This is a genomic window from Bradyrhizobium quebecense (assembly GCF_013373795.3).
GTDB lineage: Bacteria > Pseudomonadota > Alphaproteobacteria > Rhizobiales > Xanthobacteraceae > Bradyrhizobium > Bradyrhizobium quebecense.
Genome location: NZ_CP088022.1, coordinates 4,578,910 through 4,806,726, shown reverse-complemented (window position 1 = coordinate 4,806,726; position 227,817 = coordinate 4,578,910). Strand labels below are relative to the sequence as shown.

The following is a 227,817-nucleotide window of genomic DNA, read 5'->3' as shown; positions in this document are numbered from 1 at the left end:
GCCGCGCCTGATTTCGTTGAGGGCCGCGATATAGGGCTTGATGTTCCCGGCCTGATCCCAGTCGCGAACCCTGATTTCGTATTTCTCGGAGTTGAGATATTCCTCGCGGCCGGGGACTGGCGTGTGCTCGAGCAGCTCGAAGCCGCTGGTGATGCCGTAGTTGCTTGAAAGCGTCGCGGCCAGCGCGAGACGCGACTTGAACATCCAGGATTCGCCGCTTTGCAGGTGGAAGGGCAGGATGTCAGGTGTGTTGACGAAGAAATTCGGCCGAAAGAAGTCGCGATCAGGATAGGATATCAACTCGCCGAGATACTGTTCGAGCTCGGAACGCTGCGTGCGCCAGGTGAAGTAAGTGTACGACTGCGTGAAGCCGAGCTTGGCGAGGCCCTTCATCAGTTTCGGCCGCGCGAAGGCCTCCGAAAGGAACAGCACGTCCGGATCGCGGTCCTGCACCTCTCGGATCAGCCATTCCCAGAACGCCAGCGGCTTGGTGTGCGGATTGTCGATCCGGAAGATTTTCACACCCTGTTCGACCCAGAACAGCACCACATCGCGCAGCGCGCGCCACAGCGCTGCGGCATCCTCGGATCCGAAATCCGGGCTGACGACATCGTTCCAGCGCTGCGGCGGATGTTCGGCCGTGCGCATCGATCCGTCCGGACGCCGCTTGAACCATTCCGGATGCGCGGTGAGCCAGGGATGATCGGGCGAGCATTGCACGGCGAAATCGAGCGCAGCCTCGAGGCCATGGGCTTGGCATGCCGCCACGAAGGCGCGGAAGTCGTCGAGCGTGCCGAGCTCCGGATGGACCGCGTCGTGGCCGCCCTCGGCCGCACCGACCGCGTAGGGGCTGCCGGGATCGCCTGCCTGCGCGTTGGCGGCATTGTTGCGGACCTTGCGATGCGTCCGTCCGATCGGGTGGATCGGCGCCAGCAGCACGACGTCGAAGCCCATCGCGGCGATATCGGGCAGCCGCGCGATACAGTCGTTGAAGGTCGCGTGCAGGCCCGGTGTCTTGCCCTGGCTGCGCGGAAACATCTGGTACCACGCGCCGCTGCGCGCCCGCGGCCGGTCGGCGGTCAGAGGATAGAGCTGCGATCGCATCAGGTCGCGGCGAAACTGGCTGTCGGCCATCGCCTCCCGCAATTCCGGTGCGAGCAGCGCGCCCGGCTCGCCGGTCTGCAGAAAGATTTCGCACTGCCTGATGATGATTGCGGCCGCGGCCGGGCCACCGGCCTGCGCCCGGGTCAGCATGCCCGCACCTTCGACGGCATCCAGCGTGTGGTCGCCACCGTCGCGCTGCTTCTGCTCGAAGCGATGCCGCCAGCTGGCGAATTCGTCGGTCCAGGCCTCGATTGCGAAACTGTAGCGGCCGGGCCGGTCGGGCACGAAGGCGCCGCCCCAGCGGTCGTCGCTGTGCGGCGTCATCGGTGCGTGTTGCCATTCGCCGTCGCCCTCATGTCGCCACACCAATGCCGCTGCGATCACATCGTGTCCGTCACGGTAGATGTCGGCCCACACCTCGACAGGTTCGCCCGCGATGCGCTTGACCGCAAAGCGGCCGCCATCAACCGACGGATAGACATCGGTAATATGAAAAGTGCCGTGGGCACTCTCGACAGGCCGGGCGGTTTTGTTCACGGTGATGCCGCCATTGAATAGGCAAATGAAGTCCCGGCGCCGGGAAGGAGGCACGCCAGACCCATATAGAAAGCCGCTCGCCGGGCAATGGTTCCCGGTGGGAACGCCGGATAGGGTAGAGCGTTGAACATCAACTATCCCTTTCCCGTATCTGTACAATTTAGCAACGATCCCAATACCGTTGCGAGCAAGCAGCGTGCCGAATGGACCTTTACGCCAAAGCCCAGACCCTGGGAATCCAGACCGAGTATATCGATGGTAGCGGTCACCGCCGTGTGACAACCCCTGAGGCGCTGACGGCGATCCTCGCGGCGCTGCCGCCCCAGGCGCCGCGTCGGATGATCGCCGATCCCGTGGTCGTCAGAGGCGGCCATGGCGGACAGACGCAGCTCGCCGAGGCGGCCCGGCTTCCGGTGCAATGGAAGCTCACCAACGGCACGACAGTGCTCGCGCAAGGCGAGGCGCATGAGCGGAGTGTGACGTGGCCGTCGGGCCTGCCCGAGGGCGTGCACCGGTTGCAGCTGAAGGACGCCTCGGGCAGCGAGGAGCTGCCGTTTCTGGTGGCGCCGGACGGCGCATTCGGCGGCGCGTTCGACCGCTGCTGGGTGATCGCGGTCCAGCTCTATGGCGTGCGGTCCGCGCGCAACTGGGGCATCGGCGACTTCACCGATCTGCAGGGCCTGCTCGAATTCGCCCATCGGCTCGGCGCCGACGGCATCGGGCTCAATCCGCTGCATGCGCTGTTCGACGATCGACCTGGCGATTGCAGCCCATACTCGCCGAACAGCCGGCTGTTCCTCAACGCGCTCTATATCGACGTCGCGAAGATTCCCGAATTCCGCGCCGATGCCGAGACGCAAGCCGCGCTGGCGCAACTCCGCAACCGTGACATGGTCGACTATGTCGGTGCCGCGGCGCTGAAATGGCCCGCGCTTCGCGCGGCCTTCGCGGCCTTCAAGGCCAATCCCGGCCTCGGCCGCTGGCAGGATTTCGAGGCCTATCGCAAGGAGCAGGGCGTGCTGCTGTCGCGCTTCGCCTGTTTCGAGGTCATGCGGCACAAATTCAGCACGCCGTGGTGGGAATGGCCGGACGAGTGGCGGCAGCCCGACGATACGGCGTGCGCGAAATTGCGCCGGGCGCGCGACACCGCCACTGAGGTCGAATTCGTCGAATTCGTGCAATGGACGGCGGACCGGCAGCTCGGCGCCTGCCAGGCGCTCGCGCACAAGCTCGGCATGCGGGTCGGACTCTATCTCGACGTCGCCGTTGGCGTGCAGTCGGATGGCTTCGACGCCTGGAATGAGCAGGTCGCGATCTCGCGTCATCTCGGCGTCGGCGCGCCGCCTGACCCGCTCAACACCGCGGGTCAGGACTGGGGGCTTGCCGGCTTCAATGCCGCGGGCCTCGAGCAGCGCTCGTTCGAGCCGTTCAGGCAGATGCTGCGCGCCTCGATGCACCACGCCGGCGCGATCAGGCTCGACCACGCCTTCGGGCTGAAGCGGCTCTATCTTGTGCCGCGCGGCTTCGGCCCGGCTAATGGCGCCTACGTGCTGATGCCGTTCGAGGCGCTGCTGGCGGCGACCGCGCAGGAGAGCGTCGCGAGCCGCTGCGTCGTGATCGGCGAGGACCTCGGCACCGTGCCCCCGGGGTTCCGCGAGCAGATGAACGGCTGGGGCATCTGGTCCTATCTCGTGATGATGTTCGAGACCGACGACCAGGGCGCCTTCCGCAACGTCGACTACTATCTGCCGAATGCGCTGGTGACGTTCAACACCCACGACCTCTCGACCTATGCCGGCTGGCGCTCGTTCAGCGACCTCAAGACCAAGCGCGCGCTCGGGATCGATCCCGGCGAGACCGACCAGGGGCGTTGGGATGCGCTCGGCCATCTCGACGACGTGCTGCGCCGTCACGACATCCACCACAATGATTTCTATTCGGTGGTGAACTTCATGGCACGGACGCGGTCGCGGATGATGGCGGTTTCGATGGAGGATTTGCTCGGCATCGTCGAACAGCCGAACATCCCCGGCACCGTCTATGAGCATCCGAACTGGAAACGGCGGCTGCCGGTCTCGATCGAGCATCTCGCGTCGGCGATCGATATCGACGCGCTCAAGCGTGCAACCCGCGAGCGGTCGCACGCCTGACAACGCGGAGCACGGCGCGTGGCCTCTCGTATCGAAGACTATGGACTGATTGGTGATTGCGAGACCGCAGCGTTGGTCGGCCGTGACGGCTCGATCGACTGGCTGTGCTGGCCGGCATTCGATTCCGACGCCTGCTTTGCGGCGCTGCTCGGCACGTCGCGGAATGGCCGCTGGCTGCTGGCGCCGGCCGGGGAGGTCCGACAGACCTCCCGCCGCTATTGGGACGATACGCTGATCCTCGAGACGCGGTTCGAGACCGAGGATGGAGTGGTCGCGCTGATCGACTTCATGCCGCCGCGCGGCAATGCCTCCGACGTGGTCCGCCTGGTTCGCGGCATCAGCGGCCGCGTCAAGATGCACATGGAGCTGGTGATCCGCTTCGGCTTCGGGGTCGATGTCCCCTGGGTGAAGAAGAACCCGGACGGCGACGGACTGTTGGCGATCAGCGGGCAGGACATGACCGTGCTGCGCACGCCGGTTAAGACATCGGGCAAGGACCTGACCACGATCGCCGATTTCGAGATCGGCGAGGGCGACACCGTGCCGTTCGTCCTGACATATGGTGCGTCGTATCAGCCGGTGCCGGGGTCGATCGCCCCCGAGGCAGCGCTGAAGGATACCGAGGCATACTGGAAGGAATGGTGCAGCCGTTCGACCTATGACGGCAGCTATCAGCGCAGCCTCGTGATGCGCTCGCTGATCACGCTGAAGGCGCTGACCTTCAGGCCCACCGGCGGCATCGTTGCCGCACCGACCACGTCATTGCCGGAAAAACTCGGCGGCGCGCGCAACTGGGACTACCGGTTCTGCTGGCTGCGCGACGCCACCTTCACGCTGCTGGCGCTGATGAATTCGGGCTATACCGAGGAGGCGGCGGCTTGGCACAACTGGCTGCTGCGGGCCGCGGCCGGTGCTCCTGCCGACATGCAGATCATGTACGGCATCCTGGGGCAGCGGCGCCTCTTGGAATGGGAAGCCGGATGGCTGCCCGGTTATGAAGGCGCGCAGCCGGTCCGCGTCGGCAATGCCGCACATGCGCAGCTGCAGCTCGACGTCTACGGCGAGTTGATCGACGCCTTCCACCAGTCCCGCATGGCCAAGCTGAAACTCGATGATAAGAGCTGGTCGCTCGAATGCACCGTCGTCAGTCATCTCGCCGATGTCTGGGACCAGCCGGATCACGGCATCTGGGAGCGTCGCGGCACTCCCAGACATTACGTGTTCTCCAAGGTGATGTGCTGGGTCGCCTTCGACCGCGCCATCAAGAGCGCGGAGCGGTTCGGCTTCAAGGGGCCGCTGGTCAAATGGCGGGTGCTGCGCGAGGCGATTCATCGCGACGTCTGCCGGCGCGGCTTCGATCCTGGTCTCAACAGCTTCGTCGAGAGCTATGACTCAAAGCTGCTCGACGCCAGCCTGCTGCTGCTGCCGTCGGTCGGTTTCCTGCCGCCGTCCGATCCGCGCATCCGCGGCACGATCGCGGCGGTCGAGCGGCACATGATGCGCGACGGGTTCGTGCTGCGGCACGATCCGCGCGAGGTGTCCGACGAAATCCAGCCGATCGAGGGCGCATTCCTGGCCTGCAGCCTGTGGCTTGCCGACGCCCATGTGCTGGCGGGAGATCTCGACAAGGCGCAAACCATGTTCGAACGCGTGGTGGCGGTCGCCAACGATCTCGGGCTGCTGGCAGAAGAGTACGACTCCGGCGCCGGCCGGCAGACCGGCAACTTTCCGCAGGCGCTGACCCACATCGCGCTGATCAACACGGCGCACAATCTCAGCGCCGCCAGAGCCGACGCCCAGAAACCCGCGGTGCAGCGGTCGACTTGATCGTGGTTTTTGCTTTGCGCACGATCTTCTTAGAAAGCCGCCCTAACGGCCCATCGTCAGCACCGTGTCCATCGCGCGCGCGAAACCGTCGTGCTCGTTGGTTTCGGTGACATGCGTGGCGCGCGCCTTCACGTCGTCGCTGGCATTGCCCATCGCGAACGAGACGCCGCTTCTCGCAAACATCGGCAGATCGTTCTGCATGTCGCCGATCGTGGCGACATTCTCCAGCGCCACGCCGAGGCGCCTCGCGATACCCTCGACGAAGGTGCCCTTGTCGTGGCCGGGCGGGGTGACGTCGAGATAGTAGGTCTGCGAGCGGACCGCGGTCGCATCATGGCCGACCATCTGTTGCATCTCCGCCTCGCAGCGCTGCAGCAGAGGCGCATCCGAGCTCGCGCCGACGATCTTGCAGGCCTGGTCGAGATAGGGCGTGAAATCGCTGACGATAGTCGGATCATGCTTGATCGCGCGCTTTTCGTGCGCGTTGTACTCGCCGTCAGGATTTCGCGTCAGCCAGCGGTCGTTGGTGAACAGCCAGATGTCGACACCGCGCTCGCAGAGCAGGTCGACGCTGCGCCTGGCGACGGCAGGGGGAATCACATGCTGCTCGATCGGCTGCAATTGCGGATCGACGATCGACGAGCCGTTGAAGGCACCGATCGGCAGCGTGACCGCGAGCGGCGCGACCAGGAAACCCATTCCGATCGTCGGCCGGCTCGAGACGATGGTGAAGCCGATGCCGGCCTCATGCAGCCTGCGCACCGCGGTCAGGGCGCCGTCAGTCAGGGTCTTGTCCTTGGTGAGCAGCGTGCCGTCGACATCGGATACGACAAGGGCGATGCGGGTCATGAGCGGTCCAGTTTCAGTTGACTGACAATGTCTTCGACGATGGTGTCGACCGAACGGTCGATCGCAACCGTGATCGGGCGTTCGTCAGGCGTCGGCGGCTCCAGCGTCTTGAACTGGCTGGCGAGCAGGCCCGGCGGCATGAAATGGTCCTTGCGCGCGGCCAGCCGCGTGGCGATCAGCTCCTCTGTGCCGTCGAGGAAGACGATGCGGATGTCGTCGCGGCCGTGCACCAGGATGTCGCGATAAGAGCGCTTCAGCGCGGAGCAGGCGATAACGGCGCGCTCGCGGACGCCGCAGGTGCGGTCGATCTCATTGGCGATCGCGCGCAGCCAGGGCCAGCGATCCTCGTCGGTGAGCGGCTGGCCCGAATGCATTTTCGCGACGTTGCTCGGCGGATGAAAGCTGTCGCCGTCCTCGAAGCGCCAGCCGATCCTGATCGCGAGGCGGTCGGCAATGGTGCTCTTGCCCGAGCCGGAAACGCCCATCACGACCAGTGCGCAGGGGTTTTGCCCGTCACCCAAGAAAGTCACCCAAGAGCATCATCCACGAAAATCCTCCGGCAGCGAGGCCTGATCGATCAACCAGACGGTTTCGCCCAGCGATCGCGCGCGGTTTGCCGGCAGGTTCTCGCCTGCGAACAGGCGCGTCAAGATCGCGCGCTTGTTTTCGCCCGCCACCTCGAACAGCATCTCGCGGCAGGAGGCGAGGGCAGGCAGGGTCAAGGAGACGCGTGGCACGAACGGTTCGACATTGGCCTTGGGCACCCCGACCACCCAGCGCTGGGTTTCCTCGACCGTGGGATAGTCCGGAAACAGCGATGCGGTGTGGCCATCGGGCCCGATGCCCATCAGCACCAGGTCGAACAGCGGCCGCTTCGGATCGAGCTGTTCGGCGCCGTAGAAGGCCATCAGCTCGTTCTCGTACAGCGCCGCGCTGACGTCGGGATCCCTGAGATCGGCGGTGTCGGTTGCGATCGGATGGACGTTCGCGGCCGGAGCGCAGCGGTCGAGGAAGGCCTGGCGCGCCATGCTCATATTGTGCAGCTTGTCCTTGCGCGGCACCAGGCGCTCGTCGCCGATGAACCAGTCGATGCGATCCCACGGAATCCGCCGGCGATAGTCCGGTGTCGCCAGCAGCTGGTAGAGCGCCTTGGGGCTGGAGCCGCCGGTGAGGCAGATCGCGATCCGGCCGCTGTTCTGGTCGATCCTGGCGATCACCCGTTCGGCGGCGGTCTGCGCCAGTGCGGCCGGATCGGCCACCGTGATGATCTTGCGCTCGCCGCCCGTGGTCATGGTCAGCTGAGCTTCCGCCAGCTGCGGCCGTCGCGCGTCAGCAGCGCGTTGGCCGCCTCCGGGCCTTCGCTGCCGGCCTTGTAGGGTTGCAGGCCGCGCCCGCCGGCAGTCTTCCAGGCGTCGAGGAAGGGCTGCACCGCCTGCCATCCGGCCTCGACGCTATCGGCGCGCTGGAACAGCAAATTGTCGCCGATCATGCAGTCGTAGATCAGTGTCTCGTAACCGGTCGACGGCTCCGCCTTGAAGTAGTCCTTGTAGCGGAACTTCATCTCGACGCCGTCGATGTTGATGGCCGGGCCCGGCACCTTGGTGTTGAACTGCAGCTCGATGCCTTCGGTCGGCTCGGTCGAAATGACGAGGTAGTTCTGCGACAGGCGGTCGACCGCGGTATCGCGGAACATCGCGAACGGCGCCTGCTTGAACTTGATCGCGATCTCGGTGCGCTTGGTGGTCAGTGCCTTGCCGGTGCGCAGGTAGAACGGCACGCCGGCCCAGCGCCAATTGTCGATGGTCAGCTTCAGTGCCGCATAGGTCTCGGTCGAGCTGTCGGGCTTGACGTCCGGTGTCTTGAGATAGTCCTCGATCTCGGCGTCGCCGATCCGGCCGCCGCGATATTGGCCGCGCACCGAATTGGACAGCGCCTCCTGCGTGCTCTGGATCTGGATCGCGCTCAGCACCTCGGCCTTTTCCGAGCGCACCGCATGGGCGTCGAAGCGCGCCGGCGGCTCCATCGTCACCAGCGAGAGCAGCTGGAACAGATGGTTCGGCACCATGTCGCGCAGCGCGCCGGTGGCGTCATAGAAGCTGCCGCGATGGCCGACGCCGAGCTTCTCGTCGACGGTGATCTGGACGTGGTCGATGTGGTTGCGGTTCCAGATCGGCTCGAACATGCCGTTGGCAAAGCGCAGCACCAGGATGTTCTGGACGGTTTCCTTGCCGAGGTAATGGTCGATCCGGTAGATTTGGTGCTCGTCCATCAGCTTCAGCAGCGCTGAATTCAGCGCCCTGGCCGATGCCAGATCGGTGCCGAACGGCTTTTCGATGATCAGCCGACGCCAGGCGCCGTTCTCCTCCAGCATGCCGGTGCGTCCGAGCTGCTCGCTGATCGGCAGGAAGGCGTTCGGCGGGGTCGCGAGATAGAACAGCCGGTTGCCACCGGTGCCGCGGGCGGTCTCGAGCTTGTCGAGCCGTTCGTTCATGGCGTCGAACGAAGCGGGATCGCGCGGATCGGCCTCGATCGAGGTGACGCATTCGAACAGCCGCTTCGCGATCGCCTCGTCGACGGGGCGGGTGGCGAACTTGCGCAGCCCCTGCATCAGGCTGTCGGTCAGCTGCTCGCTCGACATGCCCTTGCGGACAATGCCGACCACGCAGAATTTCTCCGGCAGCAGATTGCCGGCGGCGAGATTGTAGAGCGCCGGAACGACCAGCCGGTGTGTCAGATCACCGGTGGCGCCGAAGATGATGAAGGAGCAAGGATCGGGTTTCTTCTGCACGTGACCTTCCGCGGTTCGCTTTAAGCCTTCTTCGGCGGCTCCTTGTGGCCGCCAAACCCTGCGCGCATCGCCGAGAGGATCTTCTCGGCGAAGGTGTGGTCCTTGCGCGAGCGGAAGCGGGTGTAGAGCGCCGCCGTCAGCACCTCGGCCGGCACCGCCTCGTCGACCGCGGCATTCACGGTCCAGCGGCCTTCGCCGGAATCCTCGACAAAGCCGGAGTAATTGTCGAGCGTGTGGTTCTGCGCCAGCGCCGAGGCCGTGAGGTCCAGCAGCCAGGACGGGATCACGCTGCCGCGCCGCCAGACTTCGGCAATGTCGGCGATGTCGAGATCAAAGCGATGGTCCGCCGGCAGCGCCTCGATATTGGCGTTCTTCAGGATGTCGAAGCCTTCGGCGTAGGCCTGCATCAGGCCGTATTCGATGCCGTTGTGGATCATCTTGACGAAATGCCCGGCGCCGATCGGACCGGCGTGGATGTAGCCCTGTTCGATCCTGACATCGCGCCCCTCGCGGCCGGAGGTGCGCGGGATGTCGCCGATGCCGGGCGCCAGCGTCCTGAAGATCGGATCGAGCCGGTCGACGACTGCCTTGTCGCCGCCGATCATCATGCAGTAGCCACGCTCGATGCCCCAGATGCCGCCGCTGGTGCCGACGTCGACATAGTGCAGCCCGCGCTCCCGAAGCGCCTTGCCGCGGCGGACGTCGTCCTGCCAGAAGGTGTTGCCGCCGTCGATGATGACGTCGCCGGGCTGCATCAGCTTCGACAGCGCTTCGATGGTGGCTTCGGTGATCTTGCCGGCCGGCAGCATCACCCAGGCGGTGCGCGGCGCTTCCAGCTTGAGCACGAAATCCTCCAGCGACGAGGAACCGGTGGCGTTGTCGGCGACCAGCGCCGCGACCGCCTTGGGGTCCTTGTCGTAGACCACGGTGGTGTGGCCGTTGCTCATCAGGCGGCGGACGATGTTGCCGCCCATCCGCCCGAGGCCGATCATGCCGAGTTGCATCCTGGCCTCCGTCAGTTCAGTGCGGCCGAGATCGCGGCATCGAGTGCCGCAAGCCCGGAGGTGAGATCGCCCTTGAGATGCACGCGCAACGCCCGCCGGCCGCGCTCGGTGAGGACGTCGAAATCGCCGCGCGCCTGCGCCGCCTTGATCACGCCGAAGCTCGCCTTCTGGCCGGGCACCGGAAGGTCCTTGCTGTCGTCGGTCGTGACCTGCAGGAACACGCCGCTGTCGGGCCCGCCCTTGTAGGCCTGTCCGGTCGAATGCAGGAAGCGCGGGCCGAATTCGGCGCAGGTCGCAAGGTGTTTCGCGTCGCGCACCTTCAGCCGCATCGCCTGCATGGCATCGATGGTGTCGCCGTCGCGCTCGATATAGGCGAGCAGGGCGACATAGTCGCCGCGGGCGGAGCGGGAGAGATGCGCCTTAATCCAGGAATTGAGGTCGCCATTGGCGCCGGCCTTGCGCAACTCCTCGGCGTTCTGCACGTCGGTGTAGAGCTCGACTCCATCCGCCGAGACCACCGGCTGCTCGGCCGGCAGCGATCCGGTTTTCTCGAACGCTGCGGTCAGCTCGCGGGTCTTGATCTTGGCGGCCTCGACGTCGGGCTGGTTGAACGGGTTGATGCCGAGGATCGCGCCTGCCACCGCGGTCGCGATCTCGAAGCGGAAGAACTCCTGGCCGATATGGTCGATCGATTTCATCACGATCCGGACCACGGGATGGCCGGCGGCCTCGAGCGCGGCGAGCTTGGCCTCATGCGCGGCGTCGTGCTCGCCCTCGGTGCGCAGGTCGACGAAGAAGCGGTCGTTGCCGTAGACCGCGGCGTCGCCGATGGTTTCGCCCTCGATCGGGATCAGGCCCTTGCCGTCCTTGCCGGTCGATTCCGCGATCAGCTGCTCGGCCCAGGCGCCGAAATCGGCGATCTCGGGGGAGGCGAAGATCGTCACCTTGTCGCGGCCTTCGAGCCCGGCGATGCCCATCGCCAGCCCGAGCTGGACGCCCGGGTTTTCCTGCGGCGGCACGTCGGCGCCGCAGGAGCGCACCATGGCGAGCGTATGACCGAGCAGGCTGCGGACGTCGATGCCTGCGGCCGCCGCCGGCACCAGGCCGAACGGCGACAGCACGGAATAGCGGCCGCCGATCGCGGGATCGCCGTAGAAGATACGGGCAAAGCCCTGCTTGATCGCGACCTTCTGCAGCGACGAGCCGGGGTCGGTCACCGCGATGAAGCGATGGCCGGCCTTGTCCTTGCCGATTGCCTTGGCCACCCGGTCGAAGAAATAGTCCTTCATCACGTTCGGCTCGGTCGTGCCGCCCGATTTGGAGGAGACGATGAACAGCGTCTTGGCGATGTCGACATACTCCTCCATCGCGCGCACCTGCGCCGGATCGGTGGAGTCGAGCACGTGCAGCCGCGGGAAGCCGGACTTGTGCGGGAAGGTCTGCGCCAAGACCTCCGGCCCGAGGCTCGATCCGCCCATGCCGAGCACAACGGCGTCGGTGAAGTTCTGGCCCTTCACGCGCTTGGCGAAATCCTCGTAGTCGGCGACGTCGGCGGTCGCGGCGCTGGTCAGCCAGCCCAGCCATTTGTCCTCGTCATCGCCGGTCCAGACCGACTTGTCCTTGTGCCAGAGCCTTCGGATCTTGGCCGACGCACGCCATTCCTCGGTGCTTTTCTCGACCGCCTTCTCGATGCCGGCGCCGAGCGCCAGCTTCTGATGGTCGATGCCGCCGCCGAGCGAGGTCGCGCGCTTGTGGGCGACCGCGCCGTACAGCTTGTCGGCCGCGTCGGCGAACAGCTTGACGCCGTCCTTGACCAGCTCCTCGGTGATCGCATCGAGCGAGATGCCGGACTTCTCGAGCTCCTCCAGCACGTGGCGGGCGTCCTCGACATTCTCCTCGAGGCTGTCGCGGACCTTGCCATGGTCGCGGAACGCATCGAGGGTTGCCGGCGGCACGGTGTTGACGGTATCGGGGCCGATCAGCTCCTCGACATAGAGCACGTCGCTATAGTCCTTGTTCTTGGTGCCGGTCGAAGCCCACAGCAGCCGCTGTGGCTTGGCGCCCTTGGCCGTGAGCTTGTCCCAGCGCGGGCCGGAGAACAGGCGCTTGTAGTCCTGGTAGGCGAGCTTTGCATTCGCGATCGCGACCTTGCCCTTCAAGGCCGCGAGCCGCTCCTTCTCGGACGGGTCGTTGGCGCGCGCGATCTTCTCGTCGAGCTGCTTGTCGACGGCGCTGTCGATGCGGCTGACGAAGAAGCTGGCGACGCTTGCCACATGGGAGGGGTCGCCGCCCTTGGCGACGTACTTCTCCAGGCCCTTGAGATAGGCCTCCGCGACCTGGCGATAGACCTTCTGCGAGAACAGCAGCGTGATGTTGATGCTGATGCCTTCGCCGATCAGATACTCGACCGCCGGCAGGCCCTCCGGCGTCGCCGGCACCTTGACCATCAGGTTCTTGCGGTGGACGTCCTTCCAGAGCCGTTCGGCCTCCGCGATCGTGCCCTTGGTGTCCATCGCGAGATAGGGCGACACTTCGAGGCTGACGAAGCCGTCGCCGCCATGGCTCTGGTCGTAGACCGGGCGCAGCACGTCGGCGGCGTGCTGGATGTCCTCGACCGCGAGGTGTTCGAACAGGTCGGCGACCGAGCGGTCGCCCTTCTTGAGGGCCTTGCCGATCGCCCCGTCATACTCGTCCGAGCTGCCGATCGCCTTCTCGAAGATCGAGGGGTTGGACGTCACACCTTTGACGCCGTCGGTCTCGATCAGCCGCTTCAGGTCGCCCTTGGCGACGAAGCCGCGGGCAAGGAAGTCCAGCCAGACGGCCTGGCGGTGATTTTCGAGTGCTTTGACGGGGTTCATGGGTGCCTGTTCTCGTTCGATCGAGGGTCGATTTTTGGGTTCCCGGGCAGCTTTCGGGGGTGGAGGCGGATTGTCAACATGGCTGGGGGCCCGGGCGGAATATCAGCATTCCCAAGGGATAACGCCATTCACAACAGTTCGATCCCCTCGGACGCCGGTGCGAGCAGACCCTGATCTCGGCACATTTTTATGACGCGTTGCGGGCGCGCGGCTGCGCGTCAGGGCCGCAGGTAGAGGTAGCCTTGGGATTGCAGCTCGGCGAGGCGGACCACGCCGCCGCGTTCGGCGGCAACGAAGCCCGGGAGCAGGTCGGCGAGGGTGATGTTCTGCGATTTCATGGTGTTGCCGCAGGCGGCGAGCGCGATGCCATCCTTGGTGAACTGGCCGACCTGCTTCGACAGGCCGGGATTGACCGCCGCCGAATGAAACGCCTTCAGCGCCTGGCCGTGCACCACGAGCGCGATCGTCACATTGCCGGGGCCGCCGACGCCGTCGAGGTGGTTCTGGATGTTGCCGATCACGAAATTGACCTTGTCGAGGTCGTCGAGGTGATAGACCACCTTCAGCCTTCCCGGTGGTGGGGTCTCAGTAGCCGCGTTCGCCCGTGACGCTGTAAAGGCAGCGCCGATCGCCGAGAGGGCGCCCCACAGGATGCTGCGTCGGTGCATGGCGTCCCTCCCGCAACGATTGTTGATCGGCGCAAAGCCTATCACTTGTGGCGGAGCGCAGCGAGTTCCTTGCGGTCGGTCACAAGTTCGGCGCATTGGCTCAAGTCAGCGCGATCGACGCGAAAGATCTTGTCGTCGGCGCCGGCGAGCAGCGCCTCGCCCGCATCGTCGTCGGGCTTGTTGCGATTCCACACCACGATGCGGCCAAGGCGCGCGATCGCGGATTTGTCGTCTTTCGACAACGCCACAGTGATACCGCCGCCCTCACAATCCACGCTGCATTCGAAGCGCATCTCGTGTCCGGATTCGGTCGCGACCGCGTGGTTGCAGTAGCCGCTGGAGTCGAAATTGCCGGGGCGGTGGCGGTAGGCGACGCCAAGCCGGAACGAGTAGTTGGTGGTCTTGTCCTCCGGCGCATCCTCGGCGGCGACGAGCAGCTTCATCGCGCTGACCTTCTGCTTCGGATGCTGCGCCAGATGATTTGCATCGTATCGCCGCACGAAGCAGGCATAGGCTTTCGCGCCGGGCGGGCCTGCGAACATCCTGTTGTCGAAGGCGGCCGCCTTGGCCTTGTCGACGCCTTCCTGCGCCTCGACGGTTAACGCCGCGCCGGCGCAGGCTGCGGCGGCAAGTGCGACAACAAGGAACGTCTGCTTCATGACCGCCTCGGGAATAGCCGGCGCCTCCAAGGTGTCATCTCTAATGCGCGGCAATGGTGCCGCGTGGAACTGCGCGGGCTCGTTGCCTTAGTCGCGGCGACAAGGAGGCACGTTCAACCTCGTCTGACAGTTTGTTCATGCGAGTCTGTGACGTGCACATCTTGACGCCAAGGCAGGACAGCCACACCTTTTCAGGGAGCCCAACGTTCATCGCCGGACGGGGAAGTTGCCCCGCTCGGATGTCCGCCTCGGAAGCCTGGGCCCCGGTAAACCACGGATGTGGCTGAGGGGCTACAACCGTTAAAATCAGGCTACCAACGGGGGATATTGATGAACCATTAAGCTTCCTGCCTGTTGATAAGGCAGAGGCTGCACGCGCCGTGCATTGCCGAAATGAGTCGGTCGAGTGTCCAATGGACCCAGCGTGCCGACGCTGATTCGATCCTAGGACGCTCTGGTTGCGACTCGTGTCAGTCGTGCGGCGATACATATCGTGGAGAGAGGGATCATGTACAACGATTCTTTGTTCAACGCCTTCGCAAGGTCGTTTGAAGCGCGAAGCCAGACCGACATGTCGATGGCCGAGTATTTGGAGTCGTGTCGAAGTGACCCGATGCGATATGCCAATGCGGCCGAGCGGTTATTAGCGGCGATCGGTGAGCCCCAGATGATCGACACGGCCAAGGACCCACGCCTTGGCCGTATCTTTTTGAACCGTACGATCAGGTCGTATCCGGCCTTCGCCGGCTTCTTCGGCATGGAGGACACGATCGAGCGCCTGGTCGGCTTCTTCCGCCACGCCGCACAGGGCCTCGAAGAGCGCAAGCAGATCCTCTATCTGCTCGGACCGGTTGGTGGCGGCAAGTCGTCGCTCGCCGAGCGCATCAAGGCGCTGATGGAAATTCATCCGATCTACGTGCTGAAGGCGGGTGACGAGCTGTCGCCGGTGTTCGAGAGCCCGCTCGGGCTATTCGACCCCGAGCAGCTCGGGCCGATGATCGAGGAGAAGTACGGCATCCCGCGCCGCCGGCTGAGCGGGCTGATGTCGCCCTGGGCCTACAAGCGGCTCGAGGCCTTCGGCGGCGACATCTCGCAATTCCGCGTCGCGCGCATCCAGCCCTCCCGGCTGCGCCAGATCGCGGTCGCCAAGACCGAGCCCGGTGACGAGAACAACCAGGACATCTCCTCGCTGGTCGGCAAGGTCGACATCCGCAAGCTCGAGACCTACGCCCAGAACGACCCCGACGCCTACAGCTATTCCGGCGGCCTCAACCGCGCCAACCAGGGCGTGCTCGAGTTCGTCGAGATGTTCAAGGCGCCGATCAAGATGCTGCACCCGCTGCTGACCGCGACGCAGGAGGGCAACTACATCGGCACCGAGAACATCGGTGCGATCCCGTTCACCGGCATCATCCTCGCGCACTCGAACGAAGCCGAGTGGCAGAGCTTCAAGACCAACAAGAACAACGAGGCCTTCATCGACCGCATCTGCGTCATCAAGGTCCCGTACTGCCTGCGGGTCACCGAGGAGCAGAAGATCTACGAGAAGCTGATCCAGACCTCCGAGCTTGCCGCCGCGCCGTGCGCACCGGCCACGCTGGAAACGCTGGCCCGCTTCTCGGTGATGTCGCGGCTGCGCAAGCACGAGAACTCCACGCTGTTCGGCAAGATGCGGGTCTATGACGGCGAGAGCCTGAAGGAATCCGATCCGAAGGCGCGCAGCGTGCAGGAATACAAGGACGCGGCCGGCGTCGACGAGGGCATGGACGGCGTCTCCACCCGCTTTGCCTTCAAGGTGCTGGCATCGACGTTCAATCACGACACCACCGAGGTCGGCGCCGACGCGGTGCATCTGATGTATGTGCTGGAGATGGCGATCCGGCGCGAGCAGCTGCCTGACGAGGTCGAGAAGCGCTATCTCGAATTCATCAAGGCCGACCTCGCGCCGCGCTATGCCGAGTTCATCGGCAACGAGATCCAGAAGGCCTATCTGGAATCCTACGCCGACTACGGCCAGAACCTGTTCGACCGCTATGTCGACTACGCCGATGCCTGGATCGAGGACCAGGACTTCAAGGATCCCGACACCGGCCAGCTGATGAACCGCGAGCTCTTGAACCAGGAGCTGACCAAGATCGAGAAGCCGGCCGGCATCGCCAACCCGAAGGACTTCCGCAACGAGGTCGTCAAGTTCTCGCTGCGTTCGCGGGCGCACAATGGCGGCAAGAATCCGAGCTGGACCTCCTACGAAAAGGTTCGCGACGTGATCGAGAAACGGATATTCTCCCAGGTCGAGGATCTGCTTCCGGTCATCTCGTTCGGCTCCAAGAAGGACGGCGAGACCGAGAAGAAGCATGGCGAATTCGTCGAGCGGATGGTGGAGCGCGGCTATACCGAGCGCCAGGTCCGCCGGCTCGTCGAGTGGTACATGCGAGTGAAGCAGGCCGGCTAGTGCACGATCCGGAAAGCCGGCAGCGGCTTTCCGTCTCGTTCCGTCCCGTCCAATAAGAATGCGATGCGACTGTCATGATCGCATCCGGCGTGAGGCAGATGCAACGTGGTCATGCATATCGTCGATCGGCGGCTGAATCCGGGTAGCAAGAGCCTGGAGAATCGTCAGCGCTTCCTGCGGCGCGCCAAGGCGCTGGTGCAGGGGGCCGTCAAGAAGTCGTCGCAGGACCGGGACATCAAGGATGTCCTGGAGGGTGGCGAGGTGACCATCCCGCTGGACGGCATGGATGAGCCGCGGTTCCGGCGCGAGGGCGGCACGCGTGACATGGTGCTGCCGGGCAACAAGAAATTCGTCGAGGGCGACTGGCTGCAGCGTCCGAACCAGAGCGGCGCCAAGGGCTCCGGCGCGGGCGAGGGCGACAGCGAGGACGCCTTCCGCTTCGTGCTGAGCCGCGAGGAGTTCGTCGACCTCTTCCTTGACGACCTCGAACTGCCTGATCTTGCCAAGCGCAAGCTCGCTCAAACCGAGAGCGAGGGCATCCAGCGCGCCGGTTATGCGACCTCGGGCTCGCCCGCCAACATCTCGATCAGCCGCACGGTGGGCCGGGCACTGGCGCGTCGCGTGGCGCTGCGCCGGCCGCGCAAGGACGAGATCGAGGCGCTCGAGGCGGAGCTCGCGGCGTGCGAAGACGAGACTCGCCGCCGAGAACTGCTCACGCTACTCGAAGCGCTGAAGGCCAAGGCCAAGCGGATCCCCTTCATCGATCCGATCGACATCCGCTACCGCCGCTTCGAGACGGTGCCGAAGCCGGTGGCGCAGGCCGTGATGTTCTGCCTGATGGACGTCTCGGGCTCGATGTCCGAGCACATGAAGGATCTGGCAAAGCGGTTCTACATGCTGCTCTACGTCTTCCTGAAGCGGCGCTACAAGCATGTCGAGATCGTGTTCATCCGGCACACCGACCGCGCCGAGGAGGTGGACGAGGATACGTTCTTCCATGGACCGGCGTCCGGCGGCACGCTGGTGTCGAGCGCGCTGGTTGCGATGAACGACATCGTCCGCACCCGCTTCCGTCCCGCCGACTGGAACATCTACGCCGCGCAGGCCTCGGACGGCGACAACATGACTTCCGACAGCGCGGTGACCGGGCATCTGTTGACCGACAAGATCCTGCCGGTCTGCCAGTTCTTCGCCTATCTCGAGGTCGGCGAGGCCGCCAACTACACCTTCGACATGCCGGACTCCTCGCTCTGGACGCTGTATGAGCGTCTGCGCAACGACGGCGCGCCGTTGTCGATGCGCAAGGTGAGCGAGCGGGGCGAGATCTTCCCGGTGTTCCAGGACCTGTTCAAGCGCCGCACCAGCCAGGAAAGGGTATAGTTTGATGGGGTCTTCCGGCGAACGGCTGTTCGAGGGCGCCGACTGGGATTTCCAGACGCTGCAGCGGATTCACGACGCCTGCGAGGAGGTCGCGCGCAAGGAGCTCGGGCTCGACGTCTATCCCAACCAGATCGAGGTGATCACCGCCGAGCAGATGCTGGACGCCTATTCGTCGGTCGGCATGCCGCTGTTCTACAAGCACTGGTCGTTCGGCAAACAGTTCGCCTTCCAGGAAGCGTCCTATCGCAAGGGCCTGATGGGCCTCGCTTATGAGATCGTGATCAACTCCTCGCCGTGCATCTCCTATCTGATGGAGGAGAACACGGCGACGATGCAGACGCTGGTGATCGCGCACGCGGCGTTCGGGCACAATCACTTCTTCAAGAACAACTATCTCTTCAAGCAGTGGACCGATGCCGACGGCATCCTCGATTATCTCGAATTCGCCAAGGGCTACATCGCGGCCTGCGAGGATCGCCATGGCCGCGAGACGGTGGAGCGGACGCTCGATGCCGCGCATGCGCTGATGTCGCATGGCGTCGACCGCTATCCCGGAAAGAAGACGCTCGACTTGCGTGCCGAGGAGAAGCGCGCCGGCGAGCGCCGGCAGCACGAGGAGAGCGTTTTCAACGATCTGTGGCGGACGGTGCCGAACACCAAGGCCAAGAGCAAGGCCGCGCTCACTGCCGAGCGCCGCCGCGCGCTGCTCGGCCTGCCCCAAGAGAACATCCTCTACTTCCTCGAGAAGACCGCGCCGCGCCTGCAAGGCTGGCAGCGCGAGCTCATTCGCATCGTGCGTCACATCGCGCAGTACTTCTACCCGCAGGGCCAGACCAAGGTGATGAACGAGGGCACCGCGACCTACGTCCATTACCGCATCATGAACCGGCTGCATCAGCAGGGCCGGATCACCGACGGCAATTTCCTCGAATTCCTGCAGTCGCACACCAATGTGGTGTTTCAGCCCGAGTTCGACGATCGCCGCTATTCCGGCTTCAATCCATACGCGCTCGGCTTTGCCATGATGCAGGACATCGAGCGGGTCGTGAAGAATCCGGAGGACGAGGACCGCGCCTGGTTCCCCGATATCGCCGGCAAGGGTGACGTCGAGGGCGTGCTGCGCGAGATCTGGAGCAACTACCGCGACGAGAGCTTCATCAACCAGTTCCTCAGCCCGGCGCTGATCCGGCGCTTCCGCATGTTCCATCTGCACGACGACCCGGCCGAAAGCCAGGGCATCAAGGTCGATGCGATCCACGACGAGCGCGGCTACCGGCGGGTGCGCCGTGAGCTGGCGCGGCAATACGATGTCGGCTTCGTCGACGCCAATATCGAGGTCGTGGATGTCGATCTCGACGGCGATCGCCGGCTGATGCTGCGTCATACCACCGTGAAGGGCGCGCAACTCAACGAGACCGACACGCGGCGCGTGCTGCAGCATCTCGCCGATCTGTGGACCTACGACGTGGCACTCACCGAACTCGACGGCACCGACAAGGTGCTGAAGGAATACGTCGTCAGCCCGCGCGCGGCTGCGGTCGCTGCCTGAGGAGTGCGCTAACGCAGCGATCAGCGCGCGGTGACCGCCGCGCGGAACGCGAGTCTTGCTTGGTGAACCTTGGTGTCCACTGAAGACTCGCATCATGAACATCCCGGCAACATTCCGGATATTGAAACGCATCATGTTCCACGCGCGAACGTGATTGCCGGCATGCGGAAATCTCATTGAAGTCTTCTTGGTGATTGCCTGCGCGGGCGCGATTGATAATGTGCGCCGCGTCAAGAAAACCAAGAAAAGGATACGCTCTTGTCAACTCGCTCCCGCCTGGCGGCCTTTCTCGCCTTCACCGCGCTCACAGCCTCGTCGATCTCGCCGTCCGTTGCAGCCGATTCCGCGATCAAAATAGGAAACACCGCACCCTATAGCGGCCCGGCGTCCGCCTACGGCACGATCGCGCGCGCCGAAGCCGCGTATTTCCAGATGCTCAACGATCAGGGCGGCATCGGCGGTCGCAAGATCGATTTCGAGAGTCTCGACGACGCCTATTCGCCGTCGAAGACCGTCGAGCAGACCCGCAAGCTGGTCGAGCAGGACGAGGTGCTCGCGATCTTCAGCGCGGTCGGCACTGCGCCCAACATCTCGGTGCAGAAATATCTGAACATCAAGCACGTGCCTCAGCTGTTCGTGTCCTCAGGCGCGACGCGCTGGAACGATCCGAAGCAGTTCCCGTGGACGGTCGGTTTCAATCCGACCTACGAGCTCGAAGGCCGGCTCTATGCGAAGTATATTCTGAAGACCAAGCCGGACGCGAAGATCGCCGTCATCACGCCGAACGAAGACGCTGGCAAGGACTATCTCAGGGGCTTCAAGGACGGGCTCGGCGAGCATGTCGGCCAGATCGTTGCGGAGACCACCTACCTCACGACCGACCCGACCATCGATTCCCAGATGGTGACGATGCGCGAGTCCGGCGCCGACGTGTTCTTCGCCGAAGCGACGCCGAGATTCGCGGCGCAAGCGCTGCGCAAGGCGGCGAGCATGGGCTGGAAGCCGCTCACCATTCTGCCGACCGTCTCCAACTCGGTCTCCGCAGTGCTCGAGCCGGCCGGGCTCGAGAACGTCATCGGCGTCGTGACCGGGCTCTATCTGAAGGACCCGACCGATCCGCGCTGGGCCGACGATCCGGCGCAGCAGGAGTTCTCGGCCTGGATGAAGAAGTATCAGCCGAATGCGAGTCCGGGCGACCTCTTCAACGTGCAGGGCTACACCGTCGCGCAGGTCATGACGGCGGTGCTGAAGAACTGCAACGGCGATTACAGCCGTGACAACATCATCAAGCAGGCGACCAATCTGAAGGCGCTCGAACTGCCGATGCTGCTGCCGGGCATCAAGGTGCAGACCGAGCCCGACAATGTGACGCCGATCCGCCAGATCCAGATGGCGCGGTTCGACGGCAAGTCCTGGGCGCTGTTCGGCGAGGTCTTGAGCGACAAGTAGCCGTCACCAACTCCGCTGTCGTCCCTGCTCCCGTGCGCAATTGCGCACTAGGCAGGGACGACACCGAGTTTGTTGCACGTCCTTCACGCCATTGTGTCGGCGAGAATGCGTGCTCAGCGCAGGCTGGCGTTGATCTTGTCCAGCACGGCCGAGCCGGGGCAGAGCGCCTGTTCGTCCAGCGTGTTGAGCGGCGTCTCGACGGTGTCGAGATGGGTGTGCAGGTCCTCGGCATCCGGATCGACGTAAAGGAGCCCGGTGACGATCTGGCCCTTGGCCGCGTGCTTCTGCAGGAAGGTCTGTGCTCCGAGCCGATCGTGCGGATCGTAGTCGGCGTCGAGCTTGCGCAGCGCGAGCCGCGAGCCGTCATGCTGCTCGACCACCTGCACGGTGCCGGGCGCGTAATCGACGCTGATAGGATCGCGGCCGACCAGCACGTCGAGACGGTTCACCGCGTCGTTGTGCTCACGGACATAGTCGAAGCTCTTGGTCGAGCCGGCGTGGTTGTTGAAGGCGATGCAGGGGCTGATCACGTCGATGAAGGACGCGCCCTTGTGGCGGATCGCAGCCGCGATCAGCGGCACCAGCTGGGTCTTGTCGCCGGAGAAGCTGCGCGCCACGAAGGTGGCTCCTAACTGCAGCGCGATCGCGACCAGGTCGATCGCATTGTCGGTGTTGGTGACGCCCTTCTTCGACTTCGAGCCGCGGTCGGCGGTCGCGGAGAACTGGCCCTTGGTCAGGCCGTACACGCCGTTGTTCTCGACGATATAGGTCATGTTGACTGCGCGCCGGATCGAATGTGCGAACTGGCCGAAGCCGATCGAGGCCGAATCGCCGTCGCCGGAGACGCCGAGATAGATCAGGTCGCGGTTGGCGAGATTGGCGCCGGTCAGCACCGACGGCATGCGGCCGTGCACCGAGTTGAAGCCGTGCGAGTTGCCGAGGAAATAGTCCGGTGTCTTCGACGAGCAGCCGATGCCGGAGATCTTCGCCACCCGGTGCGGCTCGATCGAGAGCTCGTAGCAGGCTTCGATGATCGAGGCGGTGATCGAATCGTGGCCGCAGCCGGCGCACAGGGTCGAGATCTTCCCCTCGTAGTCGCGATGGGTATAGCCCAGCTCGTTCTTCTTCAGGCCGGGATGATGAAACTTCGGCTTTGCAATGTAGGTCATGTCACGGCCTTGCGCAGAGGGGTCACCTTGAGATGATCCTGGTGGTCGCCGATCGCGTTGGCGATGAAGCGCGCGGTGATCGGCGTGCCGTCATAGTGCAGGATCGGCACCAGTCGCACGGGATCGATGCCGTTTTCGTTGACGATCAGCTGACGGAGTTGCGCGTCGCGGTTCTGCTCGACCACGTAGACGAAGTCGTGATCGGCGATGAAGCTCGCGACGCTGGAGTGGAACGGGAAGGCGCGGATGCGCATGCGGTCGAGCTGATGGCCGCGCGCTTCCAGGATTCCGATCGCTTCGTCCATCGCGGGCGAGGTCGAGCCGAAATAGAGCACGCCGTACTTGGTCGGCTTCGCTGCGTTGGCCTGCAGCGGCCGCGGCACCATGTCCTGCGCGGTCTCGAACTTGCGCACCAGGCGTTGCATGTTGTCGGCGTAAACAGCGCCTTCCTCGGAATAGCGCGCATAGCGGTCGCGCGAGGTGCCGCGGGTGAAGTAGGAGCCCTTGGTCGGATGCGTGCCGGGATAGGTGCGATACGGGATGCCGTCGCCGTCGACGTCGAGATAGCGGCCGAAGTCGCGGCCTTCGTCGAGCATCTCCGCCGTCATCACCTTGCCGCGGTCGTATTGCTTGGCGTCATCCCACTTGAGCGGGCGGCACAGCCGGTGATTCATGCCGATGTCGAGATCGAGCATCAGGAAGATCGTGGTTTGCAGCCGCTCGGCGAGATCGAAGGCGGCGGCGGCGAATTCGAACGCCTCCGCCGGATCTTCCGGGAACAGCAGCACATGCTTGGTGTCGCCGTGCGACGCATAGGCGCAGGCGATCACGTCGCATTGCTGGGTGCGGGTCGGCATGCCGGTCGAGGGGCCGGCGCGCTGGATGTTCATGATCACGGCCGGGATCTCGGCGAAATAGGACAGGCCGATGAACTCGGTCATCAGCGAGATGCCCGGACCCGAGGTCGCGGTGAAGGCCCGCGCCCCGTTCCAGGACGCGCCGATCACGATGCCGATCGAGGCCAGTTCGTCCTCGCCCTGCACGATGGCGTATTTCGCCTTGCCGGTCTCCGGATCGTGACGATACTTCTTGCAATGGCTGGTGAAGGCTTCCGCCACCGACGACGACGGCGTGATCGGATACCAGGCGCACACGGTGGCGCCGCCATAGACGGCGCCGAGCGCGGCGGCGCTGTTGCCTTCCACGAAGATGCGGTCGCCGACCTTGTCGGACTTCTTCACCCGGAGCCCGATCGGGCATTTCAGGTTTTGCAGCGCCCAGTCGCGGCCGAGGTGCAGCGCATGGACGTTGGAGGAGAGCAGCTTCTCCTTGCCCTTGTACTGCTCGCCGATCAGCTGCTCGACCAGCTTGGGGTCGAGATCGAGCAGCGCGCAGAGCGCGCCGAGATAGATGATGTTCTTGAACAGCTGGCGCTGCCTGGGATCGGTGTAGGTCGAATTGGTGATCGCGGTCAGCGGCACGCCGATGACCGCGATGTCCTCGCGGAATTTCGACGTCGGCATCGGCTTGGTGGAATCGTAGAACAGATAGCCGCCGGGCTCGATCGAGGCGACGTCCTTGTCCCAGGTCTGCGGGTTCATCGCCACCATCATGTCGACGCCGCCGCGGGCGCCGAGATGGCCGTCCTCGGTGACGCGCACTTCATACCAGGTCGGCAGGCCCTGGATGTTGGAGGGGAAGATGTTGCGTGGCGACACCGGCACGCCGTGGCGCAGGATCGAGCGCGCGAACAGTTCGTTGGCGGAAGCCGAGCCCGAACCGTTGACGTTGGCGAAGCGGACGACGAAGTCGTTTACGCTGCTGATCGGGCTTTGGACTGACATGTTGATCCCGCTTGAACCATATCGATGAGGTACTTCTGCATGTCCCAAGCGCCGGTCGGGCAGCGCTCGGCACACAGCCCGCAATGCAGGCAGACGTCTTCGTCTTTCACCATGACGCGGCCGGTCTTCAGGTCGCCGGAGACGTAGAGCGCCTGGTCGTGATGCGGCGAGGGGGCTTTCAGGCGCTGCCGTACGTCATCCTCTTCACCGTTCTCGGTGAAGGTGATGCAGTCCATCGGACAGATGTCGACGCAGGCGTCGCATTCGATGCAGAGCGGCGCGGAGAACACCGTCTGCACGTCGCAATTCAGGCAGCGCTGCGCTTCGCCGAGCGCGAGCTTGAGGTCGTAGCCGAGCTCGACTTCGGCGCGGATGTCCTTCAGCGCGATCACCTTGTCGCGATGCGGCACCTTGAAGCGCTTGTCGGCGGAGATGTCGTTGTCGTAGCTCCACTCGTGGATGCCCATCTTCTGTGAGGAGATCTGCACCTCGGGTAGCGGGCGCTCGTTGATGTCCTCGCCGGACAGCATTCGGTGGATCGACAGCGCGGCGTCATGGCCGTGCGCCACGGCCCAGATGATGTTCTTCGGCCCGAACGCCGCATCGCCGCCGAAGAACACCTTCGGATTGGTCGAGACGAACGTCTTGGGATCGACCTTCGGCATGTGCCACTTGTCGAATTCGATGCCGCAATCGGCTTCGATCCAGGGGAACGCATTCTCCTGGCCGACCGCAACGAGCACATCGTCGCAGGACACGGTCTCGTCCGGCTCGCCCGAGGGCACCAGATTGCGCCGGCCCTTGTCGTCGTATTCCGCCTTCACCTTTTGGAAGGTGACGCCAATCAGCTTGCCGGCCACATGCTTGAATGCCACCGGCACCATGTAGTTGAGGATCGGAATGTCCTCGTGAAGCGCGTCCTCCTTCTCCCACGGCGAGGCCTTCATTTCCTCGAAGCCGGAGCGGACGATCACCTTGACGCTCTCGCCGCCGAGGCGGCGCGCGGTGCGGCAGCAATCCATCGCGGTGTTGCCGCCGCCGAGCACGATGACGCGGCGGCCGATCTTTTCGACGTGGCCGAACGACACGTTGGCCAGCCACTCGATGCCGATATGGATGTTGGCGGCGGCCTCCTTGCGGCCGGGAATGTCGAGCTCGCGGCCGCGCGGCGCGCCGCTTCCGACAAAGATCGCGTCGTAATTCTCGGAGAGCAGCTGCTTCAGGCTGTCGACGCGCTGGCCGCCCTTGAACTCGACGCCGAGGTTGAGGACGTAGTCGGTCTCCTCGTCGATCACGTTGTCGGGCAGGCGGAATTTTGGAATCTGGCTGCGCATCATGCCGCCGGCCTTGGGATCGCCGTCGAACACGGTGCAGTGATAGCCGAGCGGGACGAGATCGCGCGCCACGGTCAGCGAGGCGGGGCCGCCGCCGACCAGCGCGATGCGCTTGCCGTTCTTCGGCCCCGGCTTCGGCAGACGGTGCTTGATGTCGTCCTTGAAGTCGGCGGCGACGCGCTTCAGGCGGCAGATCGCGACCGGAGTGTCCTCGACCCGCCCGCGGCGGCACGCCGGCTCGCATGGACGGTCACAGGTGCGCCCGAGAATCCCGGGGAACACGTTGGACTTCCAATTGATCATGTAGGCGTCGCTGTAACGCCCCTCAGCAATCAACCGGATGTACTCGGGAACGGGGGTGTGTGCGGGGCAAGCCCATTGGCAATCGACTACTTTATGAAAGTAATCCGGCGCCGAGATATCAGTCGGTTTCATTCCTACCTTTGACCCGCGCGAAAATGCCTGACCGCGCGGCCTTATTGTTGACGACGAACGCTCACATGGCGTTGTTCTGGTTTTTGAATTGGATCATAGGGTTATCTTATTAGAGCCGTTCCAGAGAAGGCAAAGGCTAAATTGTCCGATCATCAGCTTTCGCGCGGCTGATGCGCGTCTAGCGTTAATCTCGTTTGCGTTATGTGGCGGTGCAACATGATCTGCATCGCGATACCACGCTTGTCCGAGCATGATCTCCGCGCAAGCGCTGCGCGTTGGTCGCGAGGCAAAACCGCTTCGCACTTTTCCGGACCACGCTTCAGTTGCGCGGAAGATCGCTCTTCGCGACATCCCACAACAGCCGGTAGACGCCGCTGGTGACCACCAGCGGCTTCAAGGCTGCATTGCCGGTGATGCCTGCTGCGGCTGCGGGGACCGCGCCGACATCTGTGGCGTCGATCAGCACGAACCAGTCGCCGGCACCGGGATCGGCTTTCCCGGCGTCCGGCGTCAGCGGTTTCGACAGGTCAGGGTCGTTCTCCAGCAGGTGCATCGAGATGATGCCGTCGCGCGCGGCCGGATCGAGTTGCTCCCGCAATGCAGCGCGGAGTCTGTCCGCCCCCTCGGCCGGCGGGCGCAGGCGGATGATGCCGAGGGCTGCGCCTCGGCCGACGCCGCGGCTGACCGTGATGCGCGCGACCCCGCGGATCATGTTCCGGAAGCGCGCGATGTTGGCTTTCGACCAGTCGGTCTGGTTGGCGAGCGCCTTGCGGTAGGCGGGGCTCTCAAGCACCTCGAAGGTCGCGGTCGAGTAGAGGCTGAGATATTTCGGCCTGCCGTCATGGGCGACGTAGCGGCGGGCCTCCAGGAATCCGTCGATCGCGACCCGTTCTTCGAGATGCTCGCGATCGTACCAGCGGTTGAATTCAGCTTCGTGTAAGCTGTCGATATCCATCGAGGTCAGCAGCATGCCTTGTCCGGCGATTGGCATCGAGTGCTCCTTTTTTGCCTGTTTTATCTGCGCAATATCGCCTGATAGCGCGCGTCCGGGAAGCCGATTCCGGGTTGCCCGCGACCGTGCAGACCAAGGATTGCCACAATTGCCGCAATCCTGTTCAGCGCGCATTCACGGAAGTAGCCTTTCCATCCGTAACGCCAACTCTCGAGAAGAAAAGGGACGACCACTATGACGCGCATTCTGTGGGCATTGATCGTCGGTCTGGTGTCGCTCTCGTCGCTTCCCGTCCAGGCGCAGGATCAGGAAAAGCGCCTCGCGCTCGTGGTCGGCAACGGCGCCTATCAGGCCGGCGCGTTGCAGACTGCCGCAAACGATGCCGGCCTGATCGCGCAGACATTGCAGGCCGCAGGCTTCGACGTAGTCGGAGCGCGCGATCTCGATAGCGAGACGCTGCGCAAATCGTTCCGCGATTTCATCCAGAAGGTACAGGACGCGGGGCCTAATGCCGTGGCCTTCGTCTATCTCGCCGGCTACGGCGTGCAGCTCACCGGCGAGAACTACTTCGTGCCGGTCGACGCCAAAATCGCCCGCGACACCGACGTGCCGGTCGAGGCGATCCGCATCTCCGACTACAGCCATCAGCTGTCGGCATTGCCGATCAAGGCGGGCGTCATCGTACTCGATGCGGCGCGCAGCAATTCCTTCGCCAAGGACGGCCAGCCGCTGGCCGGCGGCCTTGCGCTGGTCGATCCCGATCCGAAGCTCTTGATCGCCTTCAATTCGGCGCCCGGCACCGTCGCCCCCGACGGTGCGCCGCCTTACGGGCCCTACGCGCAAGCGCTGGCGGAAATGATTCGCGCCGGCGGCCTGACCTTGCCCGAGGTGTTCGACCGCGTTCGCCTGCGCGTCAACGAGATGACCAAGGGCGCCGAGATCCCGTGGAATGCCCAGAAGGTCGACGCGCCCTTCATGTTCTTCGAGCGCAAGCCGGACGCGCCGCCGCAGCAGGTCGATGCCGGACTGCGCACCAAGCCGATCCGCGACTTCCCGGCGCACGACGCCTATGCCGCCGCGCTGGAGCGCGACACGCTGCAAGGCTACGAGGATTATCTGCAGGCCTATCCGACCGATCCGCTCGCCAGGCGCGTGCGCGCGATCGTGGCGGCGCGGCGCGAGGCCATCACCTGGCGGCGCACCTACAACGCCGATACGCCCGATGCGTATTGGTCGTATCTGCGGCGTTATCCGCGCGGCCCGCATGCATACGACGCCAGGCGCCGGCTCGCCTATCTGTCGGCCGCGCTGGAGCCGCCGCCGCAATTCACGGCGCTCGACTATGACGTGCCGCCGCCGCCGCCCGACGAGATCGTCTATGTCGACCGCCCGGTGCTCTACTACAGCGATCCGGTGTTCGACTTCGCGCCGCCCCCACCGCCGCCGGTGTTCTTCCTGCCGCCGCCGCCGCCCGACTTCGTCGTGCTGCCGCCGCCGCCGCCGCCGATCGGACTGTTCGTGCTGCCGACGCCGTTCTTCGTGGCGATGCCGGCCTATGTCGCCGCGCCGGCCTACGTCGTGCCGCCGCAGAACAACATCGTGTTCAACAACATCCACAACACGACAGTGATCAACACGGTGATCAACAATCCGAACCCGACGCCGGCGCAGCTCCATGCGGCCGGGGTGACGGCGGCAATGGGCGGCGCACCGGTCACGGCGGCGCCGCAACTGCCGGCCGCGGCGATGCAGCGCGCCAATCTGGCACGGCCTGGCGGTCCGCAAGGCGTGACGCCGGCACAGGGCGCGGCCATGGGAGCGCCCGGCGCTGTGCCGAACGCGGCCGCCGCGCCGAACGCGATGGGTGCGCCGGGTGCGCACACTTTGCCGGGCGCCAAGAATGGACCGCCGCTACCGCAGTCGGCGACAGCGCCGGCCAGTCCCGCGCAGCAGCACGGCGCCGTGCAGCCGGGCGCCGTGCAACCTGGCGCCGCGCAGCCTGGTGCCGCGCAGCCTGGGGCAAAGCCGAACGCGGTGACACCAGGCAAGCCCGCGACAGCCATGGCGCCTGCCAACGCGCAGCCGGCTCCGCCGACCAAGCCCGGCGCTGCCCCGGTGGCCAACGCGCCGGCCTCGCCCGCGACCGCCGGCAAGCCCGGGACGCAGCAACCGCTCACGCATGCTGCGACCGCACCGACCGCAAACGTGAAGCCCGCAACGGCGCCGTCGCCGGCCAGCCGCACGCCGCCAGCACGGCAGACGCCGGCTGCGCGCTCGGCACCCGCGCACGCCGCGGTGTCGCCGGCACCGGTCTCCCGGCCTGCGCCGGCGCGGGCCGCAGCTCCGGCCCGCGCGGCTCCCCCGCCGCCGCGCGCCGCAGCCGTTGCGCCGCATCCGGCACCGGCTCCGCGCGCCGCGCCGCCGCCACCACGGCCGGCTGTGCAGGCGCAACGCGCAGCGCCGCCGCCGCCGCGGCCGGCACCGCCGCCAAGGCCCGCAGCAGCACCCCGCGCCGCGCCGGCATGCCCTCCCGGCAAATGCAAACACTGAGGGCATGACACCATGAGCCGGGCAGGTCAGCCTACATGAGCATCACGGCCACGCTCGGAGCGCGGACAGTCGCGAAACTGATGATCGGGACGATCGCGGGGCTGGTGATGTGCCACCAGCCGGCGCGGGCGGCCGAACTCGCGGCGCAGGACATCGCGCTGCTCGACCGCCTGACCTGGGGCGTCAGCGCCTCGAGCGCGGCACATCTGCAAGAGATCGGCACCGAACGCTGGCTGCAGGAGCAGCTGCATCCGGCCAACGCCGCGTTGCCGGCCGCCGTCCAAAAGCAGATCGAGGCGATGCCGGACGCGCATCGCTTCCCGTTCGACATTGCGGCCTCGTTCGACCAGCAGGGCAAATCCGCCAACCAGGTCGCCGATCCGGAGCAGCGCAAGGCGGCGCAACAGGTCTATCAGCAGGCCATGAACGACCGCGCCAGGCAGGCTGCGGCCCGCACCATCCTGCGCGCGCTCTATGCGCCGGATCAATTGCGTGAGCGCCTGACCTGGTTCTGGTTCAACCACTTCAATGTCCACCAGTACAAGGCCAACGTCCGCGTGCTGGTCGGCGACTACGAGGATCGCGCGATCCGCGCCAACGCGCTCGGCAAGTTCCGCAACCTGCTGTCGGCGACGCTGCATCATCCCGTGATGCTGCGTTATCTCGACAATGCCGACAACGCCGCCGGCCACCTCAACGAGAACTACGCCCGCGAGATCATGGAGCTGCACACCATGGGCGTCGGCTCCGGCTACACCCAGGCCGACGTCGAGGCGCTGGCGCGGATCCTCACCGGCGTCGGCATCGACTTCAAGTCGGAGGATCCGAAGCTGAAGCCGGAGCTGCAATCCCAGCTGGTCCGCGAGGGCGCGTTCGAGTTCAATCCGGCGCGCCACGATTTCGGCGACAAGACGTTCCTCGGCCATCAGATCAAGGGCCGCGGCCTTGCCGAGGTCGACGAGGCCCTCGATATCCTCTGCCGTCATCCCGCGACCGCGACGCACATCGCAAAGCAGCTTGCGACCTATTTCGTGTCGGACAATCCGGCGCCCGCGCTGGTGCAGCAGATGGCGCAGACCTTCCAGAAGACCGACGGCGATATCGCGGCCGTGATGTCGACGCTGGTTCATACACCTGAGTTTGCCGCGAGCCTGAAGGGCGGCGCCAAGTTCAAGGACCCGATGCTCTACGTGATGTCGTCGGTGCGGCTCGCCTACGACACCAAGGTCGTGCTCAACACGCTGCCGATCCAGGGTTGGCTCAACCGCCTGTCCGAGGGCCTGTTCAATCACGAGACGCCCGACGGTTATTCGATGCTGTCGGCGGCCTGGAACGGTCCCGGGCAGATGATGCTGCGTTTCGAGATCGCGCGCGCGATCGGCTCGGGATCGGCCGGGCTGTTCAAGCCGAACGAGCCCAACGCCGTCGACCAGCCGGCGTTTCCGCTGGTGATGAACGGGCTCTACTTCAGCAACATCAAGCAGACGCTGAGCCCGACCACGCTCGCCGCGCTCGACCAGGCCGTCTCGCCGCAGGACTGGAACACGCTGTTTCTGTCGTCACCCGAGTTCATGCACTGAAAGGGAGGTTCGCCAATGAACCGCCGCGAACTGATCAAGGCCTTCGCCGCTTCCGCTTCGCTCACCCTTGCCGGCAGGGTCTGGGCGGCGCCCGCGACCGACGCGCGCCTGCTCGTGGTGTTCCTGCGCGGCGCCTACGACGCCGCCAATGTCGTCGTGCCCGTCGGCAGCGAGTTCTACTACGCCTCGCGCCCGACGCTTGCGGTCGCCCGGCCCGACGCCGGCAATCCGAATGCGGCGCTGGCGCTCGACGCCGGATGGGGGCTGCATCCAAGCTTGCGCGATTCGATCTATCCGCTGTGGGCCAAGCGCGAGATTGCGTTCGTCCCGTTTGCCGGCACCAGCGACGACCTCTCGCGCAGCCATTTCGAGACCCAGGACACGATCGAGCTCGGTCAGGCCGTCGGTGGCAGCCGCGACTACCGATCCGGCTTCATGAGCCGGCTGGCGAGCGAGCTGACGCGGGTGAAGCCGATCTCCTTCACCGACCAATTACCGCTGATCTTCCGCGGCCAGAACCAGATCCCGAACATCGGCATCGCCAGCGTCAGCAAGCCGGGTGTCGACGACCGGCAGGCGCGGCTGATCCGGGAGATGTATGCCAAGGGCGATCTCGCCAATTCGGTGTCGGAAGGCTTTCGGGTCCGCGACGACGTCTACAAGTCGGTGTCCGAGGAGATGATGGCGGCCAACCGCGGCGCCGTATCGCCGCGCGGCTTCGAGCTGTCGGCGCGGCGGATCGGCCGGCTGATGCGCGAGCAGTTCAACCTCGGCTTCGTCGACGTCGGCGGCTGGGATACCCACGTCAACCAGGGCGCGGCGACCGGCTATCTCGCCGACCGTCTCGGCGAATTGGGCAGGGGCTTGGCCGGTTTTTCGGAAGAGATCGGCCCGGCGATGTGGCGCGACACCGTCGTGGTCGTGATCTCCGAATTCGGCCGCACCTTCCGTGAGAACGGCGACCGCGGCACCGATCATGGCCATGGCAGCGTGTACTGGGTGATGGGCGGCGGCATCAACGGCGGACGCATGGCCGGCGAGCAGGTCCAGGTCGCGCAGGCGACGCTGTTCCAGAACCGCGATTATCCTGTTCTGACCGACTACAAGGCGTTCTTCGCCGGCCTGATCCAGCACGTCTACGGCCTGCAGCAGGCGAGCCTCGAACGCATCTTCACCGGCATCAAGCCGAAGGATCTGAACCTGGTTTGAAGAGGCACTGCCAAAATATCGAAAACAACGCCATGCAAAGGTGCCGTCGATCGCCGGGATTCGATACGGCAACTTGACAGTCGGGCAAATCAACGACAATTTTATATTATTCAGAAATCGTGCATCGGCGGCTACATGACCGTCGAACGGCTTAGTGGTGGCCACCGCTTCAACTCTCGTTCTTGTAGACTTTGCCGTCCTTCATGATGACCTTGAAGTTCTTGGCGGGGTCGGCGACCAAATCGATATTTTCGAGCGGATTGCCGTCGACCAACAGGAGATCGGCCAGCGCGCCCTGCTCGACGACCCCGAGCTTGCCGGGATACGGATTGCGTTTGCCGGACAAAGCCAGCAATTCGGCGTTGGTCGACGTCGCCATGACCAGCGCTTCGTCAGGCGTGTACCAGCGGGTGAGTGAAGCGAGGATCGCGCCCTGCCGCTTGGCCAATGCCCCGGAGAACAGAACGTCGGTGCCCCATGCCGTCTTGATCTTATACTTTTTTGCCAGTTGATAGGTCCTGGTAATGCCGGGCCAGACTTCATCGGCCTTTGCCCGCTGCACCGATCCCATCGCCAGGCCGGTCCGCATTTCTTCGGGGAGCGGCTGCGTGCTGAGCCAAACGCCCTTGTCCGCAATCAGTTTCGCAGTCGCCTCGTCCATCAAGAAGCCGTGCTCGATGCATTTCACCCCGGCTGCGATCGACCGTTGGATCGCCGCGGGGGTGAATGCATGCACCGCGACGTAAGTCCCCCAGTTCTCGGCCGCCTCGACCGCGGCGTGCAGCTCCGTCTCCGTGAAGGTCGACACGTCGATCGGACTGAAGGGCGAGGAGACGCCGCCGCCGGCCGTTAGCTTGATCTGGGAAGCGCCCTGCATGAGTTGCTCGCGGACGCGCACGCGGACTTCGTCTGGACTGTCGGCGACCATGCTGCCTCCGACCTGTTCCATGCGCGTCAGCATGCCGCCGATCGTCCGCGGCAAATCGGATAACTGGCGGAAATCGCCGTGTCCGCTGGTCACGGTGATCATCGCGCCCGAGGGATAGATGCGCGGTCCGGCGATCAATCCCTGGTCGATGGCGTCCTTCAGGCCGAAGGTCGGGCCGCCGAGGTCGCGGATCGTCGTGAAGCCCCGCATCAATGTGTCGGTCGCCTCGACGCCGGCGGCGATGTTGTTGAACCCGACGTCGCCCATCGCCTGAACGGGATTGGTCCGGATCAGCATCGCATGCCAATGATTGTCGATCAGGCCGGGCATCAGGGTCCGCCCGTTGCCGGCAATCACGGTGCTACCAGGTTCGGCGGTGATCGGCGTCGCCGAGATTCGCTCGATGATGTTGCCTTTTACAAGCACATGTGACGGCGCCGAGAGCGAGCTGCCCTTGCCGTCGAATATGCGCACATTCTCGAACAACGTCGTGCTGATGGGCGCCGGCGGAGTGCCCTGGGCGCAGACCACGGGCGCCAGAGTGAGGGCTAGAAGCGGGAAGGTGGCACGAAAGGCTCGCAGGGATAAGGCAGCCATCGCAGATACCTCGCGGATGGAATCCAGCAGAATGCCGTGAGCGCCGCGTGTGACAGTATCGCATCTCGACGGCCGCCATTTGTGGACCGTCGCGCAGGCATGAATGCTACCAGAGCGGGTCTAACAAGTGAAGTTCAATGCGTGTACGCTCGCGCCGTCCGCTGCGACGTACGCGCTCCGACGCCAGGACGCCAATGAGTGCACCTGTCGGATTTCTGACTCGAATCGCCGACCGGCTGATTGCGATCGTCGGCTTTGTGGTGAAGGCCTTGTCTGTCACATGGGCCACGCTGGCTATCTATTATTCCAACCTGCCGTGGGCCTGGGCACGCCTAGTGCTGGCGGCGGCTTTCGCGCTATTTGCGGTATGGGCGCTGTTGCTGTCGCGGCGGCGCAGCATGTCCGCAGTGGCGGCCGTACTGTTTTTCGGCGTCGTCGGATGGTGGATCGCCATTCCCCCGTCACATGATCGCAATTGGCGCCCGGAAGTGGCCGTGATGCCGCGGGCGTTCATCGACGGCGACCGCGTGCGGTTCACCGGCGTGCGCGATTTCGACTATCGTTCGCGCAACGATTTCACAGTGCGCTACGAAGAGCGCGAGGTGCGGCTGTCGCACCTAAAAGCCATCGATTTCTACGTTTCCTATTTCATGGAAGGGCCAGTTGGGCACACGTTTCTGAGCTTCATGTTCGACAATGTGCCGCCGCTGACCATCTCGATCGAGACGCGCCCTGAGATCGGCGAAGGTTTTGCTCCCATCGCATCGATGTTCAAGCAGTTCGAGTTGATTTACGTAGTGGGCACCGAGCGCGACCTCGTTGGCGTGCGGACCAACCATCGCAGCGAGCCGACCTATCTTTATCGCCTCAATTCGTCCGCCGACGACGCACGCCGCCTGTTGCTGGTTTATCTGGAGCGCATCAACCAGCTCGCCGATCACCCCGAATTCTATCATCTGTTGACCAACAGCTGCACGATCAACATCGTACGCTACGCCAATGCCGCGGGACGCAAGGGGAGGTTCGACATCCGTCATCTGCTCAACGGCCTGATCGACAGCTACCTGTATCATTCGGGCCGGATCAACACGGACATGCCGTTCGATGAATTGCGGCAACGCTCCCTGATCAATCCAGCCGCACAGGCAGCCGACGGCGCGCCCGATTTCTCGGAGCGGATCAGGGCTTCCCTGCCGCCGCGTTGATGAAAAGCCGCTCGCGATGTGACGCAGCGTTACTTTCGCACCGCCGAGCGGGCGCTCCAATTTATGTGTACGCGCCCAGTCATTGTCTTGCCGCCAGATCCGCGATCGCCTTCATCACTGCGTTGCGGATGCCGGGGTCGTAGAGGATGTGGCCGGCGCCATCGATGATGCGGACCTCGCTGTCCGGCCAGCGCGCGGCGAGCGCGTGCGATGTCGCGGGCGGGCACAGCAGATCGTAGCGGCCCTGCACCAGAATGCCGGGAATGCCGGCGAGCTTGCCGGCCTCATCCATCAGCTGGTGCGGCCGCATGAAGCAGTTGTTGGCGAAGTAATGCGCCTCCATGAACGGCGTCGAGGGCAGGGCGCCTGATGCCTTCGTCAGGTCGAGCCGCGTCTGCTTCGGCGTGTGCTCCGACAGCGTGCGTTCGGTGTCGTGCCAGGCGCGTGCGGCCGGCGCATGCACGGCGATATCAGGATCGAGAATGCGGCGGTAATAGGCCGCAAGCGGCGCCGCGCGCTCGTCCTCGGGCAGGAAGTTGAGGAAGTCCTCGGAGAGGCCGGGATAGAAGCGCGGCAAAGCGCGCAGGAAAACGTCCTCCAGCTCTTCGCCGGTGCCGAGAAACGTCGCGCGCAGCACCAGCCCGCTGACCCGCTCGGGATGGGCTTGCGCATAGGCCAGCGCCAGCGTCGCGCCCCAGGAGCCGCCGACCACCATCCAGCGCGCGAAGCCGAAGCGTTCGCGGATCTTCTCCATGTCCGCAATCAGGTGCTTCGTCGTGTTGTTGTCGCGGCTGCCCTTCGGCCGGCTGCGGCCGCAACCGCGCTGGTCGAACAGCACGGCGTGAAAGCGCTCGGGATCGAACAGCCGGCGATGATCGGGCTGGCAGCCGCTGCCCGGGCCGCCATGCAGATAGACCGCGGGGATGCCGCCCTCGCGCCCGACGCTCTCGACGTGGAGCTCGTGGCTATCGCCGACATCGAGCCATTCCGACGTCAGCGGAGCAAACGGATCGGCGCGCTTCGTGGCCTTGCCGGCATCGGCGTCAGGCGCCATTGATTTTTTCCTGGGGGGCTTCGGTCTCCAGCGTGCCGCCGGCGAAGTTGCGGTAGAGGAAGCGGTTCTGCGTGCCGGCGGATTCCTGCTCGGCCTGCTTGAAAATTTCCTCGTGCCGCGGCGACAGCGCGCAGGCCGGGTCGGTGTTGCCGGCATCGCCAGTCAGCGCAAAGGCCTGGCAGCGGCAGCCGCCGTAGTCGATCTCGCGGAACTCGCAGCTCTTGCACGGCTCCGGCATCCAGCCGGTGCCGCGATAGCGGTTGAAGGCCTCCGAGTTCTGCCAGATCCAGGCGATCGAATGGTTCGAGCGCACCGACTCGAATTCCAGCCCGGTGATGCTCTCGGCGGCATGGCACGGCAGCACCTTTCCGGCCGGCGAGATGTTGAAGAACTGGCGGCCCCAGCCCCCCATGCATTTCTTCGGCCGCAGCGCGTAGTAATCGGGCACCACGTAGTCGATCGCGAGCGTGCCCTTCAGGCGCACTTGCGCTTCCTCGACGATGCGGCTGGTTTCCTCGATCTGCTCGATCGTCGGCATCAGTGCGGCGCGGTTCTTCAGCGCCCAGCCGTAATACTGCACGTTGGCGACTTCGAGCCGGTCGGCGTCAAGGTCGACCGCCATCTGGATGATGTCGGACAGCTGGTGCAGGTTCTGCCGGTGCATCACGGCATTCACCGTGAGCGGCATGTCGAGCTCGCGCGTCCATTTCGCGACTTCGAGCTTCTTGCGGTGCGCGTCCTTCAGGCCCGCAACGCGATCGGCAACCATGGGTTCATTGCCCTGGAAGCTGATCTGGACATGGCTGAGGCCGGCGTCGGCAAGCGCCGACAGCTTGTCCCTGGTCAGCAGCACCGCCGAAGTGATCAGGTTGGAATAGAGCCCGACATCGGTCGCGTGCTGCACCAGCTCGACGATATCCTTGCGCGCGGTCGGCTCGCCGCCGGAGAAATGAACTTGCAGCACGCCGAGCTCGGCAAGCTCGCCCAGCACCTTCTTCCATTCCTCTGACGTGAGCTCGGTCGAGCCGCGGTCGAGCTCGACCGGATTCGAGCAATACGGACATTGCAGCGGACAGCGGTGGGTGATCTCGAGCAGCACCGCGAGCGGGATGCCGTAGGTCTCGGCTGCAGAGCGCGTTTGCTCGAGCACCGCGAGCCCGTCGGTTGGGCCTGCTGTCGTTGTCTTGTTACCGGCGAGCGTGTCACTCATGCCGTACTCTCGCGCGCTTCGGTGAGAAAGCCCTTGTCGGCCAGATCCTGCAACATCGCGATCACATCGGTCGCGATCGCATCGCGTGGCGCGGCGTATTTTTCAGCGAGCTGGTCCACCATGTCAGCGACGCTGCGCACGCCGTCGCAGAGCTGCAGCACCTCGACCGCGATTTCGTCCGGCGCCAGCACGCGCTCCGGCGCCAGGATCACCCAGACCTGCCGCGTCTCGTCGAATTTCAGCCTGGTGTGGCGCGGCAGTTTCGGCCGGCTGGTCTCGCTGACGCTGATGTTGCGGCTGGCCATGTTACGTCTCTCTATGCTCTAGCTCGTCTTCGGCACGAAGGCGCCGGGCGGAATCTGGCCCTCGACATAGGCGTGATAGAGCGCGTCGAGCTGCACCCACAGCACGTTGGTCTTGAAGATCAGCGCGTTGCAGACCGCCTCGCGCTCGGCCGGCGTCCTGGCATGCTGCTTGACGTAGTCGAGCGCGAAGCCGGCGTCGCGGGGCGCCTGGGTCAGGCGGCGGCTGAAATAGCTCATGATGTCGGGGTTGACGAAGTCGTAGTGCTTCAGCATCCCGGAGATGCGCTCCTCGTGCAGGTTCGGCGCGAACAATTCGGTGAGCGAGGAGGCGATCGCCTCCAGCGGCGTGCGGTCGCGGCAGAAATGCACATAGGCTTCCACGGCGAAGCGCGTCGCCGGCAGGATGCCTTCGGTGGACTCGACATAGGCCGTGTCGAGGCCGAGGCCTTCGGTCAGCTTCAGCCAGCGTTCGATGCCGCCCTCACTGCCGAGATCGCCGTCATGGTCCTCGATGCGATGGCGCCACTCGACCCGCGTCATGCGGTCGCGAAAGCGCGTCATCACCATCGCGTCCTTCAGCGGGATCGTGCTCTGGTAGTAGTAGCGGTTCAGCGCCCAGGCCTGGACCTGGCCCTTGTTGAGCTTGCCGCCATGCAGCAAGCGGTGGAACGGGTGCAGGCTGTGATAGCGCGTTGCGCCGATCGTGCGCAGCGTCGCCTCCATCGCCTCGGCGCTATCGAGCGTGATGCCCTTGCCGATCGAGAGCGCGGTCATTCCAGAGGTAGGCACGACATTCACAGCACGATCTCCGTTCCGTCGGCGGGAATCTGCCAACCCGCCTGTTCGGCCGCCTTGCGTTCGGCCGAAGTCCCAAGCAGCGCCGGGTTGGAGTTGTTGATATGCAAAAACACTTTCCGTCCGATGTCGAGCCCGGCGAGGCTCGCGATCGCGCCCTGATCGCCCGACATCGCGATATGTCCCATGCCCTGGCCGGTCTTGTGGCTAAGCCCCGCCGCGATCAGTTCGTCGTCGCGCCACACCGTGCCGTCGAAGAACACCAGGGGCGCGCCCTTGAGCCGTGATTTCAGGTCGTCGGTCACCCGGGCGCAGGCGGCCAGGAAGTAGAAGTATTTGCCGCTCTGCTTGTCCGCAATACGCAGGCCGAGCGTATCGCCGACACCGTCGGCACCCGCCGGGTGCGCCTTGCCCTCGAGATACCACGCACCCTTGCCGGGAACCTCGAACGGCAGCACCTCGAGCCCGGACGGCGATCCGTCGGGCAGGGCCGGCTCGAAGGCCCGGTCGACAGCGATCGGCCGGCGCGCGACGTTCTTCTCGCTTAGTACGTTGAAGATGCTGTTCGCGCGCAGGATCGCCAGCACCCGCTCATGCGCGTAGATCGCAAACGGCGAGCCCTCGCGCATCGACAACAGCCCGGCGACCGCATCGATCTCGCCATTGGTGAGGATGACGCCGGCGATCGGGCTGTGGCGCAAGGCGCCGTGCTTCGGATGCAGCTCCGGCGTGGCGATCAACTGTTGACGGAGATCAGGGGACGCGTTGACCAGGAACCAGTGCGCGCCATCGCCGCTGACGGCGATCGAGGCTTGCGTGCTCTGCAATTCCGGATGGTCGCTGCGCGCCGTCCTGCAGACGGCACATCCGCAGTTCCACTGCGGAACGCCGCCACCCGCCGCGGCACCCAGGACGACGACACGAAGCATGATCCGTCCCCTGGAGACGTTTAACTCGGATCCGAAAAACCCGGACCCAGAAACGTTACGAGGTGGACCCCGGCTTTGGAACACACTCCCATGCTCGGGAGCGCGTTACGCCCGGATGTCCACCTGCGCTAAAACGCTAAACGTGTATAGGGCGCTGCCGCTTACTTGCGGGTGGCGCACATATACATGTTGATTTCCATGCCGACCGACACTTCGACGATCTTCGGTGCTTTCCAGGCCATTAGGCTCTCCTTGTTGCAACCGGACGAACTTTCCGCCCTGCAAGTTAAACTACTGCGGTTGGAAAAGTTCGCCACTTAAATTTTTGGCAAGCGGCACTGCAGAAGCGCATGCTGCACTGCGGGAAGCGAATCCGGTCCCCTCACAAATTTGTGCACGCACTTCCGGTCAAAACCCGGTGGGATCAGACCTTTTTCCTGTTGTTCGCCACACGGTGAACAGTGATCTTGGACTAAGAGACAGGGGCCACGCGGTCCTCCGAAGGTCCTGATGACGATTCCGTGCTTCCCGGTGACGGGAAGCAACTAACCGAGCCGAGTTCTGCCGATGCCACGCTATTTCTTCAATACCCGTATCGGCGATGAGCTGATCTCCGACCCCGATGGTGAAATTCTGCGGGATCCGGATCGTGCGTGGGAGATGGCGCGGGCGATGATTCGCGAACTGCTCAAGACCGAGGGGACCGACGGTGCGCTCCTCAACGCGGTGATCGAGGTGACCGACGACGAGGGCGAGATCGTGCTGGAGTTTCCATTCACCGAGGCGATTCTCGATCGCCCGGACCGCTCGATGACAAAGCACTGAGCGACACCGCCACAGAGCACACCGACACGGTCGCGTGGCCACAACCATGCGTTGGCCGATGTCAGCATGTTTCCGATTGCAATTGTCCGGACAAATTCGCAAGACTATGAACGGAAAGCCGAACCGCGCCGGCCGACGTCAATGGCGCAATCAACAACGGCTTCCACCCAGGGGAGATCATCATGAAAAAACACTCGTTCGCACCGCGCAGCCTGCTGCTCGCCGGGGCCATGCTGGGGGCGTTCACGCTCTCCGCTGCGGCGCAACAGCCGGCGGCCGCGCCGGCCGCCCAGCCGCTGCCGCCGGGCTCGCCCATGATCGGGCGTCCGGACAATGAAGCCGCCGCCAAGCTCGCGCCGGTGGCGCCGCCGCCGCTGCCGTCCGCGCCCGACAAGCTGCCGCTCGCCAAGCTCAAGGTGCCGGCCGGCTTCAATGTCGAGGTCTATGCCGCCGGCATGGCCAATGCGCGCTCGCTGGCGCTTGGCGACAAGGGCACCGTGTTCGTCGGCAGCCGGCTCGTCGACAAGGTCTATGCGATCGTCAACAAGGACGGCAAGCGCTCGGTCAAGGTGATCGCCTCCGGCCTCTACCGTCCGAACGGCGTCGCCTTCAAGGACGGCACGCTCTACATCGCCGAACTGTCGAAGGTCTCCAAGATCGACAAGATCGAGGACAATCTGGACAATCCGCCGAAGCCGACCGTCATCTACGACAAGCTGCCGAAGGACGAGGCGCATGGCTGGAAGTTCATCGCCATCGGCCCCGACAACAAGCTCTATGTCCCGGTCGGCCAGCCCGGCAACAACGTGCTGCACGACGCCGACCACGGCCAGATCCGCCGCATGAATCTCGATGGCTCCGGCGCCGAGGTCTACGCGCTCGGCGTGCGCAACTCGGTCGGCTTCGACTGGAATCCCGAGACCAAGCAGATGTACTTCACCGACAACGGCCGCGACTGGCTGTCGGAGACGGTGCCGGAAGACGAGCTCAACCGCGTCACCAAGGCGGGCGAGGATTTCGGCGCGCCTTACTGCTACCAGGGCAACATCATCGACCAGGAGCTCGGCTGGGGCAAGAACTGCAAGGACTACACGCCGCCGGTCGGCCTGATGGGTCCGCACACCGCCTCGCTCGGCATGCGCTTCTACACCGGAAGCCAGTTCCCGAAGAGCTACAAGAACGCGATCTTCGTCGCGCGCCATGGCTCCTGGAACAAGTCGCAGAAGCAGGGTGGTGACGTCGTCGTCGTCAAGCTGAACAAGGACGGCACGGTGAAGTCGATGGAGCCGTTCCTGACCGGCTTCCTCGAGGACAACAAATATGTCGGCCGCCCGGTCGACGTGATGCTGCTGAAGGATGGCTCGCTGCTCGTCTCCGACGACTGGAACGGCGCGGTCTATCGCGTCAGCTACGGCAAGCCGAAGGTCGCGAACCAGTAAGCTGAAACCAGAGATCGGGGGCAGCGTCTGCTGCCCCCGATTTTCTTTTGAACTGCACGTAAGGATGGACCGATGCGTAAGCTCGCAATCGCCGCGGCGCTGGCCGCTCTCAGCTTCTCCGCAAATGCCGAGACCATCCAGGAGCGCACAGTCGCGTGCTTTGCCTGCCATGGCGAGCATGGCACGTCGGAAACCGAGAACACGCCCTCGCTCGGCGGCCAGCAGGCGCCCTATGCGCTGATCCAGCTCTTCATGTTCCGCGAGAAGCTCAGGGTATTCGACCCGATGAACGAGATGGCGAAGTCGATGACCGACGACGATTTGCGCAGCTTCTCGGATTTCATCGCCACCTTGCCGAAGCCTGTGCCGCCCGCGGATGCCGGCGATCCGGCGCGGATGGCGCGTGGCCAGGCGCTGGCGCAGCAGAACCGCTGCAACAGCTGCCACAACACCGATTTTTCGGGCAAGGACAACGTCCCCCGGATCGCCAACCAGCGCGAGGATTACCTCGCCAAGACGCTGGCCGAATACAAGGACAACAGCCGCCACGGCTACGACGCCACCATGGCGGACGTGATGCAGACGGTCACCAAGGAGCAGATCGGCGACCTTGCCTATTACATCGCGCATGTCCGCTGAAACATCAGGCGGCCGGCCGCTGGCCTTGCTCTTCGTGTGGGGCTAAAACGCCTGCGTCATACGGAGTGTCTCATGCAGGATATTTGGCGTCTGTCGGCGGCTGAACTCGCCTCCCTCATCAAATCCAAGAAGGTGTCAGCGAAGGAGGCGGCCGAGGCCGGGCTCGCCCGGCTCGACGCGGTGAACCCGACGATCAACGCGGTGGTCGATCACCGGCCGGACGACGTGCTGGCGCAGGCCGCAAAAATCGATGCGGCAATTGCGCGCGGCGAGGCAGTCGGGCCGCTGGCCGGCGTGCCTGTTACCATCAAGGTCAATGTCGACCAGGAGGGCTACGCCACCACCAACGGGCTGAAGGCGCAGCGCGACCTGATCGCCAAGGTTGACAATCCGGTGGTGGCCAATCTGCGCAAGGCCGGCGCGGTGCTGCTCGGCCGCACCAATTGCCCGGCGGTCTCCTATCGCTGGTTCACCACCAATCTCATTCACGGCGACACCAAGAACCCGCGCGATCCCGGCATCACGCCGGGCGGCTCGTCGGGCGGCGCGGGCTCCGCGGTCGCGGCCGGCATCGGCCACATTGCGCATGGCACCGATATCGCGGGCTCGGTCCGCTATCCGGCCTATGCCTGCGGCGTGCATGGCCTGCGGCCGAGCATGGGCCGCATCCCCGCCTTCAACGCGGCCTTGCCGGAGCGTCCGATCGGCCCGCAGATCAGCGCGGTCTCGGGCCCGCTGGCGCGCACCGTCAACGATCTGCGCATTTCGCTCGCCGCGATGTCGGCGCCGGACTATCGCGATCCCTGGTACGCGCCGGTGCCGCTCGAGGGGCCGCCGCGCGAGAAGCGTGTTGCGATGTGCCTCAATCCCGATGGCCTCAACCCGGTGCCGGAAGTGGTCGCCGCGGTGGCCGATGCCGGCAAGCGATTGCGAGAGGCCGGCTGGATCGTCGAGGAGATCGCCGACACGCCGTCCCTGCGCGAGGCGGCCGAGATTCAGACCAGGCTCTGGCTCGGCGACGGCTACGAGGCCCAGCTTGCGTTTGCCGAACGCGAGGGCGATCCCGGCGCGCTGGCCTGCCTGCGCGGCGTCCGCGCCAGGGTGCATCCGTTCGACCTGTCGCAGGCGCTGACCCGCCGCGCGACCTTGACCCGCGAATGGTTTGCCTTCCTCGATAAATATCCGGTGCTGCTGATGCCGGTCTCCGGCGAGCTGCCGTTCCCCGATCATCTCGACCGCAAGGACGAGGCGTCGTTCACGCGGGTGTGGCACGCGCAGCTGCCGCAGATCGCGATCCCCTTCATGGGGTTGCCGGGGCTCGTCGTCTCCACTGGACTCGTCGGGCGGATTCCGGTCGGCGTGCAGCTGGTCGCCGGCCGCTACCGCGAGGACCTCTGTCTTGCCGCGGGTGAGGCGGTGGAAGCCGGCGGCACGCCGTCGTCGCCGATCGATCCGGTGATTTAAAATGGCGACCGTTTACGATTTCACCGCAAAATCGCTCACAGGCGACGAGGTGCCGCTGCAGCGGTTCGAGGGGCAGGTGCTGCTGATCGTGAACACGGCGAGCGCCTGCGGGTTCACGCCGCAGTACAAGGGCCTGCAGGAGCTGCACGCGGGTCTCTCGGCGCGCGGCTTTGCCGTGCTCGGTTTTCCCTGCAACCAGTTCGGCGCACAGGAGCCGGGGACGGCCGCGCAGATCGCCGCGTTCTGCGAGACCAACTACGCCGTGACGTTTCCGATGTTCGCCAAGATCGACGTCAATGGCTCAGGTGCGCATCCATTGTACGAGCATCTGAAACGTGAGAAGTCGGGCCTGCTCGGGCCGGCGATCAAATGGAACTTCACCAAGTTCCTGGTCGATCGCGCCGGCAAGGTCGTGGCGCGGCATGCGCCGACCGCCCGGCCCGAAGGATTGAAGAAGGAAATCGAGGCGCTGCTATGAGCGACGACACCAACGACCAATTTCCCGACCGCCTCTCGGTCGATCCGAACAGCCCGTACTACAACGCGGAGATTCTTTCGCGCGATGTCGGCATCCGGTTCAAGGGTGCCGAGAAGACCAATGTCGAGGAGTACTGCATCAGCGAAGGCTGGGTGCGGGTCACCGCCGGCAACGCCAAGGACCGTTACGGCAATCCGCTGACCATCAAGGTGCACGGGCCCGTCGAGCCGTATTTCCGGGACAAGGCGAAGTCCTGAGGCGCTTCCTCCACCGTCATTGCGAGCGAAGCGAAGCAATCCATTCCTCCGCTTGTTGAGAACTGGATTGCTTCGTCGCTTCGCTCCTCGCAATGACGATGAGGAGAGAAGCGGGCACCCAACACAGAGAGCGACAGCACCATGTCCGTCCGCATCGTCGACGTCCGCGAGGTGACAAAACCGATCTCCTCGCCGATCCGTAACGCCTATATCGACTTCACCAAGATGACCACGAGCCTGGTCGCCGTGGTCACCGACGTGGTGCGCGACGGCAAGCGGGTGGTTGGCTACGGCTTCAATTCCAACGGCCGCTACGGGCAGGGCGGGCTGATCCGCGAGCGCTTTGCGCCGCGGCTGCTCAAGGCCGATCCGAAATCGCTGCTCGATGCCTCTGGCGCCAATCTCGATCCGGACAAGGTCTGGTCGACGCTGATGTCGAACGAGAAGCCGGGCGGCCATGGCGAGCGTTCGGTTGCGGTCGGCACCATCGACATGGCGGTGTGGGACGCGGTGGCGAAGATCGCGGGCAAGCCGCTATTCCGGCTGCTCGCCGAGCGCCACGGGCTATCAGCCAATCCGCGCGTGTTCGTCTATGCCGCCGGCGGCTATTACTATCCGGGCAAGGATCTCGGCGCGCTGCGCAAGGAGATGCGCGGCTATCTCGACCGCGGCTACAACGTCGTGAAGATGAAGATCGGCGGCGCACCGCTCGCCGAGGACCGCGAGCGCATCGAGGCGGTGCTGAAGGAGATCGGCCGCGACGCGCAGCTCGCGGTCGACGCCAACGGCCGCTTCGATCTGGAGACCGCGATCGCCTACGCCAAGATGCTGCGGGAGTATCCGCTGTTCTGGTACGAGGAGGCCGGCGATCCGCTCGATTATGCGTTGCAGGCCGCGCTGGCCGAGTTCTACCCGGGCCCGATGGCGACCGGCGAGAACCTGTTCAGCCATCAGGATGCGCGCAACCTGATCCGCTACGGCGGCATGCGGCCGGACCGCGACTGGCTGCAATTCGACTGCGCGCTGTCCTACGGGCTCTGCGAATATCAGCGGACGCTTGAGGTGCTGAAGACCCATGGCTGGTCGCCGAGCCGCTGCATCCCGCATGGCGGCCACCAGATGTCGCTCAACATCGCGGCCGGCCTCGGCCTCGGCGGCAATGAGAGCTACCCCGACCTGTTCCAGCCCTATGGCGGCTTCCCGGACGGCGTGCGCGTCGAGAATGGGCACATCGTCATGCCCGACCTTCCCGGCATCGGCTTCGAGGGCAAATCCGACCTCTATGCGGAAATGAAGGCGCTGGCGGCGTAGCCGGTGCCCATCCGGCCAGCCCGGCAGGCTTGAGTCCGCTTGCAAAATATTTTGAGCGTCGCTCAATAAATTATTGAACGTTGCTCACACTCCGATATACTTATGCGGGAGAGGCGTCTTTCCGCGGATTCCCCCGGAGAGGCGCGGAACCTGCCATGAGGATCACCGCATGCCATATTCAGCGAAGAATCTCCGGGACGCCGCCGATGCCGGGGTGATCAGCGCGGCTGATTTGGACCGGTTGCTCGCCTTCCTGGCGAGCCATGACGGGCAGGGCGCGGCGGGCGACGCAAGTCCGGCGGCCAGGTTCGATGCCGCCCATGTGCTCTGGTACGCCGGCGCGCTGATCGTGATCGGCGCCATGGGCCTGTTCTCGACCCTGGCATTCACCCAGATGGGCGGGCGGGCGCTCACCGCGTGTGCGATCGCCTACGCCACCGCTTTCGCCGTGGCCGGTCACCACCTCTGGTACGGTAAGGATCTGCGGGTTCCCGGCGGCTTGCTGATCGCGATCGCGGTCTCGATGGCGCCGCTTGCGGTCTACGGTATCCAGGACGAACTCGGCTGGTGGGGCAAGTTCGGCAAGCCGGGAACCGTTCAGGATTTCTACATCTGGGTGAAGGGCAGCTGGATCTTCATGGAGATCGCGACCGTTGCCGCCGGCATCGTCGCGCTGCGCTACTTTCGCTTCGCCTTCATCGTCGCGATCATCGCGTTCGCGCTGTGGTTCATGTCGATGGATCTGGCGCCGTGGTTCAGCGGCACGAATTATGCCGACTTCGAGACACGGCGCCGGGTGTCGGTGTGGTTCGGATTGGCCGTCCTCGCGGTGGCCTGGATCGTCGACTATCGCAGCCGCAACGGTGACTTTGCGTTCTGGCTGCACCTGTTCGGCCTGATGGCGTTCTGGGGCGGCATTACTGCATCCGAAGGATCAACCGAACTCTCGAAAGCGGTCTATTGCCTGCTCAATATCGGTCTCGTCGCGGTGGCGGTGATCCTGATGCGGCGCGCCTATGCGGTGTTCGGCGCGTTCGGCATCTGCATCTATCTCGGACATCTCGCCGACGTCGTCTTCAAGGACTCGCTGTGGTTTCCGTTCTCGCTGTCGCTGATCGGAATTGCCGTGATCGCCGCAGGCCTGCTCTACCATCGCAACGAGCGTGCGATCGCCGCCTGGCTCGAGGCGCATCTGCCGGCGGGGCTGCGTCCGCGGTCTGCCGCGTGACGCCGGCCCGGGCATGACGACAATTGAGAGAGCTGGTTCGTATCCGGAAAAGGGTCCTACGACAGCCGCATGTCGAGCAGCCGCCGGCCTTCGCCTTTCAAGAGCTTCTTCACCGCGCTCGAGGCGATCACCTCGCCGTTGTTGGCATAGGCCTCGTGGTTCTTCTCGATGTCGTCGAGGCGGTAGAGGTAGTTGACCATCACGCCGGCGGATTCGCGCAGGCCCTTGGGCGAGAGGTCGCCGAGCCAGTTGATCCGCTCCAGCCGTGCGCCATTGCCGAGATGGAAGCGCGCGACCGAATCGATCAGTCGTCCCTTCGGCGTGCGTGCCTTCAGGAAGTAGTAGGCGGCGAGCGGCTCCAGCACGGCGCGCAACTGCGTGGCGAGTTCGGCGTTCTCGAACCAGCCGGGCTTGCCGAGGCTTTCCAGGAGCTGACGGTCCTCATCTGACAGCGGCACGTCATCGGCCTGTTTCACCCACTGCATGAAGCCCGGAACCGGCGACAGCGTCACGAAATTGTCGAGCTTCGGCAATTCGCGGCGCAGCTCCTCGACCACCTGCTTGATCAGGAAGCTGCCGAACGAGATGCCGCCGAGCCCGCGCTGGGTGTTGGAGATCGAATAGAACACCGCGGTGCGGGCGCGCTCGACCGGCACCGGCTCGCGCTCTTCGGCGAGCAGCGGCGCGATCGCGCCCGGAATGGCTTCGGTCAGCGCGACCTCGACGAAGATCAGCGGCTCGTCGGCCAGCGCCGGGTGGAAGAAGGCGTAGCAGCGGCGATCCACCGGATCGATGCGGCGGCGCAGATCGTCCCAGTCGCGAATCTCGTGCACGGCCTCATAGCGGATGATCTTCTCCAGAATATTGGCCGGCGACGACCAGTCTATCCTGCGCAGCACGAGGAATCCCCTGTTGAACCAGGACGAGAGCAGATGCACCACGTCGCGATCGAGCGCGGCGAGGTCCTTGTTGCCCTTCATCAATGAAAGCAGATCCGATCGGATCGACACCAGCTCGCTGGTGCCGCCCGGCGCGCGGTTGAGCCGGCGAATCAATTCCTGGCGGCGCGGCTCGGAGGCGAAATGCAGGTCGCTGGCGTCGCCGCCATTGGCCTTGTCATCCGCCTTGGCGCGCCAGCTCTCGATCGCCTGCGCCAGCCTGGCATGATCGGGGCCGAAATCGCGCGCCAGCGTCTGGAAGAACGACAGGCGGCCGGCGGCATCGAGGTGGTGGTAGCGGTCGAGCACCTCGCGCGCCATTGCGGTGCCGGAGGCTTCGCCGCGGCCGGACAGCAGCGCCTCGCACAATTCCAGAAGCTCGGACGCATCCTGCCTGTCGTTGGCCGGGCTGGCGCGGCCGAGCAGGACGCGGCCGCGTTCGGAAATCGTCGAGAGCAGGTCAGAGAAGAAGGCGTTGGCCATGTGCGGGTCGTATCCAGCGGGTCGTATCCAGTGAAGCCGGACCTTACACGGGATTTAAGGTCGGCAGGAATGCAATCAAGCGCATGGATCGTACGGAAATATGTCGCAGCGCGACAACGGTATAATTCTTCATCACTGCGCCCGATGACAAACCCCGCTCACGTCCGTTCCGCGAACGCGGTCGGTGTCTTGCCGGTGACCTGGCGGAACGCATGGGAAAATGCCGGTACGCTGGCATAGCCGAGGTCGGAGGCGACCTGCTTGACCGAAACATTCGCATTGGTTGACAGGCGTTCGATCGCGGCCGCGATGCGGGCGCGCTGGCACCAGCTCTTGAAGGACAGCTGCGTCTCCGCCGAGAACAGTCGCGACAGCGTCCGCGCCGACGTGCCGACCGTGCGCGCCAGCGCATCGATCTCGTGGTCCTTGGTCGGATCGGCCAGCACGATGTCGGCGGCGCGGCGACAGCGCGGCTCCTGCGGCAGCGGGATGAAGGTCGCGGAATCCTCGGCCTGGTGCAGTTCCAGCATCACGAGCCTGATCAGGAGGTCGGTGCGCTGGCGTCCGCATGAGGCGTCGAACAGCGCAAGGATTGCCTGGTGCACCAGCGGCGACACCCGCACCACGAATTCATGGCCGAGGCTGTCGCTGCGCGCTTCGCGCGCGAGCCAGGCTCGGTCGAAATAAAGCGTGCGCATCTCGATATCGGCGAGCACGTCGATCGCGTGGGGGAGCAGAGCAGGGACCCACACCGCGCGGTCCGGCGGCACCAGCCAGCGGCCCTTCGGCGTCGTCACCTGCATGGTGCCGCTCGCGGCATAGACCAGTTGCGCCTCGCGGTGCATGTGCGGGTCGAGGCGGACGCCCTTTTGGTAGCTGCGCGCGACCATGTGCACCCCGTCGCCGGTGACGCGCCGGTCCTTGTGGAGGGCTCTTATTGGCGGCTCAGCGATAGTCATTGGCGACATCCCGTCAGGACAAGGACCTATAACCTATTTTCGAGCAATTGAAGAATCGCGTGAGAGACTTGCCAGTGAAAGACCTGCCCATGAGCAGCCCAACGAACAGTCCAAGCCGGGTGATCAGCTTCGTCAACGCCGGCCATTTCATCGATCACTACGCGATGCTGATTTTCGCGGCCGCCGTCATCATCATGGGCCCGGCGCTCGGCATGGCCTATTCGGAACTGCTGCCCTATGCGACGCCGGGCTTCATCGCTTTCGGCGCCGGCTCGCTGATCACGGGCTGGCTCGGCGATCGCTGGAGCCGCCGCCACATGATGGTGATCTTCTTCGTCGGCATCGGCCTGTCGATGATCTCGGTCGGCTTCGTGCAGACGCCGCTGCAACTCGGCGCCGCGCTGCTGGCGATCGGCATCTTCGCCTCGATCTACCATCCGGTCGGCACGGCGATGATCGTGTCCTATGCCGAGAAGCTCGGCGCCCAGATGGGCATCAACGGCGTCTGGGGCAATCTCGGCGTCGCCTCCTCGGCGCTGGTCACCGGCGTGATCGGCCAGTATCTCGGCTGGCGCTGGGCCTTCATCGTGCCCGGTACGGTCACCGTGCTGGTCGGCATCGCCTTTGCGATGACGGTGGTGCATGAGGACCGCAAGGGCTCCAGGCAGGCCGCAGCCCAGGTGCGGGTCGCCAAGGAAGACATGTGGCGGGTGGTGCTGTCGCTGCTGATCGTGGTGATCGCGATCTCGACCACCTTCAACGCGGTGACGGTGGCGCTGCCGAAGCTGTTCGCCGAACGGCTCGCCGATCTGACCAGGAGCCCGGCGCTGCTCGGCGTGATCGCGGCCGGGGTCTACGTGTTCGGCGCGATGACGCAGTATACGATCGGCAAGCTGCTCGACAGACATTCGCTGAAGACGGTGGCGCTGCCGCTGTCGTTCATGCTGGCGCCGTTCCTCTATCTGGCGGCGAGCCTGTCCAACTTGCCGCTGATCGTGGTCTCGATCGGCATCGTGATGGGCGCGTTCGGCCAGGTCACGGTGAACGATGCCATGGTCGGCAAGTACACCACCGAGGAATGGCGCTCGCGCGCCTATGCGGTCCGCTATTTCGTCGGCTTCACCGCGGCGGGCGCCTCCGTTGGCCTGGTGGCCTGGCTGTACGACCAGGGCGGCTTCTCGATGATGCTGCGTGCCTTCGCGGCGCTGTGCCTGCTGGCGATTGCGGCCGCGATCATCCTGCCGCGCGAGATCCGGACGCCCGCCACGCAGGCGGGTTGACGTCCTGGCGGTTTGCCGCACCCATTTCAAGCTGAAACAAGCCCACAGCGCCCATCCGCCCCAAGCGGATGGCGCTTTTTCGCGCACCGCACAATTGTATCCGTAAACTTTGTCCGGACCCGGCGGTGTGATACGCTCCACACGGGCCTTCGGGCCCAAGGCGCCGGTTGCGCCGATCACTGCCATTTGTGGTTTGTGGAGCAGCCGAGGCCATGGGCGAAATTCGCGACTTCAGATCCGGCAAGCCGGGCAAGCCACCACCCGGCGACGCAATGCCGCGACGCCTTGCCGCGATCGTTGCGGGCGATATCGCCGGCTACAGCCGCCTGATGCAGCTCGATGAAGAGGGCACCCACAACCGCGTCAAGCGGCTCGAGCGCGATCTGGTCGAGCCTACCATTGCCGAGCACCATGGCAAGCTGGTCAAGACCACCGGCGACGGTTTTATCGCGATGTTCGACAGCCCGGTCGAGGCCGTCCGTTGCAGCATCGTGATTCAGCAGAACATGATCGGCCGCAATGCGGCGATCGCGAGAGATCACTGGATCGAGTACCGGATCGGCGTCAACCTCGGCGACGTCATCATAGAGCCCGACGATATCTATGGCGACGGCGTCAACGTGGCCTCGCGTCTGGAAGGGATCGCGGCGCCGGGCGATGTCTTCATCTCGGGCGGCATCTACGAGCAGATCAAGCACAAGATGGTCTGCGGATACGAATCGCTCGGGGACCGCAAGGTCAAGAACATCACCGATCCGGTCCGGGTTTATCGCGTGCTGCCGGACGCCGCCGCATACCAAAGAACGCGCAGGCGTCGTGAGTCCATCCTGCTCACGCTGCTCGGATTGGCCATCGCAATCATCGCCGCGGGTGCGCTCTGGTACATGCTCGCGCAACCGCGCGGCAGGTTGACCGACGTGGCGCGGGCGCCTTCCGCGCCGACGGCATCGCCTGCAGCTCAGCAGCCGGCAACAACCGCCGCTCCCGCTCAGACTCCAGGCCAGGCTTCAAGTCCGATCCCAGGTGCCGCGCCGGCACAGCAAGCGACACCGCAAGCCGCACCCTCGACAAGTCCAGCCGTGGTGTCGGTGCCGGAGCCCGAAATGATTGCGCTCCAGGGCGGCAGCTTCTCGATGGGGAGCAATGACGATCCCTCGGAACGCCCGATCCGCAGGGTGACGGTCAAGTCGTTCGCGATGGGCAAATATCCGGTCACCGTGCGGGAATGGAATGCTTGCGCGGCGGCCAAGGCCTGTAACTTCACGGCTGGCGGCAAGGACGACGTGCCGGTCACCAATGTGAGCTGGAGCGACGCGAAACAGTATGTGACGTGGCTCGCCGAGCGCACCGGGAAGGCCTACCGGCTGCCGAGCGAAGCCGAATGGGAATATGCGGCGCGCGGCGGAACGCAATCGAGATACTGGTGGGGCGACCAGATTCAATCGGGCAACGCCGGTTGCAAGGATTGCGGCGGCGACGGTGCCGCCGAACAGCCGGTCAAGGTCGGTAGTCTCAAGCCGAATCCGTTCGGTCTTTACGACATGGGCGGTAGTGTCGATCAGTGGGTCGAGGATTGCTGGCACAGGAACTACCAGGGCGCCCCGGCCGACGGTGCGGTGTGGCCCGGCGGCGACTGCGCCTCCCACGTCATTCGTTCGGGCTCCTGGAAGAATGATGCGCGCTATGTCCGTCCGGCCAATCGCGACAATTACGACACCAATGTTCGCTACCCAACCCACGGTTTCCGGGTCGCGCTGTCTCCCTGAGAGATCGTCTGTAATCGCCAGGTTTGGAGGGGTTATGAAAAGTGCAGGCCTGATCATGCTCGCTGCGGCACTGACATTGCTCGCCAGTCCGGCCACCGCGCAAAACAAACCGGCGGGGAAAGACACCAAGCTGTATTTCATCTGGCCGCACGACGGAGCTAAGGTCAGAAGCCCGTTCTGGTGCCGCTTTGGGCTGCGCAACATGGGCGTCACCCATGCCGGCGACGAATATCCGAACAGTGGCCATCACCATCTTCTGATCGATGTGGATGAGCCGTTGAATCCGAATGAGCCGATCCCGTCGGACAAGTCTCACCAGCACTTCGGTGCGGGCCAGACCGAGACGCAGCTCGATCTGGCGCCCGGCAAGCACACCTTGCAGCTGGTGCTGGGCGACGCCAAGCACTATCCATTCAACCCGCCGGTCGTCTCCGAAAAAATCACCATCCGGGTCAAATAGGCCGATACGGATAGCTCCCTTGCGCGACCGCCGCTTGCGCAAAGCGGCCTCGTGCGGTTTGTTGCGCGCCGCCGGGCGCTAGACCCGGTGTGGAGGGCGTCCGATGTTGTCGCGACTGCTGCGTCTGGCTGGCCTCGTTCTGGGAGTGATTGTCATGGCCATATCCGCCAATGCCGACGCCTTGAAGGATCAGATCGCGCCGACCGGAAAGCTCCGGATCGCGATCGCGATCAGTCCGGCGGGCGGTGCGTTCTGGTCGACCCGGACCGAGAACGGCTATGCCGGCGTTCCCGTCGATCTCGGCAGGGAGATGGCGGCGCAGCTCGGTGTTCCCGTCGACTATGTCGTGCACCAGAATTCCGGCCAGATCACCGACGCGGCGTCGAGCAACAGCTGGGATATCACCTTCCTGCCCAAGGATCCCGAGCGCGAGACCAAGATGACGTTCGGGCCGATCTACGAAGTTGCCGACGCCACCTACATCGTCAAGCCGGGCTCCGCGATCGCGAATTTCGCCGCGCTCGACCAGGACGGCGTCAAGGTCGCTGCCGTCAACGCCACCACCACGATGCGCGGCGCGATCGCACACCTCAAGCACGCCAAGGTCACGGGCTATCAGACCTATGACGAGATCTTCAATCTGCTGAAGAGCGGCGAGATCGACGCATTCGCGTTGTCGCGCGATCAGCTCAATGCGATGGCCAAAAAGATTCCGGGTAGCCGCGTGCTGGACGAGACCTTCAAGCAGACCGTCACTGCGGTTGCGGTGCCGCTCAACCATCCGCTGGCCGCGGCGTTCGCCACCAGGTTCATGACCGATGCGATCGCCAACGGCACGCTGCGCAAGGCCTATGACAATAACGGGCTGAAGGGCACCCCGGTCCGTACCGGGGTGAAGTAGACCGGGCGCATCCGGCGTGGGTGACATCTGGGCATGCTGCACAATTCCGCGCCATCGCGCTACGCGGTTCCAGCGTCGCCTCTCTAACTCATTGTATCAACAAGGATTTAATGCCGTCCGCGAGCGTTTCCGGTTGGCATGTCCATTGCTTTTGGTTGCATTAGTCAATGACGACTGCCGTCCTCCGGATTGCCGAAGCCAATGCAGGCCGAGGTGAGGGGATCAAGGCGCCCCGCCCGGGCGCCGCGAGCAATCGTTACACCCCCAACTCCCCGACGGACGAGCATTGCAACCAACCCGCGTCGCTTCCGGCAGGCAACCGGCGCGGCCGAATTGCGCAAGGGGAATTTACGAATGGCCTATCTCGCACCGTCCGAATTCGTCGCCAAGATGGTGGACGCCGGCGAATCCAAGATCTTCATGTCGACGCGCGACACCGTGATCCGCGCCTACATGGCCGGTGCGATCCTCGCGCTGGCGGCCTGGTTTGCCGTGACGATCAACGTCAACACGGGCCAGCCGCTCGTCGGCGCATTGCTGTTTCCGGTCGGCTTCGTGATGCTATATCTGCTGGGCTTCGACCTGCTGACGGGCGTGTTCGTCCTGTCACCGCTGGCGCTGCTCGACAAGCGCCCCGGCGTCACGCTCGGCGGCGTGCTGCGCAACTGGGGACTCGTCTTCGTCGGCAATTTTGCCGGCGCGCTCACGGTCGCGTTCATGATGGCGTTCGTGACCACGTTCGGCTTCACGCAGGAGCCCGACAAGGTCGGCATGACCATCGGAAACGTCGGCGAGGCGCGAACGCTGGGCTACGCGGCGCATGGCGCGGCGGGCATGGCCACGCTGTTCATCCGCGGCATGCTCTGCAACTGGATGGTCTCGACCGGCGTCGTCGGCGCCATGATCTCGACGACGGTGCCCGGCAAGGTGATCGCGATGTGGATGCCGATCCTGGTGTTCTTTTACATGGTGTTCGAGCATTCGGTCGTGAACATGTTCCTGTTCCCGTCGGGACTGATGCTCCATGCAAAGTTCTCGATCATGGACTACCTGATCTGGAACGAAATCCCGACCGTGCTGGGCAATCTCGCCGGCGGTCTCGCCTTCACCGGGCTCACGCTCTACACGACGCATGTGAAGACGGCGCCGAAGCGCCAGCGCCTCGCGGCTTGATCCTGGCCGGCTTATGGGGCTCTCCTGTCACGGAGGGCCCCATCCGCATTGGGACGGTCGATGCCGCGCGCGCTGACAATATCGGTCGGGCAATTCTCTGATCAGGGCCGCAAGGACACCAATCAGGATTTCCACGGCGTGCTGATCCCCGACGAGCCGCTGCTCGGCCTGAAGGGCATCGCCGTGGTGCTTGCCGACGGTATCTCCTCGAGCAGCGTCAGCCGCATCGCCGCCGAGTCGGCGGTCAAAAGCTTCCTGACCGATTACTACTGCACCTCGGAATCCTGGTCGGTGAAGACCTCGGCGCAGCGCGTGCTGGAGGCCACCAATTCCTGGCTGCATGCGCAGACCAGGCGCAGCCAGAACCCCTACGACAAGGACAAGGGTTACGTCTGCACGCTGAGCGCGCTGGTCATCCGCTCGACCACGGCGCATCTGTTCCATGTCGGCGACAGCCGGATCTACCGCGTCGCGGGCAACAGCCTCGAGCAATTGACCAACGACCACCGCGTCGTGCTGTCGTCGCAGCAGAGCTATCTCGGCCGCGCGCTCGGCGTGAACCCGCAGCTCGAGATCGACTACCAGAATCTCCGGCTGGAGCGGGGCGACACCTTCCTGCTGGTGACCGACGGAATCTACGAGCACGTTCCCGCGCGGCAGCTGGCGCGGATGATCCTCGACGGCGCTGCCGATCTCGATGCCGCCGCGAAATCGATCGTCGAGCTGGCCTATGAGAACGGCAGCCCGGACAATCTCACCGCGCAGGTCATCCGGATCGACGAATTGCCCGACGGCGACGCCGGCGAGGTGTTCGGCCAGTCCACCGAGCTGCCGCTGCCCCCGCTGCTCGATGCAAGGATGCTGTTCGACGGCTACCGCATCGTCCGCGAGCTGCATGCATCGCACCGCAGCCACATCTATCTCGCGGTCGACGAGGAGAGCGGCACCACGGTCACGATCAAGATCCCCTCGATCGATCTGCGCGACGATGGCGCCTATCTGAGACGCTTCATGATGGAGGAATGGGTCGCCCGGCGGATCGACAGCCCGCATGTGCTGAAGCCGTTTCTGCCGCAGCGCAAGCGCAACTTCCTCTATGTCGCGATGGAGTACATCGACGGCCAGACCCTGACGCAGTGGATGATCGACAATCCTGCTCCCGCGCTGGAAACAGTGCGCGACATCACCGAGCAGATTGCAAAAGGGCTGCGCGCGTTCCACCGCAAGGAGATGCTGCACCAGGACGTCAGGCCCGACAACATCATGATCGACAGGACCGGAACGGTGAAGATCATCGATTTCGGTTCGACGCGGATCTCGGGCGTCGCCGAGGCGGCGTCGGCGGGCGTCGAGGACATTCTGGGCACCCAGCAATACACCGCGCCGGAGTATTTCCTGGGCGAGGGCGGCACCGCGCGCTCCGACCTGTTCTCGCTCGGCGTCGTGACCTATCAGATGCTGACGGGCCGCTTGCCCTACGGCGCGCAGATCGCGCGCGCCCGCACCCGATCCGACTTCAACCGGCTGGTCTACCGTCCGGCTGCGCATGGCGGCCGCGACATCCCGGCCTGGGTCGACGGCGCGCTGGAGCGCGCGGTGCACGCCAATCCGCTGAAACGCTACGACACCTTCTCGGAGTTCCTGTTCGACCTGCGCAATCCCAACGCAAGATATCTGACGACGTCATCGACCCCGCTGATCGAGCGCAACCCGGTGCTGTTCTGGAAGTCGACCACGCTGGTGCTGGCGCTCGTCGTGGTCGTGCTGCTCGCCTACGGCGCGCATCATTGGCGGTAGCGGCGCCAAATCCGCCAACCTATCCCCGTCATCCTGAGGAGCGCGCAGCGCGTCTCGAAGGATGGACGGCCCCGCTAGTGGCCGATTCGTCCTTCGAGGCTCGCTCCGCTCGCGCCTCAGGATGACGGGGAGAGAGCGGGGATGACGGGGATAGATCCGGCGATGTCTCGCTAGAGCAGATTCTGATCAGACACGGTCATAACCGGCTGCGGCGAAGAAGTTCAGGCACTTTTGGGCGGTGAAGGCGGTCAGGGCGGTGGCAATAGCGTTGTCCAAAGCCTCGATTGATCTGGCGGCGGCCTTTCGAAGTGCGGCTTTGAGCTTGGCGAAGGCCATTTCGATCGGATTGAGGTCGGGCGAATAAGGCGGCAAATAGAGGAGCTGGGCGCCCACGGCATCGATTGCGATGCCGACCTCGGCGCGCTTGTGTGCTGCGAGATTGTCCATCACCACGATGTCGCCGGGCCTGAGTGTCGGCACGAGGACTTGCGTCACGTAAGCCTCGAACGCCAGACCATCCATGGGACCGTCAAGGACCATCGGCGCAGTCATGCCGGTCGCTCTGAGCGCGCCGACGAAGGTCGTCGTCTTCCAATGACCATGCGGGAGCGCTGCGACACAGCGCTGGCCGTACGGCGAGCGGCCATAGCGCCGCGCCATCTTGGTCGAGGCTCCCGTCTCGTCGATAAACACCAACCGATGGATGCCGATCTCAGGCTGAGATGCCTTCCACGCCGCGCGTTCAGCGGCCACGTCCGGCCGATCCTGCTCGCTGGCGTGCGATGTTTTTTTTGAACGTGATGTTGCGGCGATCGAAGAATCGCCAGACCACGCTCGGCACGAAACGCTCGCCGTGGACTTTGAGGAGATGGTCAGCGATCTCGGCCAGCGTCATGTCAGGCGTAGCCTTGACCAGGGAGAGGATCTCCGCAGCATGACCCTCGATCCGAGCTGAACGTCTGTCTCCGCCCTGCGCTCCCGCCTCACAAGCGCCGGTGCTGCGCCATTCGTTGACCAGTTCGATCGCTGTCGATGGCGCTACGCCGAACCGGCCGGCGGCGCCCCGACAGCTCATGCCTTCCTCTTCCACAGCCCGAATAATGCGAAGGCGAAGGTCCGGCGAGAGCGGCTTAGCCATGGGGGCTGGCCTCCATCACCAGCCCTCAGGGTGAATCACGATTTGCCTCACAAGGGAATCTGGAGGGTTCTGTGAGGTCGCGCTCACGCGAGGGCGCGGCAGGCGCTTATGACGCGACCTCATTGAAGCCGGATTGAACGAAGGCGCGGGAGGCTATTCGCGGTTTTGCAGCTATGGGGATTGTTCGAGATCGCCATGCCCGATCTGCTGGCTCGGCGCGTGAGGCAGAGACACAGGAGTGCGCATCCTGGAAGAGTTGAGATCAGACGCGCTTCGCCTGAGATCGCGATAGGCCTTTTGCTGCATCGGACGGTTGTTGTCGCGCAGTGTGACAGCACGGATTCGACATCGTCCGCGATGATCGAGACGCTGGGAGCGAAATGACGAATGATGATCGTCGTGCACGACATGACTTGGCTCACGATGTGTCGCATCGGAACGGTGATGTTCGAGGGCTGGGGCGTCTGAAGCTATGTCGAAAGCGCTCAATGATGCGCATGACGCCACCACAATCGGGACAGGCAGGAACCTCGGCCCGGGTTTGAGCCTCCGAATCCACAGGCGACGGCTGGCCATCGTTTGGGGCTGTTCGCTCATGATCGAGAAGTTCGCGGCAAAGGGCGAGCTTGGCAGCGCGATGGCGGTTGGCCATGAAGCCGAAGTGGCGGATGCGGTGGAAGCCGTCAGGCAGCGTATGAAGCAGGAAACGGCGAATGAACTCATCGGGCTTGAGATTCATGATCTTTGTCGCGCTGTTTTGGCGATAGTCCTTCCATGAGAAGGCGACATGATCGTCGTCGAGTGCGACGAGCCGGCTGTTGGCGATCGCGACGCGATGGGTGTAGCGGCCGAGATAGGCCAGGACCTGTGCGGGTCCGCCGAAGGGCCGCTTGGCGTAAACAACCCAGTTGATGCGTCGCATGGCGTCGAGGTGGGCCGCAAAGGCAGCCGGCTCGGCCAGAGCTCCGAGATCGCCGAAGAAACGGAAGGCACCGGAGTTGAAGGCTGCCGACAGACGTTTGAGAAAAAGTGTGCGAAATAGTCTGGACAACGGTTTGACGGCCAGGAAGAAGTTCGGTCGGCAAGCGGTCCAGCGCGCGCCATCGGGCGAGAGGCCGCCACCCGGAACGACGCAATGGACGTGGGGATGATGCATCAGCGTCTGTCCCCAGGTGTGGAGGACGGCGACGCCGCCGATCGCACCGCCGAGCCGGCGTGGATTGGCGGCGAGCGTCGTCATCGCCTCGGCGGCAGCCTTGAACAGGATGGCATAGACGACGGCCTTGTTCTGGAAAGCGATCGCGGCGATCGGTGCGGGAAGTGTAAAGACGACGTGGAAATAGGGAACCGGAAGCAGGTCGGCTTGACGCGCGGCGAGCCACGCGGCTCGGGCTCTCCCCTGACACTTCGGACAGTGCCGATTGCGGCAGGAATTATAGGCAACGCGTGTCGTGCCGCAGTCGTCGCAAGCCTGCATGTGGCCGCCGAGCGCCTCGGTCCGGCACGCAACGATCGCGCTCATCACGCGCCGCTCGACCCGCCCCAGATGACCGGCATGTACACGGCGATAGGCGTCGCCATGCCGGCACAGAATATCGGCAATCTCGATGGCGGGCCTGTTGGAGCGGATGTCGGAGCGGGTCATGACCCGCATCCCGCTGCGGGTCATCCAGGTGGCGTCACCTCCAGCGACAGGCGATCGAGCGGGCTCTGCGTCGCTCGGATCGTATCGGTGGCGACCTGCGTGTAGCGCGCTGTCGACGACAAATTATTGTGCCCGAGCAAGACCTGGATGATCCGGATATCGGTTCCGTTCTCGAGAAGATGTGTCGCGAAGCTGTGGCGCAGCGTGTGCAGCGTGACGCTGCTTGGTCAGGCCCGCAGCCTTCACCGCCGACCGGCAGGCGGCATGCAGCACGGTCTGATCGATCGGATGATCTTCGTCACGACCAGGGAACAGATAAAGCCGCGGCCGGGCGAGCCGCCAGTAGGTGCGCAGGATGCCCAGCAGCTGGGGCGACAGCATCACGTTGCGATCCTTCGCGCCCTTGCCGTGGCGCACCTGGATGACGCCGCGGGCGCTGTCGATGTCTTCGATCCGCAGTCCCGCAACCTCCGAGGCCCTGAGCCCGGCCGCATAGGCGGTGGTGAGCGCGGCGCGGCTCTTCAGGCTCGATACCGCTTCAAGAAACTGAACCACTTCGTCGGCGCTGAGAACGACCGGCAGCTTGCGCGGTTCTCGCGCATAGGGAATGCGCTCTGGGATGAGCGCCTCGCCGAGCGTGACGCCGTAGAAAAACCGTAGCGCACAGACGATCTGGTTCAGCGCCGGCCATGAGATGCCGGTCGAGACCAAATGCACCTGGAAGGCGCGGACGTCTTCCAGCTCTAACCGGTCAGGCGATCGGCCAAAATAGCGGCTGAACTTCGAAACCGCGCTGATGTAGGATCTTTGCGTCGCCGGCGACAGATTGCGGACGGTCATGTCTTCGATCATGCGGCGGCGAAGAGGGCTCAAATCGGCCATCTCGATACTCCTGTCTGAGGGGGTGGGCTCCAACACCCACATCCTCTCAGCCAGGAGGCGATCTATGCCACCTTGCCCCCTACGCCGCGGCAGCGGCTTAGTTCAATCCCTTCCGATTCCGCCAGGTCAGAAAATGCTCTAATGCGTCGCGCCGGCGGCAATCGGATCGAGCCCGCTCTTGACCAGCGCGTCGCGCGCATCCGACGAGGCGAGGAAGCCGATCAGCGCCTTGCCGGCCTCGGGCTCCTTCGAGACGGTCGCGATGCCGGCGGAGAACACCGTGATCTTCTGCAACGGCTCTGGCAGGGGACCGACGATGTCGATGCCGGCAACAGGCTTCAGCTCCGAGATCTGCTGCAAGCCGATCTCGGCCTCGCCCCTGGCCACGATCTCGCCGACCGGGGTTGCCGGGATCATCCGCGCCTTGTCCTTCATCTGATCGGCGATGCCGAGTTTGCCGAACATTTCGGTCGAGACATAGACGCCGCTGGCGCTGTCGGAATAGGCGACCGATTTTGCGGCCAGCAGCGCCTGCCTGACGCTTTCGGCCGAGCTGATGTCCGGCTGTGGCGCGCCTGATTTCACCGCGATGCCGATCGGCGACTTCACGAGGTCGACGCGGCTGTCGGCCACTACCTTGCCCTGCTTGATGAGGTCACCCAGCGCATAGCCGACCATGATCAGCACGTCGGCCGGCTCGCCGCGCTCCAGCCGCACCGGAATGGCGTTGGTCGTGGTGCCCATCGACGGCCCGAAGGCGGTCACCACCTTGTGCCCGGTCTTGCGCTCGAACTCCGGCACCAGCGCCTTGTAGGCCGCGGTCAGCCCGCCCGAGATCATGACATGGACTTCGGCGGCGGATGCGGCCGACGTGAGGGCGAGGGCGCCGATGACGGCGAGCGTGAGGGCACGGAAGGCGGCGCGCATGGAGTTTCTCCCTGGACGATTCTTGGGAAACGGGTCGTCGTGGCCGGGGAGACTACTGCGCGAGGGGATGCGTGACTAGCTCCGCCGTCATTGCGAGCGAAGCGAAGCAATCCATAGTGCCGCATTTGCGGAGCCATGGATTGCTTCGTCGCTTCGTTCCTCGCAATGACGGGAATGAACGTCGCCAGTCCTCACGAATTCACATGCACGAAATCGCGCAGCAGCGGGTAGATCTCGTTGTTCCAGCGCTTGCCGGAGAACACGCCGTAGTGGCCAACGCCGGCCTGCATGTGGTGCACCTTGCGATAGGTGCGGACGCCGGTGCAGAGGTCCTGGGCGGCGAGCGTCTGCCCGATCGAGCAGATGTCGTCCTTCTCGCCTTCCACCGTCATCAGGCCCATGCGCCGGATCGCTGCCGGGTTCACCGGGCGGCCGCGATGCATCAGCATGCCTTGCGGCAGCAGATGCTCCTGAAACACGTCGCGCACCGTCTCGATATAGAATTCCGCCGGCAGATCCATCACGGCGAAGTACTCGTCGTAGAAGGTCTTGATCACTTCGGCCTTGGCGGTCTCGCCTTTGGCGAGATGGTCGGCGAGGTCGATGTGCTGCTTGATGTGACGTTCCAGGTTCATCGAGACGAACGCCGTCAGCTGCACGAAGCCGGGATAGACTTGACGCAGCGCGCCCTTGCACTGCATCGGCACGTAGTTGATCAGATTGTCCTCGAACCATTTGATCGGCTTGCTCTTGGCGAATTCGTTCACCTTGGTCGGCAGGATCCTTGTGTCGATCGGTCCGGCCATCAGGGTCAGCGATGCCGGCCGCGCCGGATGATTGTCTTCGGACATGACCGCGGCAGCCGCCAGCGCCGACACCGAGGGCTGGCAGATCGCCACCATATGCGCGCGCGGCCCGAGCTGGCCGAGGAAGTCGATCAGATGATCGGTGTAGTCCTCGAGCCCGAAGCGGCCTTCCTTGCGCGGGATGTCGCGCGGATTGTGCCAATCGGTGATGTAGACGTCGTGGTCCTGCAGCAGCGTCTTCACGGTGCCGCGCAGCAGCGTGGCAAAATGGCCGGACATCGGCGCCACCAGCAAGAGCCGCGGCTGCTCCGGGCCGTCCACCTTCCTGAAATGCAGCAGCGAGCCGAACGGCGTTGCGTAGGCGACCTCCTCAGTCACTTGGTATTCCCGGTTGCCGGCGGACACGCTGCCGATGGCGTAGTCGGGACGGGCGTAGGTCAGGGTGGAGCGCGAAATCAGCTCAAGCGCCGCCGCGAGCCGGCCGTACACCCGGTCGGCGGCGCCCTGCGGCACCAGATTGAGGTATTTCAGCGCCGCTGCAGCCCCGGTCCGCCATGGCGCCGTGAGGTCCATGTGGTTCTGATAGGCTTGGTACATCATTGACATCATACGCATCCGCCCCTGGCCCGGCTGGATATGCAATATCGACGCCAGAGCGGGGGCGGGCTGCCCGGCAAATTGGCACGTGGCTTGCTGCAAAAATGAACGGCTTCGGGGCGCGGCGGTTGGACCGGCGCGCGGTCACCGGGGGCTAAGGACGCGTTCAGGCGTGAGGATCCGATATGGCGAAAGCGACACTCACCATCAGCAGCAAGAATTATTCGTCCTGGTCGCTGCGCGGCTGGCTGCTGGTGAAATTCGCCGGGCTGGAATTCGAGGAGGTGGTCACCGCGCCCGATGACGCCTCGGCGCGGGCCGAACTGCTGCTGCTGTCGTCGTCGATCCTGGTGCCCTGCCTGCGCCACGAGGGCGCGACCGTCTGGGATACGCTGGCGATCGGCGAGTATCTTAACGAGGTCATGCCGCACGCCGGGCTGCTGCCGGGCGACCGGATCCAGCGCGCGCATTGCCGCTCGATCTCGGGCGAAATCCATTCCGGCTTCACCACGCTGCGGTCGTCGCTGCCGGTCAACCTCAAGGGGCATTTTCCCGGCTTCAAGATCTGGTCGCGGGCGCAGGCCGATATCGACCGCGTCTGCACCATCTGGCGCGACTGTCTCGGCAAGTCCGGCGGACCGTTCCTGTTCGGCGAACGCCGCACCATGGCGGACGCGATGTATGCGCCGGTCGTGACCCGCTTCATGACCTATGACGTCAAGCTCGAACCGGCCCTTGCGGTGTATGCCAGCACCATCATGACGATGCCCGAGATGCAGGAATGGATCGAGGCCGCGAAGGCGGAGCCGGCCGATGTCGAGGAGCTTGAGGTCGAATATTAGGCAGCGTGCGCCAAGCCTGCCCGCGCCGGCGGCTCAAGCTCCAGGCAGGCCTTGCTCAATGGACGTGCCTTCGGCGTCCGGCACCGGCTGCGTGCGGTGGGCGCGCCCGGCAGCCGCCGAACGCAAATATGTGCCTCGCGCCAAATGCTTCGGCGGCGATATCAGCGCATGGCGGGACCGATCGCCGCAGCACAACCGGGCTGGCAAGGATTTCGCATAGCAACAAGCGAGCTGTGACCGCGACGATGCGACGCTGCCGAAAATTTGGACGCTGAGCCCGCGCCGCGATCTCGCGAACACGAGAACCGTGGAGGCTTGAAATGAACCAGCACGCCATCGTCAGCAAATTCTCCCACGTCAAACCCGGTGACACCGAGTTCAAGGGCGGAGGTCTGCGCGACTTCTTCCTGTATCGGGATCTCGGCATCGCCGATGCCACCGGCGGGCAGGTGATCTGCCATCTGGTCAAGGCCAATCCCGAGCTGCCGCCGGAAGAGGGCACCGGCTGGCACAAGCATCTGTGCGATTTTCAGATCGTCATCATGACCAAGGGCTGGGCGCGCTTCATGTATGAAGACAAGGAGACGCTGGTCGAGGCCGGCGACGTGATCCATCAGCGGCCCGGCATCACCCACTATCTGTTCGACTACTCGAAGGACATGGAATACCTCGAGATCGTCAGCCCCGCCGATTTCAAGACCGTGGATGTGCCGCCTGCGACCGAGACCGTGCCGCCGGTGACGCCGTGGAAATGATCGCGAGGAGGGAGTGCAAATGTCGTCTGCGGAGGAATTAACCTTTGTCGTCGGCCGCTGGCTGCGGCCGATCGTCATGCTTCTGTATGTGGTGCGCTGCCTCGGACTGATGACCACATCTAGCCGTGAACAACGGAGTACGTTGCTCAATCAGTGATTCGGACGCGGTTCGTTCCATCCGCGTTCCAAATCTTAAAACGCCTCGCGTGCGCGTCGCGTTTTGAAACAGCGCGCCAATGCGGCCCTCAGGCCATGCCGGCCTGCTTCACGCGCGGCATGCGCCAGGCGATGACATTGACCTCCAGCGCGCCGCCGGTTGTGTCGTTGCGCCACTGGCCGTCGATGAAGCGGCAGGCGAACGGCAGCTGATACGTTCCGCTGTGATCCTCACAAAGCACTTCCACGCGTTGTTCCGGCGAAGGTTCACCATTGCCGTCGAATTGCGCCAGCCGTTTTTCGCGCGTAGCCATACGATCTGTCTCCACTGCCCAAGGTCGAGCCAAAAGGGGTCGAACCAAACAAGTTCCGAAGGCCCCCGTCCCCACGAGTAGTCCCCGTAATGGGTCAAGCACACCGCTCGAATGCGGTTTCAGTGTGGTATGTGTGCCTGGCTTTCAGCGTCGCGAGCACAAAACTGTGAATGACGCATGTGATTGAGGATGTCGATGATCGCGCGTTTCGTTCTTGCCTTGCTCGTGCCGCTTGCACTCTGCGTCGTCGGAACCGCGCATGCGCAGGACGTTCCCGGTATCGAGATCTGCACCGTCGAGAAGACGATGGAGCGGCGCACCAGTTGCCTGCAGAGCAATGTCGATTTCCTGCAGAAGACGATCGGCAAGCTCACATCGGATCACCAGCAGAAGCTCGACGTAGCTAACCGGCAGATCGAAAGCCTGAAGAGCACAATCGCGGGCTTGCAGAAGCTCGTCACCGATTTGCAGGCGGCGCAGGACAAGCTGACCGAAGACCTGAAGAAGAAAGCCGACGTGTCGCCGGCGAAGGATGCGACGCCGGCCGCGAAGGACGGGACGAAGTAGAAGAATCTATCCGCGACCTCGCTTCACCTCTCCCGCTTGCGGGGGAGGTCGGATCGCATCGAGAGATGCGATCCGGGTGGGGGCTCTCTCCGCGCAATGACTCGCGGAGAGAGCCCCACCCCAGCCCTCCCCGCAAGCGGGAGAGGGGGCGCATCGTTGTCGTGGCTCGCAGCGTGCGGCTCACGCCACCCGATACGTCTCCATCACGTCGCGATCCGGTTCGTAGCCGAGCCCGGGGCCCTGCGGCACGGCGACATGGCCACGGGCGTCGACGTCGATGCGGTCGCCCCACAGGCAGGCGGGGCGCTTCATGAAGAACACCTCGATCAGGCCTTCGTCGCGGATCGCCATCAGGTGCAGCGTGGCGAGGAAGCCCGGCCCGAAATAGGGCGAATGCGGAATCACCTGGACGCCGAACTCGTCGGCAAGCACCGCCACGCGCAGGAATTCGGTGACGCCGCCGACCTTGATCACCGATGGCTGCGCGTGACTGACCGCGCCCGCGGTCATCATCTGGCGGAATTGATGCACCGTGCAGGCGTTCTCGCCGGCGGCGATATCGAGCCGGCCTTCTCTCCGCACCTCCGCGAGCGTCGCAAAATCCTCCGGCGGCCAGATCGGCTCCTCCAGGAACATCGGCGCCGCCTGCTTGCAATCGCGGGCGAACTGGATCGCCGCCGGTCCATCCAGCGGGCAATTCATGTCGACCATCAGCGGCACGCCGGGGCCGATCGCTTCGCGCGCCGCGGCAACGGCCGGCACGGTGGTCTCGTGCAGCTTGATCGCGGCGTAACCGAGCTTGATCGCCTTCCTGCATTCGGCGGCGATGTGCGTCGGATTGCCGATCCGCATCAGGCTGGCATAGGCCGGAATCGTGCTGCGCTTGGCGCCGCCGATCAATTGATGCAGCGGCACGCCCTTCACCTTGCCGGCGAGGTCCCACAGCGCGATGTCGAGCGCCGAGATCGCAAACATCGTGATGCCGTAGCGGCCGAACAGATGCAGATTGCGCTGGATCTGCTCCATCGCGGCGGGAATGCTGGCGGCGTCGGGCACCTCGAGGCCGCGGGCCTGCGGCGCGATCATCTCGGCCACCGCCGCGCAACTCGTCTTCGGGCAGACATAGGCGAAGGCATCGCCCCAGCCGGTCAGGCCTGCATCGGTCGAAACCTCGACCAGCACCATGTCGAGCGCCGAGATCGCGGAGGCGCCCTGGCGGAAGCTTGCGGGGCCTGCGTCATAGGGAATGCGGATATGGTGGGCGCGGACGTCGGTGATCTTCATTGTTGTTGTCCTTCCGATCGCAGGATGTAGCTGGAGCTCGTGACGGCCGGACACGGCAGCCTGGACGGCGTCGCTGCTCGCCTGGGTTCCAGCCATCGCAGGTCTTGGTTGTAAAGCCTTGCTTGTGGCGAGTCTTGCTCGTGAATCGTGTCGAAGACGTGGATGCCCGGCATGGCGCCGGGCATCACGAACTCCGAAATTGTGGAGGAGGCCGTTACGAGCTCTTCTCGCCGCTCATGACGGGGCCGAACCGCTCCCAGCTCTCGCCCTTGAAGCGCATCATCTGCAACTGCTCGATCGGTGCGTAGTCGTCCGGCCCGGTCTTGATCTTGGTGCCGGGCAGATAGATGCCGATCTCGAAGTTGAGGCTCGCCGCCTGCTTCATCAGGTTCTCGCGGGTGAGGTTGTCGCCGCATTGCCGCAACACCTGCTCGAGCCCCTTGGCGACGCCGTAGCCGAACACGGTCGAGGCGTCATTCTGGTCGCCCTCGGGATACCACTTGGTCATGAAGGCGCGCCACTCGTTCATGGCTGGATCGTTCTTCCACTCGTGATCCGCGGGATCCTTCAGATACTGGGTCGACAGGATGTCCTGGCTCGCCTCATAGCCGGCCGGCTTCATCACGCCGCCGATCGAGACGGAGACGTTGGTCAGGAACTGGACCGGATGCCAATCGAGCTCGGCGGCCTTCTTGATCGCCTGCGCCGCAAATTTCGGCGTCGCGATGTTGACGAAGATGTCGGGGTTGGCGCCCTTGATCTGCACGATCTGTGAATCCACCGTCGGCGACGTGGTCTCGTAGGAGGATTCGACGACGATCAGTTTCTTGGCCGCGTCGCCGAGCCCCTCATGCAGGCCGATCAGATAATCCTTGCCGAAATCGTCGTTCTGGTAGAGCACGCCGATGGTCTTGCCGGGATATTTCTGCAGGATGTATTTGGCATAGATGCGCGCCTCGACCTGGTAGCTCGGCTGCCAGCCCATGGTCCACGGAAAATTCTTCGGATCGTTCCACTTGGCGGCACCGGTGGAGACGAACAGCTGCGGCACCTTCTTGGCGTTCATGTATTTCTGGATCGCAGTGTTGCCCGGCGTGCCCAGCGGGTTGAAGATCAACAGCACCTCGTCGCTCTCGACCAGCTTGCGGGCCTGCTCGACCATCTTCGGTGGGCTGTAGCCGTCGTCGTAGGAGACGAAGTTGATCTTGCGGCCGTTGATGCCGCCCTCGCTGTTGACCTTGTTGAAATAGGCCGCTTCCGTCTTGCCGATCGTGGCGTAGGCGGATGCCGGACCCGAATAGGGCATGATGTTGCCGACCTTGATCTCGGTGTCGGTCGCGCCCGGATCGTATTTCTTCTGGGCGTTGGCTGCGCTGGCGACGGCGATCGTCAAAAGCCCCGCAAGCGCCGCAGACTTGACGCAGTTGACATAGCTCAGGCGGTGGTGGTGCATCATTGTTCTCCCTGACATGCTGGCCGCGGCTCGTGCAGTCTTGATTTTCGGGCAGCTTGGTGAGCCGTCGGATCGATGCAACTGCGAGTATGCACGATTGCAGCGGTGTTGCCAGCGACGGCTTTGCGGTAAAATTTCGCGGAGCGGAACCATAGTTTCGCCGCCGCGCAGCAAGGATTGTCAAACGCCGCGCGCCGCGGCCATGCATGATGCCCGAGCTTTGCAGGAAGGCCGTCGTCCATGAATCCAGCCCAGAAGGCGCTCTGGTACATCGAAAGCCACCTGCGCACGTCGCTGACGCTCGATGATATCGCGGTCGTTGCCGGGGTCTCGCGCTTCCATCTGGTGCGCGCGTTCGCGGAGGCGACCGGGTTTTCGGTGATGCGCTACGTGCGGGCGCGCCGCCTCAGCGAGGCCGCGCGCGAGCTCGCGGCCGGTGCGCCCGACATTCTCACGCTCGCGCTGGATGCGGATTACGGCTCCCACGAGGCATTCACCCGCGCGTTTCGCGACCATTTCGGCGTCACGCCGGAGACGGTGCGCGCGACGACGTGTCTGACCAAGCTCAAGCTTCAGGAGCCGATCACCATGATCTCGACCGCTCTCGATCACATCGATCCGCCGCGCATCGCGACCGGCAGGGCATTCCTCGTCGCCGGCATCGGCGAGCGCTACAATCACGCCAATGACAGCACGGCCGGCATTCCAAATCAGTGGCATGGCTTCCACCTGCAATGCGCGCATATTCCCCGCCAGGTCGGTGACGTTGCCTATGGTGTCTGCTGCAACGGCGACGATGCCGGCAATTTCGACTACATCGCAGGTGTCGAGGTCGCCGATTTCTCCGACCTGCCGCGCGAGTTCGCGCGGGTCCGGATCCCCGCGCAGAAATACGTGGTGTTCACCCACGCCGACCACATCTCGACCATTCGCCGCACCGTCAACACGATCTGGAATCGCTGGCTGCCGCAGTCCGGCATGAAGGTCGCCGACGCGCCGAACTTCGAGCGCTACGACGAGAAGTTCGACAAGAACAGCGGCAACGGCGGGCTCGAGATCTGGGTGCCGGTCGAGGAGTAGCTCCCCTCGTCATTCCGGGCTCGCCGCCAGGAGGCGCGCCGTCCGGGCAGATCATGTCGCGAGAGTGCGAAACTGCGTCCCATCCTCAGCTGTCATCGCCCGGCTCGACCGGGCGATCCGCCGCGGCCTCTCGGGCCATGCATCGGCGTCTCTGGAATACTGGATCACCCGCATGCGCGGGTGATGACACCGAGCAAGCTGTTTGACAGGTTGAATCGAGAGCCATCCTCAGCGTCGTCCTGGCGAAAGCCAGGACCCATTACCCCAAATGCCAATTGTTGTGCGACGCCGGGACCACGATCTCCCTTACAATCAAATTCGGTGGCTATGGGTCCTGGCGTTCGCCAGGACGACACCGTCTTTGGTGCTCGAAAGTGCCTGGATCAGTGCGAGCGCGCGAGGCAGAACGCCACGACCTGTTCCAGCGCCGTCTTCATCGGCGAGGACGGGAACAGCGCCAGTGCGTCGACGGCCATTGCGCCATAATGCTGGGCGCGGCTGATGGTGTCCTCCAGCGCGCGGTGCTTGGTCATCAGCCCGATCGCGTGATCGAGATCGGCCGCGCCGATCTCGCCGCGCTCCAGTGCGCGAATCCAGAACTGGCGCTCGGTGTCGTTGCCGCGGCGGAAGGCGAGCACCACCGGCAGCGTGATCTTGCCCTCGCGGAAATCGTCGCCGACATTCTTGCCGAGTTTTGCGGATTTGCCGCCATAGTCGAGCACGTCGTCGACGAGCTGGAAGGCGATGCCGAGATTCATGCCGACCGAGCGGCACGCGGTCTGCTCGGCCTTGGGCCGGTTGGCGATCACGGGACCGACCTCGCAGGCCGCGGCGAACAGCTCCGCGGTCTTGCCGCGGATCACGGCGAGATACTCGTCCTCGGTCGTCGCGGTGTTCTTGGCGGCGGCGAGCTGCATCACCTCGCCCTCGGCGATGGTGGCGGCGGCCGCGGAGAGAATGTCGAGCGCGCGCAGCGAGCCGACCTCGACCATCATCCGGAATGCCTGGCCGAGCAGGAAGTCGCCGACCAGCACGCTGGCCTCGTTGCCCCACAGCATCCGCGCGGACAGTTTGCCGCGGCGCAGCTCGCTCTCGTCGACCACGTCGTCGTGCAGCAGGGTCGCGGTGTGCATGAATTCGACCGCGGCGGCGAGCTTGATGTGGCCGTCGCCTGTGTAGTCGGCGAGCTGGGCCATCGCCAGGGTCAGCATCGGGCGCAGCCGCTTGCCGCCGGAGGAGATCAAATGATTGGCGACCTCGGGGATCATGGTGACTTCGGAGCCGGTCCGCGAAAGGATGGTCGCGTTGACGCGCTCCATGTCAGCGGCGACAAGTCCCACCAGCCCGTCGATCGAAGCATTGGACGGGCTTTCGAAGGGTACAATAACCGCCACGCTGGTCTCCAATTTTGCCGAATTCGCACTATCCTCAGCTATAACAATAGAAACTGCGCGGTGCAGCGGCAAGGCCACGAAGTTGTTGACATGTGACGCATTGGCCGCACAGCCGGGCGGAGAGGAGAGTGGATTTTGCGGGAATTGGTACGGACCAATGACGTGGTGCTGGTCTCCGCCGTCGGCGCGCTGCTCGACAGCGCTAACATCCATCATCTGGTGCTGGACCAGAACATGAGCATCATCGAGGGCTCGCTCGGGGTGCTGCCGCGGCGGATCCTGGTGCACGAGGACGACAACCACGAGGCCCGCCAGCTCCTGACCGATGCCGGCCTGGGCCACGAATTGCGGGCCGATGAGTAGAGCGTTTTCAGGCGAAATTGGCCCGGGTTCGCGTGAAGAAAACGCGTCAAAAAACGAGTCTCCGGCCGCTGAGATCACCGAAGACGGATTCCTCGGCGGGCAATTGCGGCTGCGGCAGCCGCGCAGCGGCCATCGCGCCGGCCATGACGCGATCCTGCTGGCCGCGGCAACGCCGGCTCGATCAGGCGACCGGGTCGTCGATCTCGGCTCCGGCGTCGGCGCCGCCGGGCTGGCGGTGGCGCGGCGGGTGAAGGGGATCGATCTGGTTCTGGTCGAAATCGACCCGGCATTGGCCGAGCTGGCCGGGAATAACGCCAGCGCCAACGCGATCACGGCCGATGTGATCGTGCTCGATGTCGAGGCCGGTGCCTCCGCCTTCGATGATTTTGGCCTCACGCCCGACAGCGCCGACGTCGTGCTGATGAACCCGCCGTTCAACGATCCCTCAAGGCACCGCGCCTCGCCGGACGGCGTGCGGCAGCGCGCCCATGTCGCGACCGCGACCACGCTTGCTAGCTGGGTTCACGCGGCGCGGCGGATCCTCAAGTCGAATGGGCAGCTTGCGATGATCTGGCGGGCCGACGGAATTGCCGAGGTGCTGGCCGCGCTGGATCGCGGCTTTGGCAGCCTCGAGATCCTGCCGGTTCATGGCGAGGCGGCCTCGCCGGCGATCCGAATCCTGGTGCGGGCCACCAAGGGCGGCCGGGCGCCGACTCGGCTGCATGCCGCGCTATTGCTCAAGGAAGAGTCAGGTGTGCCCAATAAATGGGTGCAGGAGATCTTGGCTGGGAAAGGGGAATTGCCGCTGGCGCGGCGCTGACGAGCAGGGATTCTGCCCGCGTCGTACTGGCACTAAATCACTGCGGGGCCGTTTCCGACTGGCGTTCAGGCCTGGATGTGAAGTGGATCGCGGTCAGAAGTGTACCGATCAGCAAAATCAGCAGGTAGATCTTCATGGCTCCCTCTCCGCCCGCGCGTTGCAGCCCCAATGACAAAATGCAAAACGCGTTCCACGAAATCCAATGACACTGGCGTGATAAAAAGTGGTTAATTCGAGGTAACGGCATGAGTGAACAAACAAGTGATCGCCAAGGGCATTCCGGAGCGCATTCTGGAGGACGTTCGGGATGGCTCGAGCGCGTTCAGGGAGTGCTTCCGGCGCGGTTCAGGCCCGGCATGGCTGTCGTGCCGGTGGTGCGGCTGTCAGGCGTGATCGGCGCCGTGACGCCGCTGCGGCCCGGCATGACGCTCTCCGGCGTCGCCAAGATGCTGGAGCGCGCCTTTGGCACGCGGAATGCCAAGGCGGTGGCGCTGGTGATCAATTCGCCGGGCGGCTCGCCGGTGCAGTCCCGGCAGATCTATCTGCGCATCCGGCAACTGGCCGCGGAGAAGAAGCTGCCGGTGCTGGTGTTCGTCGAGGACGTCGCGGCCTCCGGCGGCTACATGATCGCCTGCGCCGGTGATGAGATCTATTGCGACCCGTCCTCGATCCTGGGCTCGATCGGCGTGGTCGGCGGCAGCTTCGGCCTCGAGGGCTTGATCAAGAAGATCGGGGTCGAGCGGCGGCTCTATACGGCGGGCGCGCACAAGGCGATGCTCGATCCGTTCCTTCCTGAAAACCCCGACGACGTCGCCCGGCTGAAGTCGATCCAGCGCGAGATCCATGCGATCTTCATTGCGCTGGTGAAGCAGAGCCGCGGCAGCCGCCTGAAGGGACCCGACGAGGAGTTGTTCACCGGCGAATACTGGGCCGGCGAGACCGCGATCGGGCTCGGGCTCGCCGATGGCATCGGCGACCTGCGCGCGACGCTGCGGGCCCGCTATGGCGAGAAGGTGCTGACCCCGGTGATCGCGCCTGCGAGCGGCATGCTGTCCGGCCTGCTCGGCCGGCGGGCGCCGGGGGCGGGGTCGATGGCGGCGCTGGACGGGCTGGCAAGCTTGCCGGACGACCTGATCTCGGCGGTGGAAACCAGGGCGATTTGGGCCCGATTCGGGCTCTGAACACGGGGATTTGAGCGCGCCATTTAGCCCCAAAAGCGCGATTGCGGCGCAGGCCGGGTTGCGCGAGAATACCCCCCATTGGGGGCCTGACAGACGTGAACGACAAGGATCGACCGATGCCGCCGCTGATTGCATTCGCTGGCGTCCTGGGTGGCTTGGCCGTGGTCCGCTGGGCTTACAAGACGGCCGTCCGGATCAACCAGGAACTGGAAGAGGCGCGATTGTCCCGCGTGGCCGAGACCACGCGCGCGAGCGAAATCAAGACCCTGCGCCGCGACCCCGTGACCGGGGCCTATCGCCCGGGCTAATCGCTTTCGGATTCCGCAAGATGGCGGTGCCGGATTTTCTGGCATCGCCTTGATTCCATTGGCTGCCGCCGATACGGTCCCGCGCGCTTCAAAACCCCCTCGCGAGACCTGTACTGACGATGGACGCCCTGCCTGACCACATGCGCCCGGAACGTTCGTTCCAGGGCTTCATCCTGGCTCTCCAGCGATTCTGGGCCGAGCAGGGTTGCGTCATCCTGCAACCCTACGACATGGAAATGGGCGCCGGCACCTTCCATCCCGCGACCACGCTGCGCGCGTTGGGGCCAAAGCTCTGGAACGCGGCCTATGTGCAGCCGTCGCGGCGGCCCAAGGACGGCCGCTATGGCGAAAATCCCAACCGGATGCAGCACTACTATCAGTTCCAGGTGATCATGAAGCCGTCGCCGCCGAACCTTCAGGACCTGTACCTGAAGTCGCTGGCCGCAATCGGCATCGACGCCGCCGTCCACGACATCCGCTTCGTCGAGGACGACTGGGAGAGCCCGACGCTCGGCGCCTGGGGTCTCGGCTGGGAATGCTGGTGCGACGGCATGGAAGTGTCGCAGTTCACCTACTTCCAGCAGGTCGCCGGCGTCGAATGCGCGCCGGTCGCGGGCGAACTCACTTACGGGCTCGAGCGGCTCGCGATGTATGTGCAGGGCGTCGACCGCGTCTACGATCTCAATTTCAACGGCCGCGAGGGCGCCGAGAAGGTCACCTATGGCGACGTCTTCCTGCAGGCCGAGCAGGAATATTCGCGGCACAATTTCGAGTACGCCGACACCGCGATGCTGTTCGAGCAGTTCAGGATGGCGGAAGAGGCCTGCCGCAAATACCTCGCCGCCGGCTGGCGCGAGGGAAGCAATTCGAAGGAACATCTGATGGCCTTGCCGGCCTACGACCAGTGCATCAAGGCGAGCCACGTGTTCAATCTGCTCGACGCCCGCGGCGTCATCTCGGTGACGGAGCGGCAGAGCTATATCGCCCGTGTGCGCGATCTGGCCAAGGCCTGCGGCGAGGCATGGATCCACACTGAAACGGGCAGGGCGGTCTGATGCCCGATCTCCTCCTCGAACTGTTCTCCGAAGAAATTCCCGCGCGCATGCAGGCGAAGGCGGCGGACGATCTGCGCCGCATGGTGACCGACAAGTTGGTCGCCGAGGGCCTCGTCTACGAGGGCGCCAAGGCGTTCGCGACCCCGCGCCGCCTTGCGCTCACCGTGCACGGCATTCCGGCGCGCCAGCCCGATTTGAAGGACGAGCGCCGCGGCCCGCGCGTCGGCGGACCCGAGCCCGCGATTCAGGGCTTCCTGAAGGCCACTGGTCTCACCTCGATCAGCGAGGCCAAGATCCAGACCGACCCGAAGAAGGGCGATTTCTACATCGCGCTGATCGAGAAGCCCGGCCGGGCAGCGATCGACGTGATCGCGGAGATGATCCCGGTGATCATCCGCACCTTCCCCTGGCCGAAATCGATGCGCTGGGGCGCGCGCTCGGCCAAATCGGGTTCGCTCACCTGGGTGCGGCCGCTGCACGCCATCACCGCGACCTTCGGTCTGGAGACCGAGGAGCCCGATGCCGTCAAGTTCTCGGTCGATGGCATCGAGGCCGGGCAGACCACCTTTGGCCACCGCTTCATGGCGCCGGGTGCGATCTCGGTCCGCCGCTTCGAGGATTACGAGGCCAAGCTGCTCGACGCCAAGGTCGTACTCGATCCCGAGCGCCGCAAGGATACGATCCTGACCGACGCCAGGCAGTTGGCGTTCGCGCAGGGTCTCGAGCTGGTCGAGGACCAGGTGCTGCTCGACGAGGTTTCGGGTCTCGTCGAATGGCCGGTCGTGATGATGGGATCGTTCGAGAAGGAATTCTTGTCGATTCCCGACGAAGTGATCCGCGCCACCATCCGCAACAACCAGAAGTGCTTTGTGGTCAGGGATCCCAAGACCGGGAAGCTGACCAACAAGTTCGTGCTGACCGCCAACATCGAGGCGCCCGACGGCGGCAAGACCATCGTCGCCGGCAATGAACGCGTCATCCGCCCGCGGCTGTCGGACGCGAAGTTCTTCTACGAGACCGATCTGAAATCCAAGCTCGAGGACCGGCTGCCGAAGTTCGAGCAGATCGTGTTCCACGAGAAGCTCGGCACGCAGGCCGCGCGCATCAAGCGGATCGAGCGCCTCGCCGCCGAGATCGCGCCGCTGGTCGGCGCCGATGTCGACAAGACCAAGCGCGCCGCGCGCCTTGCGAAAGCGGATTTGCTGACCGAAGTCGTCGGCGAATTCCCTGAATTGCAGGGCCTGATGGGCAAGTATTACGCGCTGGCACAGGGGGAGGATGCATCCGTCGCCGCGGCGAGCGAGGAGCACTGGAAGCCGCAGGGGCCGACCGATCGCGTGCCGACCGATCCGGTGAGCGTCGCGGTGGCGCTGGCGGACAAGCTCGACACGCTTGCCGGATTCTGGGCGATCGACGAGAAGCCGACGGGATCGAAGGATCCCTACGCGCTGCGCCGCGCAGCGCTGGGCGCGATCAGGTTGATCGTCGAGAACACGTTGCGCCTGCCGATCCTGAAGGCGGCCAAATCCGCGTTGCTTGGGCTCTCGGTCAAGACTGATGCGGAAACACTGCCGAACGATCTGCTCGCCTTCTTCGCCGACCGCCTGAAGGTCCAGCTGCGCGACCAGGGTGCGCGGCACGATCTCGTCGATGCGGTGTTCTCGCTCGGCGGCCAGGACGATCTCCTGCTCGTGGTTCGCCGCGTCGAGGCGCTCGGCAAATTCCTCGACAGCGACGACGGCAAGAACCTGCTCGCGGGCACAAAACGCGCCAGCAACATCCTCAGCATCGAGGAGAAGAAGGACAAGCGGACCTTCGACGGCGCGCCCGACGTCGCGCTCTACAAGCTCGACGAAGAGAAGGCGCTGGCCAAGGCGATCGACCAGGTGAAGGCCGAGGCCTCCGCCGCCGTCGCCAAGGAAGACTTCGCCGCCGCGATGAGCGCGATGGCCAAGCTGCGTCCGGCGGTCGACGCGTTCTTCGACAAGGTCAAGGTCAACGACGACGATCCGAAGATCCGCGAAAACCGCCTGAAGCTGCTCAACGAGATCCGCGCCGCGACGCGCGCGGTGGCGGATTTCTCCCGGATCGAGGGCTAACCGATGGACCGCGCAACGCTCGCCGCTTACGACAAGGAGGCGGCGGCGTTTGCGCAGGACTGGCACGAGCAGCCGGCGCCGGTCGATCTGCAAGAGATCGTCGGGCAATTCTTCATCAAGGGCGGCGTAACAGCCGATATCGGCTGCGGCAGCGGCCGCGAGGTGGCGTGGCTGAATGCCAACGGTTTTCCGGCCGAAGGCTTTGATGCCTCCGAGGGCCTGCTCACGGAAGCTCGTGCCCGCTACCCGACGCTGCGCTTTACCCACGCCGAATTGCCCGAGCTATCCGGCGTCGCCGCCAACAGCTTCGACAATGTGCTGTGCGAGACCGTGATCATGCATCTCGATCCCGCGCTGATCGCGCCGTCGGTGCGCCGCATGTTCGAACTCGTGACGCCCGGCGGCATCTTCTATCTGAGCTGGCGCGTCACCGCAGGTGACGATGCGCGCGATGCGCACGGCCGGCTCTATGCAGCCTTCGATACGGCGCTGGTGCGGGCTGAGTTGGCGGCGGCCGAATTGCTGCTCGATGCGGAAGTCGTCAGCGCCTCGTCCGGTAAGGTCATTCACCGGCTGGTCGCCAGCAAGGGCAGGTGATGATGGCAAGGCTCGCGACATGCGCCTGCGGACAGCTCCGCGTCACCTGTCAGGGCGAACCCCTCACGATATCGCTGTGTCATTGCCTGGAGTGCCAGAAGCGAACCGGCAGTACCTATGGCGTCGCCGCGTTCTTTCCGCGCGCCGATGTCGAGCCGCAGGGCGAGGCGCGCGAATACAGCCGCATCGGCGGCAGCGGGTCTCCAGTGGTCTTTCATTTCTGCCCGAATTGCGGATCGTCGGTCTATTGGGAGCCCGGTCGCGCGCCGGATCTGATAGGCGTTGCAGTCGGCGCCTTCGCGGACCCTGATTTTCCCGCGCCGTCGCAATCGGTCTTTACGCAGCGCCGCCACGCCTGGGTCGTCGACAGGTAAGGGGTTGCCGCCACGAGATGTGTCGCGCCAGAAATATTTCGAAACAATTCGCAATTTATTAACCATGCCCTGCGAGGGTCCTGGCGAGTCAACGATTTCTTAAGAAATCGCCCCTCGCGCCAATGCAGGGACCTCCCCGATGACCTCGATCGGCACCACGCCCAATCCTTACGCCCAATATGGTTCGGCCTATGCGCGGGCCGCCGCGACGCCCTCGCTGGCGGCGACTTTGTCGGGCGACGGCACCGCCGGCGACCTGTCGGCGTCCGCGACATCGAGCGCTGCAACCAACCTGACGCTGTCGGACGCCGCCCGCGCGCAGCTCGCCAAGGCGCCGCTGCCGGATTTTGCGACCGTCACCAACGACGCGCGCGTCACGCTCGACCGGCTCTACACGGTCGCGGGCGTGAACAAGCCGATCGTCGACGGCAAGACCACCATCGATCTCTCGACACTTGATCGCCGCTCGCTGTTTGCGATCTCGACCAACAATGGCGGCAAGTTCACGCCGGACGAGCAGGCGGTCGCCGCCACCGAACTGAAGCAGCGCTTCGACAAGGCCTTAGCGCCGTCGCTTGCGACCACGCGCCTGACCGGCGACTACAGCGTCAGCTACAAGTCGGCGCTCGACTATCTCGACGGCGCCAGCGATGAGGAAAAGGCCACCGCCACCTGGGCCAACCAGCGCGCCGCGGTGCTGAAGGGCTATCAGGCGACGCAGCAGGATCCGAACAAGGCGCCGGCGGGAATTCCAGGCGACCCGATCGCGGCCGCGCTGGCGGGAACCACATCTCCCACGACGGGTAACACGCGCGACTTCAGCGGCGTGGCGAGCGACGTGCGCGCCTTCCTCGATCGGCAGAAGAGCGAGGCGGCGAAGAGCGGCAAGCAACTGGTGTACGATTCCCGCCGCAAGACCGGGCAGCTCGCCGACCTGTCCTCGCTCGACAACCGCTCGCTGTCGGCGATCTCGCTGAACCAGGACAAGAAGTTTTCGGGCGAGGAGATCTTCGCGGCCAAGCAGGAACTCAACACGCGGACCCGCCTTGCCGTGCTCGATGCATTGAAGCAGAGCCAGTCCGCCGGCGATCCGCGCCAGTTCAGCCTCGGCATCCTCAAGCAATATTCCTCGATGAGTGCTGAGGAACGCCAGGCGGCCAACTGGACGCAGGATTTCCAGGACGCCGCGATCAAGAGCTACAAGTCGACCTCGACGCTGCTCTCGATCCTGAAATCGTAATTCGGTGCGACACTGAAGCGGGAAGAGTTTTGGTTGAATCGGCTTGCCGCGCTTTCGGTTCACCTCTCCCGTCGGGGAGAGGTCGGATTGCTCTCGGCGATGCGAAGCATCGTCCGGTGCAATCCGGGTGAGGGCTCTTGCTTCTCTCGACAGACCGTAACCCCTCACCCGATTTGCTGTGCAAATCGACCTCTCCCAAAGGGAGAGGTGAACTTTTCGACGCCGCTCCAGCTCAGCCTAATCTCATCATGCTTTAGAACAGAAGAGCCCCGCCCGGAGGGGAGGCCGGGCGGGGCTTTCTGGTCCGGTCGATCTGCGCGCACATCCGCTTGCGCGGCGCCCGGACTGTTCGTTCAGGCGATCGTGCAGAGTTGCGCTATTCGACGACCTGAACGATCCGTCGCGAACGCGGCTCGACCAGAACGGTCTCGCCATTCACAACGGTGTAGCGATAAGGCGTCGCGCCGAACCGTTGCGGCACGTCGTAATAGGTTACGCCGGCATCCGGCAACACGGTGCCGACCACGACGCGATCCGGAACGGTGTAGTTCGGTACGCGCTCGCGCACGATGTATTCGCGGAATGCCGGGCGCTGCTCGACGGCAATGCCCTCGTCATCCTCGACTGCAACCGGCGGGCCACCGCGGACAATGCCGACGGTCTGGGCCTGTGCGGCAACAGCCGGCACCGTGATCGCAGCAGCAACCGCTGCAACGGCAAGTATTCTGTTTCGCATGGCTCGCTCCATTCGTCTGACGCGCGCGCCGGCCTTCGCCGATGCGCACGGCGAGCCAATGCATCTGGTGTGGCGATGTTCCGGAAAAACCGCCGCCACATACGCGGCATTTTGGAGCAATTTTCGTGAGTTGCGGGAACTCTCAGGCCGTGACGGACGTCTTGATGTGGAAACCCCCGCAGCGGATAAACTGCCGCTCGATTCGCTCCTCCAAAAACCGCCGGAGAACTCTTCAATGGTCATCACCGCTGGGCATTTGCCGCACATTGTCGCTCTGATTGCAGGCATCCTGATCCTGATCATGCCGCGGCTGCTCAACTACATCGTCGCGATCTACCTGATCTTCGTCGGGCTCGTGGGGATGGGCCTGCTGCGCTGGCTGCACCTGTAGCGGGAAAGCGGGGTTTCGCGGCTTGCGCGGAACCCCCCAAAATGGTGTAAGGCGCGCATCTTCGACCCCTCTTTTCGGATTGTTGTCTGACATGGCCAAAGCCGTCGCGAAGTCCAAGAAAACTGCCGAGAAAACCGCAGCGAAATCAAAGTCCTCGGCACCGGCCCGGAAGGCCGCGCCGGCGCGCAAGGCGCTGAAGAAGAGCGCCCCGAAGCCGGCGCCGAAACCCGCTGCCAAATCGGCTCAGAAGCCGGCTGCAAAGCCCGCCAGCAAGGCGCCGGTAAAGGCCGTCACCGCTGCGAAAAAGGCGGCTCCGCCAGCGATCAAGGCCGGCAAGTGGGTCTATACGTTCGGCGACGGCAAGGCCGAGGGCCAGGCGACCTTGCGCAATCTGCTCGGCGGCAAGGGCGCCAATCTCGCGGAAATGGCCAATCTAGGCCTTCCGGTGCCTCCCGGCTTTACCCTCCCGACCTCGGTCTGCACCTATTTCTACGACCACGACAAGACGTATCCGAAGGAACTGAAAGCACAGGTTGAGAAGGCACTCGACTATGTCGGCAAGCTGACCGGCAAGACCTTCGGCGATGCCAAGAACCCGCTACTGGTCTCGGTCCGCTCGGGCGCGCGCGCCTCGATGCCGGGCATGATGGACACCGTGCTCAATCTCGGACTCAACGACCGCACGGTCGAAGCGCTCGCCGAGCTCTCCGGCGACCGTCGCTTCGCCTATGACAGCTATCGCCGCTTCATCACGATGTATTCGGACGTGGTGCTCGGCTTCGAGCATCATCACTTCGAGGACATCCTCGACACCTTCAAGGACGGCCAGGGCTACTCGCTCGACACCGACCTCACCGGCGACGACTGGGTCGAGCTGGTCGGCAAGTACAAGGAGGCGGTCGCCAAGGAGACCGGCCACGACTTCCCGCAGGATCCGCACGATCAGCTGTGGGGCGCGATCGGTGCCGTGTTCTCATCCTGGATGAACGCGCGCGCGGTGACCTACCGCAAGCTGCACGACATCCCGGAATCCTGGGGCACCGCCGTCAACGTGCAGGCGATGGTGTTCGGCAACATGGGCGAGACCTCGGCGACCGGTGTGGCCTTCACCCGCAACCCCTCGACCGGCGAGAGCAAGCTGTACGGCGAGTTCCTGATCAACGCCCAGGGCGAGGACGTCGTCGCCGGCATCCGCACGCCGCAGGACATCACCGAGGAGGCGCGCCAGGAATCCGGCTCCGACAAGCTGTCGATGGAAGCCGCGATGCCGGCCGCGTTCAAGGAGCTGACGCGGATCTACACGCTGCTCGAGAAGCACTACCGCGACATGCAGGACATGGAGTTCACGGTCGAGCAGGGCAAGCTGTGGATGCTGCAGACCCGCGGCGGCAAGCGCACCGCCAAGGCGGCGCTGCGCATCGCGGTCGAGCTCGCCAATGAAGGCCTGATCTCGCGCAAGGACGCGGTGACGCGGATCGATCCGGCGTCGCTGGACCAGCTGCTGCACCCGACCATCGATCCCGCCGCCAAGCGCGACGTGATCGCGACCGGCCTGCCGGCGTCGCCTGGTGCTGCCTCCGGCGAGATCGTGTTCTCGTCGGACGAAGCGGCCAAGCTGCAGGCCGACGGACGCAAGGTGATCCTGGTCCGCATCGAGACCAGCCCGGAAGACATCCACGGCATGCACGCCGCGGAAGGCATCCTGACCACCCGCGGCGGCATGACGTCGCATGCGGCGGTGGTCGCGCGCGGCATGGGCAAGCCCTGCGTCTCCGGCTGCGGCACCATTCGTGTCGACTACGGCCGCGGCACCATGAGCATCGGCTCGCGCACCTTCAAGACCGGCGACGTCATCACCATCGACGGCTCGGTCGGGCAGGTGCTGGCCGGCCGCATGCCGATGATCGAGCCGGAGCTGTCGGGCGAGTTCGGCACGCTGATGGGCTGGGCCGACGAGGTCCGCAAGCTCGGCGTCCGCGTCAACGGCGACACCCCCGACGATGCGCGCACCGCGGTGAAGTTCGGTGCCGAAGGCATCGGGCTCTGCCGCACCGAGCACATGTTCTTCGAGGAGACCCGCATCCGCACCGTGCGCGAGATGATCCTCTCCGAGGACGAGCAGTCGCGCCGCGCCGCGCTGTCGAAGTTGTTGCCGATGCAGCGCGCCGACTTCGTCGAGCTGTTCGAGATCATGAAGGGCCTGCCCGTCACGATCCGCTTGCTCGATCCGCCGCTGCACGAGTTCCTGCCGCACACCCAGGCCGAGATCGAGGAAGTGGCGCGCGCCATGAACACCGATCCGCGCAAGCTCGCCGACCGCGCCCGCGAACTGTCCGAGTTCAACCCGATGCTCGGCTTCCGCGGCTGCCGTCTCGCGATCGCCTATCCCGAGATCGCCGAGATGCAGTCGCGCGCGATCTTCGAGGCGGCCGTCGAAGCCGGCAAGCGCACTGGCAAGCCGGTCGGACTCGAGGTGATGGTGCCGCTGATCGCGACCAAGGCCGAGTTCGATCTGGTCAAGGCGCGGATCGATGCGACCGCCAACGCAGTGATGAAGGAAACCGGCGTCAAGCTGACCTACCAGGTCGGCACCATGATCGAGCTGCCGCGCGCCTGCCTGATGGCGGGCGAGATCGCACAGACCGCGGAGTTCTTCTCCTTCGGCACCAACGACCTGACGCAGACCACCTACGGCATCAGCCGCGACGACGCCGCGAGCTTCCTCGGCACCTACGTCGCCAAGGGCATTCTCGAGATCGATCCGTTCATCTCGGTCGATCGCGACGGCGTCGGCGAGCTGGTCAGGATCGGCGTGACGCGCGGCCGCAAGACACGGCCGAACCTCAAGGTCGGCATCTGCGGCGAGCATGGCGGCGATCCCGCCTCGGTCGCGTTCTGCCACGAGGTCGGGCTCGATTACGTCTCCTGCTCGCCCTATCGCGTGCCGATCGCGCGTCTCGCAGCAGCGCAGGCCGCGCTCGGCAAGGAGATCGCCAGCCAGGCGTGAGCGATCAAGTCGTTCCAAGGGTGCAGTGGCCGGGACCAAGTCCCGGCCATTTTGTTTGTTGAGGCACTTGGTAAGCACCGTCATTGCGAGGAGCGATAGCGACGAAGCAATCCATCGACCCGCATGTGCGGTGAGATGGATTGCTTCGCTTCGCTCGCAATGACGGTGCATTGCGGTCACCGCCTGCAACACTTTGTTCACCATTCTCATTGACCCGGTGTTTACGATTTTCATGCGCCGCGCGTTTACCAAGGCGCCTGATGCAGCGCGCCTCGGATGCGCGATCGCTTGAGTGTAGCGCGCGTGCAACGCCGATTAACTCCGCGGCAACCTAAACAAGTTAGCAACGAGAAAGGTCGAATTGCGCGGATGTACCGCGTTCGATTGCACTCAGTAAGCGTTGCGTGAGCGTACGATGTTTGTGTCGCGTAACCAGCCGAAGGGCGCACGTCTTGCGCTCTTCGGTCTCGGTCTTGGCATCTTCGCACTGATGCCGACCGAGCTCGGATATCAGGATATTGCGTCGCTTTTGGCCCGGCAGCCCGGCGTCGCCGAGCGCTGGCAGAAACGCGTCTTCGCCTCCGCGGTCGGCTCCATCCAGGTCGCGACCTACAGCTTCGGCCGTCCGATCGGAACTTCCGCGCCGCAGGATCCGCAAATCCTGCTCGCAAGGCTGGACAGTCCGAGCGCGGACATCACCGGCACCGTGACGCGCAATCCGATCGCAGCTCCGCCGCCGCGCTACCAGGCATCCGATTTTCCCAAGGTCGATCGCACCCTGAAGGGCGATCGTCTCGTCGTCGGGCGGCCTGACCAGGTCGATCCTGCACAGCCCGCGAACACGGCTCCGGCGAACGAGGATCCCGCGATATCGAATTCGTCGGCCAAGGGCATGAAGACCGCAACCGCACCGGCCGACAACGCCCCGCTCGATCCCGAATTGCAGGAGGCGCTGCGTGCGCCGCCGTTGCCGCAATATACCAAGCCGTCGCCGCAGCAATACGACGTGTCGATGTCGCTCGAGGCCAGCCCGCTCGATGATCTGAAGCCTGTGCCCGCGAAGCCTGCCGCTGCGCCGCCTGCCGATGCAACGCATGAGCGCGACCCGTTTGCATTCAAGACCGCCAGCCTGTTCTTCGGCTCGTCGCTCGGCACGCCCGAGAATCTCGAGCGCTGGCAGCCCGGCGAGGCGCCGGTGGTCGTTGTGCCGGCAGCGCAGCCCGATCCCGACCTGAAGGTGATGGCGTCACTGCCGGTCGATGCCGACGGCCCGGTCAAGGCCGGCGAGATGGGCGAGAGCATCGCGCCGAAAGGTGAGGTCAACGCCGACGACCAGCACACCAAGACGCCGGCGGAGCGGCTCGGCCTGTTCGACGAGAAATCGCGCGCCAAGTCGGAGAAGTGCCTCGCCGAGGCGGTCTATTTCGAAGCGCGCGGCGAAGCGGTGCGGGGCCAGATCGCAGTCGCCCAGGTGGTGCTGAACCGCGCTTTCTCCGGCAAATATCCGGAGACGGTGTGCGGCGTGGTCTACCAGAACAAGAACCGCCACTACGCCTGCCAGTTCACCTTCGCCTGCGACAACATCCCCGACGTGGTCCGCGAGCCCGACATGTGGGACCGCGCGAAGAAGATCTCGAAGGCGATCCTCGACGGCAAATTGTGGCTGCCGGAAGTCGATCGCTCGACCCACTACCACGCCTATTGGGTGCGGCCGTCCTGGGTCAGTGAAATGAAGAAGACGTACAAGTTCGGCGTCCACACCTTCTATCGCCCGCGCGCCTGGGGCGACGGCAGCGACGCACCGAGCTGGGGCAACCCGGCCGAGACCGCCAAGATCTCGGCGCAACTCGCCGAAGCCGCCCAGAGCTCGGCCGAGCAGGCCAGCGCCAAGCGATAACGCCTCCTGCCTTCCATTCCAGGTTCGCCATACCCCGGAATGACGCTCGTCATCCTCCCGGATTCTGCAGAGCTGCCTTGCGAGCGAATATTTTTCTCCGCCGCCTCTTGGGCTTTCCATGCAGATGCATTAACTCCCGGCAATGTTTCGCGGGGCGGTTCCCCCGCAGCAGTTGCGGGGGAATACAAGATGGCCGTTAGCAGCGGGGATCTCCGACCGACATCGGGCACCACCTGGCGCACACCGCTCGTCATCATCGTCTGCGGCTGTGCGATCGCACTGCTGAGTTTCGGCCCACGCTCCAGCCTCGGCTTCTTCGTGCAGCCGATGGGCCGCGAATTCGCCTGGGGCCGCGACGTGTTCGGCCTTGCCATCGCGCTGCAGAACCTGTTGTGGGGGCTCGGCCAGCCGATCGCAGGCGCCATTGCCGACCGCTTCGGCCTGCTGCGCGTCATGATCGTCGGCGCCTTGCTGTACGCCGCCGGCCTGCTGCTGATGCGTTACTCGACCACCTCATTGTCGCTCGACATCAGCGCCGGCGTGCTGATCGGTTTCGGCCTGTCGGGCTCGTCGTTCAATCTGGTGCTGGCAGCGTTCAGCAAGCTGTTGCCGCCGGAGAAGCGCGGCATCGCGCTGGGTGCCGGCACCGCCGCCGGTTCGTTCGGCCAGTTCCTGTTCGCGCCGTTTGGCGTTGCGATGATCGACAATTTCGGCTGGCAGACCGCGCTCGTCGTGTTCAGCGCGCTGATGCTGCTGATCGTGCCGCTCTCGCTCGCGCTTGTGACGCCACCCGCCGAGGCCGGCAAGGTGTCGGCCGCCGACCAGCAGTCGTTCAAGACCGCGCTCGCCGAAGCCTTCGGCCATCGCTCCTATGTGCTGCTGGTGCTCGGTTTCTTCACCTGCGGCTTCCAGCTTGCCTTCATCACCATCCATCTGCCGGCCTATCTGGCCGACCGCGGCATTCCGGCGACCACCGGCGGCTGGGTGGTTGCGGCGATCGGCCTGTTCAACATCGTGGGCTCGCTCAGCGTCGGCTGGCTGCAGAACTTCTTTCCGAAGCGCTACCTGCTCTCGGCGATCTACTTTTCGCGCGCGCTGGCGACCGTCGCCTTCATCTCGTTCCCGGTGACGCCGTTCTCGGCGATCGCATTCGGCGCGGTCTCGGGGCTGCTGTGGCTCTCGAGCGTGCCTCCGACCTCGGCGCTGGTCGCGCTGATGTTCGGCACCCGCTGGTTCTCCACCCTCTACGGCTTCGCCTTCGTCAGCCATCAGGTGGGCGGCTTCCTCGGGGTCTGGCTCGGCGGCGTCGTGTTCGAGCAGTATGGCTCCTACGCGCCGATCTGGTGGCTGTCGGTGCTGTTCGGCGTGCTGTCGGCGCTGATCAACCTGCCGATCGTCGAAAAGCCGGTCGTACGCCCGGTTGCGCAGCCTGCCTGATGGGTTAAACACTCCCCGAAACCAAGATTACGGAGAGTGCTCATCGTGGCAACGTTCAAGGCAATCAGGATCGACAAGGCGGACAAGGGTACCACCGCCGCACTGACCCAATTCGATGAAGCGGAATTGATGGACGGCGACGTCACCGTCCGCGTCGAATGGTCGACGCTGAACTACAAGGACGGCCTGGCGCTGACCGGCAAGGCGCCGGTGGTGCGCCGTTTCCCGATGATCGCCGGCATCGATTTCGCCGGTACCGTCGAACAATCCAGCCATCCCGACTGGAAGGCGGGCGACAAGGTCGTCTGCAACGGCTGGGGCATGGGCGAGACCCATCTCGGCGCCTATGCCGAAAAGGCCCGCGTCAAGGGCGACTGGCTGGTGCGGCTGCCGGACGGCATTTCGGCCCGCGATGCGATGGCGGTCGGCACCGCCGGCTATACCGCGATGCTGTCGGTGCTGGCGCTGGAGAAGCATGGCCTCACGCCGAAGAGCGGCCCGGTGGTGGTGACGGGTGCCGCCGGCGGCGTCGGCTCGGTCGCGATCGCCGTGCTCTCGAAGCTCGGCTATCATGTCATCGCCTCGACCGGGCGGATGTCGGAGGTCGACTATCTCAAAGGTCTCGGTGCCACCGAGGTGATCGATCGCGCCGAGCTGTCGGGGGTCCCCAAGGCGCTTGCGAAGGAGCGCTGGGCCGGCGGCGTCGACAGCGTCGGGTCGACCACCCTCGCCAATCTGCTTTCGATGACCAGGTACGGCGGTGCCATCGCGGCCTGCGGCCTGGCGGCCGGCATGGACCTGCCGTCGTCGGTCGCGCCCTTCATTTTGCGCGGTGTGTGCCTTCTCGGCATCGATTCCGTGATGTGCCCGATCGAGCTCCGCAGGACTGCCTGGCGCCGCCTTGCCAGCGATCTGGATAAGGCAAAACTGGCTGATATCACTCATGAAATCGCCTTGGACGAAGTCATGGGGTACGGTGCGAAAATCCTCGGTGGCCAGGTCCGCGGCCGGATCGTGGTAAAAATAGTCTGAGGACGTTCAGACTTTACCAACCAAGCTGCTCCAATGTTGCCACGGTTGGTATGGTAAGCAGCGGGTAAAGAGACTTGCAGCATGATCCCGGGGGGGCCGGGTTTCCTCGCGCAGACGTCGAGAAGCGTTGGTGCGGGGATCATGCTCAACAAGGAGCGGGTGCCCGCGCTCGTAAGTGGAGTAGCTCATGCTTGCGCGTTTGGTGTTGGGGGCCGTCACGGCCGGAGCAATGGTCGTGCCGGCATTCGCAGGCATGATGAACGCCGATGAGGCCCGCAAATTCGTCGCCGGCAAGGTGTTCGCGTTCACCTGTTTCGACGGCACCCGCGGCGCCGGCCGTATCCTCGACGATCTGGGCGCCACCGGCTCGATCCAGTTCTCCGGCTCCGGACCCATCCGCCACGTGCGCCTGCCCGGCAATACGCTGCAAATCCGCGGTCAGAGCGTGTGCGCGTCGCTGAAGGGCATTCCGTTCGAACCGTGCTTCAATCTCGACAAGCAGGACGACCGCACGTTCCGCGGCTCGGTCTCCGGCATGGGCTTCGCCTACTGCGATTTCCATCACCAGGGCGGCCAGCAAATGCTGATGGCACGCGCGGTGGCGCGTCCGCGTTCGCTGCACCCGCGCACCCGATCCGCGGATGCCTCGCCGACCGAAGTGTCGCGTGTCGAGACACCGCAGGTCGGAAGCTCGAAACTCGAGCCGGTCAAGGCCGAGCCTGCCAAGGTCGAGAGCGCACCGGAATTGCGCCGTTCCACCGACTAGAGCCTATCCGTTCCGATTGAATCGGAACGGGCTCTAGATTCTTGTTTTGACGCGTTTTCTTCACGCGAACCGGTATCCACTTCGCTCGAAAACGCTCTTACATCTCATCTGCGCGCTAGCCGGAATAACGCCAAGCCGTAGTCATACGGATGGCGGTCGCCACGCGTTGATAGCTACTCAATAGCCTAGCGTTCGCCGACAGGCGGGATGACGGGGACACCGATTTGAGTAGTCATATGGCGCAGTATTTTTTCCGTATCAGTGATGGCGATTACGCTGGTGCGTCCGACCACGCGACGGAGTTCGAGAGCCGTGACGTGGCCTGGGCCGAGATGACCAAGGTCTGCGGTAATTTCCTTGGCAGCATTTCGCGCAACATGAAGCAAGACAGCGAATGGCACATGGAGCTGCTCGACGAGAGCCGCAAGCCCGTGTTCAGGATTCGGCTGGTTGCCGAATCCGTCGACTGAGGCGCTCGCCGTTCAGGACAAGAAGCTTCAGGCCCCAGCCTGCGGGACCGGCGGAGCGGCCCGCCTGCGGAACAGGATCCGCTGATACAGCCAGCCGATCGCGACCAGCACGATGCCAAGGCACATGAACGACAGCGCCCGGTAGACTCCGGTGAGCGTCGACATGTCGACCAGGAACGCCTTCAGGATCGTAAGCCCGATCACCGCAGCGGAGGCGAGCCGCGCCCGCTGCGAGTTGACGACGATGCCGATGCCGAGCAACACGACGCCGAACATCAGCCAAGCGATCGAATAGGTGTATTGCTCCGCACCCGTGGTCTCGCCGCGCGTCAGCACCGGTCCATGATAGAGCCTGCGGATTTCGAACGTGACGTAAGCGAGCGCAAGCACCAGCGCGCCGGCGGCGATCGTGTTGGCATATGCAGCGGGACGATGCCCCGCCACCGCGTAGGACAGCAGCAGCGCCAGCACGGCGGGCAATGCATAGCCGAGCAGCAGCAGATTGATGAAGCTGCCGCCGACGTCCTGCCACCACAGCATCGGGTTCTCCAGCCCCAGCAACCCGAACAGGCTGGCAAGCCCGGCGAACGCGGTCAGCAGCACCGCGCCGACATTATGGACGATGCTGCCGCTGCGCAGCCGCAGCCGCTCGAGCCCGATCGCCATCGCAAGCGTCACGCCAACCTGCAAAGCGACTTCGGTCAGCCCGGCGCTCTCGCGATAGACGTCACCGGCATTGACCGCGTGACGGATCTCCATGAAGGCGAGCAGCACCGTGAACAGGATCGCAGCGGATTCGACCATCCGCAGCGGGACGTTGTCGCCATTGCGGCGCAGGAAATGGCTTCCCGCCCAGAATGACAGCGCCGGAACGCCATAGCCCCACAGCAGCCAGTTGAAGATCGGCGTGGTGCCGACGGCATCGCCCGCGATCCGCGGCTCGTAGCCGATGCGCAGCACCACGATGCCGGCCAGGATCGCGGCGAGCCAGCGGAGGAACGGGATCGGCCGCTGCACCGACAGCCATGCCGTGCCCATCGACACCAGCGCCAGCGCGATGGTGAGCCAGCCCTTGTCGAGCGCGAAGGTGAGCGCCAGCGCCAGCGAGGCGAGGGCGCCGGTGGCCGACAGTGCGATCGAGGGCGACAGCTCCGGCCGTTCGCCGCGCCGGGTCAGTGCTTCGGTCGCGGCCGCGTAGGCGGCTGCGAGCAGCACGGCGAGGATCGCGAACGGGATCGAGCGGTCGAGATGCGCGATGCGCGCATAAAGTGCGACCAGCAGCGCGACCGGCGTGAACACGGCTGCCGCGGCCCAGGTCACCGTGATCTTCGTGGTGGCAAAACGCAGTTGCGCGAGGAAGCCGGCGATGCCGAAGGCGGCCGCGAACAGCGCGGCGGTGACGAGTTGCAGCGAGACCGAGCCGTCGGTCGCGGACGGGCCGATGCCCGGGATCGCACCGCCCGGCAGCACCAGCATGTCGACGTTGCGGCGGACGGCCCATTCGCCGAACACGATGAAGACGAAGACCGACGCGGCGGCGATCGCGCCGGCAGCGGCGGGCGCGCGCCAGGCCACGACAAGGCTTCCCGCCGTCAGCAGTGCGAAGCCGATCATCGCGCTGTCGGCATGCGCGCTGTTGAGCACGATCAGCATCGCGCCGAACAGATAGGCCGCGAGCGAGCCGGATGAGATCGGCTCGATCTCCTCGCCGTCGCCGTCGGGGCCGAACATGAAGCCGCAGACCACGAGCAGCGCCGCCAGCACGAAGCCCGCGATGACGTGGAAGACGTGCGGCGCGATCATCTCCGGCCCGCATTGCAGGCAGGGGAAGGTCCATAGCAGCGCGAAGGCGATCGTCGTGACCGCGAGCCAGCGCCACAGCCGGATGCGCGCGAGGCCGAACGCCGCCGCCGTAACGATGGCAAGATAAATGTAGAGCGACCAGAAGTCGGGCTTGTCGGACGAGACCAGGATCGGGGTGACGAAGGCCCCGACGATGCCGAGCCCGGCCAGCGCAGGTCCGTGCAGCAGCGCGGCCGCGAGCGTGCCGAGCGCGACCATGCCGAGCAGGATGAAGGCGGTTGCCGGCGCGAGGAAGTCGTACAGGGCGTAGGCGGCGTAGACGGTGGCGAACGCCACCGCGGTGCCGGCGGCGGTGAGGATCGCCGGAATGTTGGCGACTGGAAGCGCTGCGATGCTGGAGATGCTTTCCTTGCGCCGCGTCCATTCGCCGGCGCCGAGCAGCGCCAGCGCGAACAGCCCCCCGAGCATCGTGCGTACGCCGGGCCCGAGCAACCCGGCCTCGATCGAATAGCGCACCATGAAGAAGCCGCCGAGCGCGAGCGTCAGGCCGCCGATCCACACCACCCAGCGTGTGCCGAGCGTCTCCTCGAAGCCAGGCGCCGGGGGCGGCGGGGCGGGCGGTTCTGGAAGTGGAGGTGGGGCGGCGCTTGCTGCATCCGCGGCCGCTTCGGCCCGGGCAGCCGGCTCGTTTGCAGCCGCCTCGGGGAGCGGCGGTGGCGCGATCGGAGGCGCTGTCGGGAGCGTCTGCTCGAACTCCTGCAACGGGGTGAGGGGCGTCGGAGTGGCCGTTCGTGCACTCGCCCAGCCTGCGGCCTCGATAGCATCCAGCCGGCGCTGCAGCACCGTAATCTGGCCCAGCGCCTTGCGCGCGAAAATGATCGCGACAATCGCGATGACGAGCGTCAGGAATTCGAACGGCGAATCGAACATCGGGCCTCCGGCGGGACGCGCCGGACCATCGGCCAACCGGCCGCCCGTCGCAACCTAAAGCATGATCCGGAAAAGTGTGCGCGGTTTTCCGAAAAGATCATGCTCAAATCAAAGAACTAGAGCGGGATGACGATTCGAAGAAAAGTTATCCCGCTCTAGTAGTGCATTTGAGCGGACTGGAAGTTCAAGCGACCGGCCGTGACAGGCCGTGCTAGTCCAGATCGATGTGGAAGGGCCGGCCTTCGACGCTCATGCTGCCGGGGCCCATCGCATCGAGCGCGCGCAGCATCCGGCCCTCGCGGCCCAGCGCCTTGTCGGCGAGGCCGACGATCAGCCGGTTGGGCGCCGCGATCGGCGAGGCCTCGCGGATCAGCCGGGCGATGGACATTTCGTCGCGGTGCGGATTGAGCGCGCAGACGGTGGCGAACGCGCTCGCGGTCGAGCGGCTGATGCCGGCGTAGCAGTGCACCACCATCGGCGCGCGGCGATCCCAGCCGCGCACGAAGGCCAGCACCCTCTCGATATGCGTCTCGTTGGGGGCAACGAATCCGTCCATCTGTTCGACGATGTCGTCCATCGACACTTTCAGATGGTTGGCGGGAAGCACGGAGGGCGGCCGCTGCACCTGGTCGACATTGGCCATCACGGTCAGCACATGGCTGGCGCCGGTGGCACGAACCGTGTCGGAGAGCGCGGCAAGCGAGCAGACGTGAAGCATGATGGTCCTTGGCTAGCGGGTGCGCCCGATTATAACGGTTGCTTCCAGGTGGGCAAAGCCGGGCGGCGCGATGCCAGCTCTTCGTTTTGCGGCGCAACCGGCTGCACGCTTCGCGGCGGCGCCTATGACGCGTGCAATGCCTTGAAGCGTTCGAGGAACTGCTTTTCAGCCCTCGCTGCGGTCCATGGGGTCAGATAGTCGCGCTCGGTGGCTTCCGGCAATTCCGGATCGCGGCCGAACAGCCGCCTGGCTTCGGCTTGCGAAAATCCCGCCAGATGCGTCGCCTCGAGATAGGCGGCGCCGCGATCGGCGGCCTTGATCTGCTGGGTGATCTCATCCGCCAGCACGGCAGGCAGGCCGAAGCGGATATGGATCGCCGACAGCAGCCGCTTCTCCACCGCCTTGTATTCGCCTGCGAGCACCGCCTTGAACGGCGAGATCATGTCGCCGATGACATATTCGGGCGCGTCATGCAGCAATGCAGCGAGACGATGGCGGATATCGACGCGCGGCGTCTGCTGGCGCATCACGGCCTCGACCAGCAGTGTGTGCTGCGCCACCGAGAAGATGTGCGCGCCGCTGGTCTGGCCATTCCAGCGCGCGACCCGCGCCAGTCCGTGCGCGATGTCGACGATCTCGATATCGAGCGGTGACGGATCGAGCAGGTCCAGCCGGCGCCCCGACAACATCCGCTGCCAGGCGCGAGTGGTCTCGGTCGATTGACGCGCAGTCATTTCTTCTTGAGCCGCGGTGTGCGGAGCTTGCCGCTGCAGGCCTCGTGGCAGAAGCAGGTCACGAGGTGATCGTTGACCATGCCGGTCGCCTGCATGAAGGCATAGACGATGGTCGGGCCGACGAATTTGAAGCCGCGCGCGCCGAGCTCCTTGGAGACCTTGATCGAGACCGGCGTCGAGGCCGGCACGCTCGCGGTGGTCTTGAACTGATTGACCTTCGGCTTGCCGTCGACGAAGTCCCACAGGAATTTCGAGAAGCCGGGACCCTTCTCCATGATCTCGAGATACGACTTGGCGCTCGCCACCGTGCCTTCGATCTTGGCGCGGTTGCGGACGATGCCGGCGTCGTTCATCAGCGCATGCACCTTCTTGTCGGTGTAGCGCGCGATCTTCTCGGGCTGGAAATCGTCGAAGGCTTTGCGGAAATTCTCGCGCTTGCGCAGGATCGTGATCCAGGACAGGCCGGCCTGGAAGCCGTCGAGGATCAGCTTTTCATAGAGCGCGCGGTCGTCATATTCCGGCACGCCCCATTCATTGTCGTGATAGGCGACGTAGAACGCATCGTCGCCCGGCCACGGGCAGCGCGTCTTGCCGTCGGGGTGCAGTTGCGCGGTGCGACTCATGCAACGGTCTTCTTGGGTGTGGTGCGGACGGCATCAGGATCGGCGAGGTGAAGCGCGAGCCCGCCCGCGGTCAGCGGCAGGCCGGCGTCGAGCGCATCGGCGACGCGGTCGATGCGCACCAGCGCGAGGCCTTTCTCGCCGGCGGTCGAGCCCATGGTGCCGACCTGCTTGTCGCCAGCCTGGATTGTCGCGCCAGTCTCGGGGGCGGGGCCGTCGAGAATGATCTTCACCGTGCGGGTGCGCGCCGTGCCACGATGCTGCATGCGCGACACCACCTCCTGGCCGACATAGCAGCCCTTGTCGAAATCGACGCCGTTGAGGCGGTCCATATTGGTCTCGTGCGGGAACGCGTCGCCATACATGAAGTCGAGCCCGCCGCGCGGCACGCCGGCCGCAATGCGATGCGCCTCATAGGCGCTGGAGTCGACGAGATCGGCGCCGATCAGCTCAGCGAGTTTCTGCTTCAGATCTTCCGGGATCAGGACGCGCCAGCCGAGCGCTGTATTGCGCGGATCGGAGAAAGCGAGATCGGGGATCGCCGCCGGCTCGCCGTCCCAGGCTGCCAGCACACCGAGGCTGTCGGAGAGATTCTCGACCACGACCTTGGCGCGCAGCTTGTAGAAGCCGAGCTTGTCGGCAAGCCCCTTGGCGAGCGCGCGCGGCGCGTCGATCAGGAAGCCGCCGCCGTGGCCTGTGGGTATCTCGGTGATCAGGAAGTCGACGATGATCTTGCCCTGCGGCGTCAGCAGTGCGCCAAACCGGGCCTGTCCCGGGGTTAGCTGCTCGACATCGGTCGTGATGAGGCCGTTGAGGAAGTTGCGGGCGTCCTCGCCAGAGATTTTGACCACGCTCCGATCTGGAAGAAACGCTGCTTTCATTCGCAAAATTGGCTCTTTTTCCAAGTTCCTTGGGAAACGCTGTCCTCGCGGATATCCCCTGCCAAGCTAAGGCGCTAGAGTGCGCCGAACAAGGCCCGCGCGACAGCCGAAAGCGGGCGCCGAGGACCGATGAATCAGCATTTTGACACCATTCTAAAATCCGGCACTGTGGTCAATCAGGACGGCGAGGGCGTGCGCGATATCGGCGTCACGAATGGCCGCATCGCCGCGATCGGCGCGCTCGGCCAGGCCTCGGCCGGCGAGGTGATCGACTGCAAGGGCCTGCATATCCTGCCCGGCGTGATGGACACCCAGGTGCATTTCCGCGAGCCCGGGCTGACGCAGAAGGAAGATCTCGAGACCGGCTCGCGCAGCGCCGTGATGGGCGGGGTCACCGCCGTGTTCGAGATGCCGAATACCAACCCGCTGACGGTCACCGAAGAGGCGTTCACCGACAAGATCAAGCGCGGCCACCATCGCATGCATTGCGACTTCGCGTTCTTCATCGGCGGCACCCGCGAGAACGTGCGGGACCTGCCGGAGCTCGAGCGCGCCCCGGGCTGCGCCGGCGTCAAGGTGTTCATCGGCTCCTCCACCGGCGCGCTTTTGGTCGAGGACGACGAGAGCCTGCGGCGGATCTTCCAGGTGATCCGGCGCCGCGCCGCGTTCCACGCCGAGGACGAGTATCGTCTGAACGAGCGCAAGCCGCTGCGGATCGAGGGCGATCCACGCTCGCATCCGGTGTGGCGCGACGAGACCGCGGCGCTGATGGCGACCGAGCGCCTGGTCAATCTCGCGCGCGAGACCGGCAAGCGTATCCACGTGCTGCACATCTCGACCAAGGAAGAGATCCTGTATCTGCGCGACCACAAGGATGTCGCCTCCTGCGAGGCGACGCCGCATCACCTGACGATGGCCGCACCCGAATGCTATGAGCGGCTCGGCACGCTGGCGCAGATGAACCCCCCGGTGCGCTCGGCCGATCACCGCGCCGGCATCTGGTACGGCATCGAGCAGGGCATCATCGACGTGCTCGGCTCCGACCACGCGCCGCATACGCTGGAGGAGAAGGCCAAGACCTATCCGGCCTCGCCGTCGGGCATGACCGGGGTGCAGACGCTGGTGCCGCTGATGCTCGACCACGTCAATGCCGGGCGGCTGTCGCTACAGCGGTTCGTCGATCTCACCAGCGCGGGTCCGGCGCGGCTGTTCAACATCGCCTGCAAGGGCCGCATCGCGGCGGGCTACGATGCCGACTTCACCGTTGTCGATCTCAAGCGCAGCGAGACCATCACCAACAAATGGATCGCCTCGCGCGCAGCCTGGACGCCCTATGACGGCGTGCGGGTGCAGGGCTGGCCGGTCGGCACTTTCGTGCGCGGCAGGCGGGTGATGTGGCAGGGCGAGGTCACGACGCCGTCGACGGGCGAGCCGGTCCGCTTCCTCGAGACGCTGAAGGCCTAGCGCATCAAATGCGCTAGATTCTTGTTTGACGCGTTTTCTTTGCGCGAACCGGTGCCCACTTCGCTCGAAAACGCTTTGCGGGATTACTGCCGGGCCAATGCCAGCGAGAACTCGCCGTTGCGCACGCGCGCGGCGAGGCCCTCGGCGAACTTCGCCACCGCGTCCTCGCCATAGGTGCCGACGAGCTCGGCGAGCGCCGCGAACAGGCTCGCCTGGGCGAGGCAGTCGCCGTCGACGCCGTCGTGACGCGCTTCCGCCCACGCCTCGTTCAGGTAGCCCAGCGCGGCCTGCTTCTGCTCGTGATCGGGACGGGGGTCTTGGTGATGGGGAAAGGACGCTGGATGGCGCATGAAACTCTGCAAAATGGATGCGCGCGGTCCGAGGAGCGAACCACTGCGACGCGCGAGATTTATCACGCATGCGGGTACCGCCTAGCCCACATCTTTCGAAAAGGTTAACGCCCGCCACGGCATTTGAAGGGGAATTCCGGGTATCGCCGCCGCGATCAGCCAAATGAGCTGTGGATATGGTCCAGCACGGCGCGCGGCGAGGCGCACAGATGGCTGGCGCCGGCCTCGATCAGTTCCTCCGGCGTGCCGTAGCCATAGGTGACGCCGATCGCGCGGATGCCGTTGCGATTCGCTCCGACAACGTCGTGACTGCGGTCGCCGATCATCAGGGCCTTAGCCGGATCGGCCCCGGTCTGCGCCAGCGCATAGGCCAGCAGGTCGACCTTGTTGACCCGGGTTCCGTCAAGCTCGGAGCCGAACACGTGGTCGAAATACCGGCTGAGGCCGAAATGCGCGACGATCCGCGTCGCGAACACATGCGGCTTCGAGGTCGCAACGTAGATGCGCCCCGGCGCCTGTCGCAGCTCCGCCAGCACGTCGGCGGTATCGGGATAGACGCTGTTCTCGAACAGCCCGACATCGCCGAACCGCTCGCGGTAGAGCTCGACGGCGCGGTCGGCGAGCTCCTCGCCGCCGAGCAGCATCGCAAAGCTCGCCCGCAGCGGCGGCCCGATGCACCAGGTCAACTCGTCCTGTGACGGAATCGGCCGGCCGAGCTTGCCCAGCGCATACTGGATCGAGCCGGTGATGCCGGGCTTCGGGTCGGTCAGGGTGCCGTCGAGGTCGAAGAAGATCGCGCGGTCAGTTGGCATAGCGGGCCGTCAGGTCGCGCGAGATCTTCGAGCCTTCCTCGATATAGCGGCGGATCGCCACGGTGGCGGCCGGGGTGCAGGTCCGGTAGGTCTGCTGGAAGCCGTTGTAGCCGCGGTTGAAGCCCGCAACCATGCGGGCGCGGCGGTCGCCGGAGGGGGTTTCGGCATCGATCAGCGCCTGCATCTCGTTACGCCATTTGGCGCCCTCGTTGGAGCCGCAGATGCCGCGCAGATAGTGCAGGGCGCCGAGGATCTCGGCGAGCCGCTGCAGGTCGCCGTCGAACGGCGCAGCGGCGTCCTGCGCGCGGGCGGGCGTCGCGAGGCATGCCGACATCAGGATCACAACGGCGAGAAAGGCTCTGATCATCAGGGGTTCCGGAATCGCCGTGGTATGCCCCCTCAATGCGCCCGAGGCAAGGCGGCAAGGCTCCAATACCGCCCCCAAACCGGCCTCAGACCAGCCGCCGGGCGGCCGCAATGACCTCATGGAGACCGCCGGTGACCTTGAGGTCGCCGATCTCCTCGGGCGCCAGCCATTTGAAATCGTCGTGCTCGTCGTTCAGCACAGGCTCGCGGGAGGCCCAGCGCGCCGCGAACGTCATGATCAGATAATGCCCGGTGCCGGGACCGGTCGGCAGCACCTCGCGCCAGCCGGCCAGGCCCAGGATCTCGACCCGCAGGGCGGTCTCCTCGTCGATCTCCCGGTGCAGGGCGGTATGCAGCGTTTCGCCGAATTCGACCCGGCCGCCGGGCAGCGAATAGAAGCCCTTGCCCGGCGAGCGGGCACGGCGGACCAGCAGCACCTTGCCATCGCGGAAAATCACGCCGGAGACGGCGAGCTGCGGGCGGATCGGAGGTTCGGGAGAGCTCAAGACGACAACCAGTTTTGACGACCATCATGCCCGATAAATCAGGCGCCCGCCATGATGCCGTCGACATCGGCCTCTGCGGCGCCGTTGATGACACCGGCGGTCTGCATCACCAGCGGCTTGACCCAGACGATCGCCTGCTCGGCGAGCGCGACCCGGCTCCTGTCCTGGTGCAATTGCCGCATCGCGGAGCCGACCTCGGTCAGGATCTTGGTCATGCTGTCGGTGAGCTGGTCGAATTCGGCCCGGATGACGGCATCCGCCGTCTGATAGGCTTCGATCGCGAGGTCACGCGCCCGAAAATTGGACGCGGTGAAATGCTCGGCATAGGACAAGGGTTGCCATTCCAGGAAATCGCTGGCGCATTCCGGCAGGTCCGGCACCATCTCCAGCAGCATGATGGCTTCGTTGAAGTGATTGAGGTAGTCGGTCGCAAGCCCGGTGCGGGGATTGATGTTGGCGGCGCGCAACTGCGCCGCCCGCGCCTCGTCGGGGTACGTCGGTCGCGGGCGAGAGCCCGCTATGGCGGCCGTTGAGGTCATTGGTCGCAGTCTTTAATGGTCCAAGTTAAGGCGGAATAAACGGATACCACCCTGGACAGGATATGTGCGGACGCTTTGTCATTACCTCGCCGCCGGCGGCCTTGCGAGAGATGTTCGGCTACATCGAGCAGCCGAATTTTCCGCCGCGGTATAATGTTGCGCCGACCCAGCCGATCCCGGTCGTGCTGCTGCAGAATGGCGGCCGGCATTTTCAATTGATGCGCTGGGGCCTGATCCCGTCTTGGGTCAAGGATCCCCGCACGTTCTCGCTGTTGATCAACGCCCGCTCCGAGACGGTGCGGGAGAAGCCGGCGTTCAAGAACGCGATCAAGCGGCGCCGCGCGCTGATCCCGGCCGACGGCTATTACGAATGGCAGGATGCCGGCGGCCGCAAGCGGCCGTTCTTCATCCATCGCCGCGACGGCCATCCGCTTGCTTTCGCCGCGCTCGCCGAGACCTGGATGGGACCGAACGGCGAGGAGCAGGACACGGTCGCGATCGTCACCGCGCCTGCGAGCCTCGACCTCGCGCAACTGCATCACCGCGTGCCCGTCACGATCCGGCCCGAGCAATTCGCGCGCTGGCTCGACTGCCTGCCCAACGACGTCGACGACGTGATGCCAATGCTGAAGGGACCTGACGTCGGCGAGTTCGCCTGGCACCAGGTGACGATGCGGGTCAACGCCGTCGCCAACGACGATGCGCAATTGCTGCTGCCGATGAGCGCGGAAGAGATCGCCTTGGAGGACGCGCCGGCCCCGAAGAAGGCAGCGCCGCGCAAGGCGCCGGTGCGCGAGGACGACGGGCAGGGGTCGTTATTTTGAGGGTTGACTGAAGAAGCGTGGCGCGCGCCGAGGACAGCGCGCTGCTCTGTTCACATCGTCGTCCCGGCCCCCCGTGCGCAACTGCGCACTAGGCCGGGACGATACTGAGAGTGCGGGGTTCACCCCTTGACGTGTGCCACGCCCTCGATCTCGATCAGCATCTTCGGATTGGGCAGCGCCACCACGACGCAGGTGGTGCGCGCGGGGTAGGGTGCGGGGCCGAACGCGCCGGCATAGAGGACGTTCATCGTCGCGACGTCAGAGGCGCGGGTCAGCAGCACGTTGACTTTGACGAGATCGCGCATTGTGGCGCCGGCCTCGGTCAGCACGCGCCGGAAATTGGTGACGACATTGGCGAACTGCGCCTCGAAGCCGTCGGGCAGCTCGCGGTTGGCGTCGAAGCCGGGAATGCCCGAGATGAACAAGAGATCGCCGACGCGGGCGCCGAACGAGAGCGGCGGCGCCGTGACGCCGGGCGGAGGAGGGAAGTGCTTGATCTCAGTCATGGGTCACCCGTCTGCGCGAGAGGGAAGGGAAGCGGTGTCGACGGCGCTCGCCGCCAGCGTACGCCGGCGCCAGGGATTCTTGCCGAAGAGATTCTGGCCGATCATGCCTGCCAGCATCGCGACGACGAACACCACGATCGGCAGCGAGAGCCCGGCAAGGTTGACCAGTGCGGGCCCGGGGCAGATGCCGGCGAGGCCCCAGCCGATGCCGAACAGCACGGCGCCCCCAACCAGCGGCGCATCGATGTCGTTGCGGTCGGGCCAGAGGAAGCGCGCCGAGAAGGCAGGCGCGGTGCGCTGCCGCGCGATCGCAAAGCCGGTTGCCGCGACCGCAACCGCACCCGCCATCACGAAGGCAAGCGTCGCATCCCATGCGCCGAACAGGTCGAGGAAGCCGAGCACCTTCTGCGGATCGGTCATGCCCGAGATCAAAAGGCCCGCGCCGAAGATCAGGCCGCACACGAAGCTTGCGAGAACGCGCATCGCTAACCTCCGATCCCGTGCCTGACGATGGCAACCGTGATGATCGCCGCCGTCATGAAGATGAACGTGGCCACGATCGAGCGGCTGGACAGCCGCGCGAAGCCGCAGACGCCATGGCCGGAGGTGCAGCCATTGCCCATCCTTGTGCCGAACCCGACCAGAAGGCCCGCGATCGCGATCACCACGAGGCTCGCATTCATCGCCGGCCGCGGCAGCGGCGCGCCGAATAGTGCCGCAATCAGGGGCGCCGCGATCAACCCTGCAATAAAGGCGATGCGCCAGGCGCGGTCGGCGGTATCGGGCTGGAGCAGGCCGCCGACGATGCCGGTGACGCCGGCGATTCGCCCGGTCAGTAGCATCAGCAGCGCGGCGGCAAGCCCAATCAGTGCGCCGCCGGCGAGGCCGGAAAGTGGGGTGAAATCGTGCATCGGTGCGGGTCCCTGTTGCGCAAACTCCTCAGCGATGGCGCAAAGCGGTGGCGGCGCATGCGCCAATGGTCGCGCGACTACACGCCCGATGATAGACTCCACAATAACAGGAACAAGCGCAATCCCGCGTGTTTTGCCGGCATTTCGACGTGCCGCCGCCCGATTGGATTGCCGCGATTCGCTTCACTTCGTCCGGAGAACCCCCCATGAGATTGTCATCCGCCGCCCGCGCCGTGCTGTTCGCGCTGGCGCTGCTCACCGGATCGTCCGCTGCACTGGCCGACGAGGGCGCGGTGACGCTCGTCATCTTCAAGGGCGGCTGGTTCTTCGGCGGCTCCGCCGGCAAGGGCGTCCTGACCTTCCACGGCCAGACTTACGGGCTCACCGCCGGCGGGCTGGACTACGGCCTCGTGTTCGGCGGCTCCCAGACCACGTTGCAGGGGCGTGTGCGCAACATCCGCCGCGCCCAGGATATCGCCGGCGTCTATGCCGCGGCCGGCATGGGCGTTGCGCTCGGCGCCGGTGTGCGCGGCATCCTCTTGACCAACCAGAACGGCGCGGTGCTCGAATTGAGCGGCAAGCAGATCGGGCTGATGGCCAATGTCGACCTCAGCGGGCTTGCGATCACGTTGAAGGAGTAACGGGCGGGCTTCGTAGGATGGGTAGAGCCAACGGGTCCGCGCAACGCGCGGCCCGATGATAAACTCCGCGAAACCCATCAACTTCGTAGCCGCGGGAGAGATGATGGGTTTCGCTGCGCTCTACCCTTCTACGGTTCCGTGATCCACTGCGCCAGCTCACGCCACGGCTGCAACGTCCAATGGCCGGACGCCGCACCTGACGGCGACGACAACACGAACACGTCAGGAAATCCATTTATGGCCGGCTGCCGGCCGAGCGCAAGCGCGCTGGTCGGCCGGTCGTAAAACAGGCTCGCCGCCTTCCTGCTGGTGAAGGCGATGGTGTTCGGCCGAACCATCTCGATCTTGGTCCTGAAGCCCGCGACATCGAACGAGCCCCGCGCGATCTCATGATCCATCCCGGCGCCGGTCTTGGAGAGATCGGTGAAGCCGATGCCGAGCTCGAGCAGGGCGGTGAACTCATCCGGCCGATAGCGCCGCGGCGTGATGCCGGCCTCATGCAGCGCGCGCCAGAAGCGGTTGCGGGGATGCGCGTAGTAATGCCCGACGGTGGCCGAGCGCGTGCTGGCCGCGGTGCCGACGAACACCAGCCGCAGATTGGCGCGGAGCTGATCGGGGAGGCGGTGGAGATTGTTGTCGGGCATCGGAGCGGGGGGTAATGGACGACCTTGCCTAGCTGAAATCGGGTTTCGGCAGGCCGAGCTTCTCGATCAGGCTGTTCAGGACAGGCTGCTGTCCCTTGGTAATCTTCCTGAACGCCTCCTTCAATGCAAACCAGCCCGCGCGATCCGCCTCCGGGAATTCCGCGAGGCGTCCCGATCGTGGCGGCCACTCCATCGCGAACGTGTTGCTCTTGAACGCTGCAAGGTCGAATTCGCCCTCGAGCGCCCATGCGCTGACATGCTTGCCGCTCGGTTGCTTGAACACGCCGAGCTCGATGAAGGTGCCGACGGGCCGCTGTCCCGTCTCCTCCTCGAATTCGCGTTTCGCGGCGCTCAGGGGATTTTCGCCTTCTTCATAGAGGCCCTTCGGGATCGACCAGGCCGCATCATCCTTCTTCGTCCAGAACGGGCCGCCCGGATGCACCAGCAGCACTTCCGCGATGCCGCGTCTGCGGCGAAACATCAGCAAGCCGGCGCTGCGCTGGGGCATAGTCGATTCCGAAGGTGTACGGCTGCGCGCTAGCGCACCGGCTCGTTGATCTCGTCTTCGGTCGTGACCGCTTGCGACGGTCCGCTCGAACGCACCATCAGGAACGTTCCCGAGTACGCCGTGCCGCGGATGCTCCAGCGGCCGTCGATCTCGGTCGCGTCGGCATTGACCGCGCCTTCATAGTGCACCGTGTCATAGCCGTAGCCTCGCGGCTCGTAGCGCTTGACGAACGACACCGCGCTGCCGGAGCGCTGACCCGCCAGCGAGGCGTTATGCGAGGGGAGCGGACAGCCTTGCGCCATGCAAGGCTCGGTCACGCTGCCGCCGAGCGCGCCGCCGGCGTCGATCAGCGTCGCCAGGAACGTGACCATGCCGCCTGGCTGAACGTAGCTGCCGTCCCAGACGCCGGTGAGATTGTCGGCCATGCTGCTCGTCCGGTTACCGCTTGTTGAACTGCAACGATCGATGTGGTGCAGGCAGCGCCTCAACGCAAGTTGTGCCCGCGGACGAGCGGTTGCCTGATCAGGCAAAAGGGTCTGTAATCGACCCAAACAGATCAAGAAGAATTTGGGAGCGGACATGACGGGAGAGGCGAAAACCCATTACGAGGTGATCGTGGTCGGCGCCGGCGTCGCCGGCATCTACCAGATCAAGCGGCTCGCCGATCTCGGCATCGACGCAACCGTGCTGGAAGCCGCGCCCGATCTCGGCGGGACCTGGTACTGGAACCGCTATCCGGGCTGCCGCTTCGATTCCGAGAGCTACACCTACGGCTTCTCGTTCTCGCGCGAGCTGCTCGACGAGTGGCACTGGAAGGAGCGCTTCTCCGGCCAGCCCGAGAATCTGCGCTATCTGAACTACGTCGCCGACAAGTTCGACCTGCGCAGGCACATGCAGTTCAACTGCAAGGTCGAGGCCATGCAGCTCGACGAGACGCGCGACCTCTGGCAACTCAGGATCAGCGACGGCCGCGCGCTGACCTGCCGCTTCGTCGTGCTGGGGATCGGCCTGCTCTCGGCGCCGACCATGCCGCGCGTGCCTGGCATCGACGACTTCAAGGGCCGCTCGTTCCACACCTATTACTGGCCGCACGAGCCGGTCGATCTCACGGGCAAGAAGGTCGCCGTGATCGGCACCGGCGCGACCGGCATCCAGCTGATCGGCGAGATATCAGACAAGGTCGGCGAACTCACGGTGTTCCAGCGCCGGCCGAACTGGAGCGCGCCGCTCAACAACAGCGACATCTCCGACGAGGAGATGGCCGACATCCGCGCACGCTATGACGAGATCTTCGCCGCCTGCGCGCTGACGCCCGGCAGCTTCGTGCACGGTCCCGACAAGCGCGGCTTCTACGAGGTGAGCCGCGAGGAGCGGCTGGCACTGTGGGACAGGCTCTACGACGAGCCCGGCTTCGGCATTTGGCTCGCGAATTTCCGCGAGATCTTCATGGACGAGGCCGCGAATGCCGAACTGTCGGAATATATCGCGGACCGCATCCGCCGCCGTGTGAAGGATCCGAAGGTCGCCGAGAAGCTGATCCCCAGAGATCACGGCTTCGGCGTGCAGCGCCTGCCGCTGGAGACAAGCTATTTCGAGGCCTACAATCGCGACAATGTGCATCTCGTCGATCTCAGCGAGACGCCGCTGGTGCGCGTCACCGAGACTGGCCTGCGCACCACGGCGCGCGACTACGACTTCGACATCATCGTCTACGCCACCGGCTTCGATGCCATCACCGGCGCCTACGATTTGATCGACATCACCGGCATCGGCGGCGCGAAGCTCGCCGACAAATGGAAGCAGGCGCCATCGACCTTCCTCGGCATGATGGTCCACGGCTTCCCGAACCTCTTGATGCCGACCGGGCCGCAAAGCGCCTCTGCCTCGACGAACTTTCCGCGCGGCATCGAGAACGGCGTCAACTGGTGCACCAACCTCCTGCAATACATGTGGGACCGCGGCTACACGCGCGCCGACGCCACGCTGGAGGCGCAGCAGCGCTGGACCGCGCACGTCGCCAAGATGTACGAGATCATGCTGATGCGCAAAGCCAAGTCGTGGTTCACCGGCTACAACTCCAACGTCGCGGGGCATGAAGAGGGCACCGTGCGGTACTTCGTCTACAACGGCGGTACGCCGAAGTTTTTGGGGATCATCAACGGCGTGGCGGCGGGGGAATATGAGGAGATTGAGTTTCGGGCGGGAGCGGGTAGCACCGTGCAGGCGGCGGCCGCTGTTGGCCGGCCAGCTTAGCCCATTCATAATCGGCCGGCGCAACCCCGGCCTCCGCTGTGTAGTCGACTAAAACGGTCGTTAGGATGGGCGTTGCCAGATTTCGGCTGACGAACCCGCGAAGAATGACGCGGCGCCAGAGGGATGGCGCAACAATTTGACAGGTTCAACGATGGGTTGTTACGTAGAGCGATCACTACGATTGACCGCCAAATGATTGAGAATTTTAGGATGCCATTATGGCGCGCAAACCGATATCTGAGAAAAAGTCAGCTTCTCTTTCGATCTCTCAAGTTCAAGCCGCGATCCCGAAGGTTCGTCGGCGACTTCAGGAGTTGGTCGCTCTCGACCCAAATCAACTCGACAATGAAACGGGTGGCGATATCTTGGATAGTCATGTCCAGAAGATCAATGCGACTCTTCGCGACATCTATGGTGTGAATGCTGTCGAGTATGAGGAGTACTCAATAGAAACGTTCCGACCGGTTTTCGTGATCTACCATGGAGGAATGGATGCCTCGATCCGAGGTAACCTAGAAACCGTGAAGAGAAAGGTCAGTAGGGGTGTTACAACGCTGAAGACGTTGCTTGAGACTCTTGAAGAGCAGGCAGGAGGGGATGATGGCGACACGGCGTCTCGCACCCTTCGGGCGTACGCCGGTCTTGACCTGCACCCCGAAATAGCGCGCGCGTCTTCGTCGCTCTACCAAGATGGTCACTACGCAAATTCCGTAGAGGCGGCAGTCAAGGCGCTAAATGGATTGGTTCGGCTACGTAGTGGACTAGAGCAGGACGGAACGACTCTAATGGAGCGTGCTTTCAGTCCATCGAACCCGGTCCTGAGATTCAATGACCTTGTGGATCAATCTGACAAGGATGAACAGAAGGGGTTCATGTACATGTTTTCGGGCGCGGTTTCCGGGCTGCGCAATCCGAGAGCTCATGGCTTCATCCAAGATGATCCGGAGCGCGCTCTAGAGCAGATTCTGATCAGACACGGTCATAACCGGCTGCGGCGAAGAAGTTCAGGCACTCTTGGGCGGTGAAGGCGGTCAGGGCGGTGGCAATAGCGTTGTCCAAAGCCTCGATTGATCTGGCGGCGGCCTTTCGAAGTGCGGCTTTGAGCTTGGCGAAGGCCATTTCGATCGGATTGAGGTCGGGCGAATAAGGCGGCAAATAGAGGAGCTGGGCGCCCACGGCATCGATTGCGATGCCGACCTCGGCGCGCTTGTGTGCTGCGAGATTGTCCATCACCACGATGTCGCCGGGCCTGAGTGTCGGCACGAGGACTTGCGTCACGTAAGCCTCGAACGCCAGACCATCCATGGGACCGTCAAGGACCATCGGCGCAGTCATGCCGGTCGCTCTGAGCGCGCCGACGAAGGTCGTCGTCTTCCAATGACCATGCGGGAGCGCTGCGACACAGCGCTGGCCGTACGGCGAGCGGCCATAGCGCCGCGCCATCTTGGTCGAGGCTCCCGTCTCGTCGATAAACACCAACCGATGGATGCCGATCTCAGGCTGAGATGCCTTCCACGCCGCGCGTTCAGCGGCCACGTCCGGCCGATCCTGCTCGCTGGCGTGCGATGTTTTTTTTGAACGTGATGTTGCGGCGATCGAAGAATCGCCAGACCACGCTCGGCACGAAACGCTCGCCGTGGACTTTGAGGAGATGGTCAGCGATCTCGGCCAGCGTCATGTCAGGCGTAGCCTTGACCAGGGAGAGGATCTCCGCAGCATGACCCTCGATCCGAGCTGAACGTCTGTCTCCGCCCTGCGCTCCCGCCTCACAAGCGCCGGTGCTGCGCCATTCGTTGACCAGTTCGATCGCTGTCGATGGCGCTACGCCGAACCGGCCGGCGGCGCCCCGACAGCTCATGCCTTCCTCTTCCACAGCCCGAATAATGCGAAGGCGAAGGTCCGGCGAGAGCGGCTTAGCCATGGGGGCTGGCCTCCATCACCAGCCCTCAGGGTGAATCACGATTTGCCTCACAAGGGAATCTGGAGGGTTCTGTGAGGTCGCGCTCACGCGAGGGCGCGGCAGGCGCTTATGACGCGACCTCATTGAAGCCGGATTGAACGAAGGCGCGGGAGGCTATTCGCGGTTTTGCAGCTATGGGGATTGTTCGAGATCGCCATGCCCGATCTGCTGGCTCGGCGCGTGAGGCAGAGACACAGGAGTGCGCATCCTGGAAGAGTTGAGATCAGACGCGCTTCGCCTGAGATCGCGATAGGCCTTTTGCTGCATCGGACGGTTGTTGTCGCGCAGTGTGACAGCACGGATTCGACATCGTCCGCGATGATCGAGACGCTGGGAGCGAAATGACGAATGATGATCGTCGTGCACGACATGACTTGGCTCACGATGTGTCGCATCGGAACGGTGATGTTCGAGGGCTGGGGCGTCTGAAGCTATGTCGAAAGCGCTCAATGATGCGCATGACGCCACCACAATCGGGACAGGCAGGAACCTCGGCCCGGGTTTGAGCCTCCGAATCCACAGGCGACGGCTGGCCATCGTTTGGGGCTGTTCGCTCATGATCGAGAAGTTCGCGGCAAAGGGCGAGCTTGGCAGCGCGATGGCGGTTGGCCATGAAGCCGAAGTGGCGGATGCGGTGGAAGCCGTCAGGCAGCGTATGAAGCAGGAAACGGCGAATGAACTCATCGGGCTTGAGATTCATGATCTTTGTCGCGCTGTTTTGGCGATAGTCCTTCCATGAGAAGGCGACATGATCGTCGTCGAGTGCGACGAGCCGGCTGTTGGCGATCGCGACGCGATGGGTGTAGCGGCCGAGATAGGCCAGGACCTGTGCGGGTCCGCCGAAGGGCCGTTTGGCGTAAACAACCCAGTTGATGCGTCGCATGGCGTCGAGGTGGGCCGCAAAGGCAGCCGGCTCGGCCAGAGCTCCGAGATCGCCGAAGAAACGCAAGGCACCGGAGTTGAAGGCTGCCGACAGACGTTTGAGAAAAAGTGTGCGAAATAGTCTGGACAACGGTTTGACGGCCAGGAAGAAGTTCGGTCGGCAAGCGGTCCAGCGCGCGCCATCGGGCGAGAGGCCGCCACCCGGAACGACGCAATGGACGTGGGGATGATGCATCAGCGTCTGTCCCCAGGTGTGGAGGACGGCGACGCCGCCGATCGCACCGCCGAGCCGGCGTGGATTGGCGGCGAGCGTCGTCATCGCCTCGGCGGCAGCCTTGAACAGGATGGCATAGACGACGGCCTTGTTCTGGAAAGCGATCGCGGCGATCGGTGCGGGAAGTGTAAAGACGACGTGGAAATAGGGAACCGGAAGCAGGTCGGCTTGACGCGCGGCGAGCCACGCGGCTCGGGCTCTCCCCTGACACTTCGGACAGTGCCGATTGCGGCAGGAATTATAGGCAACGCGTGTCGTGCCGCAGTCGTCGCAAGCCTGCATGTGGCCGCCGAGCGCCTCGGTCCGGCACGCAACGATCGCGCTCATCACGCGCCGCTCGACCCGCCCCAGATGACCGGCATGTACACGGCGATAGGCGTCGCCATGCCGGCACAGAATATCGGCAATCTCGATGGCGGGCCTGTTGGAGCGGATGTCGGAGCGGGTCATGACCCGCATCCCGCTGCGGGTCATCCAGGTGGCGTCACCTCCAGCGACAGGCGATCGAGCGGGCTCTGCGTCGCTCGGATCGTATCGGTGGCGACCTGCGTGTAGCGCGCTGTCGACGACAAATTATTGTGCCCGAGCAAGACCTGGATGATCCGGATATCGGTTCCGTTCTCGAGAAGATGTGTCGCGAAGCTGTGGCGCAGCGTGTGCAGCGTGACGCGCTTGGTCAGGCCCGCAGCCTTCACCGCCGACCGGCAGGCGGCATGCAGCACGGTCTGATCGATCGGATGATCTTCGTCACGACCAGGGAACAGATAAAGCCGCGGCCGGGCGAGCCGCCAGTAGGTGCGCAGGATGCCCAGCAGCTGGGGCGACAGCATCACGTTGCGATCCTTCGCGCCCTTGCCGTGGCGCACCTGGATGACGCCGCGGGCGCTGTCGATGTCTTCGATCCGCAGTCCCGCAACCTCCGAGGCCCTGAGCCCGGCCGCATAGGCGGTGGTGAGCGCGGCGCGGCTCTTCAGGCTCGATACCGCTTCAAGAAACTGAACCACTTCGTCGGCGCTGAGAACGACCGGCAGCTTGCGCGGTTCTCGCGCATAGGGAATGCGCTCTGGGATGAGCGCCTCGCCGAGCGTGACGCCGTAGAAAAACCGTAGCGCACAGACGATCTGGTTCAGCGCCGGCCATGAGATGCCGGTCGAGACCAAATGCACCTGGAAGGCGCGGACGTCTTCCAGCTCTAACCGGTCAGGCGATCGGCCAAAATAGCGGCTGAACTTCGAAACCGCGCTGATGTAGGATCTTTGCGTCGCCGGCGACAGATTGCGGACGGTCATGTCTTCGATCATGCGGCGGCGAAGAGGGCTCAAATCGGCCATCTCGATACTCCTGTCTGAGGGGGTGGGCTCCAACACCCACATCCTCTCAGCCAGGAGGCGATCTATGCCACCTTGCCCCCTACGCCGCGGCAGCGGCTTAGTTCAATCCCTTCCGATTCCGCCAGGTCAGAAAATGCTCTAGAGTTCATTGCCTACGTCAGCCTCCTAGCTAGTAAGCGCGATTTTCTTCGCACGCCGGCGGTTTTGATGGATTGCCCTGGTATCGGGCGATACCGAGCCGTTCAGGCAGTGGCGGCTTTGTGGAAGTTGAAGGGCAGCAGGTCTGTAATATCGGCGTCGCCGGCGCGCTGAGGCAATTCGGTGAGGACGTGGCGCAACCACGCTAACGGCTCGACACGTGAGGCGCGGCAGGTCAGCATCAGGCTATAGACGACGGCACTGGCCTTGGCTCCGTCCACGGTATCGCTGAACAACCAACTCTTCCTGCCAGTTGCAAAAACCCTGATGTCGCGCTCCAGAAGATTGTTGTCAATCGGCATGCTGCCGTCCCCGGTGTAGCGCGTCAGATATTCCCATTGGTTTCGGGTGTAGGATACGGCGTCGCCGAGCTTGCTGTCAGGCAAGACCTTCGGGGCCATGTCATCGAGCCATACTTTGAGAGCATTGAGGATGGGGACACTATGTTGCTGGCGGAAGCGGCGAATGCAGTAGGCCTGTGTTTCACCCTTCTCCGGTATTCCGTCCCACGCCCGCCTTTCAACCCGGTAGAGCTGTTCAAAGAACCGCAGCGCTTGCTCGGGCGGACCGCCGCCCTTCTTCCTGGCTTTGAGGGCATCGACAAAGCGCCGCCGGGAGTGGGCCATGCATCCAATGTGGGTGGCCCCTTCCAGCGTGCGCCATGCGGTATAGCCGTCACTCATTACAATGCCACGGTAATCGCCGAGGAAGGCTTGCGGGTGGATTTGGCCGCGGCCCGGCTGATAATCCAGAAGAACGATCGGCTCGTGGCTGCCCTTGCCGCTGCGATAAGCCCACATGTACGATGTGCTGGTGGCCCGTTTGTCCTTCTCCTTGAGGACCTGAACCGTTGTCTCGTCGCCATGGATGAGAGGTTGTGATCTGAGCCGCAGCTTCAGGGCGTCGTAGATGCGATGCAGATGCTTCTCGCTCGAGCCAATCACCCAGTGGCCCAAAGCGCCGCGGCTGACAGGAACACCTGCACGTTCGAAGGCCTGCGCCAGGCGGTAGAGCGGCGTGCCATCGACATATTTGTGAACCAGCGCGAACGCCAGCGTCGAGGGCGTGGCAACGCTGCCCGGCAATGGTTGCGGCGGCATCGGCGCGGTCACGACAGGGGCGTGGATCCCGGTGCGATCGCAATGGCGGCACGCATATTTGAAGCGCACATTCTGTAAAACCTTCGCCTTCACCTCGATATGAAGTTGCTCGGTGACAGCCTCGCCCATGCGATGCATCTGGCCACGGCAGCAAGGACACGCCTTCTGATCGTCGGACAGGTCATACTCGACGCGCTCACGAGGTAGGTTCCCCGGCAGCGGCTTGCGGCCGCGCTTCTTTCCCATTGTGTTTTCGACGGGTGGCAAGCCCGTGTCCGGAAGTTCGGCGATATTGTTCGTTTCACTGCCGGCGTCCTCCTCATCGGAGGCCTGCTCGGCTTCATTGAAGAGACGATCAACATGCTTTTCGCTGCGCGGCGCAAAACGATGCAGGCGTGCCAGCGCCAGTTCTTCCTCGAGCTTGGCGACGCGGTCGGCGAGTTGATGGTTCTCCGCCTGCAGCGCAGCAATGCGTGCCAACAGCACTTCAACACTCGGATCGCCGGTTCGATTCATCGAATTCTTGAATCTGAACCGTACCGACGCGTCAACCGCTCAACTCGAGAGCTCAGCCGGCAACCTGATATTGCCGCACCGGATGGCGGACCATCGCATCGATATCGATGCCGTCAAGGATCCAGTGCAATTGCTCCGTCGTCAGCGTGACGATCGCCTCCTGGCGGCGCGGCCATCGGAACCTGTCTTCGGTCAGCCGCTTCAGGACCAGTACAAAGCCGGACCGATCGAAGAACAGAAGCTTCATCCGGTCGCAACGGCGATTGCAGAACGCAAAAACCGCCGGAGTGAATGGATCGAGCGCCATCGTCTCCTGGACCAGGACCGCAAGGCTGTTGATGCCAGCCCGGAAGTCGATCGGCTCACGGTGCAGATAGACCTGCAGGTCATCGCCCAGTCTAAACATCGCCCAGCGCTCCGATGATCGCCGTCAATGCATCCACATCGCCGCATTCCAGCGCGAGCTTCACGCCATTCGGCAGCGACACGCTCACTTTGGCCGGAGAACAAAAAGCTGGAGTCCCTTTGGGTTCCGAACCACGCACTTCATCGTAAGCCGGCAAATCAACCGTCGCCACGCTGTCTTTTCGCGACAGGTCCCGCTCGGACTTCCCCTCAAGCTGAACCGGGATGAACGCCGGGCGTGAGGACGGCGGCAGCGACCTGGTCGCGCTGTGCTTCTTGATCCACTTCCGAAGGAGGTTCGCGTTGACCCCATGTTCGAGTGCAAGCCTCGATACCGAAACCCCAGGCTCAAGGCAGGCCGCGACAAGACGCTCTTTCGATGCCGCCTCGTAGCGCCGGCGACCGTTCCGGCCGACAAGCCTGACCCGCAGTTTCTGATCATCGTCGCTCATCACAAGGTGTCCACCTATTTTGGTGGACACCTCATGCATCAGGACTCTCAAAAGCAAAAGGTGCGGAGAAATTCGCGCTTACCCTAGCTAAGCTCCTCGATGGAGCAAGGCGCTAGATGTGCCTCAAGGTTAGGATACCATTGAGGAGTGCACCCCTTGGCTGATGCCCCGGCGCTTGAACGCAAGCCCTTATCAACCCTTGTTGACCAGCGGCTCGCGCATTCGCGATATGATGCAGTCTATGCGGATTGGGTGAAGTCGATTGATCGACTGGATGAAGATCGCGATGGTGCCCTAACCGCGGCTCGCGCAATGCTGGAGACTTTGTGCAAGACTGCATTAAATGAGCTTGATGTGTCGTATGACGACACATGGGACTTGCCGAAGCTGTATTACGCTGTTGCGTCCAATCTAGGAATTTCGCCTACACAGCACACCGATTCGTTGTTCAAGTCGGTTTTTGGGGCTAGCCAAACCATCGTTGCTCGCGTGGGCGAAATGCGCAACAAGCTCGGCGATGCGCACGGCAAGGCAAACTTGAATCGTGCCGTGCCACGACATCACGCAGAACTTGCTGTGAATCTTGCGGGATCAATTTGCTGTTTTGTAATCTCCTGTTTGGAAAGTGCAGTTGCCGCAAAGAAGCTGCGAACCGCCAATGGCGATGTGATCCTGAAGTTCGAGGTTGCAACTGTGTGGCGTCTTGTCGATCACGCTAGAAATGCTCCAATCTCGATGCCGTGGTATGGGAGGACGCGGCCAAAGCGGGCACTCTGGCTTGTTGGCGATGCCGGAATATATTTGATGAGCAACGGTCAGCCGGCGATGGATCAAAAGGGAAATCTCATAAAAAAGAAGAAGAGCGTTGGCGTCCAAAGACTGGTGGCGCCAGCACTCGGCTGCGACCCCACATGCAATTCCTTTGAAGATTGGTGGCCACTGCACGGCGCGATCGACAATGGAAGCGACTTTTCTATCGCAATTGCGATCAAGGCGTTCGAGTCGATCTTACCCGCGTGCAAATCGCAAATCGTGATCATTTTGAATCCGAAGGAGTATAGGCTTCTCAGCGATGTGCAGCTTCTTAAGCTGTAGGCACAGAGCCGTCACCCATATCTTGAATTAGAGAGTGGCCGGGACTTACCCAGCCACTTCTCGCGGTCCATGGATGCCCGGGCCAAGCCCCGGGCATGACGAGCGACGAGGAAGAGCCCTCACAACACCCTGTTGCTCTCCTTCACCTTGTCCGCATCGAGATACAGGCTCTCGCCCATCTCCTTGAACTTGGCGCTCATCTGCGCCATGCCGTCCTCGATGGTGCCTGAGATCGACGCCCCGACGCCGGTCGAGTCGTTCAGCGTCGCGGCGTAGTCGCGGACGTCCTGGGTGATCTTCATCGAGCAGAATTTCGGGCCGCACATCGAGCAGAAATGCGCGACCTTGTGGGCTTCCTTCGGCAGGGTCTCGTCGTGGAAGTTCTTCGCGGTCTCGGGGTCGAGGCCGAGGTTGAACTGGTCCTGCCAGCGGAAGTCGAAGCGGGCGCGGCTCAATGCATCGTCGCGGAGCTGCGCGGCGGGGTGGCCCTTGGCGAGGTCAGAGGCGTGGGCGGCGATCTTGTAGGTGATGACGCCGACCTTGACGTCGTTGCGGTCGGGCAGGCCGAGATGCTCCTTCGGCGTGACGTAGCAGAGCATCGCGCAGCCGAACCAGCCGATCATCGCCGCACCGATGCCCGAGGTGATGTGGTCGTAGCCCGGCGCGATGTCCGTGGTCAGCGGCCCAAGCGTATAGAACGGCGCCTCGCCGCATTCCTTGAGCTGCTTGTCCATGTTGATCTTGATCTTGTGCATCGGCACGTGGCCGGGGCCCTCGATCATGACCTGGCAGCCCTTGTCCCACGCGATCTTGGTCAGCTCGCCAAGCGTCTCCAGTTCGGCGAACTGCGCGCGGTCGTTGGCGTCGGCGATCGAGCCGGGGCGCAGGCCGTCGCCGAGCGAGAACGAGACGTCATACTTGCGCATGAGGTCGCAGATCTCGTCGAAATGGGTGTAGAGGAAGCTCTCCTTGTGATGCGCGAGGCACCACTTCGCCATGATCGAGCCGCCGCGCGACACGATGCCGGTGACGCGGTTCGCGGTGAGGTGGATGTAGGACAGCCGCACGCCGGCGTGGATCGTGAAATAGTCGACGCCCTGCTCGCACTGCTCGATCAGGGTGTCCTTGTAGAGCTCCCAGGTCAGCTTGACCGGATCGCCGTCGCACTTCTCCAGCGCCTGGTAGATCGGCACCGTGCCGATCGGCACCGGCGAGTTGCGCAAAATCCATTCGCGGGTGGTGTGGATGTTGCGGCCGGTGGAAAGGTCCATCACGGTGTCGGCGCCCCAGCGGATCGCCCACACCATCTTGTCGACCTCTTCCTCGACCGACGAGGTCACCGCCGAGTTGCCGATATTGGCGTTGATCTTGGTCAGGAAATTGCGGCCGATGATCATCGGCTCGAGCTCGGCATGGTTGATGTTGCTGGGGATGATGGCCCGTCCCCGCGCGATCTCGCTGCGGACGAATTCCGGCGTGATGAAGGCCGGCACCGCGGCGCCGAAGCTCTCGCCATCGGCGAGGGCGGCTTCCGCGCGCTCGAGCTGCTGCTTGCGGCCGAGATTCTCGCGCTCGGCGACGTAGATCATCTCCTTGGTGATGATGCCGGCGCGGGCGAATTCGAGCTGCGTGATCTTGTGGCCGTCGAGGCCGCGCAAGGGCCTGTGATGCGCGGTGAAGGCCTTGGCGGCATGGGATGCGCCGACATTGCCGTTGTCCTCCGGCTTGATGTCGCGGCCCTGATATTCCTCGACGCCGCCGCGCTCCTTGACCCAGGCGAGGCGATTGCGCGGCAGGCCGCTGTTGACGTCGATCGTCACGGCCGGATCGGTGTAGGGGCCCGAGGTGTCGTAGACCGGCAGGTTCGGCTCGCCGGCGCCTTCCGACAGGATGATCTCGCGCAAGGGAACGCGGATGTCGGGTGCGGCCTCCGGCGTTGCAAAGATCTTGCGCGATGAGGGCAACGGGCCGGTGGTGACGGCGGGGAGCGTGGTGTCGGGGTTGGAGCGGATGTTCATGGGATCCTCCTTTAGTTCGTTGGCATCGCTGCGCGCGAGTTGAGTACCGCTGTCATCCCCGCGAAAGCGGGGATCCAGTATTCCAGAGGCCGCGGTGGGATACGGAGACGCCGCGGCGTACTGGATCGCCCGGTCAAGCCGGGCGATGACGGCAGAGTGTGTGGAGCGCGGGTTGTGGGCATCACGCGGCCTCCGCGTTGAGGCCGAGCCATTGCCGCACCCGCGCGTCGGGGTCGGCGTTCTGGGTGACGTCAGAGACAACGGCGATCGAATCGGCGCCGGCGGCGAAGATCTCGGCGGCGTGCTCGAACTTGATGCCGCCGATCGCGACCAGGGGGATCGCGCCGATGCGCTTCTTCCACTCGGTGATCTTCGGTATGCCCTGCGGCTCGAACCGCATCGACTTCAGCGTGGTGAAGAAGATCGGGCCGAGCGCGACGTAGTCGGGCTTGGCGGCGAGCGCGGTCGCGAGCTCGGAATCGTCATGGGTGGAGACGCCGAGCGTGAGTTTTGCCTTGCGGATTTCAGAGAGGTCAGCGTCGGCGAGGTCTTCCTGGCCGAGATGCAGATGCTCGGCGCCGGCGACGATCGCCGCGCGCCAATAGTCATTGACGACGAGTTTTGTGCCCGTGCCCTTCGTGACGGCGAGCGCGTCGCTGACGATCTGCAACGCCTCGGCATCGTCGAGCTCTTTGGCGCGCAGCTGGATGGTGCCGACGCCGAGCTTGGTCAGGCGTTCGACCCATTCGATGCTGTCGACGACGGGATAGAACGGATCAGGATACGGCATGCCAGAACGGGGTCCCAACGACAGGAGTGGAGGGGGAGGCGAAGTCGCGGGCTTCCATCAGCCCGGCTTCATAGGCGGTGCGGCCGGCCTCGACGCCGAGCCGGAAGCCATTGGCCATCGCGACCGGATCGGCGGCTTTCGCCACCGCGGTGTTGAGCAGCACGGCGTCGTAGCCGAGCTCGAGCGCTTCGGCGGCATGCGACGGCGCGCCGAGGCCAGCATCGACCACCAGCGTGATGTCGGGCAGGCGGTCGCGCAGCAGTTTCAGCGCGTCGCGGTTAGTGATGCCCTTGGCGCTGCCGATCGGCGCGGCCCACGGCATCACCACCTTGCAGCCAGCCTCGACCAGCCGCGAGGCGACCGAGAAATCCTCGGTGCAATAGGGGAACACCTCAAAACCGTCCTTGATCAGGATGGTGGCGGCCTCGACCAGGCCGACCACGTCGGGCTGCAGCGTGTCGTTGTCGGCGATCACCTCGAGCTTGATCCAGGGCGTGCCGAACAATTCGCGCGCGAGCTTTGCCGTCGTCACCGCCTCGCGCACGCTGCGGCAGCCGGCGGTGTTCGGCAGCACGGTGACGCCGAGTTCGCGGATCAGCGACCAGAACGCATCGCCGGTCTTGCCGCCCGCGGCTTCACGGCGGAGCGACACGGTGACGATGCTGGCGCCCGAGGCGCGGATCGCGTTCTGCATGATCGCAGGCGACGGATACAGCGCCGTGCCGATCAGCAGGCGTGACGGGAAGGATTTGCCGTAGAAGGTGACCATGTGTCTCCTCACACTATGCCGTCGTCCCGGCGAAAGCCGGGACCCATAACCACGACCGGGTGTTGTTGCGATGAACGTCTCCAAGTGTGCTTCACTGAAGGGCCGCGGCGTATGGGTCCCGGCTTTCGCCGGGACGACGTGGAGAGGGTTCGTGCACGCATCACATCACCCTCCCTGTCGCGGCGTAATGATCTCGATCTCGTCGCCGGCCTTGAGCGCGGTCTCGGCCCAGCGGCTCTTCGGCACCACGTCGTAGTTCAGCGCGATGGCGAAATGGGTGCCCTCGTAGTCGAGCTCGGCGAGCAGCGCGTCGACGCTGGAAGCCGCGATCTCCCGCTGCTCGCCGTTGACGATCACGCGCATTGCATCACCTCATTGTCGATTTCGCCGCGCGAAAGAAAGGCGAGCGTCAGCTCGGCCAGCGCGGGCGCGAGCAGGAAGCCGTGACGGTAGAGTCCGTTCACCGTGATGCGTTCCTGCTCGATGCTGATTTTGGGCAGATTGTCCGGAAACGCCGGGCGCAGGCCGGCGCCGAATTCGACGATGCGCGCCTCGCCGAAGGCCGGATGCACCACATAGGCGGCGCCTAACAGCTCCAGCGCCGAGCGCACGCTGACGCCGTTGTCCTCGGCCTCGATCGAGGTCGCACCCAGCATGAAGCGGCCGTCGCCGCGCGGGATCACGTAAAGCGGCCAGCGCGGATGGATCAGCCGCACTGGGCGCAACAATTCGACTTCCGCGGTCTCGATGACGATCATCTCGCCCTTGACGCCGCGCAGGCTCGGCTCGCGGTCGCGCGCGGCAAGACCGCGGCAGTCGATCACGAGGCCGTCGAGATCATCAGCCTCGGCGTCGCTGCCGAACTTGATGTCGCCGCCAGCCTTCGCGATGGCGGCATGCAGCCGCGGCAGCACGCGGCGCGGCTCGACATGGCCCTCGTCGGGATAGAACAGGCCGTCACGGAAGCGGCCTTCGAGCGACGGTTCCAGTTCGCGGACGCCTTCGGCATCGAGCCGGCGATAACCTGACGTGAGGCGGGCAAAGCGCTCGAAATCGGCGCGGTCGCGCGGATGCGCCACCACCAGCGAGCCGTTGAACGCCGTTTCCGGAAAATGCCGCCGCCACAGGTCGAGTGAACGAATGCCGAGCCGCGAGATCACAGGCTCGGAGGCCTCGGCCTCGCACCAGGGCGCCAGCATTCCGCCGGCCCAGTGGCTTGTGGATTGCGTCATCGCAGCGTCACTGCGCTCATGCAGGGTGACGGCACGTCCGGCCTCTGCGAGCAACAACGCATGCCAGGCGCCGGTTATGCCTGCGCCGATGATGGAGACGGGGGAATCCCCCCGCGGTTGTGACGTCTGATACATCCCTGTCCCTTCGCCGGCATGACCCGGATCAGGTTCAAAGGGTCACCGCGGTCCCGAACCAATCGCCATGATGGCGAAGTCCAAGCTTGCGGTATCTCAGCTCCTCCTTCGGAGCACCCCTCGGAACGCGCCTAATGTAGGCTGATGGGCGGATGTGTCAACTTGTATGCCAGGAGCGGCACCGCGGCGTGCGCAGAGCGCGCGTGCCCCGCACGCAGCACGGCGCGACAGCGGTGGGCTGCCGAGCCGGGCCCCATTCTTTCGGAACGGAGGTCCCGGCTCCGGGAGCAACGCTTGCGTTGCACCGCGCCTGGGGCACGCAAGCACCTATTTGGGAGCCTGTTCAGGCTTCGGCTCGGCGGTCTCGGCCGATATTTGCTCTTGCTTGGCGAGTTCCTTCGGTGGCGCACCCGCGCCGCCATGCATCGCCTCCTTGAGGTGACCGCCGCGCTGCCGCTTTGCGACATAGTAGTAGCCGCCCGCGAAATAACGCACGGCTCGGTCGAAATCCCCATTGGCGGCGCGATAGGCGCCCGCGAGGTATTTGACGCCGTATTTGAGGTTGGTCGCGGCGTCGCGCAGACCTTCGGCGGTACCGGTGTAGCCGACCCCGCGGGCGGTCGCGAGCTTGATCTGCATCATCCCGATGGCGCCGCCGCGCCCGATCAGCTGCGGATGGTACTTGCTCTCGCGCACGATGACGCGATGCACCAGCTCTTCCGGCACCAGGTTCGCCTGAGCCTCCGCCGCCACCATCGCCTCATATTGCGCCCGCGCACTGGCGCAGGACGCCAGCACCGCGGTGACGGCGGCAAGGCAGCTAAGGCTCTGAAGGGTCTTCATCTCGGATCGCCCGGGTGATCAAACGCGCTTCGGTTCTGCGGTCTCATTGGTACGGCGAGCGGGCAGGAATGTGGCAGAACCTTCGCATCAGCGAAACGTTCTGCGTCCGTGATCGCCCGGGTGCAGGTGAAGCGGACGACGCGGTTGCGAAGACAGATGCTTCAAATTGTTTGCTTCAATCCTCTCAGCCGAAAATTGTCTCCGATTGTCCTGGCCTCTTGTGCTGGCCTCCGATTTTCTCGGCCGCCTTTTTGCCGCACGCTGTCCACACCGGATTGTCGTGCAAACGACTCGATGAAGGTTTACACTGCACTCAACGACAGGCGCGCGTGTTGAGTCAGCGCGTCTGTCCGTTTCAGAGCACGCAAAAAAACAACATTCGGGAGATGCGCCATGGTCCGTCAGGACACCGGCTACATGCCTCGCGAAAATCCCTGCGCGCAATGCGGCAAGCCGATTGCCCGCCCCGATTGGGTGGAGCACAGCGAGGGGCGCACGTCGTTCCTGTGGAATTGCCGCGCCTGCAATTACCGCTTCGAGGCGATCGCGATCTACGACACAGCGCAGCTCACGCCGCTCGCCGCCTGATGCCTTGATTCTCGGTCAGCTTCGTTGCCGATCAGCTCCGGCTGATCAGGCCGCGGATTTCCGCGCCGATTGCAGCAGCTGCTGCCGCGCCGGCAGTTCGATCCGGACCACCAGCCCATGCGGCTTGCGATCGTGCAGCGACAGCGTACCGCCATGCGCGAGCACGATGGCGTTGGCGATCGACAGGCCAAGGCCAAAGCCTTCGGCCTCGTCCATGTTGCGCGCCTGGTCGCCGCGCACGAACGGCTCCAGCACGCTTGCCTTGTGCGCGTCCGAAATGCCGGGGCCGTCATCCTCGATGTCGATGACGAGGCGATCCGGCTTGACGTCGAGGCGAACGGCGACTTCGCCGCCGAAGCGCACGGCATTGTCGACCAGATTGGTGATGCTGCGATGCAGGTCGGCTGGCCGCGCGGTCGCCATCGCGTGCTGCGGACCCTCGTAACTGACCTTGTGTCCCATGTCGGCGAACTGGTCGGTGACGAGGTGCAGCGTGCTCGCGATGTCGACCAGCGTCATCTCCTCGAGCTTGCGGTCGTTGCGCAGGAACGACAGCACCGATTCCAGCATCGAGCGCATCTGGTCGAGGTCGCGCAGCATGCGGTGGCGATGGGTCTCGTCCTCGATGAATTCGGCGCGCAGCCGCATCCGCGTGATTGGCGTGCGCAGGTCGTGGCTGATGGCGGCCAGCATCTTGGTGCGGTCGTCGATCAATGCCGTGATGCGCTCGCGCATCCGGTTCAGCGCCTTGGCCAGCGAGCGGATCTCCTCGGGGCCGCGTTCGGGCAGCGGCGCGGCGGCGCCGTTCAGGCTGAAGGTCTCCGCAGCCTTGACGAAGGATGACAGCGGCGCCGTCAGCGCCCATGCCGCCCACAGGCCGAGCAGGGTGACGCTGATGACCGCGAACATTACCGTCATCATCCACGGCCCGCCCCAGAACGGCCGCATGTGCAGGTCCGGCATCAGGTTCGCGGCGAACATGGTGCCGTCGGGCAGGCGGATCGCGACACGGCGGATCTCGCCGTCACGCGGCGTGCTGCCCGCCTCGCGCGGCAGAGAGTAGACGTGATAGCCGGCGCCGAGCCGGCGCAGCGCGTGCAGGCTCGGCGGGTCGGTCTCGGTGAGCGTGCCGGTATCGGCCGGCAGGTCACCGATCGCAAGCTGCGGGAAGGCTCTGATGACGTCGGCCTGGAGCCGCGGCCGCTCTGATGCCGGCGCGTGCCCGAGCAGTTGCGCGGCGGCGGCGAGCTGGGTGTGCCAGCGATCGGACGGCTCCGGCCGGTCCGGGCGATGGATCAGGAAGGTGGCGGTGATGATCAGGTGCAGCGTGACGATCGAGACGACGACCAGCGCCGCCATCTGGGCGCCGATCCCCCGCAGACTCAGCACGCGTGGCAGCTTCATGGTCAGTTGCTCGTGGCGGCAACCGCCTCCACCCTCGGAGTGAACACATAGCCGCCGGACCGCACCGTCTTGATCATGGTGGCCTCCTGCGGATCGGGCTCGATCTTGCGTCTGATACGGCTGACCAGCACGTCGATCGAACGCTCGAACGAGCCGGCGCTGCGGCCCTGGGTCAGGTCGAGCAGGCTGTCGCGCGACAGCACGCGGCCGGGCCGTTCGCAGAAGGTGCGTAGCAGGTCGAACTCGGCGCTGGTCATGGCGACCCGTGCGCCTTCGGGGTTGCGTAGCTCGCGCAGACGGATGTCGATGCGCCAGCCGAGGAAGGTGAGCGTGGTCGCACCCTCGATCGCGCTGGCGTTGCGCGCGGCGGCCTGCCGGCGCAGCACCGCGTTGATGCGCGCCAGCAGCTCGCGCGGGTTGAACGGCTTGGCCAGGTAATCGTCGGCGCCCATCTCAAGGCCGAGGATGCGGTCGACGTCCTCGCCGCGCGCGGTCAGCATGATGATCGGCATCTGCGACTCCGCGCGCACCTTGCGGCACAGGCTGAGGCCGTCCTCACCGGGCAGCATGACGTCGAGCACCAGGAGATCCACGCGGTGATCGGTCATGGCCTTGGCCATTTCGCGGCCGTCGGATGCGGTCGTGACATGGCAGGAATTGGTGCGGAGATATTTTGCGATGAGAGACCGCGTTTCGCGGTCGTCCTCGACGACGAGGATATTGGGCGCAGCCTGGGTCATACCGACTCTTTTGTCCGTGATTCGGGGGAAGCGGCTCAGGAATTTTGTTTCAGTGCATTTCTGGAATCTTGCCCGGCATAACGAGTTAACAGGTTGGCGCTGTGGAGAAAAGTTATCGTTCTTTCATCAAGCCTAATCCGTTGATATACGGGCGGAAGTCTTCGATGCCGCACGTCGGTCGCGCAGCGCCACGGCGGTCCCAAAAAGGGGAAGAGCGGCTGCCATATCCGGCGCCGGAACCCGTTCCCCAGGCGACGCGTTATTTCTCTTTCAGGCCAGGAGGGTGAGATGGCTGTCGAGGTCAGGACAAGGCCGCATCAGCTCATTGCAAGCGATCGGGTCGAGGGCACGGCGGTGCGCCGCGCCAACGGCGACATGATCGGCCATATCGAGCGGCTGATGATCGACAAGATCTCGGGCAAGGTGTCGTACGCGGTGCTGAGCTTCGGTGGTTTCCTCGGGATCGGAACCAATCTGCTTCCGCTGCCGTGGGCCCGGCTGCACTACAATCCGAAGTTCGAGGCTTATGAGCTCGACATCGAAGACGACGAATTGAAGCGCGCGCCGTCGTTCCGCGCCGACAAGGATTTCGATTGGGGCGACCGCTCGCAGGAAGTCGAGCTGCATCGCTTCTACGGCGTGCCGCCCTATTGGGGTGGTTTCTGAGCGCAACACGTCGCGCTCGTTCAGCTTCCGTGGCGCGGGGCGCGCTGCGACATGCGCGTGCGGATGATTTTGGGCAAGCGCGGTTCGCCGGGACGACTTAGTGAGCCAAACATCGTCACATCAGGGACTGCGCGTCCGGCGCAGTCGTGAGGCTCAACCGCGGCTTACTTGAGAGATCACGATCGCTTTCGTCAAGGACCGCAACGCTCCATGCGTCGGAAAGTGCGCATGCTCGGGCTTGCCGCATCGTTCCGTGGCGTTCCCAAGCATTGGGGCGGCTTTTGAGCGCAGGTTCAATAGGAACGGTCGCGGACGTCACGGGTTTTCCCAGCATCGATTTTGCGAACTGAGGAGAGCGCAATTATGTTGGTCAAATCCGTCATCGCCGGCGTGGCCGGCTCCGCCCTGCTTGCAACCGTCGCGATTGCACAGACTCCCACCGACAAGGGCGACAAGATGTCACCTGCGGCGTCGACATCAACGTCGACCACGTCTGCCACTACCTCGTATCAAGGTAACTGGCGCGCGTCGAAGGTCGTCGGACTCAGCGTGTACAACGACAAGAACGAGAGCGTAGGCTCGATCAACGATCTCCTGATGGACAAGGGCGGCGCCATCAAGGCCGTCGTGATCGGCGTCGGCGGCTTCCTTGGCGTCGGCGAGCATCTGGTCGCCGTGCCGCTCGACAAGGTGAAGTTCGAAAGCGAGCCGGTCGCCTACACCGGCGCCTCGAACACCGGCAGCACGACCAAGTCGACGACCACCACCGGCGCGGCGCCTGCGGCGTCGAAGCCGAATCCGTGGTATCCGGATCACGCCGTCTTCAATGCGAGCAAGGACGAGCTGAAGGCGATGCCCGAGTTCAAGTACGCGACCGACTGACGCGGATCGTAACCACCACCTGTAAGCGACCAGCGCGCCCGGTACTGCCGGGCGTGCTTTTTTTGACTTGCGGATAAAGGCCCGGTCGAGAGTAGGGAAACGAGCAGGCAGGAAGCAGTTTTGGATATCGCGCCTGTGCACCTTTGGTAAGGTGAGGTCGGCGAGACGCCATTGCTATTATCAATCCTTGAATTGCGCTTAGGAACTCTTTCGTCAACTGGCTGAAGAACCCGATGAATGAAACCGATCGAGAGAGCGACAATCCCGCGGTAGCCCGGATTCGCGGCCGCTACCCGCAATACACGCGGCGCCGGTTGGAAGGCTTTGCCGAGCGGCTGCAACAGAAGATTCACGCCGACCGCGCGCCGGTCACCTCGCTCGAAATCGCCGGTCCCACTGAGCGGATCAGCGTTGCGGAAGCCCTCGAGCTCGATTACCGGCCGGTCGCGTTGGGCGAGACGCTGGGGCCGCTCTGGGCGACCTACTGGGTGCGGGTCGCGGCGGTCGTACCGGAAGCCTGGGCCGGCTCGCGCGTCGATCTCTATTGGGACAGCCGCTCGGAAGCGCTGCTTTGGCTCGACGGCCGCTCGTCGCAAGGCCTCAATCCCGGCCGTCACACCGCGCCGCTCGTTCAGTCGGCGCGCGGCGGAGAGACCGTCAACTGCCATGTAGAAATTGCCTGCAACGGCCTGTTCGGTGCGTTCTGGAACGACCCGCAAGCCTACGCGCTGGCGGCGTGCGAATTGCGCCGCTTCGACCCCGAGGCTTCCGGGTTCTATTTCGACTACGAGGTGCTTCGCCAGCTCGAGGCCGATCGGGATCCCACGATAAAGAGCAGGTCGTACGGAACTGTTGGCGAGACGGCGCAGCCGGCGCTTGATCGGACCTGGGCGGGACGCCTGCTGCACGATCTCAACCGCGTTTGCAACATCGCCGATCCCGACGATCGCGTGACCTGGCCGGCGGCGCGGGAGATCCTCACCACCTTGCTGGCGGCGCGCAACGGCACCATTGCCCACGAGATGTCGGCGATCGGCCACGCCCATCTCGACACCGCGTGGCTGTGGCCGCTGGCAGAAACCCGCCGCAAGGCGCAACGCAGCTTCTCCACGGCCGTCGCGCTGATGGACCGCTATCCCGATTTCAAGTTCGCCTGCTCGCAGGCCTATCAGTACGCTGTGATCGAGGAGAACGACCCCGACCTGTTCGCGCGAATCCGCGCCAAGGCCGCGGCCGGGCAGTGGATTCCAGTCGGCGGCAGCTGGATCGAACCGGACTGCAACCTGCCATGGGGCGAGTCGATCTGCCGGCAGTTCCTCTATGGCCAACGCTACTTCGAGCGCGTGTTTGGCGCGCGCTCCACCGTGTTCTGGAATCCCGACGTGTTCGGCTACGACGCCCAGTTGCCGCAACTGATGCAGTCGGCGGGGATGTCGCGCTTTCTCACCCAGAAGCTATCGTGGAACAAGTTCACTTCGCCACCGCATCACAGCTTCCATTGGCGTGGACTGGACGGCAGCACCGTGCTGGCACATTTCCCGCCGGCGGACACCTACAACGGATCGGTGCAGCTTGCCGAACTCCGCTATCACGCCTCCAATTACAAGGATGCCGATCGATCGCCCGAAGCGCTCTATCTGTTCGGATATGGCGACGGCGGTGGCGGCGCCGATGAGACGATGCTCGAGGCGTTGCAGCGGATGCAGGATCTGCAGGGCCTGCCGCGGATTCAAATCCGCACCGCCGACGAATTCTTCGACCGCCTGGCAAAGTCTGCGCAGAATCTGGCGACGATCGAGGGCGAGCTCTATCTCGAATATCATCGCGGCACCTACACCACGCAGTCCGAGACCAAGCGCCTCAACCGCGCCTGCGAGGCCGGCCTTCAGGCACTCGAATTCGTGGTCGCGGTCGCTGCCGCCTGGCAGCAATCGGCGCCGTCCGCGCAGGAGATCGAAGGCCTGTGGCGTACGCTGCTGGTCAACCAGTTCCACGACATCATCCCCGGCAGCAGCATTCGCGAGGTCTATGAGCGGGCGGAGGTCGAGCTGGCCGGGGTCGCCGAGGAAGCCAACCGCCGTTCGCAGACCGTGCTGGCCACACTGTGCGATTCCGGAGGTGCCGGCTGGACGCCGGTCAATACGCTGGGACGCGCGCGCACCGAGATCGTGTCCGATCCCGACGGGGTACTTCGCCATGTCGCCGCCGCGCCCTTTGCGGCGGGAGAAGCGATAGCGATCGACGACCGCGTCATTGTCGCCGCCGATGCGGACGGCTTCGTTCTGTCGAATGCGCAACTCACGGCACGTCTTGATCGCACCGGACTTGTCCGGTCGCTGCTGCATGTGGCGAGCGGCCGCGAGAGCTTCGCATCACCGGCAGCGCGCTTGCTGCTGCTCGATGACAGGCCGCTCGATTTCGAGGCTTGGGATATCGATCCATTCGCGCTGGAGACCGCGCGCGACGCGGGAGGGGAGGTGAGTTGCGAGGTGCTGTCGGATGGCGGGCTGCGCGGCGAAGTCCGTTTCGAGCGCGGGATCGGACGCGCGAGCCGGCTCTCCCAGGTGATCCGCCTCGATGCCGGCGCGGATCATCTCGCATTCGAGACAATCGTCGATTGGCAGGAGCGCAAGACGACGCTGAAGGTCATGTTCCCGGTGGCCTGTCACGCATCGAACGCGACCTATGAGACCATGTTCGGCGCGACCGAGCGGCCGACCCATGCCAACACCGATGCCGATGCGGCCAAGTACGAGGTGCCGGGCCATCGCTGGGCCGATCTCGCCGAGCCCGATTTCGGCGTGTCGTTGTTGAGCGATTGCCGTCATGGCTATTCGGCGTTTGGCAACCAGCTCGCGCTGACGCTGCTGCGCGGCTCCGAGTTGCCTGATCCACAGGCCGATATCGGACGTCACCGGATGCGCTACGCAATCTACCCCCATCAGGGTGATTGGCGCACGGCCGACACCGTCGGGCGCGCTTTGTGCTTTGAGCGTCCGATGCTCTGGGCCAAGGGGCAGCCGCGCGCGCCGCTGCGGCAGTCGTTCCTGACCACGGCGCCGGCCAACGTGATCGTCGATACGATCAAACCCGCCGAGGATGGCGAAGGTTGGGTGGTGCGGCTCTATGAGAGTGCGGGCGTTCGTGCCGCCGCGACGCTCGATTTCGGCGTCGACATGTCGTCGGTGTGGATGAGCAACACGTTGGAAGATCGCATCGCTGCCATTCCGACCGAAGCGCGGAGCTGCCGTTTGTCGCTGCGGCCGTTCCAGATCGTAACGCTGCGGGTTTTCCGGCAGTGACGCAGGCGCGCTCGGCGATGCCGGGCGCGCCGTGCTGCGGCGTCACCAGCCCAGTTCACGCAAGTAAGCCGCGCGGGCGGCAACGCCGGTGTGGGTGAAATCGGTGAACACCCCATCCACGCCGAGACGGAAGAACTTCAGATATTCCAGGCTCGGGTCGCCGCGATAGTCGGCGGCGAGATACTTCTTCTCGTTCCGGAACGTGAAGACATGCACGAACAGGCCGAGCTTGTGCGCGTCGGCAATCACGCTGGTAGCGTCCTGCGTCGAGGCATCCGCCGTCGATCCCTTGTAGGGCGTGCCGTCGGCGTTGTTGCCCTTCCACGGTGAGATCTTGTAGGGGACGATATAGGCCTTCCACGGACCGATGCCGTCGGCATAGGTCTTGATCTCCGCGAGGCCCTCGGGCGTCAGCATCGCATCGAAGGTGCGGCCGTCACCCGCGACCGTCCAGTCGTACGGACGGGAATTGGCGATGTTGTTGAGCAGCACCTTGCCGGTCTTGAAGTCGACGCCGTTGCCATCGATGAGCTGCACCTGCCGCGTTTCCAGTCCGTGGCTGCGCATATATTTCAGGCTGCCGGGCTCGAAGCTCTGAACGATGATCGGCGCGTCCTTCGCGTTGAGGCCGTTATCCCTGATGATCTTGATCAGGGCGTCCTCGAGCGGGTGGCTGCCGGGCGCGCCGCAGCCATTGGCGATCGCCTGGGCATTGTTCCAGGTCGGATTCTTGGTTTCCGGATAGACCGCGATCGGACGCCCCGTCGCCTTGCTCTTGGCTTTGGCGATGTCGATGATGCCCTGGAAACTGATGATCGGAAACTTGCCGTTGAACAGTTTTGGCCGTTCGTTGGCCGCATCATAGGTGGTGCCGGCGATCCAGCTCTTCAGCTCGTCCATGGTGAAATCGGTGATCGACCAGTCATTGGTATGGTCGTCGCCATCGACGATCAGCGCTTTCAGCACCGATTTGGGATCGGCCGGATCGATGAGGTCGGTGGGATACTCGGCCGGCCCGCTGGTCGGCGTTTGCGCCCATTTCACCTTGACGCCAACGCCCGGCGCGGTGCGCTTGCGTTTCGCGACGTCCGCATTGGTCTTCGCCGCTTCGGCGACGTTGGTGTTGTCGCCGAGCCATGGATTGTGGCGTGCCACCAGCACGCAATCCTTGGTCAAATGCAGGTCCTCTTCGAGCGCGTCGGTGCCGAGGTCGGCGGCCAGCTCATACGATGCCTCGGTCTCCTCGGGCACCAGGCCCGGCACGCCGCGATGCCCGATCACAAGCGGCTGCTTGCCGTCGACGGTCAGGAACGGCTTGGCGCCGGCCGGCGCCGGGCCGGTTTGCGCTGATGCCATCGACGGCAGCAGGACCGCCAAAGCCGCCGCACCGAGCAGCATCGCGCCAACATGCACCTTCCATCGCGAACGAATCTGCCTCACGGCCAAATCTCCATCTTTTGCGTGGCATCGGGGCGATGCCATAAAGGCCGAGCCGAACAGGGCCGACGCCGTTGTTTTCTTGTCGCAATCTTCTGACAGTCCGATGACTATTCGGCGAGGCGGGCCGACACAAGCTTCTGCGCCGCGCCGGAGGGCGAACAGTCCGCACCTCATTGCGGCTTGCGGCCGGGCGCGGCGCGTTGTCAGCGGTCGATCCGGACGCTCATGCCGGGTTCGAGACCTTCCGCGGCGCCTGCTGGGTCGAGACGCAGACGCAACGTGTTGCGGTCGTGATCGCCGATCACGCGCTCGGCCTGCCAGGTGGCGAACACCCCAAGCGGCCGCAATTCGGTGATGGCAGCCTTGGTGGCGGCGCCGGAACCGTTCGGTATCACGCTCACGGTCTTGCCCATCGCAAGACCGTCGAGATGGTCCTCGCGCACGTTGAATGACAGCCATTGCTTGCCGGCCGCAGCAATCATCAGGATCGGCTGGCCCGCACGAACGTTCTCGCCCACTTCCGCGGCGATCACGCTGACCACGCCGTCGACCGGCGCGCGCAGCACCATCTTGTCGAGACGGCGCTCGAGCACCGCGACGGCGGCCGCAGCCGCCTGCACCTGTGCGTCGGCGATGGCGCGCTCCTCTTTGGTCGGCCCCGCCGCGGCGGCATCGTAATTCGCCTGGGCCGCCGCCACGCCGGCGCGCGCGGCGGCAACGTCGTTCTCGGCCTGGTCGAGCGCCTGCTGGGTTTCAAAGCTCTGGCTCGCCAGCGTGGTGATCCGCTTGAGCTGGGTCTCCACATAGTCGAGCCGTGAATTGGCCTTGGAGATCGCGGCTTTCAGCGAGTCGATCTGTTCGCGGCGTACGCCGGCATAGACGTTGTTGCGGCTCGCCACCGCGGCGGCGAGCGCGGCCCGCGCCTGGTCCGCCTGTGCGCTCAACTCGACCGCGGAGAGTTTGGCGAGGACGTCGCCCGCGTGCACCTTGGCGCCTTTCTCGACCGCGATCGACACCAGCTGGCCGTTCACTTCCGGCTCGATCCTGACCTCGGTCGAGCGGACCACGCCGACGATCGCGGGCGCCGGCGTCGCGCGGCTCTCGGCGTAGATCAGCGCGCCCGCGACGAGCACAACGGGGATCGCGACAATGGCTGCGCGCCTAGCGTTGGGCATGTTACTGTCCTCTCTTGAACACCAGCGCGGAGATCACGGCGAGCACGAAATAGCCCAGCGCCAGGCACCACAACCTGAGCCAGTCATGCGAGACCTCCCAGATGCTGGCGCCGAGCTGGTTGATACGCACGAGGCCGTCGATCGCCGAGTCGGCCGGGAACAGCCGGCCGAGCGCCGTGGCCGCAGGGGGGATGGCCTCGCGCGGCCAGGCGAAGCCGGCGGTGAAGAACTGCGGCAGGCTGGTCGCCAGCAGCAGGATGGTCGCGTTCTCCGGCCGCGTGAACCAGGCGCCGATCGCCTGTCCCAGGAAGCTCGTCGCCAGCAGGAAGACGGTCGCCAGCGCGAAGATCTGCGGCAGATGGCCCAGCGTCGAGAAGCCATAGATCCGCGGCAGCACGATCAGATAGAGCGCGAGCGCCGGCAGATAGATGGTCAGATGGGCAACGCCGCGCCCGAACACGCCCGCGACCGTGTTGCGGGAATTCGCCAGCGCCGTGCCGGTCAGCATCGCCGCGCCGATCAACAGCGTCTGTTGTAGGATCAGGATGAACGCCGCCGGGACGATGTAACTCGCATAGCCGCCGACCGGGTTGAAAATCGGTTGCAGCAGGACGTTGGCCGGGCTGAGGCTCGCGAGCTTCGCCTTGACCAGGCTTCCGTCGGCGCGGGCGCCCCGCGACACCAGTTCGGATGTCAGCGTGCCGATCGCGGTGGCGACGGCGCCTGCGGTCGACCGGAAGATGAACAGATAGGTGGCGTCGGCGTAGACCGGGATGTGCGCGGTGAGGCCCTTGAGCACGTCGCGTTCGGTGCCGGGCGGAATCTGCACGGCGGCAAATGCATAGCCGCGGTCGATGGCGGTGCTTGCCTCCGCAAGGGTGCGGGCGCGCACCGTCACGCTCAATGTGCCGCTGGCATCGAGCGTCTCCACGATCTGCCGTGAGAGATCGCCGAGATCATTGTCGACGACCGCGATCGGCAGCTTGCGCAGGATCTGGTTCAGATAAGGCTGCGGATAATAGATGCCGTAGACCAGCGGCGCGAGGAACAGCAGGCTGAAGGCACTGCGCGTTCCGAGCACGCGCCGCCACTCCGCCGCGAAGGCGCCGCCGACGCCCGATGGCGCCGGCTCGCTCGCTGGCGGCTCCTCGGGCCGCGCCGTCGCAAACCAGCCCCGGCGCGTCAGGCTCGCCATGCGCAGCAATGCGAGCGCGGCAAACAGCAACGTGAGGCCTGCGAGCGCCGCGAAGGGAATTGCCGATTCCGAGGCCGGCAATCCGCGCGCCGCTTGTCCCATCAGCACCGACATGTACCAGCGCAGCGGCAGGATCGCGCTCCAGACCTGCGCAAACGTATTCATGCCGATGGTGGGAAAGCCGACACCGGCATAGCCGAAGGCAGGGGAGGCGATCAGGCCGGCAAGGCCGAGCCCCGTCGCGAGGTCGCCGACCAAAAGCTGCAGCAGGGCGCCGAGCGACAGATAGGCGATGATCAGAAGCAGGCCCGCCGCGATGATCAGCAGCACATCGCCCTTGAAGGGAATCTGCAGCACGCCTTCGAGGATCAGCGGCTGGGCCAGCATGATCAGGATGAAGGTCACGAACAGCGGCGCCAGCTTGCCGGCGAGCGCGGCGATCGGATCGCCGCCGGCGCTTTCGAGCCACTCGCGCGCGTTGCGGCGGCGGAATTCGGAGCCGACCGAATAGCCCGCGGCGAGCGTGATCACCACGTGGATGATCGTTGGCAGCAGCGCACGCAGCAGGAATTGCGCGTAGTTTTTCTGCGGATTGACCAGCGCGATGGTCTCCGCGGAAAGCGTTCCCATCGACGCCGGGGCGGGAGCGGCGCGATTGGCGGGAGCGGCCGCGCTCGCGGCGGCGGACAGCACATCGTTCAGGCCCGACGACGCGATGCCGGCCGCCGTCAGGAATTGCTGGTTGTAGAAGCCGACGACCTGCGGGCGGCGATCGGCCTTCAGGTCGCGTTCGAAATTCGGCGGGATGAAGATCGCCGAAATCGCCTTGCCGGACCGGATGTCCTGTACGGCTGACGACAGCGAGCCGGAATCGTCGACGATTCTCAGGCTCGGCGAGGCCGCGACCTGCTGCGTCAGCGCGCGCGAAGTATCCGACTTGTCGGTGTCGACGATCGTGACGCCAAGGCCCCGGATCACCGGTTGGCTGAACACGGCCGTGAGCACCACGAAGGCGAACAGCGGCACGCCGAAGATCAAGAGCAATGCCACACGGTCGCGCAACAGCCACTGGCATTCGCGCTGTGCGACCCGCCAGAATCCGGGCTTTGAGGCCAGCCTCATTGGCGAGACCGCCAGTCGAGATAGGCGCTCATTCCGGGCCGCAGCTCAGGCACCGGCTGCACCGGATAGGCGCGGATCGAGAACGTCCGCAAATCGAAATCGCCGGTGGCGCGCGTCGCCCGCCAGCTCGCATATTCGCCCTTGGTGGCGATCAGCTTGACCTCGACCGTGACATGGCGGTCGTCGAGCGCCGGAATGCGGACGTCGAACTTGTCGCCGACCTTCAGGCCCTTCACCAGATCCTCGCGCAGATCGAAATGGATCCACAGGTCGTCGAGATTGATCAGCGTCACCAGCGGCACGCCCGGCGAGACGAACTCGCCCGGCTCGACGTTGCGCTGATAGACCTGTGCCGCAACCGGCGCGTAGACCGCGAGCTGATCGATCACCGACTGGACGCTTTGAATGTCGGCTTCGGCTTTCTCGACATTGGCTTTCGCGATCGCGCGTTCTTCCTTGGTGTAGCCGTTGACCGCCTGCTCATAGGCCGATTTCGCCTGGTCGAGCCCGCGCTCGGCTTCGTGCAGCGCATCGGTGGTCTGGTCGAGACGGGCCTGCGGCGCGTTGCCTTGCTCGGTCAGTGTCTTGGCGCGATCGAAGGTCTTCTGCGCCAGCACCTGCGCGGCCTCCGCGCGCGCCATTTCCGCCTTCCGCGCGGCAATGGTTTCGACCCGCGTTCCAACCATGACGTTGGCGAGTTGCGCGTCTGCAACGGCCTTGGCGGCGCGCATCTGGTCTTGCTTTGCAAGCGTTTCCGGATTGTCGATGCGCACCAGGGCGGCGCCCGCGGGCACGTTCTGGCCGCGCTCGACCGGGATGTCCTTGACCCGTCCGTCGACGCGCGCGGCGATATCGAGCCGCGTTGCATCGACCTCGCCCTGCACGAGCAGCGGCTCGGGCCGCAGCAGATAATAGACCGACAGCGCAACGATGATCGCTGCAACGACGCCGACAATGATGGCCGGCATGCGCATCGCGGCGTGCGCATAGTCCTGCCGCGCTGCTTGTGGTGGCTCCGACGTGCTTCGGCTCTCGTTACCAGAAGGTGACACGTCCATAGCTGACCCCACATTGGCTCATGACCAGGATAGTCATTCACTATGGCGTGGATGTTAAATCCTGCCAACCTCGGCAGCCTGTCCGATCCGGCTCGAATTTGACCGAAGCAACCGCATCCGGTGCGGTCGAAGCGATATCGCTTCGATGTGCGCCGCATCGACGCGCGGTTGCGTGCACAATTCCAGCCGCGGCGGGATTGGCGCCGTGCATCGGCCGGACCCTTTGAAGCGCGCGGAGCCCGCATGCTCGCTGCATGTGACCGGCCATGTTGCCGTGGCGTTGAACCCAGGTTCCGCCCAGGTTCGCGCCTGCGATCGCCAGCGCGCCCGCTGACTTTCGCGCCGCTGCCGCGTGGCCCGAGCAGGCCGCCATTGCGGGCCGCGCATGGCATCGCCGGTCACACGGATATTTGAAGCTCCGCGCCCGAATAAATCGCATCCGATTAAATCGGGATACTTGAAGACCGGTCGCGCCATGCCTTTATCAGGCGTGAGCGAATTAATCGTATGCGATGTAAATCGGGGGAGCGTTACCATGACGACCAGGATTTCCCACGTCGCCAGGACGTTCAGAACCACGACGTTCAGAACCATCGCGCTGGCTGTGGCGCTGTCGGCCATCACGGCGACGGCCGCCTCGGCGCAGGCCGCGATCTCCGAGCCGGCCGCTTATCAGGCGCTGTATCCGTACCGGGACGTGCTCAACAACGGCGCGCCGACGCCGGCGGCCAGGCTGGTGCTGCTGCCGCCCGCCGTGCTGCAGGCGCGGGAGAGCGGCATCGGCGTCGTTCATGTGCCGCGGCGCAGTTCGCATCGTGCCGGGCGCTGAGGCCCAGCAAAGAGGATGTGCGTCGATCGACCCACATCCTCAAACCGGATCAGACCAGCTCTCGCGTCTGTGATTGAATGATAAAAATCATTCTATTGATCGCCGGCGCGGCTCGACTACGTCGAAATTGAGTGGCTTCCCCCTCATGACGGAGACGTTCCATGACCAATCAGATCGACGACCTCTCAAGGTACTATCGCTATGAGCTCGTGCACGGCGACCATGCCGATTTCATCGCCTATCAACGCAACCAGGGCGACGGCGTCTGGCAGACGTATTCGACCTGGATGATCCCGCGCGCGAATGGCGAATAGTGCCGGCTGACGCGGGCGATTACCGGGACCTGCCGCGGAAAGAAAAATGCGCCCGGTGCCGGCCGGGCGCATTTTTGTTGGCTGTCATCGGGCGCACATCCGGGCGACCCGCTCGCGGCGGCGTGCTCGTCAGTTCGACTTCACCAGCGGGCAGCCGCCCTTGTCGAGCGGACGGAACGCTTCGTCGCCGGGCACGGTGGCGATCAGCTTGTAGAGATCCCACTCGCCCTTGGATTCCTCGGGCTTCTTGGTCTCGAACAGGTACATGTCGTGCACCATGCGGCCGTCGATCCGGATATGGCCGTTCTTGGCGAAGAAGTCGTTGACCGGCGTCTTGCGCATCTGCTCCATCACCTTCGGCGCCTCGTCGGTGCCGATGGCTTCGATCGCCTTCAGGTAATGCATGGTCGCCGAGTAGAGGCCGGCCTGGATCATGGTCGGCATGTGGCCGACCTTCTCGTTGAAGCGCTTCGAGAAGGCGCGGGTCTCGTCGTGCATGTCCCAGTAGAAGGCGTCGGTGACGATCAGGCCTTGTGTCGCCTTCAGGCCCAGTGCGTGGGTGTCGGTGATTTCCATCAGCAGCGCGATCAACTTCTGGCCGCCCTGGGTCAGGCCGAACTCGGCGGCCTGCTTCAGCGCGGTGGTGGTGTCGCCGCCGGCATTCGCCAGCGCCACGACCTTGGCCTTGGAAGCCTGCGCCTGCAGCAGGAAGGACGAGAAGTCCGACGAGTTGAGGGGATGGCGCACGTCGCCCAAGACCTTGCCGCCGGTCTCCTTGACGACGTTGGCGGCGTCGCGCTCCAGCGCCATGCCGAAGGCGTAGTCGGCGGTGACGAAGAACCAGGTGTCGTCGCCGCGCTTGACCATCGCCTTGCCGGCGACGTTCGACAGCGCGTAGGTGTCGTAAGTCCAGTGCACCGTGTTGGGCGAGCAGGCGGTGCCGGTGATATCAGAGGAGCCGCCGCCGGAATTGATGTGGATCTTGTTCTTCTCGCGCGTCAGCGCCGAGATCGGCAGCGCGACCGACGAGGTCGGCACGTCGAGGATCGCATCCACCTTCTCGTTGTCGTACCAGTTGCGCGCGATGCTGACCCCGACGTCGGGCTTGTTCTGATGATCGGCCACGACGACCTGGATCGGCTTGCCCTTCACCTTGCCGCCGTAATCTGCGACCGCCATCTCGACCGCGGCGACCGAGCCCTTGCCGGTGGCGTCCGCATAGAGGCTCGACATGTCGGTGAGCACGCCGAGCTTGACGACGTCGTCGGAGATCTGGGCGTTCGCCGCGGTGCCGGAGACCGCGAGCGCGAGGCCGGCCGCTGCTGCGGCCAAGAGCGATTTCATCGTGTTTCTCTCCCTGATCTTTTCCTTGGGGGTTGCTTCCACGAGGCACCTTCTATCCGGTGCGGCAACCTGTCGCAAAGACGACTTTTTGGGCATGCGTAGGGCGCGCGGCGGATGGAACGCCGCGATCTGCGTCCTACAGCGCCGGTAGCGCGGTGACGGCGGCCTTGATGGTGCCGTCGGTCTCCACGATCACCCGCAGCGTCTTCGAATCGAACGCGATGCCGGCAAGCCGGATGCTGTTGACGTCGGCGTCGACGCGGATGCCTTCCTCGTTCTTCTGCAGGTCGGCGATGGCGGCGGTGATCTTCCGCTGCGCGTTGGTTGCGAATGGCTTCAGGTCGACGACCAGCCGGTCGGCGAGCGCCTGCTGCAAATGCGGGATCGCCGCGCGCGCGGCGGCGCCGAGCAGGCCGAACGCGGCTTCGGACTCGACCGCCAGCTCGACGTCGGTGAGCCGCAGCGTCTGCGCCGCCTGGTCGAGCCGCGGCCGGCCCCAGATGTGCACGGTCGCCTCGGCGCCGAAGCCGAAGAAGCTCTTCTTCTCCTTGGCGTGCACCAGAAGCGAGATCAAAAGCCGGTCGCCGGAGGCGGCGATGCCCGCACTCTTGACGGTCACGTCGACCGGGCCGGAGCCGTCCTCGGGGAAGGTCTTGCCCTTCAACTGCGCCTCGACGAGCTGCGTCAGCGTGGTGAAGGACACGTCGACCGGCAGGCCGACCGAGACCTGGCTCGGCATCGGCGGCACGATCGCGAGCTTGTCGGGGAACGGACAGTTCGGCGTGGTCTGCGCCTCCGTGATCCGCGTCTCGGCCTCGATCCCCATGGTCAGGATCAGCGAGGACGCATCGACCTTCGGCTGCGCCGCGATCGCGCGGGTCGGCCGCAACTCGAGCCACATCGGCGGCATCGACGCGGTGCCGCCGGTGCCCTGCAGCGGGATCGAGCGGCAGGCCTTGACCCATTGCGTGCGTGCGGCGTTCTGGAACACCGGGTCGTTGTGCAAGCGCGCCTCGACCACGGAAATCTGGTCGGCGACCGCCTTGTCGATGACCGGCTTGACCTGGGCCGGCACGTTGATGCGGACGCCGGCGGCCGACAGGCTGGTGTCGCCGAGATTGACCTGCGCCTGCAGGTTCGGCTCGATCCGCCAGGACGCGCCGAGCTTCGGCCGCGCGGTCAGCGTGACGCTGCCCTTGATGTCGGCATTGGCGTTGATGTTCTTGATGTTCACGGCGCCGATCTGCTTGGCGACATTGCCGCCGAGCAGGCTGCCGAGCGCGTCGCTGACCGCGCCGGTCGCCTTCGCGGACAGCGAGCCGGTGACCTTGAGCGTGCCGTTGATTGGGGTCGTCAGCGTCAGCACGTCCTGCGCGCCGGTCGCCGCGATCGGCCCGCGCGAGGCGGTCCAGCCGATGTCGGCATTTTGCAGGATCTGTTGAACCGGGTTGTCGGCCTTGCCGCCGAAGGTCTTCGGCGCGCCGCGTTCGGCGGCATCGCGGATCGCCGACAGCGCGACCGAGACCTGCGCCACGACCGTCGAAGAGCGCGGCGCCTGCGGCAGCGGCGGCAGCTGCACGAGTGGCGGCGTCTGCACCGTGACGCTCGGCGCGATCCAGTCCATGGCCTTGAGGCTGATCGCGAACGAGACCAGCACCACCGTGAGCCCGAGCGCGATCGTTCTTGGATGCATCGGTAGACGCATCATTCCCCCGGATGAAATCAACTTGACGGGTTGTACAGGCCCGCCGACGAGGGCGCCAGTGTGGCGGGATCAAGCTGCTTCGGGGGCGGAGACGGGCCGGTCGCCCGACATCACCTGTAAGTTAACGATCCGGACGTTAACGATTATGAACGCGACGACGGCCCCGGCATGATGCCGGAGCCGTCGTCAATGTCTGAATGTGTCGGGGCTAGCGGACGGCCGAGCCGAGGTCGGCGCGGCGGTCGGTCATCGGCAGCACGATCACCTTGGTGCCGACGTTGACCCGCGAATAGAGGTCGGTGACATCCTCATTGGTGAGGCGCAGGCAGCCGGAGGAGACGTGGGTGCCGATCGTCTCCGGCGCGTTGGTGCCGTGGATGCGGTATACGGTGCCGCCGAGATACATGGCGCGGGCGCCGAGCGGGTTGCCCGGGCCTCCGGCCATGTGGCGCGGCAGATAGGGCTGACGGGCGATCATTTCCGGCGGCGGGGTCCAATCCGGCCACTCCGCCTTCTTGGTGATGGTCTGGGTGCCCGACCAGGTGAAGCCGTCGCGGCCGACGCCGATGCCGTAGCGCATGGCCTGGCCGCCTCCGAGCACGAGATAGAGATAGGTGTGCGGGGTATCGATGATGACGGTGCCGGGGGCCTCGCGGGTCGGATAGGCGACGACCTGGCGACGCAGGCGGGCGGGCAATTCGACGGAACGGTCTTCGTCCTGCGCCTGCGGCATCGACTGCACCGGCGGCTGCACCGCCTCGGTCGGCGGCGTCAGGATGAAGGGGAAGATCGGCAGCGGAGCGGCCGCGGCGGCGTTCGATAAAGCGACGGTGCCAACCGCCAGCGCACCGAAGGCGGCGGCAGCGAGACGTGCGTTCAGCTTGATGGAATTGAACATTGTCGACCCCTGTTGTTTGCGCCCTGCGCGCCAGTTCCGGCGCGTCGTTGGATCGAACCAGTACAGGTGAGGCGTTTCAGGACGTTTGCACGAAATCGCCAAAATGGTTTCGTGCCGTTAGGGATTTGTTTCGTCGGTGTTTCGTCGCACGGTTAAGGGCGCGTTGCCGGGGGCTGTCCCATCCCAAGACATCGTTCCTGGCACGGCGCTTGCTGTCCAAAGGCGGTGGTTTGGAATGGAGTGGAAATCATGCCAGCGCCTTCGATCGGGAGCATGCTGGATCAGCAGAAAGGCTTTGGTCCCGGGTTCGATTTTCTCCGCGTTGCGCTTGCGATCTCGGTCGTCGCGGGGCATACGTCCTATGTTGCTACCGGGCGCGGCGACTCGGATTCGACGGGGATCTTCTGGTTTCCGCAATTTGCCATCCTCGTGATGTTCTTCGCATTGAGCGGATTCCTGATCGCCGCAAGCGGGCTGCGGCTCAGCCTGAAGGAATTCCTGATCAATCGCGGAATGCGGATCATTCCGGCGCTAGCGGTCGAGATCGTGCTGTCGGCGCTGATCCTCGGGCCGATCTTCACCACGCTGCCGCTCTGGGACTATTTCACCAGCGCCGGCACCTGGAAATATTTCACGAATGTCGTCGGCCTGGTGAACTACACCCTGCCGGGCGTGTTCGCCGGCAATCCCGCGCCGGAGGTCAACAGTTCGCTGTGGACCGTGCCGTTCGAATATGGCTGCTACGCGGTGATGGCGGTCATCATGACCTTAGGGCTGCTGCGCAGGCCGGCGCTGATCGTGCTCGGCGTCGTCGTCCTGGTCGGCATCGGCTTTGCCGTGCAGATCACCGGGCATGCCGCAACGCCGTCGCAACTGCCTCCGGGCGTCGCCGGCTCGCTGTATGACAAGATCTTCAGCACGGCGCTGTTCCTCGGGCGCGGCGCGAAACTGCCGGTTGCCTGCCTGCTCGGGATCGCGATCTACCTTTACCGCGACCGCATTCCCTATGACGGGCGCATTCTCGCCGTCTGTTGCGTGCTCTGCCTCGGAGCAGCACTGCTCGGACCGGCAGCCTGGATCACCCAGCCCGTCCTCAATGCCGTCATTGCTCCGGCGCTGGTCTACATCACCGTGTTCCTCGGTGTCTCGAAGCTGCCGCGGCTGCCGCTGTTTTCAAGGGGCGACTATTCCTACGGGATCTATCTGTACGGTTTTCCGGTGCAGCAGGTGGTGAAGGTGTGGCTGCCGAACGCGTCGCTGATTGTCCAGTTCGCCGTCGCGCTGGTGCTGATCACGGCGTTCGCGGCATTCTCCTGGCACTGGATCGAGAAGCCGGTCCTAAAGCTGCGCCGCCATTTCTCGTTCGTGGCGCGCAAGCGGCTCGAGCCGGAGGATATGGTCGAGATGCTCGACGGGATCGGGCCGCTTGCCGTCAGCGTCAGCGGCAGCCGGAGCAGGCGATCTTCCTGACTAGCAACAACAGCGTCGCCGGCGCTCAGCGGTGAATGTATCCGGCCAGTCCATCCCATAGCAGCTTGGCCGCGGTGATGACGAGAATGGCGTAGCAGGCGCGGTACAGCGCCCGCTGGTCGAGGCGTTCGTGCAGCCGCCAACCGGACCAGACGCCGACCGGCACGGCCGGCACGCAAAGCGCCATCAGCATGCACAGACTTCGCGACGGCGTGGCGAGCACCAGCCACGGACCGGCCTTCAGCAAATTGCCGACGGTGAAGAACAGGCTGGTGGTGCCGGCGTAAAGCGCCTTCGACATGCCGAGCGGCAACAGATAGATCGCAAGCGGCGGCCCGCCTGAATGCGCGACCATCGTAGTGACGCCGGAGGAGAGCCGGCGAGCGTTGCCTTGATCGTCGAGCGCGGACGCGGCTTGATCTCGCCGCCGCCGATGAACCACAACGCGGCGAACGTCAGCGTCACGAGGCCCATCACGATCTCGACGGCATGCCGGTCGAGATCGCGCAGCACGAAATAGCCGATGCTGATGCCGACCACGAGCGCCGGCAGCAGCATCGCCAGATCGACGCGCGACCAGGTGCTCGGACGCCAGAAACGCAGCGCCGTAAGATCCATGAAAATGAACAATGGCGCAAGCAGTGCGCCGGCCGCAATCGGGTCCATCGCAAGCGAGAGCAGCGGGATGCCGACAATGGCAAAGCCGCCGCCGAACGCGCCCTTCATGAAGGAGATCAGGAACACGCCGGCCAGTGCGACCGCGAGCACGAACGGCGCGGGCAGGTCTGCGATGAGGGATGCGATCATAGTGTGGCGCAACATGGGGGCGTACGCATGCAGGCGCAATCCAAACATTGCTCTCGGTGCAATTGGTGTGCCCGAGCGGGCTAGCCGGCGCGTATCCTCGGCAGGCCCGACCTGTCGCCGTTGATCACCGCGCGGCGGTCGGAGACGGCGTGATGGAATTGCTCGAGTGTCAGCCCGATCGCCGAGAGATCGCCGTCCTCGATCGCGCCGTCGTCGTAGCAATCGAGCGCCTCACGCAGCAGCGCGTCCGCTTCGCTCTGCATTGCCGCGAGCTCCTCCGGCGTCTCGGCGCCGCGCACCCGCGAGATCAGCGTCAGCAGACCGTCGCGATGGGTGATGTAACGCTCGCGCTCGTCGCGTTTCACGTAGTGCCGCAGCCAGGCGCCCGCCGTGCCGAGGCCGGAGACCAGCAGGATGCCGCCCCAGATGTAGTCGGAGTATTTTTCGAGAAAGGTGCGCTCGGTGCCGTCGATATAGGCGGCCGCGCCCTGATGCGCCGGCAGCGCGGCATCCTTGTCGGTGTCCGGCTTCTCGATCTTGGCAGCAGCCGGCAGGTCGCGCGCGACCTGAAGCCGCTGCGTGAACAACTGCCGATCGAGTGCGCCGACGGTTGCCTCGTGCAGCGCATGTTGCGCGATGATGAGGTGATTGACGCCGACGGTCTCGATCTTGTCCTCGGGCCGGGCCGGCGAAGAGGAGAAGATGCTGCCGGCGATTTCCTCGGACTCATAGAGCGGATGCTTCTGCGCGATCGCTTCCGAGACATCGACGGGAAGGAATTTCGGTTCGCCACGCGCCGCCGCTGTCGCCGCGATCGCTTCCGCCGTGATCTTGCTGTCGAGCGGCCCGACGGTCATGTAGGCGTCGAGCGAGGGATCGCGCGCGAGATCGGCGACCTTGTTGACGGCGAACTGGCTGATCGCAACCTTGTCGGGGTTGATGCCGGACTCGGTCAGGATCACGCGCAGCAGCGTGACGTTGGCCGGGGTGCTGCCGATGACACCGACCTTGCGGCCCGGGAGATCGTCGATGCTCTTGATCTTCGCAGACCGCGGCTTGCCTTTCCCGCCCGACGGTGCCCACAGCACAACGACATTCTTGCGCAGAATCGCAACCGCCTCGGCGCTCGCGGGCAGACTGAGATCGCCGCGCACGACCGCGAGGTCGACCTTGTTCGCGGTGAACAGCGCGATGCTTTCGGCGGCTCCCTGTGTCGTGACCGGCTTCAGCCGCACCGAATTGCCGTCACGCGCAAAGGCCTGCGCGAACGCCTGGATGAGCTTGACGTCGTCACTGCCGGTCGGGCCGACCGCGATCTTCAGCGTCACCGGACGCAGCCCGTAGAACAGCAGGCCTGCGGCGACGGCAAACACGAAGATGCCGGCCGCCAGGATCAGGAGCGACGAGTTTCGCCGTTTGAGCCTGCGGCGCGTGGTGCCGGGATGTTCACTCTGCTGCTCTGACATCTGGCTGTCATGTTACACGAAATACCGGCAGTTCGCCGTGAAAAACAACCTAACATTTCGATGACGTCATACGTTTGAAACATCCATGTCAGAACGTCGTGCGAGCAGAATCAAGATTAACGATTTGGGTCTCCTGCGATGCGCATACTCGTTGCGACCGATGCCTGGCATCCGCAAGTCAACGGCGTGGTTCGGACGCTGACGTCGCTTGCGCGCAGCGCAGCGACCCTCGGCGCCGAGATCGAGTTCCTCACCCCCGACGGCTTCCGGTCGGTCGGCGTGCCGACCTATCCGGGCCTGCGCATGGCGCTGCCGAACCGCCGCGAGATCGCGCGCCGGATCGAGGAGGCCGCGCCCGAGGCGATCCACATCGCGACCGAAGGACCGATCGGCTGGGCGGTGCGCGGCTATTGCCAGCGCAACAAGCTCGCCTTCACCACATCCTATACAACGCGCTTCCCGGAATATGTTTCAGTGCGTACCGGCATTCCCGACAGCGTCGGCTATGCCGTGCTGCGCCACTTCCACGCGGCCGGATCGATGACGATGGTCGCGACCGACTCGCTGCGATCAGAGCTTGCCGAGCGCGGCTTCCGCAAGCTCGGCTTCTGGACCCGCGGCGTCGACACCAAAATCTTCAATCCGGATCAACCGGCGCTGCTCGACCTGCCGCGTCCGATCTTCATGACCATGGGTCGCGTCGCAGTGGAGAAGAATCTCGACGCCTTCCTGTCGCTTGATCTGCCGGGCTCCAAGGTCGTGGTCGGCGATGGCCCGCAACGGGCCGCGCTGGAACAGAAATATCCCGACGCGATTTTCCTCGGCGAGAAGAAGGGCCAGGATCTGACCTCGCACCTCGCCGCCGCCGACGTCTTCGTGTTCCCGAGCCTGACCGACACCTTCGGCGTCGTGCAGCTCGAGGCGCTGGCCTGCGGCACGCCGGTCGCGGCGTTCCCGGTCACCGGCCCGAAGGACGTCATCGCGGATCATCCGATCGGCGCGATCGACAACAATCTGCGCAGCGCCTGCCTGCGCGCGCTGAACATGTCGCGCGCCGACTGCCGCAATTTTGCGTTGGAGCGTTCCTGGGAAAACAGTGCGCGTCAGTTCATCGGCAATCTGGCCACGTTGCAGCCGAGCCGCGCGCCGCGGCCCGCCCGCCGCGTCGCCGGCCGCAGTGCGGTTCCGAATTAACGGTTCAAACGAACGAAAGACGAGAGACCTAATCTATGGCTGAAATCATCAAGCTGGGCGCCGACCGTTCCATGGACTTCGACCGCGAAACGGTCGAGCAGGCCTATGACCGCTGGGCGCCGATCTACGACCTCGTGTTCGGCGGCGTGTTCAGCAAGGGCCGGCAGGCTGCGATCCAGGCCACCAACAAGATCGGCGGCCGTGTGCTCGAGGTCGGCGTCGGCACCGGCATCTCGCTGCCGCTCTATAGCCAGAATGTGCGCATCTTCGGCACCGATATCTCCGAGGCGATGCTGGAGAAGGCCAAGAAGCGGGTATCTGAGCAGGGCCTGAAGAATGTCGAGGGCCTCGCGGTGATGGACGCCGAGAAGCTCGAATTCCCCGACGATTCGTTCGACGTGGTGATGGCGCAGTACGTGCTGTCCGCGGTGCCGAACCCGGAAGCCGCGCTCGACGAGTTCGCCCGCGTGGTGCGTCCGGGCGGCGAGCTGATCATCCTGACCCGCGTCAGCGCCGATGCCGGCGTCCGCCGCTTCATCGAGCAGAAGCTGCAGCCGGTGGTGCGCCCGCTCGGGTTCCGGACCGCCGAATTCGCCTGGTCGCGCTACACCAAGTGGCTGGCCGGCGCGCGCGGCATGGAGCTCGCGGAGCGCCGCCTGATCCCGCCGCTCGGCCACTTCTCGCTGGTCCGCTTCCGCAAGGCGGACGTCGCCAAAGCCGCCTGAGGCGGTTGACCAGGCGGCTCAGCCCGCCGGTCCTCCGGGTGAGGTGGCGCAGAGCGCGCCCCCAGCCAGGAGGCTACGATCTCCTTCGCCTCATCCCGCAGACCTCGCCGGGATGAGGCAAGACCCTTCTCCGGTTGCGTCAAGGCGTCGCTCCGCATTGTCATATGTCATTATGATGATGTCACACGCGATACATCGAATCCCTGTAAATCCTGTCCCGAAAGATGTTGGGGGAACCAATGATCAAGAATTTTCTGCAAGAGCTGCGTACCCAGCGCTGGGATGACCATCGCTTCTACCACCACAGCCGGATCAACCAGAGCCTGCACTTCGTCAGCGCGCTGAGCTTCCTGTTCGCCTATGTGATGCTGTTCTTCGATCCGGTCGTGTCGGCGTTGGTCGGCTGGCTGGTCTCGATGACCTCGCGCCAGGCCGGTCACTTCTTCTTCGAGCCGAAGGGGTATGACCACGTCAACCAGGCGACCCACGAGCACAAGGAAGACATCAAGGTCGGCTACAACCTGCAGCGCAAGGTCGTGCTGATGGCGATCTGGGCGCTGTCGCCGATGGTGCTGTACTTCGATCCGACCCTGTTCGGCCTGTTCAAGCCCTGGGTCACGATGGGCGACTTCACCCGTCAGGTGGCCAAGGTCTGGCTCGTGGTCGGCATCGGCGGCCTCCTGTTCCGAACCATCCACCTGTTCTTCATCCGCGACATCGAGACCGGCCTCGTCTGGATGACCAAGATCGTCACCGACCCCTTCAACGACCTGAAGCTCTACCACAAGGCGCCGCTGTTCCTGATGAAGGGCGAGTTGATCGATCCGGGTCTCGAGAAGCACGTCAAGCACGCCTGATCGTTGCTCCAATATCTTTCCGATATGCGTCATGCCCGGGCTTGTCCCGGGCATCTACGTCTTGGGGCGTCGCAACCACAAGGTCTCGTCTTGAAGCTTCTCGTCTGTGCACTCTCTTCACCTCGCCCCGCGTGCGGGGAGAGGTCGGATTGCATCGCCAGATGCAATCCGGGTGAGGGGGGCTCACCGCAAGTCCGTCTGTTACCGATTTTGTGGATGCGGCCCCTCACCCCAACCCTCTCCCCGCAAGGGCGGGGCGAGGGAGCGCGAGAGCAGTGGCTCGCCTCAGCGCCCGAACCTCACGGCGACCATCTCTTTCAGGATCTGCCGCTTGATGTTCTTGTTGGTGAGACCTTTCTGGTGCCACCACCAGGCGTCGCGCTTCATCTTCTCGGCTGCCGCGACGAAGCGGTCGGCGACCTCGGCGAAGTCGGCATCGGTGTAGTTCAGGCTGAAGATCAGCCGGCCGGTGCCGACCCAGCTCAGCGCCAGTCCCTCGGCCCGCAGATAGTATTGCAGCATCCAGTTGTAGCGGGACGGCTCGGTGTAATAGACCGTCCAGATCGACGAGATGTTGCCGACCCGAACCGGCAGGTCCTGCGCTTTGAGCCGGTCGTTGAGCGCCGTGGCGCGGCCGTTCCAAGTCTCGTCGAGCCCGTTGTAGATCGAGCGGAAGTTCGGGCTGGCGAGCCGGCTCAAAAACTCGTCCATCGCCGTCATCACATAGGGATGCGAGTTGAAGGTGCCGCGGGCAAAGCAGATGTCGGCCGGCCGGTCGTCGCGGAAGCGCCGCATCAAATCCTTGCGGCCGCAGACCACGCCGACCGGAAGCCCGCCGGCAAGGCTCTTGCCGTAGGTCGCCATGTCGGCCTTGACGCCGAAATATTCCTGGGCGCCGCCGGCGGCGAGGCGGAAGCCGACGAACACCTCATCGAAGATCAGCACGATGCCGCGCTCGGTGCAGACCTCGCGCAGTTTCTTCAGCCATTCGGTGTAGGCGGCGCGGTCGTATCTCGAGGAGCGCGACGAATCGACCAGCGCGGAATCGCCGGGCGCGTTGCCGTTCGGATGCAGCGCCTGCAGCGGATTGACCAGCACGCAGGCGATGTCCTTGCGGGTGCGCAGCACGTGCAGGGTCTTCTCCGACATGTCGGCGAGCGTGTAGGTCTCGTGCGGCGACACCGGATTGCCGACGCCGGGCTGCACCTCGCCCCACCAGCCGTGATAAGCGCCGGCGAAACGCACCAGATGGGTCCGCTTGGTGTGGTAGCGCGCGAGCCGCACCGCCTGCATCACGGCCTCGGTGCCGGACATGTGGAACGAGACCTCGTCGAGGCCCGAGATCTCGCAGAGGCGCTTGACGTTGTCGGCAATGATCGGGTGGTAGGGGCCGAGCACGGGGCCGAGCGCGTGCGCCCGCTTCTCCCCCTCCGCGATGCACTCCTTGTAAAAGTCGTTGCCGAAGATGTTGACGCCGTAGGAGCCGGTCAGGTCGTAGGACACATTGCCGTCGAGGTCGGTGACGGTGACGCCGCTGGACACCTCGACGAAGGCCGAGGTGCCGAGATGCTCGCGCACCAGGCGGCTGTATTGGAACGGCACGCGGTAGGTTTCGGTGAACCGCAGGTCGGAGATCCGCTCGGTCACCTCGGCGGTCAGCGCGCGGCCCTTGGGGTAGCGATCCGCGTAGAGGCCGGCGAGGCGGAAGAAGCCGTCCTGGCGCTGCATCGCGACATCCTTCGGCGCACCGTCGGAGCGGAAGAAGTCGTCGATGTCGAATTCGTAGTGCGGCACCATGCGCGCCACCATCTTAGACATCTTGGAATGTCCGGTCAGCGAGCGGTGCTTGGCCCGCGACAGCGCGAGGCGGGCCTGAATTTTGGGGAAAGCTGCGGCGGCGCCGGCAAGCGCGGCGGCGGACAGCGAGAGAATCGGAAGGGATGTTTCCATGACAGAAGCGCTAGCCTCGGCACCTAACAAATTCATGACAGTCAAGGGCCTGATCTCGGCATTCACCCAGCAGGAAGATCTCAATTTCCTGCTAACCAACCGGATTCCGCGGGCGGCGATCACCCGCTTCATGGGCTGGTTCTCCAAGGTCGAGAACCCCCTGGTGCGCGACGCCTCGATCGCCTGCTGGAAGCTGTTCTCCGACCTCGATCTGTCCGAGGCGAAGAAGACCGAGTTCAAGAGTTTGCACGATTGCTTTACCCGCGAGCTCAAGCCCGGCCTGCGCCCGGCGGTGGCCGATCCCGCCATCATCGCGAGCCCGTCGGATGCGATCATCGGTGCGCATGGGCGGATCGAGGATGGGCAGTTGTTCCAGGTCAAGGGCGCGCCCTATTCGCTGCTCGATCTGGTCGGCGATCCCGCGCTGGTCGAGCAGCACAGCAACGGCCGCTTCGTCACGCTGCGGCTGACCTCCAGCATGTATCACCGCTTCCACGCGCCGTACGATCTTGCGATCGATAAGGTCACGTTCATTCATGGCGACGTCTGGAACGTCAATCCGATCGCGCTGAAGCGGATCGAGCGGCTGTTCTGCAAGAACGAGCGCGCGGTGCTGCGCGCGAAGCTTCCAACCGGCGAGGCGCTGACACTGGTTCCGGTCGCCGCCATCCTGGTGGCGAGCCTCCGCCTGCATTTTCTCGACGTCACGCTGAATGCGCAGTCGAGGGGCCCGGTGGATTTCCCCTGTGACGCGCACGTGAAGAAGGGCGACGAGCTCGGCTGGTTCGAACACGGCTCGACGATTATCGTGCTCGCGCCCGGCAATCTCGAATTCTGCGACAATGTCGCGGAGGGAGCACGGATCAAATGCGGCGAGGCGTTGTTGCGGAAGCCCTCATAGCGCTTTCGAGCGAAGTGGGCACCAGTTCGCGTGAAGAAAGCGCGTCAAAATATGAACTCTGATCTTGCTGTCTCGTTCGCGCCATTCTTTGAGCACGATCTGCCCGGAAAATCGGTTTCCACTTTTCCGGATCATGCTTTAGAATAGCCGGGATCGTCGCGCGACGATCCTAAATCGCAAACTTGATGGACACGAGATGGCGCGGACGCCTGTTCTGGCGGCGGGAGGCATTGTGCTGCGGCGGGACGCCCCGCAGCGCTTCGCCGTCGTGCGCCTGCGCAAGCGCAATGAGTGGGTGCTGCCCAAGGGCAAGCTCGACGATGGTGAGACGCCGCGCGCCGCCGCCGAGCGCGAGGTGCTGGAGGAAACCGGTCACGACGTCGAGGTGCATGAATTCCTCGGCACGCTGGTCTATGATTCAGGCGGACGTTCCAAGGTGGTGCATTACTGGCGCATGGATGCCGGCGGCAAGCCGGTGCGCGCGTTGATGAGCGACATCCGCGCAGTCGACTGGCTGCCGCTCGATGAAGCGCTCGATCGGCTGTCGCGCGGCTATGAACGTGCGTTCCTGGAAAATGTCGGACCGATCGCGCTGCAGGCCGCGGCGGACGCCGAGTGCGAGCGGCGCGCGCGGTTGCGGGTTGCGGCTGCCGAGCGACGGCGCGCGCGGCTCGTCGAAGAGGAGCCGGGCGTCGATACGACTGCAAACCCTGAAGCTCCGACCGCCGCAGAGGTGCCGGCGATCGCTGAAGCGTCCGTGGTCGCTGAAGCGTCCGTGGTCGCTGAAGTGACCGTGGATGCCGAGACGCCGGTCGTCGCTGACGCGCCGGCGCCTGCCGAGGCGGCGGTCATGGCGGAGACGTCCCATATTGCGAGGGCGCCGGCGGCTGATGCATCCAAAGCATCGCCGTCACCCGCGGGTGAGATCGAACCCATTGCCACGGCCGTCCGGCCCGTCCCGCGCAAGAATCTGATCGAGCGCGTGCGCGACTGGCTGCGTCGCGCGGCCTGATCACCCGCACATCTGACGTCGTGCGGTTGGCTGCCAGGCGTCAATGTCATGCTGCAAGGCAATGCAGTCGGCAACGCGCTTGGGCGAACCCAGTTCATTTGCCAGAAGCTGTGCCGCATGAACTTCCGCCATGGCGCCGTGAACGTCCCCGTGTGCCAGCTGGAGCCTGGAAATCTTCAGCCTGAGCCGCACGATCTGAACCCGCCCTTCGATGCTGGACCATAGCTGGCGGGCGAGGTGGAGATGCCGCATTGCTGTCTCATGGTCCTGCCGGGAGAGCGCCAGGATCGCCTGCGCTTCGTTGGTGAGCGCGCGGATCGAGGGCATCGGCCAGCGATCAGGACTTCCGGAAAGTTCGCAGATCAATGCCTTCGCCTGACTGGTCCGATGCGTGTGTGCCGCAACCAGCGCCAGATGCGCGAGCAGGATTCCCCGCCGCTGCAGGGTCCACCAGGTCTTGCCGATCAAGCTCCGTTCGAGACTCGCATGGGCGGCTTCCGTTTCGCCTCTTGCGAGCAGCAACATCGCGCGGCCCGGCTCCGGGCACCAACCCATCGTGTAAGCCCTGTCGTAGGCTTCGAGCGCTGCGTCGTCATTGCCGATCGCAGCCAGGATATCGCCCAGCACCCGGTTGGCATCGCCCATCGACCATGGCGCATCGCTGGTCAGGCGCGCGAGCGCGTCCTGGATGCGAGCCAGCGCTTCGTCGAGCGAACCCCTGATGCCGAGCACCTCGGAGCGATGCAGTTGGCATGAACCTGTCAGTTCCATGCCGCTGCTCGAACAGAAATTCTGGTAGCTCCGCGTCCACTGGTCGGCCCGCGCCCAATCTCCGAACATCCGGGCTGCCCAGAGAATGTTGCAATAGAGGTTGCCGCCCATGATCGGGTCCAGATTGGTGCTGGACAGTGCAACCGCGGCGGCATGGTCCTGATCGGCCAGTCCTCCATGCGTGTCGCCGAGGCATAGCCGATAGAAGCCGCGATAGGCCAGGCTCAGAGCTTCGATGTTGAGCGCATCCTTGTATCGGACGGCGGTGTAGGCAGCGTCGGCCAACGCGAGTGCCTGTTCCGGCTCGCCATCGAAGGCAGCCAGTTTGGACTTCATCCATAACAGCAAGGCCGTCGTCGGCGGATCGTCGAGCCTCGAGGCCCAATCTTCCGCGCGCGCGAGCCAGCCCTTTCCGATCGCGGCCTGACCGCTCTCGAAATGCAGGCCCGAAAGCGCGATTGCGTCGACCGCTGCTCCGGCAGCGTCGCCGGCCTCGCTGCGCGCGGCGACCGCGCGAACCAGAATCGGAATCGCGGCCGCGGTCCTGCCGAGGCATTGCAGGGCAAGCGCCCATTGGTGCAAGTCTTCAGCGTTGAGCTGGCCGCCTTCATCCGCGCTCGCGAACAGGGTGGCTGCCTGCAGCCACAATTGCCCGGCCGCTGCGCGTCGGGCAAGGCCGATTGGACCGACGGCGTCATCGACTTGCTTGTGGTCAATGCGTTCCGGCTGCCTGACCTCGGACTCAACGAAGAACCGATATCCCTTGCCCGGCAGATTCCGGATCGCGCCCTCCATGCCGCCCTTGCGCAGCGCGGCGCGCAACGAACTCACCGCCCGCTGCAGCGAGTTGTCGGTGACCGTGACATCCGGCCAGACGGCCTCGAGCAACTCGTCTTTGGGGACGACCCGATCGCGGTGGCGGACAAGGTAGACCAGCAGATCGAACACACGCGGCTGCAAAGCAACTTCCTGCCGCGCGCACAGCAGCACGCGTCCAGCTTCATCAAGCTCGAACAGTCCAAATGAGAATGCCATGTGTATGGGTCCGAGGTCGCCGGAAAAGGTTCAGACAAAGATCAGACAATGATCAGTCCGCGGTAAGGACAGTCGGCATCGACAGCGCCTATAGCTCATCATGGCCCGAGATCATCGTGGCCTGCTGTCCGACAGTCGCAAACTGAGGAGATTTCGATGGAACTCTATGTCATTCGCCGTCCGAGCGCCTGGGCAAACATAAGCGAGCTGGAGCTTGCCGGCGCAGCGTCCGCCAGGATCGGCGACGAGCAGATGCCGGACCGCGTCCGCTGGATCCGCAGCTACGTGGTGCATGAGGCAGATGGTCGCATTGGCACTTTCTGCATCTACGAGGCGCGTGACGGTGACTCGATCCGCGATCATGCGCGCTGCGTCGGCATGCCGGGTGAGGAATTCTACAAGGTTGCGACCACCGTGGTGGTGCGTGGCGATCCGATCCAACCGCCCATTGCAGCCGAATGACGCCTGCGAGGCGTCGCATGGCGCATCCCGGCCCAACCATTATCCGGGGCGCCATCACACTTCGATCAAGGAAACGATAATGTCGATTTCATTCATGGAGTCCTTCTACAATCCGGTGCGAAGGCATTTTTCCATTCTGCTTTTGCGCATCCGCCGGATCGTCAATCAGTCGGTCGCAGGGATGCTTGCACGCCGCGAGCGGCAGGCAAATTGCCTGATGTCGCGCGATCTCGGCGGCGGGCGATCGAAGGGCGCCGGCAACCGCGGCTCTCGGCCGATCATTGGAAGCGCGCTGCTCGGGCTGATGATCGCGGGTCTGTCGTCGCCCGTGTTCACGAGAGCCGAGGAGCCTGCCGTTCGGGAGCATCGTGCAGGGCCAGCGCAGCAGGCGGCTTGGCCTCAGCGCAGCGGGCACGGCTGCAGACATCGTTCGGATTGGAGCATTGTTGCCGCATCCACCATCCCGGTCGTTCTCGACCGTCGGAGCTAGCTCGCAGCACATTGAAGTCATTGCACGACGCCTTTTTGGCGCAACTCGCGGACTTCAGGCGAAGCCAGCGGCTTCGCCGCCAGCCGCACGACACGTTTTCAAAAGGAGATACACATGAACGTTCAGACCGAAATGCCCACCGTCGACCTCGCTGCCGTCAAGGCACGCCAGCAAGCCACCTGGAGCTCGGGAGACTACGCGATCGTCGGCACCACGCTTCAAATCGTCGGCGAAACGCTCTGCGAGGCAGTCGACCTGCGGAGCAATCAAATGGTGCTCGACGTCGCCGCCGGCAACGGCAACGCGACGCTGGCCGCGGCGCGGCGTTTTGCCGACGTGGTCTCGACCGATTACGTCGGAGCGTTGCTCGAGCGCGGCCGCGAGCGTGCGGCCGCGGAGCGGCTGCCGGTCACGTTCCAGGAGGCGGACGCGGAGAAGCTGCCGTTTGCCGACGCAAGCTTCGACGTCGTGCTGTCGACCTTCGGCGTCATGTTCACCGCCGACCAGCAGCAGGCGGCAAACGAATTGCGCCGTGTCTGCCGGATCGGCGGCAAGATCGGCCTTGCGAGCTGGACGCCGGAGGGTTTCATCGGCCAGGTGTTCAAGACCATCGGAAAATTTGTGCCGCCGGCGCCGGGCGTGAAGTCTCCTGCGTTATGGGGCACTGAAGCCCATCTCAGTGCCCTGTTCGGGCCTCAGGCTACGGTCGATGCCAAACGCCGGCACTTCAATTTCCGTTACAGGTCGCGCGAGCATTTCCTCGAGATCTTCCGCACCTATTACGGCCCGGTCCTGAAAGCCTTCGGGGCGATCGATGCCGTCAAGCAGCAACTGCTCGCCGCCGACCTGTTCGGCCTGATGGACCAGTTCAATGTCGCCAGGGATGGAACGCTGGTCATCCCCGGCGAATATCTGGAGGCCGTGATCACCAGGCGGGGCTGACCTGCCGTTCGCAATTCGTCGGTTGGAGTGTGGCGCCGGCGTTCTCGCCGGCGCCACGCTCGCGCGTTGGATCGCAGAAGCTCGTCAGAGACGCTCAAGCGAGCACGACATTGCTGCGATCGATCAATTGTGCCGCTTGTCCTTTGGCTGCGGCCTCGCCGCGCGCGGCGGCGGTGCACGCCGTTGCTGGAAGGCGGGGCGTGCCTGCACTGCGGGCCGTTGCATGCCGGGGCGGATGCTCGGCGCGGCCTGCTGAATGCCGGGCCGCGCCTGGCTGGGGGCCTGCGGCGCAGGCTGGGCCGCGCCCTGTCGCGGCACACCCGGCTGACCCGGTTGACCCGGCTCGCGTACGCCGCCCGGCATCGGCGTACGTCCGGGTTGCAGGCCGCCTTGACGTGCAGGCGATTGTTGTCCGCCGGGTGGTGTCGCGCCGCCCTGACGCGCGGGTTCTTGGTGCGCGGGCTCTTGGCGCGCGGGCTGTTGCCCCGCAGGCCGTTGTCCGGCTGGCGTCTGGACGCCGGGCGCGTGCGGCAGCGTCGTGCCGCCGGGTTGGCCGGGCAGCGCGTGTTGTGCGCCGCCTTGCTGCTGCGTGCCCGGCTGCTGCGAGCCCTGCCGGCCAGGTGTGCCCGGTTGCGTGCCCGGTTGCCGCGGCTGGCCCGGACGGTTCGGCTGGCCGGGCTGCTGCAACTGACCAGGACGGTTTTGCTGACCCGGCTGCTGCGGCGCATTGCGGTTCTGGCCCGGCAGGCCGTTCTGGCGCTGCGGGTTCGGCTGCACCGGCTGGCCGCGATTCGGATACGGCGCGGCCGGATTGGCCCTGCGGAAGTCGGGATTGGCGCGGCGGAAGTCGCGCTGCTCGCTCACGACCTGGCGGCCCAGTGTCTGCGCGGAATGCACCGCGCGCACGAAGCCCTGGTCACGCGTCATCTGTTGCGGCGAGATCGTCAGCGGCACCGCGGCGAAGCGGGCGCCGCCGGTGCCTGGACGAATCGCGAACCCGCTCGCGCCGCGCGTCAGCACGCCGAGCGAGGCGCCGCCGCGGTCGTTGACCTCGATGCGGCCGACATGCCCGTCGGCGTCGGGATAGAGCTTGATGCCGACATTGGTGCTGGTCGCGGTCGCGCCTTCCGGCACTTCGACAAGGCCGGTGGTGCCGCGGATGCCGAGGGTTGCGGTCGGCGTCGAGATCTTCATGTCGCCGGTCTTGGCGACGGCGGCGGCGACGAACGCCGCCGTGCCCTTGGCGACGTTGAACAGCGCGCTGTTCTGCTGGCCGCCGTCCTCGTAGACATAATTGTCGATCGTGATCCTGGCGTTGGCCCGTAGGTTGAAGGTGGTGCCGTCGTTGAAGGTGATGCCGAGCGACGAGGTCGCGGATGTCGCGACGTCGTCATTGGCGAAGATATCGTCGCGGATCTGCAACGGCGTCGTGGTGTTGTTGCGCGTGACGGTGGCGGTGCCGGTCAGTGTCGCGACGTTGCCGATCGGCTCGGGCGCGGTGGCCTGCGACGCGGCGGCCGGAGCGGGGGCAGGCGTGGCAGGCGCTGGCGTTGACGGTGTCGCACTCGGCGCCGGGGCAACCGAAGGCGCCGGTGCAGGCTGCGCTTGCGCGAGCTGCATCAGGTCCGGCGCGGCATTGGCCGTTGCATGCCAACCGATCGTGACGCCGGCACCAAGCAGAAGCGCATAAAGGAAGGCGCGGCGCATCACCATCGATTCCCGGGAGGCATTGGGGATCGGCAATTGAGCCGCGTCAGGCTGAACGCCGAATGAACGGTCCTGCCTCGTTGTCATGGCGGCCCCGAACGATCAAGCACCGCACTCCTGGAAGGAAGCGCGGTGTTCGCTCGCTGTTGGGTTTTGCTTAGCCGCGCTTGTGAGGCGTGATGTTGAGTGGCTTCGCCGGCCTGGCCGCGGGCGCATAGCTTGCAGGCTGCGCGGCGGTTGCGGGGGGCACGTAGTGGAACACCGCCTTGCAGCCGTCGCTGAGCAGCGCGCGCTGCCGGACCATGCAGGCGGTGACGCGATCGACATCGGGGATTTCCGAGCTGCACAGCCGCATCGCGTCGCCGGTGCACATCTGCTGCTGCTCGTCGGTATAGACATAGGACGCCGAGGTCAACAGACCGAGCGTGAACGCGGTTGCCGCCAGCAGTTTGCCGTGACGAAGCGTCGAGGCGGTGAAAGCCATCATGTCCCCCTTGTGGTGAACGCGCCGATGCAGCGCGTCGTGGAGGCCATCACTAGGGAGGCTTGGTTTCGGTAATTCTTCGTGCGCACGGCAAAATGGTTTCGTCGCACGCCGGTTTGTTTCGTTAACCACACGCCGACGGGTAACGTCAGCGCCTACGGTGTCGCCGCCGCCGGAGCCCCCTCGAGCGCGAGCACGGCCTCGCGCTGGGCCTCGGGCATGGCGCGGATGCGACGCCTGGCGGTGAGCCGAAGGGCGGCAAAACCGCCGAGGAACACCACGAGCTTGCTCACGATGCCGAAGATCGGCATCACCACAGCCCATGTCGTGATCTCGCAGGTCAGCGCGACGAAGGCGTTAACGGCGGCGGAGGTGAACATCAGGGCTGCCCAGGCGTAGCCGACCGTGACGGCGACGTCCGGCACGACCGTCTGCGCGATCTCGGGCAGATAGCGGTTGAGCCAGCCTCGCTTCAGCATCACGACGCCGACGATTGCGTAGATCACGCTCGGCTTGAACAGCACGAAGCGCGGGTCATTCGTGAGCAAAGTCGCGGTGCCGGCGGTGACCACCAGGAACAGGCTGAGCCATTCCATCGTGTCGATCCGCCTCCGGCGCACGATCTGGATGCCGATCTGCGTGACGCCGAACGCGATGCCGATACCGACCGAGAGCGCGGTGTTGTGGGTCAGCAGGAACAGAACAAGAAAGACAAGGGTCGATGCCAGGTCGAGGGCCAGCAGCTTTGCCGCGGTGAAAAAGTGCTTCATCGGCCGTCGAACTCCGCTTGCCAGATCACGTTGCCAGGTCACATTGTCATGTCGCGCCTTGGCGCGATCCGCGCCCGTGTCGGCACAGCTAGGCAGATTGTGGGGCCGCAAGCCTATCGATTTCTGAAATCGAGGAGTGAATTCTCACCTCGACCGAGCGATTTCCGCAGCGTCCGTGGTTTGCGCGGCCGTCGCCCGGCGCCGAAACTCGGTCGGCGTCAGCCCGGTGTCCGCCTTGAAGGCGCGGTTGAACGGCGCCAGCGACTGGAACCCGGCATCCAGCGCAATCGTCAGCACCGGCACCTCGGCCTGGCCGGCGTCGGCGAGCGCCGCCTTGGCTTCGTCGAGCCGATAGCGGTTGAGGAAGGCGTTGAAGTTGCGGTGGCCGAGCCCGTCATTGATCAGCGTCCGCAGCCGATATTCCGGCATGCCGAGCTTGACCGCCAAGACGCCGATGGTTAGCCCCTCCTGCCGATAGGTCCGCTCGGTCGCCATCAGGTGCTTGAGGTGATTGAGCGCGGCCTGGCTGGAGGCAGGCGGACCGGCATTGGCGAGCGAACGCGCGACCGGTGCTGCCTGGCCCGTTCTGCCGCCGGCGCCGGCAACCGCCGGCTGGCTCTCGGGCGGATCGAACAGCATCATCCAGATCGCGATCAGCGCGAATGCGCCAAGCGCCAGCGCGGCGCTGAGGCTGATCGACCGGGTCGGGATCGCGGCGAGCCCGGCCGCGGCGGCGAACATCATCTGAAGGCCGATGCCGATCAGCAGCGCGATCAGGATCCGGCCGCGTGCCGTCGTCACGGCGGTACGCCATCCCCTCGGAATTTGCGCGATCCCGAGCACGGCGAAGGCGATCGTCGCCAGCGCCAGGGCGCGGCCGCACGGCCCGGCGAGATCGGGCCAGATCGTCCAGCAATTGTGGCTCACAACACCAAGGCCGGCGAGCAGCGTCCACACCGCCGCGTGCCAGGGCCGCAGGGTAAACCGCTCGTCGAACATCGCGCGCGCCCACAGCCAGAAGATCACCGGCGAGCCCATCGCGAAGGCGATGAACGGAGAGCTCCAGCCGAATGACGCTGCGGGGAAGAACGGTGCGGTCGAAATCGCGTAGGCCGCGCCGGCCACGCCCATGGCGGCACCGAGATGCGCGGCCCGGTGCACTGCCGCATAACGCAGCAGCAGCACCGCGCAAACCACCAGGAACAGCGCGACCACCGCGCCCCGGAATCCGAACTCAAGAGCCGTCATCGCCATCGCAAGCCGCCTGCAGGTTCGATTCAACCTCGACACGGCGACACTTATAGCGCGTCCGGCGATCGACATGAAGCGATCGTCGGACTGGCAGAAAACCCGATGTCCGCTCGCCGTTTGCGCGGCAGCGGACATCAGATTCTGCTGGGTTGGCGTTCTAGCTGACCCGCTTCCAGGTCTGGCCGCCGCAGAACATGCCGCCGAAGGCGCAGCCCTGCACGCGCATCGCATTCGGGCCCTTCATCGCGATCGTCGAGTCGTAGTTGCGGCCGGAGTCGGGATCGTGGATGCGGCCGCTCCACTTGCTGCCGTCGGGTTTCATGTTGATCAGGATGCGTTCGTTGCTCTTCACCGAATAGCCGCACAGATTGGCGCCGCAGGCTTCGACGCGGACGTTGCCCTTGTTCTCCTCGGTGGCCCAGACGCCGATCGGTCCGGTTGGCGCCGCCGCTGGTGCTGCGGCAATCGGAGCGGCTTGCGGCTGCGGCGTGGGCTGCGCGGCGACCGGGGCCGGTGCAGGCGTAGCGGGCGCGGCGTCAACCGGCGCGGGGGCCGTGGTCGCAACCGTTGCCGGTGGCGCAGGGGGCGGCGGGACCGCGGCAGCGGCCGGCGCGGCCGGCTGCGGCGCGGCGGCCTGAATCGGCGCAGGTGCGGGCGCGGGTGACGGCGAGCTCGTCGTGGTGACATCGTCGTCATCGTCGGACTTCGAGCCGAGATTCTTGCTGATGCCGCCGATCGTGCCGTTATAGCCCGGCGCCGAGATGCGGATGCAGGACAGCGCGCTGCAATTGCGCGGCGCCTCGACATGGATGCGCTGGCCGTCGATCTGGAAGGTGATGCCGGTGCCGCCGGCATGCGCTGATGTGGTGGCCATCAGCAGCGCGGCGATCGCAACGAGCTTCTTCATCTTAAGTCTCCATGGCGTTGAGCGGGGAGGCATCGATTGGTCCGGAAGCTACGCGCCATCGGCTCCCGCTTCTGTGATGCGCATCACGTTGCCGGGCTGAGCCGAATGGCTCGCCACGGTGACGGAGATCACTGCGCCGCGAGCAGGCCGCCCCTAGCGTCGTCGGATGTTTTGGAGGCTTCGATGAAGCGCTTCTGCCTGCTCGTCGCGCTGATGCTGATCACGCCGTTCGCCCATGCCGGTGAGGGCATCTCGTTCTCGATTGGCGGCCACCGCGTCCATCTGGATTCGACGCGCTGCCGCTCGTTGTCCTGCGTCTCGGTCTCGGGCGACTCCAGGCGCAACGACGGCGGTGACAACGGCCGCACGCTGAAGCCGGTGCCCACGCCAGCGAATACGGCAGCGATTCCGGCCACGCCGGCCGCGAGCGCGCTGCCCGCGCCCGAGCCGGCAGCGCCTCCCGCGCTGCGGCCGGTCATTGTTGACAAGCCCGTTCCGGTTGCGCCCGCGGCTGCGCCGCCACCGCCACCGCCACCGCCACCGCCACCGCCACCGCCAGCACTGTCGCCGCCGCGCGTGATGACGCTCCAGCCAGCGCCGGTCGTCGCAGCTCCGCCTCCGCCGCCGGCCAAAACGCCTGCGCGTCCGGCGCCGCCGGTGACGCGCGTCTCGCGCGAGGCCGACGAACCGGACGACGGTCCGATCGGCGACTGGCAGACCGAAGCCAACAATTTGGTGCGCATCCGCCTCTGCGGCACGGCGTTGTGCGGCTATGCGCTCGACAGGACCACGCGCGATCTCGGTGAAGCGGTGCTGATCAACATGAAGCCGAAGAACGGTGGGCGCTGGAATGGCGGCGTCTACAGCCAGGAGAGCGGCAACATCCGTTACGGCACGATCGAATTGAAGGGCGCTGACAAGCTGCGGGTCTCGTCCTGCGCGCTCGGCCGCGTCTACTGCACCGGCGCCGACTGGGTCCGCGTCTCGCACGCACGGCAGCGCGTGATCACACAGGGGCAGCTCCGGGGCGAGCCGCGCTCCTGAGCGCAGCTGTCCAATTTGTAACCGGATGAGACGCGCGCGATGCGCGCTCCTCAGGGTGACGGAATAAGCTATCGCAAAAAGCAAAGCGCCCGGCGGGGGCGGCCGCCGGGCGCTGAACTCATGGCCTGGTCGAATGCTTTAGAACACGCCGAGAATGATGGCGCCGACGAAGGCGAACGCGATGTACGCGGCCACAATGCTCAGCTTGCTCAGCAGAGGACTCGCGAAATCCATTGGGAAGCTCCCTTGGCTCACAACGCTGCCCGCATTAACGCAAAAAGCTAGCAAGAGGTTCCTGGCCGAAAAAGTCAGCCTTACTGCCAAGCTCGGTGTTCCCCTGTGATGCCGCATTGCGATGCGTGGCTCAAACAGGCGGCGAATCAAGACGTTGAAGCACCCGCAAATAAATTCCGCGGCGTTGCGGGTTGCGGTCAGGCTGCCGGTCCCGGATACCGTCTGCCAGGTCTCAGAAAGATTGTGGTGCTTTGAAACACAATCGAAAGGTGAATGACGACGCCGCAGGATGTTGAACCTCGATCCCTTCTTCTCGATCACAACAATGCGGTGGCCTCGCTCCGCTGCGACGTGATGCGAAGCATTCGCCACAGTTGATGACCCAACGAGATCGATGCGGTCGCGCGAATTGCCCTGCCGGGTTCCGCCGCTTGGTTAAAGACGCCTGAAATCAAACAGTCGAAATGCGTTGAAGAGTCTTTAATCAAATTCGCAGAACCTCCGCGCCATGACGCGTGGAGTTCGTTTGTATCTCGTCGGCTCCCTTGTCCTTGTGTCGCTTGCTGGTTGCGGCCGCGGTCTGTTTCAGACTGCCGAGCGCGAACCGTGGCGGGCCGAGGCCGAGGCCGCTTGCCTGAAATCAGGCGCGGTCAAGGAAGGCCCGGACCTCGTCCGCATCGATCCGATTTCCGGCCCCGGCGTCTGCGGCGCCGAGTTTCCGCTCAAGGTCGCCGCGCTCGGCGAAGCCAGTTCGGCTTACGGATTTGCCGACGACAGCCTGCGTCCGCTGGCGTCGGTCGGCAACCAGCCGCGTTGGCCGATCAATCGTCAGCCGGGCCCGCCGCCCGCGCAGGCGCCGTACTCCGAACAGGCCGTCGGCCAGCCGAACTATGGCAGCCAGCCCAACGGACCGGTGTCGCTGTCGGCGCCCGGCGTCCCGCCGCAGCAGGGCGAGATCGACCTGCCGCCGGACGGCTCGCCCGATGCCAGCGGCGAGCGACCTTATTATCCGGGTCTGCGCAGTAATCCGGAGCGCGAGGGCGCGACCGCGCCTTATTCACCTGCGCCGTATTCGCAGCAATCGCCAGGCGCGCCACCGCCGCCACGGCTCGGCCCGTCGGGCGGCAATCCGGTGATGACGGTCGGCCCGGTCGCAGTGAAGCCTGCGGCAACGCTGGCGTGCCCGATCGTCTCGGTGCTGGAGCGCTGGCTCGCCGATTCCGTGCAGCCGGCGGCGCAGCGCTGGTTCGGCGCGCGCGTCATCGAGATCAAGCAGATCTCGGCCTATTCGTGCCGCGGCATGAACGGCAATTCGCACGCACATATTTCCGAGCACGCCTTTGGCAATGCGCTCGATATCGCGGCCTTCACGCTCTCTGACGGCCGACGCATCTCGGTGAAGGATGGCTGGAAGGGTCTGCCGGAGGAGCAGGGCTTCCTGCGCGATGTCCAGGCCGCTGCCTGCCAGCAATTCACCACGGTGCTGGCGCCGGGTTCCAACGTCTATCACTACGACCACATCCATGTGGATCTGATGCGCCGGGCTAGCCGGCGCCTGATCTGCCAGCCCGCTGCCGTCTCCGGCGAAGAGGTCGCGGCGCACGCCGGCGGCCGTAGCCCCTATGCAGCGCGCGAACCTTATGTCACAGGATCGCTTGGCGGCAGAAAACCGACTCCGCGGGGTAAGGCGGGGGTCAACGAAGAAGACGAATTCGCCGACGAATAGGGACGCGTCTGATACCCGTATTTTTACTGGGGGTGCCGTGCAAACGGTAGCCACTATTTGCTGCATATGCTCGCTGAACCGGGCGCACCCGGCTGATTCCTTGGGGGATAGCTTTGCAAGACGTGCCGATCATTCTCGTCATCGAAGACGATCGTGATCTTCAGATGATGGTAGAGGACGCCCTGAGGGACGGCGGCTATGAGCCGGCGATCGCAGGCTCGGGTGAGGAAGCCCTGACGCTGCTGAAGGCGTTCCGAACCAAATACAGCGCGCTGGTCACCGACATCCGCCTGCTTGGCCGGCTCGACGGCTGGCGTGTGGCGCGCGGCGCCCGCGAGATCGATCCGTCATTCCCTGTGCTCTACATCACCGGCGGCGGCGGCGACGAGTGGCCGACCCGAGGTGTGCCGGACAGCGTGCTGCTGAACAAGCCGTTCTCGCCCGATGAGCTGGTTGCCGCCGTGGCGAAGCTGCTCAAGAACGGCGCGCCGGCCTGAGCGATAGATCGCTCCTCGCAAAATTGGCAATGCGCGTGTTGCGCGGGGCAAAACGTGGCTGCTAGGCCGGCATGAATGACTTCGCACAGTCGATCGCGGCGGCAGCTTCACTGATCGCCAGCCGCGATCCGGTCCTGCTTGGGATCGTCGCGCTGTCACTGCGCATCAGCCTGTTGGCGAGCCTGCTCGCGCTTCTGATCGGAGCGCCGATCGGCGGCTGGCTTGCGATATCCCGATTTCGTGGACGGCAGGTGGTGATCGTACTCGCCAACGCCTGTCTCGGCCTGCCGCCGGTCGTGGTCGGCCTCGGGCTTTATCTCCTGCTGTCGCGATCGGGACCGCTGGGCTTCGCCGGCCTGTTGTTCACGCCGACGGCGATGGTCGTGGCGCAGGTCATCCTGGCGACGCCGATCGTGGTCGCGCTGGTGCATCGTCCGGTCGCGCTGCTGTGGGCGGAGTATGCCGACCTGATCCGCACCGACGGCCTGTCGCGCCTGCGCAGCCTTGCGGTGGTTTTCTCGCTGGGTCGCACCTCGCTGCTCACCGCGTTCCTTGCCGCCTTCGGCCGCGCCATCGCGGAGGTCGGCGCCATCATCATCGTCGGCGGCAATATCAGCGGCTATACGCGAACCATGACGACCGCGATCGCGCTCGAGACCAGCAAGGGCGAGCTGGCGCTGGGTCTCGGCCTTGGTGTGATCCTGCTTGCGCTGAGCGTCAGCGTCAGCACGATCGCGTTTCTGCTAGTGCGCGGCGTTGGGGAAAAATAGCTGTTCGCCGCCGATCTTGTAGCCGGCGATGACAGATTGCCCGGCCTGCGAAACCAGCCAGTCGATGAAGGCCTGTCCGTCCGCGGCTTTTACGGTCGGATGCTTCGCCGGATTGACCAGCATCACGCCATACTGATTGAACAGTCGCTTGTCGCCTTCGGTCAGCACGGCGAGCTCGCCGCGATTTTTGAACGAGAGCCAGGTGCCGCGGTCCGACAGGACATAGGCATTCGACGCCGCGGCCATGTTGAGCGCCGGACCCATGCCCTGGCCGATCTCGCGATACCACTGGCCTTTCGCGGAAGCGGGATCGATGCCGGCCTCTTTCCAGAGCCGCAACTCGGCCTCATGCGTCCCGGAGTGGTCGCCGCGCGAGATGAAGGTCGACTTGGTCGCGGCGATCTTGCGCAGGGCATCCGCCACATCCTTGTCGCCGGCGATCCGCGCCGGATCGGCCTTGGGGCCGACGATGACGAAATCATTGTACATCACATCGTATCGCCTGGTCGCAAAGCCCTCGGCCAGGAACTTCTCTTCGGCCGCGCGATCGTGCACGAACACGACGTCGGCATCGCCGCGCCGTCCAATGTCGAGCGCCTGTCCGGTGCCGACCGCGACCACTTTCACATTGATGCCCGCGGCCTGCGAGAAGCGCGGCAGCAGATAGCCGAACAGGCCGGACTGCTCGGTCGATGTCGTCGAGGCGACGATGATGGAGTAGGACTGTGCGAGCGCGGGACCGGCGAACAACAGCACGGCCGCGATGACGAGGTGTCGGAACAGGAGTGTCATGTGGTCAGCATGTGATGGAGGGCAGGAGATGAAGACGCGCTGGTCACCATGCCCCAATTGATCCGGTGCCGCAAAGCGGGCCGGGTGTCGCGCCGAGCGATGGCCCGTGACCTGGCGGCACTTATTCCTTCTTTACATCATGCCGCGGCATTCCTCCTCGAATTCATACGTCCTCCGGTTCATTTTCCCGGCGAGCAAGCTCGCCAGCAGAGCTCCATGGAGGCAAAGATGACCACCTATCGGGCCTATATCGTCGGACCGCACAGCCGATCCATCGGCGTGGTCAACATGGATTGCAGCGATGACGATGCGGCCGTCACATCGGCCAGCCGTCTTGTCGACCGCCATGATATCGAACTGTGGCAGATGGACCGGCCGGTGGCCAGGTTCGACGCCGGTTCGAAGCAGGTGTTCCGGAAGTAGTGCGACACCGCGCGGCAGACCAGCGCGCAGGCTCATCAGCGGGCGGCCAGTCTCGATGCGCCGGAGCAGTCGTTGAACTGAACGGTCTCAGCCGCGAGCACGCGAGCTGTTTCCGGAAGCGACGATCGCCCGGACAACAAGTGCGATGCGTTCGTTGCGCGCGCTGGGCCTGATTCGGCCTGAGCGCTCGAGTGCAGCGAACCCATGAAGGGCTGCCCAAAAAGTCTCGGTCACATCAGCTACCTCGACGCAAAACGGCGCGACGACCGCCGCCAGTGCTTCGAAAGCGGCCCGCAGTTCGGGTCTGGTGCCAGCTTCGGCGAACCGCAAATCCGTTGGCAGGACAAACATGGCGTCGTAAAGCGCGGGACGATCCAGCGCAAAGGCGAGATAGGCCAGGGCGACATTCTTGAGGGCGTTTCGTCCTGTCGATCCGCTCGCTGCTTCGCGAAGTGCGACCGCGAGTTCCTTGAAGCCCTCGACTGCAACTGCCGCAACAATCGCATCCCGGTTCTTGAAATGTGAGTAGAGGACAGGCTGGCTATATTCGATCTCATCGGCGAGGCGGCGGATTGTAACGCCATCCCATCCTTCGCGCTCTGCAATTACCCGAGCTGCCGCGACAATGCGATGCTCGCGCTCGGCACGGTCCCTGCCTTTCCGCTCAGCGGTACCCAATCCTCGATCTCCCGGACCGGGAAGGTCCAAATATATCAATATCATACCGGTGCTTGACATTCTAGCGTTGCTATATATCTAGCATTGCTAGATATTGTTCTTCGGCTAGATAAGGACAGCGTGATGCATTGGTTTGCGCTCGGAACGGGGTTGCTCCTGGCCCTGGGAATTATCGCGATCGGCACCAACTATGTCGTGAGCCCGACAACCGCGACGCGCAGCTTCGGCCTGCCGCTTCCTGAAAATGGCACCAACATCGCTTGGTGGCTTCGCCTCAAGGGGGTGCGCGACATTGCCGCGGGATTGGCCGTATTGGCGTTCATGGTGTTCGGGGCGCCGCGCGAGGTCGGCATCCTCCTGCTGGTTGAAGCCATCATCCCCGTCGGCGACATGCTGCTCATACTTGCCGCGAAAGGCTCGACCAAAAGCGCCTTCGGCATTCACGGTCTCACGGCGGTGATCATGGTCCTTGCGGCGATGCCCCTGATCATTGCCGTGCCCTGAGATGACGCATGCTCTTTCAATCTGGCTGCTCGCTGCCGGCTTCTTTGGCGCAGGCCTCTTCAACGCGATCAGCACGTCAGCGACCCAAAGCGATTTCGCTCGGTGAGGCTACCCACGCTGGCGGGGCATTTTGACCGGTGGACTGGAGATGATAAGCGCTGTTCTGATTGCAATTCCCGTCAGTCGGGTTGTTGGCTTGGCGCTGGGGGCGGCCATCATTGCGGCCGCGGTTTTCACCGTTCTGCGCCACCGTGATTTTTCTCATCTTGTGCCACTTGGCGCCTTTGTCGTCTTGATCGCTGTTGCCGCGACCTCGTCCTGAGCGCCGCCCCGGGTGTCGCGCCGCGCGATCCCTGATGATAGACCTTGCGCCAGCTTCGACATCAACAGGGATACCAGGTCATGGCTTTGGAGAAGGTCGCACTCGTCACCGCGGGCGGCAGCGGCATGGGAGCGGCGGCGGCGCGGCGGCTTGCCGCAGATGGATTTCGTGTTGCGATCCTGTCGTCGTCGGGTAAGGGCGAGGCGCTGGCCGGCGAGCTCGGCGGCATCGGCTTCACTGGCTCGAACCGTTCGAACGACGATCTGAAGCGCGCCGTCGACGGCGTAATGGCGCGCTGGGGCCGCATCGATGCGCTGGTCAACAGCGCCGGCCACGGCCCGCGTGCGGGCGTGCTGGAATTGACCGACGAGCAGTGGCACACCGGCCTCGACGTCTATCTGATGAACGTGATCCGCCCGACGCGTCTGGTCGCACCTCACATGCAGGCGCAGAAGTCGGGCGCGATCGTCAACATCTCCACCGCCTGGGCATTCGAGCCGAGCGCGATGTTTCCGACCTCGGCGGTGTTCCGCGCCGGGCTCGCCGCGTTCACAAAACTGTTCACCGACAGCTACGCCGCCGACAACGTCCGCATGAACAACGTGCTGCCCGGCTGGATCGACAGCCTGCCGGCAACCGACGCACGCCGCGACAGCGTGCCGATGAAGCGCTACGGCAAGGCGGAGGAGATCGCCGCGACGATCGCGTTCCTCGTCTCCGACGGCGCGGGCTATATCACCGGCCAGAACATCCGCGTCGACGGCGGCTTGATGCGGTCGGTTTGATCGAAGTGGTAGACCCGTCATCCTGAGAGCAAGTGAGTTTGTGCTGCACAAGCGGCACCAAATATTCGGTGTCGTCCCGGCTCCGTGCGCAAGCGCGCACTCGGCCGGGACGACATTGAAGTGTGTGGCGCCGTTCGTACCCGTGGCGTCGCCACAGCTTATGTCAGCACTTGCGTCTACGCGCTGCGCCTCGCGTTCCAGGCCGCGCACGTCATAATTGCGGCGACCTCAGATTGCGTTTGTCGTGATGACAAACTGAAAGAGCAGGGATAGCCTTCCGTCAAATCAAAACATACGGGAGGAATGGCATGCCAGACGCAGCAGTTGCAGCACGCGCTTCGGATTCCACGCACAGCGGAACCACGCAGCAGGTCGACGTCGCAGTCGTCGGCGCCGGTTTCGCCGGTCTCTATCTGTTGCATCGGTTGCGCAAGGCGGGCTTCTCGGCGGTTGCGCTCGAGGAGGGCGCCGATGTCGGCGGCACCTGGTACTGGAACCGGTATCCCGGCGCGCGCTGTGACATCCAGACCATCGATTACAGCTACACGTTCGATCCCGAACTCGATCAGGCGTGGACGTGGTCGGAGAAGTACGCGACGCAGCCGGAAATCCTGCGCTATCTCGGTTTCGTCGCCGACCGCTACGATCTGCGCCGCGATATCAGGTTCGGCACCAAGGTCACGCAGGCGACCTGGGACGACGCGACCGCGCGCTGGCAGATTGCGACCAACAACGGCGCCAATGTCTCGTGCCGCTACTACATCATGGCGACCGGGTGCCTGTCGTCGCCGAAGCCGCCGGAGATCGACGGCGTCAAGGATTTTAAAGGCGAGATCTATTTCACCGGCCGCTGGCCGCACCAGGGTGTCGACCTGAAGGGCAAGCGCGTCGCCGTGATTGGCACCGGATCGTCGGGCATTCAGTCGATCCCGCTGATCGCCGAACAGGCCGCGCAACTCACCGTATTCCAGCGCACGCCGAACTTCGCACTGCCCGCGGGCAACGGTCCGGCACCGGAAGATCGCAAGACCTTCTTCGAGACCGACCGCGCGGCCTATCGTGACCAGGCGCGCTGGTCGATGGCCGGGGTGCCGTATCCGCAGCAGACCGTGGTGAGCTGGCAATTGAGCGACGCCGACCGCCGCGAGCGGTTCGAGAAGGCGTGGGCGGCGGGCGACCTCGTCCACATCCTGACCCAGCTCTGGGCCGACCAAGCGGTCGATGTCGACGGCAACCGGCTGGTCGGCGATCTGATCCGCGAGAAGATCGGTGCCGTGGTCAAGGATCCGGAGACGGCCGCGGCGCTCACCCCGCACGATCATCCGTTCGGCGCCAAGCGTCCCTGCCTCGATACCAATTACTACGCGACCTACAACCGTCCGAACGTGACGCTGGTCAACCTGCGGCAGGAGCCGATCAAGGCGATCACCGCCGGCGGCATCTCGACCGACAAGCGCAGCTTCGATGTCGACGTCATCGTGTTCGCCACCGGCTTCGATGCGATGACCGGCGCGATCATGGCGGTGCATCCGATCTCCGGCCGCGGCGGCAAGTCGCTGTCGGATGTCTGGGCGCACGGACCGCAGACCTATCTCGGCGTCACCGTCGCGGGCTTCCCCAATCTGTTCATGATCACCGGTCCCGGCAGCCCGTCGGTGCTGTCGAACATGGCGGTGTCGATCGAGCAGCATGTCGACTGGGTGGTCGACCGCATCGCCGCGTTGCGCGACGCCGGCTTCACCACGATGGAAGCAACCGAGACCGCGCAGGCCGGCTGGGAACGCCACATGGCCGATTGCGCGACGCTGACGCTGCACCGGCTCGCCAACACCTGGTACACGGGTGCCAACGTGCCCGGCAAGCCGCAGGGCGTGATGCCCTATACCGGCGGTGTCGGTCCGTACCGCAGCATCTGCAACGAGGTGGTCGGGCGCGGCATGCTCGGCTTCAAGCTCTCGGGTCCCGGCGTTGCCGAGCAGTGCAATGACGGCGAGGTGGTGCGTTTGCAGCCGGATGTGCGGCTGGTGCTCAACATGCTCGGTGAGATGAACCTGCCGCCGATCGAGACGATGGGCGCGCAGGGCGCCCGCGACTTCCTCAACGAGTTCAACAAGGGCCGTCCTGCCGGCCGTCCAGTCGGCGAGGTCGGCACCGGCGTGCTGCGGGGCGCCGATGGTCCGCTGCCGTACAAGCTGTATCGTCCGGCGACGCCGGGGCCGCATCCGATCGTGGTGTATTTCCACGGCGGCGGCTGGGTGCTCGGTGACGAGCTGTCGGACGATCCGTTCTGCCGCGATTTGTGCCGGCGCACCGGGATGATCATCGTCAGCGTCGGCTATCGCCACGCGCCCGAGCATCGCTTCCCGGCTGCGGCCGAGGACGGCTATGCCGCCACGCGCTGGATCGCGGCCCACACCGCCGAGCTCGGCGGCAGGGCAGGGCCGGTGCTCGTCGCAGGCTGGAGCGCTGGCGGCAATATCGCGGCCGTGACCTGCCAGCTCGCGCGCGATCGCGGCGGGCCCGAGATCGCAGGCCAGCTCTTGATCTGCCCGGTCACCGACTCCTCGTTCGACCGGCAGTCCTATGTCGACAACGCGGCCGGCTACTTCCTGACGCGCGGGCTGATGTTCTGGTTCTGGGACCTGTACTGCTCGCCGGCGGACCGCACCGATCCGCGTGTCGCGCCGTTGCGCGGCAAGCTCGAAGGCCTGCCGCCGGCGTTCATCGCGACCGCGGAGTTCGATCCGCTGCGCGACGAGGGCAATGCCTATGGCGACGCGCTCGCGAAGGCCGGCGTCAAGGTCGAGCAGCTCAAGGCGCGGGGCCACTTTCACTCGTCGTTCGTGATGGTCGACGTCATCATCACCGGCGTCGCCGGCCGCGTGAAGATGGCGAAGGCGCTAAGGCGTCTCGCCGGACTGCCCGAGGAATTGGAGCAGGACAACGTCGCCGCGCCGCGGGTCAACGCGGCGGCGAACTAGAGCATGATCCGGAAAAGTGCGAAGCGGTTTTCCGAAGAGATCATGCTTAAACAATGAGCTAAAGCGCGATGACGATTCAACCTGATCTCATCGCGCTTTAGCGGCGCAAATCCCCGCGGCTTGCCCGCGGGGATTTCGCACGAGCTGCGATTCAATCAAAACCAGCTCTAGAGAAAGGCGAGGTGCTCCACCTTGTTCACGACGTCGTCGAGTGTCTGCTTGGTGGCCGCGCTATCGCCGCCGGCCATGAACACCTGCCAGAACTGCCGATCGACATTGTGCAAATGCAGGATGGACACGCGGACGCCGTTCTTGTTGCCGGCAACCTCTGACTGGGTATTGACGACATCGGTGAAGCCGTTCTGCTTCAGCGTGTTGGCGACGACGCCCTTGAGCTCGCCGACATTCGCGAGCGCCTCGCTAAGGCCCATGCTGCGGAAATTGAAAAACAGGAACGCCATGCGACACCTCCTTCTGTTGCGGACGAGCGCAGCGCGGAAGTGCGCCGAACTGGCTCTCTCGCTCAATTAGAGGTGTATTCCATCGTTGAATAACCGCGTTATGAGCCGCTTCACAGGAACCGCGTTCGCGAGCGTGCGTCATTTGAACGCACGGGCTTTCCTAGCCGAGCTCGAACGTCGTGACGCCGAACACGCGATCGATCCGCAATGGCGGGATCGCGCCGGTGTACATCCGCGCGGTCTCGAACACCGGCGAGAGTGCGAGGCCTTGCGCCAGCGCCACGGCGTCGCGGTTGACCGCGGGGACATCGAGGAAGATGTCCCCGCCGCCTGCGCTCGCAAGCAATGCCGAAAGAATGGTCTCGGCGCCGGCGCGGTCGTCGGCAACCAGCGGGCCGACCTTGCGGCCGGTGCGGCACGGACGGATCACGCCCCAGCCGGCCAGCCTGCCGTCGCGCATCAGCGCGCGCCCGACATGTCCCGGCGCATTGATCCAGGCACGCAGGAAGGCGGGACGCGGTGCGGGAAATACCGTGGCGTCATCGGCCTCGACCAGCGCCATCGGCAAATCGGCCAGCGCAACGATGCCGGTGTTCGGCGCCGACGGTGCGGCGACCGTGCCGCCGTAGCGCACGTTGGCGTAAGCGAGCGCGAAGCCGGACTTTTGGTAGTTCGCCTGCTGCGCCACCACGCCATCGAGCCCGATCACGCGCGGATGCGCATGCGCGATGGCCGCATTCCATATCTTCAGACCGTAGCCGCGGCCGCGCAGATCCGGACGCACGATGTAGAAGCCGAGGAAAGAGAAACGCGCGCCGTAATTGACGCAGGAGATCACCGCCGCAGGCTGGCCGTCGAGCTCGCCGATGAAGAAGCCCTGCGAGTCCTCGGCGGCAAAGCAGGGCGCATCGGCGAGACCGGGATTCCATCCCTCCGCCGCGGCCCAATCCACCGCGAGCGCGATCTCGTCCGGCCGCATATGTCGGATGATGAGATCGCTCATCGACGATGATCCCGTGTGATTGGAGTCACGGACCGTGCCTCCTTGTCTGTGACGATCACACTACCCTCACAGAATGAGACTGCCCACAGAACGTAACCTGACACGCACAAAATTTTCGACGAATTCATCTAACAATTTATGATTTTGCCATAGTTAGAAACACGTTTGACTTGTGGTTGCCGCAAGCCTAACAATCTCGCGCGCCGCCGCAGATTTCAGGTGCGGTGCTCGTGAATCCCGGATCCAGCGGCCTTTGCGTCGCAAATTTTGAAATCGGAATCACCCTCAGCAGAAAGGATTGCATCGCGCTTCAGTACGACAACTGAACGGAATTGGGGACGTTTTTCATTTCACCCAAAACGGAGTTTTCCCATGACTCAAGTTGTTAATCTGTCCGGTAATCCAGATATCGATGGCATTCTCTGGGGATGGGAGTGGGGTTCGGGCGGCGCGCAGAATCTGACGTTTTCGTTCCCCACCGGCACCGCTGAATACGGCTATCAGGAGATCGACAATTTCAGCGCGTTCACCGCGGCACAGCAGACAGCGGTACGTACGGCGCTCACCAACATCGCAAGCTTCACCAATCTCACCTTCACCGAGACGACGAGCGCCGGCGCGACGCTGCGCTACGCCAATGCCGACAAGATCGACTACACCGACGACAGCAGTGTCGCCTTGCACACTGGACTGCACGTCCCCGGCAACGCGCCCGGCACCGCGGAGGCCAATCCGCCCGAACTGGGCTACAATGGCAGCGCCCCGTTCTCCGCGATGGGTGCGCAAGGCGACGCATGGTTCGTCACCGGCGGCTACACCAATCCGGTGCTCGGCAGCTTCCAGGATGCGGCCGGCATCATGCACGAGACCGGCCATAATCTCGGATTGAAGCACGGCCACGTCACGCAGGACGGGCACGGCGTGACGTTCCCCGCGCTGCCGGCTGATCACAATTCCTACGAATACTCGGTGATGACCTACAGCCAGTTTCCTGGCGACAATGCGACCAATGGCGACAACGCGCCCGATCATCCGACCACCTACATGCAGGATGACATCGCCGCGCTGCAGTACATGTACGGCGCGAACTATGGTGCCACGGCGCACAACGGCAACACCACCTACACCTGGAGCGTGACCACCGGCGAGGAGTTCATCGATGGCGTCGGGCAGGGCGCGCCGCAAAGCAATTTCGTGCTGATGACGCTGTGGGATGGTGGCGGCACCGACACCTACGACTTCTCCAATTACACGACCAACCTCTCCATCGATCTCGATCCCGGTGCCTGGACCATTCTGGACACCAGCGCGGCGCATGCGCAGCGCGCCGATCTCGGCAATGACGGGGCGGGCGGTGCCGAGTATTTCGCGCGCGGCAACATCGCCAATGCGCTGATCGATCCGACTAACCCGACCGAGATCGCATCGCTGATCGAGGACGCCAATGGCGGCTCGGGCAACGACACGATCGTCGGCAACGCCGCCGACAACGTGCTTCGCGGCAATGGCGGCAACGACACGATCGATGGCGGGGCGGCACCAACACGGTGGTCTACAGCGGCACCCGGCTGCAATACATCGCGACCCTGCTCGGCAGCGGCGCGATCCAGATCGCCGACCAGCGCGGCGGGTCACCTGACGGCACCGACACCGTCACCAACATCCAGAAATTCGAGTTCGCCGACGGCACATTCAACGAGACCGAGGTGCTGAACCGTCCGCCGGTGCTGTCGCCCGATCCGGATCCCCGCATCCGCTGACCGAATTGGCCAACACCACCAATTCCGCCTCGCTGCAGGAACTTCTCGGCACACTGACGTTCACCGATGCGAATGCCGGCGACACTCACACCGCGAGTGAGGCGTTTGATACCGCGACCTGGTCCGGCGGCGTCACGGTTCCGCTCGCGACGCAGGCGGCGCTGGCAACGGCGCTGACCGATTCGATTGGCGTCGACGGCACCAGCGGGACGCTCAACTGGCAGTTCGACCTGGCGGACAGGAATCTGGACTTCCTGGCGACGGGCGAGACGTTGACCGTGGTCTACGACGTCACGGTGGCCGACCACCACACCGGCTCGAGCGTCAGCGACACCTCGACCCAGCAGATCACAGTCGTCTTCACCGGCACCAATGATCCCGTGTCGGTGGTGCCGGCACTCTCCAACCTGACGGGGACGATCAGCGAGTTGCCCGGCGTTACCGGAAGTTCGACGCCGGATGCGACCTCCGGCACGATCGCCTTCACCGATCCCGATCTCAACGACCGGCCGACTGCGACGATCGATGCCGCCGGCGAGACGGTGACCTGGCAGGACTCGACGCACGACTACACGTCGGAACTCACGCCGACGCAGATCGCCTCGCTCGAGGCGGCGTTTACGATCGTACCCGAGGCCGGCAATACCAACGCGGGCAAGATCGACTGGAGCTACAGCATCGTCGACAAGGATCTCGATTTCCTGTCGGTCGGCGAGAGCCTCACCGTCACGGTGCCCGTCGTCATCGACGATGCGAATGGCGGGGCCGTCACACAGGATGTCGTCGTCACCATCAACGGTGCCAACGATGCGCCGATCGCGGTCGCGGACAGCAACGGCACGGCGAAGAAGTCGACGCTGTCGGTTGACGCGTCGCACGGCGTGCTGTCCAACGACACCGATCCTGACATCCACGATCAGGGGCACTCGGTGGTCAGCGCCGTCGACGGGGCGGCCGGCAATGTCGGGCACACCATCGCGGGCACCTACGGCTCGCTGACGCTGAATGCGGACGGCAGCTATGTCTATGTCGCCAACAAGGGCGGCTTGCCGTCGCAGATCGTCGCGCAGGACACCTTCGCCTACACGATTGCCGACCCGCATGGCGCAACCGCGTCGTCGACGCTGAGCATCGTCGTGTTCAATCCCGGCGTCGACTACCAGGCGGGAAGCCACACCACGCTGAACGGCGGCAACGGCCAGGACGTGCTCGACGGCTCGGCGGGGCACGACATCCTGATCGGCGGCAATGGCCCGGACGTGCTGATCGGCGGCGATGGGGACACGCTGACCGGCAACAACGGCCGGACACGTTCCTGTTCCGCCCGCATTTCGGCACCAACGTGATCACCGATTTCGTTGCGCACAATGACGCCGTGCAACTCGACAAGTCGATCTTCGCCAGCGTGAACGACATGCTATCCAATCACACGGCCGATACCGCCGCCGGCGCTGTCATAACGGACGCGTTCGGCGATACGATCACCTTTGCCGGAATCAAGGCGGCGGAGCTGCAAGCGCACGCAGGCGATTTCCATCTGGTCTGAGCCGGAGGAGGTCGTCCTGCCGCTTGATTCATAAAACCTCCCGCCGCAAGCTGCTTGCGGCGGGTGGTTGATCGGGACATTCGAAATGACGTGGCGTTTGCCGGCATTTGCCATCTCCGCAATCACCCTTGGTGTGATCGACATGACCGCGACGACGCAGATGAACGCGACAAGTGCTCTTGCTGCTTCGCCGATCTCGGGCGCAGCGCCGCTCGAGGTGACCTTCACCGGCATGGGGCCGGGGATGCCGGAGGGGGTGGTCGTGCTCGATTTCGGCGACGGCCGGACCGATGACACGATCTCACCGATCCGCGGCTTTCGACGGACGCACGTCTATCGCGCGGCTGGGTCGTATACGGCCGTGCTCAAGAGCGGCGCGTACGGCGGTCAACGCCCGGCCGTGCTGGGCGAAATCGGGCGGGTGACCATCATTGTGGATTGAGTCGAATCTCTCTCAGGCGATCCGAAGGACGAGGTTGACCAGTTCGGGCTGGCGGTGCGTGCCGGTTTTGGCGAAGGCCGACTTCAACTGGTTGCGTGCCGTGTCGCGAACGATCCCGAGCCGTTCGGCAGCGTCGGCGATCGAGAGGCCGCCCGCGAGCAGCGCCACCAGCCGCGCTTCTGCCGGCGTGAGGCCGAATGCCTGCGCGATCATGCCGGGCTCGGGCATCGCGCGTGGCGTCAAATTGACGAAGACCAGCATCGCCCGCGCGCCGAGGAAGGCGTTGCGTGCCGCACCGTCGATCGGCAACACGCGCAACACAACAGGCCCCTTGTGCGTACGGCGGATCAGGATCGGCTCGATCGGCAGCGCCGCGCGTTCGGGTGCGGCGCGGATCAGATCGACGACTTGATCAAGCCGTGCCTGTGCCGCTTTGTCGCGCACGATCAGCCGGCGATCCCTGATCCTGATGTCCGCGTCGAAGCCGGCATCGGCGGCTTCGTTGCGATCGATCACGAGGCCCGCGCGGTCGAGTGCGACGGCTGGCTGCCGCACCCGGTCGAGAATGCCGGTCATGGAGGCGAGCGCGATGCGTCCGACCGCAGTCGACAGCGTCGCTGTCTCCGTCAGGCGCGGCCCCAGCTGAGCCAGCAGCCGCGTCTCGCGTGTATCGAAATGTCCTTCCTTTCCGGTGCGCTGCAACGTCGGCACCCACGGTGCGCTGTCGGCCCAGAAGCCGATGCCGGCGAACCATTTGAAGCCGAACGGATACAACACTTCATTGTACATCGGATCCGACCGGATCTGCTCGGGCGTCAACAAGTCCTGATCGGTGATCACTTCGCCGGCCATTGCTCGCGGAACGCCTGGAGCGCGCGAATCCTGCTCATGCCAGTTGTGTGCGAAGTAGAGCTGCACCATCTCTTCGGTCGACGCGGTGCGCGGCACGTCCGGGGTCCGCACGTCGCTTTGCAGCAGCACGGCGCCGGTGGCGCCCACCGCTTCGCAGATCGACGTCATGATGTCGGTCCACGCCGTCGGGTCGACCACTGCCTCCCCCAGCCGCGCCATCACGCTGGACATTTGATCTGGGTCGATATCCCCGTTCATGCAGGGAATTGTCGCGCGAGGTGGCGTCGCGCGACAAGCGCCAAGTTGCGGTCCTTCCAAAAGAAATAGACGTATTGGACCGTCACTCTTGCGACGGCAGGGGATCAATCCGCCTGCTTCGGCCGGTACGCCGCGAAGAACACGCGCGTCGCGCTGTCGACGACAGTTGCGATCCGCTCCGGCGAGGGCGACGGATTGGCCTGGAAGATGAATGCCTGGAACAGCGTTGCCTGGCACATCTGCATGAACTGCCAGGCCGCGAGCTGATAGTCGTCGATCACGAGCTCGCCGAGCGCGGCGCGCGCCTCGAGATAGGCGGCGAAGCGGTCGACGGTGTGGGCGATCACATGGGTGTAGAACCGGCTGCCGAGCTCGGGCATCCGCTCGGCGATCGCCATCACGGTGCGGATCGCCGAGCCGCCGCCGGGGCGGCACAGCACCGCGACATAGGCGCGGCCGAATTCGGGGAGGGTGGTGTCGACGTCGCGTGCCGGATCGAAGTTGAAGGCGACCTTGCCCTGCTCGCGCTTTTCCTCCTCGACAATCGCCGCGAACAGCCCGGCCTTGTCGGGGAAATACACGTACAGGGTGCCCTTGGAGACCCCCGCGGCGCGGGCGATCTCGCCCATGCTGGCGCCGTCGAAGCCGAGCTCCAGGAATACCTTGCGGGCGCCGTCCAGGATCTGGCGACGCTTCGAGGACTCCTCGTCGCCGACGACGAGGTGGAGGGGGGTTGGGGGCGCTGCAACCATTGATTTAGCTTCTCGCGAAAGAACTCAACCCAGAATCAGTCCGGGAAGAATCGAAGCCTTATAATCTGCTTGGCGGGAATGTAGATTGACCGAACCGTTCGGTCAATGGTATTAGTGGCAGTGACGATGCGCCGCACGGCCCTTCTTCGGCCATTGCGCGCGTCAAGATTTTGGTGGGGAGCCTCGGATATGGCCGCAGCACGGGATCAGGCTGCACGCATTGTTCGTTCCGGGCCTGAGATGGCCGCGGACGCGATGGCGCGCGACGCGTCCGCCGATCTCGGTGAGCAGGGCCGCGCTGACGAAGCCAAATGGGCCGACGAAGCCAAGGGTCCCGGCGACAAGAGTCCCGGCGAAAAGGGTCCCGGCGACAAGCGTCCCGCTGAGGCGCCGCCGGCGGCTGCGCCCGAGAAGGCGGCGTCGGCCGCCGCCGCGGCGCCGAAGTCCGGCAAGCGCAGATTCGTGATGATGGGCGTGCTCGGGCTGCTCGCGCTCGCCGCCGCGAGCTATGCCGCTTACTACCTGATGGTCGGGCGCTTCTACATCTCGACCGACGACGCCTATGTCCGGGCCAACAACACCATGCTCGGCGCGCGCGTCGCGGGCCATATCGCGGCGATCCTGCCCGGCGACAACGCGCTGGTGCGTGCAGGTGATGTGATCTTCCGGATCGATGACGGCGACTATCGTATCGCGGTCGATGCCGCGCGCACGCGGATCGCGACCCAGCAGGCGACGATCGAGCGCATCGGTCGCCAGGTCGCGGCGGCCGAAAGCTCGGTCGAGCAGGCGCAGGCGCAGCTCGTCTCCGCCGAAGCCGGCCTGAAGCGCGCCGATCTCGATTTCGATCGCCAGCAGGCGCTGAGCACCAAGGGCTTTGCCTCGCGCGCCACCTTCGAAGTCTCCGAAGCCGGCCGTGATCAGGGCGCGGCCGCCGTGCGATCGGCGCAGGCTGCCTACGACGCCGCAAAGAGCAACGTCGATGTCACCAAGGCGCAGCAGGCCGAGGCCCGCGCCCAGCTCGCCGAGTTGCAGACCCAACTCGCCAAGGCCGAGCGCGATCTCGATTTCACGAAGGTGCGCGCGCCGGTCGACGGCACCTTCTCCAACCGTCTCGTCAACACCGGCGATTACATCAATGTCGGCCAGCGGCTCGGCAATGTGGTGCCGCTCGACGGCGTCTTCATCGACGCCAACTACAAAGAGACCCAGCTCAAGCGCATCCGCACCGGACAACGGGTGACGATCAAGGTCGACGCCTACGGCTTCCGCAAGTTCACCGGCATCGTCGACAGCATCTCGCCGGCCGCGGGCTCGGTGTTCACGCTGCTGCCGCCCGACAACGCCACAGGCAACTTCACCAAGATCGTGCAGCGTCTGCCGGTCCGCATCCGGGTGCCGAACAGCGTCGCGAAGCAGGGCATGCTGCGCGCCGGCATGTCGGTCTACACCACCGTCGACACGCGAGAGGGCGCGGCCGACGCCGACGCCGATACCGACCTCGACGCGCCGATGATGATCCATCCGCAGTGATGCCTTGAAGCTTCGGACCGCGGGTTCGAAGCGCGGAGCCTGATGAGCCCATGGCCGACGCGACCACTGCCTCTCCCTCGATGATGACCGGCGCCTCGGAGTCCGAGCGGCTCCAGCCCAAGCGGGTGGTCGCCTTCATCATAATGGTGTTCGGCATGTTCATGTCGATCCTGGACATCCAGATTGTCTCGGCCTCGCTCACCGAGATCCAGGCCGGCCTGTCGGCGTCTTCGACCGAAGTGTCGTGGGTGCAGACCGCCTATCTGATCGCCGAGGTGATCGCGATCCCGCTGTCCGGCTTCCTGTCGCGCGCGCTCGGCACCCGGCTGTTGTTTGCGATCTCGGCGTTCGGCTTCACGGTGTCGAGCCTCTTGTGCGGCTTCGCCTCCTCGATCGAGCAGATGATCCTGTGGCGCGCGTTGCAAGGCTTCCTCGGCGCCGGCATGATCCCGACGGTGTTCGCCTCGGCCTACACGATCTTTCCGCGCTCCAAGTTCTACATCGTCGCGCCGATCATCGGGCTGGTCGCGACCTTGGCGCCGACCGTTGGGCCGACCGTCGGCGGCTACATCACCGATCTGATGTCGTGGCACTGGCTGTTCTTCATCAACGTCGTGCCCGGCGTCATCATCACCATCGGCGTGCTGGCGCTGATCGATTTCGACCAGCCGAACTTCGCGCTGCTCGACCGGTTCGACTGGTGGGGCCTGATCTTCATGGGCGGCTTCCTCGGCTCGCTCGAATATGTGCTCGAGGAAGGCCCGCAGTATGAATGGCTGCAGGACACCTCGGTGGCGATCTGCGCCGCGGTCTGCTTCGTCTCGGCGATCGCCTTCTTCTGGCGGGTGCTGACCGCGGAGGAGCCGATCGTCGATCTCTATGCCTTCTCCAACCGCAACTTCGCGGTCGGCTGCGTGCTGCAGTTCTGCATCGGCATCGGGCTCTACGGCCTGACCTACGTCTATCCGCGCTATCTCGCCGAGATCCGCGGCTACAGCGCGCTGATGATCGGCGAGACCATGTTCATCTCCGGCCTGACGATGTTCTTCATGGCGCCGGTGGTCGGCCGGCTGATGCAGAAGGTCGATCTGCGCTACATCATCGCCTTCGGCCTCGTCACCTTCGCGCTCGGTTCCTGGCAGATGACCTGGATCACCCGCGAGTACGATTTCTACGAGCTGCTGGTGCCGCAGATCCTGCGCGGCATCGGCATGATGTGCGCGATGGTGCCAACCAACAACATCGCACTCGCCACGCTGCCGCAGGACCGCGTCAAGAACGCTTCCGGCCTGTTCAACCTGATGCGCAATCTCGGCGGCGCGGTCGGGCTCGCCGTGATCAACGAGGTGCTCAACGACCGCACCGATCTGCACATCTCGCGGCTGCAGGACCGCGTGACCTGGGGCAACACGACCGCGGTCGAGACCCTCAACAATTTCAGCCAGCGCCTGCAGGGCATGGGTGATGCCGCCACCATGGCGATGAAGCAGCTCTCGCAGCTCGTGCATCGCCAGGCCCAGGTGATGAGCTATGGCGACGCCTTCTTCATGCTGTCGCTGTTCTATGTCGGCCTCAGCCTCCTGGTGCTGTTCGTCAACAAGCCGCCGTCGATGACCGCAGGCGGCGGCGACGCGCATTGAGCGCATCGGCTTCGCACGCGGTGTGCGCCCGTTGGCGTGCAGAGCGTTGCATCGCCGACACATTGACGCACTCACGCGCTTGCCATCTTGCCAATCGCGCGTGATGCATTTATAAGCAGCGCATTCCTTACTCGAACCCGGGAGATGCGCATGAAATCGTTTATTTCGCAGATCGCGCGCCCGCGTTCGATGGTGCTTGACGCGCCTTCGCGTTAGCTCCCGGCGCTGATCGGGCCTGATCCCCGATCATCCAAACTTCCCAACACGTTATCTACAATTTCCAGCGACATAAGCGGCCGGATTCCGTCCGCCCGTCGCCTTAAGTGGAGCCGGCTTGCGCTGCAGAAGCGTGGCCGGAATGTGCCATGACCTCTCTGACGACCAAGCGACCGGCCGCGATCCGGATCGTCCTGCCATTCGTGTTCCGCCACTGGCTGGAGCAGCCGCTGCGCGCCTTCGCCGTGACGGCGGGCTTCCTCGGTGCGACCGCCGCCGACCTGTTCATGCCGGTGTTTTCCGGCCATTTGGTCGATGCACTGACCGCGGGCGCCACCGACGCCGTCGCGCGCCATGCGGCGATGCTGGCGTTCGGCGCCATCGTCGGCCTCGGCGCGCTGTCGCTGATGCTGCGGCTGGTCGGTATCCAGACCATCGTGCCGTTCACGCTGAAGACGATGTCCGATGTCGGGCAGCAGGCCTTCATGCAGGTGCAGCGCTTCTCGACCGACTGGCACGCCAATTCGTTCGCGGGCTCCACGGTGCGCAAGATCACGCGCGGCATGTGGGCGCTCGACCTGTTGAACGACACCATCCTGATGGCGCTGTTGCCGTCGCTCGTCGTGCTGCTCGGCTCGATGATCCTGCTCGGGCTGCACTGGCCGCAGCTTGGCGCGGTGATCGCCGTGGGCTCGGTGATCTATGTCGCGATGACCATGGTGTTCCAGGTGCGCTACGTCGCGCCCGCCGCGCGCGTCTCCAACGCGTGGGACACCAAGGTCGGCGGCACGCTGGCCGACGCCTTGACCTGCAACGCGGTGGTGAAGTCGTTTGGCGCCGAGACGCGCGAGGACATGCGGCTGGACGGCGTCATCAGCCGCTGGCGCCGGCGGGTGCGGCGGACCTGGCTCCGCTACAACCACACCTCGACGGCGCAGCTCCTGGTGCTGCTGTGCTTCCGTGCTTCGGTGATCGGCGGCGCAATCCTGCTGTGGGCGCAGGGTCACGCCACGCCGGGCGACGTCACCTATGTGCTGACCAGCTACTATATCATCCACGCTTACTTGCGGGATGTCGGCATGCACATCAACAACCTGCAGCGTTCGGTGAACGACATGGAGGAGCTGGTGCAGATCCATGGCGAGCCGCTCGGCATCGTCGATGTGGTCAATGCGAGGACGATCGACATCCAGCGCGGCCGCATCGTGTTCGACGACGTCACGTTCCACTATGGCGGCCATCGCCGGCCGCTCTATGACGGGCTGTCGGTCGACATCGATGCCGGCGAGCGTGTCGGCCTGGTCGGGCGCTCCGGCTCCGGCAAGACGACCTTCGTCAAGCTGGTGCAGCGGCTCTACGACGTCTCCAGCGGCAAAATCCTGATCGACGGTCAGGATATCGCCAAGGCGACGCAGCAATCGCTGCGCAGCCAGATCGCGATCGTGCAGCAGGAGCCGATCCTGTTTCACCGCACGCTGGCGGAGAACATCGCCTATGGCCGGCCGGGCGCCAGCATGGAGGCGATCGAGCAGGCGGCGCGGCTTGCCAATGCGCATGACTTCATCATGCGGCTGCCGAAGGATTACGGCACGCTGGTGGGCGAGCGCGGCGTGAAGCTGTCGGGCGGCGAGCGGCAGCGCGTGGCGCTGGCGCGCGCCTTCCTGGCGGATGCGCCGATCCTGATCCTGGACGAGGCGACCTCGAGCCTCGATTCGGAATCGGAGGCGCTGATCCAGCAGGCGATGGAGCGGCTGATGAAGGGTCGCACCTCGATCGTGATCGCACATCGGCTGTCGACCGTGCGCAGCATGGATCGGATCCTGGTGTTCGATCGCGGCGAGATCGTCGAGCAGGGCACGCATGAGGTGCTTGCCGCACGGCGGGGCGGCATCTACCGCGGCCTGTTCGAGCGGCAGGCGACCGAGTTCGGCCAGGCGGCCGCGGAGTAGGCGATGGCGCGTGGCTGATGGACCGATGTCCGTCAGCCGCGCGCTGTCGGCTATTTCGGCGCCAGCCCGTTCCACACCAGCGCCACGCCGGACAGGAACAGCAGCACCAGCACGACGTCGGAGAAGTTGCGGTCGCTGAGCGCGTGGTAGAGGCGCGCGCCGAGCCAGGCGCCGAGCAGCGTTCCCGGAAACGCGCAGCCCACGAGCCAGATCAGTTCGGGCTTCACCAGGCCGCTCGCGATCTGGACCAGGAGCGCGGCCGCCAGGATCGTGAAGTTGAAGATCTGGAATACGCCGCGGCGCTGCTGCTTGCCCCAGCCGCGCAGGCTCGCCCACAGGATCGGGAGCGGGCCGGACAGTCCGGCGAGGCCGCCGAGAATGCCGCCGGCAAATCCGATCGCGCCGTCGGCCCATTTGCCGCCGAAGGCGATCGACATCGGCTTGCGCTGCAGGAACAGCAGGGTCGGGAACACCAGCAGGAAGACGCCGATCGTCAGCTTGAAGACCCCGGGGTCGGCGCGGGCGATCAGCAAAATGCCGATCGGCACGCCGGCGAGGCCCGCGATGACGAACGGCCAGACCAGGCGGAAATCGATGCTCTTCCAGATCGACGGCAGCGTCGACACCTGCGCGATCACCGAGCAGACCAGCACCAGCGGCACCGCAAGTGTCGGCGGCAGCACATAGAGCCAGATGCCGAGCGCCATCAGCGCGGTGCCGAAGCCGGCAAGACCGGAGACGAAACCGCCGGCAAGCGCGCCGAAGAACAGGACCGCGTAGCTTGCCGGGTTCATCCTCGTCTCGTTCTTTTGATCGTTGCGGCGACGTTTACACGACGCGGGCGGCGGGTACACTTCAAAATCGCGGCTCATCAACGACAATCGGAATCGAAGCACCCCATGACTGCGAATACGTCGAAAACCTTTCTGGTCTGTCACGGCGCCTGGTCGGCCGGATGGGCGTGGAAGAAAATGCATCCCTTGATGCAGGCCGCCGGGCACCGGCTCGTCACGCCGAGCTACACCGGGCTCGGTGAGCGCGCGCACCTGGCGCATCAGGGGCTCGACCTCGAAGCGCATATCCAGGACGTGCTCGGCGTCATCTCCTACGAAGATCTGCACGACATCGTGCTGGTCGGCCATTCCTATGGCGGAATGGTCGCGACCGGCGTCGCCGACCGGGTGCGCGAGCGCATCGCGCAGCTGATCTATATCGACGCCTTCGTGCCGCGCGACGGCCAATCCCTGCTCGACCTCAACGAGCCGGCCATCGAGACCATGCGCGAGCTCGCGAGCGACGGCGACGGCTGGCGCATCCCGCCGATGCCGACGCCGCCGGATACGTCTCCCGCAGATGTCGAATGGCTCACCGCGCGTCGCGTCGACATGCCGATCAAATGCTTCGAGCAGAAACTCAAGCTGCAACATGGCGAGACCAAGCTGCCGCGCAGCTACGTCTACGCCACCCGCACCACGCTGGCGGACACGTTCGGGCAGTTCGCAAATCGCACGAGGAACGAAGCCGGCTGGCGCTATTTCGAGATCGACGCCAGCCACTCGCCGAACGTCACGGCGCCGGAGGCGCTGATGGCGCTGCTGCAGGAGATCGTAGCGTAGTGTCCGAAGTCGACGGCTTCTACTTTTCTGAGTCGCTATCCTTGAGTTGAATGCCCTCGGTCCGCAGAGCCGCGAAGAGCGCTGCGATATCGTCGGGCTCCATGCTGTTCGGGCACAGGCCGTTGAGTTGTTCGGTCGTGATCGTGCCGGTGGTCCTGGCGATATCTCGCGCCTTTGCCATGATCTTCTGAAGGTCCATCTGCGATCCTCCGCGGGGGGCATTCTAGCAAATGGGATGCAGCCGTGGCGTCCGATATGGCGAAGGGCCCGGCGTGTTACGCCGAGCCCTTCATACTCCAAAATATCAGCCGGCCTGTAAGCCGGGTTCTGTAGGGCACCATTCTTGCGAATGGTACGCGACGGCCATTCCTCTGGGACAAGGTTTGCACCTTGCCTCGAGCAACCTACCCGGACAGCGGACCTGACATCGCCCTGCGGTGTTATCGCGCGTGCGCGAACTAACCGCGTTGCCGTCCCTATTCGGTTTTGCTCCCGGTGTGGTTTGCCATGCCGTCTCCGTTGCCGGAAACGCGGTGCGCTCTTACCGCACCTTTTCACCCTTGCTACCTCCGAGGAGGGAGCGGTTCGTTCTCTGTGGCACTTTCCCTGGGGTCGCCCCCGCCGGACGTTATCCGGCACCGCATGTCGATGGAGCCCGGACTTTCCTCCCCCGCGGCCTTTCGGCACCAGCGGGAGCGGCCGTCCGGCCGACTGACCCCCACCGCATGGGCGTTTCCGCCCGATCCGTCAAGCGGATAACGGCGGCCAGGGCGGCCAAAATAATTTATCCTGAAGATGTCGTTTGATCTGCCGCCCGTTCGACTGGGTGTCGGCGATCCAGCCGGTCAAGAGGAGAGACGAGATGCAATATTTGCTGCTGATCTACCGGAGCGACGCGGAATACGCCCACATGACCGCTGACGACCGCAAGGCCGTGACGGCGGAGTACGGCGCCTACACCCAGTCGATCATCCAGAGCGGGCACTTCAAGGCGGGCGACGGGCTGCAGCCGGTGTCGACCGCAACCACCGTGCGGGTCCGCGACGGCAAGACGCTGACGACCGATGGGCCGTTCGCGGAAACCCGCGAGCAGCTCGGCGGCTACTATCTGGTCGAGGCCAAGGATCTCGACACCGCGCTCGGCCTTGCGGCGCGGATTCCCGGCGCCAAGACCGGCTCGATCGAAGTCAGGCCGGTGATGATCTACGACAACCCGCGATGACGCCATTATCGCATCATCGATGCAGCGGCCGCGCCGTCCGGCGCGGCCGTTGAGCAACGATTGATGGCCATGACCCCGAGCCAGATCGAGAAAATCTTCCGCGACGAGGCGGGTCGGGCGCTCGCAACGCTGATCCGTCTCGTCGGCGATTTTGATCTGGCCGAGGATTCCCTGCAGGATGCCTTCGCGGTCGCGCTGCAGCGCTGGCCGATCGGTGAATTCCCCGCCAATCCGCGCGCCTGGCTGGTCAATGTCGGCCGCAACAAGGCGATCGACCGCGTTCGTCGCGCGGTTTCGTTCCGCGGCAAGCAGCAGGAATTGTCGCATCAATTGTTGCTGGATGCGGAGCCATCGCCGGAGCCGGCCGATGCGACGCTCGACGACGACATGCTGAGGCTGATCTTTACCTGCTGCCATCCGTCGTTTGCCGCCGAGGTACAGGTTGCGCTGACCTTGCGCACGGTGTGCGGCCTGACCACGGCGCAGGTCGCGCGCGCGTTCCTGGTGAGCGAGGATGCGATGGCGCAGCGGCTGTTGCGCGCCAAGCAGAAGATCAAGCTCGCCGGCATTCCCTATGAGGTGCCGGAGCGCGAGGCGCTGGAGCCGCGCCTCACGGGCGTGCTTACCGTGATTTATCTCGTCTTCACCGAAGGCTATGCCGCGACCGCCGGCGAGGATTTGATGCGGCCCGATCTTGCGCGCGAGGCGATCCGGCTGGCGCGGCTGCTCGATCGGCTGATTCCGGCGCGCGGCGAGATCAAGGGCCTGCTGGCGCTGATGCTGCTGCACGATGCGCGCCGCGCCGGCCGGCAGACCGCAGGCGGCGACATCGTGCTGCTCGAGGAGCAGAACCGTTCGTTGTGGGATTTTCAGCAGATCGCCGAAGGCGTGCGGCTGGTCGAGGAGGCGCTGCGGATGCCAGGCCGGCCGCAATCCTACGCCGTGCAGGCCGCGATCGCCGCGCTGCATGCGCGGGCGCCGAGCTATGAGGATACCGATTGGCCGCAGATTGCGGGTCTCTATGAGGTGTTGCTGCGCATCAGCCCGTCGCCGGTGATCGAGCTCAATCATGCCGCTGCGGTGTCGATGGTCGACGGCCCGGCGCGTGCGCTCGATCTGATCGACGCGCTGGACGCGCGCGGCAGCCTCAAGGGATACGACCAGCTGCCGGCGGTGCGCGCCGATCTGCTGCGCCGCCTCGGCCGCAAGGACGAGGCGCGGCAGGCCTATCTTGCCGCGACCGCGGCGACGCAGCTCGAGCCGCTGCGGCGGCTCTACGCACGCCGGCTCGCCGAGATGGGGTGACATCGCCTCATCTCGTGCGTGGTCCGTGAGGGCGCGCCGTTCACGTCAACGATCGTCAGCGTGCCGCGCGGCGTTGAACGCTCAGTACCCTGTCTTGGCCTTGGCGCCGGTCGATTGCCCGGTCGTCGTTCCACTCGACATGCCGGTCGTGGTGCCGGGCGCCATCATCTTCTTCTGCGCGTGATGGACCTTGTGGGTCTTGTGATGGGTTGACGTGGTCTTGTCCTGGGTCGACATGGCACCTGCCACTGTCGGAGCGGCAACGAGGCCGATAGCGACAGCTCCCGCGATGAGTGCTTTGAACATGGACGAATCTCCACTCAGACCGCCCCAGCTAAGAAAGACGGCACGTGGTCAAAAGTTCCATTTGCGCACGCGCATTTGGCAGAAAAAGCGGCGCTACTTCGTCTTCGCAGCGACTTGCGCCGCCGCATCCGGCGGCAGGCTCTCGAGCAGCGCGTGCAGCGTCGCCATGGTGGAGCGGTCGGCGATCCCGTCGACGCGCTCGGGGCGGAAGTGACGCTGGAAGGCGGTGACGACCTCCATCGTCGGGCCGTCGAACTTGCCGTTGGTCGGGATGTTGTAGCCGTAGCGCCGGAACGCGGCCTGCATGTTGGAGACGGCATCGCTGATCGCACCAAGCTGCAGCGCCTCGCCGCGCACGATCGGCGCCGGTTGCACCCAATGCCCGACGCCGGAATTGGCCAGCGAGTGCCAGGGGAACTTCTCGCCGGGATCCTTCTTGCGCCCCGGCGCAACGTCGGAATGGCCGAGCACGCGATGCGAGACTACCTTGCGGCGAAGCATGATGCCGCGGCACAGCGCGATGACGGCCGCGATCTGCCGCAGCGGGAAGTCGGGATAGCCCCAATCGTGGCCGCGATTGACGATCTCGACGCCGATCGAACAGGAGTTGATGTCGTCCTCGCCGGCCCAGGCGGCGACGCCGGCGTGCCAGGCGCGCTTGCTCTCCGGCACGCATTGCACGATGCGGCCGTCCTCGAGCACGATGTAATGCGCCGAGACCTCAGTGCCGGCGGTGCAGAGCTGGGCGATCGCGCCCTCGACGTCGGGCATGCCGGTGTAGTGCAGCACGATCATGTCGGGCTGCCGGTTGTTGGCGCGGTCGCCGAAATTCACCGACGGGATCACGTCGGAGGCGATCGAGGAATCCGGCGTGAACGTCTCCACGTCGGCCACGCCCTTCGGAACAGGAAGGACGCGCTGACGCTTCGAATCAGCGTTGCCGGACGAGGACGAACCAGAAGCCATACGAATCACTCAAAACCCGAACCAGGAGAAAGCATTTTGACATATGGATAAACAAATAGGCGTTTACTATTCCTTTACCGTGTGGGCCGCGCAATCGGCCCTGCCGGTTCCAAGCTCTGCATGATGCGCCGCGCAAAATGCCCCGAGCGGGGGCCGAGGGTATCATTCGAATGCGGGTCAAAGTCGCGCGATTCCGCTAACCGATCATCAACGTTTTCTTAACGTTAAGTGCCGTTACTGAGAGGTGAAGTGCCGAACCGGTTTCGGGGGACGGCCGAGGTCCGCTGTTTGCGCGAAATCCCATGGAAAGCCTCCCAATTCCGGTCGGATATCAGGTTTTGCGGCCGAGTACGGGAGTTGGCGCTGGGATCGCGGAGCGCTTTCTTCATCGGAATGGTCGGGCAAGGCGCGAGGATTCGAGGCGCAATGAGTCGGCGCGCAGTCAGCTTGCATGCCAATTACGCAGCTCCGCCCGGAGACCGCGCATGAGCGAGCGTGCGCCGCGTCACATTTCAGTGCTGGGCCGCGAGGCTGTCGCCTATCTCGCGCCGCGCGCCGGCGGCATCTATGTCGACGCGACTTTCGGTGCCGGCGGCTACAGCCGGATGATCCTCGACGTCGCTGATACGCGCGTCATCGGCATCGACCGCGATCGCACCGCGATAACCGGCGGCTTCGACCTGGTCGATGGCGCCGGCGGCCGGCTGACGCTGGTCGAGGACCGTTTCTCTGATCTCGCCGAGGTCTGCGCCTCGCAGGGAGTGGACCAGGTCGACGGCGTCGTGATGGATGTCGGTGTCTCCTCGATGCAACTCGACCAGGCCGAGCGCGGCTTCTCGTTCCGCTTGGGCGGTCCACTCGACATGCGGATGGCGCAGAGCGGCCCGACCGCGGCCGATGTGGTCGCAACCGCGTCCGAGAAGCAACTCGCCGACATTATCTATATCTTCGGCGAGGAGCGTCATTCGCGCGGCGTCGCGCGCGCCATCGTCGCCGCGCGCAAGGACGCGCCGATCACGACGACCGAGGCGCTTGCCGACATCGTCGCGAAGATCGTGCGCGCCAAGCCGAACGAGATCCATCCGGCGACGCGGACCTTTCAGGCGCTGCGTATCTTCGTCAATGAAGAGCTCGATGAGCTGCATCGGGCGCTGGCTGCGGCCGAGCGGGTGCTGAAGCCGGGCGGGCGACTTGCCGTGGTCTCGTTCCATTCGCTGGAAGACCGCATCGTCAAGAATTTCCTGAGCGAGCGCGGCAAGGTCTCCGGCGGCTCGCGGCATCGGCCTGAAGTGGCGCAATCCGCGCCGAGCTTTCAGATCTTGACCAAGCGGCCGGTGACGCCCGGCGAAGCGGAGATAGCAGCCAATCCGCGCGCGCGATCGGCCAAGCTGCGCGCAGCCGAGCGCACTGCGGCGCCGGCGCATGCGGACGACGACCTGCCGTCTTGGCCGCGGCTGTCAGACCTGAAGCGGGGAGGCTGACGATGCGCCTCCTCCATCTCCTCGTCATCGGCATGCTGATCTTCGCGGCATCCTACGTCTACCGCATCAAGATGGAATCGACCGCGCGCGTCGAACGCGTGCTGCAGCTCAACGCCGAGATCCGCGAGCAGCGCAATGCGATTGCCACCTTGCGCGCCGAATGGGCCAAGCTCGACGCGCCGCTGCGGCTGCAGGGGCTTGCCGAACGCCATCTGCCGCTGAAGCCGGTCAACGCCAACCAGTACGATTCCCTGAGGAATCTGCCGGAGCGGCCGCCGAGCTTCACGCGGCCCGGTTCGCGCGATCCGATCGGCGCGATGATCGACACCATCGAGGCCGCCGCCGCGCCCGACAGCACGACCGGATCGATCGACAAGCCGGCGACCGACCAGCCGGCCGCCGACCAGTCCGCGCCCGCAGAAGATTCCGAGCAGGGCGGGGGAGATCAGTAATGACGGGACCTGCCATGACCGATCCGGCACCCGCCAGCAAGCCGGCCGCAAAATCCGCTGAACCCTGGCGCACGCGGCTGATCCGCACGCTGCTGTACGGAAGCAATGTCGACCGCGCCGCGAAGGCGCGCGCGCGCGTCGGTCTTGCGATCCTTGCCTTTGCCGCGGTTTATTGCGTGCTGGCCGGACGGCTGGTGCTGTTCGCCGTCGGCGCCGACAGTCATGGCGCGCGGCGCACCGCCTCGCAGGACGCGATCGCAACCGCCCGGCCCGACATCACCGACCGCAACGGCGAAATTCTCGCCACCGACGTCAAGGCGCCGAGCCTGTTCGCCGAGCCGCGCCGCCTCATCGACAAGGACGAGGCGATCGAGCTCTTGACCGCGGCCTTGCCCGACCTCGACACCAGCGAAGTGCGCGACCGCCTGTCCTCGCGCAAGGGCTTCGTCTGGCTGAAGCGCGAGATCACGCCGAAGCAGCAGCTCGACATCCATCGCCTTGGCCTTCCCGGCGTCGGCTTCCTGCGCGAGAACAAGCGTGTCTATCCGACCGGCAACGAGGTCGCCCACCTGATCGGCCTCGTCAACATCGACAACCAGGGTATCGCCGGCATGGAGAAGTGGCTGGACAATAACGGTCTGGCCGATCTGCATCGCGCGGGCTTCGCCACCGACCGGCTGCAGAAGCCGGTTGAATTGTCTGTCGACCTGCGCGTCGAGCATGCGCTGCGCGACGAACTGATCAAGGCGAAGGAGAAGTTCAAGGCCAAGGCCGCCTCCGGCCTCGTCTCCAACGTGCGCACCGGCGAGATCGTAGCGATGGTGTCGCTGCCGGATTTCGATCCGAACAATCCGAAGGAAGCGCACGATCCCGACCGCATCAACCGCCTGACCACCGGCGTCTACGAGATGGGCTCGACCTTCAAGGCGTTCACGCTGGCGATGGCGCTGGATAGCGGCCGGTTCGGTCTCAACTCGATGTGGGATGCGCGCGGCCCGCTGCACTACGGCAAGTTCGCGATCCATGACGATCACAACATGGGCCGCATGATCAACATGAAGGAGGTGTTCTACTATTCCTCCAACATCGGCGCCGGGCGCATTGCGCTGGCGATGGGCGTCGACGCGCACAAGGCCTTCCTGCGCAAGATGGGGCAGCTCGAGCGGCTGCGCACCGAATTGCCGGAGAGCGCCTCGCCGATCGTGCCGAAGAAGTGGGGCGAATTGAACACCGTCACCATCTCGTTCGGTCACGGCATCGCGGTGGCGCCGCTGCAGGCGGTGATGGGCATCGACGCGCTGGTCAATGGCGGCTATCTGATCCCGCCGACCTTCCTGAAGCGCACCGAGCAGGAGGCGATGGCGCTGGCCAAGCGCGTCATCAAGCCCGAGACCTCGGACAAGATGCGCTATTTGATGCGGCTCAACGCCGAGATCGGCACCGCGAAGAAGGCCGACGTCAAGGGCTACTATATCGGCGGCAAGACCGGCACCGCGGAGAAGGTCATCAACGGCCGCTACGCCAAGAAGCGCGTGCTGAACGCCTTCACCGCGATCCTGCCCGCCGACAATCCGAAATATCAGCTGCTGATCATGCTCGACGAGCCGCAGCCCCTGAAGGAGACCTATGGCTTCATCACCTCGGGCTGGAATGCGGTGCCGACCGGCGGCAATGTGATCGCCCGAATTGCGCCGCTTTTGGGCGTTGAACCGCGATTCGACCTGCCGCCGTCCGACCGCCTTATTCTTGCGGCATCCAGAACAACCCAGTAAGGCGTATGGACACAGCATGATCCGGAAAAGTGTGAAGCGGTTTTCCGAACAAATCATGCTCAGATAGCGGCGCCAGAACGGCGCCGGCCAGACTGGAAGATCATGAGACTTCGCGACCTCTTCAGCGCCGATGCCACGATCGATCCAAGTGTCGACGCGATTGCCGTCGGAGGGCTTGCGGTCGACAGCCGTGCGGTGAAGCCGGGCGACCTATTCTTCGCGCTGGCCGGCAGCAGGACCGATGGCGCACGCTTCGTCGATGCGGCGATTGCCGCGGGCGCAGTCGCGGTCGCCAGCGACCATCTGCCGCAAGGTGACAGCCGCGTCCCGTTCGTGATCATGCCCAATCCGCGCCGCGCGCTGGCGCTCGCCGCCGCTACGTTCTATCCGCGCCAGCCTGCGACGATCGCGGCGGTGACCGGCACCAGCGGCAAAACCTCGGTCGCGGCGTTCACGCGCCAGATTTGGCAGCGGCTCGGTCACTCCTCGGCGAGCATCGGCACCATCGGTCTCGTCTCGGACAAGCGCACCGTCTACGGCTCGCTGACGACGCCCGATCCGATCGCGCTGCATCGCCAGCTCGACGAGATCGCAGGCGACGGCGTCACGCATCTCGCCTTCGAAGCCTCCTCGCACGGCCTCGACCAGTATCGGCTCGACGGCGTGCGCATCGAAGCCGGCGGCTTCACCAACCTGTCGCGCGACCACATGGATTATCATCCCGATGTCGCGCATTACCTGAATGCAAAACTCCGCCTGTTCCGCGATCTCGTCGCACCTGGCGGCGCTGCCGTGATCTCGGCCGATCATGACTGCTCGCGAGAGGTGATCGATGCGGCGCGGGCGCGCGGCCTGCGCATCATCACGGTCGGCCGCAATGCCGACGCCACCGATGGCATCAAGCTTACCGACGCCGCGATCGAAGGCTTCGCCCAGCAGCTCGTGATCGAGCACCGCGGCCGCAAGCACGCGATCCGGCTGCCGCTGGTCGGCGAATTCCAGATCGAGAATGCGCTGGTCGCGGCGGGCCTTGCGATCGGCACCGGCAGCGCCGCCGACGACGTGTTCGGCACGCTCGAACATCTCGAGGGTGCCAAGGGCCGGCTGGAATTCGTCGGCGAGCACAATGGCGCGCCGATCTTCGTCGACTACGCCCACAAGCCCGATGCGCTCGCCAAGGCGCTGCAAGCGCTGCGGCCCTATGCGAAGCGCAGGCTGGTGGTGATCTTCGGCGCCGGTGGCGATCGCGATGCCGGCAAGCGTTCGATCATGGGCGCGATCGCCGCCGAGAATGCCGATCAGATCATTGTCACCGACGACAATCCACGCAGCGAGAAGCCCGAGGCGATCCGAGCCGCGATCATGGCGACGGCGAAGGGCGCGCGCGAGATCGGCGACCGCGCCGCCGCGATCCGCGCCGGGATCGCCGGCCTCGAGCCGGGCGATGCGCTGGTCGTGGCCGGCAAGGGCCATGAGGTCGGGCAGATCGTCGGCAGCACGACGCTGCCGTTCAGCGATCATGAGGCAGTCGCGAGTGCATTGGCCGAGGAGGGCGCATGAGCACGATGTTGTGGACCTCGGATGCGATGGCGCAAGCGATGCGCGCCGCCACGCAGGGCGCATTGCCAAACGGCATCACCGGTCTCTCGATCGACAGCCGCACCATCGCGCCGGGCGATGCGTATTTCGCGATCAAGGGCGACGTCCATGACGGCCATGCCTTCGTCGAGGCGGCGCTGAAGGCCGGCGCCGGGCTGGCTGTCGTCGAGACTACACAGCGTAAGAAGTTTCCTGCCGACGCGCCGCTGCTCGTGGTCGACGATGTGCTCGCCGGCCTCGTCGAGCTCGCTTATGCCTCGCGCGCGCGGCTCACCGCGCAGATCATCGCGGTGACCGGTTCGGTCGGCAAGACCTCGACGAAAGAGGCGCTGCGCCGCGTGCTGTCAGCGCAGGGCGAGACCCATGCCTCGGTCGCGTCGTTCAACAATCACTGGGGCGTGCCGCTGTCGCTGGCGCGCTGTCCGGCGAGCGCGCGTTTTGCCGTGTTCGAGATCGGCATGAACCATGCAGGCGAGATCACGCCGCTGGTCAAGATGGTGCGGCCGCATGTTGCTGTCATCACCACGATCGAGCCGGTGCATCTGGAATTCTTCGCAGGTATCGAGGCGATCGCCGATGCCAAGGCGGAGATCTTCGCAGGGCTGGAGCCCAATGGCGCGGTCGTGCTCAACCGCGACAACGGGCAATTCTCGCGGCTGCAAAAGCAGGCGAAGAAGGCAGGCATCTCGCGCATCGTCTCGTTCGGCACCGACAAGCGCGCCGAGGCGCGGCTGATCGACCTCTCGCTGCACGCGACCTGCTCGGCGGTGCACGCCGATATTCTGGACCATGACATCACCTACAAGATCGGCATGCCCGGCCGCCACATGGCGATGAACTCGCTGGCGGTGCTCGCGGGCGCCTCGCTGCTCGGTGCCGATATCGCGCGCGCGGCGCTGTCGCTGTCGCAGCTCGAGGCGCCGACCGGCCGCGGCCTTCGCCGCACGCTCGAGGTCGGCCATGGCGAGGCGACGCTGATCGACGAGAGCTACAACGCCAATCCGGCCTCGATGGGCGCCGCGCTCAACGTGCTCGGCCAGGCCCCGACCGGACCGCATGGCCGCCGCATCGCCGTGCTCGGCGACATGCTCGAGCTCGGGCCGACCGGGCCCGAATTGCACCGCGGCCTCAACGAAGCCGTGACCGCCAACCGCATCGACCTCGTATATTGTTGTGGTCCGCTGATGCGGAATCTTTGGGATGCCCTTTCCACCGGCAAGCGGGGAGGCTATGCCGAGAGCTCGGCGGCGCTCGAAGCACAGGCGGTCGCCGCGGTCCGTGCCGGTGACGTGATCATGGTGAAGGGCTCGCTGGGATCGAAGATGAAGCTCATTGTCAGCGCGCTGGAAAAACGCTTCCCCGACAAGGCCGCGCACGAAGAAGCGGTATAGGACTCCTTGAATGTTCTACTGGTTGATCGAACTGTCCAACACCGTTCCGGGGTTTGGGGCATTCCGCAGCGCTCTGAACGTGTTCCGCTACATTACCTTCCGCACCGGCGGCGCGATGGTGACCGGCGCGCTGTTCGTATTCCTGTTCGGGCCCTGGATCATCGATCATTTGCGGCTGCGGCAGGGCAAGGGCCAGCCGATCCGCACCGATGGCCCGCAGTCACACCTGATCTCCAAGAAGGGCACGCCCACCATGGGCGGGCTGATGATCCTGTCCGGGCTCGTGGTGTCGACGCTGCTCTGGGCCAACCCGCTCAATCCCTATGTCTGGATCGTGCTGGCGGTGACGCTCGGCTTCGGGTTCGTCGGCTTCTATGACGATTATCTGAAGGTCACAAAGCAGTCGCACAGCGGCTTCGCCGGTAAGCTGCGGCTCCTGATCGAGGCGGCGATCGGGCTCGCCGCCACCTACGCGCTGGTCCGCCTCGGGCGCGACGTGTCGTCGACGTCGCTCGTCATTCCCTTCTTCAAGGACCTCGTGATCAATTTCGGCTGGTTCTTCGTGATCTTCGGCGCCTTCGTGATGGTCGGCGCCGGCAATGCGGTGAATCTCACCGACGGCCTCGACGGCCTTGCCATCGTGCCGGTCATGATCGCCGCCGCGAGCTTCGGCATGATCTCGTATCTGACCGGCAACGCGGTATTCTCGGACTACCTGCAGATCAACTACGTCGCCGGCACCGGCGAACTGGCGGTGCTATGCGGCGCGGTGCTTGGCGCAGGTCTCGGCTTCCTCTGGTTCAACGCGCCGCCGGCCTCGATCTTCATGGGCGACACCGGCTCGCTCGCGCTCGGCGGCATGCTGGGCGCCACCGCGGTCGCGGTGAAGCACGAGATCGTGCTCGCGGTGATCGGCGGCCTGTTCGTGCTGGAGGCGGTCTCGGTCATCGTGCAGGTCACCTCGTTCAAGCTCACGGGAAAACGCGTGTTCCGGATGGCGCCGCTGCACCATCATTTCGAGCAGAAGGGCTGGACCGAGCCGCAGATCGTGATCCGGTTCTGGATCATCTCGGTGATGCTGGCGCTTGCCGGCCTCTCCACCCTCAAGCTGCGCTGAGCGTCGCCATGATCCCGGTCACTTCCTTCTCGGGCAAGACGGTCGCGGTGTTCGGGCTCGGCGGCTCCGGGCTCGCGAGCTGCCACGCGCTGAAGGCTGGTGGCGCAGAGGTGATCGCGGGCGACGACAGTGCCGACAACGTCGCCAAGGCGGCGCAGGCCGGATTCACCACCGCTGATCTGCGCACCGTGTCGTGGGCGAATTTCGCCGCGCTGATCCTGACCCCCGGCGCGCCGCTGACCCATCCGGTGCCGCACTGGAGCGTGCTGAAGGCGCGCGAGGCGGGCTGCGAGGTGATCGGCGACGTCGAATTGTTCTGCCGCGAGCGGTGCCGCCACGCACCGAACGCGCCGTTCGTCGCCATCACCGGCACCAACGGCAAGTCGACCACGACAGCGCTGATCGCGCATCTGATGAAGGTCGCCGGCTACGACGCCCAGATGGGCGGCAATATCGGCACCGCGATCCTGTCGCTGGAGCCGCCGCGGATGGGCCGCGTCCATGTCATCGAGATGTCGTCCTACCAGATCGACCTCGCGCCGTCGCTCGATCCCTCGGTCGGCATCCTGATCAACATCAGCGAGGACCACATCGATCGCCACGGCACGCTGGCGCATTACGCCGCGGTCAAGGAGCGGCTGGTCGCCGGCGTGCAGCAGGGCGGCACCGCGATCGTCGGCGTCGATGACGGCTGGTGCCGCGACATCGCCGACCGGCTCGATCGCGCCGGCAAGCGCGTGGTGCGCATCTCGGTGAAGAACCCGCTGCCCGACGGTCTTTATGTGGAGCACGAGACCATCGTGGGCGCATCGGGCGCGGCGCGCAGCGAGATCGCGCGGCTCGGCGGCATCGGTTCGCTGCGCGGCCTGCACAATGCGCAGAACGCCGCTTGCGCCTCGGCCTGTGCACTGGCGATGGGGATCGCCACCGACGTGTTGCAGAACGCCCTGCGCAGCTTCCCAGGCCTCGCCCATCGCATGGAGCAGGTCGGCCGACGCGGCAATGTGCTGTTCGTCAACGACTCCAAGGGCACCAACGCGGACGCGGCCGCGCATGCGCTGTCGTCGTTCGCCGACATCTACTGGATCGCCGGCGGCAAGCCGAAGGCCGGCGGCATCACGGGCCTCACCGGATATTTCCCGCGCATCCGCAAGGCCTATCTGATCGGCGAGGCGGCGCAGGAGTTCTCCGGCACGCTCGGCGAGCGCGTCCCGCACGAGATGTCCGGCACACTCGACGTCGCGATCGCCAGCGCCGCGCGCGATGCGGACGCATCGGGGCTTAGCGAAGCCGTCGTGCTGCTGTCTCCGGCCTGCGCCTCGTTCGACCAGTACCGCAATTTCGAAATCCGCGGCACAGCCTTCCGCGACATCGTCCAGGCATTGCCCGGCGTCAAGCCGGTGGTGTGAGAGCCCCGCAGAATTGAAGGATGGGTAGAGCGCAGCGAAACCCATCAGATCGCGCCACGCATTCGCCGGGACGACGGCGAATGCGTGGGCTCGCAGCAGTGAACGAGCCCCCAACCCACCTCCCTCAAAAGTTACCCATCCCGTTAACCCCTTGGAAACCATCCTGCGCCACGAATGAACGTTATCTCTGCCATCTGGGGACGCCCATGCTCGCCCGTGACCAACGCACCCCGTTCTCGGACTGGTGGTGGACCGTCGACAAGCTGCTGCTTGTCGCGATCGCCGCGTTGATGCTGGCCGGCGTCATTCTGTCGCTGGCGGCGAGCCCGCCGGTCGCGACCCGGATCGGGCTCGATCCGTTCCACTTCTTCAATCGCCACGTCATGTTCCTGGTGCCGTCGCTGATCGTGCTGATCGGGGTGTCGTTCATGACGCCGCGGCAGATCCGGCGCACCGCGCTGATCGTGTTTGCGGTCTCGATCGTGCTGATCGTGCTGACGCTGCTGATCGGGCCCGAGGTCAAGGGCTCACGGCGCTGGATCACGCTGCTCGGCGTCAACATCCAGGCCTCCGAAGCCGCCAAGCCCGCCTTCGTCATCGTCGCGGCCTGGCTGTTTGCGGAATCGACCAAGCGGCCGGAGATGCCGGCGACCTCGATGGCGCTGGTGCTGTTGATGACGCTGGTCACGCTTCTGGTGATGGAGCCCGACTTCGGCCAGACCATGCTGATCCTCACGGTGTGGGGCGCGCTGTTCTTCATCGCGGGCATGCGGATGATCTGGGTGTTCGGGCTCGCCGGCGCCGCTGGCGCGGGCCTGTTCGGCGCCTATCTTTTGGTGCCGCACGTCGCCGGCCGCATCAAGCGCTTCATGAACCCGGCCTCCGGCGACACCTTCCAGGTCGACACCGCGATGGAAGCGTTCTGGAACGGCGGCTGGTTCGGGCTCGGGCCGGGCGAGGGCATCGCCAAGCGCAGCCTGCCGGACAGCCACACCGACTTCGTGTTCGCGGTCGCGGCGGAAGAGTTCGGCATCATCCTCTGCCTGATGCTGGTCGCGCTGTTCGGCTTCATCGTGATCCGCACGCTGACCCGCGCCTATGCCACCGAGGACATGTTCTCGCGCTTTGCGGCATCGGGGCTCGCGATCCTGTTCGGCGTGCAGGCGACCATCAACATGGCGGTCAATCTGCAATTGATCCCGGCCAAGGGCATGACGCTGCCGTTCATCTCCTATGGCGGCTCCTCGTTCGTGTCGCTCGCCTATGGCGTCGGCATGATGCTGGCGCTGACGCGGCAGCGGCCGCGTACCGAAATCGAATCGATGGAAGGCGCCAGCGCGCGGCGCGCCTACGCATGAGGCTTCCCATCGCCATTGCGAAGAGCGCCATGGATTGCTTCCGCCTTCGCCAAGGCTTCGACGGACAAGTCGCTTCGCTCGCAATGACGGTATAAATTGTTGCCATGGCTGAGTCCCCCCTGATTCTGCTGGCGGCCGGCGGCACCGGCGGCCATCTGTTCCCGGCCGAAGCGCTCGCCGTGGAATTGATCAGGCGTGGCCTGCGGGTGCGGCTGGCGACCGACGGCCGCGCGCTGCGCTACTCCGGCCTGTTCGGCAGGGAGAGCATCGAGCTCGTGCCGAGCGCGACCGTGCGCAGCCGCAACCCGATCTCGCTGGCACGGACCGTGCTGATGCTCGGCTACGGCACGCTGGTCGCCGCCAATGTGGTGCTCCGGCTGAAGCCGTCGGCCGTCGTCGGCTTCGGTGGTTACCCGACCTTGCCGCCGCTGATCGCGGCGCGGATGCTCGGCGTCCCCGGCATCATTCACGATGCCAATGCGGTGCTCGGCCGCGCCAACCGTTTCCTCTCCGGCCGCGTCAACGCGATCGCGACCTCGCTGCCCGGCGTGCTCGATCGCGATCCCGCGCTCGCCGGCAAGGCCACCACCGTCGGCACGCCGATGCGGCCGGCGATCCTTGCGGCGGCCGCGGTGAAATACACCCCGCCCGAGGTGGATGGGCCGTTGCGGCTGCTGGTCGTCGGCGGCAGCCAGGGCGCGCGGGTGATGAGCGACATCGTGCCGCCGGCGATCGAGAAGCTCGCGCCGGCGTTATGGCGCCGGCTGATCATCACCCAGCAGGTGCGCGAGGAGGACATGGCGCGGGTGCGGGCGGTCTATGACCGGCTCAAGATCGATGCCGAGCTCGCGCCGTTCTTCCCGGACCTGCCGGCGCGGCTGGCCTCGAGCCAATTGGTGATCTCGCGTTCCGGCGCCGGAACGGTGGCCGAACTCGCCGCGATCGGGCGGCCCTCGATCCTGGTGCCGCTGCCGGGCGCGATCGATCAGGACCAATTCGCCAATGCCGGCGTGCTGTCGCAGGCGAACGGCGCGCTGCGCATCACGCAGGCCGACTTCACGCCGGAACGGCTCGCGGCCGAAATCTCGGCCTTCGCCGCGGAGCCCGAGAGACTGACCGCGATGGCGGACGCCGCGCGCAGTGTCGGGCGACTTGATGCCGCGGAGCGGCTGGCCGATCTGGTTGCCAAGGTGGCCGGGATTTGACGCGCCAATCCGGCAGGACGCCGGGGGAGACTTGATCATGACGGGTCTTTTGATTCACTCCGTCTCGGAATTCTCGGACCTGATCCTCGAAGCGCTGCGCCTGGCAGATGCGCAGAATATCGTCGAGATCGGTGCCGAGTATGGCGGCATGTCGGCGCTGCTCGCCGATCACTGCCGGGCCCGTGGCGGCCAGCTCACCAGCGTCGATCCGGCGCCGAAGCGCGAATTCCTCGATTGGGTCGACGCCAATCCGGATGTGCGTCACGTCGCGAAAACCAGTCTCGACGCGTTCGGCGAGCTTGACGCCGCCGACGCCTGGATCGTCGATGGCGATCATAACTGGTACACAGTTTATCACGAGCTCCGCGAGATCGAGGCGATCAGCCGCCGCGCCGCCAAGCCCCTTCTGGTCTTCCTTCATGATGTCGGCTGGCCCTGTGGCCGCCGCGACGCGTACTATGCGCCTGACCAGATTCCGGCAGAGCATCGCCATACGCACAGTTATGATGCAGGCGCCGCGCTGGATCGCGAAAGCCTGGTGGAAGGTCGTGGATTTCGCGGCATGGGCCAGTTCGCGTTCGCAACTCATGCCGGTGGCGTGCGCAACGGCGTGATGACCGCAATCGATGATTTCCTGGCAGAGGAACTTGCGCAGGGCAGGGAGTTCGGCTTCGCCGAGATCCCCGCGGTGTTCGGCTTAGGGGTGCTGTTCGACATGAACGCCGCCTGGAGTGCTCAGCTTGCCGAGCTCGTGCTGCCCTATCACCAGAACAAGCTGCTGCGCGCGCTCGAGACCAACCGGCTGCGCAATTATCTTCGCGTCATCGACATGCAAGATGAGTTCGCCGCGCGGCCGGGAGCGGCGTAGCCGCCGGGGCCGAGATGGAGATGTCCGTGACGTCAGATCACCACCACCGGCCGGTAGCTGACAACAGCGACATTTCCGCGGCTGCGGGGCGGAAAAAGCCCTTGTCACGCATGGGAAAAGCGGGGCATCCAGTACTCAGCGCGACCGATGTGAGGCGCGCACGGACGATGATATCAGGAACCGGATCATGAGACTGCCGCGCGAGATCGGACCCATTCACTTCGTCGGGATCGGCGGCATCGGCATGAGCGGCATCGCCGAGGTGCTGATCAATCTCGGCTACACCGTGCAGGGCTCCGATGCGTCGGACAATTACAACCTCGACCGGCTGCGCAAGAAGGGCGCCAAGATCTCGGTCGGCCACGCCGCCGAGAACGTCGATGGCGCCGACGTCGTCGTGGTCTCGACCGCGATCAAGCGCGACAATCCCGAGCTGATGGCGGCGCGCGCGCAGCGCATTCCGGTGGTGCGGCGCGCCGAGATGCTGGCGGAATTGATGCGGCTGAAGAGCTGCGTCGCGATCGCCGGCACTCATGGCAAGACGACGACGACGACGATGGTGGCGACCTTACTCGACGCCGGCGGGCTCGATCCGACCGTGATCAATGGCGGCATCATCAACGCCTATGGCTCCAATGCGCGGCTCGGGGCCGGCGACTGGATGGTGGTTGAGGCCGACGAGAGCGACGGCACGTTCCTGAAGCTGCCGTCCGACGTCGTCATCGTCACCAATATCGATCCCGAGCATCTCGATCACTTCAAGACCTTTGAGGCGATCCAGGACGCCTTCCGCGATTTCGTCGAGAACGTTCCGTTCTACGGCTTTGCCGTGATGTGTACCGATCATCCGGTGGTGCAAACCCTGGTCGGCAAGATCGAGGACCGCCGCATCATCACCTACGGCCAGAATCCGCAGGCCGACGCGCAGCTCCTGGATCTGACGCCGATGGGCGGCGGCTCGAAATTCAAGGTCGCGATCCGCGATCGCAAGTCGGGCGCGACGCACGAGATCGCTGACATCATGCTGCCGATGCCGGGACGCCACAATGCGTCGAACGCGACGGCGGCGATCGCGGTCGCGCATCAGCTCGGCGTGTCCGATGACGTGATCCGCCAGGCCATGGCCGGCTTCGGTGGCGTGAAGCGGCGCTTCACCAAGACCGGTGAGACGAACGGTGTCGTCGTGATCGATGATTACGGCCATCATCCGGTCGAGATCGCGGCCGTGCTGAAGGCGGCGCGGGAATCCACCAACGGCAAGATCGTCGCCGTGGTGCAGCCGCATCGCTACACCCGCCTGCAATCCTTGTTCGAAGAGTTCTGCACCTGCTTCAACGATGCCGATGCGGTCGTGGTCGCCGAGGTCTATCCGGCCGGCGAAGCACCGATCGCAGGCATCGACCGCGACCATTTCGCCGCCGGCCTGCGCGCCCACGGCCATCGCAACGTTGTCCCGCTGCCGAACGCCGGCGAGCTCGCGAAGATCGTTCACGGTATTGCCAAGTCCGGCGACCTCGTCGTCTGCCTCGGCGCCGGCAACATCACGCAATGGGCCTACGCACTGCCCGACGAATTGAAGGCGCTGGGGTGATCGTGACTTTCCCCGACATCACGCCCGACCTGAAAACCGCGATGCCGGAGCTGCGCGGGCGGCTGCTGGCGAACCAGTCGCTGGCGGAATTGACCTGGTTTCGCGTCGGCGGTCCTGCGCAGGTGCTGTTCACGCCGGCCGACGAAGACGATCTCGCCTACTTCCTGAAGCATCTGCCGCAGGAGCTGCCGGTCTATGTCGTCGGCGTCGGCTCCAATCTGATCGTGCGCGACGGCGGCATGCCCGGGGTCGTGATCCGGCTCGCGCCGCGAGCGTTCGGCGAGATCAGCGCGGCCGGCGATGTCGTCACGGCCGGCGCCGCGGCGCTCGACAAGCGCGTCGCCGAGACGGCGGCAGCGGCAAACGTCGGCGGCATGGAATTCTTCTTCGGTATTCCCGGCACGATCGGCGGCGCGCTGCGCATGAACGCCGGCGCCAATGGCGGCGAGACCAAGGACGTGCTGGTGGAGGCCACCGGCATCGGCCGGGACGGCACGAAGCATACCTTCAGCAATGCCGACATGAAGTTCGTCTATCGCAACTCTGGCGTCGATCCGTCGATCATCTTCACCTCGGCGCGCTTTCGCGGCAGGATCACCGATGCGGACGCGATCCGCGCCCGCATGAACGAGGTGCAGGCCCATCGCGAGACCGCGCAGCCTATCCGCGAGAAGACCGGCGGCTCGACCTTCAAGAATCCGCCCGGCAACAGCGCCTGGAAGCTGATCGACGCCGCCGGTTGCCGAGGCCTCAAGGTCGGTGGCGCGCAGGTGTCGGAGATGCACTGCAATTTCCTGATCAACACCGGCAACGCCACCGGGCATGACATCGAGACCCTCGGCGAGACGGTGCGCGAGCGGGTCAAGCAGATCAGCGGAATTGAGCTGCACTGGGAAATCAAGCGGATCGGGAAAAGCTGATGCAGGTGACCATTCTGTTCGGCGGCACCAACAAGGAGCGGCTGGTCTCGGTGGCGAGTGCGCAGGCGCTGCACCGCGCGCTGCCCGACGCTGACCTCTGGTTCTGGGACGTTGACGACACCGTGCATGCGGTGACGTCCGAACAGCTGCTCGGCCACACGCGGCCCTTCGAAGTCGACTTCAAACCCGATGGTCGGGGCATCGCGCTCGACCATGCACTCGACAGGGCAGGCGCCGAGCAGCGCGTGCTGGTGCTCGGCTTGCACGGTGGCCGCGCCGAGAACGGCGAATTGCAGGCGATGTGTGAGATGCGGGGCGTCGCATTCACCGGCTCCGGCTCGGCGTCGTCGCATTTGGCGTTCGACAAGCCATCGGCGAAGCGCTTCGCCGCGATCGCGGGCCTCAACGCGCCGCAGGGCATATCGGTCGCACAGCTCGATGAGGCGTTCGCCCAGCACGGCAGGCTGATCGCAAAGCCCGCCAAGGACGGATCGAGCTACGGGCTGATCTTCGTCAACGCACAGCAGGACCTCGTCGCGGTCCGCAATGCCGCGAAGCATGAAGACTATCTGATCGAGCCGTTCGTGTCGGGCGTGGAGGCGACCTGCGGCGTGCTCGAGCAATCCGACGGCACGGTGTTCGCATTGCCGCCGATCGAGATCGTGCCGGCGGAGGGGGGCTTCGACTACACAGCCAAATACCTCCTGAAGTCGACCCAGGAGATCTGTCCCGGCCGCTTCGCGCCCGAGGTCAGCGCCGCGATCATGGACCATGCGTTGCGGGCGCATCGCGCATTGTCGTGCACCGGATATTCGCGCAGCGATTTCATCGTGTCGGCCAATGGCCCGGTCTACCTTGAGACCAACACGCTGCCCGGCCTCACCGCGGCATCACTTTACCCTAAGGCCTTGAAAGCACAGGGCATCGCCTTTGCCGACTTCCTGCGTGACCAGATCGCGCTCGGCCGCCGCCGCGCCAGGAGTTAAGGCCAACCGGGCCGGGAACCCGCCTGACTCGGCCGGATGGAACCCGGGCGCTGTTGCTAAAATGCTATCGGGTTCGCGGCAAAGTATTCAGAGCGTTGATCAAAATACACTCCAGGCTGAACTCCTTTACCATTTGTTTACCAGGAAGCCCGAAGGTTAACGCTGGCGGCGCATGTAGCGCTTGGCTGCCGGGGCGTGAGCTGTCGCGGATTACCGCTTCGAGGATCGCAACCAGGGAACAGGGGGCCTCTCTAATCCCACCGGTCTAGCCGAGACGTGATTTGTGCCGGGACCCCGCAGGGTTTGCGGGCGCAACATGTGACGAGCTCGTGCAATGGATGGTGCAGGACGCCTCACCCGATCGCTGCGATCGCTGGGGCCTCAAGCTGACCTGAGAGCAGCCGCTATTGGAGCGGCAGTGCTGCTGCGCGAGTATGTCGGCGCCCATCTCGCGCGCTGCCGCCGGCGTCCCGCCAGTCGGCCGCAGATGATCGATCGCGCGCCGCCGAACCGCTACATCCTGCTGGTCGAACGCTATCTGCCGCGCCGCATCGGCCTGGTCGCGACGCTCGCAATCCTGTTCGGCAGCCTGGGCTTCGGCATCGTCAGGGGCGGCCATCTCGAGGAGTTCACCACCGCGCTCAGCGACACCCGCAATGCGCTGGCCAATTCCGCGGGCTTCCGCATCACCACCGTCGGCATCAACGGCCGCAAGCAGCTGAGCCAGGACGAGGTGCTTGCGATCGGCGGCGTTAACGGCCGCTCCTCGCTGCTGTTCCTCGACGCCGACACCGTGCGCGCCAAGCTGAAGGCCAATCCCTGGATCGCCGACGCCACGATCCTCAAGCTCTATCCGGGCCGGCTGCAGATCGACATCGTCGAGCGCACCGCCTTCGCGCTGTGGCAGCAGAACGGCCGCCTGTCGGTGATCGCCTCCGACGGCGCGGTGCTCGAGCCCTATGTGTCGCGCCGCTTCCTCAATCTGCCGCTGGTGGTGGGCAAGGGCGCGGACACCCGCGCCCAGGACTTCCTGGCGCTGCTCGACCGTTATCCGCAGGTGCGCTCGGTGACCAAGGCCGCGATCTTCGTCGGCGAGCGACGCTGGAACCTGCGCCTCAAGGACGGCCTCGACGTCCGCTTGCCCGAGAACGATGTCGGCAACGCGCTGGCCGCACTCTCAAAGCTCGACAAGGACGAGAAGCTGTTCTCGCGCGACATCGTCGCCGTCGACATGCGCTTGCCCGATCGGCTGATCGTGCAATTGTCCGAGGAAGCCGGCAAGGCGCGTGACGAGCTGTTCAAGGACAAGAAGTCCAAGAAGAAGGCCGGTGACTCCGCATGACCGGCCTCGATCGCAATTTGACCCCGAAGACCCGCCCGATGCAGAAGCGCACCGCGATGGTGGCTTCGCTCGACGTCGGCTCCAGCAAGATCGCCTGCATGATCGCGCGGCTCAGGCCGTCGCCCCCGAACGAGGTGCTGCGCGGCCGCACCCATGCGGTCGAATTGATCGGCTACAGCCAGATCCAGTCGCGCGGCGTCAAGGCCGGCTCCGTCGTCGATCTCGCCGAATGCGAGAAGGCGGTCCGCCATGCCGTGGCGCTGGCCGAGCGCATGGCCAAGGTCCGTGTCGAATCCGTTCTGCTGTCGGTTTCCGGCGGCAGGCTGCATGGCCAGCTGGTTGAAGCCGCGGCCGATATCCACGGCGGCTCGGTGACCGCGGACGATATCAGCCGCGTCACCTCGGCCGGCATGCGCCACGCCGCCGGCGCCGGCCGCACCGTGCTACACGCGCTGCCGGTCGGCTACGCGCTCGACGGCGTCAAGGGCATCCGCGATCCCAGAGGCATGGTGGCGCGCCAGTTCGGCGTCGACATGAATGTGGTGACGTCGGACGCGACGGTCGCCAAGAACCTGATGCTGGTGGTCGAGCGCTGCCATCTCAACGTCGAAGCTATGGCGTCGAGCCCCTATGTCGCGGGCCTGTCGGTCCTGACCGATGACGAGGCCGATCTCGGCGCTGCCGTCGTCGAGATGGGCGCGGGCTCGACGACGATCGCGACCTATTCCGGCGGCCGCCTCGTGCACGCATCCGGATTTGCGCTCGGCGGGCAACACATCACGATGGATCTTGCGCGCGGCATCGGCGCGTGCATTGCGGATGCCGAGCGAATCAAGACTTTATACGGCACGGTGCTGACCGGCGGTTCGGACTCGCGCGAGCTGATGTCCGTTCCCACTGCAGGCGATGATCGGGAGACTCCGCAAATCGTGTCCCGCGCCACGATCGCCAACATTGTCCGGCATCGCGCCGAGGAGATTTTCGAAATGGTCCGTGACCGGCTCGCGGATTCTCCCTTTGCGGCAGAGCCGAGGGCGCGCGTCGTGCTGAGCGGCGGCGCGTCGCAGCTCACCGGCACCGTCGAGCTTGCCACCCGTATCCTGAACCGTCAGGTCCGTATCGGCCGCCCGCTCGGCTTCGGTCGGCTGCCGAACGAGGCGAAGGGCGCCTCGTTCTCGGTGCCGACGGGCCTCTTGGTCTACCCGCAATACGCACATCTTGAACATGTCGAACCGCGGCGTACGCGGCAGCTCAGGACAGGGACAGACGGTTACTTCGGAAAGGTCGGACGATGGCTTCGCGAGGGCTTCTGATGACCACACCCCGGCTCATTGCATTTTCACCAGCTCCTGCGGCCAGCGGCCGGGACGAACCAACGCGCGCATAATCGAGAGAGGCAACCATGGCACTCAATCTGACACCCCCTGACATCAGCGAGCTGAAACCGCGGATCACCGTCTTCGGCGTCGGCGGCGCGGGTGGTAATGCCGTCAACAACATGATCACCGCCGGGTTGCAGGGCGTCGACTTCGTCGTCGCCAACACCGACGCGCAGGCGCTGACCATGTCGAAGGCGCAGCGCATCATCCAGATGGGCACCCAGGTCACCCAGGGCCTCGGCGCCGGATCGCAGCCCGATGTCGGCGCTGCGGCCGCGCAGGAGGTCATGGACGAACTGCGCGATCACCTGACCGGCGCCAACATGGTGTTCGTCACCGCCGGCATGGGCGGCGGCACCGGCACCGGGGCTGCGCCCGTGATCGCCAAGGCCGCCCGGGAGATGGGAATCCTCACCGTCGGCGTGGTGACGAAGCCGTTCCACTTCGAGGGTCAGCGCCGGATGCGCACCGCCGAGCACGGTATCTCCGAGCTCCACAAGGTGGTCGACACGCTGCTGATCATTCCGAACCAGAACCTGTTCCGGGTTGCCAACGAGAAGACCACCTTCGCCGACGCGTTCGCGATGGCCGACCAGGTGCTTTACTCGGGCGTCGCCTGCATCACCGACCTGATGGTCAAGGAAGGCCTGATCAACCTCGACTTCGCCGACGTCCGCGCCGTGATGCGGGAGATGGGCAAGGCGATGATGGGCACCGGCGAGGCCACCGGCGAGAAGCGCGCGCTGACCGCCGCCGAAGCAGCGATCGCCAACCCGCTGATCGACGATAGCTCGATGAAGGGCGCCCGCGGCCTGTTGATCTCGATCACGGGCGGCAAGGACCTCACTCTGTTCGAGGTCGACGAAGCCGCAACCCGCATCCGCGAAGAAGTCGATGCCGACGCCAACATCATCGTCGGCGCCACCTTCGACGAATCGCTCGACGGCGTCATTCGCGTCTCGGTGGTCGCAACCGGTATCGAGCAGGCCGCGATCGCTTCCCGTGCCCAGGCTCCCGCGCAGCAGCCGGGTGGCTCGCCCGAGAGCCGGTTGGCCGATCTGACCGCTCGCCTGCGTGCCGACAATCAGCGCATGGCCGAGCGCGCCCAGAAGCTGGAACCGCCGACGGGCGTGACGGTTGCTCCGATTGCAGCTGCCGCCGCGCCCCAGCAGCGTCCGGCCGTCGAGCGCGCCGCGCTCGCGGCAATCGCTGCCGCGGTTGCCCCGGACAGCGCACCGGCTCAGGCGCCGATGCAGCCGGGGTCCTACGGTGACGTCACCGTGCGCCCGATTGCCCAGAAGCCGACGTTGTTCCCGGACCACGAGGCGGCCCGCGCCGAACAGCACGAGCCGATGCCGCCCGAGACCTTCATCCCGCAGGCGGCGGAGCGGTCGCCGGTCCGTGCCCCGAGGATGCCAAAGTTCGAGGATCTACCGATGCCGGCGCAGGCCGAGATCCGCCAGGCCAGCGGTGACGGCGAGGCGGAGCACCCGCAGAAGACCCGGCTGTCGCTGTTGCAGCGGCTGGCCAATGTCGGCCTCGGTCGCCGCGACGAAGAGACCGAGCCGCCAATCGCGGCCCGTGCCTCGGGTCCTGCGATGCCGACGATGCCGCCGCTGCTCGACCGCAAGCCGGCCCGCAGCGTCGCCCAGCAGATCTCGGCGAACGAATCGCCGGTATCGGAATATGCGAAACGCCCGGCACCGCAGGGATTGGACGCCCATGGCCGCCAGGCGCCTGTTGCCCCGGCGCCACAGGGTGACGACCATCTTGATATCCCGGCCTTCCTGCGCCGGCAGGCAAACTGAAGTTTGTTACAACCTTGGCGACGAAGAAGGCCTCGGCGGGGAACCGCCGAGGCCTTCTCCTTTTGGCGGGCAAGCGATTGCATCAGGTGAACAAGCAACTGATTTTAAATGATTAATTATTATTTCGGTGGTCAAATGGCCACTCGCCGGGGGCCGTTTTCGCTGCCGCAATTGGCTTAACCTTGGGCGCGAATGCGGCGGAGATGGGGTAACAATCGGTAAAGAAGCGTGAGTTGGCGCGGTTTAGGGCTGTGACTATGGTCTGCCGGGACTTGGGGAGCTCATGCGAGTCGGCCTTGGGGAAGTTTGGCCACTTGATGTTGAGCGAAGTCGGGTAGTGGGCATTATCGAATGAAGTTCAGCCGTCAGACAACGCTTCGGTCGCAAGCCACCGTGACTGGCGTAGGCGTTCATTCCGGTCTTCCTGTCAGTCTCACGCTGGGACCTGCACCCGTCGATGCGGGTTTTATTTTTGTCCGCACCGGTCTCGACGGTGCCGACCGCGAAGTTACCGCCACCGCCGACGCTGTGATCGCAACCGAATTCGCGACGGTGCTGGGTGACCGCGAAGGGCCGCTGGTCTCGACCGCGGAGCATGTTCTCGCCGCGCTGCGCGGCATGGGCGTCGACAACGCCACGATCGAAGTCGACGCTGCTGAAGTTCCGATCATGGACGGCAGCGCTGCGGCGTTTGTCGCGGCCATCGATCAGGCTGGCATTGTGACCCAGCCCGGCGTCCGCCGCTTCATCCAGGTGCTGAAGCCGGTGCAGGTCAAGATCGGCGATGCGATGGGCGAGCTGCGTCCGTTCGCCGGCGGGTTCCGCGCCGAAGTCGAAATCAATTTCGCCAACAAGGTTATCGGTCACCAGACCTACTCCTTCGATCTGTCTCCGGAAGGCTTCCGCCGCGAAGTCGCGCGGGCCCGTACCTTCGGCTGCATGAATGACGTGGCGCGGCTGTGGGGCGCTGGCTTCGCGCTCGGTGCCTCCTTCGACAACACCGTGGTGTTCGACGAGGCTCGCCTACTCAACTCCGAGGGCCTGCGCTACGCCAACGAGTGCGCCCGCCACAAGGTGCTCGACGTGATCGGCGATCTGGCGCTGGCCGGCCTGCCGCTGCTCGGCAGCTACCGTTCGGTCCGTGGCGGCCACAAGCTCAACAACGCAGTGCTGAAGGCGCTGCTCGCCGACCGCAGCTCCTGGCGCGTGGTCGAATCGGAAACCGCCCGGCGGCCGGTCCGCGGCCATGTCGAAGCCGGTGCAAGCACGGTGGGCGGCCTGGTCGCCCCGGCCTACGGTCCGGACGTGTCCTGATCGCCGCAGGCGGTCTGGCCCAATTTCCGTAATAACCACAGCAGGCTGTGAGTGTCGCCGGGTCGCCTTATTCCCGGCGGATTGGCTCCCTATTCGGTTGGTCGACGGTCATTTTTCGGTTAAACAGGCCCGCGGCTGCCTTGATCCGGCGCCAACGGCACGAGAGATATTGCATCCGTGATCGCGGTTCATGGGTGGAGTGGGGTCGCCGTTAACCGCATCAAAGGCGTCAGGTTTTACAATCCATGTCGGCAATGCGTATGGCGCTCGAACAACGCAATTCTTCTGACGTCTCCGGCCTGACCAAGGCCGCGCGCACGCTGCGTTTCGCGGCGGGCCTGATCGTGCTGGCGTTGCCGCTCTCAGGCTGCGGCACCGGCGCGCTGTGGGACAAGTTCATGGCCAAGGACGACACGTTCGTCGATGAGCCCGCGGACAAGCTCTACAATGAGGGCTTGTACATGATGAACGAGAAGAAGGACCTGAAGGCCGCTTCGAAGAAGTTCGAGGAAGTCGACCGTCAGCATCCCTATTCGGACTGGGCGCGCAAGTCGCTCCTGATGTCGGCCTATTCGTACTATCAGGCGGGCGACTACGACAGCTGCATCGGCTCCGCCACCCGCTACGTGACGCTGCATCCCGGCAGCCCGGACGCGTCCTACGCCCAGTACCTGATCGCGGCATCGCATTTCGACCAGATCCCGGACATCTCGCGCGACCAGAGCCGCACCGAGAAGGCGATCGCGGCGCTCGAAGAAGTGGTGCGCAAATATCCGACCTCGGAATATGCCACCCAGGCCAAGGCCAAGATCCAGGCTGCGCGCGACCAGCTCGCCGGCAAGGAAATGGCGGTCGGCCGCTATTACATCGAGAAGCGCGACTTCACCGCCGCGATCAACCGCTTCAAGACCGTGGTCACCCAGTACCAGACCACCCGCCACGTCGAAGAGGCGCTCTACCGGCTGACCGAGGCCTATATGGCGATCGGCATCGCCGGCGAGGCGCAGACCGCCGCCGCGGTGCTCGGCCACAATTTTCCGGACAGCCGCTGGTACAAGGACGCGTATAATCTAGTAAAGTCCGGCGGTCTCGAGCCGAGCGAGAATCAGGGATCCTGGATCAGCAGGACCTTCAAGAAGATAGGTCTCGGCTAGGAATTGTCCTCGCATGCTGGCCCGTCTGTCGATCCGTGACATCGTCCTGATCGAACGGCTTGATATCGAATTCTCCCGTGGCCTGGCGGTGCTGACCGGCGAAACCGGCGCCGGCAAATCCATCCTGCTTGATGCCTTTGCGCTGGCGCTCGGTGGGCGCGGCGATGCAGGACTGGTGCGCCATGGCGCCGAGCAGGGGCAGGTCACCGCCACGTTCGATGTCCCGAAGGGGCATCCGGCCGCCAGGATCCTTGCCGAGAACGGCCTCGATGACACCGGCGAGATGATCCTGCGCCGCGTGCAACTCGCCGACGGCCGCACCCGCGCCTTCATCAACGACCAGGCGATCAGCGTGCAGACCCTGAAGACGGTCGGCGCTGTTCTGGTCGAAATCCATGGTCAGCACGACGAGCGCGCTTTGGTCGACGCCTCCACCCACCGCCAGCTGCTCGACGCCTTCGCCGGCCACGAGAAGGACGTCGCGGCGCTGGAAGCACTGTGGGACATCAGGCGGACCGCCAACGCCGATCTCGACGAGCATCGCGCCGGCATGGAGCGGGCCGCGCGCGAGGCCGACTATCTGCGCCATGCCTCCCAGGAGCTGAAGACGCTGGCGCCGAAGGAGGGCGAGGAGACCGAGCTCGCGAACCGCCGCACCACCATGATGCAGGGCGAGAAGGTCGCGACCGATCTGCGCGAGGCGCAGGAGGCGATCGGCGGCTCGCATTCGCCGGTGTCGGCCCTGTCGGCCGCGGTGCGGCGGCTGGAGCGGCGTGCTGCCAATGCGCCCAGCCTGATCGAGCCGGCGGTCAAGGCGATCGATATCGCGATCAACGCGCTGGAAGAGGCCGACCAGCATCTCCACGCCGCACTGGCGGCGACCGATTTCGATCCGGCCGAGCTCGAGCGCATCGAGGAACGGCTGTTCGCGCTGCGCGCCGCCTCGCGCAAATATTCGACGCCGGTCGATCTGCTGGCGGCGCTGGCGGCGCAATACGCTGATGACGTCGCGCTGATCGATGCCGGCGCCGATCAGCTGAAGAAGCTGGAAGCGGCCGCAGCCGAAGCCGACAAGCGCTATGCTGCTGCGGCGGCAAAGCTGTCGGCGGCGCGCGCCAAGGCGGCTGAGAAGCTCAACAAGGCCGTCAATGCCGAGCTCGCGCCGCTCAAGCTCGAGCGTGCGAAATTCATGACGCAGGTCGAGGCCAATGCCGCCGCGCCGGGGCCGCAGGGCATCGACCGCGTCGAGTTCTGGGTGCAGACCAATCCGGGCACCAAGCCGGGGCCGATGATGAAGGTCGCCTCCGGCGGCGAGCTGTCGCGCTTCCTGCTGGCGCTGAAGGTCGTGCTGGCCGATCGCGGCTCGGCGCCGACCCTGGTGTTCGACGAAATCGACACCGGTGTCGGCGGTGCGGTGGCGGATGCGATCGGCTCGCGGCTGGCACGCCTCGCCGGCAAGGTGCAGGTGATGGCAGTGACGCATGCGCCGCAGGTCGCAGCCCGCGCAAGCCAGCATCTGTTGATCTCGAAGGATGCGCTCGACAAGGGCAAGCGGGTCGCCACCCGCGTCAACGCGCTCGCCGCCGACCACCGCCGCGAGGAGATCGCGCGCATGCTGGCCGGCGCCGAGATCACCGCGGAGGCGAGGGCTGCGGCGGAACGGCTGCTCAGGGCGGCGAGCTAGTCTGCCCATGGCTGCCAAGGCGACGAAAGCGCTGGTCGACGTCGACAAGCTCACCAAGGCCCAGGCCAAGGTCGAGTTGATGCGGCTTGCGCTCGAGCTCGAAGGCCACGACAAGCGTTATTATCAGGATGACGCGCCCAGCGTCACCGATGCCGAATACGACGCGCTGCGGCAGCGTTACAACGCGATCGAGAAGCGCTTCCCTGAATTCGTCACCGCGGAATCTCCCTCGCAGAGGGTCGGCGCCGCGCCGTCGGGGCGCTTCAGGAAGGTCCGCCATTCCGTCCCGATGCTGTCGCTCGACAACGCGTTTGCGGAAGCTGACGTGGTCGACTTCGTCGGACGCATCACACGCTTCCTGAAGCTGCCGGACGACAAGATCGATTTCTCGGCCGAGCCGAAGATCGACGGGCTCTCGATGTCGCTGCGCTACGAGGGCGGCGAACTCGTCACTGCGGCGACGCGCGGCGACGGCGCCGAAGGCGAGGACGTGACCGCGAACATCCGCACGCTGGAGGATGTGCCGCAGAAGCTCAAGGGCCGCAACGTGCCCGAGATCTGCGAGGTGCGCGGCGAGGTCTATATGACCAAGAAGGCGTTCCTGGCACTGAACGAGCGGCAGAAGGCTGAAGGCGGCACCATCTTCGCCAATCCGCGCAATTCGGCGGCCGGCTCGCTGCGGCAGAAGGATCCTGGTATCACCGCCTCGCGGCCGCTCGGTTTCTTCGCCTACGCCTGGGGCGAGATGAGTGCGATGCCGGAAGAGACCCAGACCGGCATGATCCACTGGTTCGAGCGCTGCGGCTTCAAGACCAACCCCTTGACCAAATTGTGCCACTCGGTCGACGAGCTGATCGCCTTCCATCGCAAGATCGAGGAGCAGCGCGCCAAGCTCGACTACGACATCGATGGCGTCGTCTACAAGGTCGATCGCATCGACTGGCAGGAGCGACTCGGTTTCGTGTCGCGCACGCCGCGCTGGGCGATCGCGCACAAATTTCCGGCCGAGCGCGCCATGACCGTGTTGCGCGACATCGAGATCCAGGTCGGGCGCACCGGCTCGTTCACGCCGGTCGGCAAGCTCGAGCCGGTCGGTGTCGGCGGCGTGATCGTGCAGAACGTCACGCTGCACAATGAGGATTACATCAAGGGCATCGGCAACAAGGGCGAGGTGCTGCGCGAGGGACGCGACATCAGGATCGGCGACACCGTGGTGATCCAGCGCGCCGGCGACGTGATTCCGCAGGTCGTCGATGTCGTGATCGACAAGCGGCCGAAGAGCGCGAAGGAATTCCACTTTCCGAAGAAGTGCCCGTGCCCGCTACACACCGACGTGGTGCGCGAGGAGACCGCGACCGGCGAGGAGGGCTCGCGGCTGCGCTGCAGCGGCGAGTTCGCCTGTCCGTTCCAGAAGATCGAGCACCTCATTCTGTTTGTGTCGCGACGGGCGTTCGACATCGACGGCCTCGGCGTGAAGCAGCTGCAATATTTCTTCGACGAGGGCTGGGTCAAGGAGCCCGCCGACATCTTCACGCTGCCGAAGCGAAACGCCAAGCTGAAGCTCGAGGACATCGAGGGTTATGGCGAAACCTCGGTGCGCAATCTGTTCGCCGCGATCGACAGCCGCCGCCGGATCGGGCTGGAGCGCTTCATCTATGCACTCGGCATGCGCCATGTCGGGGAGACCACGGCGCTGGCGCTCGCGCGCGGCTACGGCTCGTGGGAGGCGTTTCACGATGCCTGCCTCAAGGTCGCCAAGGGCGACGAGGAGGCCATCGCCGAGATGGATGCGCTCGACCAGATCGGCGACACCGTGATCCAGAGCATCGCGGACTATTTCGGCGAGAGCCATAATCGCGGCATCGTCGAGCGTCTGACCAGGGAGCTCGACGAGATCATCGATGCCGAGAAGCCGAAGAGCAATTCGGCGGTGGCCGGCAAGACCGTGGTGTTCACCGGCTCGCTCGAGAAGATGACGCGCGACGAGGCCAAGGCGACGGCCGAGCGGTTAGGGGCCAAGGCGGCAGGTTCAGTGTCGAAGAAGACCGACTATGTCGTCGCGGGACCGGGCGCCGGCTCGAAGCTTGCCGAGGCGCAGAAGCACGGCGTTCAGGTGCTGACCGAAGACGAGTGGCTGAAGCTGATCGGGGAGTGAGGGGCGCAGCGGCGCCACATTCTCCATTGTCGTCACCCGCGCAGGCGTGACCCAGTATTCCAGAGACAGTCATTGTTGAGCGGACAGGCCGCGGCGTACTGGATCCCCCCGCATGCGCGGGGATGACGAGTTATGGGTGTGGCGTGAGCATCTACCTCACATCATCCCCTGCTCATCCTCCTCGGCCTGCGCGATCAGCTCTTCGCTCACCACCACATTCCGCCGCGGTACGACGAAGATCATGGTGCAGGCGCAGGCGAGCGAGATCGCGAAGAGCGCCGATGTCAGCGGCAGCGTGGTGGTGGAGTGGCCGCCGAGATAGGCGCCGAACTGCGAGATCAGCGAACCGATGCCCTGCTGCAGGAAGCCCATGGCGCCGGAGGCGGTGCCGGCGGCCTCGGGGCGGATGCTGATGGCGCCGGCGGCGGAGTTGGCCATCACGAAGGCATTGGCGACCATCACGATCATCTGGGTGCCGAACAGCCAGAGCGGCGCCTGGTTCAGCCCGGCGAAACTCCAGATCAGGTTCAGCAGGCTGCCGCCGACCTGCAGCGCGAGCCCGAACCAGATCAGCTTCTCCAGCGAGTGGCGCGGCGCGAAGCGGACGCAGAGCAGATTGCCGATGAAGTAGCCGAACCCCGTCATCGCGAACCACGCGCCGTATTCGGCGCTGCTGCGGCCCATCTGGGTGACCACGATGTAGGGACCGCCGCCGGCGAAGGCGAAGATGATCTGTGACGCCAGCACCTGGCACAGCAGGTAGCCGACGAAGGCGCGGCTTCGCATCAGCCTGCCGAGGTCGCCGCGGAAGCTGGAGCTGTCGGCGCGGTCGCGGCGGGTTTCGGGCAGGGCGAGCGCGATGAAGATCGTGGTGATCAGCGACGCCGCGGTGATGAGATAGAGGATCGCGCGCCAGCCGAATGTGGTTTCCAGCAGACCGCCGGTCAGCGGGCTCACCATCTGCGCGATCATCAGCGCGGCGACGACGAGGCTGATCATGGCGCCGACCCGCTCGCGCGGATAGAGATCGCGGATGATGGCGCGGCTGATCACCATGCCGCTGGCGCCGCCGAGCGCCTGAAAGAAGCGCGCCGCGATCAGCTGCGGCAGGGTCTCGGCGAAGACAGAGCCGATGCCCGCCACCACCATTAGTCCGAGGCCCGCGAGCAGCACCGGGCGGCGGCCGAACTTGTCGGACAGCGGTCCCATGATCAGCTGCGACAGCGCGATGCCGACCATGTAGAGCGACACGGTCATCTGCGCGATTCCGATGTCGCGGCCGAACGTGGTCGCCAGCACCGGCAGCGCCGGAACCAGCATGTAGAGCGAGATCGGCGCGACGCCCGTCATCACGACGAGCATCAGCAGCATGACCTTCGATGCCGCGATGTTGTTGTCTTTGATGTTCTCTTGGGCCGCGCCGGGCGGCTTGCCCATCACGCCGTGCATTCAGGTCCGATCCAGCATTGTGGAAAGACTGTAGCGTGCCCGTTCGCGCGGAATACGTGTGTTTCGGCATACGCCCATGCGAATTCGGGCGACGTTTCGCCTCACGCAACAACAATCACCGCTGTCGTCCTCCGCGAAAGCGGGGGACCCAGTATTCCAGAGGCGTCAGTATGAGAAGGAGAGGCCGCAGCGTACTGGATCCCCCGCTTTCGCGGGGGATGACACCGAGTGTGAGGAGCTGGGAGTGCTAATCTCGACGCCGCTACTTCAACGCCGCCGTCGCCTCGTCGAGCCACAGCTTGGTGGCGTTGTCGTCGAGATGCGGGCGCACCACACGCGCGACGCGGGCGTGGTAGTCGTTGAGCCAGCTCAACTCGCCTTCGCTCAGCATGCTCACCTCGATCAGGCGGCGATCGATCGGCGCCAGCGTCAGCGTCTCGAATGCGTTGACCGGCTTCTCGGCGCCGGCAATGTCGGTGCCGATCACCAGCTCGAGGTTCTCGATCCTGATGCCGTAGGCGTCGGTCTTGTAGTAGCCGGGCTCGTTGGACAGGATCATGCCGCGCTTCAGCGGCGTGGTGCCGAGTTTCGAGATCCGCGCCGGCCCTTCATGGACGCTGAGATAGCTGCCGACGCCGTGGCCGGTGCCGTGCTCGAAATCGATCCCGGCCTGCCAGAGATGTTGCCGCGCGAAGCTGTCGAGCTGCGCGCCGGTGGTGCCGTCGGGGAAGATCGCGCGGGCGATCGCGATATGGCCGCGCAGCACGCGGGTGAAGCGGTCGCGCATCTCGTCGGTCGGTTTGCCGATCGCGATGGTGCGGGTGACGTCGGTGGTACCGTCCTCATATTGCGCGCCGGAATCGATCAGCAGCAGATCGCCGGGCTCGATGCGGCGGTTGCTCTTGCGCGTCACGCGATAATGCACGATGGCGCCATTCGGCCCGGTGCCGGCGATGGTCGGGAACGAGACGTCCTTCAGCGCGCCGGTCTGGCGACGGAAGGTTTCCAGCGCCTCGACGGTGTCGATCTCGGTGAGGTGGCCCGAGGGCGCCTCGCGGTCGACCCAGGCGAGGAAGCGGACGAGCGCCACCGCGTCGCGCTGGTGCGCGGTGCGCGTGCCGTCGATCTCGGTGAGGTTCTTGACCGCCTTCAGCAGACTGACCGGATCGCTGCCGCGCACCGGCTTGCCGCCGGCGCCGGCGATCAGGCGGCTCAACGCGTCTGCCGCGGTCGCGCTGTCGAGCGCGATCGATGCGCCGCGCTTGGCGAGCTCGGTCAGTTTTAGCGTCAGCGCCACCGGCTCCTCGACATCGGCGGACTGTTCGAGATGGTCGCGGGTCGCGTTGGACAGCTTGCGGTGATCGATGAACACGAGCGGCCGGCCTTCCTTCGGCACCAGCGCGTAGGACAGCGGCAACGGCGTATGCGAGACGTCGGCGCCGCGGATGTTGAAGGTCCAGGCCACCGCGTGGCTGTCGGAGAGCACCAGCGCATCGACACCGAGCTTGTTGATCTCGAGCCGGATGCGCTTCAGCTTCTCGGCCTCGATCTCGCCGGAAAACTGCGCGCCGTGGATCGCGACCGGGCCGAGCGGCGGCGCCGGCCGTTCGTGCCAGACCGTATCGACCGGGTTGCCGTCGACGGCGACCAGTTCGGCGCCGGCCTTGGCGCAGGCCGCCGCCAGCCGTTCGGCTGCCGCAGAAGTGTGCAGCCACGGGTCAAATCCTAGGCGGTCGCCGGCTGCCAGATGCCGGGTCAGCCAATGCTCCGGCGGCGGATCGACCAGCGGCTCGACCTGCCAGGCCTTGCGGTCGACCTGCTTGCCGGCCTGCAACGTGTAGCGCCCGTCGACGAACAGGGCGGCTTCCTTGCTCAGCACGATCGCGAGCCCGGCCGATCCGGTGAAGCCGGTCAGCCAGGCTAGCCGCTCCTCGGACGCCGCAACATATTCATTCTGCTGCTGATCGGCGCGCGGAACCGCGAACCCGGTCAGCTTGCGCCGCGCCAGTTCCTCGCGCAGCGCGCTTAAGCGCGCGGTCAGCGCCACGCCGCCTTCGGGCTCTTCGAACGTCTGGAAATGGGCTTCGAACATCGCCTTTGCACTCTCTTCGGATGCAGCATGAGCTTCGCGCCAACGCGCTGAGGCATGACCACATTTTTGGCATTACTTATGCTTGAATCATGGCATAGTTGAAGTGACCGGACGATGTCCACCATCGCCGATCGAGCGTACGGGGGGTGTCCAGGAGTGTCTCAACTCAACGGTGAGGAGATGCACGATGCCTGCATTCACGTTTGAGAAGATCTCGCCGCCGGTTCGCCGCGGGCCGATCGCGCCGGTCGAGCAGAAGCAACGTGGCGTCATCGTCCAGATGCTTGACCGTTTGGTCGAGGCGCGCGCGAGGCGTGCAGCCGGTCAGGACAAGGCCGAGACGGCCGGCCGCGATTCCGCAGCACCCGAATAACCAATCCGCAGATCGCGTTTACGGTGCGAGGTCGGACGCCTTCGCCACGGTTACATTGACGACCCTGGTGCCCTCGAGTTCGCGCACGATCCGCTCATCGGGGCCGACGACACCCAGATCGAATTCGCGCTCCGGCGTCAGCAGCGTCATGCGCTGACCGACGATGACGACGACGGTCATGTCGAGCGGCTCGCCGGATATCGCCCATTCCCTGAGCTCGTTGCGAAACGGCTCCCTGCGCCAGGCGTCGGGGAAGCCCGGATCGCATCTGACCTCGAGGCCGTCGTCCGACGTGGTCAGGACGAGCTTCGACCTAGAGGGCTTCCAGTGCTCCTCCAGCAGTTCGTTGACCAGCCAGACGCAGCTGAACGCGCGGCATTCCGCCGGCCGGCTTGGATAGATCTGGCAGCCGCGCCCCGGCCTACAATGCGCACACCATGCGTTGGCCGGCTTCGCCAGCTGTTCGATCGCCATCACCTTGCAGCAGAGCGTGCAGTCGCCGCACTGTCTGCCGGTCGCGGTCATTTCACCTGACCGAGCGCAGCAGCAGGCTGCTCCAACCCTCGATCTTCAGATGCCGCAGCGGCACCAGCCCACGGGCGCGATAGGCGGCGATGACCGCCGGTGCCTGATGCGTCAGCAAGCCCGAGAGGATGACCTGCGCCGACGATGCGAGGTGCTGGGCCATCGGCCCCGCCAGCTGGCGCAGCGGATTGGCGAGGATGTTGGCGAGCACCAGATCGAACGGCCCTTCCTCGGCAAACCGCGGCGACGCAAAGCCGGTGGCACGGATCACATCGACCAGATGTCCTACCCCGTTCAGCCGGGCATTCTCCTCGGCGACTCGTACCGACGGCGGGTCGATGTCACTCGCCAGCACCTTGCGATGCTGTGCCTTGGCGGCGGCAATCCCCAGCACGCCGGTCCCGGTGCCGAGATCGAGCACCCGGCGGGGCTGATAGGCCTTCAGCACGTGGTCGAGCAGCAGCAGGCAGCCGCGCGTCGTGCCGTGATGGCCGGTGCCGAAGGCGAGCGCCGCCTCGATCTCGATCCCGAGCTTGTTGGGGGCTATCCTGTGCCGGTCATGGTGGCCGTGGACGATGAACCGGCCGGCCGGGACCGGGACCAAATCTTCCAGGCTGGCCTTGACCCAGTCCTTCGCCTCGATGGTGTCAAATACCAAAGTCGATGCGACATCCTGCCGCGTTACCACCTGGCCGACAAGCTCGCGCAGTAAGGCCTGGTCCGGCGCCTCGGCAAAATGGATGGTGACGTCCCAGCGGCCGTCGGGCCGCTCGAAGGCCGCAAAAGCCGCCTGATCCTCGAAATACATCTCGGAGAGCGCGTCAACCACACGCTTTGCGGTCGGTTCGTCTGGAAGGGTGATGCTGGCGCGGTGTGTGGATGGGGTCATCGGAGGCCGGTAGCGCGGTTTTTGTTAAAATTTCAACCCGGATTCAATCGAATATCGCGAGAATTGATAGGTTCCCGATTCAGACAACCTTAGATACCGCCGTATTAGTACGGTGGCGGAACTCGGGAACTCCCTTCGTTCCAAGGCATCACAACCCAGGGCAGGGCTGCAATGAAGACTCTTTTCGTTAGGTTCTTGAAGAATGAATCCGGCGCGACCGCCATCGAATACGGGCTGATTGCAACCGGCATCGCCATCGCCATCATCGCTGCGGTGAATGGCGTCGGCACGAACTTGAGCGGGACATTCAGTACGGTCGCCAGCTCGCTCAAGTAATTTCGCAGACGGCGTTCTCTAGCAAGCACCGGGCAACGAGGCCCGGTGTTTTCTTTTTGACAGGTTGTCCACAGCGCCTCACGCAGCCTGTCCACAGGGCGTCAAGCGCGTCGTCCCGGGGTTGTCGGTCGCTGTTCCACAGGCAGTCCACCGGGATACGCACCGATTGTCCCGCTAGGGGACACCAAGTCTGACTACGGCCGACCCACAGCTTCTCAACAGACCTGTCCACAACTTGGCCCGGCCCCGACCGCGATCCGCCGTCCGCTCTATGCGAACAGCGCGCGGTGGTCGGCGAGGACGGCCCGCGCGGCGTTGTGGCCGGGGGCGCCGGTGACCCCGCCGCCGGGATGGGCGCCGGAACCGCAATGGTAGAGACCGCGCAGCGGTCCGCGGTAGTCGGCATGGCCGAGCATGGGACGCGCCGAGAACAGCTGGTTCAGCGTTAGCGCGCCGTGAAAGATGTCGCCGCCGAGCAAGCCGAACTGCCGCTCGAGGTCGAGCGGCGACAGGATCTGGCGGCCGATCACACTGCCTGCGAAGCCGGGGGCGTAGTTATCAACGGTTGCGATCATGAGGTCGGCGACCTCGTCGCGATGGTCGTCCCATGATTTGCCGTCGGGCAATTGCGGCGCGACGTGCTGGCAGAACAGGCTTGCGACATGCTGGCCCGGCGGGCTCAAACTGTCGTCGAGCGTCGAGGGGATCAGCACCTCGACGACGGGTGCGCGGCTCCAGCCGAATTCGCGCGCATCGCGCCAGGCGCGATCCATGTAGCCGAGACCAGGCGCGATGATGATGCCCGCAGTGAGGTGATCGCCCGGGCCGGGCAGCGCGGTGAACGAGGGCAGGGTATCAAGCGCCACATTCATCCTGAACGTGCCGGAGCCGTTCTGCCATCGCCCGATGCGCGTGCGGAATTCGCTCGCCAGTGCGCCCTCCGGCACCAGGCGTGTGTAGAGCAGCTTCGGGTTGACGTTGGAGACGACATATCTGGCGCGCACCGTCTCGCTATTGTCGAGGATGACGCCGGTGGCGCGATCCTTCTCGACGATCACCTCGCGGACAGGTGCATCGGTTTCGATCTCGACGCCATGGCTGCGCGCGGCATGCGCCATCGCCTGGGTGATCGCGCCCATGCCGCCGATCGCGTGGCCCCAGACGCCCTTCTTGCCGTTCACCTCGCCGAACGCATGGTGCAGCATCACATAGGCCGAGCCGGCCGCGTAGGGGCTGGCATAATTGCCGACGATGGCGTCGAAGCCGAACAGCGCCTTGACGAGCTCGCTCTCGAAACGCTCGTCGAGCATCTCGCCGGCCGATCGCGTGAACAGGTCGAGCAGGTCGCGCTGTTGTTCCAGCGACAGCCGGCGCAGGATGTTGGCGGTGCCAAGCGCGTTGAAGGCCTCGCTCATCGCGCCGATGCCAAAACCCTCGACCAGGTTCGGCGGTGCGCGCAGCACGAATTGGCGCAGCACGTCGGCGATGGCTTCGAGTTCCCTTGAGAACGCGCCGATTGTGGTTGCGTCGCGCTGACTGAGCTTTGCGACCGATTGCTGGGTACGGCCTTCGCCAGTCAGCAGGTAGCTGCCGTCGGGCGCGGGGAGGAAGTTCTGGGCGCGCCGCTCCACGATCTTGAGGCCGTGATCGGCAAGTTTCAGGTCAGAAATGATTTGCGGGTTGAGCAGGCTCACCGTGTAGGCGGCGACCGAATTGCGGAAGCCCGGACAAAACTCTTCGGTGACGGCGGCGCCGCCGACCACCTTGCGGCGTTCCACGACCTTCACCCGCAGCCCCGCCATCGCAAGATAGGCCGCGCAGGTGAGGCCGTTGTGCCCCGCACCGATGATGACGACGTCTGTTTCGTTCATGTCCGCTTCAAGAAGCAGTGATTAGAGCACGTGCTGTGGCGCCGCAGCGCCGCGTCGTCAAGTCCGCGTGACCGCGGTTTCTTGTCCGTGATACTGCCGTATGCTCAATCCCAATCCCCGGTGCGGTGCGCCGGACCGTCCGCCTCCGGCGCCTGCCGGGGCCATGCCGGAGCTTTCATGACATTTGAGCCGTCCGCCTCGCGAAACCGGCTGGTGCTGGTTGTCTACACCGCCGCGATCTTCGTCAGCGCGCTGCTGCTGTTCTCGGTGCAGCCGCTGTTCACCAAGATGGTGCTGCCGCGGCTCGGCGGCTCGCCGGCGGTGTGGTCGGTGGCGATGGTGTTCTTCCAGTCGCTGCTGCTCGGCGGCTATGCCTATGCACATCTCTTGATGAAGCTGAACAGCCGTGCGGTGCCGATCGTGGTGCATCTCGTGCTGCTCGTCGTCGCGCTGCTGACATTGCCGCTCTCGATCAGGAGCGGCTGGGGCGAGCCGCCAACCTCGGGCTACGCGGTCTGGCTGCTCGGCCTGTTCGCGGTCTCGATCGGCCTGCCGTTCTTCGCGCTCGCCGCCAACAACCCGCTGCTGCAGGCCTGGTTCGTGCGCACCGGTCACCCCAACGGCCCTGATCCGTATTTTCTCTATGCATCCTCGAACATCGGCAGCTTCCTGGCGCTGCTGTCCTATCCAGTGCTGCTCGAGCCGATGTTCACGTTGCGCACCCAGAACCTGATCTGGACCGGCGGCTATGGCCTGCTGATCATCCTGATCGCAAGCTGCGGCGTGCTGCTGTTGCGGTCGCCGGCTTATGCGGCCGCGCGCGACGCGCAAGGTGATGATGCCAATGCGTTGGCGCCGTCCTGGTCGCGGCGGGCGCGCTGGATCTTCCTGGCTGCGGTGCCGTCCGGCCTGCTGATCGCGGTGACGGCGCATATCTCGACCGACGTCGCGGCCGCCCCCTTGCTTTGGGTGCTGCCGCTGTCGCTGTATCTGTTGACCTGGGTGCTGGTGTTCCAGTCGCGGCCGCTGCTGCCGCACAAATGGATGCTGCTGGCGCAGCCGCTGGCGATTGCCGGCGTCGTGATCCTGCTCGCGGTCGGCGGCGAGCAGAACCTGCTGCTCACGCTCGGCGGCCATCAGCTCTGCTTCTTCATCATCGCGATGGCCTGCCATGGCGAGCTCGCGCGCACCCGCCCGGCGGCGAAATATCTTACCGGCTTCTATGTCGCGCTGTCGTTCGGCGGCATGGTCGGCGGCCTGTTCGCGGGGCTGATCGCGCCGTTCACCTTCTCATGGATCGCCGAATATCCGATCCTGCTGGCGCTCGCAGCGCTGTGCCGTCCGCCCGGCGGCGCGGAGCGGCTGCCGCGCTGGAGCGCCTGGTACTGGCCGTTCCTTACGGTGCTGGCGGTGGCGCTGATCGCACCGAGCTATTCGGCCGGCGACATCTTCAACTGGTTCGACGACCACCGGGTGTGGGTGATCGGCGCAGTCGGCGTGCTCTCGGCGCTGCTCGCGCTCGCACTGAATGCCAATCGCTGGAAGATCTTCGCCACCGTCGTGGTCGCGCTGGTGGTGCTGCGCGCCTATCCATCCGACGACGGCCGCGTCGAAACCGTGCGCAGCTTCTTCGGCGTACACAAGATCGTGGTGACGCCGAACGGGCAGTATCACGTGCTGATGCACGGCACCACGATCCACGGCGCCGAGAAGTTCAAGAACGACGACGGCACGCCGGTCGCCGGAAAGCCGGAGCCGATCAGCTACTATCACAAGGATGGCGGCATCGGGCAGGCCATCACCGCAATGCGCGAGCGCAAGGGTGCGCCGCTGAAAGTGGCTGTCATCGGCCTCGGCTCGGGGACGTTGACCTGCGCATCGGTCCCCGGCGAGGACTGGCGATTCTTCGAGATCGACCAGTCGATGGTCGATACCGCGCGCGACCCGAAATACTTCACCTACATCCAGAGCTGCGAGCCGAACCTGAAGCCTGTGATCGGCGACGCGCGGCTGACCTTCGCCAAGGAGCCGGACGGCGTCTACGATCTCATCATCGTCGACGCCTATTCGTCGGACGCGATCCCGATCCATCTCGCGACCGAGGAGGCGATGGCGATCTACAAGGAGAAGCTGGCGCCACAGGGGGCGGTCGTGATGCACGTCTCCAACCGCCATCTCGAACTTGCCAGCGTCGTGGTCGGCATCGCCGATGCCAACGACATGAAGAGCTGGGTCTACAGCGAGGATTCCGGGCGCGACAATGAGTACATCTTCTCGACCTCGGTCGTGGTCTCCGCGCGCGAGGAGGAGGACGTCGGCAAGCTCGCATCGTCCGACGTCTGGACTGAGACCGATGCCAACGAGAAGCAGCGGGTTTGGACCGACGATTATTCGAACGTGCTTGGCGCAGTCTACCGGCGCTTGCGCGACGGCGAGCAGTAGAGCGCTTTCGAGCGAAGTGGACGCCGGTTCGCGTGAAGAAAACGCGCCAAACTAACAGCTAGAGCTTTGGTTCTGATTCAATCAGAACCGAAAATGGTCCGGGCGGTCGTTCGCTACTTGGTGTCGGGGGCCGCCGACTTGTCCTTGTCCTGGCTCGACGCCGAAGCCGCAAGCAGCGGCATCGTCGGCGGGCTCTCGCCGGCGTCCTCGTCGAGGAATTGCTCCACGCCTGCCTGGATCGACGATTTCGCGCTGTCGGGGCCGCGGTCGCTGAGGTCGTTGTGCTGGAATTCGGTTCTGACCACCCTGATGCCGAGTCTGGCGCAGGTCTCGTCGTCAGGCACGACGCCCGGATCGGCCTTGAACACCGGGTCCCTGGAACGGAACGACAGGATCTTGATCTTGCTGTCGGTGATGAAGGGGACGCGCAGATTGTCCAGCGTCACGACCTTCTTGACCAAGTCGGGATGCTGCCTGGCGAAGAACATCGAGATGTCGCCGCCGTTGGAGTGGCCGATCAAGGTCAGCGCGCGATAGTTTGCGTTCGGATAGAGCTTCTTCAGCTCGTCGATCGCATACATGATGTTGAAGACGCCGCGATTATATTGCATGCGGCGGCCGACATATTCCTCGCCGACCTTGGTCACCATCGGCGCATCGGTGTCGAGATCATGCTGAATGCTGACGACGAGGTAGCCGCGTGACGCGAACACGTTGGTGAGGAACGAGTACTCGGTGTTCCTGACGGTGTTGCCGTGGCTCAGGATCGCGACTGGCAGCTCGATCATCTCGGCCATCGCCTGCATTTGCCGGTCGCGCCGGACCGCGACCTCGACCGTGACGTCGCGATCGTCGCGCAGAACGTCGTGGAACGTCAGCGTGGTGTGGCGGATGGCCCATCTGTCCGTCGTGAAATAGCCGGCCATCGCCACGATGCACAGGCAAAGGACAATGATGCCCCGTTTCATGTCGACCTCTGATATTGCCTACGCGACCCGCGCTTCTCGCCCTGGTTTCATGGGCATTCCGCGTGATTCGGCCTCCAGGGGCCGGGTGGGCGCTCTTGCCGCCGAATATCGGGCTAATTTTACAATCAGATGACGGCGCGACGACGGGCCACGGCGCACGACGACGCGGGCCTTTTGCGACGGTCACAAGCGGGTGAGGGGAGCGTGAACTGACGGCGCGCTGCCTGCGGCGCCGTCAGCGGATCGGGAGATTGCGCGTCTCAGTCCTGATAGTTGTTGCCGTAGAAGCCGCGCTGCTGCTGCTGGTAGTACGGCCGCGGCTGATAGTAGCCTTGCGGCGCCGCCGCGTAGCCCTGGTTGCCGTAGTATTGCTGCTGGCCATAGGCCTGCGCGTCGTAGACGCGTCGGCTTGACGGCGGCGCCGGGTAGCGCTGCGCGGTCGAGCTGCCGTCGGCCGGATAGATGTAGCCGTCGTCGGCACGGGCCTGCGCCGGATATTCGCGCGGCTGCGGTGTCAGGACGACAGGGTCGCCGGCGGCGGCGGTACCGTACTGCTCGTCCTGCTGCGGCGCGCGGCGGGCGACCGCGGTGCCGTTGCGCCCGCGCGGATTGCGCGCCAGCGCGACCTGGGACGAGCCGGTCAGTGTCACGGTGGTGTTGAGCACGCCTTCCTTCTGGACCAAGGCGTAGAGTGTCGATGCGTTGTCGCGCGACAGCCGCACGCAGCCATGCGAGGCTGGTGTGCCCAAGCGATTGACCGAGTCGGTGCCGTGGATCGCGTGTCCGATCTTGGTGAAGAAGATCGAGTGGGGCATCGGCGCGTCGTCGAATTCCTTGGAGTAGTGATCCTCTTCCATGCGGAAGGCGCGGAAGGTGCCGTTCGGCGTTTCGCGCGAGGGGATGCCGCTCGAGACCGGCCAGTGATAGCGCGCGACGCCGTCGACCGCGACGGTCATCTGCTGGTTGTCCTTGTCAATGGTGATATCGACCTTGGCCTGCGCGGCGCCGGCCGTGAAAAGCATAACGGAAGTGAACGCAATGAGGAACGAACGCATTTTATCTTTGGCCTCCAGGCCTGATCGCAAAGCCGCGGCTGTCCGTCCCCGGCAACCAATATGCACGGAATCCGAATTTGGTTCCAGTGGCGGACCTGGTGCATCGTTAATTCCGCACGCGGCGCAAACAAGGCCGAAGCCGGGCTGGGCTGTCACCGCGGGCTGACATTTTCGCGAGCAGGCGGCGATCATGGCCCCAATTGGTCGCCGCCACGCAACCATTTGGCCGCATGGGCGTTTCACAATCCCGCCCAGCGGCGCGTTCGCGTCGCGCATCAAGGAATCCAGATGAACAACACCAAGGTTAAGACCGCGGCCGTCGTCCCAGCCGGCCTCTCCGCGCGGCTCCTGCTTGCGGCCGCAGCTCTCGCTTTGGCGCTGGTGACTGTCCCTCATGCCGGCCATGCCCAGGGCATCGTCCGCGGGGCGCATGAAGGCGCTTATGAAGGCAACCGGGCCGCCGGCCCGATAGGCGGCGTGGTTGGCGGGGCCGTCGGCGCCGGCGTCGGTGGCGCGATGGGCGCGGTCAAGGGCGTGTTCGGTATCCCGGATCGCGGCTATCGCCGTGGCCACCGTTGTCGCGGCTATTACCGCCACGGCCACTTCCACTGCTACTGAGGCGGTGGCTGTCATTCCGGAGGCGCGCGAGCGCCCCGGAACGGTTGCCTTCGCGAGTCAGTTCTTCAGCCGGTAGCCGGTCCGGAAGATCCAGGCCACGATCACCATGCAGGCGATCAGGAAGCCCGCGGTCATGCCGAGGCTGAGCCCGACGCTGACATCGGCGATCTCGTAGAAGCTCCAGCGGAAGCCGGAGATCAGATAGACCACGGGATTGAGCAGCGTGATGGTGCGCCAGCCCGACGGCAGCATGTTCACGGAATAGAAGCTGCCGCCGAGGAAGGTGAGCGGCGTCACCACCAGCATCGGAATCATCTGCAACTTCTCGAAGCCGTCGGCCCAGATGCCGATGATGAAGCCGAACAGGCTGAAGGTGACCGCGGTCAGCACCAGGAAGGTCAGCATCCATACCGGATGCTGGATATGCAGAGGTACGAAAAGTCCGGCGGTTGCCAGGATGATCAGGCCGAGGACGATCGACTTGGTGGCGGCGGCGCCGACATAGCCGATGACGATCTCGAAATAGGAAATCGGCGCCGACAGGATCTCGTAGATCGTGCCGACGAATTTCGGGAAGTAGATGCCGAACGAGGCGTTCGAGATGCTCTGCGTCAATACCGACAGCATCACGAGCCCCGGCACGATGAAGGTGCCGTAGCTGACGCCCTCGACCTCGGTGATGCGCGAGCCGATCGCGGCGCCGAACACCACGAAATACAGCGAGGTCGACACCACCGGCGAGACGATGCTCTGCAGCAGCGTGCGCCAGGTGCGCGCCATTTCGAACAGATAGATCGCCCGGATTGCGCGGTAGTTCATGGCGCCCTCACGAGGCTGACGAAGATGTCTTCGAGGGAGCTCTGCTTGGTATCGAGATCGGAGATCCGGACGCCGGCATTGCGCAGATCGTTGAGCAGGCTGGTGATGCCGGTGCGATCGCCCTTGGTGTCGTAGTCGTAGGTCACCGCGTGGCCGTCGTCAGAGAGTTCGAGATTGTAGCTGGCGAGTGCCTGCGGAACGGCGTCGAGCTTGCTCTGCAGCTGCAGCGTCAGCTGCTTCTTGCCGAGCTTCTGCATCAACGTCGCCTTGTCCTCGATCAGGATGATCTCGCCCTTGTTGATGACGCCGATGCGGTCGGCCATCTCCTCGGCTTCTTCGATGTAATGCGTGGTCAGGATGATGGTGACGCCGGCCGCCTGCAGCGTGCGGACCACTTCCCACATCCCCTTGCGCAATTCGACGTCGACGCCGGCGGTGGGCTCGTCGAGGAACAGGATCTGCGGCTCGTGCGACAGCGCCTTGGCGATCATCACGCGGCGCTTCATGCCGCCGGACAGCGTGATGATCTTGTTGTCCTTCTTGTCCCACAGCGACAGGTCCTTGAGCACCTTCTCGATATGGGCGGGGTTCTTCGGCTTGCCGAACAGGCCGCGGCTGAAGCTGACGGTTGCCCAGACCGACTCGAAGGCGTCGGTGTGCAGTTCCTGCGGAACCAGCCCGATCATCGACCGCGCCGCGCGATAATCGGCGATGATGTCGTGTCCGCCGATCGAAATGCGGCCCTCGCTCGGATTGGCAATGCCGCAGATGATGCTGATCAGCGTGGTCTTGCCGGCGCCGTTCGGTCCGAGCAGCGCGAAGATCTCGCCTTTGACGATATCGAGATTGATGCCCTTCAGCGCCTTGAAGCCGGAGCCATAGGTCTTTGACAGATTGGATACGGAAATGATCGGCGACATGGAGGATCGGCAGCGTGAGGGAAGGGCGCGCGCGGATTGAGGCCCGGGCGGGGCGTGATGCGGGTTCAGCCGAGATAGGAACGCACGGTCCGTTCTGCAATCGGTCGGCAAGGGAGAAATTTATTCTGCGGCGTGCACCGCTCCCGCTTGCGGCAAGGCCATCGCATACGGCGCTTGCGGCTTCTGCAACTGACGTGTCCACCGTGGCCGGGCTATCGAACGAGGCCGATAGCCTGCCGCCTTAGGGGTGCACTGCCAAAATATCGAAAACAACCCCATGCAAAGGAGCCGGCGGCTGCCGGCGGACATTTGCAATTTGACCAGTCGGGCAAATCAGCGGTATTTTTCTAGTATTCCGAAGTCGTGGAGGCGCCCCTCGCTCCGGGGCCATCGCATACGGGCGGGAGGCGACGCAGTTCCGACGCCCCGCTATTCAATCCAATCAGTGCCGCTTCGCCGGTTTCGCCGGCTTCTTGGCGGCCGCCGCCGGGGCGGGGTGCGCGGGCGGCGCGCTATCGGCGACCTTGCCGACCAGCATGATCTGCACCTGGTTGTTGACCGGCGCGTTGGGGCGGGCGGGGTCGAGCAATTGCTCTTCGCCGAGCCCGACCGATTGCAGGCGCTTCGCCGTGATCTTGAAGGTGTTGACCAGGATGTCGCGGATCGCGTCGGCGCGCCGCTGACTGAGCAGCACGTTGTTCTCGCGCCGTCCGGTCGATTCGATGTGACCGACGATCAGGAACGTGTACGGCAGCAGCGAAGCGTGCGTCAGCGCATCGGCGATGCGCCCGACGGACTGGTAGGAGTCTGGCAGCACGATCGGCGTGTCGACGTCGAACTGGATGTCGGCGTTGAATGTCGGCAGGTTGGTCAGGTCGGGGGCGATCGGCGGGCGCTTTTGCGGCGGCGGCTCGTTCTTCGATCGCGACCGCGATCGTTCGAGCACCTGCTGGCGCAACGCGGGGACGTCGATCGTTGCGTCCGTCTCGTAGTGATTGAGCTTGGCGATGACGTCGTCGCGCGTGATGGCGGTTTGCGCCTGAGCCGGGGCGAGCGGCATCGCAAGCAAAACCAGCGTGCCGAGCACGCCTAAAAGGCCGAGATCGCGCAAGCCTCGCGTCGTCAGGCGCATCATTGATACCCCGCGTCATTGATCGCCTGGGCGCAATTGCGGCTGAGGCCCTTGGCAGCGACGAGGCAGGGCACCGATTTGCTGGTCTCCTTGGTCGAGCCGCCGCAGACCTTGACGATCTCGCGGGTGCATACGTTGGCAACGGTCACGCGCGCCGCGATCCGCTTCTGGATCGCATCGAGGGTGGAGAAATAGCTCTCCTTGCACTGCGGCGAGATCACGTCGCGGTTGCGCGACAGGCACTCCTTGAGGCGGTTGGAGTCGAGATTGACGCCGCGGCAATTGGCGGTGATGTCGGCGCCGCAGGCCTTGGCGAGCTGCGCTGCGGAATCGCCAAAGCTGATCGTCTCCGCGACCGCCAGCGACGGCGCAGTGAGCGCGATGACAAAAAGGAAAAACCCACCCCGGACCATGGAGCCATCTCAACCCGTGAAATCAGCGATGGTCAAGGGCTACGAACAGAGAAGGCCACCGGAGGAAGGCCGCCAAGGAAGGCCGCTATCTCA

The 227,817-nt window shown here is 64.9% G+C and carries 206 protein-coding genes, 1 other RNA gene, 4 pseudogenes and 1 riboswitch (2 of these 212 cut by a window edge); of the genes and pseudogenes, 109 read left to right on the top strand and 102 right to left on the bottom strand.

All coding sequences use genetic code 11. From position 1 onward, the window contains the following. Nucleotides 1-1,641: the 5' portion of an alpha-1,4-glucan--maltose-1-phosphate maltosyltransferase gene (locus HU230_RS23255; RefSeq protein ID WP_176529688.1), read on the bottom strand. Its footprint begins 309 nt before the window's first position; 1,641 of the gene's 1,950 nt are visible here — the first part of the coding sequence; its start codon is at nt 1,639-1,641; its stop codon lies beyond the left edge, outside the window. A gap of 203 nt (nt 1,642-1,844) precedes the next feature. Here HU230_RS23255 and malQ point away from each other — a divergent pair, with 203 nt between their 5' ends. Then, nucleotides 1,845-3,791 carry a 4-alpha-glucanotransferase gene (malQ, locus tag HU230_RS23250; protein WP_176529689.1) on the top strand — a complete coding sequence of 649 codons (1,947 nt, stop codon included), beginning with the start codon at nt 1,845-1,847 and terminating at the stop codon, nt 3,789-3,791. A gap of 18 nt (nt 3,792-3,809) precedes the next feature. Further along, nucleotides 3,810-5,618 carry a glycoside hydrolase family 15 protein gene (locus HU230_RS23245; RefSeq protein WP_176529690.1) on the top strand — a complete coding sequence of 603 codons (1,809 nt, stop codon included), beginning with the start codon at nt 3,810-3,812 and terminating at the stop codon, nt 5,616-5,618. 42 nt (nt 5,619-5,660) lie between these two features. Here HU230_RS23245 and HU230_RS23240 read toward each other — a convergent pair whose 3' ends face one another. From HU230_RS23240 to HU230_RS23205, 8 genes are all read right to left on the bottom strand, one after another. Continuing rightward, complete coding sequence (locus HU230_RS23240) at nt 5,661-6,467, bottom strand: Cof-type HAD-IIB family hydrolase (protein ID WP_176529691.1); 807 nt, start codon at nt 6,465-6,467, stop codon at nt 5,661-5,663. Continuing rightward, on the bottom strand, nt 6,464-6,952 hold the full coding sequence (locus HU230_RS23235; protein ID WP_420840893.1) for a gluconokinase: 489 nt from the start codon (nt 6,950-6,952) through the stop codon (nt 6,464-6,466). The genes HU230_RS23240 and HU230_RS23235 overlap by 4 nt, the downstream gene beginning before the upstream one ends. Before the next feature lie 54 nt (nt 6,953-7,006). Next, nucleotides 7,007-7,759: a 6-phosphogluconolactonase gene (pgl, locus tag HU230_RS23230; RefSeq protein ID WP_207832015.1), complete on the bottom strand. Its 753-nt coding sequence runs from the start codon at nt 7,757-7,759 to the stop codon at nt 7,007-7,009. Nucleotides 7,760-7,761: 2 nt separating this feature from the next. After that, the gene (zwf, locus tag HU230_RS23225; RefSeq protein ID WP_176529692.1) at nt 7,762-9,255 is read right to left on the bottom strand and encodes a glucose-6-phosphate dehydrogenase; all 1,494 of its coding nucleotides are present in this window, start codon (nt 9,253-9,255) and stop codon (nt 7,762-7,764) included. 20 nt (nt 9,256-9,275) lie between these two features. Continuing rightward, nucleotides 9,276-10,259, bottom strand: coding sequence for a phosphogluconate dehydrogenase (NAD(+)-dependent, decarboxylating) (gene gnd, locus HU230_RS23220; protein ID WP_176529693.1), 984 nt, complete (start codon nt 10,257-10,259; stop codon nt 9,276-9,278). An 11-nt stretch (nt 10,260-10,270) separates the two neighbouring features. After that, nucleotides 10,271-13,117, bottom strand: a complete 2,847-nt coding sequence (locus HU230_RS23215) for a bifunctional transaldolase/phosoglucose isomerase (protein ID WP_176529694.1) — start codon at nt 13,115-13,117, stop codon at nt 10,271-10,273. Between the two features lie 218 nt (nt 13,118-13,335). Continuing rightward, nucleotides 13,336-13,785 carry a DsrE family protein gene (locus tag HU230_RS23210; protein ID WP_176529695.1) on the bottom strand — a complete coding sequence of 150 codons (450 nt, stop codon included), beginning with the start codon at nt 13,783-13,785 and terminating at the stop codon, nt 13,336-13,338. A 41-nt stretch (nt 13,786-13,826) separates the two neighbouring features. After that, entirely contained in the window at nt 13,827-14,444 is a 618-nt protein-coding gene (locus tag HU230_RS23205) for a hypothetical protein (protein WP_176529696.1), read from the bottom strand. A 508-nt stretch (nt 14,445-14,952) separates the two neighbouring features. Between HU230_RS23205 and HU230_RS23200 the strand changes: the two genes are divergently transcribed. The 4 genes from HU230_RS23200 to HU230_RS23185 all read left to right on the top strand — a co-directional run bounded on the left by HU230_RS23200 (nt 14,953) and on the right by HU230_RS23185 (nt 21,274). Beyond that, nucleotides 14,953-16,896, top strand: coding sequence for a PrkA family serine protein kinase (locus HU230_RS23200; RefSeq protein ID WP_173638133.1), 1,944 nt, complete (start codon nt 14,953-14,955; stop codon nt 16,894-16,896). A gap of 111 nt (nt 16,897-17,007) precedes the next feature. Further along, entirely contained in the window at nt 17,008-18,276 is a 1,269-nt protein-coding gene (locus HU230_RS23195; RefSeq protein ID WP_176534906.1) for a YeaH/YhbH family protein, read from the top strand. 4 nt (nt 18,277-18,280) lie between these two features. Then, complete coding sequence (locus tag HU230_RS23190) at nt 18,281-19,825, top strand: SpoVR family protein (protein ID WP_176529697.1); 1,545 nt, start codon at nt 18,281-18,283, stop codon at nt 19,823-19,825. A gap of 258 nt (nt 19,826-20,083) precedes the next feature. Next, nucleotides 20,084-21,274 (top strand): ABC transporter substrate-binding protein, encoded by a 1,191-nt coding sequence (locus tag HU230_RS23185; protein ID WP_176529698.1) that lies wholly within the window; start codon nt 20,084-20,086, stop codon nt 21,272-21,274. 113 nt (nt 21,275-21,387) lie between these two features. Here the strand turns inward: HU230_RS23185 and HU230_RS23180 are convergent, their stop codons facing one another. The 4 genes from HU230_RS23180 to HU230_RS23165 all read right to left on the bottom strand — a co-directional run bounded on the left by HU230_RS23180 (nt 21,388) and on the right by HU230_RS23165 (nt 27,047). Further along, nucleotides 21,388-22,443, bottom strand: coding sequence for a 2-oxoacid:ferredoxin oxidoreductase subunit beta (locus HU230_RS23180; protein WP_176529699.1), 1,056 nt, complete (start codon nt 22,441-22,443; stop codon nt 21,388-21,390). Continuing rightward, nucleotides 22,440-24,287, bottom strand: a complete 1,848-nt coding sequence (locus HU230_RS23175; RefSeq protein WP_176529700.1) for a 2-oxoacid:acceptor oxidoreductase subunit alpha — start codon at nt 24,285-24,287, stop codon at nt 22,440-22,442. Before HU230_RS23175 ends, HU230_RS23180 begins: the two co-directional genes overlap by 4 nt. After that, nucleotides 24,257-26,056 carry an FAD-dependent oxidoreductase gene (locus tag HU230_RS23170; protein WP_176529701.1) on the bottom strand — a complete coding sequence of 600 codons (1,800 nt, stop codon included), beginning with the start codon at nt 26,054-26,056 and terminating at the stop codon, nt 24,257-24,259. Before HU230_RS23170 ends, HU230_RS23175 begins: the two co-directional genes overlap by 31 nt. 319 nt (nt 26,057-26,375) lie before the next feature. After that, nucleotides 26,376-27,047 (bottom strand): DUF4286 family protein, encoded by a 672-nt coding sequence (locus HU230_RS23165; RefSeq protein ID WP_176529702.1) that lies wholly within the window; start codon nt 27,045-27,047, stop codon nt 26,376-26,378. A gap of 195 nt (nt 27,048-27,242) precedes the next feature. Here HU230_RS23165 and HU230_RS23160 point away from each other — a divergent pair, with 195 nt between their 5' ends. The 3 genes from HU230_RS23160 to HU230_RS23150 are packed head-to-tail and all read left to right on the top strand — an operon-like array spanning nt 27,243 to nt 32,347. After that, nucleotides 27,243-29,558: a caspase family protein gene (locus tag HU230_RS23160; protein ID WP_176529703.1), complete on the top strand. Its 2,316-nt coding sequence runs from the start codon at nt 27,243-27,245 to the stop codon at nt 29,556-29,558. Between the two features lie 35 nt (nt 29,559-29,593). Continuing rightward, the gene (locus HU230_RS23155; RefSeq protein ID WP_420840797.1) at nt 29,594-31,138 is read left to right on the top strand and encodes a DUF1800 domain-containing protein; all 1,545 of its coding nucleotides are present in this window, start codon (nt 29,594-29,596) and stop codon (nt 31,136-31,138) included. Between the two features lie 15 nt (nt 31,139-31,153). Continuing rightward, nucleotides 31,154-32,347, top strand: a complete 1,194-nt coding sequence (locus HU230_RS23150) for a DUF1501 domain-containing protein (RefSeq protein ID WP_176529704.1) — start codon at nt 31,154-31,156, stop codon at nt 32,345-32,347. Between the two features lie 169 nt (nt 32,348-32,516). Here the strand turns inward: HU230_RS23150 and HU230_RS23145 are convergent, their stop codons facing one another. Next, nucleotides 32,517-33,872, bottom strand: coding sequence for a metal-dependent hydrolase family protein (locus HU230_RS23145; RefSeq protein WP_176529705.1), 1,356 nt, complete (start codon nt 33,870-33,872; stop codon nt 32,517-32,519). 194 nt (nt 33,873-34,066) lie between these two features. Here HU230_RS23145 and HU230_RS23140 point away from each other — a divergent pair, with 194 nt between their 5' ends. Beyond that, entirely contained in the window at nt 34,067-35,077 is a 1,011-nt protein-coding gene (locus HU230_RS23140) for an Lnb N-terminal periplasmic domain-containing protein (RefSeq protein ID WP_092116131.1), read from the top strand. Nucleotides 35,078-35,156: 79 nt separating this feature from the next. Here HU230_RS23140 and pip read toward each other — a convergent pair whose 3' ends face one another. From pip to pqqA, 6 genes are all read right to left on the bottom strand, one after another. Beyond that, entirely contained in the window at nt 35,157-36,131 is a 975-nt protein-coding gene (pip, locus tag HU230_RS23135) for a prolyl aminopeptidase (protein WP_176529706.1), read from the bottom strand. Then, nucleotides 36,121-37,341, bottom strand: coding sequence for a pyrroloquinoline quinone biosynthesis protein PqqE (pqqE, locus tag HU230_RS23130; protein WP_176529707.1), 1,221 nt, complete (start codon nt 37,339-37,341; stop codon nt 36,121-36,123). The genes pip and pqqE overlap by 11 nt, the downstream gene beginning before the upstream one ends. Next, nucleotides 37,338-37,646 carry a pyrroloquinoline quinone biosynthesis peptide chaperone PqqD gene (pqqD, locus tag HU230_RS23125; protein ID WP_176529708.1) on the bottom strand — a complete coding sequence of 103 codons (309 nt, stop codon included), beginning with the start codon at nt 37,644-37,646 and terminating at the stop codon, nt 37,338-37,340. The genes pqqE and pqqD overlap by 4 nt, the downstream gene beginning before the upstream one ends. A gap of 18 nt (nt 37,647-37,664) precedes the next feature. Beyond that, nucleotides 37,665-38,420 carry a pyrroloquinoline-quinone synthase PqqC gene (gene pqqC, locus HU230_RS23120; protein WP_176534908.1) on the bottom strand — a complete coding sequence of 252 codons (756 nt, stop codon included), beginning with the start codon at nt 38,418-38,420 and terminating at the stop codon, nt 37,665-37,667. A 20-nt stretch (nt 38,421-38,440) separates the two neighbouring features. Further along, nucleotides 38,441-39,370 (bottom strand): pyrroloquinoline quinone biosynthesis protein PqqB, encoded by a 930-nt coding sequence (pqqB, locus tag HU230_RS23115; protein WP_176529709.1) that lies wholly within the window; start codon nt 39,368-39,370, stop codon nt 38,441-38,443. Nucleotides 39,371-39,531: 161 nt separating this feature from the next. Further along, nucleotides 39,532-39,612: a pyrroloquinoline quinone precursor peptide PqqA gene (gene pqqA / locus HU230_RS23110; protein ID WP_035635412.1), complete on the bottom strand. Its 81-nt coding sequence runs from the start codon at nt 39,610-39,612 to the stop codon at nt 39,532-39,534. Nucleotides 39,613-39,937: 325 nt separating this feature from the next. On the opposite strand from pqqA, the gene HU230_RS23105 reads away from it, so the two are divergent. From HU230_RS23105 to HU230_RS23070, 8 genes are all read left to right on the top strand, one after another. Continuing rightward, nucleotides 39,938-40,195: a DUF6894 family protein gene (locus HU230_RS23105; RefSeq protein WP_176529710.1), complete on the top strand. Its 258-nt coding sequence runs from the start codon at nt 39,938-39,940 to the stop codon at nt 40,193-40,195. Nucleotides 40,196-40,377: 182 nt separating this feature from the next. Beyond that, on the top strand, nt 40,378-41,634 hold the full coding sequence (locus tag HU230_RS23100; protein ID WP_176529711.1) for a PQQ-dependent sugar dehydrogenase: 1,257 nt from the start codon (nt 40,378-40,380) through the stop codon (nt 41,632-41,634). 72 nt (nt 41,635-41,706) lie between these two features. Beyond that, nucleotides 41,707-42,273, top strand: coding sequence for a c-type cytochrome (locus HU230_RS23095; RefSeq protein ID WP_176529712.1), 567 nt, complete (start codon nt 41,707-41,709; stop codon nt 42,271-42,273). Nucleotides 42,274-42,345: 72 nt separating this feature from the next. Next, on the top strand, nt 42,346-43,737 hold the full coding sequence (locus tag HU230_RS23090) for an amidase family protein (protein ID WP_176529713.1): 1,392 nt from the start codon (nt 42,346-42,348) through the stop codon (nt 43,735-43,737). 1 nt (nt 43,738) lies between these two features. Further along, on the top strand, nt 43,739-44,215 hold the full coding sequence (locus HU230_RS23085; RefSeq protein ID WP_176529714.1) for a glutathione peroxidase: 477 nt from the start codon (nt 43,739-43,741) through the stop codon (nt 44,213-44,215). After that, nucleotides 44,212-44,472, top strand: coding sequence for a DUF3297 family protein (locus HU230_RS23080; RefSeq protein WP_092116110.1), 261 nt, complete (start codon nt 44,212-44,214; stop codon nt 44,470-44,472). Before HU230_RS23085 ends, HU230_RS23080 begins: the two co-directional genes overlap by 4 nt. A 141-nt stretch (nt 44,473-44,613) precedes the next feature. Then, the gene (locus HU230_RS23075) at nt 44,614-45,783 is read left to right on the top strand and encodes a mandelate racemase/muconate lactonizing enzyme family protein (RefSeq protein WP_176529715.1); all 1,170 of its coding nucleotides are present in this window, start codon (nt 44,614-44,616) and stop codon (nt 45,781-45,783) included. A gap of 169 nt (nt 45,784-45,952) precedes the next feature. Further along, nucleotides 45,953-47,011 carry a hypothetical protein gene (locus tag HU230_RS23070; protein WP_176529716.1) on the top strand — a complete coding sequence of 353 codons (1,059 nt, stop codon included), beginning with the start codon at nt 45,953-45,955 and terminating at the stop codon, nt 47,009-47,011. Between the two features lie 56 nt (nt 47,012-47,067). On the opposite strand, the gene HU230_RS23065 is transcribed toward HU230_RS23070, so the two are convergent. Both HU230_RS23065 and HU230_RS23060 read right to left on the bottom strand, forming a co-directional pair. Next, complete coding sequence (locus HU230_RS23065) at nt 47,068-48,432, bottom strand: malonyl-CoA decarboxylase (protein WP_176529717.1); 1,365 nt, start codon at nt 48,430-48,432, stop codon at nt 47,068-47,070. A 158-nt stretch (nt 48,433-48,590) separates the two neighbouring features. Further along, complete coding sequence (locus tag HU230_RS23060) at nt 48,591-49,391, bottom strand: AraC family transcriptional regulator (protein WP_176529718.1); 801 nt, start codon at nt 49,389-49,391, stop codon at nt 48,591-48,593. A gap of 89 nt (nt 49,392-49,480) precedes the next feature. On the opposite strand from HU230_RS23060, the gene HU230_RS23055 reads away from it, so the two are divergent. The 6 genes from HU230_RS23055 (at nt 49,481) to HU230_RS23030 (ending at nt 56,768) form a co-directional block, all read left to right on the top strand. Then, the gene (locus HU230_RS23055) at nt 49,481-50,671 is read left to right on the top strand and encodes an MFS transporter (RefSeq protein ID WP_176529719.1); all 1,191 of its coding nucleotides are present in this window, start codon (nt 49,481-49,483) and stop codon (nt 50,669-50,671) included. A 212-nt stretch (nt 50,672-50,883) separates the two neighbouring features. Next, the gene (locus HU230_RS23050) at nt 50,884-52,437 is read left to right on the top strand and encodes an SUMF1/EgtB/PvdO family nonheme iron enzyme (protein ID WP_176529720.1); all 1,554 of its coding nucleotides are present in this window, start codon (nt 50,884-50,886) and stop codon (nt 52,435-52,437) included. A gap of 55 nt (nt 52,438-52,492) precedes the next feature. Then, nucleotides 52,493-52,897 carry a DUF4399 domain-containing protein gene (locus tag HU230_RS23045; RefSeq protein ID WP_420840796.1) on the top strand — a complete coding sequence of 135 codons (405 nt, stop codon included), beginning with the start codon at nt 52,493-52,495 and terminating at the stop codon, nt 52,895-52,897. Between the two features lie 154 nt (nt 52,898-53,051). After that, on the top strand, nt 53,052-53,798 hold the full coding sequence (locus HU230_RS23040; protein ID WP_224943464.1) for a transporter substrate-binding domain-containing protein: 747 nt from the start codon (nt 53,052-53,054) through the stop codon (nt 53,796-53,798). Between the two features lie 354 nt (nt 53,799-54,152). After that, the gene (locus tag HU230_RS23035; protein ID WP_092116092.1) at nt 54,153-54,971 is read left to right on the top strand and encodes a formate/nitrite transporter family protein; all 819 of its coding nucleotides are present in this window, start codon (nt 54,153-54,155) and stop codon (nt 54,969-54,971) included. Nucleotides 54,972-55,031: 60 nt separating this feature from the next. Next, a complete protein-coding gene (locus HU230_RS23030) occupies nt 55,032-56,768 on the top strand; it encodes a bifunctional protein-serine/threonine kinase/phosphatase (RefSeq protein ID WP_176529723.1) in 1,737 nt (578 codons plus the stop codon). A 186-nt stretch (nt 56,769-56,954) separates the two neighbouring features. Here the strand turns inward: HU230_RS23030 and HU230_RS23025 are convergent. The 5 genes and pseudogenes from HU230_RS23025 to HU230_RS23005 form a co-directional block, all read right to left on the bottom strand. Next, a protein-coding gene (locus tag HU230_RS23025; protein WP_176529724.1) for an IS630 family transposase occupies nt 56,955-57,906 on the bottom strand; the annotation gives its coding sequence in 2 pieces (ribosomal slippage) (nt 56,955-57,567 and nt 57,566-57,906; 954 coding nt in all). 418 nt (nt 57,907-58,324) lie between these two features. After that, entirely contained in the window at nt 58,325-59,551 is a 1,227-nt protein-coding gene (locus HU230_RS23020) for an IS91 family transposase (RefSeq protein WP_176529012.1), read from the bottom strand. A gap of 20 nt (nt 59,552-59,571) precedes the next feature. Beyond that, a pseudogene (locus HU230_RS23015) lies at nt 59,572-60,433 on the bottom strand (tyrosine-type recombinase/integrase). A 138-nt stretch (nt 60,434-60,571) separates the two neighbouring features. Continuing rightward, nucleotides 60,572-61,360 carry a substrate-binding domain-containing protein gene (locus tag HU230_RS23010; RefSeq protein ID WP_176529725.1) on the bottom strand — a complete coding sequence of 263 codons (789 nt, stop codon included), beginning with the start codon at nt 61,358-61,360 and terminating at the stop codon, nt 60,572-60,574. Nucleotides 61,361-61,551: 191 nt separating this feature from the next. Then, nucleotides 61,552-62,775, bottom strand: coding sequence for a polyhydroxyalkanoate depolymerase (locus HU230_RS23005; protein ID WP_176534909.1), 1,224 nt, complete (start codon nt 62,773-62,775; stop codon nt 61,552-61,554). A gap of 173 nt (nt 62,776-62,948) precedes the next feature. Here HU230_RS23005 and HU230_RS23000 point away from each other — a divergent pair, with 173 nt between their 5' ends. Together HU230_RS23000 and HU230_RS22995 are read left to right on the top strand one after the other, a co-directional pair. Further along, nucleotides 62,949-63,605: a glutathione S-transferase gene (locus HU230_RS23000; protein WP_176529726.1), complete on the top strand. Its 657-nt coding sequence runs from the start codon at nt 62,949-62,951 to the stop codon at nt 63,603-63,605. A gap of 320 nt (nt 63,606-63,925) precedes the next feature. After that, nucleotides 63,926-64,360, top strand: coding sequence for a cupin domain-containing protein (locus HU230_RS22995; RefSeq protein WP_176529727.1), 435 nt, complete (start codon nt 63,926-63,928; stop codon nt 64,358-64,360). Between the two features lie 245 nt (nt 64,361-64,605). On the opposite strand, the gene HU230_RS22990 is transcribed toward HU230_RS22995, so the two are convergent. After that, the gene (locus HU230_RS22990) at nt 64,606-64,830 is read right to left on the bottom strand and encodes a hypothetical protein (protein ID WP_029079022.1); all 225 of its coding nucleotides are present in this window, start codon (nt 64,828-64,830) and stop codon (nt 64,606-64,608) included. A gap of 195 nt (nt 64,831-65,025) precedes the next feature. Between HU230_RS22990 and HU230_RS22985 the strand changes: the two genes are divergently transcribed. Then, nucleotides 65,026-65,397: a hypothetical protein gene (locus HU230_RS22985; RefSeq protein ID WP_176529728.1), complete on the top strand. Its 372-nt coding sequence runs from the start codon at nt 65,026-65,028 to the stop codon at nt 65,395-65,397. Between the two features lie 180 nt (nt 65,398-65,577). On the opposite strand, the gene HU230_RS22980 is transcribed toward HU230_RS22985, so the two are convergent. After that, nucleotides 65,578-66,681, bottom strand: coding sequence for a mandelate racemase/muconate lactonizing enzyme family protein (locus HU230_RS22980; RefSeq protein WP_176529729.1), 1,104 nt, complete (start codon nt 66,679-66,681; stop codon nt 65,578-65,580). A 214-nt stretch (nt 66,682-66,895) separates the two neighbouring features. Next, nucleotides 66,896-68,137, bottom strand: coding sequence for an ABC transporter substrate-binding protein (locus HU230_RS22975; RefSeq protein WP_176529730.1), 1,242 nt, complete (start codon nt 68,135-68,137; stop codon nt 66,896-66,898). 237 nt (nt 68,138-68,374) lie between these two features. Between HU230_RS22975 and HU230_RS22970 the strand changes: the two genes are divergently transcribed. Next, entirely contained in the window at nt 68,375-69,214 is an 840-nt protein-coding gene (locus HU230_RS22970; RefSeq protein ID WP_176529731.1) for an AraC family transcriptional regulator, read from the top strand. Between the two features lie 383 nt (nt 69,215-69,597). Here the strand turns inward: HU230_RS22970 and HU230_RS22965 are convergent, their stop codons facing one another. Beyond that, the gene (locus HU230_RS22965; protein WP_176529732.1) at nt 69,598-70,608 is read right to left on the bottom strand and encodes a polyprenyl synthetase family protein; all 1,011 of its coding nucleotides are present in this window, start codon (nt 70,606-70,608) and stop codon (nt 69,598-69,600) included. 135 nt (nt 70,609-70,743) lie between these two features. Between HU230_RS22965 and HU230_RS22960 the strand changes: the two genes are divergently transcribed. The 9 genes from HU230_RS22960 to HU230_RS22920 all read left to right on the top strand — a co-directional run bounded on the left by HU230_RS22960 (nt 70,744) and on the right by HU230_RS22920 (nt 78,645). Beyond that, nucleotides 70,744-70,971, top strand: coding sequence for a putative signal transducing protein (locus tag HU230_RS22960; RefSeq protein WP_173638095.1), 228 nt, complete (start codon nt 70,744-70,746; stop codon nt 70,969-70,971). A 16-nt stretch (nt 70,972-70,987) separates the two neighbouring features. After that, nucleotides 70,988-71,791 carry a tRNA1(Val) (adenine(37)-N6)-methyltransferase gene (locus HU230_RS22955; RefSeq protein WP_176534910.1) on the top strand — a complete coding sequence of 268 codons (804 nt, stop codon included), beginning with the start codon at nt 70,988-70,990 and terminating at the stop codon, nt 71,789-71,791. A 245-nt stretch (nt 71,792-72,036) separates the two neighbouring features. Then, nucleotides 72,037-72,972 (top strand): S49 family peptidase, encoded by a 936-nt coding sequence (locus HU230_RS22950; RefSeq protein ID WP_176529733.1) that lies wholly within the window; start codon nt 72,037-72,039, stop codon nt 72,970-72,972. A 116-nt stretch (nt 72,973-73,088) separates the two neighbouring features. Next, nucleotides 73,089-73,280 carry a hypothetical protein gene (locus HU230_RS22945; RefSeq protein ID WP_050403245.1) on the top strand — a complete coding sequence of 64 codons (192 nt, stop codon included), beginning with the start codon at nt 73,089-73,091 and terminating at the stop codon, nt 73,278-73,280. 119 nt (nt 73,281-73,399) lie between these two features. Continuing rightward, a complete protein-coding gene (locus HU230_RS22940) occupies nt 73,400-74,335 on the top strand; it encodes a glycine--tRNA ligase subunit alpha (protein WP_176529734.1) in 936 nt (311 codons plus the stop codon). Next, entirely contained in the window at nt 74,335-76,434 is a 2,100-nt protein-coding gene (gene glyS / locus HU230_RS22935) for a glycine--tRNA ligase subunit beta (protein WP_176529735.1), read from the top strand. Before HU230_RS22940 ends, glyS begins: the two co-directional genes overlap by 1 nt. 3 nt (nt 76,435-76,437) lie before the next feature. Next, nucleotides 76,438-77,031, top strand: coding sequence for a class I SAM-dependent methyltransferase (locus HU230_RS22930; RefSeq protein ID WP_176529736.1), 594 nt, complete (start codon nt 76,438-76,440; stop codon nt 77,029-77,031). A gap of 2 nt (nt 77,032-77,033) precedes the next feature. After that, the gene (locus HU230_RS22925; protein ID WP_210284192.1) at nt 77,034-77,405 is read left to right on the top strand and encodes a GFA family protein; all 372 of its coding nucleotides are present in this window, start codon (nt 77,034-77,036) and stop codon (nt 77,403-77,405) included. Between the two features lie 139 nt (nt 77,406-77,544). Continuing rightward, nucleotides 77,545-78,645: a hypothetical protein gene (locus HU230_RS22920; protein ID WP_176529738.1), complete on the top strand. Its 1,101-nt coding sequence runs from the start codon at nt 77,545-77,547 to the stop codon at nt 78,643-78,645. Between the two features lie 376 nt (nt 78,646-79,021). Here the strand turns inward: HU230_RS22920 and HU230_RS22915 are convergent, their stop codons facing one another. After that, a complete protein-coding gene (locus HU230_RS22915; protein ID WP_176529739.1) occupies nt 79,022-79,381 on the bottom strand; it encodes a DUF1236 domain-containing protein in 360 nt (119 codons plus the stop codon). Nucleotides 79,382-79,616: 235 nt separating this feature from the next. Here HU230_RS22915 and HU230_RS22910 point away from each other — a divergent pair, with 235 nt between their 5' ends. From HU230_RS22910 to HU230_RS22880, 7 genes are all read left to right on the top strand, one after another. Next, complete coding sequence (locus HU230_RS22910) at nt 79,617-79,772, top strand: DUF3096 domain-containing protein (RefSeq protein ID WP_084518327.1); 156 nt, start codon at nt 79,617-79,619, stop codon at nt 79,770-79,772. Nucleotides 79,773-79,863: 91 nt separating this feature from the next. Next, a complete protein-coding gene (gene ppdK / locus HU230_RS22905; protein ID WP_176529740.1) occupies nt 79,864-82,779 on the top strand; it encodes a pyruvate, phosphate dikinase in 2,916 nt (971 codons plus the stop codon). A gap of 415 nt (nt 82,780-83,194) precedes the next feature. Beyond that, nucleotides 83,195-84,676: a cell wall hydrolase gene (locus tag HU230_RS22900; RefSeq protein WP_176529741.1), complete on the top strand. Its 1,482-nt coding sequence runs from the start codon at nt 83,195-83,197 to the stop codon at nt 84,674-84,676. A gap of 189 nt (nt 84,677-84,865) precedes the next feature. Next, nucleotides 84,866-86,113: an MFS transporter gene (locus HU230_RS22895; RefSeq protein WP_176529742.1), complete on the top strand. Its 1,248-nt coding sequence runs from the start codon at nt 84,866-84,868 to the stop codon at nt 86,111-86,113. A gap of 45 nt (nt 86,114-86,158) precedes the next feature. Next, nucleotides 86,159-87,145, top strand: coding sequence for an acrylyl-CoA reductase (NADPH) (gene acuI / locus HU230_RS22890; protein WP_176529743.1), 987 nt, complete (start codon nt 86,159-86,161; stop codon nt 87,143-87,145). A gap of 187 nt (nt 87,146-87,332) precedes the next feature. Further along, nucleotides 87,333-87,911, top strand: coding sequence for a hypothetical protein (locus HU230_RS22885; protein WP_176529744.1), 579 nt, complete (start codon nt 87,333-87,335; stop codon nt 87,909-87,911). A gap of 236 nt (nt 87,912-88,147) precedes the next feature. Continuing rightward, nucleotides 88,148-88,381, top strand: a complete 234-nt coding sequence (locus HU230_RS22880; RefSeq protein ID WP_050403167.1) for a DUF6894 family protein — start codon at nt 88,148-88,150, stop codon at nt 88,379-88,381. Nucleotides 88,382-88,408: 27 nt separating this feature from the next. Here the strand turns inward: HU230_RS22880 and HU230_RS22875 are convergent, their stop codons facing one another. The 5 genes from HU230_RS22875 to ygfZ form a co-directional block, all read right to left on the bottom strand. Continuing rightward, nucleotides 88,409-91,114 (bottom strand): DUF2339 domain-containing protein, encoded by a 2,706-nt coding sequence (locus tag HU230_RS22875; RefSeq protein WP_176529745.1) that lies wholly within the window; start codon nt 91,112-91,114, stop codon nt 88,409-88,411. Nucleotides 91,115-91,325: 211 nt separating this feature from the next. Continuing rightward, nucleotides 91,326-91,832 carry a tyrosine phosphatase family protein gene (locus tag HU230_RS22870; RefSeq protein ID WP_176529746.1) on the bottom strand — a complete coding sequence of 169 codons (507 nt, stop codon included), beginning with the start codon at nt 91,830-91,832 and terminating at the stop codon, nt 91,326-91,328. 122 nt (nt 91,833-91,954) lie between these two features. Then, on the bottom strand, nt 91,955-92,566 hold the full coding sequence (locus tag HU230_RS22865; protein WP_176529747.1) for a YfbR-like 5'-deoxynucleotidase: 612 nt from the start codon (nt 92,564-92,566) through the stop codon (nt 91,955-91,957). Next, complete coding sequence (locus tag HU230_RS22860; RefSeq protein ID WP_176529748.1) at nt 92,563-93,189, bottom strand: DNA-3-methyladenine glycosylase I; 627 nt, start codon at nt 93,187-93,189, stop codon at nt 92,563-92,565. The genes HU230_RS22865 and HU230_RS22860 overlap by 4 nt, the downstream gene beginning before the upstream one ends. Then, a complete protein-coding gene (gene ygfZ / locus HU230_RS22855; protein WP_176529749.1) occupies nt 93,186-94,067 on the bottom strand; it encodes a CAF17-like 4Fe-4S cluster assembly/insertion protein YgfZ in 882 nt (293 codons plus the stop codon). The genes HU230_RS22860 and ygfZ overlap by 4 nt, the downstream gene beginning before the upstream one ends. A 129-nt stretch (nt 94,068-94,196) precedes the next feature. Between ygfZ and HU230_RS22850 the strand changes: the two genes are divergently transcribed. Further along, nucleotides 94,197-95,531 carry a dihydroorotase gene (locus HU230_RS22850; RefSeq protein ID WP_176529750.1) on the top strand — a complete coding sequence of 445 codons (1,335 nt, stop codon included), beginning with the start codon at nt 94,197-94,199 and terminating at the stop codon, nt 95,529-95,531. Nucleotides 95,532-95,614: 83 nt separating this feature from the next. On the opposite strand, the gene HU230_RS22845 is transcribed toward HU230_RS22850, so the two are convergent. The 5 genes from HU230_RS22845 to HU230_RS22825 form a co-directional block, all read right to left on the bottom strand. Next, on the bottom strand, nt 95,615-95,881 hold the full coding sequence (locus HU230_RS22845; RefSeq protein WP_028332620.1) for a hypothetical protein: 267 nt from the start codon (nt 95,879-95,881) through the stop codon (nt 95,615-95,617). A gap of 155 nt (nt 95,882-96,036) precedes the next feature. Then, entirely contained in the window at nt 96,037-96,693 is a 657-nt protein-coding gene (locus HU230_RS22840; protein WP_176529751.1) for an HAD family hydrolase, read from the bottom strand. Next, nucleotides 96,683-97,060: a TIGR02301 family protein gene (locus HU230_RS22835; RefSeq protein WP_176529752.1), complete on the bottom strand. Its 378-nt coding sequence runs from the start codon at nt 97,058-97,060 to the stop codon at nt 96,683-96,685. Before HU230_RS22835 ends, HU230_RS22840 begins: the two co-directional genes overlap by 11 nt. Nucleotides 97,061-97,145: 85 nt before the next feature. Further along, on the bottom strand, nt 97,146-97,565 hold the full coding sequence (locus tag HU230_RS22830) for an NUDIX hydrolase (protein ID WP_176529753.1): 420 nt from the start codon (nt 97,563-97,565) through the stop codon (nt 97,146-97,148). A gap of 38 nt (nt 97,566-97,603) precedes the next feature. Continuing rightward, complete coding sequence (locus HU230_RS22825; RefSeq protein ID WP_176529754.1) at nt 97,604-98,104, bottom strand: hypothetical protein; 501 nt, start codon at nt 98,102-98,104, stop codon at nt 97,604-97,606. 62 nt (nt 98,105-98,166) lie between these two features. On the opposite strand from HU230_RS22825, the gene HU230_RS22820 reads away from it, so the two are divergent. Then, nucleotides 98,167-98,928, top strand: coding sequence for an SOS response-associated peptidase (locus tag HU230_RS22820; protein WP_176529755.1), 762 nt, complete (start codon nt 98,167-98,169; stop codon nt 98,926-98,928). A 119-nt stretch (nt 98,929-99,047) separates the two neighbouring features. Here the strand turns inward: HU230_RS22820 and HU230_RS22815 are convergent, their stop codons facing one another. The 3 genes from HU230_RS22815 to HU230_RS22805 are packed head-to-tail and all read right to left on the bottom strand — an operon-like array spanning nt 99,048 to nt 100,345. Next, entirely contained in the window at nt 99,048-99,434 is a 387-nt protein-coding gene (locus HU230_RS22815) for a RidA family protein (protein ID WP_176529756.1), read from the bottom strand. A gap of 3 nt (nt 99,435-99,437) precedes the next feature. After that, nucleotides 99,438-99,917: a DUF6691 family protein gene (locus tag HU230_RS22810; protein ID WP_176529757.1), complete on the bottom strand. Its 480-nt coding sequence runs from the start codon at nt 99,915-99,917 to the stop codon at nt 99,438-99,440. A gap of 2 nt (nt 99,918-99,919) precedes the next feature. Beyond that, the gene (locus tag HU230_RS22805) at nt 99,920-100,345 is read right to left on the bottom strand and encodes a YeeE/YedE family protein (RefSeq protein ID WP_176529758.1); all 426 of its coding nucleotides are present in this window, start codon (nt 100,343-100,345) and stop codon (nt 99,920-99,922) included. 206 nt (nt 100,346-100,551) lie between these two features. Here HU230_RS22805 and HU230_RS22800 point away from each other — a divergent pair, with 206 nt between their 5' ends. After that, a complete protein-coding gene (locus tag HU230_RS22800; RefSeq protein ID WP_092116023.1) occupies nt 100,552-100,986 on the top strand; it encodes a hypothetical protein in 435 nt (144 codons plus the stop codon). Nucleotides 100,987-101,114: 128 nt separating this feature from the next. Here HU230_RS22800 and HU230_RS22795 read toward each other — a convergent pair whose 3' ends face one another. Genes HU230_RS22795 through HU230_RS22785 form a run of 3 tightly spaced genes read right to left on the bottom strand, consistent with a single transcriptional unit; the run spans nt 101,115 to nt 102,563 of the window. Then, nucleotides 101,115-101,630: a mismatch-specific DNA-glycosylase gene (locus HU230_RS22795; protein WP_176529759.1), complete on the bottom strand. Its 516-nt coding sequence runs from the start codon at nt 101,628-101,630 to the stop codon at nt 101,115-101,117. 28 nt (nt 101,631-101,658) lie between these two features. Further along, complete coding sequence (locus HU230_RS22790; RefSeq protein WP_176529760.1) at nt 101,659-102,138, bottom strand: NUDIX hydrolase; 480 nt, start codon at nt 102,136-102,138, stop codon at nt 101,659-101,661. 29 nt (nt 102,139-102,167) lie between these two features. Continuing rightward, nucleotides 102,168-102,563 (bottom strand): hypothetical protein, encoded by a 396-nt coding sequence (locus HU230_RS22785; RefSeq protein ID WP_176529761.1) that lies wholly within the window; start codon nt 102,561-102,563, stop codon nt 102,168-102,170. 154 nt (nt 102,564-102,717) lie between these two features. Here HU230_RS22785 and HU230_RS22780 point away from each other — a divergent pair, with 154 nt between their 5' ends. Both HU230_RS22780 and HU230_RS22775 read left to right on the top strand, forming a co-directional pair. Next, on the top strand, nt 102,718-104,391 hold the full coding sequence (locus HU230_RS22780; protein ID WP_176529762.1) for a flavin-containing monooxygenase: 1,674 nt from the start codon (nt 102,718-102,720) through the stop codon (nt 104,389-104,391). Nucleotides 104,392-104,609: 218 nt separating this feature from the next. Beyond that, nucleotides 104,610-105,416: a TIGR02391 family protein gene (locus tag HU230_RS22775; protein ID WP_176529763.1), complete on the top strand. Its 807-nt coding sequence runs from the start codon at nt 104,610-104,612 to the stop codon at nt 105,414-105,416. On the opposite strand, the gene HU230_RS22770 is transcribed toward HU230_RS22775, so the two are convergent. From HU230_RS22770 to tnpA, 6 genes are all read right to left on the bottom strand, one after another. Continuing rightward, nucleotides 105,361-106,312 (bottom strand): IS630 family transposase gene (locus tag HU230_RS22770; RefSeq protein WP_176528729.1). Its coding sequence is split into 2 segments (ribosomal slippage): nt 105,361-105,973 and nt 105,972-106,312, totalling 954 coding nucleotides; the frame shifts between segments, so codons are not numbered across the junction. The genes HU230_RS22775 and HU230_RS22770 overlap by 56 nt on opposite strands. 418 nt (nt 106,313-106,730) lie before the next feature. After that, the gene (locus HU230_RS22765) at nt 106,731-107,957 is read right to left on the bottom strand and encodes an IS91 family transposase (RefSeq protein ID WP_176528572.1); all 1,227 of its coding nucleotides are present in this window, start codon (nt 107,955-107,957) and stop codon (nt 106,731-106,733) included. A 20-nt stretch (nt 107,958-107,977) separates the two neighbouring features. Then, a complete protein-coding gene (locus HU230_RS22760) occupies nt 107,978-108,838 on the bottom strand; it encodes a tyrosine-type recombinase/integrase (protein ID WP_029085027.1) in 861 nt (286 codons plus the stop codon). Between the two features lie 242 nt (nt 108,839-109,080). Next, nucleotides 109,081-110,652 (bottom strand): IS66 family transposase, encoded by a 1,572-nt coding sequence (gene tnpC, locus HU230_RS22755; RefSeq protein WP_166213725.1) that lies wholly within the window; start codon nt 110,650-110,652, stop codon nt 109,081-109,083. A gap of 52 nt (nt 110,653-110,704) precedes the next feature. Continuing rightward, nucleotides 110,705-111,058, bottom strand: a complete 354-nt coding sequence (gene tnpB, locus HU230_RS22750; protein ID WP_166073804.1) for an IS66 family insertion sequence element accessory protein TnpB — start codon at nt 111,056-111,058, stop codon at nt 110,705-110,707. Beyond that, on the bottom strand, nt 111,051-111,509 hold the full coding sequence (gene tnpA, locus HU230_RS22745; protein ID WP_166073826.1) for an IS66-like element accessory protein TnpA: 459 nt from the start codon (nt 111,507-111,509) through the stop codon (nt 111,051-111,053). Before tnpA ends, tnpB begins: the two co-directional genes overlap by 8 nt. 156 nt (nt 111,510-111,665) lie before the next feature. On the opposite strand from tnpA, the gene HU230_RS22740 reads away from it, so the two are divergent. Beyond that, entirely contained in the window at nt 111,666-112,604 is a 939-nt protein-coding gene (locus HU230_RS22740) for an abortive infection family protein (protein ID WP_176529764.1), read from the top strand. Between the two features lie 119 nt (nt 112,605-112,723). Here the strand turns inward: HU230_RS22740 and thiC are convergent, their stop codons facing one another. From thiC to HU230_RS22710, 6 genes are all read right to left on the bottom strand, one after another. Further along, the gene (gene thiC / locus HU230_RS22735) at nt 112,724-114,622 is read right to left on the bottom strand and encodes a phosphomethylpyrimidine synthase ThiC (RefSeq protein WP_176529765.1); all 1,899 of its coding nucleotides are present in this window, start codon (nt 114,620-114,622) and stop codon (nt 112,724-112,726) included. Nucleotides 114,623-114,803: 181 nt separating this feature from the next. Next, nucleotides 114,804-115,412, bottom strand: a complete 609-nt coding sequence (locus HU230_RS22730; RefSeq protein ID WP_176529766.1) for a thiamine phosphate synthase — start codon at nt 115,410-115,412, stop codon at nt 114,804-114,806. Continuing rightward, nucleotides 115,399-116,181 carry a thiazole synthase gene (locus HU230_RS22725; protein ID WP_176529767.1) on the bottom strand — a complete coding sequence of 261 codons (783 nt, stop codon included), beginning with the start codon at nt 116,179-116,181 and terminating at the stop codon, nt 115,399-115,401. Before HU230_RS22725 ends, HU230_RS22730 begins: the two co-directional genes overlap by 14 nt. Nucleotides 116,182-116,346: 165 nt before the next feature. Beyond that, nucleotides 116,347-116,544 carry a sulfur carrier protein ThiS gene (thiS, locus tag HU230_RS22720; RefSeq protein WP_028332603.1) on the bottom strand — a complete coding sequence of 66 codons (198 nt, stop codon included), beginning with the start codon at nt 116,542-116,544 and terminating at the stop codon, nt 116,347-116,349. Beyond that, nucleotides 116,535-117,548 carry an FAD-dependent oxidoreductase gene (locus tag HU230_RS22715; protein ID WP_176529768.1) on the bottom strand — a complete coding sequence of 338 codons (1,014 nt, stop codon included), beginning with the start codon at nt 117,546-117,548 and terminating at the stop codon, nt 116,535-116,537. Before HU230_RS22715 ends, thiS begins: the two co-directional genes overlap by 10 nt. Beyond that, nucleotides 117,536-117,679: riboswitch (TPP riboswitch) on the bottom strand. Its footprint overlaps the gene before it by 13 nt. A gap of 196 nt (nt 117,680-117,875) precedes the next feature. After that, nucleotides 117,876-118,391, bottom strand: coding sequence for a lytic transglycosylase domain-containing protein (locus HU230_RS22710; protein ID WP_176529769.1), 516 nt, complete (start codon nt 118,389-118,391; stop codon nt 117,876-117,878). A 393-nt stretch (nt 118,392-118,784) separates the two neighbouring features. On the opposite strand from HU230_RS22710, the gene HU230_RS22705 reads away from it, so the two are divergent. After that, nucleotides 118,785-118,979 (top strand): hypothetical protein, encoded by a 195-nt coding sequence (locus HU230_RS22705; RefSeq protein WP_050403193.1) that lies wholly within the window; start codon nt 118,785-118,787, stop codon nt 118,977-118,979. A 45-nt stretch (nt 118,980-119,024) separates the two neighbouring features. Here HU230_RS22705 and HU230_RS22700 read toward each other — a convergent pair whose 3' ends face one another. Together HU230_RS22700 and HU230_RS22695 are read right to left on the bottom strand one after the other, a co-directional pair. Further along, nucleotides 119,025-120,383 (bottom strand): ATP-binding protein, encoded by a 1,359-nt coding sequence (locus HU230_RS22700; protein WP_176529770.1) that lies wholly within the window; start codon nt 120,381-120,383, stop codon nt 119,025-119,027. A gap of 2 nt (nt 120,384-120,385) precedes the next feature. Continuing rightward, complete coding sequence (locus tag HU230_RS22695) at nt 120,386-121,123, bottom strand: response regulator (RefSeq protein WP_176529771.1); 738 nt, start codon at nt 121,121-121,123, stop codon at nt 120,386-120,388. A 288-nt stretch (nt 121,124-121,411) separates the two neighbouring features. Here HU230_RS22695 and HU230_RS22690 point away from each other — a divergent pair, with 288 nt between their 5' ends. The 3 genes from HU230_RS22690 to HU230_RS22680 all read left to right on the top strand — a co-directional run bounded on the left by HU230_RS22690 (nt 121,412) and on the right by HU230_RS22680 (nt 125,973). Next, complete coding sequence (locus HU230_RS22690) at nt 121,412-121,789, top strand: PRC-barrel domain-containing protein (RefSeq protein ID WP_176529772.1); 378 nt, start codon at nt 121,412-121,414, stop codon at nt 121,787-121,789. Between the two features lie 363 nt (nt 121,790-122,152). Beyond that, nucleotides 122,153-122,671, top strand: a complete 519-nt coding sequence (locus tag HU230_RS22685) for a PRC-barrel domain-containing protein (RefSeq protein WP_176529773.1) — start codon at nt 122,153-122,155, stop codon at nt 122,669-122,671. A 233-nt stretch (nt 122,672-122,904) separates the two neighbouring features. Continuing rightward, a complete protein-coding gene (locus tag HU230_RS22680) occupies nt 122,905-125,973 on the top strand; it encodes an alpha-mannosidase (RefSeq protein ID WP_176529774.1) in 3,069 nt (1,022 codons plus the stop codon). Between the two features lie 42 nt (nt 125,974-126,015). On the opposite strand, the gene HU230_RS22675 is transcribed toward HU230_RS22680, so the two are convergent. The 4 genes from HU230_RS22675 to HU230_RS22660 all read right to left on the bottom strand — a co-directional run bounded on the left by HU230_RS22675 (nt 126,016) and on the right by HU230_RS22660 (nt 131,873). After that, entirely contained in the window at nt 126,016-127,413 is a 1,398-nt protein-coding gene (locus HU230_RS22675; RefSeq protein WP_224943463.1) for a glycerophosphodiester phosphodiesterase family protein, read from the bottom strand. A gap of 203 nt (nt 127,414-127,616) precedes the next feature. Next, nucleotides 127,617-128,588, bottom strand: a complete 972-nt coding sequence (locus tag HU230_RS22670) for an HlyD family secretion protein (protein ID WP_176529775.1) — start codon at nt 128,586-128,588, stop codon at nt 127,617-127,619. Nucleotide 128,589: 1 nt separating this feature from the next. Next, entirely contained in the window at nt 128,590-130,905 is a 2,316-nt protein-coding gene (locus tag HU230_RS22665) for an ABC transporter permease (protein ID WP_176529776.1), read from the bottom strand. Then, nucleotides 130,902-131,873 carry an HlyD family secretion protein gene (locus HU230_RS22660; protein ID WP_224943462.1) on the bottom strand — a complete coding sequence of 324 codons (972 nt, stop codon included), beginning with the start codon at nt 131,871-131,873 and terminating at the stop codon, nt 130,902-130,904. Before HU230_RS22660 ends, HU230_RS22665 begins: the two co-directional genes overlap by 4 nt. 625 nt (nt 131,874-132,498) lie before the next feature. Between HU230_RS22660 and HU230_RS22655 the strand changes: the two genes are divergently transcribed. Both HU230_RS22655 and HU230_RS22650 read left to right on the top strand, forming a co-directional pair. Continuing rightward, nucleotides 132,499-132,792 (top strand): hypothetical protein, encoded by a 294-nt coding sequence (locus tag HU230_RS22655; RefSeq protein ID WP_176528432.1) that lies wholly within the window; start codon nt 132,499-132,501, stop codon nt 132,790-132,792. A 161-nt stretch (nt 132,793-132,953) separates the two neighbouring features. Next, complete coding sequence (locus HU230_RS22650) at nt 132,954-133,106, top strand: hypothetical protein (protein ID WP_176529778.1); 153 nt, start codon at nt 132,954-132,956, stop codon at nt 133,104-133,106. Nucleotides 133,107-133,235: 129 nt separating this feature from the next. Here HU230_RS22650 and HU230_RS22645 read toward each other — a convergent pair whose 3' ends face one another. The 3 genes from HU230_RS22645 to HU230_RS22635 all read right to left on the bottom strand — a co-directional run bounded on the left by HU230_RS22645 (nt 133,236) and on the right by HU230_RS22635 (nt 137,053). Further along, entirely contained in the window at nt 133,236-134,450 is a 1,215-nt protein-coding gene (locus HU230_RS22645) for an ABC transporter substrate-binding protein (protein ID WP_176529779.1), read from the bottom strand. A 136-nt stretch (nt 134,451-134,586) separates the two neighbouring features. After that, nucleotides 134,587-136,155, bottom strand: a complete 1,569-nt coding sequence (locus HU230_RS22640; protein WP_176529780.1) for a DUF4403 family protein — start codon at nt 136,153-136,155, stop codon at nt 134,587-134,589. Nucleotides 136,156-136,363: 208 nt separating this feature from the next. Further along, entirely contained in the window at nt 136,364-137,053 is a 690-nt protein-coding gene (locus HU230_RS22635; RefSeq protein WP_176529781.1) for a L,D-transpeptidase, read from the bottom strand. A gap of 249 nt (nt 137,054-137,302) precedes the next feature. Between HU230_RS22635 and HU230_RS22630 the strand changes: the two genes are divergently transcribed. Continuing rightward, entirely contained in the window at nt 137,303-138,523 is a 1,221-nt protein-coding gene (locus tag HU230_RS22630) for an acyltransferase family protein (RefSeq protein WP_210284193.1), read from the top strand. Nucleotides 138,524-138,548: 25 nt separating this feature from the next. Here HU230_RS22630 and HU230_RS22625 read toward each other — a convergent pair. Together HU230_RS22625 and HU230_RS22620 are read right to left on the bottom strand one after the other, a co-directional pair. Beyond that, nucleotides 138,549-139,330: pseudogene (locus tag HU230_RS22625) on the bottom strand (sulfite exporter TauE/SafE family protein). 80 nt (nt 139,331-139,410) lie between these two features. After that, nucleotides 139,411-140,796 carry a TAXI family TRAP transporter solute-binding subunit gene (locus HU230_RS22620; RefSeq protein WP_176529782.1) on the bottom strand — a complete coding sequence of 462 codons (1,386 nt, stop codon included), beginning with the start codon at nt 140,794-140,796 and terminating at the stop codon, nt 139,411-139,413. A gap of 138 nt (nt 140,797-140,934) precedes the next feature. Here HU230_RS22620 and HU230_RS22615 point away from each other — a divergent pair, with 138 nt between their 5' ends. The 3 genes from HU230_RS22615 to HU230_RS22605 all read left to right on the top strand — a co-directional run bounded on the left by HU230_RS22615 (nt 140,935) and on the right by HU230_RS22605 (nt 143,572). Beyond that, a complete protein-coding gene (locus tag HU230_RS22615; protein ID WP_176529783.1) occupies nt 140,935-141,990 on the top strand; it encodes a glycosyltransferase family 4 protein in 1,056 nt (351 codons plus the stop codon). A gap of 35 nt (nt 141,991-142,025) precedes the next feature. Continuing rightward, nucleotides 142,026-142,715, top strand: a complete 690-nt coding sequence (locus tag HU230_RS22610) for a class I SAM-dependent methyltransferase (protein ID WP_176529784.1) — start codon at nt 142,026-142,028, stop codon at nt 142,713-142,715. A 239-nt stretch (nt 142,716-142,954) separates the two neighbouring features. Continuing rightward, nucleotides 142,955-143,572, top strand: a complete 618-nt coding sequence (locus HU230_RS22605) for a hypothetical protein (RefSeq protein ID WP_176529785.1) — start codon at nt 142,955-142,957, stop codon at nt 143,570-143,572. Between the two features lie 285 nt (nt 143,573-143,857). On the opposite strand, the gene HU230_RS22600 is transcribed toward HU230_RS22605, so the two are convergent. Then, nucleotides 143,858-145,522 (bottom strand): aminotransferase class III-fold pyridoxal phosphate-dependent enzyme, encoded by a 1,665-nt coding sequence (locus tag HU230_RS22600; RefSeq protein ID WP_176529786.1) that lies wholly within the window; start codon nt 145,520-145,522, stop codon nt 143,858-143,860. Between the two features lie 34 nt (nt 145,523-145,556). On the opposite strand from HU230_RS22600, the gene asd reads away from it, so the two are divergent. Further along, entirely contained in the window at nt 145,557-146,423 is an 867-nt protein-coding gene (asd, locus tag HU230_RS22595) for an archaetidylserine decarboxylase (protein ID WP_176534913.1), read from the top strand. Nucleotides 146,424-146,619: 196 nt separating this feature from the next. Then, on the top strand, nt 146,620-147,435 hold the full coding sequence (locus HU230_RS22590) for an NUDIX hydrolase (protein ID WP_176529787.1): 816 nt from the start codon (nt 146,620-146,622) through the stop codon (nt 147,433-147,435). Here HU230_RS22590 and HU230_RS22585 read toward each other — a convergent pair whose 3' ends face one another. Next, entirely contained in the window at nt 147,436-149,241 is a 1,806-nt protein-coding gene (locus tag HU230_RS22585) for a winged helix-turn-helix domain-containing protein (protein ID WP_176529788.1), read from the bottom strand. A gap of 156 nt (nt 149,242-149,397) precedes the next feature. Between HU230_RS22585 and HU230_RS22580 the strand changes: the two genes are divergently transcribed. From HU230_RS22580 to HU230_RS22570, 3 genes are all read left to right on the top strand, one after another. Next, nucleotides 149,398-149,703, top strand: coding sequence for a nickel-binding protein (locus tag HU230_RS22580; protein ID WP_176529789.1), 306 nt, complete (start codon nt 149,398-149,400; stop codon nt 149,701-149,703). 79 nt (nt 149,704-149,782) lie between these two features. Further along, entirely contained in the window at nt 149,783-150,193 is a 411-nt protein-coding gene (locus tag HU230_RS22575; protein ID WP_176529790.1) for a hypothetical protein, read from the top strand. A gap of 114 nt (nt 150,194-150,307) precedes the next feature. Continuing rightward, nucleotides 150,308-151,135 carry a class I SAM-dependent methyltransferase gene (locus HU230_RS22570; protein WP_176529791.1) on the top strand — a complete coding sequence of 276 codons (828 nt, stop codon included), beginning with the start codon at nt 150,308-150,310 and terminating at the stop codon, nt 151,133-151,135. 123 nt (nt 151,136-151,258) lie between these two features. Here the strand turns inward: HU230_RS22570 and HU230_RS22565 are convergent, their stop codons facing one another. From HU230_RS22565 to HU230_RS22545, 5 genes are all read right to left on the bottom strand, one after another. Then, nucleotides 151,259-152,929 carry a FecR domain-containing protein gene (locus tag HU230_RS22565; RefSeq protein ID WP_338077295.1) on the bottom strand — a complete coding sequence of 557 codons (1,671 nt, stop codon included), beginning with the start codon at nt 152,927-152,929 and terminating at the stop codon, nt 151,259-151,261. Nucleotides 152,930-152,999: 70 nt separating this feature from the next. Then, nucleotides 153,000-153,326 carry a hypothetical protein gene (locus HU230_RS22560; protein WP_224943460.1) on the bottom strand — a complete coding sequence of 109 codons (327 nt, stop codon included), beginning with the start codon at nt 153,324-153,326 and terminating at the stop codon, nt 153,000-153,002. 155 nt (nt 153,327-153,481) lie between these two features. Then, nucleotides 153,482-154,096 (bottom strand): inner membrane-spanning protein YciB, encoded by a 615-nt coding sequence (locus HU230_RS22555; RefSeq protein ID WP_176529793.1) that lies wholly within the window; start codon nt 154,094-154,096, stop codon nt 153,482-153,484. A 144-nt stretch (nt 154,097-154,240) separates the two neighbouring features. After that, nucleotides 154,241-155,350 carry an AraC family transcriptional regulator gene (locus HU230_RS22550; RefSeq protein WP_176529794.1) on the bottom strand — a complete coding sequence of 370 codons (1,110 nt, stop codon included), beginning with the start codon at nt 155,348-155,350 and terminating at the stop codon, nt 154,241-154,243. 154 nt (nt 155,351-155,504) lie between these two features. Beyond that, the gene (locus HU230_RS22545; protein ID WP_176529795.1) at nt 155,505-156,254 is read right to left on the bottom strand and encodes a DUF2147 domain-containing protein; all 750 of its coding nucleotides are present in this window, start codon (nt 156,252-156,254) and stop codon (nt 155,505-155,507) included. A gap of 183 nt (nt 156,255-156,437) precedes the next feature. Between HU230_RS22545 and HU230_RS22540 the strand changes: the two genes are divergently transcribed. Beyond that, nucleotides 156,438-157,298: a DUF2147 domain-containing protein gene (locus tag HU230_RS22540; RefSeq protein WP_176529796.1), complete on the top strand. Its 861-nt coding sequence runs from the start codon at nt 156,438-156,440 to the stop codon at nt 157,296-157,298. A gap of 138 nt (nt 157,299-157,436) precedes the next feature. On the opposite strand, the gene HU230_RS22535 is transcribed toward HU230_RS22540, so the two are convergent. Continuing rightward, nucleotides 157,437-157,853 (bottom strand): hypothetical protein, encoded by a 417-nt coding sequence (locus HU230_RS22535; protein ID WP_210284194.1) that lies wholly within the window; start codon nt 157,851-157,853, stop codon nt 157,437-157,439. A gap of 187 nt (nt 157,854-158,040) precedes the next feature. Here HU230_RS22535 and HU230_RS22530 point away from each other — a divergent pair, with 187 nt between their 5' ends. The 3 genes from HU230_RS22530 (at nt 158,041) to HU230_RS22520 (ending at nt 160,525) form a co-directional block, all read left to right on the top strand. Then, on the top strand, nt 158,041-159,258 hold the full coding sequence (locus HU230_RS22530) for an extensin-like domain-containing protein (RefSeq protein WP_176529797.1): 1,218 nt from the start codon (nt 158,041-158,043) through the stop codon (nt 159,256-159,258). 113 nt (nt 159,259-159,371) lie between these two features. Continuing rightward, nucleotides 159,372-159,755, top strand: coding sequence for a response regulator (locus HU230_RS22525; RefSeq protein WP_092115949.1), 384 nt, complete (start codon nt 159,372-159,374; stop codon nt 159,753-159,755). Nucleotides 159,756-159,826: 71 nt separating this feature from the next. Beyond that, nucleotides 159,827-160,525 (top strand): ABC transporter permease, encoded by a 699-nt coding sequence (locus HU230_RS22520; protein ID WP_176529798.1) that lies wholly within the window; start codon nt 159,827-159,829, stop codon nt 160,523-160,525. On the opposite strand, the gene HU230_RS22515 is transcribed toward HU230_RS22520, so the two are convergent. After that, nucleotides 160,499-161,317, bottom strand: coding sequence for an ABC transporter substrate-binding protein (locus HU230_RS22515; protein WP_176529799.1), 819 nt, complete (start codon nt 161,315-161,317; stop codon nt 160,499-160,501). The genes HU230_RS22520 and HU230_RS22515 overlap by 27 nt on opposite strands. Nucleotides 161,318-161,365: 48 nt before the next feature. On the opposite strand from HU230_RS22515, the gene HU230_RS22510 reads away from it, so the two are divergent. After that, nucleotides 161,366-161,740: a hypothetical protein gene (locus HU230_RS22510; protein WP_176529800.1), complete on the top strand. Its 375-nt coding sequence runs from the start codon at nt 161,366-161,368 to the stop codon at nt 161,738-161,740. A gap of 87 nt (nt 161,741-161,827) precedes the next feature. Here the strand turns inward: HU230_RS22510 and HU230_RS22505 are convergent, their stop codons facing one another. Continuing rightward, nucleotides 161,828-162,418: a TetR/AcrR family transcriptional regulator gene (locus HU230_RS22505; RefSeq protein ID WP_176529801.1), complete on the bottom strand. Its 591-nt coding sequence runs from the start codon at nt 162,416-162,418 to the stop codon at nt 161,828-161,830. Between the two features lie 123 nt (nt 162,419-162,541). Between HU230_RS22505 and HU230_RS22500 the strand changes: the two genes are divergently transcribed. The 4 genes and pseudogenes from HU230_RS22500 to HU230_RS22485 all read left to right on the top strand — a co-directional run bounded on the left by HU230_RS22500 (nt 162,542) and on the right by HU230_RS22485 (nt 167,010). Then, entirely contained in the window at nt 162,542-162,922 is a 381-nt protein-coding gene (locus HU230_RS22500; RefSeq protein ID WP_176529802.1) for a DUF4267 domain-containing protein, read from the top strand. Between the two features lies 1 nt (nt 162,923). Continuing rightward, nucleotides 162,924-163,244, top strand: a pseudogene (locus tag HU230_RS22495) (DoxX family protein). Nucleotides 163,245-163,324: 80 nt separating this feature from the next. After that, the gene (locus tag HU230_RS22490) at nt 163,325-164,029 is read left to right on the top strand and encodes an SDR family oxidoreductase (protein WP_176529803.1); all 705 of its coding nucleotides are present in this window, start codon (nt 163,325-163,327) and stop codon (nt 164,027-164,029) included. Nucleotides 164,030-164,337: 308 nt separating this feature from the next. Then, on the top strand, nt 164,338-167,010 hold the full coding sequence (locus HU230_RS22485) for a flavin-containing monooxygenase (protein WP_176529804.1): 2,673 nt from the start codon (nt 164,338-164,340) through the stop codon (nt 167,008-167,010). Nucleotides 167,011-167,177: 167 nt separating this feature from the next. Here HU230_RS22485 and HU230_RS22480 read toward each other — a convergent pair whose 3' ends face one another. Then, nucleotides 167,178-167,471 (bottom strand): hypothetical protein, encoded by a 294-nt coding sequence (locus HU230_RS22480; protein WP_176529805.1) that lies wholly within the window; start codon nt 167,469-167,471, stop codon nt 167,178-167,180. Nucleotides 167,472-167,631: 160 nt separating this feature from the next. Continuing rightward, the gene (locus tag HU230_RS22475; RefSeq protein WP_176529806.1) at nt 167,632-168,474 is read right to left on the bottom strand and encodes a GNAT family N-acetyltransferase; all 843 of its coding nucleotides are present in this window, start codon (nt 168,472-168,474) and stop codon (nt 167,632-167,634) included. A gap of 372 nt (nt 168,475-168,846) precedes the next feature. Between HU230_RS22475 and HU230_RS22470 the strand changes: the two genes are divergently transcribed. The 4 genes from HU230_RS22470 to HU230_RS22455 all read left to right on the top strand — a co-directional run bounded on the left by HU230_RS22470 (nt 168,847) and on the right by HU230_RS22455 (nt 172,222). Further along, entirely contained in the window at nt 168,847-170,187 is a 1,341-nt protein-coding gene (locus HU230_RS22470; RefSeq protein ID WP_224943458.1) for a M10 family metallopeptidase, read from the top strand. A gap of 52 nt (nt 170,188-170,239) precedes the next feature. Continuing rightward, a complete protein-coding gene (locus tag HU230_RS22465) occupies nt 170,240-171,580 on the top strand; it encodes a VCBS domain-containing protein (RefSeq protein ID WP_224943456.1) in 1,341 nt (446 codons plus the stop codon). Then, nucleotides 171,577-171,780 (top strand): hypothetical protein, encoded by a 204-nt coding sequence (locus HU230_RS22460; protein ID WP_224943454.1) that lies wholly within the window; start codon nt 171,577-171,579, stop codon nt 171,778-171,780. The genes HU230_RS22465 and HU230_RS22460 overlap by 4 nt, the downstream gene beginning before the upstream one ends. Nucleotides 171,781-171,865: 85 nt before the next feature. Beyond that, a complete protein-coding gene (locus HU230_RS22455) occupies nt 171,866-172,222 on the top strand; it encodes a PKD domain-containing protein (RefSeq protein WP_176529808.1) in 357 nt (118 codons plus the stop codon). Between the two features lie 12 nt (nt 172,223-172,234). Here HU230_RS22455 and HU230_RS22450 read toward each other — a convergent pair whose 3' ends face one another. Both HU230_RS22450 and HU230_RS22445 read right to left on the bottom strand, forming a co-directional pair. Beyond that, nucleotides 172,235-173,305: a helix-turn-helix transcriptional regulator gene (locus HU230_RS22450; protein WP_176529809.1), complete on the bottom strand. Its 1,071-nt coding sequence runs from the start codon at nt 173,303-173,305 to the stop codon at nt 172,235-172,237. A gap of 131 nt (nt 173,306-173,436) precedes the next feature. Beyond that, nucleotides 173,437-174,084, bottom strand: a complete 648-nt coding sequence (locus HU230_RS22445) for a TetR/AcrR family transcriptional regulator (RefSeq protein ID WP_176529810.1) — start codon at nt 174,082-174,084, stop codon at nt 173,437-173,439. A 189-nt stretch (nt 174,085-174,273) separates the two neighbouring features. Between HU230_RS22445 and HU230_RS22440 the strand changes: the two genes are divergently transcribed. The 3 genes from HU230_RS22440 (at nt 174,274) to HU230_RS22430 (ending at nt 179,422) form a co-directional block, all read left to right on the top strand. Further along, entirely contained in the window at nt 174,274-175,617 is a 1,344-nt protein-coding gene (locus HU230_RS22440) for an HlyD family secretion protein (protein WP_176529811.1), read from the top strand. A 50-nt stretch (nt 175,618-175,667) separates the two neighbouring features. Continuing rightward, nucleotides 175,668-177,257, top strand: coding sequence for a DHA2 family efflux MFS transporter permease subunit (locus tag HU230_RS22435; protein WP_176529812.1), 1,590 nt, complete (start codon nt 175,668-175,670; stop codon nt 177,255-177,257). 365 nt (nt 177,258-177,622) lie between these two features. Continuing rightward, nucleotides 177,623-179,422, top strand: a complete 1,800-nt coding sequence (locus HU230_RS22430) for an ABC transporter ATP-binding protein (RefSeq protein WP_176529813.1) — start codon at nt 177,623-177,625, stop codon at nt 179,420-179,422. A 50-nt stretch (nt 179,423-179,472) separates the two neighbouring features. Here HU230_RS22430 and HU230_RS22425 read toward each other — a convergent pair whose 3' ends face one another. Continuing rightward, nucleotides 179,473-180,216, bottom strand: coding sequence for a sulfite exporter TauE/SafE family protein (locus HU230_RS22425; RefSeq protein ID WP_176529814.1), 744 nt, complete (start codon nt 180,214-180,216; stop codon nt 179,473-179,475). A gap of 105 nt (nt 180,217-180,321) precedes the next feature. On the opposite strand from HU230_RS22425, the gene HU230_RS22420 reads away from it, so the two are divergent. Beyond that, on the top strand, nt 180,322-181,038 hold the full coding sequence (locus HU230_RS22420) for an alpha/beta fold hydrolase (RefSeq protein WP_176529815.1): 717 nt from the start codon (nt 180,322-180,324) through the stop codon (nt 181,036-181,038). Between the two features lie 19 nt (nt 181,039-181,057). Here HU230_RS22420 and HU230_RS22415 read toward each other — a convergent pair whose 3' ends face one another. Together HU230_RS22415 and rnpB are read right to left on the bottom strand one after the other, a co-directional pair. Continuing rightward, nucleotides 181,058-181,237 (bottom strand): hypothetical protein, encoded by a 180-nt coding sequence (locus HU230_RS22415; protein ID WP_176529816.1) that lies wholly within the window; start codon nt 181,235-181,237, stop codon nt 181,058-181,060. Nucleotides 181,238-181,338: 101 nt separating this feature from the next. After that, nucleotides 181,339-181,753, bottom strand: an RNA gene (gene rnpB, locus HU230_RS22410) — RNase P RNA component class A. Between the two features lie 147 nt (nt 181,754-181,900). On the opposite strand from rnpB, the gene HU230_RS22405 reads away from it, so the two are divergent. Together HU230_RS22405 and HU230_RS22400 are read left to right on the top strand one after the other, a co-directional pair. Beyond that, nucleotides 181,901-182,260 (top strand): YciI family protein, encoded by a 360-nt coding sequence (locus tag HU230_RS22405; RefSeq protein WP_176529817.1) that lies wholly within the window; start codon nt 181,901-181,903, stop codon nt 182,258-182,260. 69 nt (nt 182,261-182,329) lie between these two features. Further along, a complete protein-coding gene (locus HU230_RS22400; RefSeq protein WP_176534915.1) occupies nt 182,330-183,565 on the top strand; it encodes an RNA polymerase sigma factor in 1,236 nt (411 codons plus the stop codon). 81 nt (nt 183,566-183,646) lie between these two features. Here the strand turns inward: HU230_RS22400 and HU230_RS22395 are convergent, their stop codons facing one another. Further along, a complete protein-coding gene (locus tag HU230_RS22395) occupies nt 183,647-183,871 on the bottom strand; it encodes a hypothetical protein (protein WP_176529818.1) in 225 nt (74 codons plus the stop codon). 93 nt (nt 183,872-183,964) lie between these two features. Then, nucleotides 183,965-184,837, bottom strand: a complete 873-nt coding sequence (locus HU230_RS22390; protein ID WP_176529819.1) for an N-acetylmuramoyl-L-alanine amidase — start codon at nt 184,835-184,837, stop codon at nt 183,965-183,967. A gap of 485 nt (nt 184,838-185,322) precedes the next feature. Here HU230_RS22390 and rsmH point away from each other — a divergent pair, with 485 nt between their 5' ends. From rsmH to ligA, 21 genes and pseudogenes are all read left to right on the top strand, one after another. After that, nucleotides 185,323-186,318, top strand: a complete 996-nt coding sequence (gene rsmH / locus HU230_RS22385; RefSeq protein ID WP_176529820.1) for a 16S rRNA (cytosine(1402)-N(4))-methyltransferase RsmH — start codon at nt 185,323-185,325, stop codon at nt 186,316-186,318. Between the two features lie 2 nt (nt 186,319-186,320). Further along, the gene (gene ftsL / locus HU230_RS22380; RefSeq protein WP_176529821.1) at nt 186,321-186,770 is read left to right on the top strand and encodes a cell division protein FtsL; all 450 of its coding nucleotides are present in this window, start codon (nt 186,321-186,323) and stop codon (nt 186,768-186,770) included. Beyond that, nucleotides 186,770-188,542 (top strand): peptidoglycan D,D-transpeptidase FtsI family protein, encoded by a 1,773-nt coding sequence (locus HU230_RS22375; protein ID WP_420840795.1) that lies wholly within the window; start codon nt 186,770-186,772, stop codon nt 188,540-188,542. Before ftsL ends, HU230_RS22375 begins: the two co-directional genes overlap by 1 nt. A gap of 102 nt (nt 188,543-188,644) precedes the next feature. After that, entirely contained in the window at nt 188,645-190,102 is a 1,458-nt protein-coding gene (locus HU230_RS22370; protein ID WP_176529822.1) for a UDP-N-acetylmuramoyl-L-alanyl-D-glutamate--2,6-diaminopimelate ligase, read from the top strand. After that, nucleotides 190,099-191,532: a UDP-N-acetylmuramoylalanyl-D-glutamyl-2,6-diaminopimelate--D-alanyl-D-alanine ligase gene (locus tag HU230_RS22365; protein ID WP_176529823.1), complete on the top strand. Its 1,434-nt coding sequence runs from the start codon at nt 190,099-190,101 to the stop codon at nt 191,530-191,532. The genes HU230_RS22370 and HU230_RS22365 overlap by 4 nt, the downstream gene beginning before the upstream one ends. A 10-nt stretch (nt 191,533-191,542) precedes the next feature. Next, nucleotides 191,543-192,649 carry a phospho-N-acetylmuramoyl-pentapeptide-transferase gene (gene mraY, locus HU230_RS22360; RefSeq protein WP_016846578.1) on the top strand — a complete coding sequence of 369 codons (1,107 nt, stop codon included), beginning with the start codon at nt 191,543-191,545 and terminating at the stop codon, nt 192,647-192,649. Nucleotides 192,650-192,657: 8 nt separating this feature from the next. Beyond that, entirely contained in the window at nt 192,658-194,058 is a 1,401-nt protein-coding gene (murD, locus tag HU230_RS22355; RefSeq protein ID WP_176529824.1) for a UDP-N-acetylmuramoyl-L-alanine--D-glutamate ligase, read from the top strand. 206 nt (nt 194,059-194,264) lie between these two features. Then, nucleotides 194,265-195,416 carry a putative lipid II flippase FtsW gene (gene ftsW, locus HU230_RS22350; RefSeq protein WP_176529825.1) on the top strand — a complete coding sequence of 384 codons (1,152 nt, stop codon included), beginning with the start codon at nt 194,265-194,267 and terminating at the stop codon, nt 195,414-195,416. Nucleotides 195,417-195,520: 104 nt separating this feature from the next. Next, nucleotides 195,521-196,621: an undecaprenyldiphospho-muramoylpentapeptide beta-N-acetylglucosaminyltransferase gene (gene murG, locus HU230_RS22345; RefSeq protein ID WP_176529826.1), complete on the top strand. Its 1,101-nt coding sequence runs from the start codon at nt 195,521-195,523 to the stop codon at nt 196,619-196,621. Nucleotides 196,622-196,658: 37 nt separating this feature from the next. Further along, entirely contained in the window at nt 196,659-197,489 is an 831-nt protein-coding gene (locus tag HU230_RS22340; RefSeq protein ID WP_176529827.1) for a class I SAM-dependent methyltransferase, read from the top strand. Nucleotides 197,490-197,676: 187 nt separating this feature from the next. Beyond that, complete coding sequence (gene murC, locus HU230_RS22335) at nt 197,677-199,080, top strand: UDP-N-acetylmuramate--L-alanine ligase (RefSeq protein WP_176529828.1); 1,404 nt, start codon at nt 197,677-197,679, stop codon at nt 199,078-199,080. Between the two features lie 2 nt (nt 199,081-199,082). Next, nucleotides 199,083-200,000, top strand: a complete 918-nt coding sequence (murB, locus tag HU230_RS22330; protein ID WP_176534917.1) for a UDP-N-acetylmuramate dehydrogenase — start codon at nt 199,083-199,085, stop codon at nt 199,998-200,000. Next, nucleotides 200,000-200,986 carry a D-alanine--D-alanine ligase family protein gene (locus HU230_RS22325; protein WP_176529829.1) on the top strand — a complete coding sequence of 329 codons (987 nt, stop codon included), beginning with the start codon at nt 200,000-200,002 and terminating at the stop codon, nt 200,984-200,986. Before murB ends, HU230_RS22325 begins: the two co-directional genes overlap by 1 nt. Nucleotides 200,987-201,112: 126 nt before the next feature. Further along, nucleotides 201,113-201,381, top strand: a pseudogene (locus HU230_RS22320) (hypothetical protein); the annotation flags it as partial. Beyond that, complete coding sequence (locus HU230_RS22315) at nt 201,321-202,328, top strand: cell division protein FtsQ/DivIB (RefSeq protein ID WP_176529830.1); 1,008 nt, start codon at nt 201,321-201,323, stop codon at nt 202,326-202,328. The pseudogene HU230_RS22320 and the gene HU230_RS22315, both read left to right, overlap by 61 nt. Beyond that, nucleotides 202,325-203,641, top strand: coding sequence for a cell division protein FtsA (gene ftsA, locus HU230_RS22310; RefSeq protein ID WP_176529831.1), 1,317 nt, complete (start codon nt 202,325-202,327; stop codon nt 203,639-203,641). The genes HU230_RS22315 and ftsA overlap by 4 nt, the downstream gene beginning before the upstream one ends. Nucleotides 203,642-203,730: 89 nt before the next feature. After that, a complete protein-coding gene (ftsZ, locus tag HU230_RS22305; protein ID WP_176529832.1) occupies nt 203,731-205,515 on the top strand; it encodes a cell division protein FtsZ in 1,785 nt (594 codons plus the stop codon). Nucleotides 205,516-205,866: 351 nt separating this feature from the next. Beyond that, the gene (gene lpxC, locus HU230_RS22300; RefSeq protein WP_176529833.1) at nt 205,867-206,829 is read left to right on the top strand and encodes a UDP-3-O-acyl-N-acetylglucosamine deacetylase; all 963 of its coding nucleotides are present in this window, start codon (nt 205,867-205,869) and stop codon (nt 206,827-206,829) included. A gap of 245 nt (nt 206,830-207,074) precedes the next feature. Next, the gene (locus tag HU230_RS22295) at nt 207,075-207,983 is read left to right on the top strand and encodes an outer membrane protein assembly factor BamD (RefSeq protein ID WP_409334627.1); all 909 of its coding nucleotides are present in this window, start codon (nt 207,075-207,077) and stop codon (nt 207,981-207,983) included. A gap of 13 nt (nt 207,984-207,996) precedes the next feature. Further along, the gene (gene recN, locus HU230_RS22290) at nt 207,997-209,667 is read left to right on the top strand and encodes a DNA repair protein RecN (RefSeq protein WP_176529834.1); all 1,671 of its coding nucleotides are present in this window, start codon (nt 207,997-207,999) and stop codon (nt 209,665-209,667) included. Nucleotides 209,668-209,674: 7 nt separating this feature from the next. Continuing rightward, nucleotides 209,675-211,822 (top strand): NAD-dependent DNA ligase LigA, encoded by a 2,148-nt coding sequence (gene ligA / locus HU230_RS22285; RefSeq protein ID WP_176529835.1) that lies wholly within the window; start codon nt 209,675-209,677, stop codon nt 211,820-211,822. A 156-nt stretch (nt 211,823-211,978) separates the two neighbouring features. Here the strand turns inward: ligA and HU230_RS22280 are convergent, their stop codons facing one another. Next, complete coding sequence (locus HU230_RS22280; protein ID WP_176529836.1) at nt 211,979-213,271, bottom strand: multidrug effflux MFS transporter; 1,293 nt, start codon at nt 213,269-213,271, stop codon at nt 211,979-211,981. A 262-nt stretch (nt 213,272-213,533) separates the two neighbouring features. Next, nucleotides 213,534-215,363, bottom strand: coding sequence for an aminopeptidase P family protein (locus HU230_RS22275; RefSeq protein WP_176529837.1), 1,830 nt, complete (start codon nt 215,361-215,363; stop codon nt 213,534-213,536). 187 nt (nt 215,364-215,550) lie between these two features. On the opposite strand from HU230_RS22275, the gene HU230_RS22270 reads away from it, so the two are divergent. Next, nucleotides 215,551-215,736, top strand: a complete 186-nt coding sequence (locus HU230_RS22270; protein ID WP_176529838.1) for a hypothetical protein — start codon at nt 215,551-215,553, stop codon at nt 215,734-215,736. A gap of 18 nt (nt 215,737-215,754) precedes the next feature. Here the strand turns inward: HU230_RS22270 and HU230_RS22265 are convergent, their stop codons facing one another. After that, on the bottom strand, nt 215,755-216,261 hold the full coding sequence (locus tag HU230_RS22265; protein WP_176529839.1) for a hypothetical protein: 507 nt from the start codon (nt 216,259-216,261) through the stop codon (nt 215,755-215,757). 1 nt (nt 216,262) lies between these two features. Further along, nucleotides 216,263-217,150 (bottom strand): 50S ribosomal protein L11 methyltransferase, encoded by an 888-nt coding sequence (locus tag HU230_RS22260; protein WP_176529840.1) that lies wholly within the window; start codon nt 217,148-217,150, stop codon nt 216,263-216,265. Nucleotides 217,151-217,321: 171 nt separating this feature from the next. On the opposite strand from HU230_RS22260, the gene HU230_RS22255 reads away from it, so the two are divergent. Continuing rightward, nucleotides 217,322-217,486, top strand: coding sequence for a Flp family type IVb pilin (locus HU230_RS22255; RefSeq protein WP_173637987.1), 165 nt, complete (start codon nt 217,322-217,324; stop codon nt 217,484-217,486). 269 nt (nt 217,487-217,755) lie between these two features. Here HU230_RS22255 and HU230_RS22250 read toward each other — a convergent pair whose 3' ends face one another. Next, on the bottom strand, nt 217,756-219,357 hold the full coding sequence (locus HU230_RS22250; RefSeq protein ID WP_176529841.1) for a phytoene desaturase family protein: 1,602 nt from the start codon (nt 219,355-219,357) through the stop codon (nt 217,756-217,758). A gap of 177 nt (nt 219,358-219,534) precedes the next feature. On the opposite strand from HU230_RS22250, the gene HU230_RS22245 reads away from it, so the two are divergent. Continuing rightward, nucleotides 219,535-221,799, top strand: coding sequence for a spermidine synthase (locus HU230_RS22245; protein WP_176529842.1), 2,265 nt, complete (start codon nt 219,535-219,537; stop codon nt 221,797-221,799). A 113-nt stretch (nt 221,800-221,912) separates the two neighbouring features. Here HU230_RS22245 and HU230_RS22240 read toward each other — a convergent pair whose 3' ends face one another. Together HU230_RS22240 and HU230_RS22235 are read right to left on the bottom strand one after the other, a co-directional pair. Next, on the bottom strand, nt 221,913-222,767 hold the full coding sequence (locus tag HU230_RS22240; RefSeq protein WP_224943451.1) for a poly(ethylene terephthalate) hydrolase family protein: 855 nt from the start codon (nt 222,765-222,767) through the stop codon (nt 221,913-221,915). Between the two features lie 260 nt (nt 222,768-223,027). Next, the gene (locus HU230_RS22235; protein WP_176529843.1) at nt 223,028-223,822 is read right to left on the bottom strand and encodes a L,D-transpeptidase; all 795 of its coding nucleotides are present in this window, start codon (nt 223,820-223,822) and stop codon (nt 223,028-223,030) included. Nucleotides 223,823-224,110: 288 nt separating this feature from the next. On the opposite strand from HU230_RS22235, the gene HU230_RS22230 reads away from it, so the two are divergent. Further along, nucleotides 224,111-224,440 (top strand): hypothetical protein, encoded by a 330-nt coding sequence (locus HU230_RS22230; protein WP_176529844.1) that lies wholly within the window; start codon nt 224,111-224,113, stop codon nt 224,438-224,440. Nucleotides 224,441-224,497: 57 nt separating this feature from the next. Here the strand turns inward: HU230_RS22230 and HU230_RS22225 are convergent, their stop codons facing one another. The 5 genes from HU230_RS22225 to HU230_RS22205 form a co-directional block, all read right to left on the bottom strand. Beyond that, entirely contained in the window at nt 224,498-225,259 is a 762-nt protein-coding gene (locus HU230_RS22225) for an ABC transporter permease (RefSeq protein ID WP_092115897.1), read from the bottom strand. After that, nucleotides 225,256-226,179, bottom strand: a complete 924-nt coding sequence (locus tag HU230_RS22220) for an ABC transporter ATP-binding protein (RefSeq protein ID WP_176529845.1) — start codon at nt 226,177-226,179, stop codon at nt 225,256-225,258. The genes HU230_RS22225 and HU230_RS22220 overlap by 4 nt, the downstream gene beginning before the upstream one ends. Before the next feature lie 442 nt (nt 226,180-226,621). Continuing rightward, nucleotides 226,622-227,314 (bottom strand): OmpA family protein, encoded by a 693-nt coding sequence (locus tag HU230_RS22215; RefSeq protein ID WP_176529846.1) that lies wholly within the window; start codon nt 227,312-227,314, stop codon nt 226,622-226,624. Continuing rightward, complete coding sequence (locus HU230_RS22210; RefSeq protein ID WP_176529847.1) at nt 227,311-227,724, bottom strand: hypothetical protein; 414 nt, start codon at nt 227,722-227,724, stop codon at nt 227,311-227,313. Before HU230_RS22210 ends, HU230_RS22215 begins: the two co-directional genes overlap by 4 nt. 90 nt (nt 227,725-227,814) lie before the next feature. After that, a protein-coding gene (locus HU230_RS22205; RefSeq protein WP_176529848.1) for an ATP-dependent helicase crosses the window boundary here: on the bottom strand, nt 227,815-227,817 show its end. It continues 2,583 nt past the right edge of the window; only the last 3 of its 2,586 coding nucleotides appear in the window; its start codon lies beyond the right edge, outside the window — the gene reads right to left on this strand; the stop codon is at nt 227,815-227,817.

Excerpts from the sequence above, each read along its gene's own strand:
- HU230_RS22820 (WP_176529755.1), top strand. The coding sequence starts at position 98,167 with ATGTGCGGACGCTTTGTCATTACCTCGCCGCCGGCGGCCTTGCGAGAG.
- tnpB (WP_166073804.1), bottom strand. The coding sequence starts at position 111,058 with ATGTTTAGACTGGGCGATGACCTGCAGGTCTATCTGCACCGTGAGCCG.
- HU230_RS22870 (WP_176529746.1), bottom strand. The coding sequence starts at position 91,832 with ATGCTTCACGTCTGCTCGCTTGCCGCGCTCTCCGACACGGTTCGTGCC.
- HU230_RS22405 (WP_176529817.1), top strand. The coding sequence starts at position 181,901 with ATGCAATATTTGCTGCTGATCTACCGGAGCGACGCGGAATACGCCCAC.
- HU230_RS22640 (WP_176529780.1), bottom strand. The coding sequence starts at position 136,155 with ATGCGTCTACCGATGCATCCAAGAACGATCGCGCTCGGGCTCACGGTG.
- HU230_RS22825 (WP_176529754.1), bottom strand. The coding sequence starts at position 98,104 with ATGACCTCAACGGCCGCCATAGCGGGCTCTCGCCCGCGACCGACGTAC.
- tnpA (WP_166073826.1), bottom strand. The coding sequence starts at position 111,509 with ATGAGCGACGATGATCAGAAACTGCGGGTCAGGCTTGTCGGCCGGAAC.
- HU230_RS23090 (WP_176529713.1), top strand. The coding sequence starts at position 42,346 with ATGCAGGATATTTGGCGTCTGTCGGCGGCTGAACTCGCCTCCCTCATC.
- HU230_RS23030 (WP_176529723.1), top strand. The coding sequence starts at position 55,032 with ATGCCGCGCGCGCTGACAATATCGGTCGGGCAATTCTCTGATCAGGGC.
- HU230_RS22775 (WP_176529763.1), top strand. The coding sequence starts at position 104,610 with ATGGCGCGCAAACCGATATCTGAGAAAAAGTCAGCTTCTCTTTCGATC.
- HU230_RS23200 (WP_173638133.1), top strand. The coding sequence starts at position 14,953 with ATGTACAACGATTCTTTGTTCAACGCCTTCGCAAGGTCGTTTGAAGCG.
- HU230_RS23210 (WP_176529695.1), bottom strand. The coding sequence starts at position 13,785 with ATGCACCGACGCAGCATCCTGTGGGGCGCCCTCTCGGCGATCGGCGCT.
- HU230_RS22805 (WP_176529758.1), bottom strand. The coding sequence starts at position 100,345 with ATGCACGATTTCACCCCACTTTCCGGCCTCGCCGGCGGCGCACTGATT.
- HU230_RS23045 (WP_420840796.1), top strand. The coding sequence starts at position 52,493 with ATGCTCGCTGCGGCACTGACATTGCTCGCCAGTCCGGCCACCGCGCAA.
- HU230_RS22370 (WP_176529822.1), top strand. The coding sequence starts at position 188,645 with ATGAGACTTCGCGACCTCTTCAGCGCCGATGCCACGATCGATCCAAGT.
- rsmH (WP_176529820.1), top strand. The coding sequence starts at position 185,323 with ATGAGCGAGCGTGCGCCGCGTCACATTTCAGTGCTGGGCCGCGAGGCT.
- HU230_RS22670 (WP_176529775.1), bottom strand. The coding sequence starts at position 128,588 with ATGCCCAACGCTAGGCGCGCAGCCATTGTCGCGATCCCCGTTGTGCTC.
- HU230_RS22540 (WP_176529796.1), top strand. The coding sequence starts at position 156,438 with ATGAAGCGCTTCTGCCTGCTCGTCGCGCTGATGCTGATCACGCCGTTC.
- HU230_RS23165 (WP_176529702.1), bottom strand. The coding sequence starts at position 27,047 with ATGCCAATCGCCGGACAAGGCATGCTGCTGACCTCGATGGATATCGAC.
- HU230_RS22930 (WP_176529736.1), top strand. The coding sequence starts at position 76,438 with ATGGACCGCGCAACGCTCGCCGCTTACGACAAGGAGGCGGCGGCGTTT.
- HU230_RS22445 (WP_176529810.1), bottom strand. The coding sequence starts at position 174,084 with ATGGTTGCAGCGCCCCCAACCCCCCTCCACCTCGTCGTCGGCGACGAG.
- HU230_RS22990 (WP_029079022.1), bottom strand. The coding sequence starts at position 64,830 with ATGGCTACGCGCGAAAAACGGCTGGCGCAATTCGACGGCAATGGTGAA.
- HU230_RS22800 (WP_092116023.1), top strand. The coding sequence starts at position 100,552 with ATGAGATTGTCATCCGCCGCCCGCGCCGTGCTGTTCGCGCTGGCGCTG.
- HU230_RS23050 (WP_176529720.1), top strand. The coding sequence starts at position 50,884 with ATGGGCGAAATTCGCGACTTCAGATCCGGCAAGCCGGGCAAGCCACCA.
- pip (WP_176529706.1), bottom strand. The coding sequence starts at position 36,131 with ATGGCGCCTGACGCCGATGCCGGCAAGGCCACGAAGCGCGCCGATCCG.
- HU230_RS22235 (WP_176529843.1), bottom strand. The coding sequence starts at position 223,822 with ATGCGTTCGTTCCTCATTGCGTTCACTTCCGTTATGCTTTTCACGGCC.
- HU230_RS22650 (WP_176529778.1), top strand. The coding sequence starts at position 132,954 with ATGACCAATCAGATCGACGACCTCTCAAGGTACTATCGCTATGAGCTC.
- HU230_RS22900 (WP_176529741.1), top strand. The coding sequence starts at position 83,195 with ATGTTTGTGTCGCGTAACCAGCCGAAGGGCGCACGTCTTGCGCTCTTC.
- pqqE (WP_176529707.1), bottom strand. The coding sequence starts at position 37,341 with ATGAGTGACACGCTCGCCGGTAACAAGACAACGACAGCAGGCCCAACC.
- HU230_RS22655 (WP_176528432.1), top strand. The coding sequence starts at position 132,499 with ATGACGACCAGGATTTCCCACGTCGCCAGGACGTTCAGAACCACGACG.
- HU230_RS22920 (WP_176529738.1), top strand. The coding sequence starts at position 77,545 with ATGACCTCGATCGGCACCACGCCCAATCCTTACGCCCAATATGGTTCG.
- HU230_RS22315 (WP_176529830.1), top strand. The coding sequence starts at position 201,321 with ATGGATGGTGCAGGACGCCTCACCCGATCGCTGCGATCGCTGGGGCCT.
- ftsW (WP_176529825.1), top strand. The coding sequence starts at position 194,265 with ATGCTCGCCCGTGACCAACGCACCCCGTTCTCGGACTGGTGGTGGACC.
- HU230_RS22340 (WP_176529827.1), top strand. The coding sequence starts at position 196,659 with ATGACGGGTCTTTTGATTCACTCCGTCTCGGAATTCTCGGACCTGATC.
- HU230_RS22260 (WP_176529840.1), bottom strand. The coding sequence starts at position 217,150 with ATGACCCCATCCACACACCGCGCCAGCATCACCCTTCCAGACGAACCG.
- thiC (WP_176529765.1), bottom strand. The coding sequence starts at position 114,622 with ATGAACATCCGCTCCAACCCCGACACCACGCTCCCCGCCGTCACCACC.
- HU230_RS22520 (WP_176529798.1), top strand. The coding sequence starts at position 159,827 with ATGAATGACTTCGCACAGTCGATCGCGGCGGCAGCTTCACTGATCGCC.
- HU230_RS22440 (WP_176529811.1), top strand. The coding sequence starts at position 174,274 with ATGGCCGCAGCACGGGATCAGGCTGCACGCATTGTTCGTTCCGGGCCT.
- HU230_RS23040 (WP_224943464.1), top strand. The coding sequence starts at position 53,052 with ATGGCCATATCCGCCAATGCCGACGCCTTGAAGGATCAGATCGCGCCG.
- HU230_RS22620 (WP_176529782.1), bottom strand. The coding sequence starts at position 140,796 with ATGTCAGAGCAGCAGAGTGAACATCCCGGCACCACGCGCCGCAGGCTC.
- HU230_RS22795 (WP_176529759.1), bottom strand. The coding sequence starts at position 101,630 with ATGCCCGACAACAATCTCCACCGCCTCCCCGATCAGCTCCGCGCCAAT.
- HU230_RS22980 (WP_176529729.1), bottom strand. The coding sequence starts at position 66,681 with ATGAAGATCACCGACGTCCGCGCCCACCATATCCGCATTCCCTATGAC.
- HU230_RS23195 (WP_176534906.1), top strand. The coding sequence starts at position 17,008 with ATGCATATCGTCGATCGGCGGCTGAATCCGGGTAGCAAGAGCCTGGAG.
- HU230_RS22375 (WP_420840795.1), top strand. The coding sequence starts at position 186,770 with ATGACGGGACCTGCCATGACCGATCCGGCACCCGCCAGCAAGCCGGCC.
- HU230_RS22995 (WP_176529727.1), top strand. The coding sequence starts at position 63,926 with ATGAACCAGCACGCCATCGTCAGCAAATTCTCCCACGTCAAACCCGGT.
- HU230_RS22240 (WP_224943451.1), bottom strand. The coding sequence starts at position 222,767 with ATGAAACGGGGCATCATTGTCCTTTGCCTGTGCATCGTGGCGATGGCC.
- HU230_RS23160 (WP_176529703.1), top strand. The coding sequence starts at position 27,243 with ATGACGCGCATTCTGTGGGCATTGATCGTCGGTCTGGTGTCGCTCTCG.
- HU230_RS22730 (WP_176529766.1), bottom strand. The coding sequence starts at position 115,412 with ATGCCGTATCCTGATCCGTTCTATCCCGTCGTCGACAGCATCGAATGG.
- HU230_RS22940 (WP_176529734.1), top strand. The coding sequence starts at position 73,400 with ATGGACGCCCTGCCTGACCACATGCGCCCGGAACGTTCGTTCCAGGGC.
- HU230_RS22215 (WP_176529846.1), bottom strand. The coding sequence starts at position 227,314 with ATGATGCGCCTGACGACGCGAGGCTTGCGCGATCTCGGCCTTTTAGGC.
- HU230_RS22785 (WP_176529761.1), bottom strand. The coding sequence starts at position 102,563 with ATGGCCGACAATCTCACCGGCGTCTGGGACGGCAGCTACGTTCAGCCA.
- HU230_RS22910 (WP_084518327.1), top strand. The coding sequence starts at position 79,617 with ATGGTCATCACCGCTGGGCATTTGCCGCACATTGTCGCTCTGATTGCA.
- HU230_RS22690 (WP_176529772.1), top strand. The coding sequence starts at position 121,412 with ATGGCTGTCGAGGTCAGGACAAGGCCGCATCAGCTCATTGCAAGCGAT.
- HU230_RS23080 (WP_092116110.1), top strand. The coding sequence starts at position 44,212 with ATGAGCGACGACACCAACGACCAATTTCCCGACCGCCTCTCGGTCGAT.
- HU230_RS22435 (WP_176529812.1), top strand. The coding sequence starts at position 175,668 with ATGGCCGACGCGACCACTGCCTCTCCCTCGATGATGACCGGCGCCTCG.
- HU230_RS22615 (WP_176529783.1), top strand. The coding sequence starts at position 140,935 with ATGCGCATACTCGTTGCGACCGATGCCTGGCATCCGCAAGTCAACGGC.
- HU230_RS23235 (WP_420840893.1), bottom strand. The coding sequence starts at position 6,952 with ATGGGCGTTTCCGGCTCGGGCAAGAGCACCATTGCCGACCGCCTCGCG.
- HU230_RS22685 (WP_176529773.1), top strand. The coding sequence starts at position 122,153 with ATGTTGGTCAAATCCGTCATCGCCGGCGTGGCCGGCTCCGCCCTGCTT.
- HU230_RS22365 (WP_176529823.1), top strand. The coding sequence starts at position 190,099 with ATGAGCACGATGTTGTGGACCTCGGATGCGATGGCGCAAGCGATGCGC.
- HU230_RS23180 (WP_176529699.1), bottom strand. The coding sequence starts at position 22,443 with ATGACCTACATTGCAAAGCCGAAGTTTCATCATCCCGGCCTGAAGAAG.
- HU230_RS22880 (WP_050403167.1), top strand. The coding sequence starts at position 88,148 with ATGGCGCAGTATTTTTTCCGTATCAGTGATGGCGATTACGCTGGTGCG.
- HU230_RS22845 (WP_028332620.1), bottom strand. The coding sequence starts at position 95,881 with ATGCGCCATCCAGCGTCCTTTCCCCATCACCAAGACCCCCGTCCCGAT.
- HU230_RS22885 (WP_176529744.1), top strand. The coding sequence starts at position 87,333 with ATGCTTGCGCGTTTGGTGTTGGGGGCCGTCACGGCCGGAGCAATGGTC.
- HU230_RS22710 (WP_176529769.1), bottom strand. The coding sequence starts at position 118,391 with ATGAAGACCCTTCAGAGCCTTAGCTGCCTTGCCGCCGTCACCGCGGTG.
- HU230_RS23085 (WP_176529714.1), top strand. The coding sequence starts at position 43,739 with ATGGCGACCGTTTACGATTTCACCGCAAAATCGCTCACAGGCGACGAG.
- HU230_RS22630 (WP_210284193.1), top strand. The coding sequence starts at position 137,303 with ATGCCAGCGCCTTCGATCGGGAGCATGCTGGATCAGCAGAAAGGCTTT.
- pgl (WP_207832015.1), bottom strand. The coding sequence starts at position 7,759 with ATGACCACGGGCGGCGAGCGCAAGATCATCACGGTGGCCGATCCGGCC.
- HU230_RS23175 (WP_176529700.1), bottom strand. The coding sequence starts at position 24,287 with ATGTCAGTCCAAAGCCCGATCAGCAGCGTAAACGACTTCGTCGTCCGC.
- murC (WP_176529828.1), top strand. The coding sequence starts at position 197,677 with ATGAGACTGCCGCGCGAGATCGGACCCATTCACTTCGTCGGGATCGGC.
- HU230_RS22565 (WP_338077295.1), bottom strand. The coding sequence starts at position 152,929 with ATGACAACGAGGCAGGACCGTTCATTCGGCGTTCAGCCTGACGCGGCT.
- HU230_RS22810 (WP_176529757.1), bottom strand. The coding sequence starts at position 99,917 with ATGCGCGTTCTCGCAAGCTTCGTGTGCGGCCTGATCTTCGGCGCGGGC.
- HU230_RS22765 (WP_176528572.1), bottom strand. The coding sequence starts at position 107,957 with ATGACCCGCTCCGACATCCGCTCCAACAGGCCCGCCATCGAGATTGCC.
- HU230_RS22790 (WP_176529760.1), bottom strand. The coding sequence starts at position 102,138 with ATGCCCCAGCGCAGCGCCGGCTTGCTGATGTTTCGCCGCAGACGCGGC.
- HU230_RS22970 (WP_176529731.1), top strand. The coding sequence starts at position 68,375 with ATGAATCCAGCCCAGAAGGCGCTCTGGTACATCGAAAGCCACCTGCGC.
- HU230_RS22230 (WP_176529844.1), top strand. The coding sequence starts at position 224,111 with ATGAACAACACCAAGGTTAAGACCGCGGCCGTCGTCCCAGCCGGCCTC.
- HU230_RS22275 (WP_176529837.1), bottom strand. The coding sequence starts at position 215,363 with ATGTTCGAAGCCCATTTCCAGACGTTCGAAGAGCCCGAAGGCGGCGTG.
- ygfZ (WP_176529749.1), bottom strand. The coding sequence starts at position 94,067 with ATGAAAGCAGCGTTTCTTCCAGATCGGAGCGTGGTCAAAATCTCTGGC.
- HU230_RS23190 (WP_176529697.1), top strand. The coding sequence starts at position 18,281 with ATGGGGTCTTCCGGCGAACGGCTGTTCGAGGGCGCCGACTGGGATTTC.
- HU230_RS22715 (WP_176529768.1), bottom strand. The coding sequence starts at position 117,548 with ATGTATCAGACGTCACAACCGCGGGGGGATTCCCCCGTCTCCATCATC.
- HU230_RS22575 (WP_176529790.1), top strand. The coding sequence starts at position 149,783 with ATGTCGATTTCATTCATGGAGTCCTTCTACAATCCGGTGCGAAGGCAT.
- HU230_RS22700 (WP_176529770.1), bottom strand. The coding sequence starts at position 120,383 with ATGAAGCTGCCACGCGTGCTGAGTCTGCGGGGGATCGGCGCCCAGATG.
- HU230_RS22470 (WP_224943458.1), top strand. The coding sequence starts at position 168,847 with ATGACTCAAGTTGTTAATCTGTCCGGTAATCCAGATATCGATGGCATT.
- HU230_RS22585 (WP_176529788.1), bottom strand. The coding sequence starts at position 149,241 with ATGGCATTCTCATTTGGACTGTTCGAGCTTGATGAAGCTGGACGCGTG.
- HU230_RS22895 (WP_176529742.1), top strand. The coding sequence starts at position 84,866 with ATGGCCGTTAGCAGCGGGGATCTCCGACCGACATCGGGCACCACCTGG.
- HU230_RS22600 (WP_176529786.1), bottom strand. The coding sequence starts at position 145,522 with ATGGAAACATCCCTTCCGATTCTCTCGCTGTCCGCCGCCGCGCTTGCC.
- HU230_RS22590 (WP_176529787.1), top strand. The coding sequence starts at position 146,620 with ATGGCGCGGACGCCTGTTCTGGCGGCGGGAGGCATTGTGCTGCGGCGG.
- ppdK (WP_176529740.1), top strand. The coding sequence starts at position 79,864 with ATGGCCAAAGCCGTCGCGAAGTCCAAGAAAACTGCCGAGAAAACCGCA.
- HU230_RS22985 (WP_176529728.1), top strand. The coding sequence starts at position 65,026 with ATGATCGCGCGTTTCGTTCTTGCCTTGCTCGTGCCGCTTGCACTCTGC.
- HU230_RS22835 (WP_176529752.1), bottom strand. The coding sequence starts at position 97,060 with ATGATCAGAGCCTTTCTCGCCGTTGTGATCCTGATGTCGGCATGCCTC.
- HU230_RS23060 (WP_176529718.1), bottom strand. The coding sequence starts at position 49,391 with ATGACTATCGCTGAGCCGCCAATAAGAGCCCTCCACAAGGACCGGCGC.
- HU230_RS22500 (WP_176529802.1), top strand. The coding sequence starts at position 162,542 with ATGCATTGGTTTGCGCTCGGAACGGGGTTGCTCCTGGCCCTGGGAATT.
- HU230_RS22510 (WP_176529800.1), top strand. The coding sequence starts at position 161,366 with ATGCCCCAATTGATCCGGTGCCGCAAAGCGGGCCGGGTGTCGCGCCGA.
- ftsA (WP_176529831.1), top strand. The coding sequence starts at position 202,325 with ATGACCGGCCTCGATCGCAATTTGACCCCGAAGACCCGCCCGATGCAG.
- HU230_RS23155 (WP_420840797.1), top strand. The coding sequence starts at position 29,594 with ATGAGCATCACGGCCACGCTCGGAGCGCGGACAGTCGCGAAACTGATG.
- HU230_RS22760 (WP_029085027.1), bottom strand. The coding sequence starts at position 108,838 with ATGGCCGATTTGAGCCCTCTTCGCCGCCGCATGATCGAAGACATGACC.
- HU230_RS22515 (WP_176529799.1), bottom strand. The coding sequence starts at position 161,317 with ATGACACTCCTGTTCCGACACCTCGTCATCGCGGCCGTGCTGTTGTTC.
- HU230_RS22665 (WP_176529776.1), bottom strand. The coding sequence starts at position 130,905 with ATGAGGCTGGCCTCAAAGCCCGGATTCTGGCGGGTCGCACAGCGCGAA.
- HU230_RS22560 (WP_224943460.1), bottom strand. The coding sequence starts at position 153,326 with ATGGCTTTCACCGCCTCGACGCTTCGTCACGGCAAACTGCTGGCGGCA.
- HU230_RS22390 (WP_176529819.1), bottom strand. The coding sequence starts at position 184,837 with ATGGCTTCTGGTTCGTCCTCGTCCGGCAACGCTGATTCGAAGCGTCAG.
- HU230_RS22475 (WP_176529806.1), bottom strand. The coding sequence starts at position 168,474 with ATGAGCGATCTCATCATCCGACATATGCGGCCGGACGAGATCGCGCTC.
- ftsZ (WP_176529832.1), top strand. The coding sequence starts at position 203,731 with ATGGCACTCAATCTGACACCCCCTGACATCAGCGAGCTGAAACCGCGG.
- HU230_RS22225 (WP_092115897.1), bottom strand. The coding sequence starts at position 225,259 with ATGAACTACCGCGCAATCCGGGCGATCTATCTGTTCGAAATGGCGCGC.
- HU230_RS22570 (WP_176529791.1), top strand. The coding sequence starts at position 150,308 with ATGAACGTTCAGACCGAAATGCCCACCGTCGACCTCGCTGCCGTCAAG.
- HU230_RS22605 (WP_176529785.1), top strand. The coding sequence starts at position 142,955 with ATGATCAAGAATTTTCTGCAAGAGCTGCGTACCCAGCGCTGGGATGAC.
- HU230_RS22545 (WP_176529795.1), bottom strand. The coding sequence starts at position 156,254 with ATGAAGAAGCTCGTTGCGATCGCCGCGCTGCTGATGGCCACCACATCA.
- HU230_RS22530 (WP_176529797.1), top strand. The coding sequence starts at position 158,041 with ATGACGCGTGGAGTTCGTTTGTATCTCGTCGGCTCCCTTGTCCTTGTG.
- HU230_RS22420 (WP_176529815.1), top strand. The coding sequence starts at position 180,322 with ATGACTGCGAATACGTCGAAAACCTTTCTGGTCTGTCACGGCGCCTGG.
- HU230_RS23205 (WP_176529696.1), bottom strand. The coding sequence starts at position 14,444 with ATGAAGCAGACGTTCCTTGTTGTCGCACTTGCCGCCGCAGCCTGCGCC.
- HU230_RS22840 (WP_176529751.1), bottom strand. The coding sequence starts at position 96,693 with ATGCCAACTGACCGCGCGATCTTCTTCGACCTCGACGGCACCCTGACC.
- HU230_RS22210 (WP_176529847.1), bottom strand. The coding sequence starts at position 227,724 with ATGGTCCGGGGTGGGTTTTTCCTTTTTGTCATCGCGCTCACTGCGCCG.
- pqqD (WP_176529708.1), bottom strand. The coding sequence starts at position 37,646 with ATGGCCAGCCGCAACATCAGCGTCAGCGAGACCAGCCGGCCGAAACTG.
- lpxC (WP_176529833.1), top strand. The coding sequence starts at position 205,867 with ATGAAGTTCAGCCGTCAGACAACGCTTCGGTCGCAAGCCACCGTGACT.
- murD (WP_176529824.1), top strand. The coding sequence starts at position 192,658 with ATGATCCCGGTCACTTCCTTCTCGGGCAAGACGGTCGCGGTGTTCGGG.
- HU230_RS22485 (WP_176529804.1), top strand. The coding sequence starts at position 164,338 with ATGCCAGACGCAGCAGTTGCAGCACGCGCTTCGGATTCCACGCACAGC.
- HU230_RS22220 (WP_176529845.1), bottom strand. The coding sequence starts at position 226,179 with ATGTCGCCGATCATTTCCGTATCCAATCTGTCAAAGACCTATGGCTCC.
- HU230_RS22580 (WP_176529789.1), top strand. The coding sequence starts at position 149,398 with ATGGAACTCTATGTCATTCGCCGTCCGAGCGCCTGGGCAAACATAAGC.
- HU230_RS22645 (WP_176529779.1), bottom strand. The coding sequence starts at position 134,450 with ATGAAATCGCTCTTGGCCGCAGCAGCGGCCGGCCTCGCGCTCGCGGTC.
- HU230_RS23150 (WP_176529704.1), top strand. The coding sequence starts at position 31,154 with ATGAACCGCCGCGAACTGATCAAGGCCTTCGCCGCTTCCGCTTCGCTC.
- HU230_RS22415 (WP_176529816.1), bottom strand. The coding sequence starts at position 181,237 with ATGGACCTTCAGAAGATCATGGCAAAGGCGCGAGATATCGCCAGGACC.
- HU230_RS23010 (WP_176529725.1), bottom strand. The coding sequence starts at position 61,360 with ATGCGCGCCGCCTTCCGTGCCCTCACGCTCGCCGTCATCGGCGCCCTC.
- HU230_RS23240 (WP_176529691.1), bottom strand. The coding sequence starts at position 6,467 with ATGACCCGCATCGCCCTTGTCGTATCCGATGTCGACGGCACGCTGCTC.
- HU230_RS22255 (WP_173637987.1), top strand. The coding sequence starts at position 217,322 with ATGAAGACTCTTTTCGTTAGGTTCTTGAAGAATGAATCCGGCGCGACC.
- HU230_RS22635 (WP_176529781.1), bottom strand. The coding sequence starts at position 137,053 with ATGTTCAATTCCATCAAGCTGAACGCACGTCTCGCTGCCGCCGCCTTC.
- HU230_RS22850 (WP_176529750.1), top strand. The coding sequence starts at position 94,197 with ATGAATCAGCATTTTGACACCATTCTAAAATCCGGCACTGTGGTCAAT.
- ligA (WP_176529835.1), top strand. The coding sequence starts at position 209,675 with ATGGCTGCCAAGGCGACGAAAGCGCTGGTCGACGTCGACAAGCTCACC.
- recN (WP_176529834.1), top strand. The coding sequence starts at position 207,997 with ATGCTGGCCCGTCTGTCGATCCGTGACATCGTCCTGATCGAACGGCTT.
- HU230_RS22725 (WP_176529767.1), bottom strand. The coding sequence starts at position 116,181 with ATGGTCACCTTCTACGGCAAATCCTTCCCGTCACGCCTGCTGATCGGC.
- HU230_RS22265 (WP_176529839.1), bottom strand. The coding sequence starts at position 216,261 with ATGACCGCGACCGGCAGACAGTGCGGCGACTGCACGCTCTGCTGCAAG.
- HU230_RS23215 (WP_176529694.1), bottom strand. The coding sequence starts at position 13,117 with ATGAACCCCGTCAAAGCACTCGAAAATCACCGCCAGGCCGTCTGGCTG.
- HU230_RS22915 (WP_176529739.1), bottom strand. The coding sequence starts at position 79,381 with ATGCGAAACAGAATACTTGCCGTTGCAGCGGTTGCTGCTGCGATCACG.
- mraY (WP_016846578.1), top strand. The coding sequence starts at position 191,543 with ATGTTCTACTGGTTGATCGAACTGTCCAACACCGTTCCGGGGTTTGGG.
- HU230_RS22490 (WP_176529803.1), top strand. The coding sequence starts at position 163,325 with ATGGCTTTGGAGAAGGTCGCACTCGTCACCGCGGGCGGCAGCGGCATG.
- ftsL (WP_176529821.1), top strand. The coding sequence starts at position 186,321 with ATGCGCCTCCTCCATCTCCTCGTCATCGGCATGCTGATCTTCGCGGCA.
- HU230_RS23100 (WP_176529711.1), top strand. The coding sequence starts at position 40,378 with ATGAAAAAACACTCGTTCGCACCGCGCAGCCTGCTGCTCGCCGGGGCC.
- HU230_RS23140 (WP_092116131.1), top strand. The coding sequence starts at position 34,067 with ATGAGTGCACCTGTCGGATTTCTGACTCGAATCGCCGACCGGCTGATT.
- HU230_RS22975 (WP_176529730.1), bottom strand. The coding sequence starts at position 68,137 with ATGATGCACCACCACCGCCTGAGCTATGTCAACTGCGTCAAGTCTGCG.
- HU230_RS22250 (WP_176529841.1), bottom strand. The coding sequence starts at position 219,357 with ATGAACGAAACAGACGTCGTCATCATCGGTGCGGGGCACAACGGCCTC.
- HU230_RS22780 (WP_176529762.1), top strand. The coding sequence starts at position 102,718 with ATGACGGGAGAGGCGAAAACCCATTACGAGGTGATCGTGGTCGGCGCC.
- HU230_RS23075 (WP_176529715.1), top strand. The coding sequence starts at position 44,614 with ATGTCCGTCCGCATCGTCGACGTCCGCGAGGTGACAAAACCGATCTCC.
- HU230_RS23020 (WP_176529012.1), bottom strand. The coding sequence starts at position 59,551 with ATGACCCGCTCCGACATCCGCTCCAACAGGCCCGCCATCGAGATTGCC.
- HU230_RS22450 (WP_176529809.1), bottom strand. The coding sequence starts at position 173,305 with ATGTCCAGCGTGATGGCGCGGCTGGGGGAGGCAGTGGTCGACCCGACG.
- HU230_RS23095 (WP_176529712.1), top strand. The coding sequence starts at position 41,707 with ATGCGTAAGCTCGCAATCGCCGCGGCGCTGGCCGCTCTCAGCTTCTCC.
- HU230_RS22875 (WP_176529745.1), bottom strand. The coding sequence starts at position 91,114 with ATGTTCGATTCGCCGTTCGAATTCCTGACGCTCGTCATCGCGATTGTC.
- HU230_RS22400 (WP_176534915.1), top strand. The coding sequence starts at position 182,330 with ATGACCCCGAGCCAGATCGAGAAAATCTTCCGCGACGAGGCGGGTCGG.
- HU230_RS22455 (WP_176529808.1), top strand. The coding sequence starts at position 171,866 with ATGACGTGGCGTTTGCCGGCATTTGCCATCTCCGCAATCACCCTTGGT.
- HU230_RS23065 (WP_176529717.1), bottom strand. The coding sequence starts at position 48,432 with ATGGCCAACGCCTTCTTCTCTGACCTGCTCTCGACGATTTCCGAACGC.
- HU230_RS23070 (WP_176529716.1), top strand. The coding sequence starts at position 45,953 with ATGCCATATTCAGCGAAGAATCTCCGGGACGCCGCCGATGCCGGGGTG.
- glyS (WP_176529735.1), top strand. The coding sequence starts at position 74,335 with ATGCCCGATCTCCTCCTCGAACTGTTCTCCGAAGAAATTCCCGCGCGC.
- pqqB (WP_176529709.1), bottom strand. The coding sequence starts at position 39,370 with ATGCTTCGTGTCGTCGTCCTGGGTGCCGCGGCGGGTGGCGGCGTTCCG.
- HU230_RS23145 (WP_176529705.1), bottom strand. The coding sequence starts at position 33,872 with ATGGCTGCCTTATCCCTGCGAGCCTTTCGTGCCACCTTCCCGCTTCTA.
- HU230_RS23170 (WP_176529701.1), bottom strand. The coding sequence starts at position 26,056 with ATGAAACCGACTGATATCTCGGCGCCGGATTACTTTCATAAAGTAGTC.
- HU230_RS22555 (WP_176529793.1), bottom strand. The coding sequence starts at position 154,096 with ATGAAGCACTTTTTCACCGCGGCAAAGCTGCTGGCCCTCGACCTGGCA.
- HU230_RS22280 (WP_176529836.1), bottom strand. The coding sequence starts at position 213,271 with ATGCACGGCGTGATGGGCAAGCCGCCCGGCGCGGCCCAAGAGAACATC.
- HU230_RS22680 (WP_176529774.1), top strand. The coding sequence starts at position 122,905 with ATGAATGAAACCGATCGAGAGAGCGACAATCCCGCGGTAGCCCGGATT.
- HU230_RS22245 (WP_176529842.1), top strand. The coding sequence starts at position 219,535 with ATGACATTTGAGCCGTCCGCCTCGCGAAACCGGCTGGTGCTGGTTGTC.
- HU230_RS22295 (WP_409334627.1), top strand. The coding sequence starts at position 207,075 with ATGTCGGCAATGCGTATGGCGCTCGAACAACGCAATTCTTCTGACGTC.
- malQ (WP_176529689.1), top strand. The coding sequence starts at position 1,845 with ATGGACCTTTACGCCAAAGCCCAGACCCTGGGAATCCAGACCGAGTAT.
- HU230_RS23105 (WP_176529710.1), top strand. The coding sequence starts at position 39,938 with ATGCCACGCTATTTCTTCAATACCCGTATCGGCGATGAGCTGATCTCC.
- HU230_RS23000 (WP_176529726.1), top strand. The coding sequence starts at position 62,949 with ATGGCGAAAGCGACACTCACCATCAGCAGCAAGAATTATTCGTCCTGG.
- HU230_RS22425 (WP_176529814.1), bottom strand. The coding sequence starts at position 180,216 with ATGAACCCGGCAAGCTACGCGGTCCTGTTCTTCGGCGCGCTTGCCGGC.
- HU230_RS22945 (WP_050403245.1), top strand. The coding sequence starts at position 73,089 with ATGCCGCCGCTGATTGCATTCGCTGGCGTCCTGGGTGGCTTGGCCGTG.
- HU230_RS22925 (WP_210284192.1), top strand. The coding sequence starts at position 77,034 with ATGGCAAGGCTCGCGACATGCGCCTGCGGACAGCTCCGCGTCACCTGT.
- HU230_RS22815 (WP_176529756.1), bottom strand. The coding sequence starts at position 99,434 with ATGACTGAGATCAAGCACTTCCCTCCTCCGCCCGGCGTCACGGCGCCG.
- HU230_RS22695 (WP_176529771.1), bottom strand. The coding sequence starts at position 121,123 with ATGACCCAGGCTGCGCCCAATATCCTCGTCGTCGAGGACGACCGCGAA.
- HU230_RS22270 (WP_176529838.1), top strand. The coding sequence starts at position 215,551 with ATGCCTGCATTCACGTTTGAGAAGATCTCGCCGCCGGTTCGCCGCGGG.
- HU230_RS22660 (WP_224943462.1), bottom strand. The coding sequence starts at position 131,873 with ATGCCGGCCATCATTGTCGGCGTCGTTGCAGCGATCATCGTTGCGCTG.
- pqqA (WP_035635412.1), bottom strand. The coding sequence starts at position 39,612 with ATGGCCTGGAAAGCACCGAAGATCGTCGAAGTGTCGGTCGGCATGGAA.
- HU230_RS22480 (WP_176529805.1), bottom strand. The coding sequence starts at position 167,471 with ATGGCGTTCCTGTTTTTCAATTTCCGCAGCATGGGCCTTAGCGAGGCG.
- HU230_RS22430 (WP_176529813.1), top strand. The coding sequence starts at position 177,623 with ATGACCTCTCTGACGACCAAGCGACCGGCCGCGATCCGGATCGTCCTG.
- HU230_RS22950 (WP_176529733.1), top strand. The coding sequence starts at position 72,037 with ATGAGTGAACAAACAAGTGATCGCCAAGGGCATTCCGGAGCGCATTCT.
- HU230_RS22865 (WP_176529747.1), bottom strand. The coding sequence starts at position 92,566 with ATGACTGCGCGTCAATCGACCGAGACCACTCGCGCCTGGCAGCGGATG.
- asd (WP_176534913.1), top strand. The coding sequence starts at position 145,557 with ATGACAGTCAAGGGCCTGATCTCGGCATTCACCCAGCAGGAAGATCTC.
- HU230_RS22610 (WP_176529784.1), top strand. The coding sequence starts at position 142,026 with ATGGCTGAAATCATCAAGCTGGGCGCCGACCGTTCCATGGACTTCGAC.
- HU230_RS22705 (WP_050403193.1), top strand. The coding sequence starts at position 118,785 with ATGGTCCGTCAGGACACCGGCTACATGCCTCGCGAAAATCCCTGCGCG.
- HU230_RS23055 (WP_176529719.1), top strand. The coding sequence starts at position 49,481 with ATGAGCAGCCCAACGAACAGTCCAAGCCGGGTGATCAGCTTCGTCAAC.
- tnpC (WP_166213725.1), bottom strand. The coding sequence starts at position 110,652 with ATGAATCGAACCGGCGATCCGAGTGTTGAAGTGCTGTTGGCACGCATT.
- HU230_RS23005 (WP_176534909.1), bottom strand. The coding sequence starts at position 62,775 with ATGATGTCAATGATGTACCAAGCCTATCAGAACCACATGGACCTCACG.
- thiS (WP_028332603.1), bottom strand. The coding sequence starts at position 116,544 with ATGCGCGTGATCGTCAACGGCGAGCAGCGGGAGATCGCGGCTTCCAGC.
- gnd (WP_176529693.1), bottom strand. The coding sequence starts at position 10,259 with ATGCAACTCGGCATGATCGGCCTCGGGCGGATGGGCGGCAACATCGTC.
- HU230_RS22325 (WP_176529829.1), top strand. The coding sequence starts at position 200,000 with ATGCAGGTGACCATTCTGTTCGGCGGCACCAACAAGGAGCGGCTGGTC.
- murG (WP_176529826.1), top strand. The coding sequence starts at position 195,521 with ATGGCTGAGTCCCCCCTGATTCTGCTGGCGGCCGGCGGCACCGGCGGC.
- HU230_RS22395 (WP_176529818.1), bottom strand. The coding sequence starts at position 183,871 with ATGTTCAAAGCACTCATCGCGGGAGCTGTCGCTATCGGCCTCGTTGCC.
- pqqC (WP_176534908.1), bottom strand. The coding sequence starts at position 38,420 with ATGACCGCGCTCTCGATCGGCAAGGGCATCACGCTCGATAGCGCCGAG.
- HU230_RS23035 (WP_092116092.1), top strand. The coding sequence starts at position 54,153 with ATGGCCTATCTCGCACCGTCCGAATTCGTCGCCAAGATGGTGGACGCC.
- HU230_RS22860 (WP_176529748.1), bottom strand. The coding sequence starts at position 93,189 with ATGAGTCGCACCGCGCAACTGCACCCCGACGGCAAGACGCGCTGCCCG.
- HU230_RS22550 (WP_176529794.1), bottom strand. The coding sequence starts at position 155,350 with ATGGCGATGACGGCTCTTGAGTTCGGATTCCGGGGCGCGGTGGTCGCG.